At 65.6% G+C, this 229,723-nt stretch carries 195 protein-coding genes, 1 tRNA gene, 1 pseudogene and 2 riboswitches (2 of these 199 running past the window's edge); of the genes and pseudogenes, 94 read left to right on the top strand and 103 right to left on the bottom strand.

Annotated elements, in window-relative coordinates; genetic code table 11:
• Positions 1-866 carry the 3' portion of an ABC transporter ATP-binding protein gene (locus RS899_RS03100; protein WP_315809067.1) on the top strand. It extends 196 nt beyond the left edge of the window, so 866 of the gene's 1,062 nt are visible here — the last part of the coding sequence; its start codon lies off the left edge, out of view; it ends in the stop codon at positions 864-866.
• Here RS899_RS03100 and RS899_RS03095 read toward each other — a convergent pair.
• From RS899_RS03095 to ybaK, 3 genes are all read right to left on the bottom strand, one after another.
• The gene (locus tag RS899_RS03095) at positions 863-1,807 is read right to left on the bottom strand and encodes an electron transfer flavoprotein subunit alpha/FixB family protein (protein WP_315809066.1); all 945 of its coding nucleotides are present in this window, start codon (positions 1,805-1,807) and stop codon (positions 863-865) included. The genes RS899_RS03100 and RS899_RS03095 overlap by 4 nt on opposite strands.
• Positions 1,808-1,902: 95 nt before the next feature.
• Positions 1,903-2,688, bottom strand: a complete 786-nt coding sequence (locus RS899_RS03090; RefSeq protein WP_315809065.1) for a PhzF family phenazine biosynthesis protein — start codon at positions 2,686-2,688, stop codon at positions 1,903-1,905.
• A gap of 84 nt (positions 2,689-2,772) precedes the next feature.
• Positions 2,773-3,243: a Cys-tRNA(Pro) deacylase gene (gene ybaK / locus RS899_RS03085; protein ID WP_054908865.1), complete on the bottom strand. Its 471-nt coding sequence runs from the start codon at positions 3,241-3,243 to the stop codon at positions 2,773-2,775.
• A gap of 176 nt (positions 3,244-3,419) precedes the next feature.
• On the opposite strand from ybaK, the gene glpK reads away from it, so the two are divergent.
• The 4 genes from glpK (at position 3,420) to RS899_RS03065 (ending at position 7,974) form a co-directional block, all read left to right on the top strand.
• Positions 3,420-4,934 (top strand): glycerol kinase GlpK, encoded by a 1,515-nt coding sequence (glpK, locus tag RS899_RS03080; protein ID WP_315810397.1) that lies wholly within the window; start codon positions 3,420-3,422, stop codon positions 4,932-4,934.
• 181 nt (positions 4,935-5,115) lie between these two features.
• Positions 5,116-5,871, top strand: a complete 756-nt coding sequence (locus RS899_RS03075) for a DeoR/GlpR family transcriptional regulator (protein ID WP_054908866.1) — start codon at positions 5,116-5,118, stop codon at positions 5,869-5,871.
• Between the two features lie 143 nt (positions 5,872-6,014).
• Entirely contained in the window at positions 6,015-7,556 is a 1,542-nt protein-coding gene (gene glpD, locus RS899_RS03070; RefSeq protein WP_315809064.1) for a glycerol-3-phosphate dehydrogenase, read from the top strand.
• Positions 7,557-7,647: 91 nt separating this feature from the next.
• Positions 7,648-7,974 carry a GlpM family protein gene (locus tag RS899_RS03065; RefSeq protein ID WP_169942803.1) on the top strand — a complete coding sequence of 109 codons (327 nt, stop codon included), beginning with the start codon at positions 7,648-7,650 and terminating at the stop codon, positions 7,972-7,974.
• A gap of 1 nt (position 7,975) precedes the next feature.
• On the opposite strand, the gene RS899_RS03060 is transcribed toward RS899_RS03065, so the two are convergent.
• The 5 genes from RS899_RS03060 to RS899_RS03040 all read right to left on the bottom strand — a co-directional run bounded on the left by RS899_RS03060 (position 7,976) and on the right by RS899_RS03040 (position 14,590).
• Positions 7,976-9,061 (bottom strand): helix-turn-helix domain-containing protein, encoded by a 1,086-nt coding sequence (locus RS899_RS03060; protein ID WP_315809063.1) that lies wholly within the window; start codon positions 9,059-9,061, stop codon positions 7,976-7,978.
• 159 nt (positions 9,062-9,220) lie between these two features.
• Complete coding sequence (locus RS899_RS03055; protein WP_315809062.1) at positions 9,221-10,180, bottom strand: PDR/VanB family oxidoreductase; 960 nt, start codon at positions 10,178-10,180, stop codon at positions 9,221-9,223.
• Between the two features lie 186 nt (positions 10,181-10,366).
• Complete coding sequence (locus RS899_RS03050) at positions 10,367-11,488, bottom strand: aromatic ring-hydroxylating oxygenase subunit alpha (protein WP_054911252.1); 1,122 nt, start codon at positions 11,486-11,488, stop codon at positions 10,367-10,369.
• 140 nt (positions 11,489-11,628) lie between these two features.
• Positions 11,629-13,260: a BCCT family transporter gene (locus RS899_RS03045; protein WP_315809061.1), complete on the bottom strand. Its 1,632-nt coding sequence runs from the start codon at positions 13,258-13,260 to the stop codon at positions 11,629-11,631.
• 244 nt (positions 13,261-13,504) lie between these two features.
• Positions 13,505-14,590 (bottom strand): tartrate dehydrogenase, encoded by a 1,086-nt coding sequence (locus RS899_RS03040; protein ID WP_315809060.1) that lies wholly within the window; start codon positions 14,588-14,590, stop codon positions 13,505-13,507.
• A gap of 102 nt (positions 14,591-14,692) precedes the next feature.
• On the opposite strand from RS899_RS03040, the gene RS899_RS03035 reads away from it, so the two are divergent.
• Entirely contained in the window at positions 14,693-15,607 is a 915-nt protein-coding gene (locus RS899_RS03035; protein WP_169941240.1) for a LysR substrate-binding domain-containing protein, read from the top strand.
• 103 nt (positions 15,608-15,710) lie between these two features.
• Here the strand turns inward: RS899_RS03035 and RS899_RS03030 are convergent, their stop codons facing one another.
• On the bottom strand, positions 15,711-16,706 hold the full coding sequence (locus RS899_RS03030; protein WP_054911249.1) for an alpha/beta fold hydrolase: 996 nt from the start codon (positions 16,704-16,706) through the stop codon (positions 15,711-15,713).
• Positions 16,707-16,899: 193 nt separating this feature from the next.
• Between RS899_RS03030 and RS899_RS03025 the strand changes: the two genes are divergently transcribed.
• Together RS899_RS03025 and metR are read left to right on the top strand one after the other, a co-directional pair.
• Entirely contained in the window at positions 16,900-17,343 is a 444-nt protein-coding gene (locus RS899_RS03025; RefSeq protein WP_054911248.1) for a CopD family copper resistance protein, read from the top strand.
• A 125-nt stretch (positions 17,344-17,468) separates the two neighbouring features.
• Positions 17,469-18,389: a transcriptional regulator MetR gene (gene metR, locus RS899_RS03020; RefSeq protein WP_054911247.1), complete on the top strand. Its 921-nt coding sequence runs from the start codon at positions 17,469-17,471 to the stop codon at positions 18,387-18,389.
• 252 nt (positions 18,390-18,641) lie between these two features.
• On the opposite strand, the gene RS899_RS03015 is transcribed toward metR, so the two are convergent.
• The 3 genes from RS899_RS03015 to RS899_RS03005 all read right to left on the bottom strand — a co-directional run bounded on the left by RS899_RS03015 (position 18,642) and on the right by RS899_RS03005 (position 21,651).
• Positions 18,642-19,286 (bottom strand): glutathione S-transferase family protein, encoded by a 645-nt coding sequence (locus tag RS899_RS03015; protein WP_315809059.1) that lies wholly within the window; start codon positions 19,284-19,286, stop codon positions 18,642-18,644.
• Positions 19,287-19,343: 57 nt separating this feature from the next.
• Entirely contained in the window at positions 19,344-20,666 is a 1,323-nt protein-coding gene (locus tag RS899_RS03010; protein ID WP_054911245.1) for an APC family permease, read from the bottom strand.
• A 163-nt stretch (positions 20,667-20,829) separates the two neighbouring features.
• On the bottom strand, positions 20,830-21,651 hold the full coding sequence (locus tag RS899_RS03005) for a carbon-nitrogen hydrolase family protein (protein WP_315809058.1): 822 nt from the start codon (positions 21,649-21,651) through the stop codon (positions 20,830-20,832).
• A 147-nt stretch (positions 21,652-21,798) separates the two neighbouring features.
• Between RS899_RS03005 and RS899_RS03000 the strand changes: the two genes are divergently transcribed.
• The 3 genes from RS899_RS03000 (at position 21,799) to RS899_RS02990 (ending at position 26,116) form a co-directional block, all read left to right on the top strand.
• Positions 21,799-22,578 (top strand): helix-turn-helix transcriptional regulator, encoded by a 780-nt coding sequence (locus tag RS899_RS03000; protein ID WP_054908952.1) that lies wholly within the window; start codon positions 21,799-21,801, stop codon positions 22,576-22,578.
• Positions 22,579-22,790: 212 nt separating this feature from the next.
• A complete protein-coding gene (locus RS899_RS02995) occupies positions 22,791-24,170 on the top strand; it encodes an L-serine ammonia-lyase (protein ID WP_315809057.1) in 1,380 nt (459 codons plus the stop codon).
• Positions 24,171-24,505: 335 nt separating this feature from the next.
• A complete protein-coding gene (locus RS899_RS02990; RefSeq protein WP_054908954.1) occupies positions 24,506-26,116 on the top strand; it encodes an FMN-binding glutamate synthase family protein in 1,611 nt (536 codons plus the stop codon).
• Positions 26,117-26,173: 57 nt separating this feature from the next.
• On the opposite strand, the gene RS899_RS02985 is transcribed toward RS899_RS02990, so the two are convergent.
• Positions 26,174-26,605: a hypothetical protein gene (locus RS899_RS02985; RefSeq protein WP_315810396.1), complete on the bottom strand. Its 432-nt coding sequence runs from the start codon at positions 26,603-26,605 to the stop codon at positions 26,174-26,176.
• 163 nt (positions 26,606-26,768) lie between these two features.
• Here RS899_RS02985 and RS899_RS02980 point away from each other — a divergent pair, with 163 nt between their 5' ends.
• The 3 genes from RS899_RS02980 (at position 26,769) to RS899_RS02970 (ending at position 29,875) form a co-directional block, all read left to right on the top strand.
• Positions 26,769-27,605, top strand: coding sequence for an AraC family transcriptional regulator (locus RS899_RS02980; protein WP_315809056.1), 837 nt, complete (start codon positions 26,769-26,771; stop codon positions 27,603-27,605).
• A 52-nt stretch (positions 27,606-27,657) separates the two neighbouring features.
• Positions 27,658-28,266 (top strand): LysE family translocator, encoded by a 609-nt coding sequence (locus tag RS899_RS02975; RefSeq protein ID WP_315809055.1) that lies wholly within the window; start codon positions 27,658-27,660, stop codon positions 28,264-28,266.
• Between the two features lie 67 nt (positions 28,267-28,333).
• On the top strand, positions 28,334-29,875 hold the full coding sequence (locus RS899_RS02970) for a sensor domain-containing diguanylate cyclase (RefSeq protein ID WP_315809054.1): 1,542 nt from the start codon (positions 28,334-28,336) through the stop codon (positions 29,873-29,875).
• A gap of 7 nt (positions 29,876-29,882) precedes the next feature.
• Here RS899_RS02970 and RS899_RS02965 read toward each other — a convergent pair whose 3' ends face one another.
• Entirely contained in the window at positions 29,883-30,791 is a 909-nt protein-coding gene (locus tag RS899_RS02965; protein WP_054909018.1) for a LysR family transcriptional regulator, read from the bottom strand.
• 118 nt (positions 30,792-30,909) lie between these two features.
• Between RS899_RS02965 and RS899_RS02960 the strand changes: the two genes are divergently transcribed.
• Both RS899_RS02960 and RS899_RS02955 read left to right on the top strand, forming a co-directional pair.
• Entirely contained in the window at positions 30,910-32,667 is a 1,758-nt protein-coding gene (locus RS899_RS02960; protein WP_315809053.1) for an amidohydrolase, read from the top strand.
• A gap of 148 nt (positions 32,668-32,815) precedes the next feature.
• Positions 32,816-33,559 carry a TorF family putative porin gene (locus RS899_RS02955; protein WP_054908960.1) on the top strand — a complete coding sequence of 248 codons (744 nt, stop codon included), beginning with the start codon at positions 32,816-32,818 and terminating at the stop codon, positions 33,557-33,559.
• Here the strand turns inward: RS899_RS02955 and RS899_RS02950 are convergent.
• From RS899_RS02950 to RS899_RS02895, 12 genes are all read right to left on the bottom strand, one after another.
• On the bottom strand, positions 33,556-33,948 hold the full coding sequence (locus tag RS899_RS02950) for a DoxX-like family protein (protein ID WP_315809052.1): 393 nt from the start codon (positions 33,946-33,948) through the stop codon (positions 33,556-33,558). The two genes, RS899_RS02955 and RS899_RS02950, sit on opposite strands and share 4 nt — an antisense overlap.
• Complete coding sequence (locus RS899_RS02945) at positions 33,941-34,369, bottom strand: thiol-disulfide oxidoreductase DCC family protein (protein ID WP_054908962.1); 429 nt, start codon at positions 34,367-34,369, stop codon at positions 33,941-33,943. Before RS899_RS02945 ends, RS899_RS02950 begins: the two co-directional genes overlap by 8 nt.
• A gap of 69 nt (positions 34,370-34,438) precedes the next feature.
• Positions 34,439-34,894: a DUF3237 domain-containing protein gene (locus tag RS899_RS02940; protein WP_024765366.1), complete on the bottom strand. Its 456-nt coding sequence runs from the start codon at positions 34,892-34,894 to the stop codon at positions 34,439-34,441.
• Between the two features lie 70 nt (positions 34,895-34,964).
• Entirely contained in the window at positions 34,965-35,771 is an 807-nt protein-coding gene (locus tag RS899_RS02935; RefSeq protein ID WP_315809051.1) for a class I SAM-dependent methyltransferase, read from the bottom strand.
• A gap of 1 nt (position 35,772) precedes the next feature.
• The gene (locus RS899_RS02930; protein WP_054908965.1) at positions 35,773-36,144 is read right to left on the bottom strand and encodes a nuclear transport factor 2 family protein; all 372 of its coding nucleotides are present in this window, start codon (positions 36,142-36,144) and stop codon (positions 35,773-35,775) included.
• A gap of 102 nt (positions 36,145-36,246) precedes the next feature.
• A complete protein-coding gene (locus tag RS899_RS02925; protein ID WP_315809050.1) occupies positions 36,247-37,071 on the bottom strand; it encodes an aldo/keto reductase in 825 nt (274 codons plus the stop codon).
• Positions 37,072-37,173: 102 nt separating this feature from the next.
• On the bottom strand, positions 37,174-38,268 hold the full coding sequence (gene ddlA / locus RS899_RS02920; RefSeq protein WP_054908967.1) for a D-alanine--D-alanine ligase: 1,095 nt from the start codon (positions 38,266-38,268) through the stop codon (positions 37,174-37,176).
• A 92-nt stretch (positions 38,269-38,360) separates the two neighbouring features.
• A complete protein-coding gene (locus tag RS899_RS02915; RefSeq protein WP_315809049.1) occupies positions 38,361-39,230 on the bottom strand; it encodes an ABC transporter substrate-binding protein in 870 nt (289 codons plus the stop codon).
• A gap of 344 nt (positions 39,231-39,574) precedes the next feature.
• Positions 39,575-40,279, bottom strand: coding sequence for a (2Fe-2S) ferredoxin domain-containing protein (locus RS899_RS02910; protein ID WP_315809048.1), 705 nt, complete (start codon positions 40,277-40,279; stop codon positions 39,575-39,577).
• Positions 40,279-42,081: a TonB-dependent receptor plug domain-containing protein gene (locus tag RS899_RS02905; protein WP_315809047.1), complete on the bottom strand. Its 1,803-nt coding sequence runs from the start codon at positions 42,079-42,081 to the stop codon at positions 40,279-40,281. The genes RS899_RS02910 and RS899_RS02905 overlap by 1 nt, the downstream gene beginning before the upstream one ends.
• A gap of 247 nt (positions 42,082-42,328) precedes the next feature.
• Positions 42,329-42,535, bottom strand: a riboswitch (cobalamin riboswitch).
• 59 nt (positions 42,536-42,594) lie between these two features.
• Positions 42,595-43,023, bottom strand: a complete 429-nt coding sequence (locus RS899_RS02900; protein ID WP_024765359.1) for a VOC family protein — start codon at positions 43,021-43,023, stop codon at positions 42,595-42,597.
• 60 nt (positions 43,024-43,083) lie between these two features.
• Positions 43,084-43,812 carry a class I SAM-dependent methyltransferase gene (locus RS899_RS02895; RefSeq protein WP_315809046.1) on the bottom strand — a complete coding sequence of 243 codons (729 nt, stop codon included), beginning with the start codon at positions 43,810-43,812 and terminating at the stop codon, positions 43,084-43,086.
• 165 nt (positions 43,813-43,977) lie between these two features.
• Between RS899_RS02895 and RS899_RS02890 the strand changes: the two genes are divergently transcribed.
• A complete protein-coding gene (locus RS899_RS02890) occupies positions 43,978-44,346 on the top strand; it encodes a cupin domain-containing protein (RefSeq protein WP_054908969.1) in 369 nt (122 codons plus the stop codon).
• Here RS899_RS02890 and RS899_RS02885 read toward each other — a convergent pair whose 3' ends face one another.
• The gene (locus RS899_RS02885) at positions 44,347-45,345 is read right to left on the bottom strand and encodes a GlxA family transcriptional regulator (RefSeq protein WP_315809045.1); all 999 of its coding nucleotides are present in this window, start codon (positions 45,343-45,345) and stop codon (positions 44,347-44,349) included. It lies immediately after the preceding gene.
• A 101-nt stretch (positions 45,346-45,446) separates the two neighbouring features.
• Between RS899_RS02885 and RS899_RS02880 the strand changes: the two genes are divergently transcribed.
• The 3 genes from RS899_RS02880 (at position 45,447) to RS899_RS02870 (ending at position 48,687) form a co-directional block, all read left to right on the top strand.
• Complete coding sequence (locus tag RS899_RS02880) at positions 45,447-45,995, top strand: cysteine hydrolase family protein (protein ID WP_315809044.1); 549 nt, start codon at positions 45,447-45,449, stop codon at positions 45,993-45,995.
• 163 nt (positions 45,996-46,158) lie between these two features.
• On the top strand, positions 46,159-46,755 hold the full coding sequence (locus RS899_RS02875) for a LemA family protein (protein WP_024765354.1): 597 nt from the start codon (positions 46,159-46,161) through the stop codon (positions 46,753-46,755).
• 21 nt (positions 46,756-46,776) lie between these two features.
• A complete protein-coding gene (locus RS899_RS02870; RefSeq protein ID WP_315809043.1) occupies positions 46,777-48,687 on the top strand; it encodes a M48 family metallopeptidase in 1,911 nt (636 codons plus the stop codon).
• A gap of 194 nt (positions 48,688-48,881) precedes the next feature.
• On the opposite strand, the gene RS899_RS02865 is transcribed toward RS899_RS02870, so the two are convergent.
• Positions 48,882-49,103, bottom strand: coding sequence for a hypothetical protein (locus RS899_RS02865; protein ID WP_315809042.1), 222 nt, complete (start codon positions 49,101-49,103; stop codon positions 48,882-48,884).
• 88 nt (positions 49,104-49,191) lie between these two features.
• Here RS899_RS02865 and RS899_RS02860 point away from each other — a divergent pair, with 88 nt between their 5' ends.
• A complete protein-coding gene (locus tag RS899_RS02860; protein ID WP_315809041.1) occupies positions 49,192-49,566 on the top strand; it encodes a 5-carboxymethyl-2-hydroxymuconate Delta-isomerase in 375 nt (124 codons plus the stop codon).
• 60 nt (positions 49,567-49,626) lie between these two features.
• Here the strand turns inward: RS899_RS02860 and RS899_RS02855 are convergent, their stop codons facing one another.
• From RS899_RS02855 to RS899_RS02845, 3 genes are all read right to left on the bottom strand, one after another.
• Positions 49,627-51,006: an amino acid permease gene (locus RS899_RS02855; protein WP_315809040.1), complete on the bottom strand. Its 1,380-nt coding sequence runs from the start codon at positions 51,004-51,006 to the stop codon at positions 49,627-49,629.
• Between the two features lie 325 nt (positions 51,007-51,331).
• Complete coding sequence (locus RS899_RS02850; RefSeq protein WP_315809039.1) at positions 51,332-52,009, bottom strand: class I SAM-dependent methyltransferase; 678 nt, start codon at positions 52,007-52,009, stop codon at positions 51,332-51,334.
• Between the two features lie 62 nt (positions 52,010-52,071).
• Entirely contained in the window at positions 52,072-52,317 is a 246-nt protein-coding gene (locus RS899_RS02845; protein WP_315809038.1) for a hypothetical protein, read from the bottom strand.
• 230 nt (positions 52,318-52,547) lie between these two features.
• Here RS899_RS02845 and RS899_RS02840 point away from each other — a divergent pair, with 230 nt between their 5' ends.
• Positions 52,548-55,664 (top strand): transglycosylase domain-containing protein, encoded by a 3,117-nt coding sequence (locus RS899_RS02840; RefSeq protein ID WP_409978039.1) that lies wholly within the window; start codon positions 52,548-52,550, stop codon positions 55,662-55,664.
• Between the two features lie 181 nt (positions 55,665-55,845).
• Here the strand turns inward: RS899_RS02840 and RS899_RS02835 are convergent, their stop codons facing one another.
• From RS899_RS02835 to RS899_RS02825, 3 genes are read right to left on the bottom strand one after another with little or no spacing between them, the layout of a single operon-like run.
• Complete coding sequence (locus tag RS899_RS02835) at positions 55,846-56,067, bottom strand: VF530 family protein (protein ID WP_315809037.1); 222 nt, start codon at positions 56,065-56,067, stop codon at positions 55,846-55,848.
• A gap of 39 nt (positions 56,068-56,106) precedes the next feature.
• Positions 56,107-56,415 (bottom strand): DMT family transporter, encoded by a 309-nt coding sequence (locus RS899_RS02830; RefSeq protein WP_024765558.1) that lies wholly within the window; start codon positions 56,413-56,415, stop codon positions 56,107-56,109.
• Positions 56,415-57,053, bottom strand: coding sequence for an FMN-dependent NADH-azoreductase (locus RS899_RS02825; protein WP_315809036.1), 639 nt, complete (start codon positions 57,051-57,053; stop codon positions 56,415-56,417). The genes RS899_RS02830 and RS899_RS02825 overlap by 1 nt, the downstream gene beginning before the upstream one ends.
• A gap of 151 nt (positions 57,054-57,204) precedes the next feature.
• Between RS899_RS02825 and RS899_RS02820 the strand changes: the two genes are divergently transcribed.
• Both RS899_RS02820 and RS899_RS02815 read left to right on the top strand, forming a co-directional pair.
• Positions 57,205-58,119 carry a LysR substrate-binding domain-containing protein gene (locus RS899_RS02820; protein ID WP_315809035.1) on the top strand — a complete coding sequence of 305 codons (915 nt, stop codon included), beginning with the start codon at positions 57,205-57,207 and terminating at the stop codon, positions 58,117-58,119.
• Between the two features lie 160 nt (positions 58,120-58,279).
• On the top strand, positions 58,280-59,473 hold the full coding sequence (locus RS899_RS02815; protein ID WP_315809034.1) for a sugar transporter: 1,194 nt from the start codon (positions 58,280-58,282) through the stop codon (positions 59,471-59,473).
• Positions 59,474-59,748: 275 nt separating this feature from the next.
• Here RS899_RS02815 and putP read toward each other — a convergent pair whose 3' ends face one another.
• Both putP and RS899_RS02805 read right to left on the bottom strand, forming a co-directional pair.
• Positions 59,749-61,266, bottom strand: a complete 1,518-nt coding sequence (gene putP, locus RS899_RS02810; RefSeq protein WP_315809033.1) for a sodium/proline symporter PutP — start codon at positions 61,264-61,266, stop codon at positions 59,749-59,751.
• 785 nt (positions 61,267-62,051) lie between these two features.
• Positions 62,052-62,801, bottom strand: a complete 750-nt coding sequence (locus RS899_RS02805; RefSeq protein ID WP_054908982.1) for a helix-turn-helix transcriptional regulator — start codon at positions 62,799-62,801, stop codon at positions 62,052-62,054.
• 249 nt (positions 62,802-63,050) lie between these two features.
• Here RS899_RS02805 and RS899_RS02800 point away from each other — a divergent pair, with 249 nt between their 5' ends.
• Positions 63,051-65,099, top strand: coding sequence for a TonB-dependent receptor (locus tag RS899_RS02800; RefSeq protein ID WP_315809032.1), 2,049 nt, complete (start codon positions 63,051-63,053; stop codon positions 65,097-65,099).
• Between the two features lie 3 nt (positions 65,100-65,102).
• Here RS899_RS02800 and RS899_RS02795 read toward each other — a convergent pair whose 3' ends face one another.
• Positions 65,103-65,966 carry an ATP-binding protein gene (locus RS899_RS02795; RefSeq protein ID WP_315809031.1) on the bottom strand — a complete coding sequence of 288 codons (864 nt, stop codon included), beginning with the start codon at positions 65,964-65,966 and terminating at the stop codon, positions 65,103-65,105.
• 84 nt (positions 65,967-66,050) lie between these two features.
• On the opposite strand from RS899_RS02795, the gene RS899_RS02790 reads away from it, so the two are divergent.
• The 8 genes from RS899_RS02790 (at position 66,051) to cmoB (ending at position 74,387) form a co-directional block, all read left to right on the top strand.
• Positions 66,051-66,857, top strand: coding sequence for a helix-turn-helix transcriptional regulator (locus RS899_RS02790; protein ID WP_315809030.1), 807 nt, complete (start codon positions 66,051-66,053; stop codon positions 66,855-66,857).
• Positions 66,858-66,976: 119 nt separating this feature from the next.
• On the top strand, positions 66,977-69,376 hold the full coding sequence (gene lon, locus RS899_RS02785; RefSeq protein WP_233298314.1) for an endopeptidase La: 2,400 nt from the start codon (positions 66,977-66,979) through the stop codon (positions 69,374-69,376).
• Between the two features lie 606 nt (positions 69,377-69,982).
• Positions 69,983-70,378, top strand: a complete 396-nt coding sequence (locus tag RS899_RS02780) for a protease inhibitor I42 family protein (protein WP_315809029.1) — start codon at positions 69,983-69,985, stop codon at positions 70,376-70,378.
• 107 nt (positions 70,379-70,485) lie between these two features.
• Complete coding sequence (locus tag RS899_RS02775; RefSeq protein WP_315809028.1) at positions 70,486-71,160, top strand: lysoplasmalogenase; 675 nt, start codon at positions 70,486-70,488, stop codon at positions 71,158-71,160.
• Between the two features lies 1 nt (position 71,161).
• A complete protein-coding gene (locus RS899_RS02770) occupies positions 71,162-71,908 on the top strand; it encodes a substrate-binding periplasmic protein (RefSeq protein WP_054908989.1) in 747 nt (248 codons plus the stop codon).
• Between the two features lie 87 nt (positions 71,909-71,995).
• Entirely contained in the window at positions 71,996-72,568 is a 573-nt protein-coding gene (locus RS899_RS02765) for a hypothetical protein (protein ID WP_026078837.1), read from the top strand.
• A 113-nt stretch (positions 72,569-72,681) separates the two neighbouring features.
• Complete coding sequence (cmoA, locus tag RS899_RS02760) at positions 72,682-73,422, top strand: carboxy-S-adenosyl-L-methionine synthase CmoA (protein WP_233298318.1); 741 nt, start codon at positions 72,682-72,684, stop codon at positions 73,420-73,422.
• Positions 73,419-74,387, top strand: a complete 969-nt coding sequence (gene cmoB / locus RS899_RS02755) for a tRNA 5-methoxyuridine(34)/uridine 5-oxyacetic acid(34) synthase CmoB (RefSeq protein ID WP_233298319.1) — start codon at positions 73,419-73,421, stop codon at positions 74,385-74,387. The genes cmoA and cmoB overlap by 4 nt, the downstream gene beginning before the upstream one ends.
• A gap of 102 nt (positions 74,388-74,489) precedes the next feature.
• On the opposite strand, the gene pdxJ is transcribed toward cmoB, so the two are convergent.
• From pdxJ to rpoE, 12 genes are all read right to left on the bottom strand, one after another.
• Positions 74,490-75,233, bottom strand: a complete 744-nt coding sequence (gene pdxJ / locus RS899_RS02750; RefSeq protein ID WP_024765545.1) for a pyridoxine 5'-phosphate synthase — start codon at positions 75,231-75,233, stop codon at positions 74,490-74,492.
• On the bottom strand, positions 75,226-75,930 hold the full coding sequence (recO, locus tag RS899_RS02745; RefSeq protein WP_054908992.1) for a DNA repair protein RecO: 705 nt from the start codon (positions 75,928-75,930) through the stop codon (positions 75,226-75,228). The genes pdxJ and recO overlap by 8 nt, the downstream gene beginning before the upstream one ends.
• Positions 75,931-76,018: 88 nt before the next feature.
• Entirely contained in the window at positions 76,019-76,960 is a 942-nt protein-coding gene (gene era, locus RS899_RS02740) for a GTPase Era (RefSeq protein WP_054908993.1), read from the bottom strand.
• On the bottom strand, positions 76,953-77,579 hold the full coding sequence (rnc, locus tag RS899_RS02735; protein WP_231387805.1) for a ribonuclease III: 627 nt from the start codon (positions 77,577-77,579) through the stop codon (positions 76,953-76,955). The genes era and rnc overlap by 8 nt, the downstream gene beginning before the upstream one ends.
• 62 nt (positions 77,580-77,641) lie before the next feature.
• The gene (locus tag RS899_RS02730; protein WP_170859127.1) at positions 77,642-78,019 is read right to left on the bottom strand and encodes a DUF4845 domain-containing protein; all 378 of its coding nucleotides are present in this window, start codon (positions 78,017-78,019) and stop codon (positions 77,642-77,644) included.
• A gap of 142 nt (positions 78,020-78,161) precedes the next feature.
• Positions 78,162-79,016, bottom strand: coding sequence for a signal peptidase I (lepB, locus tag RS899_RS02725; RefSeq protein WP_054908995.1), 855 nt, complete (start codon positions 79,014-79,016; stop codon positions 78,162-78,164).
• Positions 79,017-79,021: 5 nt separating this feature from the next.
• Positions 79,022-80,821 carry a translation elongation factor 4 gene (gene lepA, locus RS899_RS02720; RefSeq protein ID WP_024765539.1) on the bottom strand — a complete coding sequence of 600 codons (1,800 nt, stop codon included), beginning with the start codon at positions 80,819-80,821 and terminating at the stop codon, positions 79,022-79,024.
• Between the two features lie 148 nt (positions 80,822-80,969).
• Positions 80,970-82,400 (bottom strand): DegQ family serine endoprotease, encoded by a 1,431-nt coding sequence (locus tag RS899_RS02715; protein ID WP_054908996.1) that lies wholly within the window; start codon positions 82,398-82,400, stop codon positions 80,970-80,972.
• Between the two features lie 36 nt (positions 82,401-82,436).
• Positions 82,437-82,892 (bottom strand): SoxR reducing system RseC family protein, encoded by a 456-nt coding sequence (locus tag RS899_RS02710; protein ID WP_054908997.1) that lies wholly within the window; start codon positions 82,890-82,892, stop codon positions 82,437-82,439.
• The gene (locus RS899_RS02705; protein WP_054908998.1) at positions 82,889-83,833 is read right to left on the bottom strand and encodes a MucB/RseB C-terminal domain-containing protein; all 945 of its coding nucleotides are present in this window, start codon (positions 83,831-83,833) and stop codon (positions 82,889-82,891) included. Before RS899_RS02705 ends, RS899_RS02710 begins: the two co-directional genes overlap by 4 nt.
• 21 nt (positions 83,834-83,854) lie before the next feature.
• Positions 83,855-84,439 (bottom strand): sigma-E factor negative regulatory protein, encoded by a 585-nt coding sequence (locus RS899_RS02700; protein WP_024765536.1) that lies wholly within the window; start codon positions 84,437-84,439, stop codon positions 83,855-83,857.
• A 31-nt stretch (positions 84,440-84,470) separates the two neighbouring features.
• Positions 84,471-85,055 carry an RNA polymerase sigma factor RpoE gene (gene rpoE / locus RS899_RS02695; RefSeq protein ID WP_024765535.1) on the bottom strand — a complete coding sequence of 195 codons (585 nt, stop codon included), beginning with the start codon at positions 85,053-85,055 and terminating at the stop codon, positions 84,471-84,473.
• 460 nt (positions 85,056-85,515) lie between these two features.
• On the opposite strand from rpoE, the gene nadB reads away from it, so the two are divergent.
• The gene (nadB, locus tag RS899_RS02690; protein ID WP_054908999.1) at positions 85,516-87,132 is read left to right on the top strand and encodes an L-aspartate oxidase; all 1,617 of its coding nucleotides are present in this window, start codon (positions 85,516-85,518) and stop codon (positions 87,130-87,132) included.
• Here nadB and RS899_RS02685 read toward each other — a convergent pair.
• On the bottom strand, positions 87,101-87,553 hold the full coding sequence (locus RS899_RS02685; RefSeq protein ID WP_315809027.1) for a protein YgfX: 453 nt from the start codon (positions 87,551-87,553) through the stop codon (positions 87,101-87,103). The two genes, nadB and RS899_RS02685, sit on opposite strands and share 32 nt — an antisense overlap.
• Positions 87,537-87,791 (bottom strand): succinate dehydrogenase assembly factor 2, encoded by a 255-nt coding sequence (locus RS899_RS02680; RefSeq protein ID WP_024765533.1) that lies wholly within the window; start codon positions 87,789-87,791, stop codon positions 87,537-87,539. The genes RS899_RS02685 and RS899_RS02680 overlap by 17 nt, the downstream gene beginning before the upstream one ends.
• A 169-nt stretch (positions 87,792-87,960) precedes the next feature.
• Between RS899_RS02680 and RS899_RS02675 the strand changes: the two genes are divergently transcribed.
• Together RS899_RS02675 and RS899_RS02670 are read left to right on the top strand one after the other, a co-directional pair.
• A complete protein-coding gene (locus tag RS899_RS02675; protein WP_315809026.1) occupies positions 87,961-88,896 on the top strand; it encodes a folate-binding protein YgfZ in 936 nt (311 codons plus the stop codon).
• A 45-nt stretch (positions 88,897-88,941) separates the two neighbouring features.
• Entirely contained in the window at positions 88,942-89,778 is an 837-nt protein-coding gene (locus RS899_RS02670; protein ID WP_054909002.1) for an HDOD domain-containing protein, read from the top strand.
• Between the two features lie 201 nt (positions 89,779-89,979).
• Here RS899_RS02670 and RS899_RS02665 read toward each other — a convergent pair whose 3' ends face one another.
• Both RS899_RS02665 and RS899_RS02660 read right to left on the bottom strand, forming a co-directional pair.
• A complete protein-coding gene (locus tag RS899_RS02665) occupies positions 89,980-91,383 on the bottom strand; it encodes a sensor histidine kinase (RefSeq protein WP_315809025.1) in 1,404 nt (467 codons plus the stop codon).
• Entirely contained in the window at positions 91,376-92,047 is a 672-nt protein-coding gene (locus RS899_RS02660) for a response regulator (RefSeq protein WP_024765529.1), read from the bottom strand. The genes RS899_RS02665 and RS899_RS02660 overlap by 8 nt, the downstream gene beginning before the upstream one ends.
• Before the next feature lie 287 nt (positions 92,048-92,334).
• Here RS899_RS02660 and RS899_RS02655 point away from each other — a divergent pair, with 287 nt between their 5' ends.
• The 4 genes from RS899_RS02655 to RS899_RS02640 are packed head-to-tail and all read left to right on the top strand — an operon-like array spanning position 92,335 to position 96,679.
• Complete coding sequence (locus RS899_RS02655; protein WP_024765528.1) at positions 92,335-93,624, top strand: OprD family porin; 1,290 nt, start codon at positions 92,335-92,337, stop codon at positions 93,622-93,624.
• A 29-nt stretch (positions 93,625-93,653) separates the two neighbouring features.
• Complete coding sequence (locus RS899_RS02650; RefSeq protein ID WP_169941377.1) at positions 93,654-94,631, top strand: Bug family tripartite tricarboxylate transporter substrate binding protein; 978 nt, start codon at positions 93,654-93,656, stop codon at positions 94,629-94,631.
• A 49-nt stretch (positions 94,632-94,680) separates the two neighbouring features.
• The gene (locus tag RS899_RS02645) at positions 94,681-95,148 is read left to right on the top strand and encodes a tripartite tricarboxylate transporter TctB family protein (RefSeq protein WP_038803784.1); all 468 of its coding nucleotides are present in this window, start codon (positions 94,681-94,683) and stop codon (positions 95,146-95,148) included.
• 10 nt (positions 95,149-95,158) lie between these two features.
• Entirely contained in the window at positions 95,159-96,679 is a 1,521-nt protein-coding gene (locus RS899_RS02640) for a tripartite tricarboxylate transporter permease (protein WP_054909006.1), read from the top strand.
• A gap of 78 nt (positions 96,680-96,757) precedes the next feature.
• Here RS899_RS02640 and RS899_RS02635 read toward each other — a convergent pair whose 3' ends face one another.
• The 4 genes from RS899_RS02635 to RS899_RS02620 all read right to left on the bottom strand — a co-directional run bounded on the left by RS899_RS02635 (position 96,758) and on the right by RS899_RS02620 (position 99,464).
• The gene (locus RS899_RS02635; RefSeq protein ID WP_315809024.1) at positions 96,758-97,108 is read right to left on the bottom strand and encodes a hypothetical protein; all 351 of its coding nucleotides are present in this window, start codon (positions 97,106-97,108) and stop codon (positions 96,758-96,760) included.
• Between the two features lie 26 nt (positions 97,109-97,134).
• Positions 97,135-97,827 carry a uracil-DNA glycosylase gene (ung, locus tag RS899_RS02630; protein WP_315809023.1) on the bottom strand — a complete coding sequence of 231 codons (693 nt, stop codon included), beginning with the start codon at positions 97,825-97,827 and terminating at the stop codon, positions 97,135-97,137.
• 54 nt (positions 97,828-97,881) lie between these two features.
• Positions 97,882-98,448, bottom strand: coding sequence for a hypothetical protein (locus tag RS899_RS02625; RefSeq protein ID WP_054909010.1), 567 nt, complete (start codon positions 98,446-98,448; stop codon positions 97,882-97,884).
• Between the two features lie 95 nt (positions 98,449-98,543).
• Positions 98,544-99,464 (bottom strand): AraC family transcriptional regulator, encoded by a 921-nt coding sequence (locus RS899_RS02620; RefSeq protein WP_054909011.1) that lies wholly within the window; start codon positions 99,462-99,464, stop codon positions 98,544-98,546.
• A 122-nt stretch (positions 99,465-99,586) separates the two neighbouring features.
• On the opposite strand from RS899_RS02620, the gene RS899_RS02615 reads away from it, so the two are divergent.
• The 5 genes from RS899_RS02615 (at position 99,587) to RS899_RS02595 (ending at position 104,816) form a co-directional block, all read left to right on the top strand.
• Positions 99,587-100,750 carry an isobutyryl-CoA dehydrogenase gene (locus tag RS899_RS02615; RefSeq protein WP_315809022.1) on the top strand — a complete coding sequence of 388 codons (1,164 nt, stop codon included), beginning with the start codon at positions 99,587-99,589 and terminating at the stop codon, positions 100,748-100,750.
• Between the two features lie 305 nt (positions 100,751-101,055).
• Positions 101,056-101,874, top strand: a complete 819-nt coding sequence (locus RS899_RS02610) for an enoyl-CoA hydratase (RefSeq protein ID WP_054909022.1) — start codon at positions 101,056-101,058, stop codon at positions 101,872-101,874.
• 10 nt (positions 101,875-101,884) lie between these two features.
• Positions 101,885-102,988 (top strand): enoyl-CoA hydratase/isomerase family protein, encoded by a 1,104-nt coding sequence (locus RS899_RS02605; RefSeq protein ID WP_169941397.1) that lies wholly within the window; start codon positions 101,885-101,887, stop codon positions 102,986-102,988.
• Positions 102,989-103,166: 178 nt separating this feature from the next.
• On the top strand, positions 103,167-104,051 hold the full coding sequence (gene mmsB, locus RS899_RS02600) for a 3-hydroxyisobutyrate dehydrogenase (RefSeq protein ID WP_054909014.1): 885 nt from the start codon (positions 103,167-103,169) through the stop codon (positions 104,049-104,051).
• A 123-nt stretch (positions 104,052-104,174) separates the two neighbouring features.
• Entirely contained in the window at positions 104,175-104,816 is a 642-nt protein-coding gene (locus RS899_RS02595) for an NAD(P)-dependent oxidoreductase (RefSeq protein ID WP_315809021.1), read from the top strand.
• 196 nt (positions 104,817-105,012) lie between these two features.
• Here the strand turns inward: RS899_RS02595 and RS899_RS02590 are convergent, their stop codons facing one another.
• The 3 genes from RS899_RS02590 to RS899_RS02580 are packed head-to-tail and all read right to left on the bottom strand — an operon-like array spanning position 105,013 to position 109,900.
• A complete protein-coding gene (locus RS899_RS02590; protein ID WP_054909016.1) occupies positions 105,013-106,383 on the bottom strand; it encodes an HlyD family type I secretion periplasmic adaptor subunit in 1,371 nt (456 codons plus the stop codon).
• A complete protein-coding gene (locus RS899_RS02585) occupies positions 106,373-108,529 on the bottom strand; it encodes a type I secretion system permease/ATPase (RefSeq protein ID WP_054909017.1) in 2,157 nt (718 codons plus the stop codon). The genes RS899_RS02590 and RS899_RS02585 overlap by 11 nt, the downstream gene beginning before the upstream one ends.
• Positions 108,530-108,550: 21 nt before the next feature.
• Positions 108,551-109,900 (bottom strand): TolC family outer membrane protein, encoded by a 1,350-nt coding sequence (locus tag RS899_RS02580; protein WP_037016421.1) that lies wholly within the window; start codon positions 109,898-109,900, stop codon positions 108,551-108,553.
• Positions 109,901-110,238: 338 nt separating this feature from the next.
• On the opposite strand from RS899_RS02580, the gene RS899_RS02575 reads away from it, so the two are divergent.
• Positions 110,239-126,198 (top strand): retention module-containing protein, encoded by a 15,960-nt coding sequence (locus tag RS899_RS02575; protein WP_315809020.1) that lies wholly within the window; start codon positions 110,239-110,241, stop codon positions 126,196-126,198.
• 116 nt (positions 126,199-126,314) lie between these two features.
• On the top strand, positions 126,315-126,644 hold the full coding sequence (locus RS899_RS02570) for a hypothetical protein (protein WP_024767779.1): 330 nt from the start codon (positions 126,315-126,317) through the stop codon (positions 126,642-126,644).
• 537 nt (positions 126,645-127,181) lie between these two features.
• Here the strand turns inward: RS899_RS02570 and lapD are convergent.
• The 3 genes from lapD to RS899_RS02555 form a co-directional block, all read right to left on the bottom strand.
• Entirely contained in the window at positions 127,182-129,125 is a 1,944-nt protein-coding gene (gene lapD, locus RS899_RS02565) for a cyclic di-GMP receptor LapD (protein ID WP_315809019.1), read from the bottom strand.
• A gap of 27 nt (positions 129,126-129,152) precedes the next feature.
• Positions 129,153-129,833 carry a cysteine protease LapG gene (lapG, locus tag RS899_RS02560; protein ID WP_315809018.1) on the bottom strand — a complete coding sequence of 227 codons (681 nt, stop codon included), beginning with the start codon at positions 129,831-129,833 and terminating at the stop codon, positions 129,153-129,155.
• 189 nt (positions 129,834-130,022) lie between these two features.
• Positions 130,023-131,996, bottom strand: a complete 1,974-nt coding sequence (locus RS899_RS02555) for an alkyl/aryl-sulfatase (RefSeq protein ID WP_315809017.1) — start codon at positions 131,994-131,996, stop codon at positions 130,023-130,025.
• A 98-nt stretch (positions 131,997-132,094) separates the two neighbouring features.
• On the opposite strand from RS899_RS02555, the gene RS899_RS02550 reads away from it, so the two are divergent.
• Positions 132,095-133,003 (top strand): LysR family transcriptional regulator, encoded by a 909-nt coding sequence (locus RS899_RS02550; protein WP_054911175.1) that lies wholly within the window; start codon positions 132,095-132,097, stop codon positions 133,001-133,003.
• 68 nt (positions 133,004-133,071) lie between these two features.
• Here RS899_RS02550 and RS899_RS02545 read toward each other — a convergent pair whose 3' ends face one another.
• Both RS899_RS02545 and RS899_RS02540 read right to left on the bottom strand, forming a co-directional pair.
• Complete coding sequence (locus RS899_RS02545; RefSeq protein ID WP_156356647.1) at positions 133,072-133,239, bottom strand: hypothetical protein; 168 nt, start codon at positions 133,237-133,239, stop codon at positions 133,072-133,074.
• A 123-nt stretch (positions 133,240-133,362) separates the two neighbouring features.
• Positions 133,363-133,620 carry a DUF1145 domain-containing protein gene (locus tag RS899_RS02540; RefSeq protein ID WP_024767733.1) on the bottom strand — a complete coding sequence of 86 codons (258 nt, stop codon included), beginning with the start codon at positions 133,618-133,620 and terminating at the stop codon, positions 133,363-133,365.
• A 265-nt stretch (positions 133,621-133,885) separates the two neighbouring features.
• Positions 133,886-133,984: riboswitch (guanidine-I (ykkC/yxkD leader) on the top strand.
• Positions 133,985-134,041: 57 nt separating this feature from the next.
• Here RS899_RS02540 and RS899_RS02535 point away from each other — a divergent pair.
• The 13 genes from RS899_RS02535 to RS899_RS02475 all read left to right on the top strand — a co-directional run bounded on the left by RS899_RS02535 (position 134,042) and on the right by RS899_RS02475 (position 150,272).
• Positions 134,042-135,106 carry a putative urea ABC transporter substrate-binding protein gene (locus RS899_RS02535; protein WP_315809016.1) on the top strand — a complete coding sequence of 355 codons (1,065 nt, stop codon included), beginning with the start codon at positions 134,042-134,044 and terminating at the stop codon, positions 135,104-135,106.
• A 204-nt stretch (positions 135,107-135,310) separates the two neighbouring features.
• The gene (locus tag RS899_RS02530) at positions 135,311-136,126 is read left to right on the top strand and encodes an ABC transporter permease (protein ID WP_315809015.1); all 816 of its coding nucleotides are present in this window, start codon (positions 135,311-135,313) and stop codon (positions 136,124-136,126) included.
• Positions 136,123-137,067 (top strand): ABC transporter ATP-binding protein, encoded by a 945-nt coding sequence (locus tag RS899_RS02525; RefSeq protein WP_315809014.1) that lies wholly within the window; start codon positions 136,123-136,125, stop codon positions 137,065-137,067. Before RS899_RS02530 ends, RS899_RS02525 begins: the two co-directional genes overlap by 4 nt.
• A 10-nt stretch (positions 137,068-137,077) precedes the next feature.
• The gene (locus RS899_RS02520) at positions 137,078-137,797 is read left to right on the top strand and encodes an urea amidolyase associated protein UAAP1 (protein WP_315809013.1); all 720 of its coding nucleotides are present in this window, start codon (positions 137,078-137,080) and stop codon (positions 137,795-137,797) included.
• Positions 137,798-137,808: 11 nt separating this feature from the next.
• The gene (locus RS899_RS02515) at positions 137,809-138,444 is read left to right on the top strand and encodes an urea amidolyase associated protein UAAP2 (protein WP_315809012.1); all 636 of its coding nucleotides are present in this window, start codon (positions 137,809-137,811) and stop codon (positions 138,442-138,444) included.
• Between the two features lie 299 nt (positions 138,445-138,743).
• Complete coding sequence (locus RS899_RS02510; RefSeq protein ID WP_315809011.1) at positions 138,744-142,535, top strand: 5-oxoprolinase/urea amidolyase family protein; 3,792 nt, start codon at positions 138,744-138,746, stop codon at positions 142,533-142,535.
• Between the two features lie 253 nt (positions 142,536-142,788).
• On the top strand, positions 142,789-144,597 hold the full coding sequence (gene atzF, locus RS899_RS02505; protein WP_315809010.1) for an allophanate hydrolase: 1,809 nt from the start codon (positions 142,789-142,791) through the stop codon (positions 144,595-144,597).
• Between the two features lie 376 nt (positions 144,598-144,973).
• Positions 144,974-146,047, top strand: coding sequence for a DUF2157 domain-containing protein (locus tag RS899_RS02500; protein ID WP_315809009.1), 1,074 nt, complete (start codon positions 144,974-144,976; stop codon positions 146,045-146,047).
• Positions 146,044-146,880, top strand: coding sequence for a DUF4824 family protein (locus RS899_RS02495; protein WP_315809008.1), 837 nt, complete (start codon positions 146,044-146,046; stop codon positions 146,878-146,880). Before RS899_RS02500 ends, RS899_RS02495 begins: the two co-directional genes overlap by 4 nt.
• Positions 146,881-146,978: 98 nt before the next feature.
• Complete coding sequence (locus RS899_RS02490; protein WP_315809007.1) at positions 146,979-147,194, top strand: cysteine-rich CWC family protein; 216 nt, start codon at positions 146,979-146,981, stop codon at positions 147,192-147,194.
• Complete coding sequence (locus RS899_RS02485) at positions 147,194-147,889, top strand: pseudouridine synthase (protein WP_315809006.1); 696 nt, start codon at positions 147,194-147,196, stop codon at positions 147,887-147,889. The genes RS899_RS02490 and RS899_RS02485 overlap by 1 nt, the downstream gene beginning before the upstream one ends.
• Positions 147,890-148,096: 207 nt before the next feature.
• Complete coding sequence (locus RS899_RS02480; RefSeq protein ID WP_054911261.1) at positions 148,097-149,149, top strand: L,D-transpeptidase; 1,053 nt, start codon at positions 148,097-148,099, stop codon at positions 149,147-149,149.
• A 376-nt stretch (positions 149,150-149,525) separates the two neighbouring features.
• The gene (locus tag RS899_RS02475) at positions 149,526-150,272 is read left to right on the top strand and encodes a murein L,D-transpeptidase catalytic domain family protein (RefSeq protein WP_054911262.1); all 747 of its coding nucleotides are present in this window, start codon (positions 149,526-149,528) and stop codon (positions 150,270-150,272) included.
• Positions 150,273-150,340: 68 nt separating this feature from the next.
• Here RS899_RS02475 and RS899_RS02470 read toward each other — a convergent pair whose 3' ends face one another.
• Both RS899_RS02470 and RS899_RS02465 read right to left on the bottom strand, forming a co-directional pair.
• On the bottom strand, positions 150,341-153,214 hold the full coding sequence (locus tag RS899_RS02470; RefSeq protein WP_024767719.1) for an HD domain-containing phosphohydrolase: 2,874 nt from the start codon (positions 153,212-153,214) through the stop codon (positions 150,341-150,343).
• 3 nt (positions 153,215-153,217) lie between these two features.
• Positions 153,218-154,051, bottom strand: a complete 834-nt coding sequence (locus tag RS899_RS02465) for a substrate-binding periplasmic protein (RefSeq protein WP_233299175.1) — start codon at positions 154,049-154,051, stop codon at positions 153,218-153,220.
• A 501-nt stretch (positions 154,052-154,552) separates the two neighbouring features.
• On the opposite strand from RS899_RS02465, the gene RS899_RS02460 reads away from it, so the two are divergent.
• From RS899_RS02460 to RS899_RS02450, 3 genes are all read left to right on the top strand, one after another.
• Positions 154,553-155,446: an alpha/beta fold hydrolase gene (locus RS899_RS02460; RefSeq protein ID WP_054911181.1), complete on the top strand. Its 894-nt coding sequence runs from the start codon at positions 154,553-154,555 to the stop codon at positions 155,444-155,446.
• A 152-nt stretch (positions 155,447-155,598) separates the two neighbouring features.
• Positions 155,599-155,672, top strand: a tRNA-Gly gene (locus RS899_RS02455).
• Between the two features lie 627 nt (positions 155,673-156,299).
• Entirely contained in the window at positions 156,300-156,767 is a 468-nt protein-coding gene (locus RS899_RS02450) for a hypothetical protein (protein ID WP_315809005.1), read from the top strand.
• 18 nt (positions 156,768-156,785) lie between these two features.
• Here RS899_RS02450 and RS899_RS02445 read toward each other — a convergent pair.
• Positions 156,786-157,264, bottom strand: a pseudogene (locus tag RS899_RS02445) (tyrosine-type recombinase/integrase); the annotation flags it as partial.
• A gap of 367 nt (positions 157,265-157,631) precedes the next feature.
• Here RS899_RS02445 and RS899_RS02440 point away from each other — a divergent pair.
• From RS899_RS02440 to RS899_RS02430, 3 genes are all read left to right on the top strand, one after another.
• Positions 157,632-159,479, top strand: a complete 1,848-nt coding sequence (locus tag RS899_RS02440) for a diguanylate cyclase (protein WP_315809004.1) — start codon at positions 157,632-157,634, stop codon at positions 159,477-159,479.
• Positions 159,480-159,672: 193 nt separating this feature from the next.
• Positions 159,673-159,891, top strand: a complete 219-nt coding sequence (locus tag RS899_RS02435) for a type II toxin-antitoxin system RelE/ParE family toxin (protein ID WP_409978067.1) — start codon at positions 159,673-159,675, stop codon at positions 159,889-159,891.
• Positions 159,888-160,184, top strand: a complete 297-nt coding sequence (locus tag RS899_RS02430) for an addiction module antidote protein (RefSeq protein ID WP_054910556.1) — start codon at positions 159,888-159,890, stop codon at positions 160,182-160,184. The genes RS899_RS02435 and RS899_RS02430 overlap by 4 nt, the downstream gene beginning before the upstream one ends.
• A gap of 31 nt (positions 160,185-160,215) precedes the next feature.
• Here the strand turns inward: RS899_RS02430 and RS899_RS02425 are convergent, their stop codons facing one another.
• Together RS899_RS02425 and RS899_RS02420 are read right to left on the bottom strand one after the other, a co-directional pair.
• The gene (locus RS899_RS02425; protein ID WP_315809003.1) at positions 160,216-161,436 is read right to left on the bottom strand and encodes a cytochrome c biogenesis protein DipZ; all 1,221 of its coding nucleotides are present in this window, start codon (positions 161,434-161,436) and stop codon (positions 160,216-160,218) included.
• A 93-nt stretch (positions 161,437-161,529) separates the two neighbouring features.
• Positions 161,530-161,802, bottom strand: a complete 273-nt coding sequence (locus RS899_RS02420) for a DUF2790 domain-containing protein (RefSeq protein WP_024767565.1) — start codon at positions 161,800-161,802, stop codon at positions 161,530-161,532.
• 224 nt (positions 161,803-162,026) lie between these two features.
• Here RS899_RS02420 and RS899_RS02415 point away from each other — a divergent pair, with 224 nt between their 5' ends.
• From RS899_RS02415 to RS899_RS02390, 6 genes are all read left to right on the top strand, one after another.
• Complete coding sequence (locus RS899_RS02415) at positions 162,027-162,767, top strand: response regulator (RefSeq protein ID WP_315809002.1); 741 nt, start codon at positions 162,027-162,029, stop codon at positions 162,765-162,767.
• Positions 162,764-164,074: a HAMP domain-containing sensor histidine kinase gene (locus RS899_RS02410; protein ID WP_315809001.1), complete on the top strand. Its 1,311-nt coding sequence runs from the start codon at positions 162,764-162,766 to the stop codon at positions 164,072-164,074. The genes RS899_RS02415 and RS899_RS02410 overlap by 4 nt, the downstream gene beginning before the upstream one ends.
• A gap of 136 nt (positions 164,075-164,210) precedes the next feature.
• The gene (locus tag RS899_RS02405; protein WP_315809000.1) at positions 164,211-164,849 is read left to right on the top strand and encodes a hypothetical protein; all 639 of its coding nucleotides are present in this window, start codon (positions 164,211-164,213) and stop codon (positions 164,847-164,849) included.
• A gap of 78 nt (positions 164,850-164,927) precedes the next feature.
• On the top strand, positions 164,928-165,431 hold the full coding sequence (locus RS899_RS02400) for a DoxX family protein (protein WP_315808999.1): 504 nt from the start codon (positions 164,928-164,930) through the stop codon (positions 165,429-165,431).
• A 367-nt stretch (positions 165,432-165,798) separates the two neighbouring features.
• The gene (locus RS899_RS02395; RefSeq protein ID WP_315808998.1) at positions 165,799-166,689 is read left to right on the top strand and encodes a hypothetical protein; all 891 of its coding nucleotides are present in this window, start codon (positions 165,799-165,801) and stop codon (positions 166,687-166,689) included.
• A 1-nt stretch (position 166,690) separates the two neighbouring features.
• Positions 166,691-167,107 carry a hypothetical protein gene (locus tag RS899_RS02390; RefSeq protein WP_315808997.1) on the top strand — a complete coding sequence of 139 codons (417 nt, stop codon included), beginning with the start codon at positions 166,691-166,693 and terminating at the stop codon, positions 167,105-167,107.
• Between the two features lie 165 nt (positions 167,108-167,272).
• Here RS899_RS02390 and RS899_RS02385 read toward each other — a convergent pair whose 3' ends face one another.
• The 5 genes from RS899_RS02385 to RS899_RS02365 all read right to left on the bottom strand — a co-directional run bounded on the left by RS899_RS02385 (position 167,273) and on the right by RS899_RS02365 (position 170,656).
• Positions 167,273-167,695 carry an organic hydroperoxide resistance protein gene (locus RS899_RS02385; RefSeq protein ID WP_315808996.1) on the bottom strand — a complete coding sequence of 141 codons (423 nt, stop codon included), beginning with the start codon at positions 167,693-167,695 and terminating at the stop codon, positions 167,273-167,275.
• Positions 167,692-168,480: a DNA-binding domain-containing protein gene (locus RS899_RS02380; RefSeq protein WP_315808995.1), complete on the bottom strand. Its 789-nt coding sequence runs from the start codon at positions 168,478-168,480 to the stop codon at positions 167,692-167,694. The genes RS899_RS02385 and RS899_RS02380 overlap by 4 nt, the downstream gene beginning before the upstream one ends.
• A complete protein-coding gene (locus RS899_RS02375; RefSeq protein WP_064979857.1) occupies positions 168,473-169,312 on the bottom strand; it encodes a DUF692 domain-containing protein in 840 nt (279 codons plus the stop codon). Before RS899_RS02375 ends, RS899_RS02380 begins: the two co-directional genes overlap by 8 nt.
• Positions 169,313-169,373: 61 nt before the next feature.
• Positions 169,374-169,889: a hypothetical protein gene (locus RS899_RS02370; protein WP_169941474.1), complete on the bottom strand. Its 516-nt coding sequence runs from the start codon at positions 169,887-169,889 to the stop codon at positions 169,374-169,376.
• A 389-nt stretch (positions 169,890-170,278) separates the two neighbouring features.
• On the bottom strand, positions 170,279-170,656 hold the full coding sequence (locus RS899_RS02365) for a RidA family protein (RefSeq protein WP_315808994.1): 378 nt from the start codon (positions 170,654-170,656) through the stop codon (positions 170,279-170,281).
• 450 nt (positions 170,657-171,106) lie between these two features.
• Here RS899_RS02365 and RS899_RS02360 point away from each other — a divergent pair, with 450 nt between their 5' ends.
• From RS899_RS02360 to RS899_RS02340, 5 genes are all read left to right on the top strand, one after another.
• Positions 171,107-172,435: an OprD family porin gene (locus RS899_RS02360; RefSeq protein WP_315808993.1), complete on the top strand. Its 1,329-nt coding sequence runs from the start codon at positions 171,107-171,109 to the stop codon at positions 172,433-172,435.
• A gap of 379 nt (positions 172,436-172,814) precedes the next feature.
• Positions 172,815-173,159: a hypothetical protein gene (locus RS899_RS02355; RefSeq protein ID WP_037008260.1), complete on the top strand. Its 345-nt coding sequence runs from the start codon at positions 172,815-172,817 to the stop codon at positions 173,157-173,159.
• A 182-nt stretch (positions 173,160-173,341) separates the two neighbouring features.
• A complete protein-coding gene (locus tag RS899_RS02350) occupies positions 173,342-175,012 on the top strand; it encodes a diguanylate cyclase (protein ID WP_315808992.1) in 1,671 nt (556 codons plus the stop codon).
• 384 nt (positions 175,013-175,396) lie between these two features.
• Positions 175,397-176,200 (top strand): gamma-glutamyl-gamma-aminobutyrate hydrolase family protein, encoded by an 804-nt coding sequence (locus RS899_RS02345; RefSeq protein ID WP_024767552.1) that lies wholly within the window; start codon positions 175,397-175,399, stop codon positions 176,198-176,200.
• A gap of 286 nt (positions 176,201-176,486) precedes the next feature.
• A complete protein-coding gene (locus RS899_RS02340; protein WP_315808991.1) occupies positions 176,487-177,260 on the top strand; it encodes an SDR family NAD(P)-dependent oxidoreductase in 774 nt (257 codons plus the stop codon).
• Positions 177,261-177,263: 3 nt separating this feature from the next.
• Here the strand turns inward: RS899_RS02340 and RS899_RS02335 are convergent, their stop codons facing one another.
• The 6 genes from RS899_RS02335 to RS899_RS02310 form a co-directional block, all read right to left on the bottom strand.
• Positions 177,264-178,514, bottom strand: coding sequence for an RNA polymerase sigma factor (locus tag RS899_RS02335; protein WP_315808990.1), 1,251 nt, complete (start codon positions 178,512-178,514; stop codon positions 177,264-177,266).
• A 236-nt stretch (positions 178,515-178,750) separates the two neighbouring features.
• Positions 178,751-179,191 carry a YybH family protein gene (locus tag RS899_RS02330; RefSeq protein ID WP_315808989.1) on the bottom strand — a complete coding sequence of 147 codons (441 nt, stop codon included), beginning with the start codon at positions 179,189-179,191 and terminating at the stop codon, positions 178,751-178,753.
• A 21-nt stretch (positions 179,192-179,212) separates the two neighbouring features.
• Positions 179,213-179,995, bottom strand: a complete 783-nt coding sequence (locus RS899_RS02325; RefSeq protein ID WP_315808988.1) for a DUF899 domain-containing protein — start codon at positions 179,993-179,995, stop codon at positions 179,213-179,215.
• On the bottom strand, positions 179,992-180,156 hold the full coding sequence (locus tag RS899_RS02320) for a hypothetical protein (protein WP_315808987.1): 165 nt from the start codon (positions 180,154-180,156) through the stop codon (positions 179,992-179,994). The genes RS899_RS02325 and RS899_RS02320 overlap by 4 nt, the downstream gene beginning before the upstream one ends.
• Positions 180,157-180,185: 29 nt before the next feature.
• Positions 180,186-180,716: an SRPBCC family protein gene (locus tag RS899_RS02315; protein ID WP_233299285.1), complete on the bottom strand. Its 531-nt coding sequence runs from the start codon at positions 180,714-180,716 to the stop codon at positions 180,186-180,188.
• A 40-nt stretch (positions 180,717-180,756) separates the two neighbouring features.
• Complete coding sequence (locus tag RS899_RS02310; protein ID WP_233299286.1) at positions 180,757-181,125, bottom strand: YciI family protein; 369 nt, start codon at positions 181,123-181,125, stop codon at positions 180,757-180,759.
• 264 nt (positions 181,126-181,389) lie between these two features.
• Between RS899_RS02310 and RS899_RS02305 the strand changes: the two genes are divergently transcribed.
• The 5 genes from RS899_RS02305 (at position 181,390) to RS899_RS02285 (ending at position 187,422) form a co-directional block, all read left to right on the top strand.
• Positions 181,390-181,935, top strand: coding sequence for a fimbrial protein (locus tag RS899_RS02305; RefSeq protein WP_233299287.1), 546 nt, complete (start codon positions 181,390-181,392; stop codon positions 181,933-181,935).
• Between the two features lie 80 nt (positions 181,936-182,015).
• A complete protein-coding gene (locus tag RS899_RS02300; RefSeq protein WP_054906536.1) occupies positions 182,016-182,768 on the top strand; it encodes a fimbrial biogenesis chaperone in 753 nt (250 codons plus the stop codon).
• Complete coding sequence (locus tag RS899_RS02295) at positions 182,752-185,343, top strand: fimbria/pilus outer membrane usher protein (RefSeq protein ID WP_315808986.1); 2,592 nt, start codon at positions 182,752-182,754, stop codon at positions 185,341-185,343. The genes RS899_RS02300 and RS899_RS02295 overlap by 17 nt, the downstream gene beginning before the upstream one ends.
• Positions 185,340-186,713, top strand: a complete 1,374-nt coding sequence (locus RS899_RS02290; RefSeq protein ID WP_315808985.1) for a fimbrial protein — start codon at positions 185,340-185,342, stop codon at positions 186,711-186,713. The genes RS899_RS02295 and RS899_RS02290 overlap by 4 nt, the downstream gene beginning before the upstream one ends.
• Positions 186,703-187,422: a fimbrial biogenesis chaperone gene (locus RS899_RS02285; RefSeq protein WP_054906538.1), complete on the top strand. Its 720-nt coding sequence runs from the start codon at positions 186,703-186,705 to the stop codon at positions 187,420-187,422. Before RS899_RS02290 ends, RS899_RS02285 begins: the two co-directional genes overlap by 11 nt.
• A 205-nt stretch (positions 187,423-187,627) precedes the next feature.
• Here the strand turns inward: RS899_RS02285 and RS899_RS02280 are convergent, their stop codons facing one another.
• The 8 genes from RS899_RS02280 to RS899_RS02245 form a co-directional block, all read right to left on the bottom strand.
• Complete coding sequence (locus tag RS899_RS02280) at positions 187,628-188,278, bottom strand: response regulator (protein WP_054906539.1); 651 nt, start codon at positions 188,276-188,278, stop codon at positions 187,628-187,630.
• Between the two features lie 89 nt (positions 188,279-188,367).
• Complete coding sequence (locus RS899_RS02275) at positions 188,368-191,601, bottom strand: hybrid sensor histidine kinase/response regulator (protein WP_315808984.1); 3,234 nt, start codon at positions 191,599-191,601, stop codon at positions 188,368-188,370.
• 144 nt (positions 191,602-191,745) lie between these two features.
• Positions 191,746-192,942, bottom strand: coding sequence for an EAL domain-containing response regulator (locus tag RS899_RS02270; protein ID WP_054906541.1), 1,197 nt, complete (start codon positions 192,940-192,942; stop codon positions 191,746-191,748).
• Complete coding sequence (locus RS899_RS02265; protein WP_054906542.1) at positions 192,921-195,767, bottom strand: ATP-binding protein; 2,847 nt, start codon at positions 195,765-195,767, stop codon at positions 192,921-192,923. Before RS899_RS02265 ends, RS899_RS02270 begins: the two co-directional genes overlap by 22 nt.
• 97 nt (positions 195,768-195,864) lie before the next feature.
• On the bottom strand, positions 195,865-197,904 hold the full coding sequence (recD, locus tag RS899_RS02260) for an exodeoxyribonuclease V subunit alpha (RefSeq protein ID WP_315808983.1): 2,040 nt from the start codon (positions 197,902-197,904) through the stop codon (positions 195,865-195,867).
• Positions 197,901-201,575, bottom strand: coding sequence for an exodeoxyribonuclease V subunit beta (gene recB, locus RS899_RS02255; protein WP_315808982.1), 3,675 nt, complete (start codon positions 201,573-201,575; stop codon positions 197,901-197,903). Before recB ends, recD begins: the two co-directional genes overlap by 4 nt.
• Entirely contained in the window at positions 201,572-205,039 is a 3,468-nt protein-coding gene (gene recC, locus RS899_RS02250; RefSeq protein WP_315808981.1) for an exodeoxyribonuclease V subunit gamma, read from the bottom strand. Before recC ends, recB begins: the two co-directional genes overlap by 4 nt.
• 104 nt (positions 205,040-205,143) lie before the next feature.
• Positions 205,144-205,935, bottom strand: a complete 792-nt coding sequence (locus RS899_RS02245) for a DUF535 family protein (protein ID WP_315808980.1) — start codon at positions 205,933-205,935, stop codon at positions 205,144-205,146.
• A gap of 276 nt (positions 205,936-206,211) precedes the next feature.
• On the opposite strand from RS899_RS02245, the gene ppk2 reads away from it, so the two are divergent.
• Positions 206,212-207,033, top strand: a complete 822-nt coding sequence (ppk2, locus tag RS899_RS02240; protein WP_054906546.1) for a polyphosphate kinase 2 — start codon at positions 206,212-206,214, stop codon at positions 207,031-207,033.
• A 71-nt stretch (positions 207,034-207,104) separates the two neighbouring features.
• Here the strand turns inward: ppk2 and RS899_RS02235 are convergent, their stop codons facing one another.
• Entirely contained in the window at positions 207,105-207,995 is an 891-nt protein-coding gene (locus tag RS899_RS02235; RefSeq protein WP_315808979.1) for a LysR substrate-binding domain-containing protein, read from the bottom strand.
• A gap of 128 nt (positions 207,996-208,123) precedes the next feature.
• Here RS899_RS02235 and RS899_RS02230 point away from each other — a divergent pair, with 128 nt between their 5' ends.
• Positions 208,124-208,741, top strand: coding sequence for a glutathione S-transferase (locus tag RS899_RS02230; protein ID WP_315808978.1), 618 nt, complete (start codon positions 208,124-208,126; stop codon positions 208,739-208,741).
• A 97-nt stretch (positions 208,742-208,838) separates the two neighbouring features.
• On the opposite strand, the gene RS899_RS02225 is transcribed toward RS899_RS02230, so the two are convergent.
• Positions 208,839-210,041, bottom strand: a complete 1,203-nt coding sequence (locus tag RS899_RS02225; protein WP_315808977.1) for an MFS transporter — start codon at positions 210,039-210,041, stop codon at positions 208,839-208,841.
• A gap of 169 nt (positions 210,042-210,210) precedes the next feature.
• Here RS899_RS02225 and RS899_RS02220 point away from each other — a divergent pair, with 169 nt between their 5' ends.
• Positions 210,211-210,441, top strand: a complete 231-nt coding sequence (locus RS899_RS02220) for a DUF2789 domain-containing protein (RefSeq protein WP_024764117.1) — start codon at positions 210,211-210,213, stop codon at positions 210,439-210,441.
• A gap of 12 nt (positions 210,442-210,453) precedes the next feature.
• On the opposite strand, the gene RS899_RS02215 is transcribed toward RS899_RS02220, so the two are convergent.
• Positions 210,454-210,729 carry a metal/formaldehyde-sensitive transcriptional repressor gene (locus RS899_RS02215; RefSeq protein WP_024764116.1) on the bottom strand — a complete coding sequence of 92 codons (276 nt, stop codon included), beginning with the start codon at positions 210,727-210,729 and terminating at the stop codon, positions 210,454-210,456.
• 61 nt (positions 210,730-210,790) lie between these two features.
• On the opposite strand from RS899_RS02215, the gene dmeF reads away from it, so the two are divergent.
• From dmeF to RS899_RS02200, 3 genes are all read left to right on the top strand, one after another.
• Positions 210,791-211,738 carry a CDF family Co(II)/Ni(II) efflux transporter DmeF gene (gene dmeF / locus RS899_RS02210; RefSeq protein WP_315808976.1) on the top strand — a complete coding sequence of 316 codons (948 nt, stop codon included), beginning with the start codon at positions 210,791-210,793 and terminating at the stop codon, positions 211,736-211,738.
• A gap of 85 nt (positions 211,739-211,823) precedes the next feature.
• A complete protein-coding gene (locus tag RS899_RS02205) occupies positions 211,824-212,753 on the top strand; it encodes a pseudouridine synthase (protein ID WP_315808975.1) in 930 nt (309 codons plus the stop codon).
• Positions 212,754-212,831: 78 nt separating this feature from the next.
• Positions 212,832-212,966, top strand: coding sequence for a hypothetical protein (locus RS899_RS02200; protein ID WP_017519380.1), 135 nt, complete (start codon positions 212,832-212,834; stop codon positions 212,964-212,966).
• Between the two features lie 264 nt (positions 212,967-213,230).
• On the opposite strand, the gene RS899_RS02195 is transcribed toward RS899_RS02200, so the two are convergent.
• Positions 213,231-213,539 carry a PsiF family protein gene (locus RS899_RS02195; protein ID WP_054906552.1) on the bottom strand — a complete coding sequence of 103 codons (309 nt, stop codon included), beginning with the start codon at positions 213,537-213,539 and terminating at the stop codon, positions 213,231-213,233.
• A gap of 223 nt (positions 213,540-213,762) precedes the next feature.
• Here RS899_RS02195 and RS899_RS02190 point away from each other — a divergent pair, with 223 nt between their 5' ends.
• The 3 genes from RS899_RS02190 to RS899_RS02180 all read left to right on the top strand — a co-directional run bounded on the left by RS899_RS02190 (position 213,763) and on the right by RS899_RS02180 (position 217,035).
• A complete protein-coding gene (locus RS899_RS02190) occupies positions 213,763-214,839 on the top strand; it encodes a sigma-54 interaction domain-containing protein (RefSeq protein WP_024764112.1) in 1,077 nt (358 codons plus the stop codon).
• A gap of 222 nt (positions 214,840-215,061) precedes the next feature.
• Complete coding sequence (locus RS899_RS02185; RefSeq protein ID WP_024764111.1) at positions 215,062-215,277, top strand: hypothetical protein; 216 nt, start codon at positions 215,062-215,064, stop codon at positions 215,275-215,277.
• A 285-nt stretch (positions 215,278-215,562) separates the two neighbouring features.
• Entirely contained in the window at positions 215,563-217,035 is a 1,473-nt protein-coding gene (locus tag RS899_RS02180) for an inorganic phosphate transporter (protein WP_054906553.1), read from the top strand.
• A 60-nt stretch (positions 217,036-217,095) separates the two neighbouring features.
• On the opposite strand, the gene RS899_RS02175 is transcribed toward RS899_RS02180, so the two are convergent.
• A complete protein-coding gene (locus RS899_RS02175; protein ID WP_233299301.1) occupies positions 217,096-219,876 on the bottom strand; it encodes a PAS domain-containing sensor histidine kinase in 2,781 nt (926 codons plus the stop codon).
• A gap of 8 nt (positions 219,877-219,884) precedes the next feature.
• The gene (locus tag RS899_RS02170; RefSeq protein ID WP_024764108.1) at positions 219,885-220,355 is read right to left on the bottom strand and encodes a TadE/TadG family type IV pilus assembly protein; all 471 of its coding nucleotides are present in this window, start codon (positions 220,353-220,355) and stop codon (positions 219,885-219,887) included.
• A 274-nt stretch (positions 220,356-220,629) separates the two neighbouring features.
• Here RS899_RS02170 and RS899_RS02165 point away from each other — a divergent pair, with 274 nt between their 5' ends.
• Both RS899_RS02165 and RS899_RS02160 read left to right on the top strand, forming a co-directional pair.
• Positions 220,630-221,109 carry a prepilin peptidase gene (locus RS899_RS02165; RefSeq protein ID WP_315808974.1) on the top strand — a complete coding sequence of 160 codons (480 nt, stop codon included), beginning with the start codon at positions 220,630-220,632 and terminating at the stop codon, positions 221,107-221,109.
• Between the two features lie 149 nt (positions 221,110-221,258).
• Positions 221,259-222,089 carry a response regulator transcription factor gene (locus RS899_RS02160; RefSeq protein WP_054906554.1) on the top strand — a complete coding sequence of 277 codons (831 nt, stop codon included), beginning with the start codon at positions 221,259-221,261 and terminating at the stop codon, positions 222,087-222,089.
• A 24-nt stretch (positions 222,090-222,113) separates the two neighbouring features.
• On the opposite strand, the gene RS899_RS02155 is transcribed toward RS899_RS02160, so the two are convergent.
• The 8 genes from RS899_RS02155 to RS899_RS02120 all read right to left on the bottom strand — a co-directional run.
• On the bottom strand, positions 222,114-223,880 hold the full coding sequence (locus RS899_RS02155) for a pilus assembly protein TadG-related protein (protein WP_315808973.1): 1,767 nt from the start codon (positions 223,878-223,880) through the stop codon (positions 222,114-222,116).
• Between the two features lie 17 nt (positions 223,881-223,897).
• Positions 223,898-224,182 carry a DUF3613 domain-containing protein gene (locus tag RS899_RS02150; protein ID WP_054906556.1) on the bottom strand — a complete coding sequence of 95 codons (285 nt, stop codon included), beginning with the start codon at positions 224,180-224,182 and terminating at the stop codon, positions 223,898-223,900.
• A 19-nt stretch (positions 224,183-224,201) separates the two neighbouring features.
• Positions 224,202-224,990: a tetratricopeptide repeat protein gene (locus RS899_RS02145; protein WP_315808972.1), complete on the bottom strand. Its 789-nt coding sequence runs from the start codon at positions 224,988-224,990 to the stop codon at positions 224,202-224,204.
• On the bottom strand, positions 224,987-225,892 hold the full coding sequence (locus tag RS899_RS02140; RefSeq protein WP_315808971.1) for a type II secretion system F family protein: 906 nt from the start codon (positions 225,890-225,892) through the stop codon (positions 224,987-224,989). The genes RS899_RS02145 and RS899_RS02140 overlap by 4 nt, the downstream gene beginning before the upstream one ends.
• 10 nt (positions 225,893-225,902) lie before the next feature.
• Positions 225,903-226,787 carry a type II secretion system F family protein gene (locus RS899_RS02135; RefSeq protein ID WP_054906559.1) on the bottom strand — a complete coding sequence of 295 codons (885 nt, stop codon included), beginning with the start codon at positions 226,785-226,787 and terminating at the stop codon, positions 225,903-225,905.
• Positions 226,784-228,037, bottom strand: coding sequence for a type 4b pilus Flp biogenesis ATPase TadA (tadA, locus tag RS899_RS02130; RefSeq protein WP_315808970.1), 1,254 nt, complete (start codon positions 228,035-228,037; stop codon positions 226,784-226,786). Before tadA ends, RS899_RS02135 begins: the two co-directional genes overlap by 4 nt.
• On the bottom strand, positions 228,034-229,218 hold the full coding sequence (gene tadZ / locus RS899_RS02125; RefSeq protein WP_054906690.1) for a type 4b pilus Flp biogenesis protein TadZ: 1,185 nt from the start codon (positions 229,216-229,218) through the stop codon (positions 228,034-228,036). The genes tadA and tadZ overlap by 4 nt, the downstream gene beginning before the upstream one ends.
• Before the next feature lie 65 nt (positions 229,219-229,283).
• Positions 229,284-229,723 carry the 3' portion of a type II and III secretion system protein family protein gene (locus RS899_RS02120; protein ID WP_233299307.1) on the bottom strand. Its footprint extends 793 nt past the window's final position, so 440 of the gene's 1,233 nt are visible here — the last part of the coding sequence; its start codon lies beyond the right edge, outside the window; the stop codon is at positions 229,284-229,286.

Raw genomic sequence — 229,723 nt, 5'->3', positions numbered from 1 at the left:
GCGGCCAAGTGATTTCCCGCCCCGGCTTCACCCTGTCCCCGGAGAAGCGCCGGATCGGCATGGTGTTCCAGGACTACGCGCTGTTCCCGCACCTGTCGGTGGCCGACAACATCGCCTTCGGCATCCGCAGGAATCCCGAGCGCGAGCGCATCGTCGGTGAGCTGCTGGAGCTGGTGAAGCTCGATGGCCTCGGCCAGCGCTTTCCCCACGAGCTTTCCGGCGGGCAGCAACAACGCGTGGCCCTGGCCCGCGCGCTGGCGCCGCAGCCGCAACTCCTGCTGCTGGACGAACCCTTCTCCAACCTCGATGTGGAATTGCGCCGTCAGCTCAGCCACGAGGTGCGCGACATTCTCAAGGCCCGCGGCACCAGCGCGATTCTGGTGACCCACGACCAGGAAGAAGCCTTCGCCGTCAGCGACCACGTCGGCGTATTCCGCAACGGCCTGCTGGAGCAGTGGGACACCCCGTTCAACCTCTACCACGATCCGCAGACGCCCTTCGTCGCCAGCTTCGTCGGCCAGGGCTATTTCATTCGCGGACAGATGTGCGGGACCGATGCGGTGCAGACCGAGTTGGGCCTGCTACGCGGCAACCGCGCCTATAGCCTGCCCGACGGCTGCGCGGTGGATGTATTGCTGCGCCCGGATGACCTGGTGCCGGCCGCCGATGGCGCACTGAAGGCGCGCATCGTCGGCAAGTCGTTCCTCGGTGCGGCTACCCTGTATCGCCTGCAATTGCCCACCGGCACCCAGCTGGAATCGCTGTTCCCCAGCCATGCCGACCACCAACCGGGCGATGAAGTGGGCATCGGCGTCGCCGCCGAACATCTGGTGCTGTTCCCCGCCCAAGGCAGTGTGGCGCTCTAGGCGAGCGCCTTCTCAAGCTCGGGCAGCAACTCGAACAGGTCGCCCTGCAAGCCATAGTCGGCGATCTCGAAGATCGGCGCGTCCGGATCGAGATTGATCGCCGCGATGACCTTGGCGTCCTTCATGCCTGCCACATGCTGCACGGCACCTGAAATCCCCACGGCAAGATAAAGCTCTGGCGCGACGATGCGTCCTGACTGGCCAATCTGCAGCTCCGCGGGCGCAAACCCCGCATCCACTGCCGCCAGCGAAGCGCCAACGGCGCCGTGCAGGCGATCCGCCAACGGATAGAGCGCTGCAAAGCCTTCTTCGGTTTGCAGGCCACGCCCACCGGCGACTATGACCTTCGCCGACTCCAGCGCGGGGCGCTCGAAGTCTGGGTGTTCTTCGCCCTGCCAGTGCGACAGACCGAGATCGCCCGGCCCGCCGATACGCTCCAGTTCGGCATTGCCATCGGCCAGTGGCAGCGGATCGAAAGCGGTTGGGCGAATGCCCAGCACGATCGACGGCCCCTCGCAGCGCACCGTGGCGATGGCATTGCCGGCGTAGATCGGGCGCTGGAAGGTCTGCTCGTCGATGACGGCGATGACGTCGGAGACCGCGTCCACATCCAGCAAGGCTGCGATGCGCGGCAGGCAATCGCGGCCCACGGCGGTGGCCGGCGCGAGGATGTGGCGGTATCGCGGAGCCAGTTGCACCACGAGTGCCGAGAGGTTTTCCGCCAGCAGGTGGTCGTAGGCGGGATCGCCTGCCAGCAGGACGCGATCAACGCCCTCGACACCACAAGCCTGCGTCGCAAGCTCCTCGAGGCCACTGCCCGCAAACAGCAGATGAACTTCGCCGCCGATCTGCCGGGCGGCGGCCAGGGCGTTCAGGGTAGCGGGTGCCAGGACGGCGGAGCCGTCGGTAACGTGATAGTCAGCGATAAGCAGAAGGGCCATGGGCCTGCCTCCGAAGCTGCGAACCACGCCAGTGGGGCGCGGTTTTCAGTGAAGGCCAGCCTACGCCGGGGAGCCGAAAGCCCCCCGGTCACAGATCAAACAACCAGCAGACGGCCGCTGGCAACCAGACGGGCGTAGCCGGCGATGCTGACGCGCTCGCCTTCCAGACGGCACCACAGCTCGCCGCCGCGCGCGGATGCCTGGAAGGCGCGCATCTGCAGCTTGTTCAGGCGGCGCGACCAGTAGGGGATCAGCACGCAGTGAGCGGCGCCAGTCACCGGGTCTTCGTTGAGACCGATGGCCGGGGCGAAGAAGCGCGAAACGAAGTCGTAGTCGTCGCTGCGCGCGGTAACGATCACGCCTAGGTACGGCAGGCGCGCGAGAGCAGCGAAATCGGGCTGGCAGTCACGCACCGCCTGCTCCGACTCCAGCAGTACCAGCAGGTGGTTGGCGGTGCTCAGTGCATCCACCACGTCCACGCCCAGAGCGTTCTGCAACTCCACCGTAGAACCGGACTCGCTCGGCGGCTGCGCCGGGAAGTTCAGTGCCAGCCGGCCTTCCTCACGGGTCACACGAAGAGGCCCGGACAGGGAGTTCAGCTCCAGCACTTCGCCCGGCTCGTCGAACACTTCGAACAGCACGTGGGCGCTGGCCAGGGTAGCGTGGCCGCAGAGCGGCACCTCGGCGGTCGGGGTAAACCAGCGGATGCGCCAACCGGCGGGCTCCTTCACCAGGAAGGCGGTCTCCGAGAGGTTGTGCTCGGCGGCGATCTGCTGCATCAGTTCGTCGCTCAACCAGGCATCGAGGCGGTACACCATGGCCGGGTTGCCGGCGAACGGGCGATCAGTGAAAGCGTCTACCTGGTGAAAATCGAGCAGCATGGCAGTCTCCTGAAAAGTGATGTCCGAGCATGACAGAAGCCGATGAACGACGAACCGTACAGAAGCGAGCAGACAGTCGTTCGCTCAACCCCGACCAATGGGGGCGAAGGTCGCCGATGTCAGGCCGGCCAGCGTCTCGGCGCTCAACTCCACTTCCAGCCCACGGCGGCCGGCGCTGACGTGGATGGTGGGGAAACTCTGTGCGGATTCATCGATGAAGGTACGCAGGCGCTTCTTCTGCCCCAGCGGGCTGATGCCGCCCACCAGATAGCCTGTAGCGCGCTGCGCGGCATGGGGGTCGGCCATGTCGGCTTTCTTCACACCCGCCGCGTGGGCCAGCGCTTTCAGGTCCAGGGTGCCCACGACCGGTACCACAGCGACCAGCAGCTCACCCTTTTCGCTGGAGGCGAGCAGGGTCTTGAAGACGCGCGCCGGATCGAGGTTGAGCTTCTCGGCGGCTTCCAGGCCATAGGACGGCGCCTTCGGGTCGTGCTCGTAACTCAGCACATGGTGTTCGGCGCGGTTCTTCTTCAGCAGGTCGATGGCGGGGGTCATGATCGGCGGGCTTCTCGCAAGCGGCTTTCCAGCGCATAACAGTAAGCCAAGGCGTGCTGCACTGCACGGTGTTCGCTTCACCGGCGCGGACGAATCCCGTATGGTCTGCGCCAATCCCCTTACGGGTCCTGTTGCAGGGAATGCTGCAGGGACTGCTGAACGACAAGGCCACTGCCATGACCGACCCGAAGAACAAGAAATACGTCGTCGCCCTCGACCAGGGCACCACCAGCTCGCGCGCCATCATCTTCGACCACGACGCCAACGTAGTCAGCGTGGCCCAGCGCGAGTTCGCGCAGATCTACCCGCAGCCGGGCTGGGTCGAGCACGACCCGATGGAAATCTGGGCGACCCAGAGCTCGACCCTGGTGGAGGCGCTGGCCCAGGCCAACATCAGCGTTGCCGAGGTGGCGGCCATCGGCATCACCAACCAGCGCGAAACCACCCTGGTGTGGGACAAGGCCAGCGGCCGGCCGATCCACAATGCCATCGTCTGGCAATGCCGGCGCAGCGCGGCCATCTGCGAGCAGCTCAAGCGCGATGGCCTGGAACAGCACATCCGCGATACCACGGGGCTGGTCATCGACCCCTACTTCTCCGGCACCAAGCTCAAGTGGATCCTCGATAACGTCGAAGGCGCCCGCGAACGTGCGCAGCGCGGCGAGCTGCTATTCGGCACGGTCGACAGCTGGCTGATCTGGAAGCTTACCGAAGGCGAAGTGCACGTCACCGACTACACCAACGCCTCGCGCACCCTGATGTTCGATATCCACACGCTTGACTGGGACGAGCGCCTGCTCGCCGCGCTGGATGTGCCGCGCGCCATGCTGCCGCAGGTTCGCCCATCTTCCGAAGTCTATGGCCACGCCAAGGTCGGCGGCCTGGGTGTACACCGCACGCCGATTGCCGGGATCGCCGGCGATCAGCAGGCCGCACTGTTCGGCCAGATGTGCGTGGAGCCCGGTCAGGCGAAGAACACCTACGGCACCGGCTGCTTCCTGTTGATGAACACCGGCGACAAGGCGGTGAAGTCCACCCACGGCCTGCTCACGACCATCGCCTGCGGCCCGCGTGGCGAAGTCGCCTATGCGCTGGAGGGCGCGGTGTTCAACGGCGGCTCTACCGTGCAGTGGCTACGCGACGAGCTGAAAGTGATCAACGATGCCCACGACTCGGAGTACTTCGCCACCAAGGTGAAGGACAGCAACGGCGTCTACCTGGTCCCCGCCTTCACCGGCCTCGGCGCGCCCTACTGGGACCCGTATGCCCGCGGCGCCCTGTTCGGCCTGACCCGCGGTGTGAAGGCTGATCACCTGATCCGTGCCACCCTGGAATCCATCGCCTACCAGACCCGCGACGTGCTCGACGCCATGCAGCAGGACGCCAGCGAACCGCTGCGCGCGCTGCGCGTGGACGGTGGCGCGGTGGCCAACAACTTCCTCATGCAGTTCCAGGCCGACATCCTCGGCACTCCGGTGGAGCGCCCACAGATGCGCGAGACCACCGCCCTCGGCGCCGCCGTGCTGGCGGGCCTGGCCAGTGGTTTCTGGAGCGACCTCGCGGAGCTGAAGAACAAAGCAGTGATCGAGCGGGTATTCCAGCCGGCCTGCGACGAAGCCGAGCGCGCGCGGCTATACAAGGGCTGGCAAAAAGCCGTCGAACGCACCCGTGGCTGGGCAGCGGAAGACTGACTGCTCTGCTGTAGGACCGAGGGGGACGCCCAGTCCTTGCTCGCGAACCGCTTGACTCCACAGAACCCGGCGGGGTCCGCGAGCAATAACGATGGCGTCCCCCTCGCTCCTACAAGTCCATGACAGCGTCGGCTCCGTGCGGCATCCTTGCCCTCCCGGCCCGTCCGCACGAGCGAACCGCATGAACCTGCCACCCCGCCAGCAGAACATCCTCGATCTGGTCCGCGAACGCGGCTACCTGAGCATCGAAGAGCTCGCCCAGCAGTTCGCCGTCACGCCGCAGACCATCCGCCGCGACATCAACCAACTGGCCGAGCAGAACCTGCTGCGCCGCTACCACGGCGGCGCGGCCTGGGATTCGAGCATCGAGAACACCGCCTACAACACCCGCGCCGACCAGATGCGCGACGAGAAGCAGCGCATCGCCGAAGCCATTGCCGCGCAGATTCCGGACAATGCCTCGCTGTTCATCAACATCGGCACCACCACCGAAGCCATCGCCCGCGCCCTGCTCGGCCACCGGAACCTGAAGGTCATCAGCAACAACCTGCACGTCGCCAGCATCCTCGCCGGCAAGGACGATTTCGAAGTACTGATCGCCGGCGGCACGGTGCGCAGCGACGGCGGCGTGGTCGGGCAGGCGGCAGTGGATTTCATCGAGCAATTTCGCGTCGACTTCGCCGTGGTGGGCATCAGCGGCATCGACGAAGATGGCAGCCTGCTGGACTTCGACTACCAGGAAGTGCGCGTCTCCCGCGCCATCATCGATAACGCGCGGCAGGTATTCCTCGCCGCCGACTCCAGCAAGTTCGGCCGCAACGCCATGGTGCGCCTGGGCCCGATCTCCCTGGTCAACCGAGTCTTCACCGACAGCCCGCCACCCGCCGCCGTAGCGCGCCTGATGAGCCAGTACAAGGTTCAGCTCGAGCTGGTCTGAGACTTCCCGGTTATTTCACTTTCGAACATTCAGACGAATGCCTGCGCGAATTCGCGCCAAAGGCTGGTCATGTTTCGTTCACTGAACTAGGATATTTTCGAAAACGAACATAAAAGATTCACTTTCAACACCCAGGCGGCCCCATGAATTACACCAGCAAGCGCCACGCGCCCCTTGCCGAAGTCTATGACCTGGCCGTCGTCGGCGGCGGCATCAATGGTGCGGGGATCGCGGCGGACGCCGCCGGGCGCGGGCTGTCAGTGTTCCTTTGCGAACAGCACGACCTCGCCGCCCACACCTCCTCCGCCAGCAGCAAGCTGATCCACGGCGGCCTGCGCTACCTCGAACACCACGAATTCCGCCTGGTCCGCGAAGCCCTCGCCGAGCGCGAAGTGCTGCTGGCCAAGGCTCCGCACATCGTCCATCCGCTGCGCTTCGTGCTACCGCACCGCCCGCACCTGCGCCCGGCCTGGATGATCCGTGCCGGCCTGTTCCTCTATGACCACCTGGGCAAGCGCGAGAAGCTGCCGGCATCCCGTGGCGTACGCTTCGGCATCGACAGCCCGCTCAAGGCCGAGATCACCCGTGGATTCGAATATTCCGACTGCTCGGTGGACGACGCCCGCCTGGTGGTACTCAACGCCATGGCCGCCCGCGAGAACGGCGCGCATATCCACCCGCACACCCGCTGCGTCAGCGCGCGGCGCAGCAAGGGTTTGTGGCACCTGCACCTGGAACGCCGCGACGGCAGCCTCTACTCGATCCGCGCCCGCGCGCTGGTCAACGCCGCCGGCCCCTGGGTCGACCGCTTCCTGCGTGAGGAACTGCGCCAGAAACCGCCCTACGGCATCCGTCTGATCCAGGGCAGCCACCTGATCGTGCCGCGCCTTTACGACGGCGAGCACGCGTACATCCTGCAGAACGAGGATCGGCGCATCGTCTTCGCGATTCCCTACCTGCGCCAGTTCACCCTGATCGGCACCACCGACCGCGAATACCAGGGCGACCCGGCGCAGATCAGCATCAGCGAAGCCGAGACCGACTACCTGCTCAACGTGGTCAACGCGCATTTCAAGCGCCAGTTGAGTCGGCAGGATATCCTGCGCAGCTTCTCCGGCGTGCGCCCGCTGTGCGACGACGAGTCCGACGATCCGTCCGCAGTCACTCGCGACTACACCCTGGCGCTGGACAACACCCCCGGCGAAGCGCCGTTGCTCTCGGTGTTCGGCGGCAAGCTGACCACCTACCGCAAGCTCGCCGAGGCCGCGCTGGAACAGCTCAAGCCACACTTCGCCGGCGTGATGAAGGCGAGCTGGACCGCCAGCGCCCCGCTGCCCGGCGGCGAAGCCATGACCACAGTGGAAGACCTGGCCATCCAGCTCATGGAACGCCTGCGCCAGCTCGACCCGGCCCTTGCCCGCCGCTGGGCCAGCACCTACGGCAGCCGCATCTGGCGACTGCTCGACGGCGCGCACAACCTCAGCGAACTGGGCGAACACCTGGGTGCCGGGCTCTATGCGCGGGAAGTGGAATACCTGGTCCGCGAGGAATGGGCCCGCGACGCCGACGACATCCTCTGGCGCCGCACCAAGCTCGGGCTGTTCCTCAATGCGCGGCAGAAGGAGCGGCTGGAGCAACTCCTCAGCAGCGAAAGCCCGCTGGAGCCCAGCACGCAGGTTGCCTGAACGTCGAATTGGAGCGAGCAGCCACTCTCGCGGATAATCCCCGACGCCACCGCCCCGGTGGCGTCGCCGCATAGAGAAAGACGTGGACCTGATCCTCAAGGCAGCCCTCGGCGCCGGCGTGGTGCTGATCCTCGCCGCGCTGTCGAAGACGCGCAATTACTACATCGCCGGCCTGGTGCCGCTGTTCCCCACCTTCGCCCTGATCGCCCACTACATCGTCGGCAAGAGCCGTTCGCTGGACGACCTGAAGACCACCATCCTGTTCGGCATGTGGTCGATCATTCCCTACTTCGTCTACCTGGCCGCGCTCTACCTGATGGTGGATCGCATGCGCCTGGAGCTGTCGCTGGCGATGGCTGCGCTGGCCTGGCTGGTAGCAGCTTCGCTGCTGGTGTTCGTCTGGGTACGCCTGCACTGAGTCAGGCGCGTGCCGCCAGCTGCGCTTCCAATTCGCTGATTTGCGCCTGCAGGCGGTCACGCTCGGCACGTTCGGCGCGGATGTCCTCGAACACGCTGATCAGGTGATCGGGCACCCCGTCCTGTGCGCGACGCTGCAGCGAGGTGCGCACGCGCACCCAGACATAGTCTCCGTCGCGGCGGCGCAAGCGTTTCTCGACCACGTAGCGATCGAAATGACCGGCCAGCAATTGGCGCAGAAGCTCCAGGTTGGTCGCCAAGTCGTCGGGGTGGGTGATGTCCTGGAAGGTGATGGCGTAGAGCTCCTCGGGGCGATAACCGAGCAACTCGCAGAGGCTGCCGTTCACCCGCTGCCAGCTGCCGTCCAGCCCAATGTAGGCCAGTGCGCCCCAGGTCAGTTCGAAGATCGCCCGGAAACGCTCCTCGCTGTTGCGCAGTCGCTCCTCGGTGGCCATGCGCTCGGTGTTGTCCATGCTGATGCCGACCATCTTCAGTGGTCGGCCGAGGGCATCGTTGACCACCGTGGCGCGCGAGGCGATCCAGCGCAGGCTGCCGTCGGGCTGGAGGATACGGAAATCGCACTCGCAACCCTTGCCCTCGGTAGCAGCACGCTCATACATCGCTTGCATGGTGGCCACGTCCTCCGCCGGGAGGTGCCTCCAGAACGTCTGGTTGGAGCTGACGTGCCAGCCGTAGACCGCTTCGACGTTCGGCGAATAGGTCACTTCGTCGCTGATCAGGTTCCATTCCCAGGTGACGATCCGCGCGCCCTCCTGGGCCAGCTTCATCCGCGTCTCGCTCTCCATGATCTCGGCGGTGTAGCGACGGCGCAGGTCAGTCATCGGCAGCTCGATCGGCTCGGCGTCCTGCACGCTGCGCAGGGCCTCCTCGCCGTAGCGCAGCCAGAGCCAATTGACCTTGAGAAAGTCTGCCAGCCGACGCAGGTTGTCGTAGTCGATCTCGCCGCCCTTGGTCCACTTATGCACCGCCGTGCGTGAAATACCCAAGGCCGAACCCACTGCCTGCAACGTCAGCTTGTGGTGTTCGAGCAGTTCCTTGAGACGGAAGGCGAAGCTGTTTTCCATCATGGGTGGCGCGGTCCCTGGAGGTATTCGAGGGCCGCAGTATACACAGCTGTAAACCGGTGGATGACAGCACTGGACCTGCAGGAACGAGCCTGGTCGCGAACAACCCCCGCCGCGCAGTGGGTTCGCGAGCAAGCTCGCTCCTACATGAAGGCCAGGAAGTTACAGGTCGATCACCAGCCGCTCCCCGCGAGCGCGGGAGACGCAGAGCATCAGGGTCTGTTGCGACGCCTTTTCCTCGTCCGACAGGTACTGGTCGAAATGCTCCACCTCGCCTTCGAGGATGCGCGTCTCGCAGGTTCCACAGACACCCTCGCGGCACAGGCAGTCCACCTGGGCGGCCTTCACGTTCTCGATGGCCTGGATGATGGTCATGCCCTCCTCCACCCGCAGTTCGCGGCCGGAGCGGCCCAGTACCAGGGTGAAGGCGCCGCCGCTGGCGGGAGCGGCCGCAAACTGTTCGAAGTGCACGCGCGCCTCTGCGATTCCGGCTTTCTTCGCGCCGTCGATGACTGCATCGATCAGCGGCTTGGGCCCGCAGACATAGACGTGGTCGTTCGCCGCCAGGGAGGCGAACAAAGCGGCCAGATCGAGGCGGCGATCCTCGCTGTCCACATAGAAACGCACATTCCCGGCATGCGGACCGTCTGCCAGCTCGCCCTGGAAGGCGCCATGCTCCGGGCTGCGGAAGGCGTAATGCAACTCGTACGGGACAGCGCCGCCTTCCAGCTCATGCAACTGGGAAAGGAATGGCGTGATGCCGATGCCACCCGCAATCAATACGTGGCGCCCGGCCTTGGGATCGAGGGCGAAAAGGTTGTTCGGGGTGGAGATCGTCAACTGGGTGCCGACCTCGACCTGCTGGTGCATGAAAGCCGATCCGCCCTTGGATTGCTCTTCCAGTCGAACGCCGATCTGGTAGTGGCTGAGGTCGCGCGGATCGCTCATCAGCGAATAGGCGTTGCTCAGGCCGTCGGCCATTTTCACGATCACGTGGCTGCCGCCGCTGAAGGCCGGCATTGGCTGGCCGTCGGCTCGCGCCAGAGTGAAGCGCTTGATCTGCGGGGTTGCCTGCTCCACGGCAGTCACGCGCACGCTGAACATCTCGTAGGTATTGGCCATGGTTCACCTCAACTGACCGGGTGGCCGCGCCACCCGCCTCCCTTCCGGCTCCCCGAGCGGCGGTGGAAGAGAGCTGTTTTCTAGGGAATGCCGCCCCGCTGTTTGCGGGGCGGGTGCCCTGCACCGACATCGCCGATGCAAGGCCTCACGCAAGTACTGTTCGCCGCCCACAGGCGGCGCGCCAGGTCAATCCAGGTGCGACACGGCGATCAGGTTGTGGAAGTGGGCAATGCCGTGCTCGCTGATACCGGTGCGCTCCTTGTCCACCATGATCCGGCCCTGGCCGCGGTAACCGCGGGACTTCAGGCCCTTCTGCACGCTTTCCACCAGGCGCAGGTCTTCCGGGCGGAACACTTCGCGGTACCAGTCGATGAGCTTCTGCTGCTCCTCGGTGATGTCCTTGTTGAGGAAGTAGATGTCGTAGTGCTGCAGTGTGGTTTCGGCGTCGACCGGGAACTCGTAGATCACGGTCATGAAGTTGGCACCCGGCGGCACGTTGAACATGGTGCACGGCCAGGCCCAGAAGCCGGAGAAAGACGGATCGCTCACCGACTCGTCGACCTTGAACGACTGCTCCGAGGACTTGGCGATGCCGTACTGCAGGGTCCAGTTACCGTGCAGGGTGTGACCGTACTGGCCGACGTCCACGGAGTCGGCGAAGCTCGGGTGCGCCGGGCCGCAGTGGTAGCACTCCATGTAGTTGTCGACGATGGATTTCCAGTTCGCCGGAGTGGCGCTGACGAAACGAGCGGCCAGGTGCAGGTCATCGATCACCGCGCAGGCGCCGCGCATCTTGGCTTCCAGGCCGGGCAGCTGCTCTTCCACGCTGCCGGCATTGGCGTCCATGTTGATGAAGATGAAACCGGCGTATTCCTCGACGCGCAGCTGCACCAGGCTGTAGTCACCCTTGTCGAAGGCCTCGACCTGGTCGCAGTTGCGAACGTGGGTCAGCTCGCCGTCGAGCTTGAAAGTCCAGGCGTGGTAGGGGCACGCGATGACGTTCTTGGCAATGCCGCCAGTGCCTTCGAGCAGTTGGTGACCACGGTGCGGGCAGACGTTGTAGAAGGCGCGCAGCACGTCATCGCGGCCACGCACGACAATGATGCTCTCGCCGATCACCTCGCGGACGATATAGGCATTCTTCTCGGCCACTTCACTGCGATGGCCCAGGCAGATCCAGCTGTGGGCGAAGATCTTTTCCTTCTCGTGCTCGAATACGGCATCGCTGGTGTAGAAGTTCGCCGGAATGGTGTAGGCGCGCTCGTGGTCGCTGCAAAAATCGGCGGGCAGGCGTTCGAAGTCGGTCATCGGATATCTCCAGGCTTTCATCGACTCGCGCAAGGCGCGGTCCATTTGATTTTTGGTTTACTGCAACCCGTTGGTTAACAGCGCAGGCAAAAAAAAGCCTGCGGGTGGCGTCGCCCGGGCTGGCGACGCCACGCAGGAAATCACTGGGCCAGGGCCACTTCCCGTACGGGTTCTACGACAGCCGAGGGCTCGACTAACGCCTCGCCCGCCAGCGCCATCGCTGCGGCCTCTTCCTCGATGCGGTAGGCCGGCATCGAGCCATAGTCCGCCAGCATCCACTTGAAGAAGCCATAGACCTTGACCAGCAGGATCAGCGTGAACGGAATCGCGGTGAGCACTACGGCGGTCTTCATCGTCGACAGCGAGGCCTTGGCGAACAGCATCGCCAACGGCACCAGGGTCAGGGTGATGGCCCAGAACAGGCGGTGGGTCGGCGTCGGATCATCGCCTTCCTGCAGGTTGCGGGTGCTGGTGGCAGCCACGGCGTAAGCGGCGGCATCCATGTGCGAGGCGCAGAACACAGCCATGATGAACAGGTACACGGCGAGGAACAGCTTGCCCCACGGCAGCGCCAGCAGCAGCGCCTCTACGGCGCTTTCGCCCCCCTGCTCGGTGAGGATCTTCGGCACGTCGACGGCACCGGTGATGAACTGGTGCATGCTGTAACTTTCCAGCGCACCGAAGAAGAACCAGCAACCGAAGCTGCCGCCCAGCAGCAGGGCGAATACCACTTCGCGCATCTGCCGGCCGCGCGATACGCGGGTCACGAACATGGCCACGCCAGGGGCGTAGGACACCCACCAGAGCCAGTAGAACACCGTCCAGTTGCGGGTGAAGGCGCCATCGCCGGCCGGGTCGGTGAACAGGCTCATGTGCACGTAGTTCTGGATCATCAGGCCGATGCCGTTGGCGGTGTTATTGATGGTGAACTGGGTCGGACCGACCAGCAGCACCACCGCGGCGAACACCAGCGCGCCGTAGCAGACGATCTTGCTCAGTTTCTGCAGGCCACCATCGATGCCGATGTAGGAGCTCAGGGAGAACAGCACGGCGATCACACCGATCACCAGTACCTGTACGGTGAAGGTATCCGGCGTGCCCACCAGCCCGGACAGGCCACGGGTCAAGGTCGAGGCGGTCAGCGCCAGGGACACGGTGAGTGCGCCCATCATGGTCAGCAGGAAGATCAGGTCCACCAGGCGCCCCACCGGACCGGTGGCCTTGAAGCCGGTGACGGCCTCGACGATGGAAGCCAGGTTCAGGCCGCTCTTCTTGCGCACGTGGAAGTGGTAGGCCATGGCCAGCGAGGCCAGGGCGTAGATCGACCAGGCGCTGATGCCCCAGTGGAAGAAGGAGTAGCCGACGCTGTACTCCAGCGCCTCGCGGGATTGCGGAACAATGTTCAGGCCGGGGGTCTGGTAGTAGTAGGCCCACTCCATCACGCCCCAGTAGAGCGTGGAGGAACCCATGCCAGCGCAGATGAACATGAATACCCAGGTGGCCGTGGAATATTCCGGTTTGCCGCTACCGAAGCGGATGTGGCCGTACTTGCTGCAGGCGATGTAGAGCACGGCCAGGGAGCTGCCGAAGATCAGCAGTTGCACGGCGGTGCCGAAGGTACGGGTAGCAACCTCGAACAGTTGATTCGCGGCTTGCTCGGCCTGGGCCGGAAACGCAGCGAGCCCGATCACGGTCAGGAGCACCGCGACCAGGCTCATGGATATCAGGAATACATCGACCTTCTGGGTCTTGCGGGGCATCAAGGGGGACATCAGGCGTCTCCTGGGACGTTTTTTGTTGTTGTTGCGCATCCGCCGCAGGCTGCGGATGAAGCATCGTCGGACCAGTTGACTCAAACACGAATAAACCACTGGTTAACAACGATCTAATGGTTAACAGTCTGCGATGAATCGCCGCAGGGTGCAAGAGCTACCCATCGACTCATGCTGCCCTGCCACGACACCCGTAACCGCTCAGCTACGGGCTTTTCATGGGTAATCCCCGCAGATGTAGGATTTATCTGCTAACGATCTCAGCAATTGCCGCACCCACCGCCTGGGTCGACAACTGCCCGCCCATGTCTCGTGTCACCGATCCATTGGCGATGACCTGTTCGATGGCCGCGAGAATATCGTCGTGGGCCGCGCGGTAGCGCGCATCGCCCTGGCCGACGAAGTCCAGCATCAGCGCTCCGGACCAGATCATGGCGATGGGGTTGGCGATGTTCTGGCCGAAGATGTCCGGCGCCGAACCGTGCACGGGCTCGAACAGCGAGGGGAATCTGCGCTCAGGGTTGAGGTTGGCCGAGGGTGCGATGCCGATGGTGCCGGCACAGGCCGGGCCGAGGTCGGAGAGAATGTCGCCGAACAGGTTGGAGGCCACTACCACGTCGAAGCGCTCGGGCTGCAGGACAAAACGGGCGCAGAGGATATCGATGTGCTGCTTGTCCCAGGTGATCTCCGGATAGCCGGCGGCCATCGCCGCGGTGCGCTCGTCCCAGTAGGGCATGCTCACCGCCATGCCGTTGGACTTGGTGGCCGAGGTCAGGCGCTTGCGTTCGCGGGTCTGCGCCAGGTCGAAGGCGTATTTCAGGATGCGGTCGACGCCGCGACGGGTGAACACCGATTCCTGCAGCACGAACTCGTTCTCGGTGCCTTCGAACATGCGCCCGCCCAGGGACGAATACTCACCCTCGGTGTTCTCGCGGATCACCACGAAGTCGATGTCGCCGGGCTTCTTCCCGGCCAGCGGGCAAGGCACGCCGGGGAACAGGCGCACCGGGCGGATGTTCACGTACTGGTCGAAGTCGCGGCGGAACTTCAGTAGCGAGCCCCACAGGGAGATATGGTCCGGTACCTTGTCCGGCCAGCCGACGGCGCCGAAGAACAGCGCGTCGAAATCCTTCAGCTGTTCGAACCAGTCGTCCGGCATCATCTTGCCGTGCTCCAGATAGTAGTCGCAGCTGGCCCACTCGAAATGTTCGAATTCCAGCGCCAGGCCGTGTTTCCGCGCGGCCGCCTGGACGACTCGCAGGCCTTCGGGAAGGACTTCCTGACCGATGCCGTCTCCGGGGATCGCGGCGATTCTGAATGGCTTGCTCATGGGGCACCCTCGCTGGTGTGAAGTGGAAAGCAGTGCTGGCCATGCTATAAGCAGCAAAATCAAACATAATCAGCGAGATCGTTGATTCTTTAAGCACGAACCGTGAATAAACTTCCCAATCTTGACGACCTCCGCGTCTTCATCCAGGTGGTTCGGCGCTCCAGCTTCGCTGCCGCCGCCAGCGAACTGGGCATGTCCGCCGCCTTCGTCAGCAAGCGCATCCGCCTGCTGGAGGATGACCTCGGCGTGCGTCTGCTGCACCGCACCACGCGGCGGGTCTCGGTGAGCGAAGACGGTGAGCGCATCTATCAATGGGCGCTGCGCATCCTCGATGCCGTGCAGCGCATGGGCGATGACGTCAGCGCCCTGCATCGCGAGCCCAGCGGGCTGCTGCGTATCGCCAGCAGCCTCGGGCTGGGCCGGCGCTTCGTCGCCCCAGCCTTGTCGGAACTCGCCACGCGGCACCCGCAGTTGGATATCCGGCTGGATGTACAGGACCGCCTGGTGGACCTGATAGGCGAAGGTTTCGATCTGGACGTGCGGGTGGGCAACGACATCGACCCCAACCTCATCGCCCGCCCATTGGCCAGGAACCGTCGGGTTCTCTGTGCCGCCCCCAGCTACCTGGAGCGCAGCGGGACGCCGCGCACGCTCGCGGAACTGGCCGGGCACGATTGCCTGGTGATCAAGGAGCGCGACCATCCCTTCGGCGTCTGGCACCTGCAGGGACCGGAAGGCGAGGAAAGCGTGAAGGTCACCGGGCCGCTGTCGTCCAACCACGGCGAGGTGGTGCACCAGTGGTGCATCGACGGGCGCGGCATCCTGCTGCGCTCCTGGTGGGACGTGCACGACAGCCTGGAGGATGGCCGACTGGTGCAGGTGCTGCCTGAATACCAGCAGCCGGCGGACATCTGGGCCGTCTATGCCGCCCCACTGGCCAGTTCGGCCAAGGTGCGGGTGGCGGTGGAGTTCCTGCGGCAGTATTTCGCCGAGCGCTACAGCTTGCCCGCCCCCTGAAACTCACAGCGAGCGTGGGAACGGTTTCCGGCCGCGATGTGCAAACGGCCGGCTCAGCGTGGTCGGAAATCGATCGCGGACTACGTCCGCTCCTGCGAAAGCCTCAGAGCTGGGCGACGTGCCCGCCACCCTGGTGCTCGCGCAGGTAAGGCAGCACTGCGCCGAGCAAGGGTTCCTTGAAGTCTTCCTGGAATCGGTGCGCCATCCCCGGAATCAACTTCAGCACCGAGCCGCGAATGTGCGCGGCCACATGCACGCCGTGCATCACCGGCAGCAGCGGATCGGCCGTACCGTGGACCACCAGGGTCGGCACGTTCAGCCGGTTGAGCAGTTCCACACGGCTGGGTTCGGCGAGGATCGCCAGCATCTGCCGTTGCACACCTTCGGGGTTGAAGGCGCGATCGTAGGAGCGCGCCGCCTGCTGCAGCAATTGCTGGCGGTCGTCGTGAACCTGCGGACTGCCGAGGGCGGCCAGCAGGTCGGCCTGCTGTTCGATGGCCTGTTCGCGGCTGGCGGCCTCGCGCCGGGCGAGCAGGCGCAGCAGCGACTCGCTGGGCGCCGGCAGGCCTTCGGCGCCGGAACTGGTCATCACCAGGGTCAGGCTGATCACGCGATCCGGCGCGAGGTCGGCGACATGCTGCGCGATCATCCCGCCCATGCTCGCGCCCAGCACGTGGGCGCGTTCGACGTGCAGGGCGTCCAGCAGGTGCAGTGCATCGCCGGCCATGTCGGTCAGGCTGTAGGGCGCACTCACGGGCAGGCCGAGGCGATAGCGAATCACTTCGTAGGTCAGGTTGCCGCTGGGCGTGGGAACACGCCAGGAAGACAGGCCGACATCGCGGTTGTCGTAACGGATAACCCGGAAGCCCTGCTGGCAGAGCGCCTCGACCACTTCATCCGGCCAATGGATCAGCTGCCCACCCAGGCCCATGACCAGCAGCAACGTCGGGTCCTGCGGACGCCCGATGCTCTGGTAGGCCAGGCGCACGTCGCCCAGGTCGACCAGTTCGGTCGGCACCCGCGCATCGCAGCGATCGGCGGCAATAGCAAAGGAGGGCAAGCCGCAGAAAAGTGCGACTGCCAGTAGAAAAGCACGCATGAATGAAAATCCGGAACGCAAAACCCCAGTTGATAGCGATTCTGATGAATTTCCGTCGCTCGCTCTGCCACAGGTCCGTGACAGTTTGATGAAAGGCGCTGAGCGGTCGCCGACGGCCCTTACCATGATGCGGATCAAGGGAGGCCGCCCCCAACAGTCGCGAAGATAAAAGCCCCCGCTCGGAAGCTCTGCCATGGCCTACCCCATCCTGCTGGTGCTGCACCTGTTCGCTGCGATCCTGTTCGTCGGCACGGTGTTCTTCGAAGTGCTGATCCTGGAGAGCATCCACGCCCATGTGCCGGCGCGGGCGATGAAAATGGTCGAGGGCGCGCTCGGCCGCCGCCTGCGCCGGGTGATGCCCTGGGTCATCCTGACCCTGTTCGGCAGCGGCCTGGGCATGCTGCACCTGCGTTACGTGCCGCTGCTGGCCGAGCCGCTGGCGTCGCCCTTCGCCACCCTGCTCAGCCTCAAGCTGCTGCTGGCCACCAGCGTACTGGGCCACTTCATCTTCGCCATGTATTCATTCCGTGTCGGGCGCATGACCGGCCAGCGTTCCCGGCGCATCCACTACAGCGTGTTCGCCCACGTGGTGCTGATCGTCCTGCTGGCCAAGGGCATGTTCTATCTGAGCTGGTGAATTAAACCTGGCGGGCAGGCCGGCGAACCCTGCTGGTGAAGCGCCAGCAGCCGGCTTATCATGAGGGCAGCTCAATTGATCCGCCTTTTCATCAAGATTTCCTCATACTGAGGCGAGGCCGCGCCATGCTTGAACTCCGTCACCTGAAAACCCTGCATGCCCTGCGCGAAGCCGACAGCCTGGTGGAGGCCGCCGAGCGCCTGCACCTCACGCAATCCGCCCTGTCCCACCAGTTCAAGGAACTGGAGGAGCGCCTGGGTCTGTCGCTGTTCATCCGCAAGACCAAGCCGGTCCGCTTCACCAGCGCCGGCCTGCGCCTGCTGCAACTGGCCGACGCGGTGCTGCCGCAACTGCGCGGCGCCGAACGCGACCTGGCGCGCCTGGCCGGCGGCACTGCTGGCCGCCTGCACATGGCCATCGAGTGCCACAGCTGCTTCCAGTGGCTGATGCCGACCATCGACCAATTCCGCGACGCCTGGCCGGAAGTGGAGCTGGACCTCGCCTCCGGCTTCTCCTTCGCCCCGCTGCCGGCACTGGCCCGCGGCGACCTGGACCTGGTGGTGACCTCCGACCCCGTGGAGATCGCCGGCATCACCTACGTGCCGCTGTTCACCTACGAAGCGCTGCTGGCGGTGGACAACCACCACGCGCTGGCCGGCAAGTCCTTCATCGTTCCGGAAGACCTGGCCAACCTGACACTGATCACCTACCCCATCGAGCGCGATCGCCTGGACATCTTCACCCGCTTCCTCGAACCGGCCGATGTCGAGCCAGCGCAGGTCCGCACCTCCGAGCTGACGGTGATGATGATGCAACTGGTGGCCTCCGGCCGTGGCGTCTGCAGCCTGCCCAACTGGGCGCTGCACGAGTACAGCTCGCGGGGCTACGTGACCGCCAAGCGCCTGGGGGAAAAAGGCCTGTATTGCACCCTGTTCGCCGCCATCCGCGCCGACATGCTGGACGCACCCTTCATGCGCGATTTCCTGCTGACCGCGAAGGACACTTCCTTCGCTACCCTCGAAGGCGTCAGCGCCGCCAAGGGCTGAGCACGGCCGAAACGCGCGCATAAAAAAGGCCCTCCTTGCGGAGGGCCTTGGGGACATGAATCAAGGAGCGGCTTGTAATAGCTTTAGTTGCCGACGCCACGCGATGGGGGGCGCGGCGTTGGGGTAATCATTGATCAATCGAGAAGGCGAGAAAATATTCCGACACGAGAAAAGGAATACTCCCACCCCACTTGAGACCAACTCCTCAAATCGCGCATCACCTTTCCAGCGCGCGCGATTTCCAGCCAGCGCTCACGACGGCTTCGCCTCCGCCACCCTGGCATGCTCCTCCGACCACTGCGCATCCCGCTCCCAAACCCGCTTGAAGGACGGGCGCGAGGTCACCAGTTCCACGTAACGCTCGAACACCGGCAGCTTGGGCACGACGCCGAAGCCGATGGTCCAGCGCAGGGCTGCGCCCCACAGCACATCGGCAGCGGTCATGCGGTTCCCGAGCAGGTAAGGGCCGGTTTCCAGCTGCTCGGCGAGGGCGCGCATCACGCTGTCGTAGTCGCCGTAAGGGCTCATGGCCTGCGGTGCGGCATCGCGCTTGAGGGCGCGGTCGACGATGGCCGGCTCGAAGCTGGAGCCGTAGAACACCAGCCAGCGCAGGTAGGGGCCGCGCAACGGATCGTCGAGGGCGGGAGCGAGGTTCGCGCGGGGGAAGAGGTCGGCGAGGTAGATGAAGATAGCGCCCTGCTCGGTAACCAGCGACTCGCCGATGCGGATCGCCGGCACCTTGCCCAGCGGGTTGACGGCCAGGAAGGCCGGTTTGCGCTGTTCGCCGGCCTTCATGTTGATCAGTTCGAGGTCGTACTCGGCGCCCAGCTCTTCCAGCAGCACCAGGGTGCCGCTGGAGCGTGTCTGAGGCGAATGGTAGAGAGTGAGGCGGGGCATGGCGGGATCTCCTCGGGCTTCACGGCTCGGAGTCCCCAGCATAGCCCCGCGTGGGCCTCACGCCTCCTCGAAATGCATCTCCGGCGGTTGCTGGCGGAAGCCGCTGGTGATCACCGCGAGGTAGATCACACCGAGCACAAGCCAGGTGGCGCCGAGCCAGATCGCCAGGTGGTCGAGGCTGACCATCAGCCACAGGTCGGCGAGCAGGCCGATCAGCGGGAACAGCAGGAACAGCACCAGCTCGCGCAGCCCGCGGCGTTCAGCATTCAGGTAGTAGTGGAAGATCACCGAGAGGTTCACCAGGCTGAAGGCCAGGAAGGCGCCGAAGTTGATGAACGAGGTGGACGTGGTGACGTCCATGTGCAGCGCCAGCAGGGCCACCACGCCGCACAGCACGATGCTGTTCACCGGGGTTTCGAAACGCTTGCTGATGCGCCCGAAGAACGGCCGCGGCAGCACGCCGTCGCGGCCCATGGCGAACAGCAGGCGCGAGGCGCTGGCCTGGGCCGACAGGCCGGAGGTGAACTGGCCGACGATCAGGCCGATCAGGAAGAAGCTGACGAACAGGTCGCCACCGATGTTGCGGGCAATTTCGTAGGCGGCGGAATCGGCGTTCTGGAACTCCACCGACGGGTGCGCCAGCTGTACGAAATAGCTGGCGGCGATGAAGATGCCGCCGCCGATCAGGGTGATCAGCAGGATGGCACGCGGAATGGTCTTGCGCGGTTCGTGGGTTTCTTCGGTCAGGGTACTGACCGCGTCAAAGCCCAGGAACGAATAACAGGCGATGGCCGCGCCACCCATGATCAGCGGCAGCTGGGTGCCTTCCTTGAGGAAGGGTTCCAGGGTCCACAGCGGACGGCTGCCGTCCCCGGTGATGTAGTGGATGGCCAGGCCAACGAAGGCGATCAGCACGAGGAACTGCACCAGCATCAACACGCCGTTGATGTTCTTCGCCAGGCGCAGGCCGACCACGTTGATCGCAGTGGTTACGCCGATGAAGGCCAGTACCCACAAGGCTTGCGGAACGGCCGGGAAGGCGGAATGCAGATAGGCCGCGCCGATCAGCCAGATAGCCATGGGCAGGAACAGGTAGTCCAGCAGCACCGCCCAGCCGGCCAGGAAGCCCAGTTTCGGGCTGATCGACTTGCGCACGTAGGTGTATGCCGAGCCGGCGACCGGGAAGGCGGCGGCCATGCGCCCGTAGCTGAGCGCGGTAAAGAGCATGGCGACAGAGGCGACGAGGTAGGCCGAAGGCACTACGCCGCGGGTGACGTCGGCGAGGATGCCGAAGGTGCCAAGGACGATGATCGGGGTCATGTAGGCGATGCCGAACAGCACCACCGAACCCAGCGACAGGGTTCGTTTGAGTCGAGCCATTACTGCTTACTCCGCGTTGTGTTTGTTATGGCAGTACTTGGGTTGCCGGCCTGCACTCACCCGCAGGCCTCGCGGGTGCTCGTGGCACCCGTCGTTCTTGATGATTCGCTTGACTGGCGCGGCCCTGCGCCCCGGCCCCCTTGCAGCGGAGCCGGAAGGAAACTCAGGCGGGAATGATCAGCTCGCGCAAGCCGTCTGCGTGCTCACGCATCTCACCGGGCAGCACGAAACGGCGCTCGCCCAGGTAGCTGTAGTCGCGGCGCGATTGCGCCAGGCGTTCGAAGTCCAGCTCGACGATCTGCCGGCACTCTTCGCGACCGGCCTCGACGATCAGCTGGCCGTACGGGTCAACCACGGCGCTGCCGCCGGCGAAAACCAGGCCGTCATCACCTGCCCCGACGCGGTTGACCATCACGGCGTAGGCCTGGTTCTCCATGGCGCGGCCCATGATCGCGGTGCGGTGGGTCGGGCCGTAGGGGTCCATGTTGCCGTTGGTCACGATGATCAGCTCGGCGCCCAGCTGGCCAAGGGCGCGGGCAGACTCGGGGAACTCGATGTCGAAGCAGATCACGATGCCGACGCGGATGCCGTTCCACAGGCAGGTGGCGTAGCGGTCGCCGGGGGTGAAGATGCCGCGGTCCGACGCCCACAGGTGCGTCTTGCGGTACTTCAGGGCGATGCCTTCGGGGGTGATCAGCAGCGTGGTGTTGTAGAAGTGGCCATCGTCAGCGGCTTCGGCGAAGCCCACGGCGACGGAGATGTTCTTCTCCCGCGCGGCACGCTGCACGGCCTGCACGCTGGGGCCGTCGATCGGCTCGGCGATGGCGGCAATGTTCTGCTCGGTGGGGAAGCCGGTCAGCTGGGTCTCGGGGAACACCACCAATTGGGTGTCGTCGGCGCAGGCATGGATGGCCTCCAGGGTGCGGGCCAGGTTCCAGGCCACATCGCCATCACGGCCGGCGAGTTGGACGAGCTCTACTTTCATGGGGCTTCCTCGGATTCTTGTCTTTGCGGTGATCGGGCGCTGTCGGTCAAAATGCGCACCGCGCCGGCTCAAGGCATCCACCGAGTATGCCGGGCGTGCCATCACCGGGTAATTACGCCCGCGTGGTAACCCATCGGGGGTAGAGTCATGAGCCTTTCCCTTCAGGATATCGCCTGGCACCGCTCGGTCGGGCAGCTGATCGAAGCGCTGGACAAGCCGAACTTCTGGACCTCGCTGGTGCGCCTGCTGGGCCAGTATGTGCCCTTCGACAGCTGGGTCGTGCTGCTTTTCAGCAATGGCAGGCCCCAGGTGTTCGCCGAATGCCCCGGCGAGGACGGCGGCCCCGACTCACTGTTCCAGGACTACCTCAAGGGCCTGTACCTGCTCGACCCCTTCTACATCGCCAGCCGCGAGGCGCCCGGCAGCGGGCTGTTCCGCCTGGACGACGTGGCGCCGGAAATGTTCGAGCAGACCGATTACTACCAGCGCTACTTCAGCCTCAACGTGGTGGCCGATGAAGTGCAGATCAACGTGCAACTCGACGGCGAGCGCACCCTCTGCTGTTCGGTGGGCAGCAAGGGCCGCTTCACTCCGGAGCAGATCGCCCTGCTCGCCCTGGTACAACCCTGGGTCGCCGGCCTGATGCGCCAGCGCATGGCCTTCGAACGCGAAGTCCAGGAAGCGCCCCCGCCGCCACGCTGGCAGAACCGCCTGGAATCCACCGCCCAGCAGATGGAAACACCGCTCACCGCGCGCGAGCTGGAGGTGGGCCGGTTGATGCTCAGCGGCTGCTCCAGCAAGGAAATCGCCCGCAAGCTGGCGATCTCCGCCGAGACGGTGAAGGTCCACCGCAAGCACATGTACGCCAAGCTGGGGATCAAGTCGCAGTCCGAGCTGTTCTCGCTGTTCCTGCAGGCGCAAGGCTGAGGCAGCTTGCGTAGGATGGCATGGAGCGCAGCGATACCCATCAATCGCTGCCGGGACAGCATGGGTATCGCCTAGGCTCCACCCATCCTACGATGCTCTCCCTGCAGGAGCGGCCCATGCCCGCGAATGGTGTCCAACGGACGCCAGCCGTCGAGCGGTCGGTGAGCATTCAAGGCCATACAGGTCCATGCTGGAAGACAGGAGGAATCCCCATGACCCTCAGCGTCTTCGACATGTTCAAACCCGGTGTCGGCCCGTCCAGTTCGCACACCGTTGGGCCGATGCGCGCCACCCGCGAGTTTGTCGACCGCCTGCGCAACGACGGCCTGCTGGCCCGAACCACGGCCGTCGAGGTGCATCTCTTCGGCTCCCTCAGCGCCACCGGCAAGGGCCACGCCACCGACCGCGCCTGCCTGATCGGACTGCTCGGCATCGACCCGGCGGAAGCCGACCCCGCTGCCCTCGCCCCTCAGGTGGACGACATCCTGCTGCGCCATCGCTTGCGTCTTGGCGGCCTGCACGAAATCGACTTCGATCCGGCGCGGCAACTGGTCTTCCACGACGACAGCCTGCCCGCCCATCCCAACGGCCTGCACCTGCGGGCGCTGGACGAAAACGGCGAGCTGCTGGCCGAACGCATCTGCTACTCGGTCGGCGGCGGCTTCGTGGTGGATGCGGCGGACTTCAACACCGACCGCGCCCTCCCGGACAATCCGATGCCCTACCCCTTCCACAGCGCCGAGGAACTGCTGCGCCTGTGCCATGAGCACGGTTTCCGGCGCATCAGCGACCTGATGTGGGCCAATGAGCGCGCGCTGCGCAGCGACGAGGAAATCCATGCCGGTCTTGCGCATATCTGGGAGGAAATGCAGGCCTGCGTGAACCGCGGCCTGGAAACCGAAGGCACACTGCCCGGCGGCCTCAAGGTGCGCCGCCGCGCGCCCATGCTCTATCGCCGGCTGAATGAAGCAGACAGCGGCAACCTGATTGCTACCACCCTGGGCGCCCTGGACTGGGTGGACCTCTGGGCGCTGGCAGTGAACGAGGAGAATGCCGCCGGCGGGCGCGTCGTGACGGCCCCCACCAACGGCGCGGCCGGCATAGTCCCGGCGGTGCTGCACTACTACGCGCGCTATGACGCCAACGCCAGTGCCGAAGGCATCGAGCGCTATCTGCTCACCGCCGCCGCCATCGGCATCCTGTGCAAGCTCAACGCCTCGATTTCCGGCGCCGAAGTCGGTTGCCAGGGTGAAGTGGGTTCGGCCTGCGCCATGGCCGCTGGCGGTCTCGCGGAAGTCCTCGGCGGCAGCCTGGAGCAGGTGGAAAACGCCGCCGAGATCGGCCTGGAGCACAACCTCGGGCTGACCTGCGACCCGGTCGCCGGACTGGTCCAGGTGCCCTGCATCGAGCGCAACGCCATGGCCTCGCTCAAGGCCATCAACGCCGCCCAACTCGCCCTGCGCGGCGACGGCCAGCACCTGGTCAGCCTCGACAAGGCCATCGACACCCTGCGCGATACCGGGCGCGACATGATGGACAAGTACAAGGAAACCTCGAAGGGCGGGCTGGCGGTGAATGTGATCGCCTGTTAGTCCGACGGGATACGGTTCGCGAGCAAGCTCGCTCCTACAGGCCTGACGCCGGCGCGCTCTTCGTAGGAGCGAGCTTGCTCGCGAATGGCCCAGGGACGAATGCCACCGTTCTTGCACCGCCCGAAACAAGCTTTCTCAGCGCCGGAGAAAATCGTTAGCTAGCTTTCTTTTTCTCTCGCTTCGGGCTACCGTCGGTGCCCGCCAGAACTAGAAATACCTCCGAAAGCCCGTCGCATTGACCTTCGCCCAGGCACGTTCGCGCGATGCCTGCCATGCTCTGTGGCGGCCCTTTCGGCCAACCTGACCGTGATCAAAGCCTGACGACTGGAGATTCCATGAACCTGTCGCTCCTAAGCCGCTATGCCTTTTTTGCCGCCTGCGTCCTGTTCACCGTGCTCAGCCTGCCCTTCCTCGGGCATGACTGGGTCTGGCCCTTTACCCTGACCACCCTCGCCCTGAGCGTGCTCGGGGTCTTCGACCTGCTGCAGGAACGCCACGCGGTGCGCCGCAACTACCCGATCCTCGGCAACATCCGCTACCTGGTGGAAGCCATCCGCCCGGAAATCCGCCAATACCTGCTCGAAGGCGACCAGGAGGCACTGCCCTTCTCCCGCGCCCAGCGCGCCCTGGTGTACTCGCGGGCGAAGAACGAGACCGCCGACAAGCCCTTCGGCACGCTGATCGACGTCTACCAGTCGGGTTTCGAATTCATCGCCCACTCCATTCGCCCGGCGCCGGTGGCCGACCCCTGCACCTTCCGCGTCAGCGTCGGCGGCCCGGCGTGCAAGCAGCCCTACTCCATCTCGGTGTTCAACATCTCCGCGATGAGCTTCGGCTCGCTCAGCGCCAACGCCATCCGCGCGCTGAACAAGGGCGCCAAGCTCGGTGGTTTCATCCATGACACCGGCGAGGGCAGCATCAGCCCTTACCACCGTGAGTACGGCGGCGACCTGACCTGGGAGCTGGGCAGCGGCTACTTCGGCTGCCGCAACGATGACGGCACGTTCAGCCCCGAGCGCTTCGCCAAGCAGGCGGTCGATCCGCAGGTGAAGATGATCGAGATCAAGCTCAGCCAAGGCGCCAAACCAGGTCACGGCGGCATCCTGCCCAAGCACAAGGTCACCGAGGAGATCGCTTCCACCCGCGGCGTGCCCATGGGCAAGGACTGCATCTCGCCCTCCTCCCACAGCGCCTTCAGCACGCCCAAGGGTTTGCTAGATTTCATCGTCCAGCTGCGCGAACTCTCTGGCGGCAAACCAGTGGGCTTCAAGCTGTGCATCGGCCACCCATGGGAATTCATGGGCATCGCCAAGGCCATGCACGAGACCGGCATCCTCCCCGACTTCATCGTCGTCGACGGCAAGGAAGGCGGCACCGGCGCCGCGCCCCTGGAGTTCACCGACCACATGGGCCTGCCGATGCGCGAGGGCCTGCTGTTCGTGCACAACACGCTGGTCGGCCTGGACCTGCGCGACAAGATCCGCATCGGCGCCAGCGGCAAGATCGTCAGCGCCTTCGATATCGCCAGCGTGCTGGCCATGGGCGCCGACTGGGCCAACTCGGCGCGCGGCTTCATGTTCGCCATCGGCTGCATCCAGAGCCAGAGCTGCCACACCAACAAGTGCCCCACCGGCGTCGCCACCCAGGACCCGCTGCGTCAGCGCGCCCTGGTGGTGCCGGACAAGGCCGAGCGCGTCTACAGCTTCCACCGCAACACGCTCAAGGGCCTGGCCGAGATGATCGCCGCCGCCGGCATCCGCCACCCCTCGGAGCTGGAAGCGCGGCATCTGGTACGCCGCGTCTCGGCCACCGAAATCCGCCTGTTCTCGCACCTGCATTACTTCCTGAAGCCGGGTGAACTGCTCTCCGGCAACATCGAGGGCGAGTTCTACGAGCGCATCTGGCGCATGGCGCGCAGCGACAGTTTCGACGCCATGCCTGGCTGACAGGCAGAAGACGGGGCGCCCGCAACGGGCGCCCCGATCCGCAACAAAAAAGCGTCGCTATCCCAGCCGACTCCACACCTGCACCAGCCCCACCAGGTGCACGAGCGCGAAGCCAAGGCAGATCGCCGAGCTGACGTAGATGAATCGCTGGCTACGCCCGGTGTTCCTGAGGATGAGCGGGCCGGCCAGGCCACGCAGCAGATAGACCAGCGCGATCGCCATTAGCGCCGGGCGCAGCAGCGGCAACGGCGCCAGCACTCCCGCCCCGGAAAGTGCGTAGGCGGCCCACGTGAACAGCACGAAAGCGATGGCGAACGTGATGAGTACCGGATAGACCCGCCCGGCTTCGGCGGCACGGGCGAGCTTTTCCCCGGCGCCGAACAGCCGGTACCAACGCGGCCCGACCACCACTACCCCAACATGCAGCGCGGCGGCGGTGGCACTGAGCGCTGCCGCGACCACCAGCGCCAGGTTGTATTCCTGCCCCATGAACGGTTCCCTCCTGGCGTTCGCCTTTTCTTCCGGGCGCATCTTATCGTCGGTACAGAGGCTTCACGATACTCGACCACCGGCTGCACGAATCTTCCAGAAATTTCCTCGCCGCGCGCTATGCTGGCCGACCGGGCAGGCAATAGCGATGCGGAGGCGGCCCTTGCACAAAGACAACTGGATCGACCTGCTGCAGGACGCCGACACCGGCATCCAGAGCCTGCGCGCGCACTTCAAGGGCCACGCCTATGATCCGCACTGGCACGACAGCTACTTGATCGGTTTCACCGAGTCCGGCGTGCAGCAGTTCAACAGCCGCAACCAGCGCCACATCAGCACTGCCGGCAAGGTGTTCTTCCTCGAACCCGGCGACATCCACGACGGCGACGCGCCCACCGAAGGCGGCTTCACCTACCGCATGCTCTACCTCGACGCCCCCTGGCTGGAGCGCGAGATCGGCACGCTGTTCGAGGAAGCGCCGGGCAACTGCCAGTTGGCCGTACCCGAGCTGCTGATCGACGACCCGCGACTGGCTCGGCGCATCGACAACGCCTTCCAGGCGGTACACGGCAACGACCTGAAGATCGTCCGCCAGAGCGCCGTCGACGAATTGCTCGACGGCATGACTCAACACCTGCACTGGCGCCAACGCGATACCACGACGGCGCAGCTGCCGCTGGTGGCGCAACGCGCACGGGACTTCCTGCACGCCAACCTGACCGCCGACATCGGCCTCGACGACTTGGCCCGCGCCACTGGCTGCGACCGCTTCCGCCTGACCCGCGCCTTCAAGCAGGCCTTCGGCCTGCCGCCCCATGCCTACCTGATCCAGCTGCGCCTGGCCCGCGCACGGCAACTGCTCGGCCGCGGCCTGGCGCCGGCGGACATCGCCGCCGACCTCGGCTTCGCCGACCAGAGCCACCTCGGCCGCTGGTTCCGCCGCGCCTACGGGGTAACGCCGGCCTACTACCGCAAGCGCTGCTCAAAGCTTCCAGACTGAGCCCGCCGCGCTGGCGAAGATGAACTCCCACGGATTCACTGGAGTTCCCACCATGCACCTCTCGCAGCTCGGCCAATGGCTGCCTTTCGTCCTCTTCGCGTTCGTCGCCTCGATCACACCGGGGCCGACCAACCTGCTGATCTTCAGCAACAGTGCGCGCTTCGGCTGGAGCGCCGCGCTGCCGATCATGTTCGGCGGCTGCGTGGCCGCCGCGGCGCTGGTGCTGGCGGTGGGCAGCGGCCTGGGCGAAGTGCTGGCCAGCGCGCCGCTCGTGCAGCAGGCGATGAGCGTGGCCGGCGTACTCTGGCTGAGCTGGCTGGCCTGGCAGATTTTCCGCAGCCCGCCGGCGAACCTGGCGCGCGATACCGACACCGCGCGCCTGGGAGCGCTCGGCGCTGCCGCGCTGCAACTGGTCAACCCCAAGACCTGGATGATGGCACTGGCAGTGATCAGCGTGTACGCCGGCCATGGAGTCGATCGACTGGACCGCGTGCAACTGCTGTCGCTGCTGTTCTTCCTCGTGTCGATTCCCTGCACCGCGATCTGGGCCGGCCTGGGCATCGGCAGCCAGCGCCTGCTCTCACCCCGGCAGATGCAGCGGCTCAACCAGCTGATGGCGATCCTGCTGCTGGTCTCCGCCTGGGCCGGCGCCCTGCTCTGACCGGCCACTGACAAGACGCCTGCGGCGCTGGCAGAATCCACGACCACCACACAAGGAGGTTGGGGCCGTGGACTCCCTGTATTTTTCGCCGATGTTGCTCGGCCTCAACCTGATGCTCGCCAGCGCCATCGCCTGCACCGGTCTCTGGTATTTCGCCCGGCCCTACCGCGGGCCCGGCCTGTGGATGGGGGGCGCCTGGACACTGATTGTCGGCATCCTGTTGTTCATGGGCTTCATGGCCAGCGGCAGCAAGCTGCTGAACATCCTGGGCAATGCCACCCAACTGGCCGGCGAAGCACTCCTGATGCTGGGCGTGTACCGCTTCCTCGGCCTGCCGCCGCCCTGGTGGACCGTCCCTGCCAGCGCCGGCGCGATGACAGCCGCACTGTGTTGGCACTGGTGGGTCGCGCCGATCAACTCCGAGTACCTCATCGCTATCTACGCGGGGATTGGCGGCCTGCTGCCGATCCAGGCCTGCCGCGTGCTGCTGCGGGCCCAGGGAGAGGCCGAGCTGCGCGGTGTGCGCCGCTTCGTCGCGATTGCCCTGGGCGGCTATGCCCTGGTTACCCTGACGCGAGCCGCCATCGGCCTGCACGACGGTCTGCAAGGCGTCGAGCACGCCGACGTCACGCGTTCCTTCAGCTACCTGTTGCCCTACAACTTCGGTGTTCCGTTGTGGGTGATCGCCCTGGTCGGCATGGCCTTGATGACCATGCGCCGGATCCTCGCCGACAGCCAGCGCCACGCCCGCGATGCAGCGGCCAGCGCCGAACGCTTCGAGCGCCTGATGCAGGTTGCCCATGCCGGCATGCTGGTGCTGCGCGACGGCCGCGTGGTGGACGCCAACCCCATGCTCGAACGCATGCTGCTCTGGCCTCGCGAGCGCCTGATCGGCCAACCCTTCCGCGAACTGTTCGCCAGCGAGGCCGCCGACGACGTCGAGCAATGCCTGCACCTCGCCGACGGCAAGCCCCATGACATCCTCGCCATGCGTGACGACGGCAGCACCTTCGCTGCCGAACTGAGCGTCGAACGCCTGGCCGACGGGCAACAGCGCGTCGCGGAAATCCGCGACGTCAGCCACCACAAGGCGCTGGAAAACCAGTTGCGCCAACTGGCCACCCTCGACCCGCTGACCAATGCGCTCAACCGCAGGGCCTTCCAGGCCCAGGCGGAACGGGAGCTGGCGCGCAGCGCGCGTTACGGCACGCCCTTGAGCCTGGCAGTGCTCGACCTCGACCACTTCAAGCGCATCAACGACCAGCACGGCCATGCGGCCGGCGATCAGGTCCTCAGCCGCTTCAGCGAGCTGTGTCGTCAGCAGGCACGCAGTACCGACCTGTTCGCACGCTTCGGTGGGGAGGAGTTCGTCTTCCTGCTACCCAACACCGACGCCACCGCCGCCCGGCATTTTTTCGAGCGGCTTCGGGAAATCCTTCAGCACTTCAGCCTTGAGGTCGAGGGCGAGGTACTACGAGTCACAGCCAGCATCGGGCTGGTCAGCACAGATAGCGCCAGCGACCTGGCGGAACTGCTCGAACAGGCCGATCGCGCGCTCTACCGAGCCAAGGCCAACGGCCGCAATCGACTGGAGCTGAGCGTGCTCTGAAACGTGTCTAGCGGATGCCATCGCGCCGCAGGTACTCGCGCAGGTGCTCGATGAATGCGTGGATCTTGCGCGTCGCCCGGCGGTTGCTCGGGTACACCGCAAGAATCTGCGCGCCGAAGGTGTCGGGCTCGAAGAAGTAGTCATCCAGCACCGTCACCAGGCGCCCGCTGCGCAGGTGTTCGAGCACGCTCCAGCGCGGGCACGGCAGCAGCCCATGCCCGGCCAGGCACGCGGTCAGCAGCGTGGCCTGGTTGTCGCTGCTCAGCCGGCCATTGCGCGGCGTGGAAAAGCGCGTGCCACCCACGTCGAACCACCAGCGGTCATCCAGCGCCGGGTGGCGATAGACCAGGCAATCGTGGTCGATGATTTCGCTCGGATGCCTTGGCGCGCCGCGCCGCGAAAGGTACGCCGGGCTGGCACACATGGCCAGCCGGCTTTCGGCCAGCGGCTGGGCGATCAGCCCCGGCAGGTCACTGTTGCCCATCCGCAGGGCGAGGTCGTAGCGGCCGTCGAGCAGGTCGACGTAGCTGTCGGAAAGGTCCACCTGCAGGCGCACGTCCGGGTGCAGATCGAGGAACTCGGCGCAGGCCTGGTCGAGGAATACCGGGCCGACGATCAGCGGGCCGGTGATGCGCAGTACGCCGCGCAGGCTGTGCTGCAATTGGGCGATTTCCTCGGTGGTCTCGCGCATCCGCGCCAGCACTTCGCGCGCACCATCCAGGTAGAGCTGCCCCGCCTCGGTCAGGGACATGCTGCGCGTGGTGCGCTCGAACAGGCGCGCGCCGACTTCGATTTCCAGCTGGCCGACTGCCTTGGTCACCGCCGAGGGCGTCTTGCCCAGTTGCTCGGCGGCACGGCTGAAACTGCCGGTCTCGGCACTGGCGACGAACATTGCCAGGCTGCTGAATCTGTCCATCGTCATTCGTGCCAATCCTTCACAAGTGTTATGCCCGTTAGCGACTTCCGCGGCACACGCCACGCCATTAGCCTGCGCTGCAGACCAACAATAATCCATCGAAAAGCAGAGGGAAGTCATGCACGGCATGCTCAAGGGAGCGCTGGCGCTCGCCATCGCACTCGGTACTTTTGAAGCACAGGCACAGAACGCGGACCTGATCCTGTACAACGCCAAGGTCTTCACCGCCGAACCCGGCCAGCCGCTGCAGCAGGCCGTCGCGATCGCCGACGGCAAGGTGCTGCAGGTGGGCTCCAACGAGGACATCCGCAAGCTCGCCGGCACCGGCAGCAAGCAGGTCGACCTGGGCGGCAAGGTGCTGATGCCCGGCTTCATCGACAGCCACTCGCACTCCATCTTCGGCGGCCTTGAGCTGATCTCCGCCAGCCTGCTGGATGAGCAGATGGACCTCGACGCCTTCGAGAAGCGCCTCAAGCAGGACCGCGACAACGGCAAGGCCAAGGTGCACGACACCGTGGTCATGAACGGCATGAACTCCACCTACTGGTCCCAGGCCGACGGCCTGGCCAAGCGCTTCAACCAGGGCGAGTGGAAGGACACCCCGGTGGTGCTGATCGGCAGCGACCACCACACCGCCTGGGCCAACGCCGCCATGCTCAAGCGCGCCGGGCTGGACGCCAAGCGCCTGCGCGGCCTGAGCCCGCTGGAACAGCAGAACGTCGCCCACGACAAGGACTTCAACCCCACCGGTTTCCTGGTCGACTCCGGTTTCGACCTGGTGGCCGCCGCCATGCCGGTTCCGGACACCGCCACCATGGACCGCGCCGGCGTGGCCGCGGTGAAGTACAACAACAGCCTGGGCATCACCGCCTGGATGGACCCGGCCGCCAACGGCACGCCCGGCGAAGCGCTGTTCGCCATCAAGCCCACCGAGAAGACCGTCGGCGTGCTGCCGGTCTACCGCGACCTGGCCCGTGACGGCCAGCTCACCGCCCACGTCGCTGCGCTGCAGGTGGTTAACCCGAAAAGCACGCCGGCCGATCTGGAAGTGATCGAGAAGGTCCGCCAGCAGTTCCAGGGCATCCCGAACCTGACACTGCCGGGCATCAAGGTCTTCGCCGATGGCGTGATCGAATTCCCCGCGCAGTCCGCCGCACTGCTGGAGGATTACAAGAACAGCCACAAGCCGGGCGAACTGCTGATCGATCCCAAGCACTTCGGCGAACTGGTCAGCGCCGCCGATGCGCGCGGCTGGCTGGTGCACGTGCACGCCATCGGCGACCGCGCGGTGCGCGAATCCCTCAACGGCTTCGCCCAGGCGCGCAAGGACCGGCAGAGCGGCGTGACCCACTCGATCACCCACCTGCAACTGGTCAACCCCAAGGACTTCCCGCGCTTCAAGGAGCTCGGCGTCATTGCCTCGATGCAGCTCGACTGGGCCACCGCCGAGCCCTACACCGTGGAGCTGGTGAAGCCCTACATCGCCGACGAGGCCTACCGCTACATGTACCCGGCCAAATCCCTGCTGGACAACGGCGCCACCATCGCCGGCGCCAGCGACTGGCCGGTGTCCACGCCTGATCCGCTCAAGGCCATCTACCAGGCCGTCACCCGCCAGGGCGAGGAAGGCGTGCTCAACGCCGCCGAGCGCGTGGACCGCCAGACCATGTTCTACGCCTACACCCGCAACGCCGCACAGACCATCGGCCTGCTCGACAAGATCGGCACCCTGGCCCCCGGCAAACAGGCCGACATGGTGGTGATCGACCGCGACGTGTTCACCGTGCCCGACCAGCAACTGGACGAGGCCCGCGTGCTCCACACCCTGTTTGAAGGCCGCGAAATCTATCGCGCCGAGGATCAACCGGCTCTCTGAGCCGGGCTCCTGCGCCAGGGTCTGAACAACCCTGGCGCCCTGCCCGCCAGCCCAGCCCTAAGCCAAGCCCTCCGGCCTGTCGGAAGGGCCGGCGCTGCGCGGGATTTTTCTTCTGCCCACAGACAATCACAACAAAGGGACTCCCCGCATGAATCGCCCCCATTGGCTGGCCGGCGCGCTGCTCGCCTGCGCGCCGCTCACCTCCGCCCTGGCCGTTGACCTGGGCCACGACTTCAACCTGCAAATCGACACCGCGCTGGTTAGCGACTACCGCACCCGCGGCATCTCGCAGACCCAGGGCGACCCCGCCCTGCAGGTCGGCGCCACCCTGCAGCACGCCTCCGGCGCCTACCTGGGCGTATGGAGCTCCAACGTCGACTTCGGCGGCGGCCTGAAAACCCGCCAGGAGATCGACTACTACGGCGGCTGGTACTGGCAGGCCAACGAGGACATCGCCCTGGACCTGGGCTACATCAAGTACACCTACCCCAAGGAAAGCCAGTTCAACCAGAGCGACACCTACGCCATCCTCCACGCCTACGGCTTCGAGGTCGGGACGTACTACGGCAACGATTACCCGACCTACTTCGGTGAGGACCAGGCCAACCTCTACACCTACCTGGCCTACAACGCCGAGCTGCCGGCCGAGTTCAAGCTGCGCGTGCGCTACGGCCGCAACGATGCCAAGGACCCGCTCTACCTGTCCGGCGACGGCAGCACCCGCGACACCTACCACGAGTGGGAGGCGAAGCTGAGCCATGAATGGGTGGGCTTCGACTGGGCGGTGAGCTACATCGACACCGATCTGTCGCAGAACGAATGCCGGACCCAGTTCGGCTTCGGCGACGCCTGCACCGCCACGGTAGTGGCCAGCGTTTCCCGAAGCTTCTAACGCAGCGGTGGCGAACGGGGCGGCGTGGCGTCCCGTTCGCCCAGCAGGGCGATGGCGCACAAGGCCAGCGCGGCGACATTGGTAGAGACCGGATTGAAGGCGCCCAGCAGCAGTTCCGGGGCGAACAGCGCCACATCCACCAGCAGGCCCACCAGCGCAGCCGCCGCCAGCCATAGCGGCCAGCGGCTGCGGCGCAGCAGCAGGATGGCCAGGGCCAGGACGATCTCGGCGGCGCCCGCGACCTCGGCAATGCGCTGGGTGGACAGCGACCAGCCGTGGGCCTCGATCATCCGCACTTCGTCCGGGCTGAGGAACAGCAGCTTGGGCACCAGGCCGTGGTAGAGGAACACCAGGCCCAGCGCCAGGCGCGCGATGGCCGCGCTAGTCATTGCCGAGGAATCGCCCGCGGTACTGCGGCGAGGGCACCAGGCACTGCTCTTCGCGGCCAAATAGGCGATAGCGATTGAGGGCGATACGGTCGTAGCACCAGTCGCGCAGTGGCCGTGGAATCAGCCAGAGCACCCGCAACCAGTTCCACGGCGCCGGCAGTTGGCCGATCACCCGCAGGAAGGCATCGCTGCGCTCGAAGCCTTCGCGGCCATCGACGTAGAGCATGGTATCGAAGTACTCGGTGGGCAGGCCGAACCAGTCGAGGATCGCCTGCCCCTCGGCGGACTGCACGCTGCACAGTTTTACCCGGCGCTCGCGGTCGTGCTGCAGGAGGAAGCGGCTCCAGCCGTTGCACAAGCGGCAGGTACCGTCGAACAGCACCACTTTATCGTCGGGCTGCATGTTGGGAGGCAGAGCCATGGGGTCGTCTCCAGATCCCTGATGCCTCAACTGTGCCCGCCGCGTGTGACAAGTCCTGCTCTTCATCGCTCATCCATTGGCGAGGGAGTACAAACGGTATTCGACCCAGCCCGGCCCCAGCCGGCCCTCCCCCACCGCCAACTGGTGGTTGAGCCAGCGGTAGCGGTCGTCGCCGACCTCGAAACGCGGCTGGATCATGAAATAGGTGTCGCCGAACTCGGTGCTGTCGCCCCGCGAGACTGCGTGGATGATCTTCGGGTTGGCCACCAGCAGTCCGTTGTGCTGCATCAGGATACGCGCGCCGTCGTCGGTGCGCAGTACCAGGCGAACTTCCAGGTGCCAGCCGCCGTCGCCGTCCACCAGGATCCAGTCGCCGCCACCGGGCAGCACCTCGCCGCTCAGGCGCTGGCCCTTAAAAGTGCCGCCGCCGGCCGCCGAGATCAGCCGCTGGCCCTGGGGCACGCGGCCGATTTCCAGCGGCACGCTGGCCTTCACGTTCATCTCCATCAACGGCTCGAGCTTCATCGCAGCGCTCCTGCGCAAGGTCGTCGTAGACGCATCAGTAAAGCAGCCGCAAGCCCGCGCGGCCATCCGCCTAGGACGGCGTGGCGAAGCAATAGCGCAGCAGCCGGCCCATGCGACGCATCGCCGGAATGGCCAGGGTGATCTCGTAGAGCAGGCGCATCGCCAGGGACAGCCGCGCGATCTGCTCGCGGTCGTAGGCGGCGATCGCTTCGACGAACTGCAGGGCCGGCACCTGCTGCTCCAGCTCCTGGGGCTCGTCGATCCCCCAGTGCAGCACGGCGCCGGTACGGCGGATCATCGGGTTCCACTGCAGCAGGCGAATGCCCAGGCGGCTGTAGCCATCGAGTACCAGTTCGCCCTGGCGGAAGTGCGCCACCAGGGCGCGCAGCAGCCAGGGAACCTTGTCCGCCTCCACGTAGGGCAGCGCGCCTTCGGAAAGCATCAGCACCGGCCGCCCTGTCGGAATCGCGCGCCACCAGTCCGGTGTGGTCAGCGCGCTGGCCAGCAGGTGGCAGTTCTCCCGCGCGGGGTACAGGCGCTCGCGCAGCGCGATCACTTCCGGGAAGTCCACCTCGAACCATTGCACGGTGGACGGCGGGTCGATGCGGAAGATCCGACTGTCCAGCCCGCACCCCAACTGCAGCACCACGCAGGCCGGATGCCGCGCCAGGAAGTCGCGTACCCAGTCGTCGAACAGCTTGGCCCGCAGGGCGATGCCCACCTGCTCGGCGCGGCCGATGCGCAGGCGGGCGAAGTCATAGTCGATCTGCTCCACGGCGCGGCGCGAGAAGTGGTCGGGCAGCTCGCTCTCCTTCGCCTTGGCGTAGAGGGTGATCAGCAGGGTTTCCGGCGTACCGCGCAGGCCGATGCGTTCCACGTCATTCGTGCAGGTAGTAGAGCTTGTTGACGATCTGCCAGCCGTTGCCGACCTGCAGCAGCGACAGGTAGTCGGTGAAGTGCATGCCCATGAACTCGTCGGTGACCTTGGCCACCGCACTGTCGCCGGTGATGTCCAGGGACTTCAGCTCCCACGCTGGCGGCGCACCTTCCGAAGGCGGCGATTCGGCCTTGATGGCGCCGATGAACTCGTCCAGCGAGGCCCACTCCAGCGCGCCGTGGTAGTTGCCGATGATCTTGCAGGATGGATGGAAGGCCTGCCGCAGCCGGGCCTCGTCACCGAAAGTCATGCCCTCGACGTAATCGGTCAGGACCCGATTGATGGCGGCGCCGTCCGCCGTGTAGTTGCTCATCGCTGTTGCCCTCCCAGGCCATCTTGGCCATGGAGGAAGGCTAGCACCCTGCCCCGGCCGCGCCCTGGGGGGCGACGATCGGGGCCGGTGCGTGGTGCGGGGTCAGACCACCGCGAGGTGCTGCTTGCGGCGCGGCGGCGGGAAGGCGGCGTCGAGGGCGTCGAGGTCTTCGGGCGTCAGCCGCAATTGCAGCGCGGCGGCGTTGTCGCGCACGTGCAGCGGCTCGACCGCCTTGGGAATGGCGATCACTCCCGGCTGGTGGATCAGCCAGGCCAGGGCGACGCGGGCCGGGGTGGCGTCGTGGCGGCCGGCGATATCCGCCAGTACCCGATCGCGCAGCAGGCGACCGCCCTGGCCAACCGGGCAGTAAGCCATCAGCGGCATGCGTTCTTCCTGGCACCAGGGCAGCAGGTCCCACTCGATACCGCGCTCCTCCAGGCTGAATTGCACCTGGTTGGTGGCGCAGGCCGGCTCGTTCAGCTCCTGCATATCGTCGAGATCGAAATTGGAGACGCCCCAGCGCTTGATCTTGCCCGCCTCGCGCAACCGCTCGAAGGCATCCACGGTTTCATCCAGCGGGTACTGGCCGCGCCAATGCAGCAGGTAGAGGTCCAGGCAATCGGTACCCAGGCGCCGCAGGCTGCGTTCGCAGGCCTCGGGAATGCCACGCCGGCTGGCGTTATGCGGGTAGACCTTGCTGACCAGGAAGACCTGCTCGCGCAGCCCGGCGATGGCCTCGCCGACCACCTCCTCCGAACCGCCCTCGGCGTACATCTCGGCGGTGTCGATCAGGGTCAGACCCCGCTCGATACCTTCGCGCAGGGCGGCGACCTCGCGCTTGCGCTGGAAGCTGTCCTCGCCCATGCGCCAGGTGCCCTGGCCGATGGCGGGTACGGCGGTGCCGTCGGCGAATACCACAGTGTTCATCTCGTGCTCCTTCTGACAGTTCGTTACGGGACACGGGGCCGGCCGCCCGAAACCGGGCGACGGGCACTCAGGGTAGCGCAGAAGCAGCTGGCGGGGCGTGGATCAGCGATTGGTCTGCAGGTTGCGCCGGGCGGCGTGGCGCTCGATGGCCAGGTCGATCAGGCGGCTGACCAGCTCGCTGTAGGTCATCCCGGCGGCCTGCCAGAGCTTGGGATACATGCTGATGCGGGTGAAACCGGGCAGCGAGTTGAGCTCGTTGACCAGCACCTCGCCACTGTCGGTGAGGAACACGTCGACCCGCGCCAGCCCGGAGCATTCCAGGGCGATAAAGGCGTCTACCGCGAGCTGGCGGATACGCTCGCCGGCCTCGGCCGGAATATCCGCCGGCACCACGACCTTGGCCGCATCCTCGTCGATGTACTTGCTGTCGTAGGAGTAGAAGCCGCTGCCGACGACGATTTCGCCGCAGCCGCTGGCGATCGGCTGATCGTTGCCCAGCACCGCGCACTCGATCTCGCGGCCCTTGACGGCGGACTCCACCAGCACCTTGTCATCGAAGGCCAGCGCCAGGCGCACGGCTTCGTCGTACGCGGCCTCGTCCTCGACCTTGCTGACGCCCACCGACGAGCCCATGTTCGCCGGCTTGATGAACAGCGGCAGGCCGAGCTTGCGCTGCGCCTCGGCGAACGGCGTGCGGGCGGCATTGGCGCGGGTCAGGGTGATGAAGGGCGTGATGGCGATGCCGGCGTCGCGCAGCAGGCGCTTGCTCACGTCCTTGTCCATGCAGATGGCCGAGCCCAGCACGTCGGAGCCGACGAAGGGAATATCGGCCATGCGCAGCAGGCCCTGCAGGCAGCCGTCCTCGCCCTGGGTGCCGTGGACGATGGGGAAGATCACGTCGACGTGATCGAGCAACTGACGGCTGCCGGTTTCCACCAGTTGCTGCTCGGCCTTGCCCGGCACCACGGCCAGCTCGCGATTGGAACGGTTCAGCGCAATGAGAGCCGGGTTTTCCTGGTTGAGCAGGTAGTCGGAGGCATCGTTGAGGTGCCAGCGGCCTTCCTTGTCGATACCGATCAGCACCGGTTCGAAGCGCTCGCGGTCCAGCGCATCGACGATGTTCTTCGCCGATTGCAGCGACACCTCGTGCTCCGCCGAACGCCCACCGAAAATCACTCCAACGCGCAACTTGCCCATGACAACCTCCCAAGGATCGATGGGCGCTTTCTAACACGGGCTCCAGCGCTTGGGTAGGAACAGTGACCGGCGAACAGACAGGACGCTTGCGCTCAAAACCGGTGCAGCGCCTGCGCCAGTTCGCGAGCCGCCTGGCCGCTGTGCACGCCAGGGAACAGATGAGTGAACGGCAAGGCCACGAAGCGCCCTTCGCGCACAGCGCGCAGACGCGACAGCACCGGGTCGGCACGCAGCGTTTTCTTTTTCTGCTCGGCCGTGGACCACAGCGCATCGGCCAGCAGGATCACGTCCGGGTCGCGCGCCAGCAGTTGTTCGGTGTTGGCGATGAAGCCCCGCAGTTCGACATCCTCGAAGACATTGCGAGCGCCGGCGGCGTGCAGTAACTGAGTGACCATGCCCAGCCGCCCCTGGCTGACGAGATCATGGTCGGCGCTGTCGAGGTAGAACACGTTCAGTGCTGGTTTGCCATCCACCAGCCGGCGCGCTTCCGCCAACTCGTCACGTTGCTGCTGAATGAGTGAGCGCGCCCTCTCCTGCTCACCAAGCAGGTTACCCAGCACGCCCAGGTCGGTTTCCACACTGGCGAAAAGATCGAGCGACCGCGCCGCACAACCGGCTTCGAGCAGGTAGCTGGCGACGCCCCTTCCGGCCAGTTCACCGCGGCGCAGATTTCCCAGGCCGAACGCCGAGGCGAAGCCTGCCACCACCAGGTCCGGGCGCTGCGCGTAGACCGCCTCCGCCGACGGGTACTGGCGCGCCAGCAGCGGCACGCCGCGATAGCGGCCGCCAGTCAGGTTGAGGTCGTCATCGATGTAGGCCACGCCGATCAATCGCGACCGGGCGCCCAGCGCCAGCAGCAGGTCGGCAGCGTGCTGGTTGAGGGCGAGGATGCGTTGCGGAGGGTGATCGATGTGCCAGTCCTGCGCGCAGTTGCGGTAGTCCTGGGCAGTGGCCGTCGCCATGCCCAGCATCGCCGCCAGCCCGAACGCCAGGATCGAACTGTAGGAGCGAGCTTGCTCGCGAACAGCGCCAGCGCTGAAACATCGCGGACGAAGTCCTTTCCTGCGCCCCTCGGAAGTACGTGCCGGGAAATCCCCCTCACCCCAGCCCTCTCCCTCAGGGAGAGGGAGCAGTCCGTGCAGGCTGACAGCTCGGTTTCCCCCTATGCCGAACGGTTCCCTCTCCCTCTGAGCGGGGCGCGCAGCCAGGGTTAGGGTGAGGAGCCGTTGGACGAGAAGGACGAATCCAGCCCCCTGCGTCCAGAGGTTCGCGAGCAAGCTCGCTCCTACAAAGAGCCATGCCGGCCTCATGCTTCGTCATCCACACGCAAATCCGCCACCGGCACACCATCGCGCAGGTGCTCGGTCACCACCCGACAAACCTGCTCATCACTGCGCAGGCCGTACCAGACGCGCTCGGGGTAGACCGTCAGCACCGGCCCGCGATTGCAGGGGAACTGGCAGCCGGTGCGGGTCAGCAAGGCACCCTCGGCGTTCTCGTAGAGGTCGTGGCGAATCAGTTCGCGACGCAGGGTCTTCCACAACGGCAACGCACCCCGGCGCACGCAGCGCGGCCCCGCGCAGAGGAACAGGTGATGACGATGCGGCGGCGGCGCGGACCAGTCGGGCTGCGACGGCACTGCACCGACTCCCCGGCATTCCAGCTGCTGCGCCGGATCGTCGATCGCCGCCAGCACCGCGCCGACGTCGAGCCCCCGCCGGCCCAGCGCCGATGCCGTGATGCTCGGCACCGGCGCCTGCGGAAACTCATCCGCCAGTACCGCCAGTTCGGCGCGCAGCCAGTCGAGGTAGGCGCCGTCGGTGGCGGGCTCCAGGTCGACCAGCAACAACGACGCGGCATCGGCAAGCTGCGCACGCGCTCGAGCCCAGAGCAGGTCGAATCCCTCGCTGGTGTCGATGCGCTCGACACCAGCCAGACGCGCCGACACCTCGCGGTGCAGGCGCTCGCCCTGGGCCCCGGCCAATGGGCCGACCAGCAGGATGGCCCTCATCAGAAGCTGAAGGTGTAGCGCAGCTCGGCGGTGCGCGGCCGGCCGAGGTTGTCCACCTGGCGGATGCCGTTGCTGGTGCGGCCGGTGGCGTAGTCGCGGTCCAGCAGGTTCTCCAGCAGCAGGCTCAGACGATGCGCGCGGGCCGCGTCGAGGTAGCGATAGGCATCGCCGTCGAGCACGGTGTAGTGGCCGTAGTCGTCGTCCTGGGCGCTGACGATGGAGCCCACGTAGCGAGTGGCGAGGCCAGCGCCCCAGAGGTTGTCGTCATAGCCGGCACGCACGCGGGCGAAGAAGTGCGGGATGTTGTTCACCGTCACGCCCTCGCGGCTGTCCACCAGGTTGCGCGTGGCATCGGCGGAGAGCTGCCAATGGCGGCCGAACTGCCACTGGCCGTTGGCTTCCACGCCGCGCACTTCGATCTCGCCGCTGCCGTTCACCCATTGATCGCCCGCGAGGGTGATCAGGTCGGTGATCTCGCGGCGGAACAGGGTGACGCTGCCGCTCCACGGCTGGTCGAACAGCTCGCCGGTGTAATCCAGGCCCAGCTCGGCGTTGCGACTGCGCTCGGGCTTGAGGTCACGATTGCCGACTTCGTCGCCCGGCTCGTTGACGAACAGCTGCTCGGCAGTGGGCAACTTGAAGGCCGTGCCGAACTGGCCGCGCAGCTTGAGTTGCTGGGTTAGGTCATAGAGCGAGGTCAGCATCCACACCGTGGCGCCTTCGCCGCCGGAGATTTCCTCGCGGCGCACGCCCAGGCTCGGGTGCCAGTCGGGCAGCGCGTCGATGCGCGGGCGCAGCTGGGCGTACAGCGCATGGGACTCGGCCTTGTCGTTGTCGATGATCAGCACATCGTCCTGGCCCTTGTACCACTGGTTGTCGCTCCCGAAGACCAGCTCGTGACCGCCACCGAACCTGGCCTTGCCTTCGAGCTGCGCCCCCCAGTCGGTAAAGCCCCAGTAGTCATTGTGATTGAGCACCTGGGTGCCGCCGCCCTGCAGGTTGTAGACGCGGTCGTAGCGGGTATCCCAGTCGTTGATGTGGGTCTTGGCGAACCAGCTGAAGTCGTCGTTGACGCTCTGCTGGAAGGTCGCCGTGGCGATCTGTTGCACGCGGTTGTTGCTGGTGTGGTGGTTCGATGTCGGCCGGGCGAAGTCCAGCTCGGCGTCGGCGTACTGGTAGAACAGCTCCAGCCGCGAGGCATCGCCGATGGCCTGGATGGCCTTGGCGCCGAACACGTTGACGTCATAGGAGCGGCGCTTGTCGCTGACGGTGTCAGTCATGTCACGGTCGCGGTACGGCTGGTAGCCGTCGGAGCGGTTGTGGCTGACATAGGCCATCAGGCCGAGGTCGCCCAGGCCGTTCTGCACGATCTTCTCGGCGCGGGCATCGCCGCTGCGGCCCTTGAACGTATCCAGGCCCAGGTTGACCTCACCGGACGCCTCGCGCGAACGCGCGCTGCGGGTGACGATATTGATCAACCCGGACACCGCCTGGGTGCCGAACAGCAGGCCCTGGCCGCCCTTGAGCACCTCGATGCGCTCCACCGCAGTGGTCGGCAGGGTATCGATGTAGATGCCGCCGTAGAGGCGATTGTTCAGGCGCACGCCATCCAGCAGGATCAGCGTGTCGTCGTTGCGCCCGCCCAGCAGCGAGTAGGTGCCGTAGTCGAACGGGCCATTCTTCGGCGCGACGAACAGGCCGGGCACGTACATCTGCAGCACGCGGGTGATGTCGGCACTGGGGCCGGCGCGCTCGATCTGCTCGCGGTCGATGACCTCCAGCTTGCTGCCGTAGCGAGCCATGTCGGCCACCGTCGTGGACTCCACGGAAGGCGCGCTGACGATTTCATCCGCCAAGTCGAGGGGAGCCGCCACAAGCTGCGAACTCAGGGCACAGAGGGAGAGAACGGGAGTCCAGCGCAAGGCGCGCCGGGAGTTGGAAGCAGGAGAATACAAGGTGATCGCCTCGAAATCGGGATTTCGCAGGCGGCGCAGCGACACCCGGAACGAGCGCGCCCCGGGAACCGGCTCACGCCCGCCCACCGCGGGTTTGCCAAACAGGTTCCAGGCCGGTCTCCGGGCTTGCGAGGGTCCTGGGGCATCCGCCTTCCCATGCTTGCGCACAGTGGCCTAGTGGATGCTCCGCTCGCTTACCGTTGCGGGGGCAGCGCCGGACTGATCGCACGAAGGCGACGCACCGGCTTCCCGTTTCACCCCACGCACGGCGGCGGGGGGCACCTGAAACGGGGCGCATATCAACACTTGCGATGGGAAAGCGTCAAGCTCGGGGCTTGCGCAGGATGTTGCAGGGCGGCGTCAGTGCCAGGGATCGTAGGTGCCGAAGCTCCAGATATGCCCTTCCGGATCACGACAGGTGAAGCCCTGGCCGCCGTAGTCTTCGTCCTTGATGTCGATGACGATCTGCGCGCCGCCATCCACCGCTGCGCGGTACAGCGCTTCGGCATCCTTCACCACCACGTAGATGCTCTGGGTGCAGCCGCCGATCTCGTCGGGCTGGCGCATCAGGCGGCCGTACTCGTTGTCGTGCAACGAGCCGAGCATCACCAGGCCGCTGCCGTCAGCCAGCGCCAGCTGCGCGTGGGCGATTCCGCCGTGGTCATCGGCAACGACCAGTTGCCGCTGGAAGCCGAAGGTGGCGCACAGCCAGTCGATGGCCTGGGGCGCATCGCGGTAGCGCAGGCAGGGAATGACGCTGGGGCGGACGACGGAGGCGGGCTGGGACATGGCGATCTCCGGGGCAGGACGGGCGCAATGCTCTGAGCATAGTCGGCCGTTTTTCGCTCTTCAGCGCTGCGCGGCGACCAGCAGCAACATCGGCCGCTCGCGTTCTTCGGCCAGTACCGGATTGGCCTGCACCTGCCCGGCGCTCGGGCCCCAATCCTCGACGTGGCGCAACGTCAGCCCCGCGCCAATGACCGCATTCAGGATGCTGCCCAGTGTACGGTGCTGCTTGATCACGCCCTTGGCGAGCCAGTCGGTGCGGCGCTCGCCTTCGTCCTGGTAGTGATCCACCGGCCAGCAGCGGCGACCATCGCCATCGACGACCCAGCCCGGCTTGAGCGAGGCCATGTAGATCGGGTGTTCGATGGAGAACACCAGGCTGCCGCCGGGGCGCAGCGCATCGTGTACGTTGCGGAAGAAATGCGGCAGGTCTGCGAGGTAATGCAGGGTCAGCGAGCTGTAGGCGAGGTCGAAGGCCGCGGTGGGCAGTTCGAGTTGGTCGAGGTCGGCATGGAAGTAGCTCACCTGCGCGGCGTCGGTGTTCGCCCGCGCGTGGTCAAGCATCTTCTGCGAGACGTCCAGTCCGCTCACCGTGCGCGCGCCCTGCTCCGCGGCGTAACGGCTGAACCAGCCATAACCGCACCCGAGGTCGACCACGTCCAAGCCTTCCAGCGGCGGCAACAGCGAGCGCAGCGAGGCCCACTCCGGCGCGCCGTCCAGGCCGTGCTGCGAACGTGGCAGCTGGGCGTAGCCCGCGAAGAATTCGGGATTGTCGTAGATGTTCTGCGCCATGGATCGGCACTCCTTTCTGACGGACCAAGGGTCGATTGTCTGCGCCAGGGACGGGGCCGGCAACCCGATCAGGTCAATGCAGGGGCGATCGAAGCGCAATTTCCTGCAAGACCGCCCGCCGGGCCCGCCGTAGTTTCGGGAGAAAGATCCCCAGGAGGAAACACCGTGACCCAACGCCAACCGATCAACCTGCAGGACAAGCTCGGCCGCATTACCGAAACCTGGCAACCACGGGTGATCGCCGAGATGAACGACTACCAGTTCAAGGTGGTGAAGCTGCACGGCGACTTCGTCTGGCACAGCCACGCAGACACCGACGAAACCTTCATCGTGCTCGACGGCGAACTGCGCATCGACTTCCGCGACGGCCCGCTGACCCTGCGCGCCGGCGAGCTTTACGTGGTACCGCGCGGCGTGGAGCACAAGCCGTATGCCGAGCAGGAAGTGCAGGTGATGCTGATCGAACCGCGCGGCGTGCTGAATACCGGGGATCAGGGCGGCGAGCGGACGGCGGAGAATGATCGGTGGATTTGATCAGCTCTTGACGGGCACTTCCGTCGCTTTTGCCCCAAAGCGCTTGCGGTAATCACTCGGCGCCATCCCGGTGATCTTGCGGAAGGTGCTGCGGAACGAGCCCGGATCGAGGTAGCCGACCGTATAGGCGATGTGGTCCACCGTGCCGTTGGTGAACTCCAGCAGCTCCCGCGCCTTGCCCACGCGCAGGTGCTGGCAGTACTCGGTGGGCTTGAGCCCGGTGGCGGCGCGGAAGCGGCGCAGGAAGGTGCGCTCTTCCAGCCCGGCCTGGGCGGCCATGGCGGCGAGGCTGACGTCCACCGCGCCATTGCCCTGCAGCCAGTGCTGGACCTTGAGGATCGCGGCGTCGCCATGCCCCAGCAGCGGCGCGAAGTTGCTGCCGCACTGCTGGGCGCTGTCGCTGTGCTCCACCACCATGAAGCGTGCGGTGCGGCTGGCGATGCTCGGGCCGAGCAGGCGGTCGACGATCCGCAGGCCCAGCTCCGACCAGGCCATCAGGCCGGCGGAGGTGATCAGGTCGCCATCGTCGACCATGGGCTTGTGCGGCTCCAGGCGTACGCGCGGGAAACGCTTGGCAAAGGCTTCGGCACCGCTCCAGTGAGCGGTGGCGCTACGGCCGTCGAGCAGCCCGGCTTCGGCTACCAGCAGCCCGCCGATGCAAACCGAGCCGACGATGGCGCCCTCGCCGTGGCGCGCAGCAAGCCAGTCGGTGAGGTTGCGCAGCGGCGCGGCGTCGGGCAGGCCGAACAGTGACGGCGGCACCAGCACCGCGACCAGGCGGCTGTCAGCGCCGGGATGCGTATCGAAGACACGATGCGGTTCGCTGCCGGCCTCCCCGGACCAATGGCTGACGCGCAGTGCCGGCAGCTGAGCGCCGGCCTCTTCGCCGGCGATGCGCTCCGCCACCGCGAAGAGATCGGTCAACCCGTGCAGGGCCGCCGTCTGCACACCGGGATAGAGCAGCAACCCGATCTCGACGACGCTCCGTTCCACAGCCATTGTCAGTTTTCCCCCTGTTATTGTCGTTCCACCTGATCCCCGCTCGGCGAGCGGCGAACCATACTGGTCCCACTTCCTCACCACTCAAAAGGAATTCGGAAATGGCCAAGCAAGCGCTCATCCTAGTGGATATCCAGAACGACTACTTCCCCTCCGGCAAGTGGCCGCTGGTCGGCATCGATCCGGCCGCCGACCAGGCCGCCAAGGTACTCGCCGCCTTCCGCGAGCGCGGTGACCTGGTGGTGCACGTACGCCACGAGTTCGAAAGCGCCGACGCCCCGTTCTTCGCCCCCGGCAGCGACGGCGCGAAAATCCACGGCAAGGTCGCCAACCTGCCCGGCGAGCCGGTGGTCCTGAAGCACTTCGTCAACTCGTTCCGCGACACCGACCTCAAGGCCATCCTCGACCAGCACGGCGTCGACTCCGTGGTCGTTGTCGGTCACATGAGCCACATGTGCGTGGACGGCGTGGTGCGTGCCGCCGCCGACTTCGGCTACACGGTAACCGTGCTGCACGACGCCTGCGCGACCCTGGACCTGGAGTTCAACGGCGTGAAGGTGCCGGCCGCGCAGGTCCATGCCGCCTACATGGCCTCGTTCGCCTTCGCCTACGCCGAAGTGGTGTCCGTCGCCGAGTATCTGAACCGCTGATTTACAGGGCTCGGCAAAAGGGCCTCCATGGAGGCCCTTTTTTTTTCGCAACACGCCGCAATACGGCCGATGCACTGCCGAAGCAAGACGTCAGAAGTTGCCCAACATTCAGCTGGCTTTCCGCTATTATCGACGCTCGATCGCCTGCCGATAAGGACATCCCATGAGCGTTTCCTCGATCATTACCCTCGCCATCATCGCTGGCGTGATCTTCCTGCTGATCAGTGTGTTCAACCGCCTGGTGGCGCTGCGCAACCGCTACCAGAACGCCTTCGCGCAGATCGAGGTGCAACTCAAGCGGCGCTACGACCTGATCCCCAACCTGGTGGAAACCGCCAAGGCCTACCTCAAGCACGAGCGCGAAACCCTCGAAGCAGTGATCGCTGCGCGCAACGCTGCCGTGGCCGGCCTAAAGGCCGCGTCCGAGCAACCGGGCGACGCCGGCCGCATGGCGCAATTGGCCGCCGCCGAGAATGCCCTGGGTGGCGCGATGGGTCGCCTGAACGTGACCCTGGAAGCCTACCCGGACCTCAAGGCCTCGCAGAACCTGCAGCAGGTCAGCGAGGAGCTGTCGAGCACCGAGAACAAGGTCGCCTTCGCCCGCCAGGCCTACAACGACTCGGTGATGGAGTACAACACCTACCGCCAGTCTTTCCCCGCCAACGTCCTGGCCGCCACCTACGGCCACAGCAAGGACGCCAGCCTGCTCGAGTTCGAGGACAGCAAGGCAATCCAGGCCGCGCCGAAAGTCGCCTTCTAAAACCTCGGCGCAGGACGCGCGATGAACTTCTTCGAACACCAGGACCGCGCCCGCAAGCAGACCGGGCGCCTGGTCCTGCTGCTGACTATCGCCGTGGTGTGCCTGGTGACCATCACCAGCCTGGCGCTGGGCTGGCTCTGGCGTCACCTCGGCGAGCCTGCTCTGCACCTGACCTCGCGCGCCTCCCTGCCCGATCCGGAGCTGTACCTGTCGGTGGCCGCCGTGATCGTCGGTGTGGTCGTCCTCGGCGCGCTGTACAAGCAGGTGCAGTTGAGTGCGGGCGGCAAGGTCGTGGCCGAGAGCCTCGGCGGCCGCCTGCTCAACCTCAGCGCCAGCAACGCTGACGAGCGTCGGTTGCTGAACGTGGTCGAGGAAATGGCCCTGGCCTCCGGCTCGCCGGTGCCGCCGGTGTATGTGCTGGAAGACGGCTCGATCAACGCCTTCGCCGCCGGCCTGACACCCCGCGACGCGGTGATCGGCATTACCCGCGGCGCCATCGAGCAGCTCGACCGCAATGAACTGCAGGGCGTGATCGCCCACGAGTTCAGCCACATCCACCACGGCGACATGCTGCTCAACACCCGGCTGACCGCCCTGCTCCACGGCATGCTCCTGCTTGGCCTGATCGGCGGCATGCTGCTGCGCGGCTGGAGCGAGACCAGCACTGGCGTGCGCATCAGTAGCCGGAGCAGCAGCAACGACAAGAACAGTGGCGGCAGCGTGGTGCTGCTGGTGATCGGCGCCGGCGTGGTGCTTTACGTACTCGGCTATGTCGGCACCTTCTTCGGGCAGTTGATCAAGGCCTCGGTCAGCCGCCAGCGCGAGTTCCTGGCCGACGCCTCGGCCGTGCAGTTCACCCGCGATCCCTCGACTATCGCCGGTGCGCTCAAGAAGATCGGTGGCAACCCGCTGGGCGCCCTGCTCAGCGCCCCGCGCGCGGCAGAATTCAGCCATATGTACTTCGGCGATGGCGTGGGCAGCAGCTGGTTCGACACCCACCCGCCGCTGCAGGACCGTATTCGCCGCGTCGATCCGGGCTGGGACGGAAACTACCCGAAATTCGAACCACGCCTGGACGTGGCGCTGATGAACAAGCAAGCCTGGACCGCCGCCGTCACCGGCCAGCCGTACCAGCCCAGCGCCGTGGACGTGGCAGTGGCCGCCGTCGGCGCACCCACCATCGCGCACCTGCAGGAAGCCCGCAGCACCCTGCAACGCCTGGACCAGCGCCTGCAGCGCGCCGCCCATGACAGCGAAGGCGCCGAAGCGCTGGTCTACGGCCTGCTGCTGGACAGCGACCCCGGCCTGCGAGCCCGCCAGCTGGAAGCGATCAAGCAGCGCCTCAACCTGAGCCTGGCGCTGCAACTGGACCTGCTGGAGGAGTCGCTGCTGCAACTCGATCCGGGCCAGCGCCTGCCCTTGCTCGACCTGGCCATGCCGGCGCTCAAGCAACTGGGCGCCAAGGCCTTCCTCGCCCTGCGCGAGAACATGGCGCTACTGATCAAGCTGGACGGCAAGGTCAAGCTGCTGGAATGGACGCTGCTGCGCATCATCGAGCGCAACCTGCGGCCGGGCAGCGGCAAGATCGGCAACGTGGCACTGGCGGACCTGTCCGAAGCCTGCGCAACGCTGCTGGCCTTCCTCGCCCGCGTTGGCGAGACCAGCGACCTGCAGACCGAGCAGGCGTTCGCCGATGCCTGGAGCGGCCTGCCCTTCGCCCCCCGGCCGCTGCCGGGCGCCGCCAGCCTGCGCGAGCTGGAGGCCGCACTGAAGCAGCTGGAACAACTGCGCCCGCTGCAGAAGCCGCAACTGCTCAAGGCATTGGCGCGCTGCATCGAGCACGACGGGCGCATCACCGCTGGTGAAGCGGAGCTGATGCGCGCGGTGGCGGATATCCTGGATTGCCCGATGCCGCCGTTGCTGGCGACCTGAAGCGCCCTCAATCCAATCTGTAGGAGCGAGCTTGCTCGCGAAACCGATTCCGCAGCGGGGTCCGTTCGCGAGCAAGCTCGCTCCTACATAAAAACCCCCTCGTTCTGGTTCGAGTTCTGGCTTTAAAGGATTTCCAGAGAAACATCCGCACGCTCCGGAATGCCCCTTTCAGGAGGCCTCGTTGAAGCGGAGTTTCAGGGGTTGAGCGGCATGGATGCCGCGAGAGCGCTGTCGGGCCAGGGATGGCCCGTCAGCGCGTGCCCCTGAAACTTCGCTTCAACGAGGGAATTTTTCGCCCCAAGCGAAAAACCGGATGGAGGGGCAAGACCTTTTGGTTCCTTTTGGGGCGTTTGCCAAAAGGGACTCGCCGAGAGGCGAAACACGAACCATCCGAACACGCCGACGCGGCGCAGCATCACTTAGCTCCAACTAAGTGATCACTCGTATGTCCTGCTCAGTTGCGCCCTCCTAGGATGGTCACACCGAGCCTAGGACAAAAAGCCCATGCCCCACATCGCCATCGACTACACCGCCAACCTCACCAACGACCTACTGCCTCTGGAACTGCCTGAAAAAATCCATGAAGCAGCAAAAGGCCTGAGCGTGTTCCCCAGCAACGGCCTGCGCACCTTCGCCCGCGCCATCGACCAGTTCCATGTCGGCGCCAACACCCAGGACGAAGCCTTCATCAACATCCAGATCCGCATCGCCCCCGGCCGCCCCGAGGAGTTGCGCCAGCGCATCGTCGACACCCTGTTCGCCACCGCCGAACAGACCCTCGCCGAACTCATCGAAAAACGCCCCATCGGCCTGCAACTGGAAATCACCGAACTCGACCGCAGCCTGACGCGCATGGCCGGCAGCCTGCCCACGACGTAATCATCCAGCAAAAGAAAAGGGCCTCCGAAGAGGCCCTTTTTTCAATCGTTCAACAGCACATCAGGCGCGACTGGCGACGCTGCCCTGCTCCTTCGGAGCAAGGTTGAGCGCAAAGTACAGCACCGTCAGCAGCACCAGGAACGCCGGGCCGATGTACAGCGCGATGCGCGTATCTTCGAAGAACGCCATCAGCACCACCACCAGCACCAGGAAGGCCATGGCCAGGTACGAGCTGATCGGGTACAGCCACATCCGGAACTGCAGCTTGCCGGCTTCGGCAGCGCTCAGCCCACGGCGGAATTTCAGCTGCGCCAGCAGGATCATCGCCCAGGTCCAGATCGCACCGAAAGTGGCGATGGAGGTCACCCAGGTGAACACCTTCTCGGGCACCAGATAGTTCAGCAGCACGCCCAGCAGCAGCGCGAAGATCGACAGCAGCAGCGCATTGCGCGGCACGCCGCCGCTGGAGGTCCTGGCGAACACAGCCGGGGCCTGGCCATGCTGGGCGAGGCTGTAGAGCATGCGGCCGGTGCTGAAGATGCCACCGTTGCAGGACGACAGCGCGGCGGTGATCACCACGAAGTTGATGATGCCGGCGGCGGTCTTGATGCCCATGCGCTCGAAGGTCATGACGAAGGGGCTGCCCTGGGTGCCGATCTCGTTCCACGGGTAGATCGACATGATCACGAACAGCGCGCCCACGTAGAACAGCAGGATGCGCCAGAACACCGAGTTGATCGCGCCAGGGATGGTCTTCTGCGGGTTCTTCGCTTCGCCGGCGGTGAGGCCGATCATCTCCACGCCCAGATAGGCGAACATCACCATCTGCAGCGACATCAGCACGCCGGTGATGCCGTGGGGCATGAAGCCGTCGTTGCTCCACAGGTTGGAGATGCCGGTGGCGATGCCGCCGTTGCCCAGGCCGAAGAAGATCATGCCGGCGCCGGCCAGGATCATGGCGACGATGGTGACGATCTTGATCAGGGCGAACCAGAACTCGAACTCACCGAAGGCGCGCACGGCGATGAGATTGATGGTGCCCATGCTCGCCAGCGCGGCCAGCGCCCAGATCCAGCGCGGCACGTCGGGGAACCAGATGCCCATGTAGATGGCCACCGCGGTGATCTCCGCGACGCAGGTCACCAGCCAGAGGAACCAGTAGTTCCAGCCGGTCAGGTAACCGGCCAGCGGGCCGAGGTAGTCCTGGGCGTAGCGGGCGAATGAGCCGGCCACGGGATTGTGCACGGCCATCTCGCCGAGGGCGCGCATGATCACGAGGATGGCGAGACCGCCGATGATGTAGGAAAGCATGATGGCCGGGCCGGCCATCTGGATGGCCTTGGCGGAGCCGAGGAACAGACCGACGCCGATGCAGGCGCCCAGGGCCATGAGACGGATGTGCCGCTCGTTGAGATCCCTTTGGAGATCGTGGGACGACATGGTGATGCAACCTCATTTTGTTCTTGGGAAATATCAGCTGAGGACTCTAAGTGCAGTCGGGATGCGGAACCGCCGAAAAGGCTTCGCCACCGCGCCGGTCGGCACGGAGGGAGAAGTGTCTGGCAGTTCCAGGACGGCACACCGGAAGAGGCTGCCCGCTCTTGTGAAGCGGACGTGGGCATTGCGGGAGGACCACGGCTGAGGTCGCGGGCGAGTGTTACACAAGTCCGTGGGAATCGTCTGCACCACCAAGGTGCAATGTGACCAAAGGGATAGCGGCGTATCGCCACATCTTCCCGCGCCACCAGGGCCGCTGCAGAGCGCTTCAGCCTCCCAGCGGCTGCACCTCCAGCAGCAGCGAGCAGGGCTTGCCGGTGTCCGGATGACGAGGCTCGCGCAGTTGCCGCAGGCGCCAGCCGCTGGCGGCCAGCAGCGCCAGCCAGGACTCCAGGGTGCGGAAGAACCAGGGCATCGGTGCGCTGAACTCACCGCCGAAGGCAGCGAAGTCTTCCAGGCGCCAGCCGTCCACATAGGGCGCGTCACCGCAGGCGGCCCACGGATGCACGGTCTGAATCAGCAGCCGCCCGCCGGGATTGAGCCGCTCGCGAAGTACGGCGAGCAACGGCGCGATGTACTCGTCGAGCAAGGCGAAATTGCACACCAGGGCGTCGAACTGGCCGAGTGAATCTCCGGCTTCGATGAGTCCCGCGTAATCCATCACTTCATAGCGCCCACCGCCCGCCATCTGCGCGGCTTCAATGAGCGGTGCGGAAGCATCCACGCCGACACACTCGCTGCCCTTCTCGGCCAGCGCACGACACAACCAGCCTTCGCCGCAACCGATATCCAGCACACGGCGTGCCGGACCTTCGGCAATCGCGGCGAGGATCGCCGCATCGGTCACCAGCCGCCGGCTCTCGATGCGTTGCTCGCGCACCGCGCGGGTCCAGGCATCGGCGTTGGCTTGCCAACTCTGGCGGATTCGGGCGTCGTGGTCGGTCATGGCGATATCCGTAAGTGGGGCGAAACGATCGCGGATGAATCCGCTCCTGCGCCGGTGTCGGGCTACGGCGTCCTCAACGACTTGGGCACCGCCAGCCCCTTGGGCGGCGGCGTCTGCGGCAACGCCTTGCGGCACCCGGCATCACTGAACGGTCCGCCGATCTTCTGCCAGCCACTGCCCGGTGATGTCTGCTGGCAGGTATAGGCGCCATCGAGCTTGCTCTGCCATTTATAGAAGGGCATCGGCGCGGCGGCGAGGTTCAACGAAACGCCCAGCAGCGCGGCCAGGGGCAAAAAGTACGAACGCATCGGCAGCCATTCCTGTCCAAATAATCACATTCCACCTGCTGGCCGTCGGCAAATCAATCCGGCGAGCCACGAACGGTACCTGGCGGCGCGCAGATTTTTCGCCGCCGACTACGCTGGAACTTAGGAAAGCCGCAGGTTAGGGGCTTTCGCGGCGCCGGGAGGGGCGTCGGCCATCACGTGGGCGGAGTTCGCTACCTGGGCTGTCGTACAAGCATGGGCGGGGCGTGAATATGGGCAACTCGAAGCATTCCGGTACGCAAGTGGCAGGACAACCGGGAAGTCTGGGGCCCGGCCTTTCCCCACAGAAAGTGCATCACCACCGCTTCCTGATCCTCTTCCTGTTTCTCCTGCCCTTGCTTGCCGCCATGGGTGCGGCGCTGCTGTATGAGGCGCGGACCTCCAAGCTGCAGGCGCGCGAGCTGGCACGCTACGCCACTGGCCTGACCTGGAGCCTGGAACAGGGCAGCACCGACGATGTGGTTTATCCACAAGGCGGCCCCTTCGATCGGCGCCTGGGCTATCAGCAGTTGCCGACCTTCCTGGGCCGCCTGCACGAGCGCAACTTCGTCACCTTGAGCCAGGCGCGCTTCTCCGATCCGCTGATGCAGTACACCGGCCACGGGATGTTCCCGCCCTACCCGGAGAAGGCCCAGGCCGGCGTCGATATCGCCGACTGCCGCGGCCTGCCGATCTACAACTTCCGCTACCCGCAGCGGCTCTACGCCAACTTCGAGAGCATCTCGCCGGCCATCGTCAACAGCCTGCTGTACATCGAGAACCGCGACCTGCTCGATCTCGACCGCCCCTACCTGAACCCCGCCATCGACTGGAGCCGCTTCACCCAGGCTTCCGTGGCGCAGGTGGGCAAGCTGGTCGGGTTGGGCAACCACGCCCCCGGCGGCAGTACCCTGGCCACACAGATCGAGAAGTACCGCCACTCAGAGGATGGCCGCACCAACTCCATCACCGACAAGCTCCGGCAGATGGCTTCGGCCAGCGTGCGCACCTACCAGAACGGCGCGGAGAACATGGCCGCACGGCGCAACGTCGCCCTCACCTACCTCAACTCCGTACCGCTCTCGGCGCAGCCGGGTTACGGCGAAGTGAGCGGCCTGCCCGATGGCCTGTGGATCTGGTACGGCGCCGACTACCAGCAGGTCAACAAGCTGCTCAACGCCCCGCCCGGCTCCGGTGCGGAGCTTGCCGCGCAGGGCAAGGCGCTGCGCCAGGTCGTTTCGCTGATGATTGCCCACCGCCGGCCTTCCTGGTACCTCGCCCGTGGCCGCGACCAACTGGCCGTGCTGACCGACAGCTACCTGCGCCTGCTCGCGCAGAACAACGTGATCACCGCGGAACTGCGCGACGCGGCGCTCAAGCAGAAGCTGGTATTCCGCGATCCGCGCAGCGAGCCCAGCTTCACCCCGCTGGAAAACAACAAGGGCATCGGCCTTGCGCGCACCCGCCTGGCCGGCATGCTCGACGTGCCGCTGTACGACCTCGACCGTTTCGACATGAGCTTCACCACGACCCTGCAGCATGAACTGCAGGAGCAGGTCACCGGCTACCTGCGGCACCTGTCCGACCCGGACTTCGCCGAGCAGATCGGCCTGTTCGGCGAGCACCTGCTGTCCAAGGACAAGACCAGGGACGTGCGCTACAGCTTCACCCTGTTCGAGCGCACCCCCAGCGGCAACCGCGTGCGCGTGCAGACCGACAGCACCGAGCAACCCTTCGACATCAACGAAGGCAGCAAGCTGGAGCTGGGCTCGACCGCCAAGCTGCGCGTGCTCGCCACCTACCTGGAAACCATCGCCGACCTGCACCAGCAGTACGCGCCGATGACGGTCGCCGAACTGAAGAAGGTGGACATCGAACCGCTGGACATCCTCAGTCGCTGGTCCATCGATTACCTGATCGCCGCCAAGGACCGCAACCTGCCGGACATGCTCGCCGCCGCGCTGCAACGCAAGTACTCCGCCAGCCCCTATGAAAGCTTCTTCACCGGCGGCGGCGTGCACACCTTCAGCAACTTCCGCAAGGAGGACAACGGCCGCATCCCGACCCTGCAGGACGCGCTGCGCGAATCGATCAACCTGCCCTTCGTGCGCCTGCTGCGCGATCTGGTGCGCCACGACATCTACGCCAACGAGGGCAGCAAGGTAGCGGTGCTGGCCGACGACAACGACCCGCGCCGGCAGGACTACCTCGACCGCTTCGTCGACAAGGAGAGCCAGGTCTACCTGTTGCGCTTCTGGCAGAAATACAAGGGCAAGGACAACGACGACCGCCTGAATACCTTCCTCGATGGCCTGCGCGCCTGGCCGGTGCGGCTGGCAGCCATCCATCGCTACCTGCAGCCCCAGGCCGATCTACCGACCTTCGCCGCCTTCCTGCAGGACCGCCTGAAGCAGGGCAAATACGCTGGCGACAAGCTCACCGACAAGCGCATCGAGGACCTCTACACCCGCTATGGGCCGGGCGCCTTCGACCTCAATGACCAGGGCTACGTCGCCCGCGTGCACCCGCTGGAACTGTGGCTGCTGGGCTACCTGCAACGCCAGCCGGCGGCGACCTTCGCCGATGCGGTGGCCGCCAGCGACGCCGAGCGCAAGCAGGTCTACGGCTGGCTGTTCAAGTCGCGGCACAAGTACGCCCGCGACAAGCGCATCCGCATCATGCTGGAGGTGGAAGCGTTCCTCGACCTGCATGAACAGTGGAAGCGCCTGGGCTACCCGTTCGACCACCTGGTGCCGTCGCTGGCCACCGCGCTGGGCAGCTCCGGGGACCGCCCTGCCGCGCTGGCGGAGCTGATGGGGATCATCCTCAACGATGGTGTGCGCCAGCCGACCCTGCGCATCGACAGCCTGCACTTCGCCGCCGCTACGCCCTATGAAGTGACCCTCGGCCCGGAATCGGGCAGCGGTCGCCAGGTGATGCGTTCGGAGGTCGCCCAGGCTCTGCGCACTGCGCTGTCGCAGGTGGTGGACGCGGGTACCGCGCGGCGCTTGTCAGGCACCTTCAAGCTGGCCAATGGCAGCGCACTGGTGATGGGCGGCAAGACCGGCACCGGCGACAACCGCATCGAAAGCGTGACGCGCAGCGGCTGGGTGAAAAGCTCCAAGGCGATGAACCGCACGGCGACCTTCGTCTTCTACATCGGCCCACGCCATTTCGGCACGCTGACCGCCTACGTCGCCGGCAGCGAGTCGGACAACTTCAAGTTCACCTCGGCGCTGCCGGTGCAGGTGCTCAAGGGCATGGCGCCCATGTTGTCGAGCTACCTGGAGCCCGGTATCAGCACCGGCTGCCAGGAGCGGCTGGATAACCTGCGAGTGAGCTGGCGGTAGGCGCTGCTGCATAGATCGGTTTCGCCCCTTCACCCCAGCCCTCTCCCTGGGGAGAGGGCTGGGGTGAAGGGGTAGCCCAGACGCCTGAACCTGTAGGAGCGAGCTTGCTCGCGAACCGCTTCATGCCATGGGGAACCGGCCAGATTCGCGAGCAAGCTCGCTCCTACGAAGAGCCGCTCTGTTACTTGCCCTGCACGCTCTTCACGTACAACGCCTCAACCTGCTCCCGCGCCCATGGGGTGCGACGCAGGAAGGTCAGGCTGGACTTGATGCTCGGGTCGTTATTGAAGCAGCGGATATCGATGCGCTTGGCCAGCCCGTCCCAGCCGTACTGCGCTACCAGCTGGGTAAGGATCGCTTCCAGGGTCACGCCGTGCAGCGGGTTCTTCGGTTTGTCGGTCATGTCAGTGTCGTCGTGCGGAGAATGCGCGGCACCTTAGCATCAGGCCCGCAGCCCGGCCACGCCGGCGATGATCAGGGCGACCGACGCCAGCTTGGTCAGGGTCAGCGCCTCGCCCAGCAGCAGGAAGCCGAAGAACACCGTGCCCAGGGTGCCGATGGCGGTCCAGATCGGGTAGGCGATGCTCACCGGCAACTGGCGCATCGCCAGGGTGAGGAAGAAAATCCCGCCGATCACCGCGAGCACCGTCACCACGGTCGGCAACGGCCGGGTGAAGCCCTCGGCGTACTTCATCGACACCGCGAACATCACCTCGAACACCGCCGCCACCATCAGCATCGCCCAGGCCATCACGCACGCGCCCACTCGCTCTCGGCGAGGTCGGCCAGGGCTTGTTCAGCCTGTTGATAGGAAGCGCGGAAGGCCTCGGGATTGCCCTCCTCACCCTCGGCGGCGATCACCTGCACATCCTCGATGCCGAGGAACCCCAGCGCCACGCGCAGCCAAGCGTCGGCATGGTTCATCCACTCCAACTCACCGCCCGGCCCCATGCCGGCGCCACCGCGGCTGGTGATGATCAGCGCCTTGCGGCCCTTGAGCAGCGGCTCGTATTCGGCCTCGCCGTCCTTGATGTGCAGGTCGAAGGTGCGGCCGATACGGACGATCTGGTCGACCCAGGCCTTCAGGCCGCTGGGCACGCTGAAGTTGTACATGGGCGTGGAAATCACCAGCAGGTCGTGGGCAAGCAGCTCGTCCACCAGCTCATCGCTCAACGTCAGCTCCGCCTGAAGTTCGGCCGGACGATGCTCGCGCTGCGGATGGAAGGCAGCGGCGATGAAGCCTTCGCTGACGTGGGGCAGATTGGCTCGGCCCACTTCGCGGTGAGTAATGTCTGCGGACGACAGCGCAGCGAGGAAGCCCTCGGCCAGGCGACGGGAATGGGAACGCTCGGCACGCGGGCTGGCGTGAATGGCAAGAATACGGTTCATCTGTTACTCCTTCTGTTCGACTTGTTCCAGGTGATTCATCCGTTACACTGGATTGCCACCCTGCTTGCCATCCAAGGTATTTTCAGGCGGTCTCCCGGACAACTGAGGGAAACTGCACTCAGATGAGTCCAACTCATCCATGGAGCTTTCGATGTTCGCCAACCTGCCCCTGCCCGCCCTGCGTACCTTCGAATCCGCTGCGCGCCAGCTGAGCTTCAAGGCCGCCGCCGAGGAACTGGCGGTGACGCCCACGGCGGTATCCCACCAGGTCCGCGCGCTGGAGGAATGGCTGGGCCTGCCGCTGTTCGAGCGGCTGCCACGCCAGGTGCGCCTGACCGAGGCCGGCGAGCGGTTGTTCCGCAGCCTGCACGGCGCGCTGCTGGAGGTCTCGCAGTCAGTGGACAGCCTGCGTCCGCAGCGCAACGCCAGCAGCCTGACGATTTCCACCACCCCCGCGTTCGCGGCGCTCTGGCTGGTGCCGCGCCTGGGGCGCTTCTATGCGCGCCATCCGCACATCCGCCTGCGCCTGGATAGCCAGTGCGAACTGCTCGACCTGCAGCAGGACGCCAGCGTCGATCTCGCGATCCGCTACGGTTTCGGCGAGTACCCGCGCATGCACAGCCAGTTCCTCCTGGCCGAACGCTTCGCCGTGTATGGCGCGCCAGCACTGGTGGCGACCGCCGATGTGGACGTGCCGGAGATGATCAGCGTGCGCTGGTACAACTCCGAGCTCTACGAGCGCGGCTGGAAGGCCTGGTGCGCAGCAGCCGGAGAGGAATGCCTGCTGACCCAGGCGGTACAGCGCGAGTACGAGGAGGAGTTCTACGCCCTGCAGGCGGCCATCGCCGGCCAGGGGCTGGTGCTGGCCAGTTCGCTGCTGGTGTCGGAGAGCGTGGAGAAGAGGCTGCTGGTGCCCTATCGGCCGGAGATCAACGTCCCCGGTGCCAGCTACACCGCGCTCTGCGTGCCCGGCCGCGAGCGCCATCCACCGGTACGCGCGTTCCTCGACTGGCTGGCCGAGGAAGTGGCGCAGGCGGCCGATCCGCTGATCGACAATGCCGCCTGAGCCTGCCGCTGCACCCGCGCAAGCGTCCCTTTGCCGTGCGCGGGCCAGGATGCGTGGTTAGAATTGCACTCCGCCGCAACAACAATTCTTCTTTGCCAGGGACACGCTACAAGCGTGATCCCAAGGCACGGCCTGAGCCCCCTCTCACCTCAGGATTCCCATGACAACCGCGCAAGACACCCGTACCGGCAGCTGGCTGAACGTCATCGCCCTGGCCATCGCCGCCTTCATTTTCAACACCACCGAGTTCGTCCCGGTGGGCCTGCTCAGCGACATCGGGCGCAGTTTCGACATGCGTCCGGAACAGACCGGCCTGATGCTCACGCTCTACGCCTGGGTGGTGTCGCTGGCCTCGCTGCCGCTGATGCAGCTGACCCGCAACATGGAACGCCGCCGCCTGCTGGTGGTGATCTTCTGCCTGTTCATCGTCAGCCATGTGCTCTCCGGCTTTGCCTGGAACTTCACGGTGCTGATGATCAGCCGCTTCGGCATCGCCTTCGCCCACGCAGTGTTCTGGTCGATCACCGCCTCGCTCGCGGTGCGCGTGGCGCCACCGGGCCAGCAGGCGAAAGCCCTCGGCCTGCTGGCCACCGGGACCATCCTGGCGATGGTGCTGGGCATTCCGCTGGGCCGCGTGCTGGGTGAAGCGATGGGCTGGCGCACCACTTTCCTGGCGATTGCCGGCGTCTCGGTGGTCGTGGTGCTCTGGCTGGCCCGCGCGCTGCCGCTGCTGCCGAGCCAGAACTCCGGTTCGCTGCGCAGCCTGCCGCTGCTGCTGCGCCGCCCGGCGCTGGTGTCGATGTATGTGCTGACCGTGCTGGTGATCACCGCGCAATTCACCGCCTACAGCTACATCGAACCGTTCGCGCGGGAGATCGCCGCGCTGGACAGCCAGAAGACCACGCTGCTCCTGCTGCTGTTCGGCGGCGCCGGGATGTTCGGTTCGATCCTCTTCAGCCGCTACAGCGAGCGCTTCCCGCGCGCCTTTCCGTGCATGGCCATCGCCGTGCTCGGCGGCTCGCTCCTGCTGCTGATGCCGCTTTCCCATTCGCCCACGGCGCTGCTGGGCCTGAGCCTGTTCTGGGGCGCGGCGATCCTCTGCTTCGGCCTGGCGCTGCAGGCCAAGGTCCTGCAACTGGCCCACGACGCCACCGACGTGGCCATGGCGATGTTCTCCGGCCTGTACAACGTCGGTATCGGCGGCGGTGCGCTGCTGGGCAGCCGCGTGGCGGTGGGCATGGGGCTGGAGTGGATCGGCTATGTCGGTGGCGCGCTGGCGGTGGTCGGCCTGCTGCTGTGCCTGTTCGCCTGCTGGCGGTACGCGGCGGCGATGAGTGGCAACACCTCGCGCTGATCGCCCCACGCCGGATTTGCCAACCAGCGTAGGAGCGGACTCCGTCCGCGATAGGTTCGCATCGCGCCGGGAGCATCGCGAAAAAAGTCCGCTCCTACGCACAGGTCAGCACGGAGCCATGACCTGTAGGAGCGAGCTTGCTCGCGAACCTGCCCGACACCCACGGCATCAAGGGGGTTCGCGAGCGAGCTCGCTCCTACAGAAAAGCCAATCCTGACGCCACAAAAAAGGCCGCGGCCCTTGCGGGAGCGCGGCCTTTTTCATTCAGCTCGGGATCAGCGGCTGGTCACCGCAGTGCCTGCCGGCTGAGTGGCCTCGGCGTATTCCGCCTCGGCTTCCTCGAAGCGCTGGATCATCGCCTTCGACGGTGCCGAGCCGATCAGGCTGAACACCACGATGGAAATGCTGGAGAAGATGAAGCCCGGGATGATCTCGTACAGGCCGAGCCAGCCGAACTGCTTCCAGACGATCACGGTGACCGCACCGACGACGATGCCGGCCAGCGCGCCGTTGCGGGTCATGCCCTTCCACAGCACGGAGAACAGCACCAGCGGACCGAAAGCGGCGCCGAAGCCGGCCCAGGCGTAGGACACCAGGCCCAGCACGCGGTTTTCCGGATTGGCGGCCAGGGCGATGGCAATCAGCGCCACCAACAGCACCATGGCGCGACCGACCCACACCAGCTCAAGCTGGCTGGCGTTCTTGCGCAGGAAGGCCTTGTAGAAGTCTTCGGTCAGGGCGGAGGAGCACACCAGCAGCTGGCAGCTCAGGGTGCTCATTACCGCGGCGAGGATAGCGGACAGCAGCACGCCGGCGATCCACGGGTTGAACAGAATCTTCGCCAGTTCGATGAAGATGCGCTCGTGGTTCTCGCCCACGGCGCCGGCCTGTTCCGGATGCGCCTGGAAGTAGGCGATGCCGAAGAAGCCCACGGCCACGGCGCCGCCCAGGCAGAGGATCATCCAGGTCATGGAGATACGGCGGGCAGCCGGGATCGACTTCACCGAATCAGCCGCCATGAAGCGCGCCAGGATATGCGGCTGGCCGAAGTAGCCCAGGCCCCAGGCCATCAGCGACAGCACGCCGACGAAGGAAGCGCCCTTGAACATGTCGAAGTTGGCGGCGTCCTTCAGCTCGATGGCAGCGAAGGCCGGATCGATGCCGCCGGTGGCGAGCAGCACGAAGATCGGCGTGAGGATCAGCGCGAAGATCATCAGCGAGGCCTGCACGGTGTCGGTCCAGCTCACCGCCAGGAAGCCACCGACGAAGGTGTAGGCGATGGTCGCAGCGGCACCGGCCCACAGCGCGGTCTCGTAGGACATGCCGAAGGTGCTTTCGAACAGGCGGGCGCCGGCGACGATGCCGGAGGCGCAGTAGATGGTGAAGAACACCAGGATCACCAGCGCGGAGATCACGCGCAGGATGCGGCTGTTGTCTTCGAAGCGGGTGCTGAAGTAGTCCGGGAGCGTCAGGGCGTTGCCATTGTGCTCGGTGTGCACGCGCAGGCGACCGGCGACGAACAGCCAGTTCAGGTAGGCGCCGCAGATCAGGCCGATGGCGATCCAGCTTTCCGAGATGCCCGACAGGTAGATGGCGCCCGGCAGGCCCATCAGCAGCCAGCCGCTCATGTCCGAAGCACCGGCCGACAGCGCGGTGACGAAGCTGCCGAGGCTGCGGCCACCGAGGATGTAGTCGGAGAAGTTGTTGGTCGAACGATAGGCGGCCAAGCCGATCAGAACCATGGCCGCGATGTAGATCACGAAGGTGATCAGTGTTGGCGTGTTGACGCTCATGGGGGCTCCCCTACAGCTTGTTTTTATCCAGGTACGCGGGGTATCGCGAACCCTTGACTGGCAGTCGGCGTGGTTGACGCCGACCGGTTAGCGCTTGCTCACAGGCAAACCGGGTTGCGCGTGATACCAAACAGGCACCGAACCGCTACGCATCCCGACGCAGGCACGCCCCATCCTTGCTGGCGTCATCCTGCAGCCACCGTCTCACCACGGCGACTTCCGCCCCGCTTTCGCCGGTGGGCGAGGTGCGGGGCGTTTTCCGGGCGTTACCCGGTCATCCTTCAGGCGCCGGAGTCGGCGTCCTGCTCCCGTCGAGTTATCCCCAGCCGCACAATACGGGGCTGGCGACGAAACTCGTCGGCAGTGACTGAAATTGAGCACACGCACGCATGAAGAAGCGGCAGGGAGTGGCCGGCGCGCGAGGGCGCGGATTGTACAGAAAGCAGGCGATGCGGTTGCACCGGTCCGACCGGTGACGGCACGAGGCCACGGGCAGGCGCTGCAGGCCGGGCCGTGAAGGAAGTGGCGCGGCCAGGTGCAGGCGCGCGACAGGCAAAGACAGAACCGGTGATGGGCATGGCGCCCCTCCCGCGTATCGAGCTGGCTGTTGTTCTTGGTCTGACCGGGTTGCACCTTGGAACACCAGCAACGCGGTGGGCGGACTCTATGGGTTGCACCCAAAGGAATTCTTGCTGAAAGCTCTGGAGTTCTTGCAAAAGACTCCGGCGCCCGAAGGGCAATACCTGTCCACTCGATCAGCAATTCACGGCGCGCAGGCCCGCAATTCAGCAGCGGCGCAGGTTGCCGGGGGTCAAACCCAGGTAACGACGCATCGCGGTGGTCAATGCGCTCTGGCTGGAGAAACCGCACTCCCCGGCTACGCCGACCAATGGCAGCTCGGTTTCCCGCAGCAGGCGCGCGGCGCGGTCGAGGCGCTGGCGCAGCAGGTACTGGTGCGGCGTGAGGCCGACACGGTCCTTGAACTGCGCATGGAAATGGCTCGGACTCAGGCAGGCGACCTGCGCCAGCTCCGCCACGGTAATGCGCCGGGAAAGGTGATCGGCGATGTAGCCGTCCAGCCGCTCCAGGTCCAGCGGCCCGTTGCGCGGCGCGCGGTCTTCGCCGAACAGCCGCAGGTGCAATGCTCGCAGCAACACGCCACCCAGGGCACGGGCGAGCAGCGGGTCATCGCCGTAGCGGGCGATTTCCGCCCCGGCGTAGCTGAGCAGGTTCTGGAAGTCCGCATCCAGTGTCGGGTAGCGCGGCATTTCGAACAGCCTCGCCAGCAGTTCGCGGTCCTGCTCGCCGGTACCTGCCTCGGTCAGATCGACGATCAGCATCCGGTTGTCGCCCAGCCCGGCGAACTGGTGCCCGACATCTCCTGGCACCAGGCATGCGCGCATGCGGCAGACCTCGCCGGCGGTACCGCCTATCTCGAACTCCGCACGGCCGCTCAGGGACATCACCAACTGGTGATGGTCATGGGCGTGCTGGTCAGCCTGGTCGGGCAACGTGGCGAGACGGGTATCGAACATGGCGCGATCTGATCAAATTTTGAGCATGGTACGAAAATTCCATCGACCTGCCCAGCCAGCAGGTGCAACCCGGCGCAACTCGGCACCGGACTCCGCACGAAATCATCTAAGCAGGAAAGTATTGCTAACCGATGGATATGTTATGTTATAACAAATAACACTTCCCCATTTTCCCCTTCCCGCCGCCTGGCACATCCCTGACCACGAGGGAGGGGTTCGCTTTGCCAGAAGAAAAACCAGGAGTTCGTCATGCCCCCATCCCTTCCCCGTCCACGCTGGCGTTTCGCACCGCTGGGCATCGCCCTCTGCGCCGGTGCGCCTTCGCTGGCCGATGCCGCCCCCACCGAACTGGAGCCGCAGGTGATTACCGCCAACCCGCTGGGCGATTCCTCCCCCGCGGCGCCCAGCAGCGTGCTGCAGGGCGACGAACTGACCCTGCGCCAGAAAGGCAGCCTGGGCGAAACGCTCAATGGCACGCCGGGTGTGTCCTCCACCTGGTTCGGCCCCGGCGCCAGCCGCCCGGTGATCCGCGGCATGGACGGCGATCGCATCCGCATCCTGCGCAATGGCGTGGGCGCGCTGGACGCCTCGTCATTGTCCTACGACCACGCCGTGCCGGAAGATCCCAACATGGTCGAGCGCATCGAGGTCGTGCGCGGCCCGGCCGCGCTGCTCTACGGCGGCAACGCCATCGGCGGCGTGGTCAACAGTTTCGACAACCGCATTCCCAGCGAACCGGTGGACGGCATCCACGGCCAGGGCGAGCTGCGCTACGGCGGCCCGGACACCACCCGCAGTGCTGCCGGTGCACTCGAAGCCGGCGACGGCAACTTCGCCCTGCACCTCGACGCCGGCTCCCGCGAGTTCAACGACCTGCGTATCCCCGCTTACGCTCACTCCGCGCGCCAGCGCCAAACCGATGGTGACGACTCCAAGCACCGCGTGAACAACAGCGACGGCCGCCAGGACAGCGGCGCCATCGGTGGCAGCTACCACTGGGATCACGGCTATGCGGGCCTGTCCTACAGCGGCTACGACAGCAACTACGGCTCGCCCGCCGAGGACGACGTACGCCTGAAGATGCAGCAGGACCGCTACGCCTTCGCCTCGGAAATCCGCGACCTCGACGGCCCCTTCAGCTCGGTCAAGCTGGATGCGGCCTACACCGAGTACCAGCACAAGGAAATCGAGGACGGCGAGACTGGCACCACCTTCAAGAACGACGGCTACGAGGCGCGTATCGAAGCCCGGCATAAACCGATCGGGCCAGTGGAAGGCATCGTCGGCGCGCAGGTCGCCAACAGCCGCTTCTCCGCGCTGGGCGAAGAAGCCTTCGTGCCGCATACCGAGACCGACAGCGCGGCGCTGTTCTTCCTGGAGAACTGGCAGGCCACCGAGCGCCTGGCGCTGAACCTGGGCGGTCGCGCCGAGCACACGCGCATCGACCCCAATGCCAAGGACAACGAGCGCTTCGCCGAAAACGACGGCTCACGCAGCTTCACCGCTGGCAGCCTGTCCAGCGGCGCGGTGTACAAGCTGACGCCGATCTGGTCGCTGGCCGCCACCCTCGCCTACACCGAACGCGCGCCGACCTTCTACGAGCTCTACGCCAACGGCGCTCACGCGGCCACCGGCACCTATGAAGTGGGCGACGCCGACGCCAGCAAGGAAAAGGCCGTTTCCACCGACCTCGCCCTGCGCTTCGACAACGGCCGGCACAAGGGCAGCGTCGGCGTGTTCTACAGCCGCTTCTCCAACTACATCGGCCTGCTGGCCAGCGGACGCTATCGCGATGAGGAAGGTGCGGTGGTGGATGCCGGTGACGACGAAGCGCTGCCCGAATACCTCTACAGCGGCGTCAAGGCCGACTTCTACGGCGTCGAGGCGCAGGACCGCATCCACCTGCTGGACAGCCCCTACGGCCGCTTCGACCTGGAGCTCTCCGGCGACTACACCCGCGCGAAGAACAAGGACACCGGCGAAGCGCTGCCGCGCATCGCCCCGCTGCGCCTGAACAGCGCGCTGCTGTGGGAACTGCAGCAGTGGCAGGCGCGGGTCGACGTGGAGTACGCCGCCGACCAGAACCGCGTGCCGGAGAACGAACTGCGCACCGACGGCTACACCACCCTCGGCGCCAGCCTCGGCTACCGCTTCGACCTGGGCGACAGCCGCTGGCTGGCCTTCGTCAAGGGCGAGAACCTGACCAACCAGACCGTGCGCTACGCCAGTTCGATCCTGCGCGACAGCGTGCCGGCTGGCGGGCGTGGCATCCAGGCGGGGGTAAAAGTGGCGTTCTAAAGGCTAAGGCCGACGCCCGGCGAAATCCCGGGCGAACTGCGCGGCGATCCGCCCGGACCGCGACCCGCGATGGGTCGCCCAGCGGATCGCCGCCTGTTCCCACTCCTCCTGCGCGACGCCGCCCAGGCCGTGGTATTCCAGCCAGCGCGCGACCGCCTCCAGGTACTGCTCCTGGCTGAAGGCATAGAAAGATATCCACAGGCCGAAACGCTCGGAGAGCGAGATTTTCTCCTCCACCGCCTCGCCCGGGTGCAGCTCGCAGCTCTCGCTGCGCTGGAAGGCCAGGTTGTCCTCGGCACGCTCGGCCAGCAGGTGGCGACGGTTGGAGGTCGCGTAGATCAGCACGTTGCCGGACTGCCCGGCCACCGAGCCGTCGAGCACGGTCTTCAGGCCCTTGTAGCCGGTCTCGCCATCCTCGAAGGAAAGGTCATCGCAGAACAGGATGAAGCGCTCCTGGCGATGGCGCAGCAGGTCGATGATCTGCGGCAGGTCGGCCAGGTGTTCCTTGTCCACCTCGATCAGGCGCAGGCCTTCGGCATGAAAGGCGTGCAGGCAGGCCTTCACCAGCGAACTCTTGCCGGTGCCGCGCGCGCCGGTCAGCAGCACATTGTTGGCCGGGCGACCGGAGACGAACTGGCGGGTGTTCTGCTCGATCAGCGCCTTCTGCCGGTCGACATTGCGCAGGTCGTCAAAGGCGATCAGCGCCGGCTCGATCACCGGCGTCAGGCGCGGCAGGCCCTGGCGGTACTCCCAGAGATGGGCGATAGCGCCCTCTTCCAGCGCCAGCTCGGCGCGCGCCGGCAGGGATTGTTCGAGCAGACTGGCGATACGAGCCAGTTGCTCGGCGATTACGGACATGTCGGTCATGGCGGGATCATCGAAGCAGATGGGGACTGTTCATCAGCCTAACGATGGAGGAAAGTGGTCGTCTAACGACAAACAGGCATCCAGATGCTCAAAAAGGACATTCCACCTCAACCCGTGGAGAACCACGGCGACGAACGGGCCGCCAGTCCGGTGGCCGCTGTCGCCCTGGATTTCCCCGACGGCCATCAGGTGCCCGCGCACAGCCATCACCGCGCGCAGCTGCTCTACGCCGTGCGCGGCGTGCTGGTAGTGGGTAGCGCCAGCGGCCAGTGGGTAGTGCCGGATAACCGTGGCCTGTGGATACCCGCCGGCGTGGAGCACTGGACGCGCATGGTTGGCGACGTGCAGGTACGCACGCTCTACGTGGAGCCGGGCAGCGCCCCGCACTTGCCGCCGGACTGTTGCGTGCTGGCGGTCTCGCCGTTGCTGCGCGAGCTGATCCTGGCGGCGCTGTCGATCAGTGGCGAGGTGCTCCCCGACTCCCGCGACGGTCGCGTCCTCGGCCTGATGCTGGACGAACTGCGCGAAGACCCCATGCTGCCGCTGCACCTGCCCCTGCCCGCCCATCCGCGCCTGCGCGCACTGTGCCAGGCCATCCAGGCCCGGCCCGGCGACAACGCCGGCCTGGACGAGTGGGCGGCGAAACTGAACGTGGACAGCAAGACGGTTCAGCGCTGGTTCTCCCGCGAAACCGGGCTGACCTTCGGCCAATGGCGCCAGCAGGCGCGCCTGTTGGCCGCGCTGGAGCGCCTGGCCCTGGGCGAGAGCGTGCTGAACGTGGCGCTGGAAGTCGGCTACAGCACGCCCAGCGCCTTCAGCGCCATGTTCAGCCGCCACTTCGGCCGGCCTCCCAGTGATTTCCTGCGCCCGCGCCCGCTAATCCGTTCGTAAGCTCAAGTCGGACACAATCGGTCGCAACATCCTTCAGACACATCCTGCAGCAGCATGGGATTGAAACCCCGAGCCGGTTTCCCCATCTAGACTGTCATGTTCAATCAGTCAGGTGCCTCATGAGCGACCACGACGAGATTCACGATATCCATAGCGCCGAAGAGGTCAGCAACACCGGGCTGGTGTTGCCGGGGCAGAACCTGCCGACCACGGTGTACGTCATCCCGATCCACAACCGCCCGTTCTTCCCGGCACAGGTGCTGCCGGTGATCGTCAACGAGGAGCCGTGGGCGGAGACGCTGGAACTGGTCGCCAAGACCGAGCACCACAGCCTGGCGCTGTTCTTCATGGAGAACCCGCCGGAAGACCCGCGCCATTTCGACCCGGACAGCCTGCCCGAGCATGGCACCCTGGTGCGCGTGCACCATGCCAGCCGCGAAGGCGGCAAGCTGCAGTTCGTCGCCCAGGGCCTGTCGCGCGTGCGCATCCGCGGCTGGATCAAGCGTCATCGCCCGCCTTTCCTGGTGGAGGTGGAGTATCCGCACACCCCCAGCGACCCCAGTGACGAGGTGAAGGCCTACGGCATGGCCCTGATCAACGCGATCAAGGAACTGCTGCCGCTCAACCCGCTGTACAGCGAGGAGCTGAAGAACTACCTCAACCGCTTCAACCCCAACGACCCGTCGCCGCTGACCGACTTCGCCGCCGCGCTGACCACCGCGCCGGGGTCGGAGCTGCAAGGCGTGCTGGACACCGTGCCGATCCTCAAGCGCATGGAGAAGGTGCTGCCGCTGCTGCGCAAGGAAGTGGAAGTCGCGCGCCTGCAGAAGGAGCTGTCCGCCGAGGTCAACCGCAAAATCGGCGAGCGCCAGCGCGAGTTCTTCCTGCAGGAACAGCTGAAGATCATCCAGCAGGAACTGGGTATCACCAAGGACGACAAGAGCGCCGACTCCGATGAATTCCGCGCCCGTCTGGAAGGCAAGACCCTGCCCGACCAGGCGAAGAAGCGCATCGACGAAGAGCTGAACAAGCTGTCGATCCTGGAGACCGGCTCGCCGGAATATGCTGTCACGCGCAACTACCTCGACTGGGCGACCTCCGTGCCGTGGGGCCTGATGGGCGTCGACAAGCTCGACCTCAAGCACGCGCGCAAGGTCCTCGACCGGCACCACTCGGGGCTGGAAGACGTGAAGGACCGTATCCTCGAATTCCTCGCGGTAGGTACCTTCAAGGGCGAGATCGCCGGCTCCATCGTGTTGCTGGTGGGCCCACCCGGCGTCGGCAAGACCAGCATCGGCAAATCCATCGCCGAGAGTCTGGGGCGGCCGTTCTATCGCTTCAGCGTCGGCGGCATGCGCGACGAGGCCGAGATCAAGGGCCACCGCCGCACCTACATCGGCGCCCTGCCCGGCAAGCTGGTGCAAGCGCTCAAGGACGTCGAGGTGATGAACCCGGTGATCATGCTCGACGAGATCGACAAGCTCGGCAGCAGCTACCAGGGCGACCCCGCCTCGGCGCTGCTGGAGACGCTCGATCCGGAGCAGAACGTGGAGTTCCTCGACCACTACCTGGACCTCCGGCTGGACCTGTCCAAGGTGCTGTTTGTCTGCACCGCCAACACCCTGGACTCCATCCCCGGCCCGCTGCTGGACCGCATGGAAGTCATTCGCCTGTCCGGCTACATCGCCGAGGAGAAGCTGGCCATCGCCAAGCGTCACCTGTGGCCCAAGCAGCTGGAAAAGGCCGGCGTGCCGAAGAATCGCCTGTCGATCAACGACGCTGCCCTGCGCTCGGTGATCGAGGGCTACGCCCGCGAGGCCGGCGTGCGCCAGCTGGAGAAGGTCCTCGGCAAGCTGGTGCGCAAGTCGGTGATGAAGCTGCTGGAAGACCCGGACTCGGTGGTGAAGATTGGCGCCAAGGACCTGGAGGAGTACCTGGGCACCCCGGTGTTCCGCACCGAACAGGTCCTCTCCGGCGTCGGCGTGATCACCGGCCTGGCCTGGACCAGCATGGGCGGCGCGACCCTGCCCATCGAGGCGACGCGCATCCATACACTGAACCGCGGCTTCAAGCTCACCGGGCAACTGGGCGACGTGATGAAGGAGTCGGCAGAAATCGCCTACAGCTACATCAGCTCGAACCTGAAGAAATACGGCGGCGAGCCGACCTTCTTCGACCAGGCCTTCGTCCACGTGCACGTGCCGGAAGGCGCGACGCCCAAGGACGGCCCCAGCGCCGGCGTCACCATGGCCAGCGCCCTGCTGTCCCTGGCGCGCAACCAGGCGCCGAAGAAAGGCGTGGCCATGACCGGCGAACTGACCCTCACCGGCCAGGTGCTGCCGATTGGCGGCGTCCGCGAGAAAGTCATCGCGGCGCGCCGGCAGAAGATCTTCGAGCTGATCCTGCCCGAGCCCAACCGCGGGGACTTCGAGGAGCTGCCGGAGTATCTGAAGGAAGGGCTGACGGTGCATTTCGCCAAGCGCTACGGGGACGTGGCGAAGGTGTTGTTCCCCGGCTGACTGGCTGCGCCCAGCTGATCGCGGGCATGCCACGCTCCTGCAGCGGATTCGAGCTGTAGGAGCGAGGGGACGCCTAGTTCTTGCTCGCGAACCCGGCTTCGCTGCGATGCGGTTCGCGAGCAAGCTCGCTCCTACACGAAAGCATGCCCTGCACTCTGGCTTTGGCTTTGGCTTTGGCTTTGGCTTTGGCTTTGGCTTTGGCTTTGGCTTTGGCTAGTAAGAGACTTCCAGAGAAACGCCCGAGCACTCCGAACTGCCCCTTTCAGGAGGCCTCGTTGAAGCGGAGTTTCAGGGGTTGAGCGACATGGATGTCGCGAGAGCCACGATGGGCCAGGGATGGCCCGTCGTGGCGTGCCCCTGAAACTTCGGTTCAACGAGGGTATTTTTCGCCCCAAGCGAAAAACCGGATGGAGGGGCAAGCCTTCTTGGTTACTTCTTCGGCGTCTGGAAGAAGTAACTCGCCCGAGGGGGCGAAATAAAACCTCTCAACACACGCAAAAGCGGCGCAGAAACTCCCAACCCCAAACACGCACAAAACGGACAAAGTCCGCTTCAACCCCGATTGCGTTATCCTGCGGCCCAACCCGTCCCCTCCCAGGAGCCGTCATGCCGTCGTACCGCACATTGCTGCCCCTCTCCCTGGTCCTGCTCGCCGGCTGCGCCGGGCAGACCAAACCCGTGGTCACCCTGGAAGACGCCAGCGACTGCAAGCCACTGAAACTGCATACCGGCCAGGAGCTCGTGCTGATCCTGCCGAGCAACCCCACCACCGGCTTCCGCTGGGAATTGCGCAATGCCGCCAACGGCCTGCTGCGCGCCCTCGGCCCGGAGGTCTACAGCAACCCGGAAGACGTCGGCCTGGTCGGCAGCGCCGGCGAATCCACCTGGCGCTTCCGCGTGACCGCCGCCGGCGAGGACAAGCTGGAACTGGCTTACCGCCGGCCCTGGGAAGCCGAAGTCGCCCCCGCACAGACCTTCGTCTGCCCCATCGCCGTGAAGTAACGCTGCGATACCCGGCGCCATAAGCCGCTCGCGCTGACGCCTTCGGCCTGTAGGCCAGGCGCCGCGCTGCGGCACAGTGGGCGTTCATTTCCTCGGGAGGGAACCCCATGCGCTGGGCACTCTTGGCACTGATCGGCGGTGCCGCCTACCTGTTCGCCGTGACCTTCGACCTGCCCGCCCTGCGCATGCTGTGCAAGCCGCTGCCGGTCCTCGCCATGCTCTTCTGGATTCTCGGCACACCTGCAGACGGCTATCGCCGCTGGGTTGCCGTCGGCCTGGTGCTGTCGATGCTCGGCGACATCCTGCTGGAATGGCCGATCAACGCCTTCGTGCCTGGCCTGGCCGCCTTCCTGCTCGCGCATCTCGCCTACCTGATCGCCTACCTGGGCGACACCCGCCGCCCAGCCCCGCTAGGCCTGCTGATCGCAGGCGGCGTGGGCGGCGCCCTGTTCGCCCTGCTCTACAGCCGCGGCCTTGGCCCACTGCTGTTGCCGATCGCGCTGTACAGCCTGACCATCAGTGCCATGCTCTGGCGCGCCATCGCTCGCCTCGGCGTGCCGTCGATTGCCAGTGCCAGCCGGGTGCTCGCCGCCCTGGGCGCGCTGCTGTTCGTCAGCTCCGACTCGATGATCGGCATCAGCCGCTTCGTCGCCGCCTTCGACGGCTCCTCCTACGCCATCATGCTCACCTACTGGTTCGGCCAGCTCGGCATCGCCGCGTCGGTCACATCCCGTCATATCGCTCTGCCATACTCGGAAGGACAAACGACTTCCCGGGCGTGACATGCTGCGAATCGCTTCACCGCTGCTGCTCCTCTGTTCGGCGCTGGCCAGCGCCGAACCCTTGCGTCTGGCCGGCGACGACTGGTGTCCCTACCTCTGCCCTGGCGATCCGGACAAGCCCGGCTACCTGCTCGAAGCCCTCGGCCAGGTCCTGCCGCAGCCACCGTTGTTCGAACCCCTGCCCTGGCCGCGCGCCCTGCAGATGGCCCGCGAGGGACTGGTGGATGGCGTGGTCGGCGCCTACAGCGAAGAGTCCGAGGAGCTGCTGATCGGCGAGGAACCCATCGGCTGGGTGACCATGCGTTTCTACGTGCGCAACGACAACCCCTGGACGTGGCAAGGTCCGACCTCGTTGAGCAGCCAGTCCATCGGGCTGGCGCAAGGCTATTCCTACGGCAAGGAGCTGGACGCCTGGCGCGACGAACACCTGTCCAACCATGAGCAGGTTCAGGTGCTCAGCGGCGAGAAAGTCCTCGAACGCAATATCCAGAAGCTGCTGCTGGGACGCATCACGGTGCTGCTCGAGGACAGCCAGATCGTCGAGCATTACCTGCATCGCCACGGCCTGTCGCAGAGCATTCAAGCAGCCGGTGAACTCGCCGACAAACGTCCCATGTACGTCGCCTTGAATCCTCGCCTGGATGGCGTGCAGGAGCGCCTGGCTGACCTCGACGAAGGCCTGCGTGAACTGCGTCGCACTGACCAGTGGAAACCCCTGATGCAGGGTTACGGCATCGCCGTTGACTAGTCCCACGAAGGCATGAGAAAAGTCCGGCAGAGCCCTCTGTCATCGGCTATAGATCAATCATAAGAGACTGGGAAAAAGGGGAGCTCCATGCGTGCAGTAGTTCGCTCGATGTTGTTGCTGGGAGCCTGCCTGACTCTCTCGGCCTGTGGCAGCCTGCTGCCCAGCGAACGCGCGGAAGTGCAATCACCATTCCTGGATTACCAGGATGCACAGAGCCGCTACAACCAGGTCGATCCTGGCAAGACCACCAAGTCGCAACTCTACGCGCTGGGCTTCGATCCGCTGTCCCAGGGCAATGCCAAGATGCTCTCGTTCATCGACGTGCGCCTGCTCTTCGTGCAACCCAATATCCCTATCGACTACCTGCCCGACGGTCTTGTCACCTGCCTGCAGGCCAAGGACCGCTGCATCGGCTACGCCTTCGACTTCAACAAGACCGACAGCCAGCGCGTCGGCAGTTTCTGGGCCGACATCTTCAACTTCCGCAAGCGCCGCCAGGTGCAGGGCTGGTCGTTCCGCCCGGTGTTCGTGCTGATCGACGATGTGGTCGTGCACAAGACCAGCAACGGCGAGCCGAACATCCGCCGCATGGAAGACAAGAAGAACCCGCTCGGCCCGCTGCAGGGTGCTGGCGAATACTTCTCCGACCAGCTCAAGTGACCCTTATCGGCTGACGCTTGGGCGCACTTCGCGCCTCGGCTACAATGCGCGCCCCGGCAAACCGGGCGCGCCGCGCCCCGTTGCCTGTTCAGCGTAACGAGGCCCCATCCAGCGTGAGCGAATCCGACCGCATCTTCGCCCAGCCGCAAGCCCAGGTTCCCGACTTCACCTTCAACGAGGACGTGGTGCGCGTCTTCCCGGACATGATCAAGCGATCGGTGCCGGGCTACCCCACCATCGTCGAGAACATCGGCGTACTCGGCGCGCGCTTCGCCGCCCCGAACAGCGTGCTCTACGACCTCGGCTGCTCGCTGGGTGCCGTGACCCAGGCGCTGCGCCGCCACGTGAAGACCGACGGCTGCCGTGTCATCGGCGTCGACAATTCCGCACCGATGATCGAACGCTGCGGCGAATACCTGCGCGCCCAGGACGCCATGCACCAGGAACTGCTGCCGGTCGAACTGATCGAGGCGGACATCCTCACCCTGGATCTCAAGCCCTGCTCGCTGATCGCGCTGAACTTCACCCTGCAGTTCATTGCCCCAGAGCAACGCCTGGAACTGCTCACCCGGTTGCATAGCGCCCTGCTCCCCGGCGGCGCACTGATCCTCTCGGAAAAACTGCGCTTCGCCGACGAGCAGGAGCACGACCTGCTCACCGACCTGCACATCGACTTCAAGCGCGCCAATGGCTACAGCGAACTGGAAATCGCCCAGAAGCGCACTGCCATCGAGAACGTCATGCGCCCCGATACCCTGGAAACCCACCGCGAGCGCCTGCTGGCCGCCGGTTTCTCCAAGGTCGTGCCCTGGTTCCAATGCCTCAACTTCGCTTCCCTGATTGCCCTGCCATGATCGAACGCTTCGACCTCGACCGCCTCGGCCTTGAACTGGCCGGCACACCGCTGGAATCCTGGGCCGCCACGCTGCCCGCGCAACTGGCCGCCAAGGTCGACGACGGCCATGGCGACCTGGAACGCTGGCTGGCGGCGGTGGATCGTCTGCCCGAACTGCAGCCCGCCGCCATCGAACTGCGCGAGCGCTTCAATCTGGAAGGCGCCTGCGACGAGGCCACCCGCGACCAGCTCAAGCTCGCCCTGCAAGGGCTGATCCCATGGCGCAAGGGACCGTTCCACCTGTTCGGCGTGCACATCGACACCGAATGGCGCTCGGACTGGAAATGGGAGCGCGTCTCGCCGCACCTCGACCTGACCGGCAAGCGCGTGCTGGATGTCGGCTGCGGCAACGGTTACTACCAATGGCGCATGCTCGGCGCGGGCGCGCGCAGCGTGGTGGGTGTCGACCCGAACTGGCTGTTCTTCTGCCAGTTCCTCGCCATGAAGCGCTACCTGCCAGACCTGCCGGCGTGGCACCTGCCCTTCGCCCTGGAAGACCTGCCCGAAAAGCTGGAAGGCTTCGATACCGTGTTCTCCATGGGCGTGCTCTACCACCGCCGCTCCCCCATCGACCACCTGCTCGCGCTCAAGGATTGCCTGCGCAAGGGGGGCGAACTGGTGCTGGAGACCCTGGTGGTGGAAGGCGACGTGAACACCGTGCTGGTGCCCGAGGACCGTTACGCGCAGATGCGCAACGTGTGGTTCCTGCCGTCGGTGCCGGCGTTGGAGCTGTGGCTGCGCCGCGCGGGCTTCACCGACGTGCGCAGCGTGGACATCAGCCGCACCTCGGTGGACGAACAGCGGGCGACCGAGTGGATGCGCTACCAGTCGCTACCGGACTTCCTCGATCCGGAAGACCACGGCCGCACCATCGAAGGCCTGCCGGCGCCCCTGCGCGCCACGCTGGTAGCGCGCAAGCCCTGAGCGCTGCCGACGTAGGGCGCATAACGCCCGAGGCGTTATCCGCCGTGATGGCGGATAACCCGTTCCGGGTTATGCGCCCTACGGTTTTTAAGCAGATGGGGATCAGCGGTTAGCCGCCGCCACGATCAGCGCCTTCATCTCGGCAACTGCCTGCTTGAAGCCCACGAACAGCGCGTGGGCGACGATGGCATGGCCGATGTTCAGTTCGTTGATCCCGGCAATCGCCGCCACTGGCTCGGCGTTGTGGTAATGCAGGCCATGGCCGGCGTTGACGATCAGGCCGTGGGACAGGCCGAATTCCACGCCATCGCGAATGCGCGCCAGCTCATGGGCCGCTTCGGCCGGGTTGTGCGCGTCGGCATAACGACCGGTATGCAGCTCGACGGCCGGCGCACCGATGCGTGCCGAGGCCTCGATCTGAAGCGGGTCCGGGTCGATGAACAAAGACACTTCGCAACCGGCGGCCGCGAGGCGCTGCACCGCTTCGCGGATACGAGCTTCCTGGCCGGCAACGTCCAAGCCACCTTCGGTGGTCAGTTCCTGGCGGGTTTCCGGGACCAGGCATACATGGGCCGGACGGATGATCTCGGCGAACTTCATCATCTCCTCGGTCACACCCATCTCGAAGTTCATGCGGGTCTGCAGCACTTCGGCGAGTACGCGCACATCGCGGTCCTGGATGTGCCGGCGATCTTCGCGCAGGTGCACGGTGATGCCGTCAGCGCCGGCTTCCTCGGCGTCCAGCGCGGCTTTCACCGGGTCGGGATAACGGGTGCCGCGGGCCTGGCGCAGGGTGGCGACGTGGTCGATGTTCACGCCGAGCAGGATACGGTTGGCTTCAGTCACGGGAGTTGTCCTTGCGATTCATGAAGAGCTCGCGGCTGACCAGCGGTCGGCCGCCAAGATGGGGTGCCAGCGCCTGGCGCATCAGGCGCTTGGCTGCCGCCAGGGCGCCCGGTGCGCTCCAGTCGGCTTCGGCCATGGCCAGCAGGTCGGCGCCGTGGAACAGGCCCGGCTGCAGGCTGCCGACCGGCTCGAGGCCCGAGTCGGGCAACAGGCGATAGAGACCGTCCGGCGCAACGCTCTGGCCGACGATATCGGTGTCCAGGGAAAAACCATAGCCCAGGTCGTCCAGCAGCCGCCATTCGAAGGAGCGCAGCAGCGGCTCCAGCGGATTGCCGGCGGCCAGCAGCGGCAGGGTCGCGTGGTAGTGATCGAACAATGCGGGATGCGGATCCTCCGCCGGCAGCAGGCGGATCATCAGTTCGTTCAGGTACAGGCCGCTGAACAGCGCTTCGCCACTGAGCAGGTTGGGGATGCCGTTGGGTTCCAGGCGCACGACGTTCTTCAGCTCGCTGCGTCCGCGGAACTCGACCTCCAGCGGCACGAACGGCCGCGCCAGCGCACCGGCCTTGCCCCGCGCGCCGCGCAGCACAGCACGCAGACGCCCCTGCGGGGTGAAGAAATCCACCAGCGCGCTGGTTTCCTTGTAGGGACGGCTGTGCAGGACGAAGGCGGCTTGGGCAGTGGAAGCGAGGCTCATGGCGCTACGCCTGGAGTGGAAGTCGGGAGGTGGACGCCCTCAGGCGCCCGAAGGGCGTGCCCCGCAAAAGGTCGCGGGGCGCCGAGGGTCAGAGGTCGCCGTAGCCCAGCGAACGCAGTGCGCGCTCGTCGTCGGACCAGCCGCCTTTCACTTTCACCCAGAGGTTGAGCATGACCTTGGAATCGAACAGTACTTCCATGTCCTTGCGCGCGTTCTGACCGATGCTTTTGATGCGCTCGCCCTTCTCGCCGATGATGATCTTCTTCTGGCCATCGCGCTCGACCAGGATCAGCGCATGGATGTGCAGGATCGGACCGTCCTGCTTGAATTCCTCGATCTCCACGGTGACCTGGTACGGCAGCTCCGCGCCCAGCTGGCGCATGATCTTCTCGCGCACCAACTCGGCGGCGAGGAAACGGCTGCTGCGGTCGGTGATCTGGTCTTCCGGGAAGAAGTGCTCGCTCTCCGGCAGGCGCTCGGCAACCAGGGATTCCAGCACATCGAGGTTCTGCCCGTGCTGGGCGGAAATCGGCACGACTTCGGCGTTGGGCAGCTGTTCGGCCAGCCACTGCAGGTGCGGCAGCAGGTCGCCCTTGTCTTCCATGCGATCGACCTTGTTCACCGCCAGCAGAACCGGGCAGCTCACGTACTTGACCTTGTCGTAGACCATCTGGTCTTCGTCGGTCCAGCGGTTGCGGTCGACGACGAAGATCACCACGTCGACGTCCTTCAGCGCGGCGCTGGCCGAACGGTTCATGTAGCGGTTGAGCGCCTTGTCGTTGTCCTTGTGCAGGCCGGGGGTGTCGACATACACCGCCTGCACATCACCCTCGGTCTTGATGCCCAGCAGGGTGTGGCGAGTGGTCTGCGGCTTGCGCGAGGTAATTGCCAGTTTCTGCCCGAGGATGTGGTTGAGCAGGGTCGACTTGCCGACGTTGGGGCGGCCGACGATCGCCACGTAGCCGCAGCGAACGACCCCTGCTTCATCGTGCTCGGATTGATCGTGCTGGTCTTGCTCGTGCTCACTCATGGCCATTCTCCACGCCCAGGGCTGCCAGCGCGGCGGCGGCGGCCACCTGCTCGGCGATGCGGCGGCTGCCGCCGTGCCCGTGGGTCTTGTCATTCAGCAGGGCCACCTCGCACTCTACGAAGAAGGTGCGGCAGTGCGGTTCGCCCTGGATATCCACCACGTCGTAACGCGGCAGTTCGCACCCGCGGGACTGCAGGAACTCCTGCAGGCGGGTCTTGGGGTCCTTGTTGGTATCCACCGGGGTCAGCTCACGCAACTGCGGGCCGAGCCAGGCCATGATCCGCTCGCGGGCGGAATCCATGCCGGTGTCCAGATAGATGGCACCGATCAGCGCCTCCATGGCGTCAGCCAGAATCGACTCGCGGCGATATCCGCCGCTCTTCAGCTCGCCCGAGCCCAGTCGCAGGTAATCCCCGATTTCGAAACCGCGGGCCAGCAGGGCCAGAGTCTCGCCTTTCACCAGTCGCGCACGCAGGCGCGACAGCTGGCCTTCACGGGCCTGGGGGAAGTGGGTGAACAGAGCTTCGCCAATGACGAAGTTGAGGATGGCGTCACCGAGGAACTCCAGGCGCTCATTATTGCGCCCGGCGAAGCTGCGATGGGTCAGCGCCAGGACCATCAGGTCCTGGTCACGGAAGGTGTAGCCAAGCTTGCGCTCGAGTCGATCCAGGCTGTTGTTGCTCACGGCATTCGTACACGGAATTCTTTGTCAAATTTGACCACCAGGTCGATGTTCTGCACCAGTGGCTCGCGTCTTTCATATTTCAGATGAGCACGGAACTCATTGTTCTCGAGCTTCACGTCCAGGGCATCGTCGAGGTTGAGGCCACGGATGCTGTTGATGGACATCGCCTTGCCTACATAGGCGTAGAACTCCGGGACAGTGCGCACTTCCGCGGCCTTGTCGGTTTCCACCGAGGTGATGGCCTTCTCGATGGCGTAGTAGTCCATGTAGTGCGGGAAAAGCTTGAACGCAGCACTGGCCAGGAACGCCACGACGGCGAGTACCACCAGCCAACCCAGCAACGACATCCCCTTCTGCGAACGTGCGTACGTCATATCGACCTCATGTCGGTATCTTTCTTATTTGCCCGCCAACCGCGGCGGATCCAAGTGAAGCGGGGCTGCCTCGCTCCCCGCGTGCAGCCCCGCCTTTATTTAGCATCGTTCCAGCCTTGCCGGCCCGGAGCGTCTCACAAGTTTAGTGAATCACGCCGACTCGCGAGAAATTCGGCAGATTGCGCATCTTCGGATCCGGCCAGCTCATCCAGACTGCGAACGCCTTGCCGACGATATTGCGATCCGGAACCATGCCCAGCAGGTCCTTCGGAATCTTCGGATCGTTCCAGTAGCGGCTGTCGTTGGAGTTGTCGCGGTTGTCGCCCATCATGAAGTAATGGTCGGCCGGCACTTTCCACTGCTTGCCCGGCTCGATGCGGAAGCGGGTCATCTCCTTGCGGATCATGTGCTCCACGGCGCCCAGCTTCTCCTGGTACAGGGTCACGCTGCCCAGGGTGCCCGGCTCATCGCCCACCAGCGACTCGGCCACGGCCTGGTCGTTGATGTAAAGACGCTTGTCGCTGGTGTAGCGGATGGTGTCACCCGGTACGCCAATGACACGCTTGATGTAGTTGATGTTCGGATCGCTGGGGTAGCGGAACACCATGACATCGCCGCGCTGCGGGTCACCCACGGGGATCACCTTGGTATCCAGTACCGGCAGGCGGATGCCATAGGCGAACTTGTTCACCAGGATGAAATCGCCCACTTCCAGGGTCGGCTTCATCGAACCCGACGGGATCTGGAAAGGCTCGACCAGGAACGAACGCAGCACCAGCACGATGAACAGCACCGGGAAGAACGACTTGCCGTATTCGACCAGCACCGGTTCCTTGTTCAGCTTCTCCAGCACTTCCGGATCGGCTTCACTGACAGAACCTTCATAGGCGGAAATGGCCGCCCGGCGACGCGGTGCGAACAGCACCAGGTCCACCAGGGCAAGAACGCCGCACACTGCGACGGCAATCACCAGCAACAGCGGGAAATTCAGGGTCATAGGGTTCAACTGTCCACTTTGAGCACAGCGAGGAAGGCTTCCTGCGGAATCTCCACGCTACCGACCTGCTTCATCCTTTTCTTACCGGCCTTCTGCTTCTCAAGCAGCTTGCGCTTACGGCTCACGTCACCACCGTAGCACTTGGCCAGTACGTTCTTCCTGAGCGCCTTCACCGTCGAACGGGCGATGATCTGCCCGCCGATGGCCGCCTGGATCGCGACGTCGAACATCTGCCGCGGAATCAATTCCTTCATCTTCTCCACCAGTTGACGCCCCTTGTACGGGGCGTTGTCGCGGTGGACGATCAGGGCGAGGGCGTCAACCTTCTCACCGTTGATCAGTACATCGAGACGAACCAGGTTGGCCGGCTCGAAGCGATCGAAGCTGTAGTCCAGCGAAGCATAGCCACGGCTGGTGGATTTCAGGCGGTCGAAGAAGTCCAGCACCACTTCGTTCATCGGCAGGTCATAGATCACCTGGACCTGGCCGCTGAGGAAGTGCATGTCACGCTGAACACCGCGCTTCTCGATGCACAGGGTAATGACGTTGCCCAGGTGCTCCTGAGGCACAAGAATCGTCGCGCGGCAGATCGGCTCGCGCATCTCGTCGATGGACGAGAGGTCGGGCAGCTTGGACGGGTTGTCGACATAGAGGATGTCGCCGTTCTTCTGCACGATCTCGAAGATCACGGTCGGTGCAGTGGTGATCAGGTCCAGGTCGTATTCGCGCTCCAGGCGCTCCTGGATGATCTCCATGTGCAGCATGCCGAGGAAGCCGATGCGGAAGCCGAAGCCCAGTGCCTCAGAGCTTTCCGGCTCGTACTGCAGCGCGGCATCGTTCAGGGTCAGCTTCTGCAGCGCCTCGCGGAAGTCCTCGAAGTCATCGGAACTGACCGGGAACAGGCCGGCGTAGACCTGCGGCTTGATGCGTTTGAAGCCTGGAAGCACGTCCACATCGGGCGTGTTGTTCAGGGTCAGGGTGTCGCCCACCGGGGCACCGAGGATGTCCTTGATGCCAGCGATGATGAAGCCCACTTCACCGGCCTTGAGGTCCGGAGTCTCGGTATGCTTCGGGGTGAAGACGCCGACGCTGTCCACCTGGTGGACCTTGCCGGTGGACTTCACCAGGATCTTGTCGCCTTTCTTCACGCGGCCGTGCTTCACGCGCACCAGCGAGACCACGCCCAGGTAGTTGTCGAACCAGGAGTCGATGATCAGCGCCTGCAGCGGCGCGTCGATCTCGCCTTCGGGCGCCGGAATGGCGGTGACCAGGCGTTCCAGCACATCTTCCACGCCCATGCCGCTCTTGGCCGAGCAGGCCACGGCGTCAGTGGCATCGATGCCGATGATGCTTTCGATCTCGTCCTTCACGCGGTCCGGGTCGGCCTGCGGCAGGTCCATCTTGTTCAGCACGGGCATGACTTCCAGGCCCTGCTCGATGGCGGTATAGCAGTTGGCGACCGACTGCGCTTCCACGCCCTGGCCTGCGTCCACCACCAGCAGCGCGCCTTCGCAGGCGGCCAGCGAACGGCTGACTTCGTAGGTGAAGTCGACGTGGCCGGGGGTATCGATGAAGTTCAGCTGGTAGGTCTTGCCGTCCTTCGCCTTGTAGTGAAGGGTGACGCTGTGCGCCTTGATGGTGATGCCGCGCTCACGCTCCAGGTCCATGGAGTCCAGCACCTGGGCCTCCATCTCGCGGTCGGACAGGCCGCCGCACATCTGGATGAAGCGGTCTGCCAGCGTCGACTTGCCATGGTCGATGTGGGCGATGATGGAGAAATTGCGGATATGACTAAGGTCACTCACGGCTGAACACACTCGGAAGGCTGAAGGCGGCGGTCCGCCGAAAAATAGCCGGGGAGTTTACCTGAATACAGCCAGGGGCGTCACGCCGAGCCGGACGGTCAGGCATGAAAAAGGGCGGTCGAAACCGCCCTTTTCTGGTGCGCCGGCCTTACTCGGTCAGCTTGAACGTGATGAAGCTCGCACGCCCCTGGCGCAGTACGCGCATGGAAATCGAACGATCCTTCGGCAGCGCCTTGGCAATCTCGCTGAAGGTTTTCGAGGAATCCACTGCACGGTTGTTCAGGTGAGTGATGACGTCGCCCGGACGCAGGCCGATCATGGCCGCCGGACCGCCCTGCACTTCCTTGATGACCACGCCGCCCTTGATATCCAGGGACTTGCGCTGCTCGGCAGTCAACTCCGCCACGGTCACGCCCATGCGGTTGCTGCTGCGCTCGGCACCCTTGCCTTCGACGGCGGCAACGGCATCGTCGTCGTCCGGCAGGCTACCGATGGTCATGCTCAGGGTCTGGCGCTTGTTGTCACGGATGACTTCCAGGGACGCCTTGTCACCCGGCTTCATGTTGCCCACCAGGTGCGGCAGGTCGGCGGATTCGTTGATGGTCTGACCGTTGAGGCTGAGGATCACATCACCCACCTGCAGGCCGCCCTTGGCTGCCGGGCCGTCTTCCACCAACTGCGCGACCAGCGCACCAGCCGGCTTGTCGAGACCGAAGGACTCGGCCAGATCCTTGTTCACTTCCTGGATCACCACGCCCAGCCAGCCGCGATTGACCTTGCCGCCAGCCTTGAGCTGATCGGCGACGTTCAGCGCCACATCGATAGGGATCGCGAACGAAAGCCCCATGAAGCCGCCGGAACGGGTGAAGATCTGCGAGTTGATACCGACCACTTCACCCTGCAGGTTCAGCAGCGGGCCACCGGAGTTACCCGGGTTGATCGCCACGTCGGTCTGGATGAACGGCACATAGTTCTCGTTCGGCAGGCTGCGGCCCTTGGCACTGACGATGCCGGCCGTCACCGAGTGATCGAAGCCGAACGGCGAGCCGATGGCCAACACCCACTCGCCGACCTTCAGCTTGTCGGAATCACCCAGCTTGAGCGTCGGTAGGCCCTTGGCGTCGATCTTCAGCACGGCCACGTCGCTGCGCGGGTCGGCACCGACCAGCTTGGCCTTGTGCTCGCTGCGGTCGGACAGGCGCACGAGGATCTCGTCGGCGTCGGCGACCACATGGTTGTTGGTCAGGATGTAGCCATCATCGGAAATGATGAAGCCCGAACCCAGGGACTGGGCTTCGCGCTGCTGGCCACGGGGAGCCTGTCCCTGACCACCCTGGCCACGAGGAATGCTGCGCTCGAAGAATTCACGCAGGCCCGGCGGCAGGCCGTCGAGGTCCGGAATGCCCATCTGCGCGTTGGAGCGATCGGGTAGCTTCTGCGTGGTACTGATGTTGACCACCGCCGGCGAGGCTTTCTCGACCAGCGGGGTGAAATCCGGTAGTTCAGCCCGCGCGGTGACCGACAGGCTCAGGGCCAGCAGGGCGACCAGCGCAGCCATGCTGCGTTTCAGGGTTTGCATTGACTACAGCTCCCGTGATGTTGATTGGGAAGATCACTAAACAGGGCCGGGCGGCCCACCGACCAGCGCACGCAGCACAACCGGTTGCATCGCCGGATCATCCGTATGGCGTCGCGTGTAGTGACGCACCAGCAGCCAGGCCAGCAGGAAACCCGCCAGCCCAGCCACGATGATGAGAGGTTCCCCCAGATCGAGGCCCGCCGCCAGTAGCGCCAGCGTGAACAGCCCGATCAGAGGAGAGAGATAGAAAAGCAGGGCACTCTTGAGCAGCAGGTCTTCATCCATACCCAGCACGACTTCGTCGCCGGGCGCCAGCGCCAATGAAGACAGGACGCGCATTCCGCCGCGCCCACGCACAACACCCAACTGCCGCAGAAGGCCGTGGCCGCAACCGGCACTGGCCGAGCATCCTGAGCAGGTGGAGTAGCGCAGCGTTTCGACCTGGACAGCGCCAGACTCGACCGCAATCACCCTCCCCCGCTCCTGGATCACTGTGGCTGGGCTCCTGCTGGGCGCATGGACAACGCCACGCGCTCGGCCGTGCCACTGGGGATTTCACCGACTACGGTCACCATGGTGCCGCCGTCGTCACTGGCAAACCGCCGCGATACCACCGTCGTCGGGCCCAACTGGGTGCGGGCATCGTCGACCTTGGCGCCATGCAGCGGCTCGAGGAATACCGAGAAACGCGCCAGGCCGTCACCGTAGGCAAGGCAAAGCACCTGGTCATTGGAGACCGGGCTGCGCTCCTGCAAGGTGCTGTTCAGGGTGAAACCCGGTGGCACCCATTCGGAATGCCAGCTGGTTTTCACTTCGGCGACCTTGGCTTCCTTCACCGGCTTGCAGGCTGCGCTCGGCTGAAGCGCCCCGTCGTCCGGCGCCTCCATGTCGATACGAGTGAACTGCAGGCGCTCGATGATCTGGCCCTTGTCGTTGAGCAGCAGGGACTTGAGCGGCAGGCCTGTTTCCTTGTCCAGGTGCAACTCGAACCCGTAGCGATGCTGGTCTCGCGGGATAACCGCCAGCACCACCGCCGGACGGTCGGCAATGCGCGACTCGCCGGCGACGCGAACATCATAGTAGGCGGACAGGTCAGTCGGATTCAGCTTGCGGGCCGGCCACATCTCGCCGGTCGACACCTGTCCGGACATGCCGCCACCCACACACTGGGTGGCACCATCGACACGCACCACTTCCTGGCGCGGCCCATCGACCTGGACAAGGTGCTCGCGAACCGAGCCATCACTCTCCACCCGATGCCAGACATCGTGGGTGGTGAAGGCTCCGCTGCGCTCGTAGATGAAGGTACCCTGGAAGTTCTGTTGCTGATCAGCCTCGGAGAGGCGCTTGATCCAGTCCAACGCATCGGCGGCCTGAACTGGCAATGCCAGCAGACCGCCGAGGAAGAACAACAGTGCTGTCGTAGCGCGCATGTCGCTCCTTAAGGTCGCAAATCAGCGGCTTTCCAGGCTCGCGGCGCGTGCGTAGGGCAGGGCGCTGTCGGTGCCGCTGACGGCGGACTGCTGCGCATGCTGACGCAGGTAACCCGGAAGACGCTGCTCGTGCCAGGTGGTCTGCCCGCCCTGGGCATTGGTGATCACCTGCGGCGCCTCGTCCTGAGTGTAGCCTGCCAATACCGCCGGGCCTTGCACTTGCGGCAGGGCGATCTGCGGAGTGGCGCCTTGCTGGGCAAGGCCGTTGGCAACACTGTCATCCTGGTGGTACATGCGCACACCGGCCAGCACGGCCAGGGTCACCGAGGCGGCGACTGCCAGGCGGCCGACGTTGCGCCAGGGATTGCGACTGCGCGGCGCCGGCACGGCCTCGTCGGCCAATGCGGCGGAGACGGCAGCCGCAATGTCCAGCTTGGGCATGGCTGGCTCGCGGTGCATCACTGCACGGGCCAGTTGGTAACGGGACCAGGTGGCCCGCAATTCGGCGTCCTCGCCGCAGGCTGCAAGCACACGCCGCAGCTCCAGCTCATCCGCTTCGTTATCCATAACAGCGGACAGCGACTCCTGCAGGGCTTCACGACTCATAGCGGTACCTCTCTTGGCTTCTGCCGCTGTATCAGACTTCATCATGCAACAAAGGCTGCAAAGCTTTGTCGATCGCTTCCCGCGCACGGAATATCCGTGAGCGGACGGTTCCCACCGGACACTGCATCACGGTGGCGATATCTTCGTAACTCAGACCTTCGAACTCACGCAGGGTCAATGCCGTGCGCAAATCGTCGGGCAACTGCTGGATGGTGCGATGGACCGTTTCCTCGATCTCATCCCGCAGCATGGCTCTTTCCGGCGACTCGATGTCCTTCAGGGCGTGATCGCCGTCGAAGAACTCCGCATCCTCTGCCGTGACATCGCTGTCCGGCGGCCGCCGACCGCGCGCAACCAGATGGTTCTTCGCGGTGTTGATGGCGATACGGTACAGCCAGGTATAAAAGGCACTGTCACCGCGGAAGTTACCCAAGGCGCGATACGCCTTGATGAACGCTTCCTGTGCGACGTCCTGGGCTTCCTGGGCGTCGTGCACGAATCGCACGATCAGCCCCAGAATCTTGTGCTGGTACTTCAGCACCAGCAGGTCGAATGCCCGTTTATCTCCGCGCTGTACCCGTTCAACCAGTTGCTGATCCGTTTCCTGGGTTAGCATGAATGCTCCTCTGAAAACCTGGAGGAGCTTCGAGCACCCTGGTGAATCGTCCTGCCAAGATAGACTCGGGTCTTTTGCAAAAGTTCTCCCCTCCAAGCATACGCCGCACAGTTTTTTCAGATTGGCGGCAACCGGACCCCGACATGCGTCCGAAGCCCGTCAAATTCAACTGTACCGGGCGGAACACCCGCTCCCCTTCCGCGCAATGTCAATCTGCGCGCAAAGCTGATTGGGTATTCCGCGTTCGAACCGGAACGCCTGAAAAAGTTCCGGGGATTTGCCTTGGTCCTTCAATGATTTCGACGCCACCCGGACGCCCGCCAGGCCGGCTTGAGCGGGGAAGAATGCCTCCCGCCCTGCGACTGCCGTCCCGCCGCACGCACCTTCGGTGTCATCGGTTCGCCAGTATTGTGCCGTGGCCCCCTTCTATATACTAGGGCGCCATTTTGTGGAGCCGGGTATGAGTCAGCATTTCCAGCACGATGTCCTAGTGATCGGCAGCGGGGCCGCCGGCCTGACGCTGGCTTTGACGCTGCCCTCACACCTGAAGATCGCCGTGCTGAGCAAGGGCGAGCTTTCCCAGGGTTCCACGTTCTGGGCCCAGGGCGGCGTCGCCGCCGTGCTGGATGACACCGATACCGTGGAATCCCACGTCGAGGACACTCTGGTCGCCGGCGCGGGCCTGTGCCGCGAGGACGCGGTGAAATTCACCGTCGAGCATAGCCGCGAAGCCATCCAGTGGCTGATCGAGCAGGGCGTACCCTTCACCCGCGACCATGAGCCGGGACGCGAAGACGGTGGTTTCGAGTTCCACCTGACCCGCGAGGGCGGCCACAGCCATCGCCGCATCATTCACGCCGCCGACGCCACCGGCGCCGCAATCTTCAATACGCTGCTGGAGCAGGCGCGCCAAAGGCCGAACATCGAACTGCTGTCGCAGCGGGTTGCCGTCGACCTGATCACCGAGCGAAAACTGGGGATGAACGGCCAGCGCTGCCTGGGCGCCTACGTGCTGGATCGCGCCACCGGGGAAGTCGACACCTTCAGCGCGCGCTTCACCGTGCTCGCCTCCGGCGGCGCCAGCAAGGTCTACCTCTATACCAGCAACCCGGACGGCAACTCCGGCGATGGCATCGCCATGGCCTGGCGCGCCGGCTGCCGGGTCGGCAACCTGGAGTTCAACCAGTTCCACCCGACCTGCCTGTACCACCCGCAGGCCAAGAGTTTCCTGATCACCGAGGCGCTGCGTGGTGAAGGCGCCCTGCTGCGCCTGCCCAATGGCGAGCGCTTCATGCCGCGCTTCCACGCCCTGGGCGAACTTGCCCCGCGCGACGTAGTGGCCCGCGCCATCGACCATGAGATGAAGCGGCTGGGTATCGACTACGTCTATCTGGACATCAGCCACAAGCCGGCCGAGTTCATTCGCGAGCACTTCCCCACCGTCTACGAACGCTGCCTGGACTTCGGTATCGACATCACCCGCGAGCCCATCCCGGTCGTGCCGGCGGCGCACTACACCTGCGGTGGCGTGCTGGTGGACGAACACGGCCACACCGATGTGCCGAACCTCTATGCCATCGGTGAAACCACCTTCACCGGCCTGCACGGCGCCAACCGCATGGCCAGCAACTCGCTACTGGAGTGCTTCGTCTACGCCCGATCCGCTGCCGCCGACATCCTCGCCAAGCTGCCCAAGGAACAGGCCCTGGTCGCGCTGCCCTGCTGGGACGCCAGCCAGGTGACCGACTCGGACGAAGACGTGATCATCGCGCACAACTGGGACGAACTGCGGCGTTTCATGTGGGACTACGTGGGCATCGTGCGCACCAACAAGCGCCTTGCCCGCGCCCAGCACCGCGTGCGCCTGCTGCTGGACGAGATCGACGAGTTCTACTCGAACTACAAGGTCAGCCGCGACCTGATCGAACTGCGCAACCTGGCGCAGGTAGCGGAGCTGATCATCAACTCCGCCATGCAACGCCACGAGAGCCGCGGCCTGCACTACACGCTGGACTATCCGGACCTGCTGCCCGAGGCCCGCGACACTATCCTGGCGCCGTCCACCTATTGCGGCTGAACCTCAGCCGCACCCGCAGACGCCGGTGCAACTCCGGCGCCAGGGCATCGGCGGGGACGCAGACGCTGCGAGCCAGCCAGTCGCCAGGGCGACGGAAACGCAGGACGACCAACCTGGGCAGCGCCAGGCTGTCCGGCATCAACTGCACCGGCTGAAAGCCGTCCCGCGCGCTCCACAGCTGCCAGCCCTCGGCGTTGTGGCGCAGCGCACGCACCGAATCCGGCGCGCGCAATAGAATCTGCCGCGGCACAACCCAGCAGGCATGCAGCAGGCAGAGACTCAGGCCGAGCGTTTTCCAGTGAAGGGGAATGTCCGCGAGCAGTAGCGCCAGGACGGCACCGAACTGCGCGGCGAGGTAGGCCGCCAGCAAACCGATGGACGGTTGCCAGCGGCACTCGAAGGGGTCACTTCGGCTGGACACGGTCCAGGATCATGCGAACGATGATGCGCAGGTCGGCATCTTCCGGCTCGCCGCGCTGCATGAACCAGCCGAACATGTCCTGGTCCTCGCACTCCAGCAGCTTGCGGAAGCGCGCCTGATCATCGGCGGGCAGGCCCGGATAGACTTCCTGGACAAAGGGCACCAGCAGGACGTCCAGTTCCAGCATGCCGCGGCGGCTGTGCCAGAAAAGGCGTTTGAGTTCGGTTTCGTCGGTCATCTGCGGGCACCTCGATTAACAGCGGGCGAATACGTGTTGTCGCTCGCGAAGTCGACGGACGGCGCGAGCCGAGCGGCATTATACGCATGCTCGACTCCCCCGGCACCCGCTGACAAGGCAGGGCCTGAGCTCTATCATGAGGCCCCTAACTTTCTTCCAGCGAATCGTGATGACCGACTCTGCTTTCTACACCGAACTCAATCACGAAGGGATTCTCGCCGTCCGTGGCGCGGACGCCGCCAAATTCCTCCAGGGCCAGCTGACCTGCAACCTCAATTACCTCAACGCCGAGTATTCCAGCCTCGGCGCCCGTTGCACGCCCAAGGGCCGCATGACCTCCAGTTTCCGCATCCTCGCCGAGGGCGAAGGCTTCCTGTTGGCGATGGCCAGGGACCTGCTGGACAGCCAACTGGCGGACCTGAAGAAGTACGCGGTGTTTTCCAAAGCCACCCTCTCCGATGACAGCAGCCAGTGGGCGCGCTTCGGCCTGAGCGCTGCGGACGCCGTTCTGGCCGAACTGAAGCTGCAGCTCTCCGGCGAAGCTGACCAGGTAGCGCGAGCCGACGGCCTGATCGCCATCGGCCTCGGCCAGGGCCGCGTCGAACTCTGGGTGCCGGCCGAGCGCGCCGCTGCCATTGCCGAGCTGCTGCAGGCCCACCTGCCCCACGCCGAACTCAACGACTGGCTGCTCGGCCAGGTGCGTGCCGGCGTCGGCCAGGTATTCGGCGCCACCCGCGAGCTGTTCATCCCGCAGATGATCAACCTGCAGGCCGTGGGCGGCGTGAGCTTCAAGAAAGGCTGCTACACCGGCCAGGAAATCGTTGCGCGCATGCAGTACCTCGGCCGCCTCAAGCGCCGCCTGCAGCGCCTGAAACTCGACGGCGCCGAACTGCCGGAGCCGGGCCGCGAGCTGTTCTCGCCGGTGCACTCCACCAGCGTCGGCGAGGTGGTACTGGCCGCCCGCGCGGCCGATGGCGTAGAGCTGCTCGCCGTGCTGCAGGACGACGCCGCTGCCGACGGCAATGTGCGCCTGGGCGAGGATCAGCCCCTGCGCCTGCTGGATCTGCCTTACGTTCTGGACAGCGATCGCGAGATCCAGCGCTGAATTCCGTGCCGGGCGGGGAGCCCGGTTTTCCCTGAAGGACACTTCATGAGCAAGCTTGCCGAAAAAGTACAACAGGAACTGCTGCGAGCCATCGACAACGATGAGCTGGTGCTGCCGACGCTGCCCGAAGTCGCCCTGCGCGTCCGCGAGGCGGCGGAAGACCCGGACATCAGCATCCAGGACCTCAGCAAGGTGATCGGCAACGACGCTGCCCTGACCGCGCGCATCATCAAGGTGGTAAACAGCCCGCTGCTGCGCACCAACAAGGAAATCACCGACCTGCAGATGGCGATCAGCCGCCTGGGGATCAACTACACGTGCAACCTGGCGACCGGCCTGGCCATGGAGCAGATGTTCCAGGCCACGTCCGACGTCGTCGACCGCAAGATGCGCGAGGTGTGGAACAAGAGCACCGAGATCGCCGGCATCTGCCACGCCCTGTGCCGCCACTACACCCGCCTGGCGCCGGACCAGGCGACCCTCGCCGGCCTGGTACACCAGATCGGCGTGCTGCCGATCCTCACCTACGCCGAGGAGCACAGCGAGCTGCTGGCCGACTCCATCAGCCTCAACCACGTGATCGAGCGCATCCACCCGATCATCGGCGACCGCATCCTCAAGGCCTGGGACTTCCCCGCGCCGATCGCCGCCGTGCCGGGCCAGCACCTGGATTTCAGCCGCGATTCGGCCAAGGTCGACTACGTCGACATCGTCCAGGTCGCCACCCTGCAGAGCTACCTGGGCAGCCAGCACCCCTACACCGAACTGGACTGGGCGACCATCCCGGCCTTCGCCAAGCTGGGCCTGGACCCGAAGGCGGACGTCAAGGAAGACGAAGACCTCTCCGCGGCCATGGAAGCGGCCATGAGCATGTTGCAGTAACGCCGGCCATAGAACCCCTGGGCCACCCCAACCTGGGGTTCAGGCGCAGGGCTCTTCGTAGGAGCGAGCTTGCTCGCGAAAGGCCAAGCGCCCGTGCTGCCGGCAAGCCCGTTCGCGAGCAAGCTCGCTCCTACAAAAGACCGCCTTGCCGTCGTGCTGCTCCCGAAACCCGCCCTCACCGGCGGGTTTCGCGCTTCTGGCTCAGGCGTTTTCCGCCGGGAAGGTCACGCGCACCAGCAGGCCGCCGAGCTCGCCCTGGCCGAGCTCGATGCGGGCGCGGTGGGCGCTGCAGATCTCGCCGACGATGGCCAAGCCCAGGCCGGTGCCCTGCTGGCGGCGGCGGTAGAAGCGGCGGAAGACCTTGTCGTGCTCTTCCGGCGGGATGCCGGGGCCATCGTCCTCGACCTCCAATTCCGCCGGCGAACGCACGCGGATGATCACGTTGCCATCTGCCGCGTGGGCGATGGCGTTATCCACCAGGTTGCTGAGCAGTTCGTTGAGCAGTGTCGGGTCGCCCTTCACCCAGGCAGGCTCATCCGCTTCCAGCGCCAGCGCCACGCCGCGCGAATAGGCCAGGGGCGCCAGCGCCATGCCCAGTTCGCGGGCCAGCTGGCCCAGCTCGATGCGCTCCCCTGCTCCTTCGGCAATGGCGCGGGCACCGCTTTCGACGCGAGCCAGCGACAGCAGCTGATTAGCCAGCCCGGTCACCCGGTCGGTGTTCTGCACAGCCTCGACCAGCGTCGTGCGCCATTGCTGCGGGTCGTCCTCGCGCAGGCCCAGCTCCAACCGTGCCTTTAGCGCCGCCAGCGGCGTGCGCAGTTCGTGGGACGCCTCGGCGATGAACTGCGACTGCCGGTCGAACAGCCCGCGCAGACGCACGGTGAAGTGGTTGAGCGCCGCCACCAGCGGACGCAGTTCCTTCTGCACACGGACTTCCGGCAGCGGGCGCAGGTCGTCCGGTTGGCGCTCCTCCACCGCTTCGCGCAGGCGATCCAAGGGGCGAAGGCCGGCGCTGACCGCGTACCAGACCATCATCAGCGCGGCGATGGCCGACAGCGCCAGGTTGAGCAAGGTGTCGGCGAGCAGGTTGCGCGCCAGCCGCTCCCGCGCGCCCATGGTTTCGGCGACGCGGATTTCCGCCATGCCGTTGACCGTCGGCTGGCTCACCGGCTGCAACAGGCTGACCACCCGCACGCCCTGACCTTCGTAGGTGGCGTCATAGAACTTGGCCAGCGCCGGGTAATCGTCGGTGCGCGGGGTGGTCGGCAGCGGCGCGGGCAGGTTCTCGTAGCCGGAGATCATTTTCCCCTGGGGGTCGATCACCTGGTAGAAGATCCGCCCGGCGCTGTCGTACTCGAAGCTGTCCAGCGCCACGTAGGGCACGTTGGCGCGCAGGGTGCCGTCGCTGGCGTACAACCCGTCGGCGATGTCCCGCGCGGAGGCCAGCAGCGTTCGGTCATAGGCAATGTCGGCGGCGTGGCGGGCACGCCAGTATGTGGCCGCGCTGCCGATCAGCAGCAGCACCAGCAGCAGGCCGCCAAGGCGCCAGAGCAGCCGCCCACGCAGGCTTCCCGTGCCGGGAAAGCGCCAGCGCCGTTCAGCCATCCTGGGCTTCCAGCAGGTAACCCAGGCCACGGAAGGTGACGATACGCACCGAGCTGCCCTCGAGCTTCTTGCGCAGGCGATGCACGTAGATCTCGATGGCATCGGCACTGGCATCCTGGTCCAGGCCAAACACCTGCGCCGCCAGTTGTTCCTTGCTCATCACCCGCCCCGGCCGCGCGATCAGCGCCTCCAGCACGGCCTGCTCGCGGGAAGTGAGGTTCATCGCCTGCTCGGCGAGAGTGAAGCGCCGCGCTCCAAGATCGTAGACCAGTTCGCCGCAGCGCTGCTGCTGTTCGCCGCCGAGCACACTGCGGCGCAGCAGGGCCTTCACCCGCGCCTCCAGCTCGGTGAGTTCGAAGGGCTTGGCCAGGTAATCGTCGGCGCCCAGGTTCAGGCCATGCACGCGATCGCGCACTTCGCCGCGGGCGGTGAGCATCAGCACGGGCAGGGTCTTGCCGCGCTCGCGCAGGCGCGCCAGCACCTGGAATCCGTCCAGCCGCGGCAGGCCGACATCGAGGATGGCCAGGGCGTAGTCCTCGCTGGCCAGGGCCAGGTCGGCGGCCACGCCGTCCTGCAGCAGGTCCACCGTCCAACCCGCGCCCTTGAGCGCCTGGGCGACGCTCTCGCCAAGCTGCGGATGGTCTTCAACCAGGAGGATTCGCACGTGGGACTACCCCTTCGGACTACAGGTTCGGGCCGGCAGTTTACCCATCCGCGAGCCGCTGTGAATGGGGGAAATTCGCTGAAATCACTGCGAAAGGAGACTGAAAGCCTGGCGAAAGCTTAGCCCGTTAGCATCGCCAACGAGCCGCTTCCCAACCCCGTCTTTTTCAGCGCCGACTGCCCAGGCGCAACGGTGGGAGCAGCGGACTCGACGACGGCAAAGACCGTCAACAGAGCGGAAGGCGGCGTGGTGCCCTTTCGCGACAACAACAAGAACGGAGACCACAGATGCCCACCGCCCAGCCTTTGGCTGCACCGGCTTTTGCCAAGCCCAATTCCCGCTGTCTGACACCCGCCCTGCTGGCTTTCGCCGGGGTCGCCCCGCTGTGCGATGCCGCCGGTTTTGTCGAAGACAGCAGCGCCACGCTCAGCACCCAGAACATCTACTTCAACCGTGATTTCCGCGACGGCGCTGGCCAGTCCAAGCGCGAAGAGTGGGCGCAGGGTTTCATCCTCGACTTCCAGTCCGGCTACACCCCCGGCACCATCGGCGTCGGCCTCGACGCCATGGGCATGCTCGGCCTGAAGCTCGACTCCTCGCCGGACCGCACCGGCACCGGCCTGCTGCCCACCCATGACGACGGCCGCGCCGCCGACGAGTACAGCAAGCTGGGCCTGACGGCCAAGTTCAAGGCCTCCGAGACCGAGCTGAAGATCGGCAGCCTGATTCCCGACCTGCCCACCCTGCAGCCCAACGACAGCCGCCTGTTCCCGCAGACCTTCGAGGGCGGCCTGCTCAACTCCACCGACCTGCCGGGCCTGAACTTCACCGGCGGGCGCCTGGAGAAAGTGAAGGACCGCGACTCCACCGACTACACCGACCTGGCGCTGAACAACAAGAACCGCCGCTTCTCCGGCGGCAGCGCCGAAGGCAAGCACTACGACCTGGCCGGCGGCGACTACAAGTTCACCGACCACCTCACCGGCCGCTACCACTACGCGCAGCTGGACGAGGTCTACCGCCAGCACTTCGTCGGCCTGCTCGCAGCCTATCCGCTGGGCCCAGGCAAGTTCAGCGCGGATGTGCGCCTGGCCATCAGCGATGACCAGGGCGAGGCGCGCGGCGGCGAAATCGACAACCGCGCCTTCAACGGCATGCTCGGCTACGCCCTGGGCGCCAACAAATTCAGCCTCGGCTGGCAGCAGATGAGCGGCGACAGCGCCTTCCCCTACATCGATGGCAGCAACCCCTATCTCGTCAACTTCGTCCAGGTCGGAGACTTCGCAGAGACCGACGAGCGCTCCTGGCAAGTGCGCCACGACTACGACTTCGCCGGCCTCGGCATCCCCGGCCTGACCCTGATGAATCGCTACATCAGCGGTGACAATGCCAAAATCAACGGCATGGACGGTCACGGCAAGGAATGGGAGCGCAACACCGACATCAAGTACGTAATCCAGAGCGGCCCGCTCAAGGACGTGGCAGTGCGCGTGCGCAACGCCACCTACCGTTCGAGCTTCGCGCGGGACGCCGACGAGACGCGTATCTACCTCAGCTACTCCCTGGCGATCTGGTAAACCGACAACAACAAGAGAGGAATCGCACCATGTCCACCGTCCTGCGCAACCTGACTCTGGCCGGCGCCACCCTGCTCGCCGCCAGCCAACTGATGGCCGAGCCCAAGCGCCCGGAATGCATCGCCCCGGCCTCTCCCGGCGGCGGCTTCGACCTCACCTGCAAGCTGGCGCAGAGCGCCCTGGTGGACGAGAAGCTGCTGACCAAGCCGATGCGCGTCACCTACATGCCCGGCGGTGTCGGCGCCGTGGCCTACAACGCGGTGGTCGCCCAGCGTCCGGCCGACGGCAACACCATCACCGCCTTCTCCAGCGGCTCGTTGCTGAACCTGGCCCAGGGCAAGTTCGGCCGTTTCGACGAGAACGCCGTGAAATGGCTGGCCGCCGTGGGCACCAGCTACGGCGCCATCGCGGTGCCCAGCGACTCGCCGTACAAGAACCTCGGCGACCTGGTCGCTGCGCTCAAGGCCGACCCGGGCAAGGTAGTGATCGGCTCCGGCGGCACCGTCGGCAGCCAGGACTGGATGCAGACCGCGCTGATCGCCAAGGCTGCCGGCATCGATCCGAAGCAGCTGCGTTACGTCGCTCTGGAAGGTGGCGGCGAGATCGCCACGGCGCTGCTGGGCGGGCACATCCAGGTCGGCAGCACGGACATCTCCGACTCCATGCCGCACATCCGCGCCGGCAAGATGCGCATCCTCGCAGTGTTCTCCGAGGAGCGCCTGAAGGATGAAGGCATGGCCGACATCCCCACCGCCAAGGAGCAGGGCTTCGACATCGTCTGGCCGGTGGTGCGCGGCTTCTACGTCGGGCCGAAGGTGAGCGACGAGGACTACCAGTTCTGGAAGGCCTCCTTCGACAAGCTGCTGGCCTCGGAAGACTTCGCCAAGCTGCGCGATCAGCGCGAGCTGTTCCCCTTCGCCATGACCGGCCCGGAGCTGGACGCCTACGTGAAGCAGCAGGTCGCCCAGTACAAGCAGCTCGCCCGCGAGTTCGGCCTCATCCAGTAACGCCCCGTGCGGCGCCGCCTTCAGCGAAGGCGGCGCAAGGAGACTCCTCATGTCCCGTACCAGCCTCTTCCAGCGGCTGTTCGCCGGCGCCTGGCTGTTCGCCTGCGTCGCCTTCGCCTTGATCGCCTGGCAATTGCAGGCGCCCTTTTCCTACGAACCGGTCGGCCCGCGCGCCTATCCGCTGCTCTGCCTGGGCTTGATGGCCGCCGGCCTCGCCTGGCTGATCGTGCGGCCCACGCCGATCAAGCGCGAGGACGACGAGCCCGCGCTGGAAGGCGCGCTGCTGGCCAAGGTGGTGCTCTGCGTCGCGCTGCTGGCGGTCTACGCCGGGCTGTTCGAGCCGCTGGGCTTCATCCCCGCCAGTGCCCTGGTCGGCACCTTCATCGCGCTGATCTACGGCGGCCGCCCGGTGGCCAGCGTGGTCACTGCCACGCTGCTCGCCATCGGCCTCTATGTGCTGTTCGACCGCACCCTGGACGTCCCGCTGCCGCTGGGCATCCTCGATCCCCTGCTCTGAGGACTGCATCATGGATACGTTGAGCTACCTCGGTCAGGGCTTCGGTGTTGCCCTGACCCCCTACAACCTGATCACCGCGCTGATCGGCACCCTGATCGGCACCGTCGTCGGCCTGCTGCCGGGCCTGGGCCCGATCAACGGCGTGGCCCTGCTGATCCCGGTGGCCTTCGCCCTCGGCCTACCGCCGGAGTCGGCGCTGATCCTGCTGGCCGCCGTGTACCTGGGCTGCGAATACGGCGGACGGATTTCCTCGATCCTGCTGAACATCCCCGGCGAAGCCTCCACCGTGATGACCACCCTCGACGGCTACCCCATGGCACGCAACGGCCTGGCCGGCGTGGCCCTGTCGCTGTCGGCCTGGAGCTCGTTCATTGGCGCCTTTATCGCCACCTGCGGCATGGTGCTGTTCGCCCCGCTGCTGGCGAAATGGGCGATCGCCTTCGGCCCGGCGGAATACTTCGTGCTGATGGTCTTCGCCATCGTCGCCTTGGGCGGGCTGGCCGGCGACCGGCCGCTGAAGACGCTGCTGGCAGCGCTGCTCGGGCTGTTCCTCTCCAGCGTCGGCATCGACGCCAATAGCGGCGTGTACCGCTTCACCTTCGACAACATCCACGTCTCCGACGGCATCCAGTTCGTCGTGCTGGTACTGGGCCTGTTCTCGGTCAGCGAAATCCTCCTGCTGCTGGAGAAGACCCACCACGGCCACAAGATGGTCGAAGCCAGCGGACGCATGCTGTTCAACGCGAAGGAAGCGGCCTCGGTGGCGGTGGTCAACCTGCGCTGCGGCCTGCTCGGCTTCATCATGGGCGTACTGCCCGGCGCCGGCGCGACCCTGGCCAGCGCCGTGGCCTACATGACCGAGAAGAAGATGGCCGGCGAGTCGGGCAAGTTCGGCAAGGGCGACCTGCGCGGCCTGGCCGCCCCGGAAACCGCCATCGGCGCCTCCGCCTGCGGCGCCCTGGTGCCGATGCTGACCCTCGGCGTACCCGGCTCGGGCACCACCGCGGTTATGATCGGCGCGCTCAGCCTGTACAACATCACCCCCGGCCCGCTGCTGTTCCAGGAACAGCCAAACATCGTCTGGGGCCTGATCGCCTCGCTGTTCATCGCCAACGTCATGCTGATCATCCTCAACGTGCCGATGGTCCGGGTGTTCACCCGCATCCTCTCGGTGCCGAACTGGGCGCTGGTGCCGGGCATCGCGATCATCACCGCGATCGGCGTGTACGCCGTGCACGCCACCACCTTCGACCTGTTCCTGATGGTCGCCATCGGCATCCTCGGCTACATCCTGCGCAAGCTGGACTTCCCGCTCTCGCCGCTGCTGCTGGGCTTCATCCTCGGCGGGCTGATGGAGCAGAACCTGCGTCGCGCGCTGTCCATCTCCAACGGCGAACTGGGCATCCTCTGGTCCAGCCCCATCGCCATCGGCACCTGGGCGCTGGTCGCGCTGATGCTCGGTTTGCCGCTCTACCGCGCCTGGCGCAAACGAGCCCGCCGCTCCCGCGAGGCGCTGGCTGACGCCGCGTAAAAGCAACCACGCTCGCCGCGTCGAGACGCGCGGCGACTTTCAAGGCCCGCCTTTGTGCGGGCCTCTTTTTTGGCTGGGTCAGGTGGCGTGGGAAACGCGCAGCGAGATAGTCCAGGTCTCGCCGCTGACCGGCTTGGCGCAAACGACTTCCATAACCTTGCGCACGAGCTCGCGCCCATCCGGCGCGAACAGGCGAATCTCGCCCCAGCGGGTGTCCAGCGGCACCGTGCAGCGCGCGACAAGAACCTTCGGATTGGCAGCGGCAACCGTCCAGTTCGCCCGCAGGCGAGCATTCTCGGAGGCGATGAAGGCGCGGGCCGTCTGATCGATTTCGTAAAGCCCGTGGATGGTAGCGGTGGAACGCTGGGACTCGATGGGCGGGTCGCCAGCAAGGCAGGCCCCGCCGAGCAGCAGGCCCGGCAGGATCAACAGCCACCCACGCCGGAGCAGCGGTATCACGCCGGCGGCAGCGACCAGTCGATGGGCGTAAGGCCGTGCTGCTCGAGGAATTTGTTGGTGCGGCTGAAATGGCCGTTGCCGAGAAAGCCACGGTAGGCCGACAGCGGCGACGGGTGCGCGGACTTGAGCACCAGGTGCTTCTGCGGATCGATCAGCTTCTGCTTGCTATGCGCATGGGAGCCCCAGAGCAGGAATACCAGGTTCTCGCAGCGCTCGCTGACCACTTCGATAATCCGGTCGGTGAAGGGCTGCCAGCCGGCTTTCGCATGGGAGCCGGCGTTGGCCTGCTCGACGGTCAGCGAGGTGTTGAGCAGCAAGACGCCCTGCTCGGCCCAGTGCTGCAGATAACCGTGATTGGGGATCGGCAGGTTGAGGTCGCGTTGCAGCTCTTTATAGATGTTCTGCAGCGATGGCGGCGTCGGCACGCCTGGCTGTACCGAGAAGCACAGGCCATGGGCCTGGCCGGGGCCGTGGTACGGGTCCTGGCCGATGATCACCACCTTGATGCGCGCAAGCGGCGTGGTGTTCAGCGCGTTGAAGATCAGCGGGCCGGGCGGGAAGATCACCTTGCCGGCGGCCTTCTCCGCGCGGAGGAATTCACCCAACTGCTTCATGTAGGGCTTCTCGAACTCCTCGTGGAGGGCTTCTTTCCAGCTGGGTTCCAGCTTGATCCGATCTTCGTTGGTCATGGTGCGTCTGCCTGGTGAAACGAACCGGCACGCTAAGCAAGCGCCCCGGTCAAGTCAAGGCGCCTTGCGCCGCACCGCCCACCCGCCAGGCAAACGCGGCACACCGCTGCCCAGGCCGGCAAGCATCCACACCACCACGGCAAGCGTCAGCCCCAGGTGAAACAGCTCGCGGCGTGGCACACCGGCCAGTTCACCGCGGGTACCGATCAGCAGGCCGCTGCCGATGAACAGTAGTGCGCCGAGCAGGGCCAGAAGATGGCGCCGCGAGCGCCCCGGCCAGGCGATGACTAGAAGTGCAACGAGGTTGGTCAGCAGCGTGACCTGGGACGGCAGCATCACCAGCGCCATGCACGCCAGCAACACCAGCGCGCGCTGCAAGGGCGAACCGGAGAGCCGCCCCAGCGCGATCAGCGGCAAGCCGACCGCACCGGAGAGCACGCTCGCCAGATGATGCGGTTCGACCAGCACCGTGGCGCCACCGTACTCCAGTGCTCCGAGAAACGCCGCAACGCCCATCGACACGAAGCCCAACGCCCGCCAACCCTGTTGCTCGCGCAGGGCAAGCCAAGCGGCGATGCAGCAGGCCAGGGTCAGCAGCAGTTCGGCGATCACGGGCAGCATGGGTCATTCCTTTATTGTCGTCGCCGCAGACTAGCGAGCCTCGACTCGATCTGCACGGTGTCACACGCCATCCCGGTAGACGCCGCGCGTCAGGCTCAACCGGTATGCAGCGCCCGGTAGTGACTGGGCGCCATGCCTACCACGCTCTTGAACAGCCGCGAGAAGTAGTACGGATCGGCGTAGCCCAGTTGCTCGGCGACCTGGCGCACTTCGAGATTGCCCTGATCGAGCAGGCGACAGGCGTGGGTCATCTTCAGCCGGATGAAATCCTGGATCGGCGCCTGGCCGGTCAGCGCGCGGTAGGTCTTGGCGAAGTGAAAGCGCGACAGGCGGAACTGCGCGGCCAGTTCGTCGAGGTTCAGCGCGTCGTGCAAATGCTCGCGCATCATCGCCTGCACCGCCTCCACGTCCAGCACCCGGCCGGACTTCAGCCGCGCGCGCGCCGGGCGCAGGGCCAGGGAAGTCAGCAGGCTCTGCAGCAGGTGGGCGGCATGGATGAAGTGCGGCAGGCTCAGGCCCTGGCGGCGCAGCGCCAACAGCGCATCGAATTCCCCGAGGATGCGCGGCTGCACGCCCACCCGCAGGCGCGGCGATTTGCCCAGCGGACGCAGGAAATCCTCCGCCAACCGGCCGTCCAGGTGCACCCAGAAGATCGACCAGGGCCGCTGCGGATCGGCCCCATAGGCATGGGCACGGCCTTTGGGCAGCACCAGCAGGTCACCGCCGGTGACCTCGAATCGTCCATCCGCTGTTTCCAGCCAGCCTTGCCCGGCGCTGCAGTAGATCAGCAGGTGATCATCAGGGATTTCCCGCTCCATGCGGTGCCCCACGGCTGCCGGGTAGTAGCCCAGGGCCAGTGGATAGCAGGCCTGACCCAGCGGATGGCGGTCCAGCGCGCGGCGCAGGCGTGGCGGAGTGATGAAGCGCACGCCCTGCTGCGGCAGCGGCCAGGTGGAAATGAGCGGGCGGGACACGGCTGGCCTCCGGAATCGGCAATGCCAAGATCGTCCATCCATTGCCCAAGATCGTCAATCCACAGCTGCGGGCGCAACCGCTATAACCGGAACTCTCCAAGCGAAAAGAACGCGTGCCGCCACGCACGCCGCTGTAGCCGACAAGAATAAACAGAGGTAGCTGCATGCATTTCGATCTGTCCGAAGAACAACGCCTGCTGGTGGGCAGCGCCCGCGCCTTCGCCAGCCGCGAACTGGCGCCCCACGCCGCCGACTGGGACCGCCAGCACCACTTCCCGGTGGAGGTCATCCGTCGCGCCGCCGAACAGGGCTACCTGGGCCTGTACATCGCCGAAGAGGACGGCGGCCTGGGCCTGTCGCGGCTGTCCGCCTCGCTGATCTTCGAGCAACTGGCCGCCGGCTGCGTCGCCACCACCGCCTACATGACCATCCACAACATGGCCAGCTGGATGCTCGCCAGCTTCGCCGACGCCGCGCTCAAGGAGCAGTGGCTGCCGGGGCTGATCAGCGGCGAGTTGCTGGCCTCCTATTGCCTCACCGAGCCGGATGCCGGCTCCGACGCCGCGCGCCTGCGCACCCGCGCAAGGCGGGATGGCGACGACTACGTGCTCGACGGCGCCAAGACCTTCATCTCCGGCGCCGGCAGCACCGACGTGCTGATCGTCATGGCGCGCACCGGCGAGGAAGGCGCCAAGGGCATTTCCTGCTTCCTGGTGCCGGCCAACGCCGAGGGCATCCGCTACGGCCGCAACGAGGACAAGATGGGCTGGAAGGCCCAGCCGACCCGCACCATCACCTTTGAAGGCGTGCGCATTCCCGCCGGCAACCGCATCGGGCCGGAAGGCCAGGGCTTCGTCTATGCCATGAAGGGCCTGGACGGCGGCCGCCTGAACATCGCCAGCTGTTCCCTCGGCGCGGCCCAGGCGGCGCTGGAGCAATCGCTGCGCTACGTCGAGGAACGCAAGCAGTTCGGCAAGGCGCTGGCCGAATTCCAGGCGTTGCAGTTCAAGCTCGCCGACATGCTCACCGACCTCACCGCCAGCCGGCAGATGGTGCGCCTGGCCGCGCACAAGCTGGACCACAAGGACGGCGAGGCGACGCTGTATTGCGCCATGGCCAAGCGCTTCGCCACCGACCGCTGCTTTGTGTTGTGCAACGAGGCGCTGCAACTGCACGGCGGCTACGGCTACCTCAACGACTACCCGCTGGAGCGCTGGGTGCGCGACAGCCGCGTGCACCAGATTCTCGAAGGCACCAACGAGATCATGCGGGTAATCGTTGCCCGCCGTCTGTTGGAACAGGGTGGGATGCTGGATCGGTTGCTGTGACCACCAAGCAATTTGGGAGCAGGCGGACAGCCCCCTCTCCCCCGCCCTCTCCCTGAAGGGAGAGGGCGCCGTCCGGCGTTTCGAGGTTGTTTCCGACTCAGCCGGTGAGTACCGGGTTTTCCAAGCGCTCAGGACAGTCTCCTCTCCCTTCGGAGCGGGGCGCGCAGCCAGGGTCAGGGAGAGGGAAGCCCGGCAAGAAATGGAAAAACCGCCCGCCGATGCGGGTGCAATCGAACAGAACGGACATGGACTCATCACGGCCGACCTGCCTAGAGTCCATGCCCATGACCGCCAAGGAGATGCCCATGAGCAACGCCCTCGAGCCCTACAAGCCCGGAGTCTTCGACCTGACCCACAAGCTGACGGTGGAAAAGCACGGCCACACCGCGCTGATCACCATCAACCACCCGCCGGCCAACACCTGGGACCGCGACTCGCTGATCGGCCTGCGCCAGGTGATCGAACACCTGAACCGCGACGACGACATCTACGCCCTGGTGGTGACTGGGCAGGGGCCGAAATTCTTCTCCGCCGGCGCCGACCTGAACATGTTCGCCGACGGTGACAAGGCGCGCGCCCGCGAGATGGCCCGCCGCTTCGGCGAAGCCTTCGAAGCGCTGCGCGACTTCCGTGGCGTCTCCATTGCGGCGATCAACGGCTACGCCATGGGCGGCGGCCTGGAGTGCGCGCTGGCCTGCGACATCCGCATCGCCGAGCGCCAGGCACAGATGGCCCTGCCCGAAGCTGCCGTGGGCCTGCTGCCCTGCGCCGGCGGTACCCAGGCGCTGCCGTGGCTGGTGGGCGAAGGCTGGGCCAAGCGCATGATCCTCTGCGGCGAGCGCGTGGATGCCGAGACGGCGCTGCGTATAGGCCTGGTCGAGCAGGTCGTCGACGCCGGCGAGGCACGCGGCACGGCCCTGCTGCTGGCAGCCAAGGTCGCGCGCCAGAGCCCGGTGGCGGTGCGCACCATCAAGCCGCTGATCCAGGGCGCCCGCGAGCGCGGCCCGACCACCTGGCTGCCGGAGGAGCGCGAGCGCTTCGTCGACCTGTTCGACGCCGATGACACCCGCGAAGGCGTGAACGCCTTCCTGGAGAAACGCGATCCGCACTGGCGCAACCAATAAGGCCCCGACCATGAATGTGATGTTCGAAGAACGCCCCGGCCTGCACGGCTTCCGCATCGGCGTGGTGACGCTGGACGCGGAGAAGAGCCTGAACGCCCTGAGCCTGCCGATGATCGAGGCGATGAACCATCAACTGCGCGTGTGGAAGGACGACCCGCAGATCGCCTGCGTGGTGTTGCGCGGCAACGGCGGCAAGGCCTTCTGCGCCGGCGGCGACGTGCGCAAGCTGGTGGACGCCTGCCGCGAGCAGCCCGGCGAAGTTCCCGCCCTCGCCCGCCGCTTCTTCGCCGACGAATACCGCCTGGACTACCTCATCCATACCTACGGCAAACCGCTGATCTGCTGGGCCCACGGCTACGTGATGGGCGGCGGCATGGGCCTGATGCAGGGTGCCGGCGTCCGCATCGTCACGCCCAGCAGCCGCCTGGCCATGCCGGAAGTGAACATCGGCCTGTACCCGGACGTCGGCGCGAGCTGGTTCCTCGCCCGCCTGCCCGGCCGCCTCGGCCTGTTCCTCGGCCTGACCGCCACGCAGATGAACGCCCGCGACGCACTGGACCTGGACCTCGCCGACCGCTTCCTGCTCGATACCCAGCAGGAAGACCTGATCGAAGGCCTGGTGCAACTGAACTGGCGCGAACAGGCCGACGTGCAACTGCACAGCCTGCTGCAGGCACTGGAAAACGAAGCCCGCGGTGAATTGCCGGATGCCCAGTTGCTGCCGCGCCGCGAACGCCTGGATGCGGTGCTCGACAGCGCCAACATCGCCGAGGCCTGGCACGCCCTCACCGCACTGGCCGATGACGAGGACACGCTGATCGCGCGGGGAGCGAAGACCCTCGCCTCGGGCTGCCCGCTGACCGCTCATCTGGTCTGGGAACAGATCCGCCGCGCACGCCATCTGTCGACTGCCGAGGTGTTCCGCATGGAGTACGCGATGAGCCTGAACTGCTGCCGCCACCCGGAGTTCCCGGAAGGCGTGCGGGCCCGGCTGATCGACAAGGACAACACCCCGCACTGGCACTGGCCGGATATCGCTGCCATACCTGATGCTGTGGTGAATGCGCACTTCGACGCGACCTGGGAGGGCGAGCATCCGCTGGCGGATCTTTAGCCGCCCCTGCCGTCCTCTGTAGCTGCGTAGGGCGCATAACCTGGAACAGGTTATCCGCCGCCCACCTGAGTGGCGGATAACGCTTGCGCGTTATGCGCCCTGCGAGAGCTGCCGCCCGGAGCTGGCATGACTTCTCCTGGCGCTGGAGTGCCCTGCGGTCCAACAGGAGGAAACCAGCATGCAAACCATCGCCTTCATCGGCCTCGGCCACATGGGCGCCCCCATGGCCGCCAACCTGATCAAGGCCGGCTACCTGCTGCGCGTGTTCGACCTGGTGCAGAGCGCCATCGACGGCCTGGTCGTCCAGGGTGCCAGCGCCGCCCGCAGCGCCCATGACGCGGTGGACGGCGCCGACGTGGTGGTCACCATGCTGCCGGCCAGCGGGCACGTCGAGGGGCTCTACCTCGGCAACGAGGGCCTGCTGGCGCACATTGCCCCCGGCACCCTGGTGCTGGAGTGCTCTACCATCGCCCCCGCCTCGGCGCGCAAGGTCCACCAGGCTGCCGTCGAGCGCGGGATTCCCATGCTCGATGCACCGGTCTCCGGCGGCACCGGCGGCGCCATCGCCGGTACCCTGACCTTCATGGTCGGTGGCGACGCCGAGGTGCTCGAACGCGCCCGCCCGGTGTTTTCCGCCATGGGCCGGAACATCTTCCACGCCGGCGGCGACGGCGCCGGGCAGGTCGCCAAGGTGTGCAACAACCAGCTGCTCGCCGTGCTGATGATCGGCACCGCCGAATCCCTCGCCCTCGGCGCCGCCAACGGGCTGGACCCTGCCGTGCTGTCGGAGATCATGCGCCGCAGCTCCGGCGGCAACTGGGCATTGGAGGTGTACAACCCCTGGCCCGGCGTGATGGAGAATGCCCCCGCCTCACGCGGCTACAGCGGTGGCTTCATGACGTCGCTGATGACCAAGGACCTGGGCCTCGCGCTGGAAACGGCGCAGGTCAGCGGCAACAGCACGCCCATGGGCAGCCTGGCACTGGCGCTGTATCGCCTGCTGGTGAAACAGGGCCATGGCGAGCAGGACTTCTCGGTGGTGCAGAAACTCTTCGATAACTGACCTTATTGTAAAGCCACGCTTACGAGTGCATGGCGTAAGGGTGGCTTTATCCACAACCGCGTCGGGTCGAAGATGAATCACCTGCCGCCAGCGCGCGGCGATTTCTCCCACAAAGGTGATTCCATGAACATTGCCCTGATCGGCGCGACCGGCCACGTTGGCCACTACTTCCTCGAAGAAGCCCTGCGCCGCGGCCATAGTGTGACCGCGCTGGTGCGCGACCCGGCGAAGCTGCCGGCGCGCGACAACCTCAAGGTGGTCCAGGCCGACGTCTACGACCCGGCCCAGGTCGCCCGCGCCGTGGCCGGGCAGGACGTCGTGGTCAGCGCATTCAATGCTGGCTGGGGCAACCCGGATATCCGTGGCGCCCACGCCAAGGGCAGCCGCGCCATTCTTGACGGCGTGAAGGCGTCCGGTGTGAAGCGCCTGCTGGTCCTGGGCGGCGCCGGCAGCCTGGAGATCGCCCCCGGCCAACGTCTGGTGGACAGCCCGGAATTCCCCGAGCAATGGAAACAGGGTGCACTGGGCGCCGCCGACGCGCTGGACCAGTTGGGCGCCGAGAAGGAACTCGACTGGGCTTTCCTCAGCCCGGCGATGCTGCTCGACGGCGAAACCCGCACCGGCAGCTTCCGCATCGGCGGCGACCAGGTGTTGTTCGATGGCAACGGCGAGAGCCGCATTTCCCTGCCGGACCTGGCGGTGGCGATGATCGATGAGGCCGAGCAGGCCAATCATCATCAGCAGCGGTTTACCGTGGCGTATTGATTCGCTGCGGCTGGTTCGCGAGCAAGCTCGCTCCTACAGACACGGATTGCCGCATGGCGCTCTTGTAGGAGCGAGCTTGCTCGTGAACCGTGTTCCAGCCAACGCGCAGGAGTTGAGCTGATCGCGGACGGAGTCCCGTGCACCCACAAAAAAGGGCCATCCCATGGGATGGCCCTTTTGCGCAGGCCCTCTCGGCTTACCGCTCGCGCAGCGCTTCCGCCTTGGCCCGCAGGATGGGCTTGAGCAGGTAGCTGAGGATGCTCTTCTTGCCGGTCATGATGTCCACGGTGGCGATCATGCCGGGGATGATCAGCAACGGCTTGTCGTCGCTGCCCAGGTGGCTTTTGCGGGTGCGCAGCTTGATCAGGTAGAAGCTGTTGCCGTCCTCGTCGGTGACGGTGTCGGCGCCGATCTGCTCCAGGTCCGCCTGCAGGCCACCGTAGATGGTGTAGTCGTAGGCGGTGAACTTGACCATGGCGTGCTGGCCGGGGCGCAGGAAGGCGATGTCCTGCGGACGGATGCGCGCTTCCACCAGCAGGGTGTCGTCCAGCGGGACGATCTCGATCAGGTCGCTGCCCGGCTGGATCACACCGCCGATGGTGTTCACCAGCAGTTGCTTGACGATGCCGCGCACTGGCGAGGTGACCAGGGTGCGGCTGACGCGATCCTCCAGCGCCTTGCCGGTGGCGGTGGCCTTGCTCAGCTCGGTGCGGGCTTCGTTGAGTTCCTTCAGTGCATCGCTGCGGAAGCGCGACCGGGTTTCGGCAACCTTGCGCTCCACTTCCTTCACCGCTGCCTCGGCCCGAGGGATCGCCAGGGTGGTGGCATCGAGCTGGCCACGGTTTTCCACTTCACCGCGCTTGAGACGCAGCAGTTCCACCTGGGACATCGCGCCCTGCGCCACCAGCGGCTCGGACATGGAAATCTCCTGGCGCAGCAGGTTCAGGCTGTTGCGGTACTGCGCCTGCTTGGAGACGAACTCGCGCAGTTCCTGCTGCTTCTGCACCAGCTGTTGCTGCAGGCCATCGGTTTCGTCCTTGAGCTGCTGCTGGCGGCTGTGGAACAGCGCCTCTTCACTGCTGGCCTGGCCGGGCACCTTGGCGCGCACATCGTCGGGGATGTTCAGCGCGCGCTCTTCCACCTCGGCAGACAGCCGCTCCACCCGCAGGAACATCGCCAGGCGGTCGGCCTCGGTTTCGCCGACGTTGGACTGGAAGCGCGTCGGGTCCAGGCGCATCAGTTGCTCACCGGCCTGCACCACCTGCCCTTCGTGGACGAATATCTGCGAGACGATGCCGCCTTCCAGGTTCTGGATCTTCTGTACCTTGGACGAGGGAATCGCCTTGCCCTCGCCGCGGGTGACCTCGTCGATCTGCGCGAAGTGTGCCCAGAGCAGCAGGAAGGCGACGAAGCCGATCAGGATCCAGATGGTCAGGCGCACCACGCGCGGCGCGTCCTCGATCAGCGCCTTGCTGACTTCCGGAAGCGGCTGGCCGGAGAGGTTGTCGCCGCCCTTGAAATAGCCACGGACAGAGTGGCGGATACTGCCCAGAGGATTAAGCGACACTGATCTGCCCCTTCTTCAGTGCATCCATGACCACGTCCTTCGGACCGTCGGCAATGATGCGTCCCTTGTCGATGATCACCAGGCGGTCCACCAGGCTGAGCATGGAGGCGCGGTGGGTGACCAGCAGCAGTGTCTTCTCGCCCATGATCGATTGCAGGCGCTGTTTGAGGCGCTCCTCGCCGGCGTTGTCCATGGCGCTGGTGGGTTCGTCCAGCAGCAGGATCGGCGGGTCGAGCAGCAATGCGCGGGCCAGGGCGACGTTCTGCCGCTGGCCGCCGGAGAGGTTGTGGCCACGCTCGCCGACCTGCAGTTCATAGCCCTGCGGGTGCAGGCGGACGAACTCGTTCACGCCGGTCAGCTCGGCCACTTCCAGCACGCGTTCGTCATCGATGTAGCGCGCGCCGCTGACCAGGTTGTCGCGCAGGGTGCCGCTGAACAGGCTGATGTCCTGCGGCACGTAGCCGATGTTGTGGCGCAGCTCGCTGATGTCCAGTTGGCGCACGTCGGCGCCGTCCACCAGCAGGTTGCCGTTTTCGGGCTGGTGCAGGCCGACGATCAGCTTGGCCAGGGAGCTCTTGCCCGAGCCGCTGCGGCCGATGATGCCGACCTTCTCGCCGGCGCGGATCTGCAGGTTGATGCCGTGCAGCGCCGCAACCTGCTGGTTCGGATAAGCGAAGTCGAGGCCGCGCATCTCGATGCCGCCGCGCAGCTGCGAGCGGGTCAGCGGACGTTCGTCGGCGTTGCGCTCCTGCGGCAGCTCCATCATCTGGTTGGTGGTGGCCATGGACAGGCGCGCCTGCTGGTAGCGCTGGATCAGCCCGGAGAGCTGGGTCAGCGGGCCGAGGGCGCGGCCATTGAGCATGTAGCAGGCGATCAGGCCGCCCATGGAGAGGTCGCCGGCGATGATCAGGTAGACGCCGCCGATGATCATGACGACCCCGGCCAGCGCCTGGATCAGCACGGTGATGTTCATCGCCAGGGTCGACAGCAGCTTGACCCGCAGCTCCAGGCGGCTGAGGGTGCCGATGGTCTGCTCCCAGAGGTACTGGCGCTCGCTCTCGGCGTTGTTGACCTTCACCGCGTCGAGGCTGGCGAGTGTCTCGATCAGGCTCGACTGGCGTTCGGCGGCCAGCGCCATGGTGCGGTTCATGGTCTCCACCAGCGGCTTCTGCAGCAGCCAGCCCAGGCCCGCGGCCAGCGGGAAGGCAACCAGCGGGACGAACACCAGCGGCCCGCCGATGATGCCGATCACCAGCAGGATCAGCAGGGTGAAGGGCATGTCGATCAGGGTGGTCAGCGTGAGCGAGTTGAGGAAGTCGCGCAGCGTCTGGAATTCGTGGATGTTCTGGGCGAACGAGCCGACCCGCGCCGGGCGGTACTTCATGCTCATGCCGACGATGCGCTCGAACAGCGTCGCCGAGATGATCAGGTCAGTCTTCTTGCCGGCCAGGTCCAGGCACAGGCCGCGCATGGTCTTGAGCAGCAGGTCGAACAGGTAGGCGCCGCTGATGCCGATGGCCAGCACCCAGAGGGTGGCGGCGGCCTGGTTGGGCACCACGCGGTCGTACACGTTCATGACGAACAGTGGAGCGGCCAGGGCGATCAGGTTGATCAGCAGGCTCGCGGCGACGGCGTCGACGTAGAGCCAGCGGGAACGCTTCAGGGTGTCGCGGAACCAGCTCTTGGCGCGCGGGATCAGCTCGCCGTGCTGCAGGTCGAACTTGTGCTGCGGCTGGGCGAAGAAGGCCTGGCCGGCGTAGTCCTCGCTCAGCAGCTCGCGGGAAACGCGCACTTCACCGCCATCGCTTTCCGACAGCAGCAGGCGCGCATCGCCATTGCTTTCCCAGCCCAGCAGCACTGCGCAGCGCCCTTCGCGCAGCAGCAGCATCGCCGGCATGGCGAGGGCCGGAATCTGCCCCAGCTTGCGCTGCAACAGGCGCCCTTGCAGGCCGGCGCGAGCCGCCGCACGGGGCAGCAGCTCGGCGGAGAGGCGCTGCCCGGGCAGCGGCAGGCCGCTGGTGAGCATGGCGCGGCTGGCCGGCTTCTGGTGCAGCTGACAGAGCGTCAGCAGGCTGTCCAGCAGCGGGTCGTCGAGCAGACCGCGCGGATCGTGGCTTAGGGGTACTGCGCTGACTTCTTGATCCACGCGGATGCTCTCTCGGGCAGGTTAGTTAAGGCCGGGCAGCTGGACTCGCGGCTTGATGTCTTCGGAAGCCACCGCAGCCATCGGTGCTACCACGCCCTGGCTCTTGAGCAGCTCGCCCAGGGTCGCCTTGATGCGGTACTGGGTGAACAGCTCGGTGTACTTCAGGTCGACCAGACGGCGCGAAGCGTTGAACAGTTCGTTCTCGCTGTCCAGCAGATCGAGCAGGGTGCGCTCGCCGATGGTGAACTGCTTCTGGTACGCCTCGCGCACGCGGGTGCTGTAGTCCACATACTGGCGGGCGATCGGCAGCTGGTCGCGGGCGTTGTTCAGGGCGTTCCAGGACAATCCGAGTTCCTCGTTCAACTGGCGCAGGGCGTTGTTGCGGATATCCAGGGCCTGGTTCGCCTCGTAGGACTTGGCTTCCAGCTCGGCCTTGTTGCTGCCACCGGCGAACAGGTTGTAGCGCATGCGCAGCATGGCCTGCCATTCGTTGTTGTGGCCTTCTTCTCCGTCGAGGTTGTTATCGGCACCACGGGAAAGTTCTGCATCGAATCTCGGATAGAAGGTCGATTTCGCCGCGTCGTACTGCTTCTCGGCGGCGGCCACGTCGGATTCTGCGGAGCGCAGGATCGGGCTGTTTTCCACCAGCTGGCGACGGGCGGCCTGCAGATCTTCCGGCAACTGGCCGGCAAGACCGGTCGGGTCGCTCAGGTCCACCGGGTCGCTGCCCACCACGCTGTAGTAGTTGGTGCGGGCGTCGGCCAGGTTGGTCTTCTCGGTCATCAGGTTGTTCTGCGCCTGGGCCAGGCGGGCCTCGGCCTGGTCCTGGTCGGCGAGGCGACCAACGCCGCGGGCACTGCGCAGGCTGATCTGGTCGTAGACGCGCTGGTGGTTCTTCAGGTTTTCCTCGGCCAGACGAACCATTTCCTGACGACGCAGCACATCGGTGTAGACCTGGGCGACATCCAGCGCGGTGCGCTCGGAGGTTCCCAGCAACGCGTAGGCGCGGGAGTTCACGTTGGCCTGCTGGCGGCCGACTTCGCTGGAGGTGGCGAAACCGTCGAACACCATCTGGCGCAGGGCAAGGTTGGATTCGCCACGGTTCAGGGTTTCCCAGTGGTCGCCTTGGCCACGGGTGGTGGTGTTGTCGGAGCCTTCACGGCCATAACCGGCGGTCAGGTCGACGGACGGCAGGTAGCCACCCTTCGCCGCACGCAGCTGCTTGTCCGCGGCGAGTCGGGAGTTCACCCCGGCCTGGATTTCCGGGTGGTACTCCAGGGCCTTCTGCATGGCCTGGTTGAGCGAGTCGGCGTGGGCGGGCAGGACGAATGAAAGGGCGAAGGGCACTACAGCAGCGAATCGCATACGCATGAGGAAAACATCCTTATCAATGGGATAGCCGCAGCGATTCGATTGCCGCAAATAGCGTCAAAAGACCGGCGAATGCGCTGCAAGGAAGCATCGAAAAGCGTGATGTATTTCACGCTAAATTTTTTTACGCGAGCACCCGATATCAAAGTGACATCGATTTGCCAATTGTTTAGGATGGCAATCGAATGGTCAATACATTGGCATATACGTAATTTCCATCCGCTATAAGCCATGTTTTTGACGCCAACTTTTTTGCTCTTACAGACAAGGGAATGCCCCTGGCGCCGACATCCATGCGGCCCGGTCGGCAACCAGGCAAGCCTCACCAGGAGAAGTGCATGAGCAGCGTCGTCGCCGTCGTGAAAAGCATCATCGGCCAAGTGATTGCGGTATCCCCCGAGGGCGTCCAGCGCGTCCTGGTCGAAGGTGACCGCATCTACCAGGGCGAACAGCTGCTCACCGGCGCCGCAGGAGCGGTGACGCTCGACGTCGGCAAGGGCAAGCTGGTGGACCTGGGCCGCGACAGCCAGTGGAGCAGCGCCGACCTGCCGCAGGCCGAGACGCACCACGCAGCCGCGCAGCCGGCCAACGCTCCGAGCACCGAGGACCTGCAGAAGGCCATCGCCGCCGGCCTCGACCCGACCCAGGCCCTCGCCCCTACCGCGGCGGGCCCCAGTGCCGCTCCGTCGGCAGGTGGCAATGGCGGCGTCGGTGGCGGTCACAGCTTCGTGATGCTCGATGCCACTGCCGGGCACGTCGACCCGAACATCGGCTACGCCACCGCCGGCCTGGACAACGGCGGCTCCGCCGGCGACGAGCACCAGGGCGACCTGCCGCCCAACCTCGCGCCAGAATTCAGCGAAGGCAGCAACGGTGTGCTGAACCTCACCACCGCCGAGGACACCCTGCTCACGGGCACCTTCGCCGCCCGCGATCCGAATGGCGACACCATCAGCTACAGCGTCGGCCAGGCCCCGGCCAATGGCCTGCTGGTGCTCAATCCCAACGGCACCTGGCAGTACAACCCGAACGGCGACTACAACGGCGCAGACAGTTTCACCGTGATCGTCACCGACGCCCGTGGCGCCACCAGCACCCTGGTGGTGAACGTCGGCATCACCCCGGTGAACGACGCTCCGGTGGCTACTGGCACCTATACCAGCACCGTCACCGACACCGCCGCCAACGACAGCTTCGCCGACATCAAGGGTCAACTGACCGCCACCGACGTCGACGACACCAACCTGACCTGGAGCGGCAGCGCCAAGGGCGCCTACGGTGAACTGACCGTCAACGCCGACGGCAGCTACACCTATGTGGTCGACGCCAATGCGGTGAATGCCCTGCCCCTGGGGCAGAACCCGAGCGAAAGCTTCACCGTCACCGTGACCGACCCGTCCGGCGCTACCGACACCCGCGTCATCACCATCAACGTGCAGGGCGCCAACGACACGCCGGTCGCCCAGGATGGCCAGGATGGCCAGGCCAGCGTCACCGAGGACAGCGTGATCGGCGGCCAACTGGTGGCCACCGACCGCGACACCGGCAGCACCCTCACCTTCACCACCAACGGCAACCCGCCGGCGGGCTTCACCCTGAAGCCGGACGGCAGCTGGACCTTCGATGGCAAGGACCCGGCCTACCAGCACCTGGCCGAGGGCGAGACCCAGGTGGTGCAGGTGCCCTACACCGTCACCGACGAGCACGGCGCCACCAGCACCGCCACGCTTACCGTGACCCTGACCGGCACCAACGACGCGCCGGTCGCCCTGCCGGGCGCTGCCACCACCGAAGAGAACACCGTGCTCAACGGCCAGGTTCCGGCCGCCAGCGACGTGGACGGCAGCGTCACCGGCTACCAGCTGACCACTGGCGTCGGCCAGGGCAACGGCAGCCTGAGCTTCAATCCGGACGGCAGCTACAGCTTCAACCCCGGCAAGGACTTCGACAGCCTCGCCCAGGGCGAGACCCGCGACGTGACCTTCACCTACCAGGCGAAGGACAACAACGGTGCGCTGAGTGACCCGCAGACCATCACCATTACCGTCACCGGCACCAACGACGCGCCGGTTGCCCAGCCGGGCACCGCCACCACCGAGGAGAACACCGTTCTCAATGGCCAGGTTCCGACCGCCAGCGACGTGGACGGCAGCGTCACCGGCTACCAACTGACCACTGGCGTCGGCCAGGGCAACGGCAGCCTGAGCTTCAATCCGGACGGCAGCTACAGCTTCAACCCCGGCAAGGACTTCGACAGCCTCGCCGAGGGCGAGACCCGCGACGTGACCTTCACCTACCAGGCGAAGGACAACAACGGCGCGCTGAGCGACCCGCAGACCATCACCATCACCGTCACCGGCACCAACGACGCGGCGGTGATCACCGGCCAGACCAGCGGCAGCGCCGATGAAACCGACGCCCCGCTGACCCTCGGCGGCAAGCTCGATGTCACCGACGTCGACAGCCCGGCCACATTCCAGGCCCAGAACAACGTCGCCGGCCTGCACGGCACCTTCAATCTCGGCACCGACGGCACCTGGACCTACACCGCCAACAGCGCCTACAACGAGCTGAATGTCGGCGACAAGCTCACCGACACCTTCACCGTGAAGGCCGCCGACGGCACCAGCAGCACCGTGACCGTCACCATCAACGGCACCAACGATGCACCGGTGGCCAGCGCCACCAGCGGCGCCGTGAAGGAAGACGCGCAGATCAGCGGCCAGCTCGCCGCCACCGACGCCGACGATGGCGCCAAGCTCACCTACACGCTGGACAAGACTGCCCCGGCCGGCTTCAGCGTCGATGCCGACGGCAAGTGGTCCTTCGATGCCAGCGTCAGCGAATACCAGCACCTGAAAGCCGGTGCCACCCAGACCATCCAGGTGCCATTCACCGTCACCGATGAACACGGCGCCACCAGCTCCAGCAGCCTGACCATAACCATCACCGGCACCAACGATGCGCCGGTGGCCCAGGCTGCCAGCGCAGCGGGCACTGAAGACAAGCTCAGCTTCGGCAAACTGGTCGCCACCGACGTGGACGACGGCGCCAAGCTCAGCTTCAGCCTCAACGACAAGGCACCGGCCGGCTTCACCCTGCTCAAGGACGGCACCTGGGCCTTCAACGGCCTGAACCCGGCCTACCAGAGCCTCGCCGCCGGCGAGACCAAGGTCCTGTCGATCGACTACACCGTCACCGACGAACACGGCGCCACCAGCACCAACACCCTGACCCTGACCGTCACCGGCACCAACGACACGCCGATCGCCCTGCCCTCGCTGACCTTCGTCCGCGAAGACGCGCAGATCAGCGGCGAGCTCAAGGCCATCGACGTCGACAACGGCGCCCAGCTGACCTTCAGCCTGAACCAGGCCGCCCCGGCCGGCCTGACCCTGGGCAGCGACGGCAAGTGGAGCTTCGACGCCAGCGATGCCGCCTACCAGCACCTGAAGGCTGGTGCGGTGCAGGTCATCAACGTGCCCTACACCGTCACCGACGAACACGGCGCGAGCACCCAGAGCTCCCTGGTGATCACCGTCACCGGCACCAACGATGCCCCGCGCGCTGATGCCGCTACCGCTGCGGCAGTGGAAGACCAGGTCAGCAAGGGCCAGCTCACCGCCACCGACGTGGACGATGGCGCCAAGCTGAGCTTCAGCGTCTCCGGCAACCCGCCGGCTGGCTTCACCCTGAAGACCGACGGCAGCTGGACCTTCGACGGCAAGAACCCGGCCTACCAGTCCCTCGCCGAAGGCGAGACCAAGGACATCGTGGTCAAGTACATCGTCACCGACGAACACGGTGCGACCGATACTCAGACCCTGACCATTACCGTCACCGGGACCAACGACGCGCCCATCGCCTACGCCGACATCGCCACCACTGAAGAGAACACCGTTCTCCAGGGCCAGGTTCCGGCCGCCACCGATGTCGACGGCACCATCGCCAGCTACCAGCTGACCAGCGATATCGCCCAGGGCAAAGGCTCGCTGACCTTCAACGCCGATGGCAGCTACACCTTCACCCCCGGCACCGCGTTCGACCACCTGGCCGTCGGCCAGAGCGAGAACGTCACCTTCACCTACCAGGCGAAGGACAACAACGGCGCGCTAAGCGACCCGCAGACCATCACCATCACCATTACCGGCAGCAACGACGCACCGGTGGCCAGCGCCACCAGCGGCGCCGTGAAGGAAGATGCGCAGATCAGCGGCCAGCTCGCCGCCACCGACGCCGACGATGGCGCCAAACTCACCTACACGCTGGACAAGACTGCCCCGGCCGGCTTCAGCGTCGACGCCGACGGCAAGTGGTCCTTCGATGCCAGCGTCAGCGAATACCAGCACCTGAAAGCCGGTGCCACCCAGACCATCCAGGTGCCGTTCACCGTCACCGATGAACACGGCGCCACCAGCTCCAGCAGCCTGACCATCACCATCACCGGCACCAACGATGCGCCGGTGGCACAGGCTGCCAGCGCAGCGGGCACTGAAGACAAGCTCAGCTTCGGCAAACTGGTCGCCACCGATGTGGACGACGGCGCCAAGCTCAGCTTCAGCCTCAACGACAAGGCGCCGGCCGGCTTCACCCTGCTCAAGGACGGCACCTGGGCCTTCAACGGCCTGAACCCGGCCTACCAGAGCCTCGCCGCTGGCGAGACCAAGGTCCTGTCGATCGACTACACCGTCACCGACGAACACGGCGCCACCAGCACCAACACCCTGACCCTGACCGTCACCGGCACCAACGACACGCCGATCGCCCTGCCCTCGCTGACCTTCGTCCGCGAAGACGCGCAGATCAGCGGCGAGCTCAAGGCCATCGACGTCGACAACGGCGCCCAGCTGACCTTCAGCCTGAACCAGGCCGCCCCGGCCGGCCTGACCCTGGGCAGCGACGGCAAGTGGAGCTTCGACGCCAGCGATGCCGCCTACCAGCACCTGAAAGCCGGTGCGGTGCAAGTCATCAACGTGCCCTACACCGTCACCGACGAACACGGCGCGAGCACCCAGAGTTTCCTGGTGATCACCGTCACCGGCACCAACGATGCCCCGCGCGCTGATGCCGCCACCGCGGCGGCAGTGGAAGACCAGGTCAGCAAGGGCCAGCTCACCGCCACCGACGTGGACGATGGCGCCAAGCTGAGCTTCAGCGTCTCCGGCAACCCGCCGGCTGGCTTCACCCTGAAGACCGACGGCAGCTGGACCTTCGACGGCAAGAACCCGGCCTACCAGTCCCTCGCCGAAGGCGAGACCAAGGACATCGTGGTCAAGTACATCGTCACCGACGAACACGGTGCGACCGATACCCAGACCCTGACCATCACCGTCACCGGGACCAACGACCCGGCCGTCATCGGCGGCGTGGCCAGCGTGAGCGTCAATGAGACCGATGCACCGATCACCACCGGCGGCCAACTGACTGTCACCGACGTCGACGGCGCGGCCAGCTTCCAGGCGCAGAGCAACGTCGCCGGCCTGCATGGCACCTTCAACCTCGGCACCGACGGCACCTGGACCTACACCGCCAACAGCGCCTACAACGAGCTGAATGTCGGCGACAAGCTCACCGACACCTTCACCGTGAAGGCCGCCGACGGCACCAGCAGCACCGTGACCGTGACCATCAACGGCACCAACGATGCTCCGGTCGCCTCGGCCGATGTCGCCAGCACCGAAGAGAACACCGTGCTCAACGGTCAGGTTCCGGCCGCCACCGATGTCGACGGCACCGTTGTCAGCTACCAGCTGGCCACCGACGTGGCGCAAGGCAAAGGCACGCTGACCTTCAATGCCAACGGCAGCTACACCTTCAATCCGGGTACCGCCTTCGACCACCTGGCCGCAGGCGCCAGCGAGAACGTCACCTTCACCTACCAGGCGAAGGACAACAACGGCGCCCTGAGCGACCCGCAGACCATCACCATTACCGTCACCGGCACCAACGACAAGCCGGTGGCCTTCGCCGATGCCCAGACCACCGAGGAGAACACCGTTCTCGATGGCCAGGTTCCGGTCGCCACCGATGTCGATGGCACCATCGCGGGTTATCAACTGGCCACCGACGTGGCACAGGGCAAAGGTTCGCTGACCTTCAACAGCGATGGCAGCTACACCTTCAATCCGGGCAGCGACTTCGACCACCTGGCCGCCGGCCAGAGCGAGAACGTCACCTTTACCTACCAGGCGAAGGACAACAACGGCGCCCTGAGCGACCCGCAGACCATCACCATTACCGTCACAGGCACCAATGACGCGGCGGTGATCACCGGCCAGACCAGCGGCAGCACCAACGAGACCGACGCCCCGGTCACCCTCGGCGGCAAGCTCGATGTCACCGACGTCGACGGCCCAGCCAGCTTCCAGGCGCAGAGCAACGTCGCCGGCCTGCACGGCACCTTCAACCTCGGCACCGACGGCAGCTGGACCTACGTCGCCAACTCGGCCTTCAACGAACTGAAAGTCGGCGATCAACTCACCGACACCTTCACCGTGAAGGCCGCCGACGGCACCAGCACCAGCGTGACCGTCACCATCAACGGCACCAACGACAAGCCGGTCGCCTACGCCGACACCCAGACCACCGAAGAGAACACCGTTCTGCACGGCCAGGTTCCGGTCGCCACCGACATCGACGGCACCATCGCCAGCTACCAGCTGGCCACCGGCATCGCCCAGGGCAAAGGCAACCTCGCCTTCAACACTGACGGCAGCTACACCTTCACCCCCGGCACCGCGTTCGACCACCTGGCCGCAGGCGCCAGCGAGAACGTCACCTTCACCTACCAGGCGAAGGACAACAACGGCGCCCTGAGCGACCCGCAGACCATCACCATTACCGTCACCGGCACCAACGACAAGCCGGTGGCCTTCGCCGATGCCCAGACCACCGAGGAGAACACCGTTCTCGATGGCCAGGTTCCGGTCGCCACCGATGTCGATGGCACCATCGCGGGTTATCAACTGGCCACCGACGTGGCACAGGGCAAAGGTTCGCTGACCTTCAACAGCGATGGCAGCTACACCTTCAATCCGGGCAGCGACTTCGACCACCTGGCCGCCGGCCAGAGCGAGAACGTCACCTTTACCTACCAGGCGAAGGACAACAACGGCGCCCTGAGCGACCCGCAGACCATCACCATTACCGTCACCGGCACCAATGACGCGGCGGTGATCACCGGCCAGACCAGCGGCAGCACCAACGAGACCGACGCCCCGGTCACCCTCGGCGGCAAGCTCGATGTCACCGACGTCGACGGCCCAGCCAGCTTCCAGGCGCAGAGCAACGTCGCCGGCCTGCACGGCACCTTCAACCTCGGCACCGACGGCAGCTGGACCTACGTCGCCAACTCGGCCTTCAACGAACTGAAAGTCGGCGATCAACTCACCGACACCTTCACCGTGAAGGCCGCCGACGGCACCAGCACCAGCGTGACCGTCACCATCAACGGCACCAACGACAAGCCGGTCGCCTACGCCGACACCCAGACCACCGAAGAGAACACCGTTCTGCACGGCCAGGTTCCGGTCGCCACCGACATCGACGGCACCATCGCCAGCTACCAGCTGGCCACCGGCATCGCCCAGGGCAAAGGCAACCTCGCCTTCAACACTGACGGCAGCTACACCTTCACCCCCGGCACCGCGTTCGACCACCTGGCCGCTGGCCAGAGCGAGAACATCACCTTCACCTACCAGGCGAAGGACAACAACGGTGCGCTGAGCGACCCGCAGACCGTCACCATCACCGTTACCGGCAGCAACGACGCGGCCATCATTGGCGGGCAGACCAGCGGCAGCGCCAACGAAACCGATGCCCCGGTCACCATCGGCGGCAAGCTCGACATCAGCGACGTCGACGGCCCGGCCAGCTTCCAGCCCCAGGCCAGCACCGCCGGCAGCTATGGCACGTTCAGCCTGGCTGCCGATGGCACCTGGAGCTTCGTCGCCAACTCCGCCTTCAACGAACTGAAAGTCGGCGACAAGCTCACCGAGACCTTCACCGTGAAGGCCGCCGACGGCACCAGCGCCAGCGTCACCGTGACCATCAACGGCACCAACGACAAGCCGGTGGCCTTCGCCGATACCCAGACCACCGAAGAGAACACCGTTCTCCACGGCCAGGTCCCGGTCGCCACCGATGTCGACGGCACCATCGTCCGCTACGAGGTGGTCAATAATCTCGCCCAGGGCAAGGGCACCCTGGCCTTCAACGAGGACGGCAGCTACACCTTCAACCCGGGCACCGCCTTCGACCACCTGGCCGCCGGCCAGAGCGAGAACGTCACCTTCACCTACCAGGCGAAAGACAACAACGGAGCCGTGAGCGGTCCGCAGACCATCACCATCGTCGTTACCGGCAGCAACGATGCCGCCGTCATCAGCGGTGTCAGCTCGCGCGACGTGAATGAAACCGATGCGCCGATCAGCACCGGTGGCAAGCTGAACATCACCGACGTCGACGGCCCGGCCAGCTTCCAGGCCCAGAGCAACGTCGCCGGCAAGTACGGCACCTTCAATCTCGGTACCGATGGCAACTGGACCTACGTCGCCAGCAGCGCCTACAACGAGCTGAAGCAGGGCCAGACCCTGACCGACACCTTCACCGTCAAGGCTGCCGATGGCACCAGCGCCACGGTGACCGTGAACATCATCGGTACCAACGACAAGCCGGTCGCCTTCGGCGATACCGTCACCACCGACGAAAACGCCGTGCTGAACGGCCATGTACCGGCTGCGACCGACATCGACGGCACCATCGCGAGCTACCAGCTGGCGACCAACGTCGCCGCCGGCAAGGGCACGCTGACCTTCAACGCCAACGGCAGCTACAGCTTCAACCCGGGCACCGCCTTCGATCACCTGGCCCAGGGCCAGAGCGAGAACGTCACCTTCACCTACCAGGCGAAGGACAACAACGGCGCCCTGAGCGACCCGCAGACCATCACCATCACCGTCACCGGCACCAACGACAAACCGGTCGCCTACGCCGACACCCAGACCACCGAAGAGAACACCGTTCTGCACGGCCAGGTCCCGGTTGCCACCGACGTCGACGGCACCATCGCGGGTTATCAACTGGCCACCGACGTGGCCCAGGGCAAAGGCTCGCTGACCTTCAACACCGATGGCAGCTACACCTTCACCCCCGGTACCGCCTTCGATCACCTGGCCGCCGGCCAGAGCGAGAGCGTCACCTTCACCTACCAGGCGAAGGACAACAATGGCGCGCTGAGCGATCCGCAGACCATCACCATCACCGTCACCGGCACCAACGACAACCCGGTTGCCGTGCCGGACACCGCGCACACCAACGAAGACACCGCGATCCGCATCGACGTGCTGGGCAACGACACCGATGCCGAACACGACGCCCTGATCGTCACCGGCGCCAGCGCCGGCAACGGCACCGTGGTGATCAACCAGGACGGCAGCCTGAGCTACACGCCGAAGGAGAACTTCAGCGGCTCCGACACCATCACCTACACCATCAGCGATGGCAAAGGCGGCACCTCCACCTCCACCGTGGCGGTGAGCATCGAGGCCGTGGCGGACAAGCCGAACCTGAGCCTGGACGGCAGCAGCAGCCACCCGAAAGCCACCGGCCTGACCGTGGACACCTGGACCGGCCTGGACCTGGGTACCGGCGGCAATGGCGCGGCGCCAGCCACCCTGCAGCAGAAGATCGACGCAGCCGGCACCCCGACCACCCACGGCTCCACCGACAGCGTGCGCAATACCGACGTCACCGCCGGCACCGCCACCAAGGTCAGCGGCCTGATCTTCCTCGAGGCCGGCCACACCTACACCTTCAGCGGTGTGGGCGATGACAGCGTGCGCCTGGTGATCGGCGGCAGCACCGTCGCCGAGGCCACCTGGGGCGGCAGCAGCGGCAAATTCAGCGGCACCTTCACCCCGACCGAGAGCGGCTACTACCCCATCGCGCTCTACCAGCACAACCAGAGCGGCCCGGGCAACTACACCCTGAGCATCTCCGACAATGGCAGCGCCGCGCAGGTGCTGGGCACCGGCAGCGCGCAGGTCTACCACGACACCAGTGAGCTGACCGCGGGCGGCGAGCGCCTGACCGACCTGACCGGCAGCAGCGGCCAGAGCCACTACAAGGTGTTCGGCCTCAACGAAGGCAACGAAGACAGCGCGATCAACCTGTCGAAGATCAAGGCCTCGCTGGTCGATACCGACGGCTCCGAGACCCTGTCGATCAGCATCGGCAAGATCCCGGTGGGCGCCACCCTGAGCGACGGCAAGAACAGCTTCACCGCCGACGCTACCCACAGCAGCGTGGACCTCAAGGGCTGGAACCTCGACACCCTGACCCTGACTCCGCCGGCCGACTTCAACGGCACTATCAAGCTGGAAGTCAGCGCCACGGCGACCGAAAGCAGCAACAACGATGCGGCGACCCGCACCGTCGACCTCAACGTCACCGTGTACCCGGTGAACGATGCGCCGACCAGTGCCAACCAGAACCAGAGCACTGCCGAAGACACCCCGCTGACCGGCAAGATCGTCGCCAGCGACGTCGATGGCGATACCCTCAGCTACGCCGTGAAAGCCAGTGCCACACCGGCCCACGGCAGCGTGACGGTGAATGCCGCCACCGGTGACTACACCTACACGCCGGCCAAGGACTACAACGGCCCGGACAGCTTCACCGTCCGTGTCAGCGACGGTAAAGGCGGCTTCGTCGACTCCGTGGTGAACGTCAACGTCACCCCGGTCAACGACGCGCCGACCACTGCCGACCAGTCCAAGACCACCGCCGAAGACACCGCGCTGACCGGCAAGATCGTCGCCACCGATGTCGATGGCGACACCCTGAGCTATGCCGTCCAGAGCGGCACAGCCCATGGCACGCTGGTGCTCAACACCGCCACCGGCGACTACACCTACACCCCGAGCAAGGACTACAACGGTCCGGACAGCTTCACCGTCCGCGTCAGTGACGGCAAAGGCGGCTTCGCCGACTCCGTGGTGAACGTCAACGTCACCCCGGTCAACGACGCCCCGATCACCGCCGACCAATCCAAGACCACTGCCGAGGACACGGCCCTCACCGGCAAGATCGTCGCCAGCGATGTCGATGGCGATACCCTGACCTACACCATCAAGGCCGGCAGCGCGCCGACCCACGGCAGCGTCACGCTCAACGCGGCCACCGGTGACTACACCTACACCCCGAGCAAGGACTACAACGGTTCCGACAGCTTCACCGTGGTGGTCAGCGACGGCAAAGGCGGCACGGTGAACTCCGTGGTGACCATCAACGTCACCCCTGTCAACGACGCGCCGACCACTGCCGACCAGTCCAAGACCACCGCTGAAGACACCCCGCTGACCGGCAAGATCGTCGCCACCGATGTCGATGGCGACACCCTGAGCTATGCCGTCCAGAGCGGCACAGCCCATGGCACGCTGGTGCTCAACACCACCACCGGCGACTACACCTATACCCCGAGCAAGGACTACAACGGTCCGGACAGCTTCACCGTCCGCGTCAGCGACGGCAAAGGCGGCTTCGCTGACTCCGTGGTGAGCGTCAACGTCACCCCGGTCAACGACGCACCGATCACCGCCGACCAGTCCAAGACCACTGCCGAGGACACTGCCCTCACCGGCAAGATCGTCGCCAGCGACGTCGATGGCGATACCCTGACCTACACCATCAAGGCCGGCAGCGCGCCGACCCACGGCAGCGTCACGCTCAACGCGGCCACCGGTGACTACACCTACACCCCGAGCAAGGACTACAACGGCTCCGACAGCTTCACCGTGGTGGTCAGCGACGGTAAAGGCGGCACGGTGAACTCCGTGGTGAGCGTCAACGTCACCCCGGTCAACGATGCCCCCGAAGCCAAGAACGACACCAAGTCCACCGGCGAGAACACCACCCTCAGCAGCCAGGTGCCGGTGGCGACCGATATCGACAGCTCGGTCAACCCCAATGGCTACGCGCTGGTACAAGGAGTGGGCAGCGGCAACGGCAGCCTGACCTTCAACGCCAACGGCAGCTATGTGTTCAACCCCGGTACCGACTTCGACTCGCTCGCTCCGGGCGAGAGCCGCCAGGTGACCTTCACCTACACGGCGAAGGACGCCGAGGGCGCGGTCAGCGCACCGGCCACCGTGACCATCACCGTCAATGGCGCCAACGACGCGCCCAACGGCGCCGACAAGACCATCACCCTGGACGAAGACAGCAGCCGCAGCTTCAGCGCGACCGACTTCGGCTTCAGCGACGTCGACCACAACGACGCCCTCAGCGCCGTGCGCATCGACAGCCTGCCCACCAACGGCAGCCTGAAGCTCAACGGCACTGCCGTGACTGCCGGCCAGGTGATCGACGCCGCCGACCTCGGCAAGCTGGTCTTCACCCCGGCAGCCAACGCCAACGGCAACAACTACGCCAACTTCACCTTCTCGGTGAAGGACAGCAACGGCGCCTTCGACGCTACGCCGAACAAGGTGACCGTCAACGTCACCCCGGTGAACGACAACCCGGTGGCAGTGAACGACAACTTCACCCTCAGCGGCCTGAAGGGCAACTACTGGGGCTACAACGAAGGCCCGGATGGCGCCAACCTGACCAACCTGAGCCAGGTGACCGCCTTCATGAACGGTCACGCTGCCAGCGCCACCTTCACCTCCACCACGCTGAACTACAACCTCAGCGGCGGCGACCTGGGTGGCGACGGCAACCTGCAGAAGTTCCTCGGCAACGATGCGGGCTCGCTCAATACCGATCCGGCGAACACCTCCGACGCGATCATCCAGCTGAGCGGCGCAATCAGCCTCAACGCCGGCAACTACCAGCTGCGCGTCAACGCCGACGATGGTTTCAGCATCAAGATCGACGGTGTGGAAGTCTTCAAGTATGACGCCATCCAGAGCCCCACCGGCCGCGAGTCGGCGGTGTTCAACATCGCCCAGAGCGGCAACCACACCATCGAAATCATCTACTGGGATCAAGGTGGCCAGGCTCAGCTGCAGGTCGAGATGCGCCCGCAGGGCGGCACCTACAGCACCGTCGGCGGCACCGCACTGACTCACGCCGTGAGCGAACTGGTGACCAATGAGGACACCCCGCTGACCATTGCCCCGCAGACGCTGCTGGGCAACGACAGCGATGTGGACGGTGACAGCCTCTCCATCGTCAGCGTGCAAGGTGCAGTGAACGGCAGCGTGAAGCTCGAAGGCGGCAATGTCGTCTTCACCCCGACCAAGGACTTCAACGGCTCCGGCAGCTTTACCTACACCATCAGCGACGGCCACGGCGGCACCAGCACCGCGACCGTCACCGTGAGCGTCAACGCGGTGAACGATGCGCCGGAAGCCAAGAACGACGGCAAGACCACCGGCGAGAACACCTCGATCAGCGGCCAGGTTCCGGCCGCCACCGATATCGACAGCGCGGTGGACGCCAACGGCTACGCACTGGTCAGCGGCCCGAGCGCCGGCACCCTGACCTTCAACGCCAACGGCAGCTACGTGTACAACCCGGGCACCGCGTTCGACTCGCTCAACGCCGGCGAAACCCGCCAGGTGACCTTCACCTACACCGCCAAGGACGTGCAGGGCGCGGTCAGCGCTCCGGCCACCGTGACCATCACCATCAACGGCGAGAACGACGCCCCCACCGGCGCCGACAAGACCGTCAGCCTCAACGAGGACGGTAACCGCACCTTCACGGCTGCCGACTTCGGTTTCGCCGACAAGGACGCCGGTGATGCGCTCAAGGCCATCCGCATCGACAACCTGCCCACCGCCGGCAGCCTGACCCTCAACGGTCAGTCGGTCACCGCCGGCCAGGTGATCGCCGTCAGCCTGCTCGCCAGCCTGGTCTACACCCCGATCGCCAACGCCGCCGGGGCGGCCTACGCCACGCTGAAGTTCTCGGTGCAGGACAGCCACGACAGCTTCTCCAGCGCATCCAACACCCTGACCTTCACCGTCAATGCGGTGAACGATGCGCCGCTGTCGGCGGACGGTTCGGCCAGCGTCTACGCCGGCAAGACCTACACCTTCGGCCTGAAGGACTTCGCCTTCAGCGACACCGCGGATTCCGCCAACGGCCAGAACCACAGCCTGCAGAACGTCATCGTCAAGGCCCTGCCAGACTCCGGCAGCCTGCTGCTCAATGGCACCGCGGTGAAGGCCGGCCAGGCCATCAGCGCCAGCGACGTCGCCAGCGGCAAGCTGACCTTCGTACCGGACTCTGCCGGCGCCAATGCGCACTTCAGCTTCGCCGTGCAGGACAGCGGCGGTACCGCCAACGGCGGCGTCGACACTTCGCCGACCTACGGCTTCGACATCCACGTCGGCCAGGTGCAGATCCCGAGCACCACGCCCAATGGTGACAACACCCTCACCGGCGGCTCGGGCGATGACGTCATCCTCGGCGACGTAGGCGGCGTCAAGACCCTCACCCAGGGCGGCACCAACTACAACATCGCCCTGGTGATCGACACCTCCGGCAGCATGGCCTACAACCTCGCCGGCCAGTCCGGGGCGGCTTATGCCGACTCGCGCATGAAGCTGGTCAAGGACGCGCTGATCAACCTGGCCAACGAGCTCAAGGGCCACGACGGCGTCGTCAATATCGCCCTGATCGGCTTCCAGAGCACCGCCAGCCTGAAGGTCAGCGTCTCCGACCTGACCAGCGCCAACATCGACAAGCTGGTCACCGCCATCAACGGCCTGTCCGCCACCGGCGGCACCGACTACCAGGCGGCGTTCGAGCAGGCGGTCAGCTGGTTCAACGGCCAGACCAAGGGCTACACCAACCTCACGCTGTTCCTCACCGACGGCGACCCGACCGAGTCGAAGTCCTACGGTGACGGCTCCAGCACCAGCAACAATATCGTCAAGGAATCGGCCCAGGCCTTCGTTGCCCTCAGCGACCTGAGCGAAGTGCGCGCCATCGGTATCGGCACCAACGTCAACTCGGACATTCTCAAGCACTTCGACAACAGCAATGTCACTGGCCTGGACACGTCGATCGCGCTGAGCACTTCCAACGCGACGTTGTTCACCTTCAACAATGGCACCACCCTGACCGGCTGGACGCTGGCCAAGAGCTCGACCGGTACGGTCGGAATCTCCGCCAACAAACTGTCCATGACCGACACCCATGCCGACGGGGCGAGCACCGCTACCAGCTCGGATCTGACCGTTGCGAAGAACAGCATGTCGACCTTCAGCTTCGACTTCGCAGAGAGCATGAGTCGCGGCGACACCTTCACCTACTCGCTGGAGAAACTGGTCAATGGCGTCTGGACCAGTGTGGAGAGCAAGACGCTGACGTCCACCTCGAGCAACACGACCTACACGACAGGCGCCGTGGGCGAAGGCACCTATCACCTGAACTTCGTGCTGACCGATACCACCAACAACAGCAGCGCCGCCTCCGCCACCATCGACAACATCAAGCAGGCCACGACCAACTACGCGCCGACCGGCGAAGTGGACATCGTCAAGCAGGCCAGCGACCTCACCGCCGCGCTGCATGGTGGTTCCACCAGCACCGAGCTGGCGCCGTCAGGCAACGACACCATCCACGGTGGTGCCGGCGACGACATCATCTTCGGCGACACCATCAACACCGACAACCTGCCCTGGGGCGTCAACGGCAACCCGGCGAAACCGGCCGACATGCCGGCCGGCTCCGGTGTCAGTGCGCTGTCGGCGTTCCTCGAACTGAAGAACGGCCACGCTGCGACCAGCGACGAGATGTACGACTACATCAAGAACAACCACACGCTGTTCAACGTCGATGGCGATACCCGTGGCGGCAGCGACAACCTCTACGGTGGCGATGGCAACGACATCCTCTACGGACAGGGCGGCAACGACTTCCTGTTCGGCGAGAATGGCAACGACATCCTCATCGGCGGCACCGGCGACGACCAGCTCACCGGCGGCAAGGGCAACGACATCCTCACCGGCGGTGCGGGTGCCGACACCTTCATCTGGCGAGCCGGCGATATCGGCAACGACACCATCACCGACTTCAAGGCTGGTGAAGGCGACCGCATCGATATCAGCGACCTGCTGCCGGAGACCGCGCACAACGACATCCTCAGCTACCTGAAGGTGGACACCACGACCTCGACCCTGCAGGTGAGCACCACCGGGCAGATCAACAATGGCGGTGCCGCGGACGTCACCATCAAGCTGAGCGGCGTCGACCTCTCCGCCTACGGCTCGACCTCCACCGAGATCGTCAACAAGCTGGTGGCGGGTTCCGACCCGGTGGTCAAGACTGAGCATCACTGATCCGAGGTTGCCGCAAGGCTGCCAAACGGTCAGGCTCTGACACGGCGACAGCGGGGCCACCCTTCGGGGTGGTTCCGCTGTCGCTCCTTCACATCACGATAAATGGGGACGGGTCGATGCTGTACATCCAGCGCAACGCCGAGGGAAAAGTGGCGCGCGTCGAGGACGCCGAATTCGAAGGCGCCACCGGCACGCTGCCGGCGGACCATCCGGACATCCAGGCCTGGGCGGCCGAAAGCAGCCTGCTGCAGCTCAAGCAGAGCGACCTGGACATGATCCGGGTCCTGGAAGACCTGATCTCGGTGCTGATCACCAAGGGCGTGATCCGCATCACCGACCTGCCGCCGGCGGCGCGCTCGAAACTGCTCAACCGGACCCAGGCGCGGGAAGCCCTGGGTGGGCTGACGCGGCTGATCAACGACGACGAGGAAACGGGGCTGATCTGAGCCCCGTTTTCCTTTGCGCGACGGCCACGCGGCATCCCCTGTAGGAGCGAGCTTGCTCGCGAACCGCATGGCGATATCCATCACGGATGCTGCACAAGTCCTCGCTTTCTGCATGCAAGGCCCGACTTTGCCCGCAATGCATTTGCTTCAGGTTGGGGATTTCTGCGCCGCTTCAGCGTAGGCGCGGACTTCGTGTTTCGCCCCCTCGGGCGACCTCCTTTGGAAAGACCCAAAGGAGGCAAAGGTCTCGCCCCAGTCATCCGGTTTTTCGCTTGGGGCGAAAAATACCCTCGTTGAACCGAAGTTTCAGGGGCCCGCCGCGAAGGGCCATCCCTGGCCCATCGCGGCTCTCGCGGCATCCATGCCGCTCAACCCCTGAAACTCCGATTCAACGAGGCCTCCTGAAAGGGGCACTCCGGAGCATGCGGGTGTTTCTCTGGAAGTCTTCAAGATTGAGAGCCAGAGCTGTGGTGAAATGCCCCGTGGCGGACTCCGTCCGTGATGCTCATCAGCGGCTGGAAAACGTCGCGCCGTCGATCACCACGGCGCCGGCCCACCGAACAACTGCCCCTGCACGCCCTGAATCCCCATCTCTTTCAACACCCGGAATTCCCCGGCCGTCTCCACGCGCTCGGCGATCAGCGGCAGGTCGATGCTGTGCGCGGCCCGCTGCATCGCCTCGATGAACAGACGCTTGTCGTTCTCCTGGTCGATGTGGCGGATGTGGCTGCCGTCCACCTTGAGATAAGCCAGGCCCAGACGAGCCAGGTTGCCGATCATGCTGAAGCGCCCACCGAAGTGCTGCAGGCTCAGGCGATAACCCAGCTCGCCAAGGCGACGGGTCAGCACCTCCAGCACCGCTTGTGCCGGCAACTGGTCTTCCTCCAGCTCCAGGGTCAAGCGCCCGGCGAACTGCGGATGCTGCTTCAGCAGGTCGAATACCCGGGTGGTCGCCCACTCGTCACGCAGCAACGCGGCGGACAGGTTCAGCGCCAGCGGGCGATTGTGCCTGGCCATGTCGGCCAGCACGCTTTCGAGCATCAGCAGGTCCAGCCGCGCCGTCCAGCCGAAGCGGTCCAGCCAGGGCAGGAAGCGCCCGGCGGCGATGCTGCCGCCCTGCCCGTCCGGCAGGCGCGAGAGCACCTTGTAGTGCAGCACGATCTGCGGATCGGCGCAGGACACCACTGCCTGGAAATGCAGCTGGAAGCGCTTGTGCACCAACGCTTCGTCCAGCAACTGGTGCCAGGTGTGGCGCTCCTCCGCGACCGGTTTCGCCCCGCCCAGGAGGAAGGCCCAGCAGCTGTCGTTCTGTCGTTCGGCCTGCACCAGCGCCTCATCGGCGCGCTGCAACAATGCCTGCGCCGACTCGCCGGAAACGAAAGGCACCAGCCCCAGGCACGCCACCGGGCTCACATCGCTGGCGCCGGTGGAGACCAGCGCGGCCAGCATGCCTTCCAGGCGCATCGCCAGCGCCGGTGCGTCCTCGGGCATCAGCCCTGGCGCCAGCATGACGAACTCGCCGCCGCGGCTGCGCGCCAGGGTCAGGCCGGCACCCAGGCCCTGCCCGGCCAGGCGCAGTTGGTCCGCCACGGCCTTGAGCAACTGGTCGACACGCTGGCCGCCCAGGCGCTGGTTGAGTCCGGCGAGGTCGTTGACCCGCAGCACCAGCAGCACGCCGCTGCTGACCTGGTCCTCGGCGCTCAGTCGGTTGTGCAGTTGCATGTCGAAGAAGCGCCGGTTGCCCAGCCCGGTCAGGCTGTCCTGGTAGGCCTCGTCGCGCAGGCGTTCGCTGCGCTGGGCCTGTTCCTGGAACAGCGCCTTGAGCTTCTCCACCATCTGGTTCATCGCCTGCACCACACGGCGCAGTTCAGGGGTACGCGGCAGCTCCGGCAGGCTGAGGAACTCGCGGCGGGCGATGGCGTGGGACTGCTCCACCATGTAGTCCAGCGGCTTCAGCTGGCGGCGCAGCAGGATGGCGCCGAGCACGGCGCTGGCGATGCCGCACAGTACCAGCCAGAGCAGGCTGCCCAGGGCGCTCTGCCAGAGCTTGGCGATGGCGAACATCGGGTGGCTGAGCACCTCGACCCGTGCGGCCTGGGTCCAGCCGCGACTGACGATGGCATCGCCGCCGGCGGAGTGCAGGTCGATCAGAGAAATGAACCACTGCGGCACCTTGGCCGCTACCGCGTCGGGCACCCCGGTACGCTCGACCATGACCTTGCCGGAGGCCAGGTCGATCACGCGGATGCTCTCGAAGTAGCCACTGTCGAAGATCGAGCTGACCATCAGCTCGACCATCGCCGGGTCGTCGATGTTCGGCGTCAGCGACAGGCCCAGCGCGGTGGCCGCGTCCTGGGCGTGGGAGCGCAGCTGGTTGCCGTACTGCTCGCGCGAGCTTTCCAGGCTGACCATGAAGCTGCCGCTGAAAGCGACCACCAGGAACAGGCAGATGGCGATCAACAACTGTTTGAACAGGGACATCGTGTCTCCAGGCTCCCCCCAGAGGAGCTATTCGTTCGAAGGGAATCCTTCGGCCTTCATCTTCTTCAACAGGTCCTGCCAGCGCGACAGCCGCTTGCTGTCGCCCACCTGCTTGCCACCACCCGCGCCGCTGCCGGCGAGCCACAGGCCCTCGCCGTTGAAGGCGTACACCGGCTGCAGGTCGCTGCGCTGGCTGGCCGGCAGGATGCTGCCGATCAGGTTGTCCAGCACCAGCGGCACGGCATCGGGCCTCGGGTAGTAAGTCAGCACCATATGCGCCTGGTTCAAACGCAATGCCTTGACGTAGGTAATGCGCAGCTTCTGCGCCGGCACGCCCAGATGTCGCAGGCTGATGTACTTGGCGATGGCGAAGTCCTCGCAATCGCCAGCGCCCTTGAGCAGCGCCTCGACCGGCGTGGCCCAGTAGTCCACCTCGTGCCAGAGGCTGAGGTCGTCGGTAAAGCGCAGTTGGTCGTTGAAGAAGCGATTGACCGCCTGCAGCTGGCCGCGCTCTGCAGCAGTGGACTGCTCCGCGAGCATTTTCTGCCAGGCATCGATACGCACCTGGCCATCGCCCAGCGGGCCGTATAGGCGCGCGGACTGCTCGCTGATCAGCTTGAAGTCCCACTCGACCTGCTGTGCGCCCGCCAGGACGAACGATGCGGCCAGCACCAGGGCCAACGACCCTGGCCAGCAACGGCGCAACATCCTCGAACAACGGCTGAACACGATCGCGACTACTCGACTGCGAGCGCCGGCAACCAGCTGCAGGCGCAGGGGTCGCATGGTGCAGACTGGGCGCGAAAAAAACAATGGCACAATGCAATCACTGCAGTGTGCCATCACCGGGTGGCGCGGCCTGGCGAGATGCCAGCCGCGCCGGAGAGGGGAGCGCGTTCAGCTCTTTTCGGGCGGGGTCACGATGTCGAACCAGAAGTCGAAGTCATCGAGCATGCCGAACAACTTCGCCAGCAACAGCGGGTTGCCCGAGCTCTTGAGCTTGCCCTCGAACACCAGGCGCACCGGCGAAACCTCCTTGAGCATCAGGCGGTTGAGGTCAGCGCGGTCGATGGTCACGGTCTGACCGGCGCTTTCGCTCTGCACGCCCTTGATGTTGTTCAGGTGCGAGTTCTTCAGCTCCAGCAGGTACTGCTCGTTCTTGTCCGGCAGCACCAGGTTGATGCTGAAGTCCTCGCCTTCGGCCTTCTGCGCATTCATCCGCACGCCGAGGTAGTCGAACAGCAGGCCGGTATCCATGGCCGCCAGCGCATCGGGATTGCTGACGCGCAGCGATGGCAGGTTCCGCGGTACGCCGTTGCGCAGCTCCTGCGCGGCGACCAGGTAGCTGTTGCGCCAGCCGGCGTTCTCCGCCTGGTAGCCGAGCTGCTCCAGGGCGTCCGCCTGCAGGTTGCGCGCGGCCTGGTTGGTCGGGTCGGCGAAGACCAGCTTGTTCACCACCTCCACCACCCAGCGGTATTCACCCTTGTCGAACGAGGCCTTGGCCATCTGCAAAAGGTGATCGGCACCGCCCATGAACTCGACGTATTTCTTCGCCGAATCCTCCGGCGCCAGCGGGTTCAGGGTCGCCGGGTTGCTGTCGTAGTAGCCCAGGTACTTGTTCACCACCGCACGCACGTTGTGGCTGACGCTGCCGTGGTAGCCACGGTTGAACCACTCGTTGGCCAGCTCCGGCGGCACCTTCAGGCGCTCGTGGATCTGGTTGATGGTCACCCCGTTGTTGGCCAGGTACAGCGTCTGGTCGTTCAGGTAGCCGTACATGTCACGCTGCTTCTCCAGCGTGCGGACGATGTCCTCGTGGCCCCAGCGCGGCCAGTTGTGCACGGCGAACATCACCTCGGCCTTGTCGCCGAAACGGTGCAGCGCCTCGTTGATGTACTTGCTCCAGCCCAGCGGGTCGCGCGTCTCGGCGCCGCGCAGGGTATAGAGGTTGTGCAGGGTGGCGGTGACGTTCTCGGCCATCAGCAGCGCCTTCTGCTGCGGCAGCCAGACGTTCATTTCCGCCGGCGATTCGGTGCCCGGGGTGTTCTGGAAGGTGAAGGGCACACCGTCGATCTCCAGGTCCTGCAGCTCGCCTTCGATCAGCCTGGTCGGCGCGATGATGCTCAGCGGGCCGTGTGCCACGCCCTTGCCGATGGCCATGTCCACCTGCCCCTGCGGGCCCTTGGGCAGAACGGTGCCGTACTGGTAGGTGGCACGGCGGATCATGGCGTTGCCGGCCATGACGTTTTCCTTGATCGCCGCCTCCATGAAGCCCTTGGGCGCGATGATCTGCACCTCGCCCTTGTCCACCTGCTCCTGGCTGACCAGGCCCTTCACCCCGCCGAAGTGGTCGACATGGGCATGGCTGTAGATGATCGCGCGGATCGGCTTCTGCCCCAGCTCCTGGCTCACCAGGGCGTAAGCAGCCTTGGAGGTCGCCGGCGTGGTCAGGGTGTCGATGACGATCCAGCCAGTCTTGCCTTCGATGAAAGTGGTGTTGGCCAGGTCGTAGCCGCGTACCTGGTAGATGCCGTCGGTGACCTTGAACAGCCCGTAGGACAGGTTCAGCTGCGCCTGTCGCATCAGGCTGGGGTTGACGCTGCCCAGGTCTTTCGCGGCCTTGATGAAGTCGTAGTCGCCCAGTTGCCAGGCGACGCTGCCGTCATCGTTCTTGATCACCAGGTTGTCGGGGCGTTTGATCAGGCCCTTCTCCACCCGGTCGAAGTCGGCACGGTCGCTGAACGGCAGTGTCTGGCGCACCTGTTCCTGGGCGGCTTCAGTGAAGGAGGTCGGCGGTTTGGGCTGCTCGGCGGCGATCAGCAGGCCGGGGCAGAGACCGGCCAGCAGGACGGCAGCGGAAAGACGGGACATTCGGAAGGCTCCGGTATTTGTTGTTGTGCTCGCACTATGCCGGCCGTCGCGCCAATAATTCCAATGCATTCCAATTTCAAAATCGATGCAGGAAGCGCATGAGCGATCTTCGCCAGCTACGCCACTTCGTCGCCCTCGCCGAGCACGGCCACTTCGCCCGTGCCGCCGATGCGGTGAATCTTAGTCAACCCGCCCTGTCGCGCAGTATCCAGGCGCTGGAGGGCCAGCTGAACTGCCAGCTGGTGGACCGCAACCCGCGCGGCGTCACCCTCACCGCCCACGGCCGGCTGGTACTGGAGCATGCCCGCCGTCTGCTGGCCGGCGATCGCGCGCTGAAGAACGCGGTGCTGCAACTGGCGGACCTGGAAACCGGCGAGCTGCGCCTGGGCGCCGGCCCCTTCCCCGGCGCGCGACTGCTGCCCCAGGTACTGGCGCGCTACAGCAGCGCACACCCGAAGGTGTCGATCCTGCTGTCCATCGAAAACTGGAGCGAATTGCAGCAGCGCCTGCTGGATGACGAGCTGGAGCTGTTCGTCGCCGACTACCGCGAACTGGAGGGCGACAGTCGCCTCGACATCCTGCCGCTGCGCGAGCACCGTGGCGTGTTGTTCTGCCGGCCAGGGCATCCGCTGATGGCCGGCCAACCCTCGCTCGACAGCGTGCTCAGCTATCCGCTGGCGGGGCCGCGCCTGCCCCGCGACGCCCACGAGGGACTCTCGCGCATCCTGGGCCGCGCACAACCGTTGAGCGTGCAGTGCGATGACGTGCTGATGCTCAAGGAACTGGTGAAGGGCAGCGATGTGCTCTGCCTCGCCACCTGGGACGTGGTCGCCGCCGACGTCCAGGCTGGCAGGCTCGCCGTGCTGCCCTGGCCCAATGGCGAAGTGGCCGGGCGCGGCTCAGCCTACGCGCTGGTACGGCACGCCGGCCGCAGCCTGTCGCCGGCGGCCAGCCAGTTCGTCGAGCTGTTGCTGGAGGAAGACGCGGCATTCAATGCCGCGTCATGAGTGCTTCCGCAGGAGGGAGTGGAGCGCGGTGATAGCCATCGGCCCCACGCTCCGATCGAACCGGCAACTCACCGGTGCCAGCCCTGGTAGGGGCCACCGTAGTACGCCGGCGGTGGCGGCGCAGGGCGATAGTAGTGCGGGCGATCGCGCCAGCCTCCACGGTCGTGGTCATGCTCGTAGACCACGCAACCGGTCAACGGAAGGATCATCAATACAGCAGCGAAGAAACGACGCATGGCGCCTCCATCAAGCGAGCCGGCCGCCCCGCCGGGATGCGGGGCGTACATTCTTCCGGTCTCGCAAGATCAGACATTCCGCTCAGAACACGGTGCCGCGTCGAAAGGTAAAGCTTGGGTAAATCAGCCGTTTACAGTTTCCAGACGGCGAACCTTGCGGCTTTGCAGATGCAGCACGCCAAACAGCAGCACCTGCACCTTCTCGGTGACCGAACGCCGACGCGCCAGCAACAGCACCTCGCCCACATGTACCACCAGCAGGATCGCGGAGAGCCACAGCAGCGGGCGATGCAACTCGCCGAACGGATAGATCAGGTTGAGCACGGCAGCGAGCCAGAACATGGTCAGCGCGCCCTTGGCAAAGCTCAGCAATTCGGACATGGCGATGGATTCCTCAAGGTGAAGGTCGCAGCAGTCTGCCGCCGGCCACGCCCACCACACTCCTGCCTTTCGACTGGCCCGCGCACCAGGAAGCGGCGCCACGCTTCATTTGAGGGCAGGCGAACGCGCTCGCGTGCACCGAAAAACATCCACCACTCCACCGTAGCCCTTCTGCCCCGGCACTTTCGCCAACTTGGCACGCCGCTCGCTTTGTCTCGGCTGTGCAGGAACGATCCGAAGCACTCGGACAGCGGCACCACAATCTGAAATGGATGACTAGGGTTCCGGCTCGCCAAGCGAGTGACTGGTCCGAGAGTCATCGACCTCCAGCGAGGTTACACGGCGGGACAAAAGCCCGGGAGACGAGAGCGACACGTGCCGCCCGACTCCTGCCTGCCCGACAATCGACTGGAGATGCTCCATGCGCAAGCCCCTTCTGACCGCCCTGCTCGCTGCCGGCCTCGCCGCCTTCAGCCTCTCAGCCTCCGCCGCCGCGAAGAACAGCTTCAACCTCTGCTGGACCATCTACGCCGGCTGGATGCCCTGGGAATACGCGGCCAGCCACGGCATCGTCGACAAGTGGGCGAAGAAGTACGGCATCGAGATCAAGGTCACCCAGCTCAACGACTACATCGAGTCGATCAACCAGTACACCGCCGGCCAGTTCGACGGCTGCACCATGACCAACATGGACGCCCTGACCATTCCCGCCGCCGGCGGCGTCGACTCCACCGCGCTGATCGTCAGCGACTTTTCCAACGGCAACGACGGCATCGTCCTCAAGGGCGAAGGCAAGACCCTGGCCGACCTCAAGGGCCTGGACGTCAACCTGGTGGAGCTTTCCGTTTCCCACTATCTGCTCGCCCGCGCGCTGGAAAGCGCCCGCCTGAGCGAGAAGGACGTGAAGACGGTGAACACCTCCGACGCCGACATCGCCGCCGCCTTCAACACCGACGACGTGCAGGCCGTGACCACCTGGAACCCGATGCTCGCCGAGGCCCGCGCCAAGCCGGGCACTACCGAAGTGTTCAACTCCAGCCAGATCCCCGGCGAGATCATGGACATGATGGTGGTCAACAGCGCCGTCCTGAAGGACAACCCCGCCCTGGGCAAGGCCCTGACCGGCGCCTGGTTCGAGACCGTCGCGCTGATGCAGGGCGACAGCGCCGACACCCGCGCCGCGCTGGAACACATGGCGAAGGCCTCGGGCACCGACCTCGCCGGCTACCAGAGCCAGCTCGCCACCACCAAATTGTTCGCCACGCCGAAGGAGGCGCTGGCCTTCGCCACCAGCCCAAAACTGCCGGCAACCATGGACAAGGTCGCGGCCTTCTCCTTCGCCCACGGCCTGCTCGGCGAAGGCGCGAAAAGCGCCGACGCGGTGGGCATGAGCTTCGCGGGCGGGCTGTCCACCGGGGACGCGAAGAACCTCAAGCTGCGCTTCGATCCGAGCTACGTGCAGATGGCGGCGGAAGGGAAGCTCTGACGCCGGAGCCTGCAAGAGCTCCTCACCCTAACCCTCTCCCAGAGGGAGAGGGAACCGTTCGGTGCAGGTTGAAATCCTGGCCTCAGCCGGCACTGGCAGCCCCCTCTCCCTGAGGGAGAGGGCTGGGGTGAGGGGGAAGCATCGGTACAAAATCACGCGACGAAGTTACCGGCCCTTAAGGCCCGCAATAAACAGGTACGAAGCATGCGCCTGATCAACCGAACTCCCGACCGCAGCGGCCGCCTGTTCCTGGTACTGCTGCCCTTCGCCCTGCTGCTGTTCGCCTACTTCGCGGGCTCTACCGCACGGCTGGCGGAGAACCCCAACGACAAGCTGCTGCCCAGCGCCGCGCAGATGGCCGACGCGGTGAACCGCCTGGCTTTCAGCGAAGACAAGCGCACCGGCGACGTGCTGTTCTGGCAGGACACCGGCGCCAGCCTGCAACGCCTGGGCATGGGCCTGGGCATCGCCGCCCTGCTCGGCCTGGTGCTGGGCATTGCCGCCGGCAGCGTGCCGCTGTTCGGCGCGCCGCTGTCGCCGCTGCTCACCGTGCTGTCGATGATCCCGCCGCTGGCGATCCTGCCGGTGCTGTTCATCGTCTTCGGCCTCGGCGAGCTGTCCAAGGTGGTGCTGATCGTCATCGGCGTCGCCCCCTGCATCGCCCGTGACATCGAACAGCGCGCGAGGGAAATCCCCCGCGAACTGCTGATCAAGGCGCAGACCCTGGGCGCCAGCACCTGGACGCTGATCCTGCGCGTGGTGCTGCCGCAACTGATGCCGCGCCTGCTCATATCCCTGCGCCTGATGCTCGGCTCGGCCTGGCTGTTCCTCATCGCCGCCGAAGCCATCGCCTCTACCGACGGCCTGGGCTACCGCATCTTCCTCGTGCGCCGCTACCTGGCCATGGACGTGATCCTGCCCTACGTGGTGTGGATCACTGCCCTGGCCTGGCTGATGGACTACGGCCTGCGCCTGCTCACCCGGCGTGCCTTCCCCTGGTACGAAGGAGGCAAGGCATGAGCGATAAACAGACAAGCAGCGTAGCGAGCGCTGCGAGTGCAAGGCGCCCGGAGCGCAGCAACCGGAGTGGACATGCAGTCCATGAGGATTGCGAGCATCGCGCAACGCAGCAATCGCAGAGCGCAGTAGCTGCCGCTCCTTTCATCAACGTGAAGAACGTCTGGCAGGAATACGACGGCAACGTGGTGCTCGAACGCCTCAATCTCGATGTGAAGGAAGGCGAGTTCTGCACCCTGGTCGGCGCCTCCGGCTGCGGCAAGTCCACCTTCCTGCGCCTGCTGCTCGGCCAGGAGCGCCCCAGCCGTGGCGAGCTGCTGCTCGAAGGCCAGCCGCTACCGGGCGAGCCCGACCCGAGCCGTGGCGTGGTGTTCCAGCGTTACTCGGTATTCCCGCACTTGTCCGTGCTCGACAACGTCGCCCTCGGCCTCGAACTGCCGCGCTCGCCGCTGCTCGGCCGGCTGTTCGGCAGCGCCAAGCGCGAGGCCCGCGAACAGGCTGCCGCCCTGCTCGAACGGGTCGGCCTCGGCCACGCGCTGAAGCAGTACCCGAGCGCCCTCTCCGGCGGCATGCAGCAACGCCTGGCCATCGCCCAGGCACTGGTGATGAAGCCGCGCGTGCTGCTGCTCGACGAACCCTTCGGCGCGCTCGACCCCGGCATCCGCAAGGACATGCACGCCCTGCTGCTGGAGCTGTGGCAGGAAACCCGGCTCACCGTGTTCATGGTCACCCACGACCTTGCCGAGGGCTTCAGCCTGGGCACCCGTCTGCTGGTCTTCGACAAGGTTCGCCATGACCCGCAGGCACCCAACGCCTACGGCGCCCGCATCACCTACGACATCCCGCTCAACGCCGACCGCAAGGCCGCTCGCGCCGCCCTGCCCGAACCGCTCGCCGCGCGCCTGGAAACGGCCGCCGCCCCGCTGATCACGCCGGCCTACTAAGGAGCCCGCCATGAACGAATTGCGCACCACCCTCTACGAAGAAACCGTCCCCGGCGGCGGCCATACCTCTTTCGTCCTCAAGCGCGGCCAGGTGCTGCGCCTGACTGACATCGAAGGCGGCGGCAACGTCAGCCTGCTGCTGTTCAACGCCGCCGAGAAAAGCGAGCGGCTGAACCTGCCCGACAGCCTCAAATGCCAGCACACCGCCAAGCTCACCGCCGGCCACTGCCTGTACTCGGACATGGGCCGCGTGCTCGCCGCCATCACAGCCGACAGCTGCGGCTGGCACGACAGCTTCGGCGGCGTGCTGAACGCCGCCGAAGTGCAGGAGAAATACGGCCAGGGCCGCTACCAGGAACTGCGCAACGGCTTCTACCGCAACGGCGTGGACAACCTGCTGGTGGAGATGGGCAAGTGGGACATGCGCCTGCAGGACCTGCTGATGTGCCTGAACCTGTTCAGCCGCGTGGACGTCGATGCCGACGGCTGCTTCCGCTTCGCCCAGGGCAACTCCAAGGCCGGCGACTACGTCGAACTCTACGCACCGATGGACACGCTGGTGGTGCTCACCGCCCTGCAACACCCCCAGGACCCGAACCCGCAGTACGCACCCAAGCCCATCGGCCTGACCTGGCAGCAGGTCGCCGCCGACGGCATCAGCGTGCTCTGCCGCACATCCCGCCCGGAGAACGGCCGCGGCTTCCACAACACCGAACGCCAGTACCTGTAAGGAGCGCGAGCATGCCCATCGTCCCCAGCGACAAACATCCCGAGGCCTGTGTCTCGCGCACCCTGATCCCGGCCGGCGAACCCAGCCTCACCGAACTCAAGGCCGGGCAGACCCTGCGCATCCTCGACCTGGAAGGCAACCAGGCAGTGGACACGCTGTTCTTCAGCGCCGCCAACCCGCGCGAGCGCTACGACGTACAGCGCACCCTGCGCAAGCAGGGGCAGGTCTACCTCAGCGCCGGTAGCGTGCTCTGGTCCAACCTCGGCAACCCGATGCTGAGCATCGTCGCCGACACCTGCGGCCGCCACGACACCCTCGGCGGCGCCTGCGCCCAGGAGAGCAACACCGTGCGCTACGCCCTGGACAAGCGCTACATGCACAGCTGCCGCGACAACTTCCTGCGCGCCAGCCTGCACGACGGCCGCCTGGGCAAGGCCGACATCAGCCACAACATCAACTTCTTCATGAACGTGCCGGTCACCACCGAAGGCGGCCTGACCTTCGAGGACGGCATCTCCGCTGCCGGCAAGTACGTCGAGCTGCTCGCGCACATGGACGTCATCGTCCTGATCTCCAACTGCCCGCAGCTCAACAACCCCTGCAACGGCTGGAACCCGACGCCGGCGGAGTTGCTGGTATGGGAGTGAAACAGCCACAAGCGGCCAGCGGAAAACTGCACGCGCTGCGGCGCTGGATCTTCTCCCTCAGCCAGAGCCGGAGTGCCCAGTGCAGCCCCACGCTGCGCGCGGACGAAACCTGTAGGAGCGAGGGGGACGCCATCGTTATTGCTCGCGAACAAGCTCCCCTGACACACCGGCGCTAAGCGGGTTCGCGAGCAAGGGCTAGGCGCCCCCTCGATCCTACGAAAAGCGCTTCGGCACTCCGGACGACCGTGGTGCGCACCGAATGACGGCGGGACGGCCCGCCACCCCATGGGGACGCCCTCATGTTCGACAAACTGCTCATCGCCAACCGCGGCGCCATTGCCTGCCGCATCCTGCGCACGCTCAATGAACTGAACGTGGGCGGCGTCGCCGTGTACTCCGAAGCCGATGCCGCCAGCCTGCACATCCAGCAGGCCGTCCAGGCCATCAGCCTCGGCGAAGGCCCGGCCTCCAGCACCTATCTGGTCGTGGAGAAAATCCTCGCCGCGGCCCGCGCCAGCGGCGCCCAGGCGATCCACCCCGGCTACGGCTTCCTCTCGGAAAACGCTGCCTTCGCCGAAGCCTGCGAAGCCGCCGGCATCGCCTTCGTCGGCCCGACGCCGGAGCAACTGCGCGTGTTCGGCCTCAAGCACACCGCCCGTGCACTGGCCCGCGAACAGGGCGTGCCGATGCTCGAAGGCACCGACCTGCTGCCCGATCTCGAAGCCGCGTTGCTCGCCGGTGAAGAAGTCGGCTACCCGGTGATGCTGAAAAGCACCGCCGGTGGTGGCGGCATCGGCATGCGCGTGTGCCGCTCAGCGGACGAACTGCGCGATGCCTTCGATGCGGTGAAGCGCCTGGGGCAGAACAACTTCAGCGACTCGGGCGTGTTCATCGAGAAGTACATCCAGCGCGCCCGCCACTTGGAAGTGCAGGTATTCGGCGACGGCCAGGGCGAAGTGATCGCCCTCGGCGTGCGCGACTGCTCGGTACAGCGGCGCAACCAGAAAGTGCTGGAAGAAACCCCGGCGCCCAACCTGCCCTCTGGCATGGCCGATGCCCTCTGCGCAGCGGCGATCCAGTTGGCGAAAGCCGTCAGCTACCGCAGCGCCGGCACCGTGGAGTTCGTCTACGACAGCGACGCGCAGCGCTTCTACTTCCTCGAAGTGAACACCCGCCTGCAGGTCGAGCACGGCGTCACCGAACAGGTCTGGGGCGTCGACCTGGTGCGCTGGATGATCGAACTGGCCGCCGGCGACCTGCCGCCGCTGGCCGACCTCATCGCCGGGCTCAAGCCCAGCGGCCACGCCATCCAGGCGCGCCTCTATGCGGAAGACCCGGGCCGCGACTTCCAACCCTGCCCCGGCCTGCTCACCGCCGTGCAGTTCCCGCCGGCAGACGGCAAGGCACTGCGCATCGACACCTGGGTCGAGGCCGGCTGCGAGATCCCGCCCTACTTCGACCCGATGATCGCCAAGCTCATCGCCTGGGCGCCGACCCGCGAACTGGCCAGCGCCGGCCTCGATCGCGCGCTGGCCGACAGCCTGCTGTACGGCGTGGAATGCAACCGCGACTACCTGCGGCAGATCATCAAAGACACGCCCTTCGCCAGCGGCTCGCCCTGGACGCGCTGCCTGGAAGGCCTGCGCTACCGCGCCCAGACACTTGAAGTGCTCAGCGCCGGCACCCAGACCAGCGTGCAGGATTACCCCGGCCGCCTCGGCTACTGGGCCGTGGGCGTACCGCCATCGGGGCCGATGGATGATCGCGCGCTGCGCCTGGGTAACGTTCTGCTGGGCAACCCCGAAGGCGCCGCCGCGCTGGAAATCACCATGAGCGGCCCGACCCTGCGCTTCAACACCGACGCGGTGGCATGCATCACCGGCGCAGCCCTGCCGATCAGCCTGGATGGCACCGAGCAGCCGATGGACACCGCGCTGTTCATCGCCGCCGGCTCGACCCTGAGCCTGGGTACCGTGAGTGGCGCCGGCGCGCGCAGCTACCTGTGCCTGCGTGGCGGCTTGCACGTGCCGGACTACCTGGGCAGCAAGAGCACCTTCACCCTCGGCCAGTTCGGCGGCCACGGCGGCCGCGCCCTGCGCGCCGGCGACGTGCTGCACCTCGACGCACTGGCAGACGCACGCCACGGTGGAAGCCTGCCGGCGGAACTGCGCACCGACCTCCCGGCCGTGCGCAGCATCCGCGTGATCTACGGTCCCCACGGCGCGCCGGAATACTTCACCCCGGCCTACATCGAGACCTTCTTCGCCACCGCCTGGGAAGTGCACTTCAACTCCAGCCGCACCGGCGTACGCCTGATCGGGCCGAAACCGGAATGGGTGCGCGAGAGCGGCGGCGAGGCCGGCCTGCACCCGTCGAACATCCACGACAACCCCTACGCCATCGGCGCCGTGGACTTCACCGGCGACATGCCGGTGATCCTCGGCCCGGACGGCCCGAGCCTGGGCGGCTTCGTCTGCCCGGTGACAGTGATCGAGGCCGACCTCTGGCAGCTTGGCCAGCTCAAGGCGGGGGACAAGGTTCGCTTCCTGCCGGTGGATATCGCCACCGCTCGCAGATTGGCGCAGTTCTGTAGGAGCGAGCTTGCTCGCGAACGCTTTATGCCGGAAGTTCTGGAGTTGGGCGGGTTCGCGAGCAAGCTCGCTCCTGCACAGGCACAGCCCAGCATCAGCGCAGCCGGTTTCCCCTCACCCCAGCCCTCTCCCGTGGGGAGAGGGGGCCGTTCGGTGTTGCCGGCGGGCACGGTGTTCTCTGATGGCACGGACGGCGCCCTCTCCCTCCGTGAGAAGGCGGGGGGTGAGGGTAGCCCAAGCATCACGCTCACCTCCCCCATCGTCCTCGACCTCGGCCAGGACGACACCCGGCTGGTCGCGCGCCTCTCCGGCGACACCCACCTGCTGCTGGAAATCGGCCAGCCCGAGCTGGACCTGGTCCTGCGCTTCCGCGGCCATGCCCTGATGCAGGCGCTGGAAGCCAAGAACCTCGACGGCGTAATCGACCTCACTCCCGGTATCCGTTCGCTGCAGGTGCACTACCAGCCGGAAACCCTCTCGCTGGAAACCTTGCTGGAAACCGTCGCCGGACTCTGGGACGCCGTGTGCGCCGCGCAGGACCTCAAGGTGCCGTCGCGCATCGTCCACCTGCCACTGTCCTGGGACGACCCGGCCTGCCAGCTGGCCATCGAGAAATACATGACCACGGTACGCAAGGACGCGCCCTGGTGCCCGAGCAACCTGGAGTTCATCCGCCGCATCAATGAACTGCCGGACCTGGAGGCGGTGTACCGCACCGTCTTCGAGGCCAGTTACCTGGTGATGGGCCTGGGTGACGTCTACCTCGGCGCGCCGGTGGCCACGCCGCTGGACCCGCGCCACCGCCTGGTGACCACCAAGTACAACCCGGCGCGCACCTGGACCGCGGAAAACTCCGTGGGCATCGGCGGCGCCTATATGTGCGTCTACGGCATGGAGGGCCCCGGCGGCTACCAGTTCGTCGGCCGCACCCTGCAGATGTGGAACCGCTACCGCGAAGTCGCCGCATTCGACGGCAAGCCCTGGCTGCTGCGCTTCTTCGACCAGATCCGCTTCTACCCGGTCTCGGCAGACGAACTGCTGCGCATCCGCCGCGACTTCCCGCTGGGCCGCTATCCGCTGCGCATCGAAGATAGCGAGCTGCGCCTGGCGGATTACCAAGCTTTCCTCGCCGAAGAAGCCGACAGCATCGCCGCGTTCCGCAGCCACCAGCGCGCCGCCTTCGACGCCGAGCGCCAACGCTGGATCGCCTCCGGCCAGGCACACTTCGAGAGCGAGGAAGCCGCCGTCGACGCCGGCGAAGACTCCCCACTCGGCGCCGGCCAGCACGCCGTCGAAAGCCACATCGCCGGCAACCTCTGGCAGGTGCAGGTGGAAGCCGGCGCCAGCGTGAAGGCCGGCGACATCCTGGTGATCCTCGAATCCATGAAGATGGAAATCCCCCTCACCGCCCCGCGCGACGGCGTGGTGCGCGAGGTCCGCGTGCAGCCCGGTTCGCCGGTGCGCGCCGGGCAGCGGGTGGTGGTGATGGAAGAAGCCTGAACCGACATAACTGCCGTTGCGCAGAGCCCCTCACCCTAACCCTGGCTACGCGCCCCGCTCCTCAAGCGGGAGAGGGGACCGTACGGAGTGGGCCTCAGCGCTGGATTCAACCTGAACCACAGTCCGCGCCACCCGGCCAACCATGGTTCGAACCCAACACCGCGCCGGACTGCTCTTCCCCCTCTCCCTCCGGGAGAGGGCAGGGGTGAGGGCAGCCCAGCCAGAGAACCGATCGGCCCAAGGAATCTCGACCATGCCCAATACCTTTGACCTCCGCCTCACCACCCTGCGCACCGCCTACCGCGAAGGCCGCGCCACGCCGCGCCAGCTGATCGCCGAACTGCGCAACAAGGCCGCCGCGTTGAACCCGGACTACCACCTGTTCATCCACCTGCTGAGCCTGGAAGAACTGGAGCCCTACTTCGCCGCGCTGGATGAGAAATCGCCGGACAGCCTGCCGCTCTACGGCATCCCCTTCGCCATCAAGGACAACATCGACCTCGCCGGTATCCCCACCACCGCCGCCTGCCCGGCGTTCGCCTACACGCCGGAAACGTCCGCGACGCTGGTGCAGCAACTGATCGACCTGGGCGCCATCCCGCTGGGCAAGACCAACCTCGACCAGTTCGCCACCGGCCTCAATGGTACCCGCTCGCCCTATGGCGAATGCCGCAACAGCGTGCTGCCCGAGTACCCGTCGGGCGGCTCCAGCGCCGGTTCCTCGCTGGCCGTGGCGCTGGGCGTGGCGAGCTTCGCCCTGGGCACCGACACCGCTGGCTCCGGTCGCGTGCCGGCGGCGCTCAACGGCCTGCTCGGGCTCAAGCCGAGCAAGGGGCTGCTGTCCAACCATGGCCTGGTGCCGGCCTGCCGCACCCTGGACTGCATCACCTACTTCACCGCCAGTGCCGCCGAAGCCAGCGAGCTGCTCGCTCTCACGGCAAAGCTCGATCCACGGGACGGCTATAGCCGCGCCAATCCGGCGTGGAACGACGCCAGCGCCTTCGGTGCACCCAAGCCTTTCCGCTTCGGTGTTCCCCGCGCCGATCAACTGGAATTCTTCGGCTGCCACGAAGGCCCGGTGCTGTTCACCGACGCCCTGGACCAGCTCAAGGCCATGGGCGGCGAGGCGCAGGAAATCGACTTCGCGCCCTTCCTCGAAGCCGCGCGCCTGCTCTACGAAGGCCCCTGGGTCGCCGAGCGCTACAGCGTGGCAGGCGAGCTGATCGAGCGTGACCCGCAAGCGGTGCTGCCAGTGATCCGCGACGTACTGGCGAAAGCTCCCGGCGCAACCGCCGTGCAAGCGTTCCGCGCGCAATATCGCCTGCAGGAACTCAAGGCACAGTGCGATGCGATCCTCGCCGACCTCGACTGCGTGCTCACCCCCACTATCGGCCGCCCGGTGACGCTGGACAAGCTGCACGCCGAACCGGTGAAGCGCAATTCCGACCTGGGCTACTACACCAACTTCATGAACCTGCTGGACTACGCCGCCGTCGCCGTGCCCAGTGCAATCATGGGCAACGGCCTGCCCTGGGGGGTGACCCTGTTCGGCCGCGCCTTCACCGACCAGTACCTGCTCGGCGTGGCTGATGCGCTGCAGCGCCGGCACAACCTGCCGCTCACCGGCGGCAACGCGATCGCCCCGGCCGCATCGGCCAATGCCGCGCGCAATGACCGCGCACGCCTGGTGGTGTGCGGCGCGCACCTGGACGGCCTGGCCCTGAACTGGCAACTGCGCCAGCGCGGCGCCCGCCTGTTGCGCGCCACTCAAAGCGCCCCGGCTTACAAGCTGTATGCCCTGGCCGGCGGCCCGCCGCTGCGCCCCGGCATGCTGCGCGTGGCCGAACGCGGCGTGGCCATCGAGGTGGAAGTCTGGGAGCTGCCCAGTGCCGAACTGGGCTCCTTCCTCACCGGCATCCCGGCACCGCTTGGGTTGGGCAAGGTGCAGCTGGAGGATGGCAGCTGGGAGACCGGCTTCATCTGCGACGCCTGGGGCCTGGAAGGCGCCGAGGACATCAGCCGCTTCGGCGGATGGCGCGCGTGGTTGGCCAGCCGAACCTGAGTGCGCGCTTCCGGAAAGAAGCTTCCCCCGCCGGGTGGGGCATCGGTTACCCGTAGGGCGTATAACGCGCCAGCGTTATACGCCGCGCAATTTCCGGCGGATAACCTGTTCCAGGTTATTCGCCCTACGCTTCCTGCGCCCCACATGGATGAGGGAATGAAGAATCCCGTGGGGAACGGGATTGGCCTCGCGAACAACCTCTGCAACGGAGACTGGTTCGCGAGCAAACTCGCCCCAACAGATACTGCTGCATCTTCGGCGTGTGGGCGGATAGCGGGTCGCGAACGCCACGCGCTCTGCGTCACCGGCGTCTGACCATGGAACCCCGCCGCGCCACGAGCTAGAGTCCCAGCATCACCCGCCGCAAGGACCGGTCATGCCCGATCTCAGCCACCAGCAGGCGCAGCACCGCGTCAACGATATCCTGGCCTTCGACCGCGAGCTGCGCCGCCTGCGCGACGAAGGCGCCCTCGTCCTCGACAACACTCAGCACGCGCGCCTGCACGAACACCAGCAGCGCCTGCTCGCCGACTACCGGGCACGCTTCGACATCGACCGCGACAGCCAGGACCATCGCCTGTCCCTGGGCATGCGCATCGCCTCCTTCCTCGGCGCGCTGGCCCTGGCCGCCAGCCTGTTCTTCCTCTTCTACCAGTTCTGGGGGCTGTTCGGCGAAAGCGTGCAGGTCGTCATCCTCGTCGCCGCCTCGCTGATCAGCCTGCTGCTGACCCTCGTGCTGCAACGCCGCGACGCCTCCGGCTACTTCGCCAAGCTTGGCGCCATGCTGGCCTTCGCCTGCTTCGTGCTGAACGTCGTGATGGTCGGGCAGATATTCAATATCACCCCGTCCGACAAGGCCCTGCTGCCCTGGGCCGCCTACGCCCTGCTGCTGGCCTACACCTGCAACGCACGCCTGCTGCTGGCCGCCGCGCTGATCTGCGTGATGGGCTACGTCGCCGCACGGGTCGGCACCTGGAGCGGCGTCTACTGGCTGGACGTCGGCGAACGTCCGGAAAACTTCTTCCCCGCCGCGTTGCTGATCTTCCTCGTGCCGTCGTTCATCTCCCAGCATCGTTTCGACGGTTTCGCCACGATCTACCGGGTATTCGGCCTGCTCGGGCTGTTCCTGCCCATGCTGGTGCTGGCCAATTGGGGCGGCAGCAGTTACCTGCCACTGCGTTATGCAACGGTGGAAAGCCTCTACCAGGTGCTCGGTTTCGTCGCCTCTGCGCTGGTGATCTGGCTCGGCGCGCGACGCGAGTGGCCTGAAGTGGTCAATACCGGGCTGACCTTCTTCGTGATCTTCCTCTACACCAAGTTCTTCGACTGGTGGTGGGAGGTCATGCCCAAGTACCTGTTCTTCCTCGTGCTGGGTCTGTGCGCGGTGCTGATCCTGCTGGTCCTGCGTCGCCTGCGCCGCGCCCACGGCCTGCTGGGAGCCCGCCCATGAACTGGACACGTACTCACGCACTCGCCAGCGGCGTCGGCCTGATCCTGCTGGTGAACGCCGTCGCCCTGGGCGGCGTTGCCTGGAACCGCTCCGGCGAGCCGGACAGCGTCCTGTCGCTCAGCCAGCGCGAGCTGCTGCGCAACAACGACTGGTACAAGGAAAACAGCGGCCTGAGCCTGCGCCTGCACTGGCGTACGCCCAGCCGCGACGATGAGGCACGACAACACAACCGGGGCTGGCAGCCCGCCCTCGACAGCCAGAAGATGGCCGAGCTCGGCTTCGCCATGCCCGAGCAGGTCGACGACGATAGCGCCCGGCGCTTCGGCCGCCAGCAATCGCGCGCGGCCCTGCTGGTGCTGGAGCTCAACGGCCCGCTTCACGAGCGCGAAGTGCAGCTGACCCGCAAGCGCCTCGACGAAGCCCGCCAGGCCGCCGATGCCGCACCGCAGAATGCCCGCCTGGCGGACGAACGCGACTTCATCCGCCGCGAACTGGATAGCGAGGAAAAGACCGACACCCGCCTGCTGCTCAAGGACGTCGGCCTGGACCTGCAGGCATTGCGAGCCCGTTACCCCGATCGCCAGCGCTACCTGATCGTCCACGGCCAGGTACGCCCCGTTTCCAACTACTACCAGCACATCTGGACCCTCGGCGGCACCGCCAGCTCCATCGGCACCGACAGCCTCAACGTGCCGTACCAGTGGCGCGAGCGGCTGGACCAGATCACCGCGCAGCCTCACCGGGCAGCGGACAGTCGCGCCCAGCCCTTCGTCGCCGAAGTCGCCTTCGGCCAGCGCCTGGAACCCTGGATCCAGCGCATCGACATGCCCTGAGCGGCACCCGCCGCGCCGATCCGAATCCGCTTGCGTGATGCGGGTCGGCGCTGCACCCTGTGCGCCCGCCTCACCGCCATTTCCTGCCCTGACCGGCCATGAACGACGTCACTCCCGATCCCAGCCGCTGCCCGCTCTGCGGCCAGTCCAACCGCTGCACCCAGGCCGATTCGGCGCTGGAAGGCCAGCCGTGCTGGTGCTTCAGCACGCGCATTGACCGCAACGCACTGGAGCGCATCCCGCCCGAGCTGGTCGACCGTGCCTGCCTTTGCCCGCGCTGTGCTGCCGGGCTGAAGGACGATGAGACCGCCTGATGCGTCTGGACCGTTTCATCGCCAACCTGCCCCACCTGAACCGCCAGCAAGCCCGCCAATTGCTTGCCGAAGGCCGCCTGCGTGTCGATGGCCAGGTGGTACGCGATGGCCGCCATGAAGTGCGCGAGTTCTCCCGCGTGGAGCTGGACGATGACCTGCTGCAGGCCGGCAAGCCAGCGCGCTACTTCATGCTGCACAAGCCCGCCGGCTGCGTCAGCGCCACCCGCGATGCCGAGCACCGCACCGTGCTCGACCTGCTCGACGAACCGGACAAGCACGAACTGCATATCGGCGGCCGCCTGGACTACAACACCACCGGCCTGCTGCTCATCACCAACGACGGGCAATGGTCGCGGCGCATGACGCTGCCGGGGCGCAAGCTGCCCAAGGTCTATTACGTCGAGACCGAGGACCCGATCGAGGAGTGCTACATCGAGACCTTCGAGCGGGGGCTGTACTTCGCCTTCGAAGACCTCATCACCCTGCCCGCCCAGCTGGAAATCCTCGACACTCGCACCGCGCGCCTGACCCTGCACGAAGGCCGCTACCACCAGGTCAAGCGCATGTTCGGCCATTTCCAGAACAAGGTGACGCGCCTGCACCGCGAGAGCATGGGCAGCCTGGCGCTGGACCCAGCCTTGCAACCCGGCGAGTACCGCGCGCTGACTGCTCAGGAAATCGCCGCGCTCGGCTGAACTGCCCTTTGCAGGAGCGGGCTTGCTCGCGAACAATCCTGCCGGCGAGCACGGCGTCCGGGCGGTTCGCGAGCAAGCTCGCTCCTACATACCGCGCCCCGCGCAACATTCCGAAGAGTCCTACGCAAACCATTCAGCCCGGCAGTTTGCAGCCTTCGCCGCCGCTTGGCTAAGCTCCCTGCCATGCCCGCGCTGTAAGGAAAGGTGATGAAGAAACTGTCGGTTGCCCTGCTGATCGCCCTGAGCGCCAGCGTCGCCTTCGCCAACCCGAGCAAGCCCTCGCCGCTTTCGGACCTGCAGGCAGCGCTGAAGACGCTCAAGCCTGGCCAGTTCCTCTGGTACCCGGAGATATCGCCAGCCGGCCCGGTCACCCTGGTGGTCAGCCTCACCGAGCAGCGCGCCTACGTGTACCGCAACGGTATCGCCATTGGCGTGGCCACCGTCAGCACCGGCAAGAAGGGCAAGGAAACCCCTACCGGCGTGTTCTCCATCCTGCAGAAGAAGGTCGAGTACCACTCCGATCTCTACAACAGCGCGCCGATGCCCTACATGCAGCGCCTGACCTGGGACGGCATCGCCCTGCACGCCGGCAACCTGCCCGGCTACCCGGCCTCCCACGGTTGCATCCGCCTGCCGATGGCGTTCGCCAAGAAGCTCTATGAAGTCACCGGCTTCACCTCCACCACCGTGATCATCTCCGACGCCAAGAGCTCGCCCGTGGAGGTTTACCACCCCGGCCTGCTCGCGCCCATCGTCAGCGATGGGCGCGCCGCCGGCCCGCACGACGACAGCGGCATGGTGGTGCCGTTCTGGAGCGATCCCGGTGCGGAAAAGGGACCAGTCTCCGTGCTGGTCAGCCGCGCCGACCGCCGCCTCTACGTCTACCGCGGGGGCCTGCAGATCGGCACCGCACCGGTAGCCTTCGAGCACCCGGAAGAACGGACCGGCGTCGCCGCCTTCTCCCTCATGGAAAAGCCCTCGCAAACCGAAATCGACAGCGAGAACCCCAACCTGCGCTGGACCAGCGTGCAGGTCAGCGACCCGCAGCGAGGCCTGTCGCCTGCCGAGCAGCTGGGAAAATTCAGTCTGGACCGCGAATTCCTGCGCAACCTGCTGGCCAGCATGGACGTGGGCAGCACGCTGGTGATCACTGACCTACCATCTACCCGCGACATGCGTAGCAACCCGGACTTCACCGTGATCACCACCAACGACCGCAAGGCCGAGCAGAAGCCGGTCAAGAACCAGAGCGTGGAGTAACAGGATGAACCGGAGCGACGCCGAAGCGCTCCGGATTTCTCCTACAACCTCTTCATCGTTTCCCTGCCCCCATCGCCAACCGCCCACGCCAAACTGTCAGCCCTCACCTGCGGACAGACGGCCTCAAGTCGGCCGTGCAAGCAGCCGAAGAATCTCGAAACACAAAGAGTCAAGGCGCCTGTCCGAGGTGAGTTCCTTTCGTCTTAACGTCCCGCAGACCGGTGCCTCGCGGCGATTTCTTGCGCTGGAAAGTTCGTAATTACCGACGGGCGGAACCATACTTGATTAAAAAACAAACACATCACTGGTCAAAAATCACGCACAATGCGGCGTTTCCCAGAAAAAACCATATCGATTCAACGGGAATGTTGTATTCATGCTGACTTTCTTGAAGTTACGGGGGTTCTTCCGGATTTCGCTCGCCAGTGCCGCGCTCTTCGCGATCGGTAGCTGGCAGACCGCGTCCGCTGCTGCCCTGCCCACGGCCGAGGACCTGCACCGCCTCGCGCCAGCGACCAATACCGAGACCCTGCGCCTGGCGCTCAGTGCGCTGCAGTGCGCCAGTACCCAGTTGGGCGGCCAGAACCGCCTGCTGACGGTGATCGATTACTCCAAGCCATCCCGCGACAAGCGCCTCTGGGTCTTCGACCTGAAGCAGCGCAAACTGCTCTTCGAGGAGTGGGTCGCCCATGGCAAGAAGAGTGGCGACGACATGGCCACCTCCTTCTCCAATCGCCCGGAGAGCTTCCAGTCCTCCATCGGCCTGTACCAGACCGGTCAGACCTACAGCGGCAAGCACGGTCGGTCCCTGCGCCTGCTGGGCCTGGAGCCGGGCTTCAACGATAACAGCGAAGAACGCGCCATCGTCATGCATGCCGCCGCCTACGCCGACCCGAAGGTCGTCCCCGGCCTCGGCCGCCTGGGCCGCAGCCTCGGCTGCCCGGCGGTGCGCCCGCAGGTGGCGCAGAAGCTCATCGATACGGTAAAGAACGGCAGCTACGTGTTCGCCTACTACCCGCAGCAGCAATACCTGAAAACCTCGCAATTCCTCGCCGGGCAGAGCTGCACCGTGGCGAAGAACCCGCAGATCAATCGCTACGCCACCAACCTCGCCAAGCGTTGATCGCTGCCTGCCCCTGAAACGAAAAACGCCGGCTGATGCCGGCGGTTTTCGTTTCAGGGGCTGCGGGGCTAAGCCTTCACCCCCTCCAGGATTTCCAGGATCGCGCGCACGTCCACGGCATCCATCTGCTCGGGCTGGAGGAAGCGCTCGCCGTACTCCCGGTAAACCCCCTGGCTGATGAACAGGCGGAACAGGTCGGCGTCGATGTGCTGGTCGCGGGCCATGAAGGCGAGGATCTTCAGTGACTCGGACAAGGTCTTCGGCGCCTTGTAGGGACGGTCGGCGGCAGTCAGCGCCTCGAAGATATCGGCGATCGCCATCACCCGCTCCGGAATGCTCATCTGCTCACGGGACAGTTTGCGTGGATAGCCGGTGCCATCCATCTTCTCGTGGTGGTTGGCGGCAATGGTCGGCACACGGCGCAAATGACGCGGCAGCGGCAGGGTGGTGAGCATCATCAGGGTCTGGACGATGTGTTCGTTGATCTTGAAACGCTCCTCCTCGGTCAGCGTGCCACGGCGAATACCCAGGTTGTACAGCTCACCGTAATTGCTCGCGTAAGGCGGCAGACGCATGTCGAAGCCCCAGATATTTCGCGGGTCGTCCTTCACCACCGGCGGCTTGCGCTCGCCCCAGGGCACTCGGTGTTCGGGCTTGTCGGCGAGGAGGAACTCCTCCGCCGGCAGCGGCCGTTCGGGCCGCCCCTGCAGCCGCTCGGCTTCATCGTGGGAGATACCCAGGCGGTCATCGAAGTAGCGCAACCAACGACGCTCGCCGATCTGCCTGAGCCGCTCGATATCCTCGTCCTTCATGAACTCGCCGCCGACGTTGGCCTGGGCGACGAAGGCGTAGTCCTCGCGCAACGCCTCATGCAGCGCGTCGCGGCGCGCGGCCAGCAGACCAATGTCGTTGCCTGCGGCTATGCCGCGCCAGTAGTCCAGCTCAATGTCGCGCCAGACCACTTCGAAACGCGTGCGCACCTCGTGCAGACGGTTGTACAGCGTTTCCAGCTTGGTCGCCTTGTCCACCACGTATTCGGGACTGGTGACCTTGCCGCAGTCGTGCAGCCAGGCGGCGATCTGGAATTCATAGCGTTCCGCATCGCTCATGGTGAAGCCGGCGTACTCGCCATCGTGCGAGTCGATGACCTTCTGCAGCAGCAGGTCGGCCAACTGCGGTACGCGCTCGCAGTGGCCGCCGGTATAGGGGCTCTTGGCGTCGATGGCGTCGGCGAGGAGCTTGATGATCGCATCCAGCAGGCGCTGTTGGGCCTCGATCAATTGGCGGGTCTCGATGGCCACGGCGGCGGCGCCGGAAAGCTCCTCGACGAAGCGTTTGAATGGTTTGCGTGGCTGCAGGCTGTGGGCGCCCTCCTCCGCCAGCTGCAGGACCAGGATGCCCAGCAGCTCGTCCGAACGATTGCGCAGCGAAACCTCCAGGAACTGCCCGCGATTGGCCAATGCCAGGTCCACCCGCTGGGCCAGCTCCGCCTCGGTAAAGCCCTCGATCAGCATGGACTGCGGGTACTGCTCGCCGTTGACCGTGCAGGCCAGCCGCAGGCGGCACTCTTCGTCCTCCAGCAGGTAGACAGCGCCGCCCATCACGCCGGTGGCCTCCACCAGGCGCGAGAGCACGCCCTCGAGCATGCTTTCCAGGCGCGTCTCGCGGCTCAGGGTCAGGGTAATGGCCTGGAAGTTGTGGATGGTGCGCGACATGCTTCCCATGACGCTGCTCAAGTCGCGGACCTCGGCGATCTTTGACTCCACCCCCACCGGCCGGGCGAAATCGAACGCCGCCAGGGCGCCGACCTGATCGGCCAATGCGGTCAGCGGCCGGGCAATACGCCGGCCGATGTACCAGCCGATCAGCAGCAGAACCAGCAGCAAGGTGCCGCTCCACAACGCCTGGTTGAACAGCAACTGGCGGGCGCCGGCCAGCAACTCCACGGCGGGAATCGCGATAAGCACCCGCACTTCGTTGCTGGTGAAGTTCGACAGCGGCACCCAGATGCCATACCAGTCCTCGCCGTTCACCTTGTACGACTGCGGTGTACCGGAGGGCACGGAATTGGCATTCAGTTCGCTCAGGCTGGGCACCTTCAGCTCGTCCAGCGTGGCCAGTCGCAGTTGGTCGCCTTCACGGACCATCAGCTTGGAGAGGTCCGGATAGGCGATCACCGTGCCCTTGCCGTCCACGACCGCCAACTCGGTGTGGGCTGTCTGGCGCAGGTCGCCCATCTCGCCGCCCAGGTCGTTCACCGAAGCGTCCATGCCGATCACTGCCGCGCCGTCGACGCTGCGGTGGGCCAGGGTCAGGCCAATCTCGCGGGTGGTGAAGAAGACGTAGGGCTGGGTGAGTACGGTCTTGCTCGTCGCACGAGCCTCCGTGTACCAGGGGCGTTGTCGAGGGTCGTACTGGTAATCCGGCCGCTCCTGTACACGCAGCAGCCGCAGTTCGCTGTCGTAGAAACGCCACTCGCCGAGCAGCCCGCCCTGGCCGTTGAGCGTCTGGCTCTGTACCAGGTACTTGGCCGCGTCGGGCGCCTGGAGAGCACGGCGCACCTCGGGTACGCGCAAGGCGCGGATCAGCAGGAACTCACCATTCGGGTAACCGATGTACACCGCGCTCAGGGTGCGGTTGGCACGCAGGTTCTCCACCAGCATCGGCAGGCGATCGAGGCGCGCCGGCAGGTTGTCCGTCTGCGAGATGGGGTCGTGGGTGAGCAGCCGCAGCGCGCTTTCCGCCGGGTCGATAAGGCGCCGGATACGCTCGTTGATGGTCGCGCCCAACTGGCTGGCCGACTCCCCGGCCGCCGTCACCAGCGCGCCTTCTACCCCTCGGTAGCCCTGGATCAGCAGGGCCCCCGCCAGCACCAGCATGCTGGCGATGATGGCGCCAGCCACCAGCAGCTGCAGCGGAATACCCCGTTCGAATGCCTTCATCCTTTACCAGCCTCTGTCCGTGGAGCTGTAGCGATAGCCGCTGTCGAGCAGTTCTTCCGCCACGGGTGGCGGCGCATTGTTACGCATGATCCGGGCCAGAGTTCCGTCCAGCCACAGTGTTTCCATCAGGCGCATCCATTCGGCGCTTTGCGCCGGCGTGAAGCGCTTGCGCGAAAGCATCAGGTTATGGGGAGTCGCCGGCCCGGGGATCACATCTACCACATGAAAGCGCTCCCGTTGGCGACGGTCCTTCACCGCGCCTTCGAGGTTCATCTCATGGCCTATCACGCCTTCCACATTACCGTTGAGCAACGCGGTGAAGCGGCTGGCGTCGTCCTTGTATTCCACTACCCGACCTTCCGAGCGGAGGATACGCAGCATGCCGTCGATGTAAGGCCCATGGCGGTAGCCGGCAATCACTCCCAGGCGCGCACCAGGCATGTCGTGGAAGGCGTCCAGGCTGTTCATGTCCCCCAGATCGTCGCGCACGATCAACTTATTGCGCATATAGAGATACGGCAGCAGGTAGGTGTAGGCGCGCCGCTGCGGCGTGGCGACGCCGCTGGTGCCCATCTGCAGGTCGCCGCTCTCCAGCAATTGCCAGATTTCATCGCGCGGGCGAATCGAGGTCTCGAACTGGCAGCCGGTGCGCCGAGACAGCTCGGCGATCAGGTCGGGATCGATGCCGACATCGTCATGGAAGAACACCACGTTGCGGGTATAGGCGATGGCAATCGGCTGCTCACAGCCGTAGCGATCCTCGGCCATGGCTTCCGCACACAGCCATGCGGCCGGGGCCAGGACCAGCAGTTTGCGCAACCGTGGATGAAGTGCCATTGAACCGCTCCGCACGCGGTATCGGCCTCAGGGGGGAGCACGGCGAGATCGCTCGTCTTCGGCGGGGGAGTTACAGCCATCACATGAGTGTAATCCGGCTTCACCAAAGCGCCGGAGAATCGCGCAGAGAAATGTCATTTCGTCGGATTTCGGCAGAACGATGTGACTCAGCCGCCCACTGGCAGTTGCAGGCGCCGAACCACCCTGCTTAACTCTGGCCCAAGCGTGACCAATGAGTCACGCAGCGCAGCCAACAATGATTCCCGCGGCAGCTGTCCCCCGAGCCGCACCTTCCCCCGCCTGATCAGAAGCCAATCTTCCGCGCCCCCAAGGGCTTCGGAACGCTGTCTTTTGGTGTCGTAAGCATTTGAAAATCAAGAGATTGTTAACTTTCGTCGAGTGACATGAAGCTGTCACGTCAAGACGCTTTCCTCTGCCTGGGTACTTTCTTCGCATCCGATGGTGGATGCGCACCATGACCTGCGTCTGGAGGAATACGACATGAGGCCGGAAACCGCCGTCGTCGAGATTCAGCAACACCGGGTACACACGGAGTTTCACGCCAACAGGGAAGCGCGGCAGACCATCATCCTGGTCAACGGCTCGCTGGCAACCACCGCCTCCTTCGCGCAAACGGTGAAATACCTGCAACCGCACTTCAACGTCGTCTGCTACGACCAGCCGTACGCGGGCCGGTCGAGGGCCCACAACGACTGCCGCGAGCTCATCACCAAGGAGTACGAGGCGCAGCTGCTGCTCGGCCTGATCGAGCACTACCAGGCCGACGTCGTCATGTCCTTCTCCTGGGGCGGCGTCGCCACCCTGCTGGCCCTGGCCGAGCGCCCGGCGCGAATCCAGAAGGCGGTGATCAACTCCTTCTCGCCGCTGCTCAACGCCTCGATGCTCGACTACCTGCACCGCGGCCTGGACTACCTCTCCGCGTGCGATCGCACCAACATCGGCAACCTGGTCAACGACACCATCGGTCGCTACCTGCCGCAACTGTTCAAGCGCTACAACTTCCGCCACGTCGCCGGTCTCGACGAGCACGAATACCAGCAGATGCATTTCCACGTCTGCCAGGTACTCAAGCTCAGTGCCGAGAGCTACATGGAGAAGTTTGCCGCCATCGACATCCCGCTGCTGTTCATGAACGGCGAGCTGGACATCTACACCACCCCGGCCGAGGCCAAGCTGTTCCAGCAACTGATCCGCGACTGCGAGTTCCGCACCATCCGCAACGCCGGCCACTTCATCGACGTGGAACACAAGAAGGCCTGGCAGGAAACCCAGGACGCCCTCCTGACCTTCCTCCAGCCGCAGCGCCACCCGGTCCTGGCCAACCCCTACCTGCCCAGCAGCCAGGGCGTGCCAATCGCCGCCATGGTGGGCTGATGCAGCCAGCGCACACAGCCGGGGGCCGGCCCCAGACCTTCCGCCCCCGGTTTTTCAATTCGCCACCGTGTTCACGAATGCCATCCACTCGGCACGCCCGATAGCCCAAGGCTTCACTAAGCCCCGCCCTTCTGGTAAAAAGGCACCCCCAAGCGGGCGTCGTATAATGGCATTACCTGAGCTTCCCAAGCTCATGACGAGGGTTCGATTCCCTTCGCCCGCTCCAGAACACCCTGCCGAACCCCTGAAATGCCTAGCGTTTCGGGGGTTTTGCTTTTCCAGGGTGGGAAAGGTGTCGAAAAAGTGTCGATACTCGATTTTCAAACGATGTCAGAATCGAGCCATCTATCCTCATTGGGAAATGGAAGATTCAAATGCTCGGACGCACTCCCCTTCTTTGCTTAACTGCCCTCCTACCATTGGGCTTAGCCTTTGGGGCTCCTGACCCGGACTGCCCCCTGCCTCCAGAGACCGAAATCTCTGAACTCAAGTCCATCCTCCAGAACGATCCTATCGATCTTGCCCGACAGGAGGCCAAGAATAGGACTCCCGCTTTCTTAGGTGTTCGAGGCTACGGAGTTACTGTTCCAGGTGTTTCAGATAAATATCAACAATGCATATATAAAGTCGCCGCAGTAAAAAGCCTGCCAGCCACCTCCGACGTAATTTGCTCCGACGAAATTAAAAACCTACAAAGCAAGGCAAACGACTTTGCAGCGCAATACAACTCCGCACTTGCACAGGAACTAGATATAGCCTGCCCTTAAGAGCACCACGAATCGAAATTCGCAGATTGAGAGACCATTGCCTTTCCTACTATTCTTAAGCAGTAATTACCGGCAGACAAAGCATCATGATAATTAATGCAGATTTCTTAGGGCATATAAAAGAGCACAACTCCTTTGCTGCATCAGCACATGAAAATCGCCAGATAAACAAAGAAATCGACGTTTCGGGAATTAATGGAAAAATCTTCAACCATTACTCTTTCAACGGCACAGAGCTCGTCGTTTGCACTGACGACAGTACCTACCTACACATCTTCTCCGTGGGTGAGGGCGTCAACTGGGAGGTTCGATCAACCAGCCCATCGATAAACGAGCGCTCTTCAAGTGAGGAAATCACGTTCCGACTTCCTAGCGGTACAGAGATTCCCTGGAATTGGAAAGAGACGCTTGATGGTTTTCTAGGAAAACAATTCGCCATTTCAGCAAGCGACCAGAATCTATTTCTGTTCTGGCGCGGAGGCGAAGAACATATGATTTCCTTGCTAAAGAACATGTCAAATGACGAGATCTACATGCTCATAAATGAGGCGTAGCTCTTGCTGTCACTTTGCCTATCTCAGCGGCCCAAATCTGACTGCATCAGCCAAGTGATCCTCTGACAGATGTGCATACCGCATCGTCATCGATAGCGACGCGTGCCCCAGGATTTGCTGCAACGTCACGATGTGCCCGCCGTTCATAATGAAGTGACTAGCGAACGTATGGCGTAACACTTGGCTGGGCTGGCCTCTCGGGAGCTTGATCGACGTGGACAGCAGCACGATGCGGAATACGCCGAGGCAGTTGGTGAACGGTCCGTGAGTCTGCCAGTGCTGACGAATCCCTTTTGCCAACCCTTCGGAGATCGGAACCAAGCGAACACGCTTCGACTTGGTATTGGCGAAGATCACTGTGTTGCCCTTCAAGCGATCCAGGGTCAGCAGTTGTGCTTCGGCCCAACGTGAACCAGTTGCGAGGCAAATGCGGGCGGCCATCTTCGGGGCGGCGACGTGGTGCTGCGAGTATCGAGCGCGGTCAGCAGCTCGGATATGTGGACAACCTCAACCCGCACTCGCCCCTATCGATCACCCATGCTGCCCGAAGATCCCATGTAGAAGGGTCAACTCAGCCAGCACAAGGATGATGCACACAGCCAAAAAACCAGGAGTGAACACTCTATTCGACCTGTTATCCGATCCAGGCCAGTTGAAAAGTATTGAACAAAGCTCGCCGAGAAGTTCAACCAGGTTCATTGAATCGATACCCAAGTGGTAGAGGGCAGTAAAGGCTGGCGAGCGTATCGTTCATCAAGTTCAAGCGCACGGACTTACTAGACGGAACAGCCTTCGCCATCGGCTTTTTCCACCCGCTCCGCGTCTTGTAGACTTTCCACTACCCCATATCCCCGGACCCGCCGTATGCCCGCCTCCGCCCCGCACCGGCAATCGCTGTCCTGGCTCCTGCTCACCATCTTCTTTCTGCTGGTCCGTCCCGCCTGGGCTGCCCAGGTGGTAGATGCCGCGAGCGTCACCACCCAGCCCCTGACGCTGACCACCTATGTCTCCGTCCTCGAAGACCCGAGCCGCAGCCTGACGCTGGCGGACGTGCAATCCTCTGCGCAGCAAGCCCGTTTCAAGGCCGATCAGCCACACGGCAGTGCGCTGGCGATGGGCTTTACCCGCTCGGCGTTCTGGCTGAAGTTGCAGCTGAGCAATCCCGGCGATGCCCCGTTGCAGCGCCTGCTGGTGGTGGAGAACCCGCGCATCTCCCATGTGCAGATGAACATCCCGCAGGCAGATGGCAGCGTCAGGACGATTAACACCGGCAGCGACGTCCCGCAGAGCAACAAGGTCTACCCGAACCGCAACTTCGTCTTTCCGCTGAACCTGCCCGCGCACTCCGAACAGGTGCTGTACCTGCGGGTCGAGTCGAGTATCGGCCTGCTGGTGCCGCTGCAGTTGTGGCCGGTGAAGGCGTTCTCCATCTACGAACGCGACGACTACACGGGCAAGGCCTGGTACTTCGGCATCGCGGTGGCGATGATTCTGTTCAACCTGATGCTGCTGTTCGCCCTGCGCGACCCGATCTATCTGCTCTACGTGGTCTTCGTGAGCTGCACGGCCGGGGCGCTGGCGATCAAGAACGGCCTTGCCCCGGACTGGTCGATCTTCGGCGAGCCGCTCAATTCCAACGTGGTCTACTACTCCGGCGTGTCGATGGCCCTGGCCGCGCTGTTGCTGTTCGCCCGCCGGATGATGCAGTTCGAGCGGATACTGCCGCGCCTGGACCGGGTACTGCGCTGGATGATCCTGGCCTATCTGCTCAGCCCCGTCGCCTATGCGCTGGCGCTGCCGTATTTCTCCCGCGCCGGCATCCTGCTGAACTTCGCCACGGCGGTGATCCTGCTCATTGGTGCCGGCGTTGCCGCCTTCAAGCGCCAGCGCAGCGCGTTCTTCTTCCTCGCGGCCTTCGCGCTGCTGATGCTGGGCGGAGCGATGACCTCGCTGCGCGCCATGGGCATCGTGCCGACCAACCTGTTTACCGTGGACGGCCTGCAACTGGGGTCGGCGATGGAAATGATCGTGCTGGCCTTCGCCCTCGCCGACCGATTCAACGTCATGCGCCGGGAGAAGGCCAGGGTGCAGGAGGAATTGATCCGTACCCAGCAACAGCTTGTGGATAACCTGCGCAGCTCCGAGCACGAGCTGGAACTGCGCGTCGCCGAGCGCACCGATGAACTGCGCGAGCTGAACAATCAGCTGGAGGCCATGAGCCTGACCGATGCCCTCACCGGCATTGCCAACCGGCGCCGCTTCGACCAGCTACTGGAGCAGGAATGGGGCCACGCACGTCGCTCCGGTGAGGCTCTGGCCCTGGCGATCATCGATGTGGACTGGTTCAAGCGCTACAACGACCACTACGGCCACCCTGCCGGCGACGCCTGCCTGCGCGACATTGCCCGGACGCTGGCGACCACGGTCAACCGCTCCACCGACCTGGTGGCGCGCTATGGCGGCGAGGAGTTCGTTTTCCTCGCACCGATGACCGACCTCGCCGGCGTGCGCGGCATGGCGAACAAGTTGCTGCAAGCGGTGGAAGCACTCGCCCTGCCCCACGAGCTGTCGCCGTTGGGGCGGGTGAGCGTGAGCATTGGCGTGGTAGCTGCGGTACCGAGTTCGGAATGCTCCGCCGAGATGCTGGTGCAGCAGGCGGATGCGGCGTTGTATGAGGCGAAGAAGCAGGGGCGCAATCAGGTAGAGGGCTGACAGGCAGTCGATCGCTCCGCCGTCCTACACCCGGCTCAGCGCTTTCATGGTGGTCGGCGAACATTTCAGGTGCGGGCTCGCTGGCACACCTGTATCCTACTGGATACAGTTGCAGCATGACCTATCAGCTAAAGCAAACTGCCCAGTTTGATCACTGGCTTTCTGAACTCCGCGACCCCGCGGGAAAGTCGCAATCCTGCGTCGACTGGAGCGTATCCGGTCAGGTCATTTCGGCGACATCCGCTCGGTGGGCATCGGCGTCTCGGAAATCCGACTGGATGTCGGCCCTGGCTATCGCGTCTACTTCACGCGCCGTGGCGACGTGCTGATCCTGTTGCTGTGTGGCGGCGACAAAACTTCCCAGCAGCGCGATATCAAGCTGGCGCAGCAACTGGCGGGAGCAATTGAATGACCATTGAACTGAGCGACTTCGACACCAGCCACCACCTCGACAATGAGGAGGTCATTGCCGAATACCTGTCCCAGGTCCTGTCTGACGGCGATACCGATGAGCTGCTGCTCGCCATCGGCAACATTGCCAAGGCGCGCGGTATGACCAAGATCGCCAATGACTCGGGACTGGGCCGGGAGAGCCTGTACAAGGTCTTTGCGCCCGGAGCCAAGCCGCGCTTCGAGACGGTCATGAAGGTCATGCGCGCGCTGGGTGTCGAGTTGCAGGCAATTCCCGCCAGCAGCGGGAAATGAGGGACAGTCCCGTCCCCGCCCCGTCACTTGCTCATGCCCCCGCCTTCACCGCATCCCTCTCCTTCAGCAACGCTTGAATCACCTGCTCCTGTTCCTCATACCCACCCTCCCCGATCGACAGATGGCGCACGCGCCCCTGGGCATCGACGAAGTAGTGCGCCGGCCAGTACTGGTTGGCGAAGGCGTTCCAGATGCGGTACTGGTTATCCAGCGCCACGGGGTAGTGGATATCGTGCTGTTTCACCGCTTCGCGAACGTTGGCGGGTACGCGTTCGAAGGGGTACTCCGGGGTATGCACGCCGATCACCACCAGGCCCTGGTCGGCGTACTTCTTCGCCCAGGCGTTCACATACGGCAGGCTGTGCTGGCAGTTGATGCAGTCGTAGGTCCAGAAGTCGATCAGCACCACCTTGCCGCGCAGGTCGCGCAGGCTCAGTTCGGGGCTGTTGATCCACTCCACCGCGCCTTGCAGTTCGGGAGCCGGGCCGAGGTCGGGCAGGCGTTCGGCGCCGTGGGCCATGTCGCCGGGCATCAGTTGGCTGATCAGCGCGGGCACGCCGTCGATGACCTTGCGCTCCAGGCTGTTCACCAGCGTGGACGAACTGCCGGAAGCCAGTTGTGCGCTGGTGCCGCTGGCGATGCCGACCACGGCCAGCAGGGCGAGTACACCAGTGGCGCGGCGCAGGCCTTCGATGACGGCCATGCGCGGCCGCAGCTGCTGCATCAGCCGGCGCCCGGCGAAAAGCACGATACCGAGCACGGTGGCACTGCCCAGGCCGTAGGCAAACAGCAGCAGGCTGGTCTGCGCGCTCGGGCCTTGCAGCATGGCGCCGGAGAGAATCAGCCCCAGCACCGGGCCGGCGCAGGGCGCCCACAGCAGGCCGGCGGCAAAGCCCATCACCCACGCGGAGAAAGCCGGCGGCATGCGCCGGGCTTCACCGTGCAGACGATCGCCGATCCAGGCCCAGGGGCGCGCCAGCCAATCGCTGAAGCGCGGCCAGAGCAGCGCCAGTGCAGAGACCGACAGCAGCACCAGCGCAAACCACCGGCCCCATTCGCTGGCGGCAATCACCCAGTTGCTGGAGACGGTCGCCAGGCTCGCCAGCACAGCGAAGCCGCTGGCCAGGCCGAGCAGCGTGACCCACGGCGACCACGCCGGGCCGCCGGCGCGCTGCAACAACAATGGAAGCACGGGAAGGATGCAGGGGCTGAGCAGGGTCAGCGCCCCGCCGAGAAAGGCGATGAGCAGCATGGAAACCTCGATGGGCCGCCGGCCCGTGGGCTTTTTCTGGAGTGAACAGCGGGAAAAAACGCCGCGGCCATCCGTGGCTGCGGCTCAGGGGAATCAGCCGCCCTCGTTGCAGTCGGTGGCGAACTTGCGGTAGGCCAGGCTGTGCGGCTGGCCGTGGGAATCCAGGTAATCCATGCGGGCGTTGACGATGCCGCAGTCAAAGGGCGACGCCGCCTCTTCCTGGATAGCAACGACCTTCTTCACGTCCAGTTTCTGGCCGTAGTGATACTGCTCAACGGGCTGCGTATCGGCGGCCTGGGCACCAAAGCTGGCGAAGGCGGCGAGGGAAGCGAAGAGGCAAGCGTTGGCGAGCTGGATGGCTTTCATGGGGTTCTCCTGTCCTGTGTCGGGTTTGGCCGGCGAGGGCTGTGTGCCTCGCCGTTGGTGCCCATTTCACGTTCAGGAGGTATCGGGCTTGTGTCGCGCAGGCCCTTGGTTTGCTGCGCCGGGTATCGGAGGCCGGCCTGGATACAGTGGAATACAAAGCACGGCAGGCAAGCGTGGCGCTGCGCTATAAACTCGCCTCAACCCACTGTGAATGAGGCACCGGCATGGACCATGTCGATCACGTACTGATCGTCGACGACGACCGCGAGATCCGCGAGTTGGTCGGCAACTACCTGAAGAAGAACGGCCTGCGTGTGAGCCTGGCGGCGGACGGCCGGCAGATGCGCGCCTTCCTCGACGCCAACTCGGTCGACCTGATCGTGCTCGACATCATGATGCCCGGCGACGACGGCCTGAAGCTGTGTCGCGAGCTGCGCGTGGGCAAGCACAAGTCCACACCAGTGCTGATGCTCACCGCGCGCAACGACGAGACCGACCGCATCATCGGCCTGGAGATGGGCGCCGACGACTACCTCACCAAGCCCTTCTCCGCCCGTGAGTTGCTGGCGCGAATCAACGCCGTGCTGCGCCGCACGCGCATGCTGCCGCCGAACCTGCAGGTCAGCGAGGCGAGCCGGCTGATCGGCTTCGGCCGCTGGAAGCTGGACACCACCGCGCGCCACCTGCTCGATGAAGACGGCACCCTGGTCGCCCTGAGCGGCGCCGAGTACCGCCTGCTGCGCGTGTTCGTCGATCACCCGCAGCGTGTGCTCAGCCGCGAGCAACTGCTGAACCTCACGCAAGGCCGCGAGGCGGACATCTTCGATCGCTCCATCGACCTGCTGGTCAGCCGCCTGCGCCAGCGCCTGCTGGATGACGCCCGCGAACCCGCCTACATCAAGACGGTGCGCAGCGAAGGCTACGTCTTCGCCCTGGCCGTCGAACTGCTCGAGCCCAACACATGAAATCCGTCCTGCACTGGCCACGCACGCTGGCTGCACGCCTGGCGCTGATCTTCCTCGCCGGGCTGGTGTTCGCCTACAGCCTGTCGTTCTGCTCGCAGTTCTACGAGCGCTACCAGAGCGCCCGCAGCATGATGCTGGGCAACCTGGAGACCGACGTCAGCACCGCCGTCGCCCTGCTCGATCGCCTGCCGCTGGACGAGCGCGAGCGCTGGCTGCCCATGGTGCAGCGGCCCAACTACCGCTACCGCCTGGATGGCGGCCAGCCCGGCGAGCCGATGAACATGGCGCAGGCGCCCATGGCAGCCACCTCCATCGCCGACGCCATTGGCCCACGCTACGGGCTGCGCTTCGAGAACATCCCCGGCTCGACCCCGCACTTCCAGGTGCACCTGAAACTGGCCGACGGCATGCCGCTGACCATCGACGTGACGCCCAAAGGCGTGCCCGTGGCTCAATGGCTGCCTTGGGTACTGATCGTCCAGCTGGCGTTGCTGCTGTTCTGCACCTGGCTTGCCGTGCGCCTGGCGATTCGCCCGCTGACGCGGCTGGCCCAGGCCGTGGACCACCTCGATCCGGACGCCCCCGCGCCCGAGCTGGACGAGCGCGGCCCCAGTGAAGTCGCCTACGCCGCCCGCGCCTTCAACGCGCTGCAAGGTCGTATCGGCGCGTACCTCAAGGAGCGCATGCAACTGCTGGCGGCCATTTCCCATGACCTGCAGACGCCCATCACGCGGATGAAGCTGCGCGTCGAGCAGATGGACGACTCGCCCGAACGCGAGCGCCTGTGGAGCGACCTGGAAGAGATGCAGCACCTGGTCCGCGAAGGCGTGGCCTACGCACGCAGCATGGACGGCGCCAGCGAGGCGGCGGTCAAGGTCAACTTCGATTCATTCCTCGACAGCCTCGTCCTCGACTACCAGGACAGCGGCCAGGCCGTGGAGCTTCAAGGCAGCAGCAACATCGTGCTGGAAACCCGCCCCCACGCGCTGCGCCGGGTGCTCACCAACCTGGTGGACAACGCGCTGAAGTTCGGCGGCGCTGCACAGGTACAAGTCGAACGCGATGCCCAGGGTGTCGTGTGTATCCGTGTGCTCGACGACGGCCCCGGCATCCCCGAGGAAGAACTCACCGAAGTGGTGAAACCCTTCTACCGGGTGGAAAGCTCGCGCAACCGCGGCACCGGCGGCACCGGCCTGGGGCTGGCGATTGCCCAGCAACTGAGCCAGGCCCTGGGCGGCACGCTGAGCCTGTCCAACCGCGCCACGGGCGGGCTGTGCGCGCAGCTGGAATTGCACCCCGCCAGCTGAGGCTGCGCTTGAGCGAGATGTACACAGAGATACAAGACGGCCTTCCCCGGACACATCCGGTATAAAGCCCCTCGCCAAGATGGCTCCACGAACAGCGGCGGCAACCCGCCCGCCGCGTTCCCCAAAGGAGCCTGCCATGAACCGTCCCGCCGAAAACGCCAGCCTGCATGGCTGGCGCCTGTTCTCCCTGCTGTCCGCCCTGGTGCTGCTCGCCACCGCATTGGCCCTGTGGAGCCAACCGCAATGGGTCGAGGCCCTGCGCAGCGCGATCCGCGTCACCGCCCGCACGTCCTTCGCGCTCTTCCTCGCCACCTTTCTCGCCTCGTCCCTGATGGCATTGGTACCGAGCGGCTTCACCCGCGGCCTGCTGCGTGAGCGACGCTTCCTCGGGCTGGCCTTCGCCTTCTCCCACGCCGTGCACGCGGTGCTGATCATCCTCTATGTGAAGTTCTTCCCCGAGACCTTCTGGCACGGCCGCAGCGCCGCCGCGAACATCCCCGGCTCCGTCGGCTATGTCTTCATCATCCTGCTGACCCTCACGTCTTTCCCCTACGCAGTGAGACTGCTCGGCGCCCGTGCCTGGAAACTGCTGCACAGCACCGGCACCTGGGTGATCGCCGGGGTGTTCCTGCTCTCCTTCTACAAGCGCCTGCCGATGGGCTCCTGGTACCCGCTGGGCTTCGGCCTGATCTTCAGCGCCATCGCCTTCAAGCTCGTCGCCAAGCTGGCCGTGCGCCTGCGCCGGAGCGCGCGCCCCGAGCTGCCGAACGCCTGACCCGACTTCATCGAAGACCGAGCTATTGGCCACCCGGCCGCCCGAGCCTTGCCCACGACCTTGCCCAAGAGGTGCACCATGACCCTGCTGACCCTGAATCCGATCAAGACCGTCCTCGACCAACTCGACCGCCTCGCCGCCTGGGGCTGGGACATTCCCCTGCGGCTGTTCCTGGCCTGGGAGTTCTTCGAATCAGGCCTGGAGAAATGGAATGGCGACAACTGGTTCGAACAGATCCACGCCAGCTTCCCCTTCCCCTTCAACCACTTCTCCGCCGGCTTCGACTGGCAGGTATCGATGTGGGCCGAACTGATCGCGCCGATCCTGCTCCTGCTCGGCTTGGCCACGCGCTTCGCTTCCGCCTCGCTGATCGTCGTCACCATCGTCGCCATCGCCGCGGTGCACTGGCCGGCGCAGTGGTCGACCTTGTCCGAGCTCGCCCAGGGCTATTCGATCACCGACCATGGCTTCGGCAACTACAAGCTGCCGCTGATCTACCTGGTGGCGTTGATGCCGCTGGTGCTCAAGGGTGCGGGACGACTCAGCCTGGACCAACTGCTCCGCCGATCAGCTCACTACTGACTCAATGCAGCGCCCCTTGCAGCACGGCAGGCAGTTCAGCAAACCGTGCTGCAAGGGCGCTACTTTCGAATGACGCGGCGATATCAGCGCAGGCAAGCATCACTGCCTCGAACAACCCTCGGAGCGTGCAAAGGGCAAGCCATCCACCCAGCAAGAGGCCCTTCCGGCCAAACGCAAAAACCACGGCCAACTATCAGTACCACTGCGCATCTTTCAGAAAAGGCTGACACAACTGCGCCTGAAATATCCGGACAATCTGGGCGCATTCCAGTTGTCGGAACCGAAGATGCCCGTCACACCTCCTGCCGTCTCACCCCCCAACACCCGCTCACTCGCAACTCTGAATCCATACGCATTTGTGTTGGTCATGGCAATTGTTACCTGCGTCCCCTACGCCGGCGGCAATGCCTGGCAATGGGTGAGCAACCCGGAACTCTATTGGGAGAGCTTCGCGAGCTACTGGCCGGGCATGCTTCATATGCTTTCAGGCAGCGTGCTGTTGCATGCGACGATCATCGTTCTGCTGGTTCACTACATCAACGAACGCCATCCCAGCACACCCGTGCCCCTCTGCCGTCTGCTGGCCATTTACGCCGTGCTGTATCTCATAGGTCTGTTTGCCGTTGACTGGAGCATTCGGTACTTCAGCCAGGACTTCTATCGCTGGGCACTGAACCAGGAGTCCAGCAGCCTTTGGCTGTGGATTCATACGCAGATCAGCAGGTGGGTCATGGCCTTTCTGGCCTGTTTTCTGCCCCTGTGGGCTGTGCTGCGGGCAAACCGCCGCCATTCGTTGCAATGGGGAGAGCCGGCCGGGCCAGGTTTTGCCAACTGGCAGATCAGCTCAAGTGTTGCGCTGATCTTCAGCCTGGTGCTGTTCGAGGTAGGCAGCGCCCTGGCCTGGAAAGCTGCGCCGTGGAGTTTCGTCAGGGCCAGCACTCTGATGAGCCTGATCGGTGGCTGCATCATTCCCTTTGCAATGGTCATGATCGCGACAGGGAGCGGGCTGCCTCGTCGAGTGCCGCACTTTGCCGTGGGACGAACCGTGGCGACAGCTCTGGCACTGATGGTGCTTTGGCAGACGGCAGTGATACCCAGCGCGGCATTGGTTATCCGCGCCTCCCTGAAGCAGGGACTTGGCCACGGCTGGACGGACACTCTTCTTCTGCTCTGGTCGGCGCTGATGCTGGCCTTGTTGTGGCCGCTGTCACGAGCCTGCACCCGCTGGTTCCTGATACCCAGAGGCGGAGAGAATTGAAATGAACACCATCGACTCCCGGTTTATCCGCAGCTCGAGATACCTATGCCTTGCCGCGGCACTCTTGTGTACCAGTGGCTGCGAGACGATCTCGGCCGGGTCGATATTGATGGGGTGTGCGTTTCGCAGCAGCCTGGAAATCGAACCGCAGACCCTGCCCGATGCTCAGGTGGGCGTCCCCTACCGTGCCATGATCAATATCGCCGGAACGCCGGGAGGTCCCGTGGCCTATATCGATGTGCAGTTGCTCCCCCAGGGGCTGCGGTTCGACTATCAGGACAGGCAAAGCCACGGACAGCTAGTGGGCACGCCACAGGAAGCAGGAAGCATCAGCGTGAAAGTGTCGGCAGGAACCTTCGGCACGATGTGCGCAGGGAAAAGCGTGAGCCGGGAGCTCACCTTGCATGTCGCAAACTAAAAGAGTTCGCGCCAGATGATCGGGCAATCAGCGACTCCCCCGGCCCCAAGATGATCGGACTCTCGCGGCCATGCGCGCAGGAGCCCGGCACGGGATGACGACGCTTGCCTTCGCCAAAGGGCGAGCTTAAGCGGGGGACGCATTTCGCGTCCCCCGCGACGGCGATCATGAAAGGATGAACTTAACCTCGATATTGCCGCGAGTCGCCTTGGAATACGGGCAGATCTGGTGAGCCTCATCGACCAGCTTCGCCTTGTCCTCGGCCCCCAGCCCCGGCAGGTGCACGGTGAGCCGGGCGGCCAGGGCGAAACCGCCGTCGGCGGTGTTGCCCAGGGAGACTTCGGCGTCCACCGCCACATCGGCTGGCAGGCGCACGTTCAGCTTCTGCCCGGCGCGGCGCAAGGCGCCGATGAAGCAGGCGGACCAGCCAATGGCGAACAGTTGCTCGGGGTTGGTGCCGGGGCGGCCCGAGCCGGGTGGGCTCAGCAGCAGGTCAAGGTCACCGTCGACAGTCTGGCCGCGACCGTCGCGACCTCCGGTAGTGTGGGTGTGGGCGGTGTAGATCACGGTTGTCAGGGTATCGGTCATGACGCTTCTCCTTCAGGGCGGGCCAAGTGGGGACGACGCGGTGTGGTGCAGTTGGGGCGGGTGCCGATCACCACGCCTTGCTCTTTCAGGCTGCGCAGCAGGGCGATGCCCTGCTCTTCGATGGCGGCCAGTTCGATGCCGGCGATTTCCGCCAGCGCCTTCAGGTGTTCGCGACCGGTAAGCTGCCATTGTTGCAGCGACACCAGCAGCGCATGGGCCAGCGGGGCCAGGCGCGAGAAGTGCACCTTCAGGTCCGCACCGCGGCGTGCCAGCAGCAGTGTCGGCTCGGCCGGGGCTTGCTGCGGGATGTGCTCGGGCCCGATATGGCTGACCGGCCAGACGTAGGCTAGCGGCAGCGCGAGGCTGGAAAGCTGCGGTACACCGTCGAGCAGGTCGCCGTCCGGATCATGGGCCGGTTCGGCCTTGTCGCTGAGCAGCAGCGCGGTCTCGATCCACTCGTAGTGGGCCAGCTCGGCCACCCAGCCGGGCTGCTCGCCGCGGCTTTCGAGGTAGTCGACGAACTCGCCGGCAACCTCCGTGAAGAGCGGCGTCTGGCAACGGAAGCCGGCGTAGAAATCCTCGGTCAGCGCTTGCCAATGCTCGTGCGCGAGGCTGGCCTGCAGCACCGGGAAATTGCCGGCCAGCAGCGATTGCAGGTTGCCGAAGAACAGTTGCCGGTAGACCGCCAGGCGATGCGCCTCGATGCCGGGCGGCGGTTCATTGGCCTGCGGGTCGCGGATGAAGCGGGTCATGCGCAGTTGCTGTTCGCGCAGGGACTCAGCCATGGCGCACCTCCGGCTGGCGAACGGTGCTTTGCAGGCGGCGGATGCAGTCCACCTCGCCGAGCAATTCGGCGAGCGGCGGCAGGTTGAAGTCTCGCTCCAGCAAGGTCGGGACGGTGCCCAGATGCTGGTAGGCGCTGGCCAGCAAGGTCCAGACATCGTCCTTCACCGCTGCGCCGTGGGTGTCGACCTTCAGGTCCGGCGCCTCGTCGTAATGCCCGGCGACGTGTAGACAGGCGACACGATCCGCCGGCACGCGGGCCAGGAAGCTGGCGGCGTCGTAGCCGTGGTTGTGGGCGTTGACGTAGAGGTTGTTGACGTCCAGCAGCAGGTCGCAGTCAGCCTCGCTCAGCACGGCGCGCAGGAAATCGATTTCGCTCAGCGCCTGATAAGGCGCGGCGTAGTAGGAGATGTTCTCCACGGCGATGCGGCGGCCGAGGATGTCCTGCACTTCACGGATGCGCCCGGCGATGTGGCGCACGGCTTCGTCGGTGAAGGGCATGGGAATCAGGTCGTAGAGATGGCCTTCGTCGGAGCAGTAACTCAGGTGCTCGCTGAACAGGGGCACGTGGTGCTGGTCGAGGAACTCGCGGACACGGTGCAGGAACACGTGGTCCAGCGGCTCCGGGCCGCCGAGGGACAGCGACAGGCCGTGGCAGGACAGCGGGAAGCGTTCGGCCAGGCGCGCCAGGCCTTCGCCATAGGAGCCGCCGACACCGATCCAGTTGTCCGGGGCGACTTCGAGGAAATCCACGGCGCGGTCGTCCATTGTCAGCAGGTCGGGCAGCAGAGCGCGGCGCAGGCCGAGGCCGGCTCCATTGAGGGATGTGGTCATGGCGGTCTCCTGGGCGAAGTGCCCTCCCCGGCCAGCGGCGCGGGGAGGTCTGCGGGGAATATCAGTTCCTGGCCTGGCTCAGCTTGCTGTACAGGTCGGACGGGAACGGCTTGCCGTTGGAGTCGAACTGGTTCTTGCGGAACTGGTAGACCTCGGCCTCGGAGAGGTAGCCGTCGTGGTTCGCATCGATGGCATCGAACTCTGCGTTGGCCTTGGGCGCCACGGCCAGCAATTCGGCGCGGGAGACGCGACCGTCGTGATCGGCATCGGTGCGGGCGAAGGAGGCGTCACCACATTTACCTTCACCGCACTTGCCCTCGGCGCCGGTGGCCTTGGCCTGGGCGCCGTCGGCACCGCATTTGCCTTCGCCGCACTTGCCTTCAGTCTGGCTGGCCTTGGTTTGCTTGGCGGCGCCGCACTTGCCCTCGCCACACTTGCCCTCCCCGGCCTTGGCGGCGGAAGCCAGCTGGTAGCCCTGCGGCAGGGCTTCGACGGCGAAGGCGGAAGACGCCATGTTCAGGCCACCGGCCAGGGCAACGGCGATCAGGCCAAGCTGGGATTTCGAGAGTCGAGTCATGGTGCTTCTCCAGATGCTGTGGCGCGCTGGGCGCCGGATCATGCCGCAAGGGCGAATCCCTGGAACGATGCTCTGGAGGGTTTTCCCTGCCGTCGCGTTGTGTCGTTCGGGTAGGGCTATTTCGCCGCAACGATGTATCGCGGGCGTATCGGCGACTGGAGGCTTTTGTATGCGTGTGCCCGCTCAGCGAGCGGCAGATACAAAGCAATACAAGCGGCGGGGATCTGGAGCGGGGAGGTTCGCGAGCAAGCTCGCTCCTAAAGGCAACCGGTCAGCCTGCAAGGCTCTTTGCAGGAGCGAGCCTGCTCGCGAACCGGCATGGCCACAACACAGAGGCGGCCGAAAAAGAAAGGGCCGCAGAGCGGCCCGATCCTACAAAGGCAGGACGATCAGCCCGCGCGCTTGGCGGCGATGGCGGTGACTTCCACCTTCATGCCTTCGACCGCCAGCTCGGAAATACCGACGGCGGCGCGCACCGGATAGGGCTTGGCGAAGAAGCTGCAATACACCTCGTTGAACGCGGCGCGGTCGCCCATGCTGGTGAGGTAGATGGTCAGGTGCAGGACGTGGTCCAGGCCGCTGCCGGCCTTTTCCAGGGCCAGTTGCAGGCTGCGCAGGGTGGCTTCGCTCTGGGCCTTGATGTCGCCCAGTTCCAGGCTGCCGTCCTCAAGGGTGGGGATCTGCGTGGAAACCAGCAGGCCGCCGAAGCCGGCGACGTCGGAGGAAATGGATTCGGGGTCCGCGTCGGGGATGAAGGTAGGCGTCATGGGACAAATCTCTGCTGTCGATGAATGGGGCACGTCGCCGCACCAGGTGTGGCGGCCGGGTCGCGCAGCTTAGCCGTATCGCCCCGCCACGCGCCATGTCACCGTGCCCGCAGCCCCCGGAAACAGTGACATGACCAGTCCCGACGAAACTTCCGCAGCCGTTGTGTCAACTCGACAAAAGTCCTGATTATTACAATTCAGGATATAGACCTTCTCATAATCCGTGATTTAAACGGCGAACTCTTTGGGCATTATGACGTCGGCTCTTCCGCGTCTGGAGCAATTCGCGGGGGAATTAAAAGCCAGTTAACTGCAACAATGCCAACGCAACTTCCTGCGATTTTCCGCCGTGGTCCATCCATGTTCGGATTCATTGTGCCTGCCTATAAAAACGTCCGGCTCTCACGCTATTAATCGAACCGGTCCTCCAAGACTCTAGGGGCAATATCCATGAAGCACCTCAAACGCAGCGCCATCGTGCTCGCTGTTTCCGCCGCCGCCAGCCAGTTCGCCAGCGCCGAATCCTTCGTCACCGATCAGGCCGATGCCAAGGGCTTCGTCGAGGACGCCAAGTTCGACGTCCTGCTGCGCAACCAGTACTACGACCACGACGGCAAGAACGGCGCGGGCGACAACCGCGACTGGACCCAGGGCTTCCTGGCGAACTTCTCCTCCGGCTACACCCAGGGCACCGTCGGCTTCGGCGTGGATGCCTTCGGCTATCTGGGCATCAAGCTCGACGCCGGCCGCGGCCGCGCGGGTACCGGCAACCTGCCGGTAGGCAACGACGGCAAGCCGGACGATGACTACGGCAAGGCCGGTGGCGCGCTGAAGGTGCGCATCTCCAAGACCGAGCTGAAATTCGGTGACATGCAGCCAACCGCTCCGGTGTTCGCCGCTGGCGGCACCCGCCTGATCCCGCAGACCGCTTCGGGCTTCAACCTGCTGAGCAGCGAGATCGAAGGCCTGGACCTGGAAGCCGGCCACTTCACTTCCGGCACCAGCCCGGTCACCACGGCTCGCGACGGCGGCCTGTGGGCAGCCTACGCCGGCGTGGAAACCAGTGACGTCGACTTCCTCGGTGGCAAGTACGCGATCAACGACAACCTGAGCGTTTCGCTGTACGGCTCCGAGTTCAAGGACATCTGGCGCCAGTACTACGGCAACGTGAACTGGGTGCTGCCGGTGGCAGACGACCAGTCGCTGGCCTTCGACTTCAACATCTACCGCACCAACGACGAAGGCCAGGCCAAGGCCGGCGAGATCAGCAACACCACCTGGTCGCTGGCAGCCGCCTACTCCTTCCTGCAGGCACACACTGTCACCCTGGCCTACCAGAAGGTGCATGGCGACACCCCGTTCGACTACGTCGGCTTCGGCGACGACGGCGACGGCGCCACCGGTGACTCGGTATTCCTCGCCAACTCCGTGCAGTACTCCGACTTCAACGGTCCGGGCGAGCGCTCCTGGCAGGTTCGCTACGACCTGGCGATGGACACCTACGGCGTACCGGGCCTGAGCTTCATGGCCCGCTACATCAACGGTACCGGCATCGACGGCAGCCACGCCGACGCGGATGGCGCCTACGCCGGTCTGTACGGTGAGGACGGCAGCCACCACGAGACCGACCTGGAAGCCAAGTACGTGGTCCAGGCCGGCCCGGCGAAGGACCTGTCCTTCCGCCTGCGCCAGGCGTTCCACCGCGCCAACGCCGACCAGGGTGAAGCCGACAACAACGAGATGCGCCTGATCGTCGAATATCCGCTGTCGATCCTGTAATCGACCCGGATATTTGCCACGATAATTGCACGGGGCAACTTTCGGATTCGTCTGAATGTTCGCCCCGTGTTCGGGTGAGATTATTACGCCCGAACAGAAAGTCTCTTCCCGGAATGACGGTTTATCCCGCGGCTGCAACTTTCTAGAATGACCCCATCTTCCCGCTTCCGCACTTTCCCTGCGGAAGACAACTCCTGACGTTGATATTGTGATTGCTCCTTCGACGTCCTTCGAGCCGCTCCTCTGGAGCGGTTTTTTTTATGCCCGTTTATATCGCTTGGCAAACCGCCCGAACAAAAAGTGATCGAATCGGACGGCGCGACGGTCCAACTCTCCGACAGCGTGGTAATCCTCACGCGAACCCCGGAGGCACCTCACCATGAGCGCAATGACCCTCGAAGGCTGGTGCAAGACCACCGCCGAGCAGAAACCCACGCCGCTGGAAGACATCCGCTTCTACCTGACCGACCAGGACCGCCTGCACCTCGAACAGGCCGAGGTCTACCTGCAGGAGAACGGCCAGCGGGAAATGATGGTCGATGCCGACCTCGACACCCTCGATCTGCACATGCCCGAAGGCTATGGGCCGCTGGCGGACTGCATGTTCCGCGTGTACCTGGGCGGAGTGGAACACCGTGGGCAATTCCACCTGGTGGGCCACCGGGCCAGTGATGGCAGCCTGATCTACACCAACGCCGTGCTGATCGACCAGTTGATCAACTGACACCGCCCCTCGCCCGCCGCAGGCCCGGCGGGCGAGCGCGTTCGTCGCTCTTGTCGCAAGCGGACATTGTGGCCGCTCAACTGCCGTGATTTCATAAAGCCACCTGCGTCCGCCTGCCGCATGTCCGGCACGCGACTCAATCCAGAACCACGCCCATCCTCCGTTGAAGAAGCTGCTATCGGATGCGAACTTCCAGTAAACCTGGGGTAAAGGAGCACGGGCGATACGACGGTCTGCTACGTCTCGCCCGTCACGCGGGTGGCGATTGCGCCGTCCTGCTCATCGACATGCACGGCCAGTTGCTCGGCCACCTCGGCATCGAGAGTGCCGTTGCCCTCTCCCTGACCACCCTGCTTTCCCTCGATGCCGCCGCCACTCCCCTGCACCAGCACGGCCGCGAGCTGCACCTGCTCTCCAGCGAAATACTGCGCGACGAGGAAGGCTTTCCACGGGCCCGACTGCTGCTGCTGGGCAATGGCGACAGAGCGCTCAGCCAGGACCAGCAAGCCCTGCTGGCGGACGTGCTGGAACTGGGCGAAGCCCTGCTCGAACGTGCCCGCGCGCCGCAGCGGGAAAGCGAGCGGCGCATGGCCCTGGCGGTTGACGGCAGCGGTACCGGGATCTGGGACCGCCACGTAACCACCGGCCAGATACATTACTCCAGCGCCTGGAAGTCACTGCTGGGCTACGCCGACGACGAAATCGGCAGTTGCATCGAGGACGCCTACACCCGCATCCACCCGGACGACCTCGACTATGTGCAAAGCGCCATGCGCGACCACTTCGAGGGCCGTACCGAATCCTATGAAGTGGAACACCGGCTGCAGCACAAGGACGGCCACTACCTCTGGGTCTGCAGCCGCGGCAAGGTGGTGGAGCGCGATGCCGCCGGCAATGCCCTGCGCATGCTCGGCACCACCACCGACATTACCGCCCTGCGCGAAGTCGCCGAACAACTGCGCGAAAGCGTGCAATTGCTCACCGACCTGACCAACGAAATCCCCGGCATGGTCTTCCAGTTCCGTCGTTTGCCTGACGGCACCGGCACCTTCCCCTACGTCAGTGCCGGCGTGCTGGACATCTATGGCGTATTGCCCGAAGAGGTTCGCAGTGACTCCAGCTTCCTGCGCCAGGTGATCCACCCGGAAGACCTGGACGCCTGCCTGGCGTCCCTGGAGAACTCCGCCCTCCAGATGCAGCCCTGGCGCCACGAGTACCGCGTGGTGATTCCCGAACGCGGAGTGTTCTGGCGGCAAGGCAATGCACACCCCAAGCGGATAGAGGATGGCAGCCTGATCTGGCACGGCTTCATCACCGACATCACCGAACGCAAGCGCATCGAAGCCGAGCTGCAACTGCTGGCGACGACCGACTACCTCACCCAGTTGCCCAACCGTGGCCACTTCATGCACCTGATCGAGGCCGAACTGGGCCGCGTGCAGCGAAGCGTGGAGCGCAGCGCGGCGATCCTGATGTGCGACATCGACCACTTCAAGGCGATCAACGACCGTTGGGGCCATGCCGTGGGTGATGAAGCGCTGCGCCACTGCGCCGGCATCCTGGCCCGGGCCATCCGTCGCGTCGACTTCGCCGGCCGCATGGGCGGAGAAGAATTCGCCGTGGTGCTGGGCGACGCCGACCTCGGCAGTGCCGAGGTGTTCGCCCAGCGCCTGCTGCAGCAACTGGCCGACCAGCCGCTGATGCACGCAGGCCAGCGCATACCGTTGACCATCAGCATCGGCGTCGCCGTCCTGGAATCCGGCGACAGCTCCGCCGAGGTCGCCCTCTCCCGCAGTGACAGCGCCTTGTACCGAGCCAAGCAGAACGGCCGTAACCGCGTCGAATGCCACTGACGGCAAACCCGCGAGGCAGAGCGCGCCGCCCGGCGCGCCTGTGGACGATCCCGCACAGCACCATGAAAAAATGTGCATAATTTTTCACCATTAGCGCCACGCGTTTTAAATAATGGACTTTTCAGCACGCACAGCTATTTGAAAATATCCTTTAAATACAACAACTTAAAATAATTGTCAGACAAGATATCGGCCATTATTTTTGACGCCCTCCGTCGAATTCGTTTGACATATTTAACGGCTCTGGCAGGCTGGTAGGCAGGTTTCGACCGGGAAACTTCGCCTTCTGTGCGCTCCCGGCAGTGCTCGAGGCCTCAGGTAGCGCGCCTTTCCGCTGCGCGCCTGCACAAAAACGATGGGCTGCAGCCCGTCCAAAGGTGACATATGTCCAACAGCAACATTGGCAACAAGAAACAGACTCTCCGAAAACCCGTCGTCCTGATGTCCATGGGCAGCCAAGAGCGCAAAGGCCACGACTATCAGGTAATGACCCACAAATACATCGTGCCCCTGGTTGAACAGTCCGATTGCGTGCCGGTACTGGTACCGACCTGCTGCGGCATCGAAGACCTCGAGCAATACCTGGACATGGCTGACGGCGTGTACCTGACCGGTGCCGGCAGCAACATCGATCCGACCCTGTATGGCCAGGAGAACGAAACTCCCGGCAAGGGCCAGGACAAGGACCGCGACAACTTCGACATCCCGCTGATCAAGGCCGCCATCGCGCGTGGCCTGCCGATCTTCGGCATCTGCCGCGGCATGCAGGAAATCAACGTTGCCCTGGGCGGCGATATCTACCAGAAGGTCTACGCCGAACCCGGCTTCAATGACCATCGCGAGAATCCCGAAGACCCGGTCGACGTGCAGTACAGCCCGGCCCACGGCGTTCGCCCGAAAGCGGGCAGCTGGTTGCAGCAGCTGCTGGGTGACGAGATCCGCGTCAACTCGCTGCATGGCCAGGGCCTGAAGAACCTGGGCAAGGGCATCGAAGCCATCGCCCACGCCGAAGACGGCCTGGTCGAGGCGATCCATGCGCCTACCCTTTCCTCCTTCCTCTTCGCGGTGCAGTGGCACCCGGAATGGCAGGCGGCGAAGAACCCCGACTCGGTGAAGATCTTCCAGGCTTTCGGCGATGCTTGCCGTCAGCAGGTGAAGAAGAAGCAGGCGCGCCAGCTGGCTGCCTGATTCGCTTCCCGCGTCATGAAAAAGCCCGGCCTTGTGCCGGGCTTTTTCTTTGGCGATCCCGACTGCGGCATACCCGCGCATTGATGGGTATCGCGTCGCTCCATACCATCCTGCGTCCGGTTCCAGCGGCCATGATGGAGCGAGGTCGTAGGATGGGTGGAGCCTGGGCGATACCCATGCGGAAAACGTCATCAGCCGCGCGAATGGCGCACCCTGCATGCCCTTGAGGGCACCTCGGGCTACCCTTGGCGGTCAGCGATTACGCTTGACCGACCAAGGAACAGCCATGAGCAACGACCTTTTCTCCCTCACCGGCAAGACCGTGCTGGTCACCGGTGCCTCCAGCGGTATTGGCGCCCACCTGGCGCGCGTGGCTGCGCAGGCTGGCGCCCGCGTGGTGCTCGCGGCGCGGCGCACCGAGCGGTTGGCGCAGCTTGCACAAGCCATTCAAGCCGAGGGCGGCGAGGCACATGCCGTGGCACTGGACGTGACCGATCGCGCCAGTGTCGAGGCGGCGTTCGACAGCGCCGAGGCGCAGTTCGGCGTGGTCGACGTGGTGCTGAACAATGCCGGCATCGGCAACGGCCAACGCGCTCTGGAAGTCAGCGAGGAAGACTGGCGCGCCATGCTCTCCACCAACCTCGACGGCGTCTGGCGCGTCGCCCAGTGCGCAGCACAACGCCTGACCAAGGCTGGCCGCGGCGGTAGCATCGTCAACATCGCCTCGATCCTCGGCCTGCGCGTGGGCGGCGGCTACAGCCACTACTGCGCGGCCAAGGCCGGCGTGGTGCAACTGAGCAAATCCCTGGCGCTGGAACTGGCGCGCTTCAACGTGCGGGTCAACGCCATCGCGCCGGGCTACTTCAAGACCGAGATGAACGACACCTTCTTCGACAGCGACAAGGGCCAGGCCTACATCCGCGACACGGTGCCCATGCGCCGCCTGGGCCAACTCAAGGAACTGGAAGGTCCCTTCCTGCTGCTGGCCAGCGAGGCCGGCGCTTTCATGACCGGCGCAGTGCTGGCCGTGGACGGCGGGCACCTGGTGAGCAGCCTGTAGCTACTACCCCAGCTCGCGAAGGCGCAGCTCGAGGAAGCGCCGCTCCGGCTCCAGCTTCGCCAGTGCCAGGGCGCGCGCGTAGGCTTCGCGTGCTTGCGCGCGGCGATCCAGGCGGCGCAGGAAGTCAGCGCGGGCGGCGTGGGCCAGGTGATAGTCCTGCAGCTCGCCACCGCCCAGGATGGCATCCACCTGGACCAACCCTGCTTCGGGCCCGTCGCGCATGGCCAGGGCCACGGCGCGGTTGAGCTCGATTACCGGCGAGGGCTGCATGGCCAGCAGGAGGTCGTAGAGGCCGACGATTTCCGTCCAGTCGGTGGAGGCCATGTCGGGAGCCGCAGCATGCACAGCGGAGATGGCCGCTTGCAGCGTGTAAGGGCCGACGCGGCGGGTCCGCAGCGCGGCACTGATCAGTTGCTGGCCCTCCTCGATCAGCGCGCGATCCCAGCGCGCGCGATCCTGGTTCTCCAACAGCACCAGCTCGCCATCCTCGGCAGTACGTGCCTCACGTCGGGACTCGTGCAGCAGCATCAGCGCCAGCAGCCCCATCACTTCCGCCTCCGGCAGCAACTCCAGCAGTTGCCGGCCCAGGCGGATGGCTTCGGCGGACAGGTCGGTGCGCGTCAGCGAGTCGCCGGCCGAGGCCGAATAGCCTTCGTTGAACACCAGGTAGATGACCCGCAGCACGCTGGCCAGGCGCTCCGGCAGTTCCGCTGCCTCGGGCACCTGGTAGGGAATCTGCGCATCGCGGATTTTCGCCTTGGCGCGCACGATACGCTGGGCGATGGTCGAGGGCGTGGCGAGGTAGGCGCGGGCGATTTCCTCGGTCTTCAGGTCGCAGACTTCACGCAGGGTCAGCGGCACCTGCGAGTCCGCCGGCAGCGCCGGGTGGCAGCAGGTGAAGATCAGCCGCAGGCGGTCGTCCTCGACGCTTTCGTCGGCCTGTTCCTCTACCGATTGCGTGTCGATTTCCAGTTGTTCGGCGATCTGCGCCAGGGAGGCATCGAAGCGTGAACGGCGGCGCAGGCCGTCGATGGCCTTGAAGCGCCCGGCGGAGACCAGCCAGGCGCGCGGGTTAGCCGGCACGCCGTCGCGCCGCCACTGGTCCACGGCGGCGACGAAGGCTTCATGCAGCGCTTCTTCGGCCAGGTCGAAATCGCCCAGCAGGCGGATCAGCGTGGCCAGCACCCGACGCGACTCGCGACGGTAGATGTCGTCCACCACGTCGCGCAGGGGCTGGGGAGCGTACTCGTGCATGGGCCGAAGATCCTTGGCGGGAAATGAGTCTTCCTATCCTGCACGGGTTTTCGCCGGGGTGGGAGGTGACCGGACGGGTGTGCGGTGGGAGAGCGTTGCGGGGTGTTTCTTTGTCGCCGGCCACGTACCGGGCCGATGGGGGCATCGCAGGAGCGAGCCTGCTCGCGAACCTCGCCGGGCAAGCATGGCATCAGGCGGTTCGCGAGCAAGCTCGCTCCTACAAGGGCAGGGCCGAATCAGGGCTTGGCATCGAAGAGCAACTGCCCCGTGGCCGGATCGAAGGGAATGGAGAAGTGCTCGTGGGCAATCTTCCACTGCCCCGCCTCGCGGCGCAGGCCGACCGTCACCCGCGCCCAGGAGGCGTTGTGCTGGCCCTTGTCGTCGGTGCCGCCACAGTAGGCGAGGTAATGCCCGAAGGCCGTCTCGCCACCACTCTCGAAGCTCAGCTGGTGAATCTCGAAGGTGGGCTCCTTGCACATCTGCGTGCAGTCGCGCCAATGGCTGGCGTAGGCCTCGACGCCCTGGAATTGCAGTTGCTTCACCGCATCGAAGGCGAGGATGTCACGGGTGTAATGGCGGGTGATGCCTTCCACGTCGGAGGCGCGGACAGCTTTCAGCCAGCTCTCCAGCAGCGCGTGAAGTTCGGCGTGGGCGGCGTTCTTTTCAGCGGCAGTCATGGGATGTCTCCTGCTCAGGCATCAGGACCCGCAACAGCTGTGCTGCTGCGGGGCTTCGTCGTATTCGTCGTGGAAGCGCGTCCAGTTCATGCCCTTGCCCTGGTAGTCGGGCATGCCGCCCCAGCCTTCGCCACGCCCCAGCGGGGTGAGGTCGAGCAGGTGGTAGGTGAACAGCGGCGCTTCCAGCCCGCGGCCGTAGGTCGAGTAACTGTGGAATATCTGCTCGCCGTCGCGCAGGAACACGCTCATGCCCGGCTGCTCGCCGCGCACGTGGTAATCCTGGCCCAGGCTCTCCAGTTCCGCCTTGTCGCGGTAGTTGTATTCGACCGGCGCAACGGACTCGTCGATGCTGACGTGGAAGTCATAGTTGAAGTCGCTGCCAAAGGACGAATACCAGGGGAACTGCCAGCCCATGCGGGCGCGGAAAGGCGCGATCTCTTCCAGCGGCGCGCGGGACACCATGGCGAAGGTGGTGCCGCGGGCGTGCAGGTGCTCCAGGCGGCCCAGATTGTCGATCAGGTAGGAGCAGCCCTCGCAGCCCAACCCCGTGTCGCGGTGGAACATGAAGTGGTAGACGATCAGCTGCGGCCGCCCTTCGAACAGGTCGAGCAGGCGTAACGGGCCGTGCGGGCCTTCGAAGCGGTAGTCCTTGTCGATTTGCACCACCGGCAGTTCGCGGCGCTGGGCGTTGAGCGCGTCGCGAGCGTGGGTGGCGGCCTTTTCCTGTTCCAGCAGGCGAATCCGCGCCTGGCGCCAGGCAGCCTGGGAAACAACACGGGGAAAGTCCTGATTGGCCAGTTTCATGTTGCACGCTCCTGGGGACGCTCCTGTGAAAGCCCCCGTTGCTCGTTGGGCCGGCCGCGGCGCTTGCCGCGCAGGCGGGTGACGGCGAATGCGCTGACGCCGCCAGCGGAAAGGACACTGGTCACGGCCAGCGTCAGGGTCGATACGCACAGAGGGCACATGGCTCGCCTCCTTCAGGTTGCGGCTTGCATCAGCCCTTCTCGGCCAGCACCTTGAGGTTGGCCAGGCCCGCCTCGAAGTCCTTGCCGACCATGCGGTCCACATCGATGAACAGGTGCATGATCTTCGCCACGAAGGGCACCGGGCCGAACATCGCCCAGGTCACTTCGGTGCCGCCGTCGCGCGGCACCAGGGTGAACTCGGCGGTGTTGCTGGCCTTGAATGGCTTGAGGAAGTCCAGGGCAAGGGTGGTGCGGCTGCCGGGATCGTTCTCGACGATCTCCATTCGCCCAGCCCCGGCCTTGCTGTTGCCGGCCCAGGCGTACACCGCACCGCGGCCCTTTTCAGCGCCGGAGAAGGTGCGCTGCATGTCGGGATCGAGCTTTTCGTACGGAGACCACTGCCGCCACTGGTGGAAGTCCTCGATATAGCCCTGCACCCTTTCCGGCGGCGCCTGGATGCGCAGGGAGCGCTCCACGCGGAAGGTGCCCGGTCGATTCGCCGCCAGCACCAGGACCACCGCCACAGCCAGTACCACCACCAACGCAATCCACTTCAGCATCACATCCTCCTGACGTTGCCATCACTTGAAGAACTGGGCCTCAGCGCCCGGCGAAGTATCGGTCCCAATCGCGCACCGGGCGGACCTCCACGGCGCCGAGGCGGCCGCTGGGTATCCGCTGGGCGATCTGCAGCGCCTCGTTGAGGTCACGGGCGTCGATCAACACGAAGCCGCCCAGGTACTCGCGGGTCTCGGCGAAGGGCCCGTCGGTGATCGACAGCCCCGCCGGCTCATGACGCAGCGTAGTGGCGGTTTCCACCGTTTCCAGCGCCTCGGAGGCCAGCACCCGGCCGGCGCGACGCTGGTACTCGTCGTTGGCGAAACACTCGTCCATCAGCCGGCGGTATTGCCCGTCGGACAGGCTGGAGAGCCGCTGGTCATCCACGTAGATCAGGCAGAGGTACTTCATGGTCGTCTCCCCAGGCAGTGCGCTTGCAGTTACCTCATAGTCGAAGCGCGCGAGCTGGATTCGACAGCCGGGCAGAAATTTTTTGCGCGATGCCGGACGGTGCACGTCGGATGCACCAGCGCAAGGCTCTGCCACGGCAGTTGCGCCGCCCGTCAGGCGGCCTGTCAGGCGTGCTCAAGCGCTTTCAGATTCGTCTCAGAGAGTTTCGAGCGCCACGAAGGGAAGATGGCCATGGGAAAAACCCTGACCATGGAGCTCAAGAGAATGAAACTTCACGCAACCGCCCTGGCTGTCGCAGCCACCTTCGCTGTGCCGGGCTTTGCTTTCGCCGCCAACACCATCAACTTCAGCGGTGAAGTCACCGACCAGACCTGTTCGGCCGTGGTCGACGGCAACACCGACCCGACCGTGATCCTCGACAGCGTGCCGGTCAGCGCCCTGAACGGCACCGTCGGCCAGACCACCGGCGAGACCAGCTTCACCCTGCAGCTGACCGGTTGCGCCGCGCCCAGCGGTGCCGACGAGCACTTCACCACCCTGTTCCAGGCGACCAACGCCACCGCCTCCGGCAACCTCACCAACACCGCCTCCGGCGGCGCCACCGGCGTGGCCCTGCAACTGCTCGACGCCCCGGCCGGCAACCCGGTGAACCTGGCTGGCGGTGCGGCCGTGGCAGCCGGTGACATCGTCCTGGCCGATGGCGAGACCAGCGCCAGCTACGACTACGCCGTGCAGTACATCTCCGAAGCGACCACCGTGACTCCCGGCCCGGTACTCGGCTCGGTGACCTACACCCTGCGTTACGAGTGATATCCGCGGCACCGCCAGGTGCCGCTTCCCACTTCGCCACACGGCTCTGCACGAGCGGTGTGGCACCAAAGGTGAATCGGATGAATGCCCTCCCACTGCGCCCGCTTCGCGCGGCGACGCTTGCGCTCGCCCTGCTGGCATCCGTTACCGCCACGCTCGCACAAGCCAGCGTGGTGATTACTGGCACCCGCGTCATCTATCCCGGCGACGCCCGGGAAAAGACCGTGCAGATGACCAACAAGGATGGCTTCCCCAACGTCATCCAGGCCTGGATCGACGTCAACGATCCCGCCTCCACGCCCGATACCGCCAAGGCCCCCTTCCTGGTCAACCCGACGGTATCGCGCCTGGCACCCGGCAGCGGCCAGACCCTGCGAATCATCTATACCGGCTCCGGCCTGCCCCAGGACCGCGAATCGCTGTTCCATCTCAATGTGCTGCAGATTCCGCCGCGCAATGCCGCCAAGGCCGACCAGAACCAGATGCTGCTGATGCTGCGCAACCGCCTGAAGCTCTTCTACCGCCCGGCGAGCATCGCCGGTAGCCCGGAGCAACTGCCCGAGAAGCTGCGCTTTTCGCTGGTGCAGAACGGCAGCGCCTGGCGAGTGAAGGTGGAGAACCCCACCGGTTATCACGCCTCCTTCGGCGGTGCGACGCTCACTGTCGGCAATCGCCAGTGGACGCTCCAGCCGACCATGGTGACGCCGATGGGCGAGGCGCAGTGGCAGGCGGAGAAAGCCTCGGCTCTCCCCGCCGGCACAGCGAGTCTTTCCGCCCTGCTGATCAACGACTACGGCGCAAGAGTGGAACTTCGCCATGATCTGCCGCGTTGACCTCAGCCATGGACCGCTGCTGCCCTTCGCCCTCGGAACCCTGGCCATGGTGGTCGCGGGCCTGGCCCAGGGGGACGCGGACTACCGCTTCGACGACAGCCTGCTGATGGGCTCCGGCCTGGCCGGCGGCAGCCTGGAGCGCTTCAACCGCGCCGACCAGGTAGACCCCGGCACCTATCACGTCGACCTGTACCTCAACGGTCAATACGCCACCCGTGCCGAAGTGGAAATGCGCCAGCGCGGCGACCGCGCCGAGCCCTGTTTCAGCGAGCGCTTCCTGCGCCAGAGCCTGGGTGCGCGCCCGGCCCCGCTGGCCGGCAAGGACGACCAGGGCATCTGCCACTGGCTCTCCGAACGCCTGCCCGACTCGACCTGGAACCTCGACACCGCGCGCCTGCGCCTGGACCTCTCGGTGCCCCAGGCACTGCTCGACATCAAGCCGCGCGGCTACGTCAGCCCGGACGAGTGGGACGCTGGCAGCACCATGGGCTTCGTCAACTACGACGCCAACCTCTACCGTTCGAGCTTCGAAGGCTCCAGCAGCGGCGGCGATTCGGACTACGGCTACCTCGGCCTGAACGGCGGCGTGAACCTCGGCCTGTGGCGCCTGCGCCACCAGTCCAACTACACCTACTCCAGCTATGCGGGGAACACCCGCAGCGACTGGAACAGTATTCGCACCTACGCCCAACGCGCGCTCCCCGGCCTGCGCAGCGAACTGACCCTGGGCGACAGCTACACCGAGGGCAATCTGTTTGGCAGCATGGGCTACCGCGGCATGCGCGTGGCCACTGACGATCGCATGCTGCCGGACTCGCAACGCCAGTACGCACCACAAGTGCGCGGCACCGCGAACACCAATGCGCGGGTGGTCATCAGCCAGAACGGCCGGAAGATCCACGAAACCACCGTGGCGCCGGGCCCCTTCGTCATCGACGATCTCTACGGCACCGCCTACGACGGCGACCTGGACGTACAGGTGATCGAGGCCGACGGTAGCGTCTCGCGCTTCTCCGTGCCCTTCTCCGCCGTCCCCGAATCCATGCGCCCCGGCCTCTCGCGCTACAGCGCCACGGTCGGCCAGGCGCGCCAGTACGGCGACGGCAACGACCTGTTCGGCGACCTGACCTACCAGCGCGGCCTGACCAACGCCCTCACCGCCAACCTCGGCGCGCGCGTCGCCGAGGACTACCTGGCGCTGCTCGGCGGCGGCGTACTGGCAACGCCCTACGGCGCCTTCGGCATGAACACCACCTTCTCCAGCGCTACCGTGGAGAACAACCAGCGCAAACAGGGCTGGCGCGTCGGCCTGAACTACAGCCGGACCTTCCAGCCCACCCAGACTACCCTGACCCTGGCCGGCTACCGCTATTCCACCGAAGGCTACCGCGACCTCGGCGATGCCCTCTCGGCACGCGATGCCAGCGACCATGGCGACACCTGGGACTCGAGCAGCTACAAACAGCGCAACCAGTTCACCCTGCTGGTCAACCAGGGCCTGGGGCAGTACGGCAACCTCTACCTGTCCGGCTCCACCGCCGACTACTACGACGGCAAGAGCCGCGACAGCCAGCTGCAGGTCGGCTACTCCAACACCTGGCGACAGCTCAGCTACAACCTCTCCTATTCGCGCCAGCAGACCACCTGGTACCGCGACGTGAATGACGACTACGACCCGTCGCAGCCGCCGCAGTACAACCTGCAGCACGGCAGCAACCGCAACAACACCCTGACCCTGAGCGTATCGATGCCGCTGGGCTCCACCAGCCGTGCGCCGAACCTCAGCGCCATGGCCTCGCGGCGCTCCGGCGACACCAGCGGCAGCACCTACCAGACCGGCCTCAACGGCACACTGGGCGAAGACCGCACCCTGAGCTATTCGCTCTCCGCCGGGCGCGACAGCGAAGGCCAGGGCACCGACTTCAACGGCAGCCTGCAGAAGCAGACCTCGGTCGCCACGCTCAACGCCGGCTATGCCGAAAGCGCCAGCTACCGCCAGGTCAACGGCGGTCTGCGCGGCGCGGCGGTGCTGCACAGCGGCGGCCTGACCCTGGGCCCTTACGTTGGCGATACCTTCGCCCTGGTGGAAGCCAAGGGCGCCAGCGGTGCCGGTGTGCGCGGCGGCCAGGGTGCACGGGTCGACAGCAATGGCTACGCCGTGGTGCCGTCGCTTTCGCCCTACCGCTACAACCCCATCAGCCTCGACCCGCAAGGCATCGACGAGAACGCCGAGCTGGTGGAGACCGAACGCAAGATCGCGCCCTACGCCGGCGCTGCCGTGCGCGTCGAGTTCAAGACCCTCACCGGCCACCCGCTGCTGATCCAGGCCAAGCTGCCCGATGGCCAGCCGCTGCCGCTGGGCGCCGATGTGCTCGACGGCAACGGCGTGAACATCGGCATGGTCGGCCAGGGCGGGCAGGTCTATGCCCGTGCCGAAGGTGAGCAAGGCCGCCTGCGCGTGCAATGGGGCGAGCGGGCCGAAGACAGCTGCCTGCTCCCGTATGACCTGAAAGGCGCCGACCTCGACCAGGTGCTGGTGCGCCTGCAGGCCACCTGCCTACCGGAGGCTTCATGAACCCCATCCTGCGCAGCCTGCCGCTGCTCGCCCTGCTGCTTGCACCGAGCGCCTGGGCCACCTGCTACAAGGTCACCGCTGTCGGCAGCGCCACTACCACGTCCAACACCTCGATCCGCCCTGGCGAGGGCGTGGCCGGGGCCTGGCCCGGCGATGGCGCCTGCGACACCTGCAATGGCTCACTCGGCCTGCCCAGCGTGATCAACGTCAGCGATGCCAGTTTCCAGCCCGACGGCACCCTGATCGCCAGCGCCGTGTCACCCATCACCCAGTACGGAAACTCCGCCGGCTACGACGCCGAGCGCGTGTTTTTCCGCTGCGCACCGGGAGACGCGGTCTACGAGATGTTCTCCACCAACGCCGACGACCTCTACAGCGGCTGGTACCAGGGCGGCGACAGCGTGGGCAACTCCATCGGCCTGCAGTCCGCCTACCGCACCGCCTGGCCCAATGTGCTGCTGCGCCTAACCCACGTCGAAACCGGCCAGTACTTCACCGACGTCTGGCGCGAGCGCCAGCTCAGCGGGCTGGACATCGACTCGCGCGGTTTCCAGCTGGTCAAGGCGAAGAACCTCAGCGCAGTGCGCGCCGAACTCTTCAGGGCGCCGCTGGAGACCACCCAGGGTTATTCGCCGAATACGAAGTCGCAGCTGTATGGCCGCACCCAGCCCGCCGGCTACATCGCCATCAAGGGGCCGGGTCTGAACTACCCCACCGTCGGCCAGACCCACTACGCCAACTACAGCGGCTGGCATTACAACTGGCCGGGCGCCATCGGCCTGTACGGTGACGTGACACTCAAGCGCTACCCGACCTGCGCGGTCACCAATGTCACGCCGCACGTGGTGTTCCCGTCGATCTCCATCGGGGAGATCAACGCCGGGGCCAACCGCGAGATGCCCTTCCAGGTCGACTTCAAATGCCAGAGCGGCGTGCTCAGCAGCACCACCCCCAGCACCAGCCAATCGGGCACCAGTGGCACCGCACTGGGCATCAAGGTCTCCGCCGGCGCGCTGGCCGCCTCCTCCGGGCTCGGCTTGGTCAATGCCAGCGGTGGACTGTCCTACCTGGTCTCCGATCGCTACGGCGAACCGGGCATGGCCCAGGGCGTCGGCATCCGCCTGCTGCGCAACGGCAGTGCGATGAACCTGCTGGCCAGCGAGGATTCCGCCAACGGCAGCAACGCCGAGGCGCGTGGCTGGTACCCGGTAATCGGCAACGCCTCGAACAAGACCGGTGAAGTGGGCGGCATCTCCCAGTACAGCGAGACGTTCCGCGCTCGCCTGGAAAAGCTCAGCCTCGGCAGCATGCCAACCGTCACCCCTGGCCGCGTGGAAGCCACCGCGCAGGTGGTGATCCGTGTCCAGTAACTGGCTGCGCGCCGCCCTGCTCGGCCTCGCGCTGCTGGTCGGCGCCAATGCCCATGCCGGCGTCACCGCCGAACGCACGCGGGTGATCTTCGAGCAAGGCAAGCGCGAGGCCTCGCTGGCTCTGGTAAACCAGAACAGCTACCCGGTCATCGTGCAGACCTGGATCGACGATGGCGACCTCGACAGCGCACCGCAGACCGCCCAGGCACCGATCATGCCGCTGCCGCCGGTGTTCCGCCTGAACCCCGGCCAGCAGCGCAGCCTGCGCCTGCTGCATACCGGGGAAAACCTTCCAACGGACCGTGAGTCGCTGTACTGGCTCAACCTCTACGAGATTCCACCGCAATCCAACGAGCCCTTGGCCGAAGGGCAGTCGCGCCTCACCGTCACCCTGCGCACCCAGATGAAGGTCATCTACCGGCCGCACTCGCTGGCAAAAGACGCTGAAGAGGCTCCGCGCCAGCTGGTTTTCCGGCGGGCCGGCAATGCGGTGCAGGTGGAAAATCCCACCGCCTACTTCATCACCCTCGCCGGCGCCGAAGTACGCCAGGGCAACACCGGTTCGCCACTGCCGGCCGAACTGCTCCCGCCGTTTTCGCAGCGCACGCTGACACCCAGGCAAGGCTTGCCGGCGAACGCTGGAGAGGTGCGTTACCTGTGGATCGACGATGGCGGGAACAGCCAGCAGGGCGAGGCCGAGCTGCGCTGAGAGAGAGGCACCCGTCCGTGCCGGCTGACGCCATCGTTTGTTTCTGCACCGAACAGTCCCCTCTCCCGCTTGCGGGAGAGGGTTAGGGTGAGGGGCTCTTGGCAGGTACGGAGCCTCAGGAAGAGGACAGTTGGCCTACCATGGACTTCAGCATCGGGGCAGTTCGCGAGCAAGCTCGCTCCTACAGGCGCATCCTGGGCCCGGCTTACTGGAACAGATTGGCCATCACGCAGAACGTCAGCAGTGCCTGGTCGGTATCCACGTCCAGCTTGCGCATGGCGGATATCTTCTGCGCGCTCACGGTCTTCACGCTGCGGTTCAGGAGCAGGGCAATGTCGCGCACGCTCATCCCCGATACGAAATGGCGCAGCACCTCGTACTCCTTCACCGACAGGCTGGCGATGCGCCCCTCCACGTCATCCCCGCTGGCCATCACGCTGCTCGAGGACTGCATCCCCGGCCCACGGTAGATGCGGTCCTGCGACAGCGCCTTGAGCGCCACGAGGATCTCATTGAGGTCACCGTTCTTCAGGATCACCCCCGACACCCCCAGGTCGTAGAGGCTGGAGAGGATCAGCGGATTGGACAGCATGGTGAGGATCAGGATGCGCGTGTCGGGAAAGTTGCGCAGCAGGTACTCGATCAGCTTGATGCCGTCGCCATAGGTCTGGTCGCCCGGCATGTTGTAGTCGGTGATGACGATGGCCGGGCGCTGCTCGCGGTAGAGGCCCACCAGCTCGCTGGAGTTATGCGCCTCGCCGATCACCTCGAAGCGATCGTCCCTTTCGATCACCTCGCGAACGCCCATCAGGACGATGGGATGGTCGTCCGCTAGTGCCACTCTGACTTTTTCCATGAGTTTCTTGAGTCCCAACGTTTGCGATCGTCGGTCGGCCACAGGGCACGACCACTATTCCAGAGTAGCCCCGGTTACCGGACAGGCCCTCAGAGGCTGGCCAGGGCCGCCTCGATTCGTCCCAGCAGTATGGTCACCGCCGCGGACAGTTCCGGCCCGGCGGGCTGCGCGATCAGCGCCTCCTCCACCGCACCGCAGGCATCACTGAGCCCATGGGCCTGGACCACCGCCAGCGCGCCGCGCAGGCGGTGCACCTGCTGACGGACGGTGGCCAGGTCGCCGGCCTGCAAGGCATCGGTGACGCCCTGCATATCCTGACGCATGGTGCGCAGGAACAGGTCGCGCATCTTCTCCGACACCTGGATGGCATCCTCGGCCACCACTTCGGGCTCCGCCTCACCTGCCAGCCCATGCTCCACGGTATGCCCGCAAACCTTGAGCAGGCCATCGTGCAACGTGCGCAAGCTCATCGGCTTGACCAGCCAGGCGTTCATGCCCACCGCCATGCAGCGCTCACCTTCCTCGCGCAGGGCATTGGCGGTGACGCCGATGATCGGCAGCCAGCTGTCGTGCCGACGCAGCTCACCAACCAGTTCGTAGCCGTTCATCACCGGCATGTTCACATCGGTCAGCAGCGCGTCGAAGGCGCCGGGCGCCCAACGCTGCAGCGCCTCGCGACCATTGCTGGTGAGCGTGACACGGCAGCCCAGTTCCTCCAGCTGTTCCTTGAGCAGTGCCTGGTTGATCGGGTTGTCCTCGGCTACCAGCACCCGCAGGCCGAGCTTGCCCAGCCGGGCAACACGGGGCGCCTGCCGGGTGTCGCTGGCCTCGCCCCGCTGAGCCAGGCGCAGGGCCTGGGCGATGCCGGCCAGGTGGTAGAGGTTTACCTCCCAGCCTCGCGCACTGGCCTGTGGCTGCAAGCCAGCCTCGGCCAGCGCATGGACCCGGGAGCCGCCCCACAGTAGCTCATCGCCACCGGCTTCGAGCAGGTCCAGTAGCACCGCACCGGGTGGAGGCTCCGTCGGCAGTTCGTCCTGCACCAGCGCCGAGCCTCCCCAAGCATCAATCCACACACCCAGGTTCTGCGCCAGTTCCTTCACCGGCGACCGCACATAGACCGGTTGCGGCAACAGCGACTGACTGTCGGCCAGTGGCTGGGCGCGTTCCAGCACCGGCAGCGCCAGGGTGAAGGTGAAGCTGCTGCCCAACCCGGTTTCGCTGACTACTCGCAACTGGCCACCCATGAGCTGGCTCAACCGGGCGCAGATCGACAACCCCAGGCCAGTGCCGCTGACCGTGTGCTCATGGCCGTGGGCCTGGTAGAAGGGCTCGAAAAGACGTTGCTGCTGGGCGTCGGACATGCCTATGCCGGTATCCGTCACCTGCCACTGCAGGGCAACCTCGCCGGTCTCGCCGACCACGGTGCGCAAGCGCAATACCACGCGGCCGATGTCGGTGAACTTCAGCGCATTGCTCAGCAGGTTGGCGAGAATCTGCCGGATTCGCGCTGCATCGCCCCGCGTCAGGCCGGGGACGTTCGCCTCAATGCAGGCGTAGAGCTGCAATTGCTTGCCCTCGGCCACCCCGGCGTACCCGGCGACCACATCCTCGGCCAGCTCCAGCGGGTTGAACTCCACGACCTCCAGGGCCATCTGCCCGGCCTCGATCTTGGACACGTCGAGAATGTCGCTGATCAGTTGCAGCAGGGTCGAGGAAGAACGCTGGATCGTAGCGAGGTAGTCGCGCTGCTGGTGGGTCAGTTCGGTCAGCCCGAGCAACTCCAGCGTGCCCAGCACGCCGTAGAGCGGCGTGCGGATCTCATGGCTCATGGTGGCGAGGAACACCGATTTCGCTTCGCTCGCGGCATCTGCCGAGAGCTTGGCGTCGGCCAGCATCTGCTGCGCCTGCTTGTGCGCACTGATGTCGTTGAAAGCACAGAGCACCACGTTCTCGCCGCGATAGCGGGTCGGTGCGAAGCTGGCGTGCAATGCGCGGCCGTCCACTTCGAATACCAGCTCCCCCTCGCCCTCGCCGATCCTGTCGCTCAGGTCCCAGTCCCGGCTGATGCGGGTGATAGCCTCGGCATCGCCCAGCCACAGTTCGGCCAGGCGGTTCTGCATGACCACCTGGTGGCTGTCATGGCGCAGCACGCACAGCGCCACCGGCGCGGTCTGGATCACTGCGCGGCTGAAAGCGTCACTCTCGACGATCTCCAGGTGGGCGTGACGTGCCGGCTTGATCACCCGCCGCGAGTACCAGCTGATGGCGAACCAGCCTCCAGCGAGGCTGCCGAGGATCAGCGCCAGTCCGCCGAGGAACTGCCATTTGGCGTAGCGGAAGAAACTGGCGTAGCTCAGACGATAGAGGGCGGTCCAGCCGCCCGTGAACTCGCTGCGGACCTTGAACACCAGGCCGTCGACGCTGAAGTTCAGGCCCTCCTGATAGTCTTTCTCACCGCCGGAAAAATCGATCAGTACCTGGCCGGCGGGTGAGATCAGTTCCAGTTCGTCGAACACCGGGCGATCGAGCACCTGCTCCAGGTCGTTGATACGCCCCAGGTCGAGCAGCGACACCGCGACAACGCGACGATCCAGGTCGGATTCCCACCACAGCGCATCGGGCAGGTCGAGACTGACGTAGGCCAACAGCTCGCGAGTCGTGCCACCTGTGTAGGCCTGCGCCGGCGCCCAGTGCACCTGCGTGTCGCTGCGCTTGGGCGCGCGCTCTTCCAATGCTTCATGCACCCGTTCGATGACCCGCAGGTAATTGCCCCGTGTCAGTGGCCGCTGTCCACGGAAGTTGCCGATCGAGGGCACCGCCAGGCTGGTGGCTCCGTGAAGGTCGACGACCAGTACCTGTGGCGAAGGAAAGGACGAGGTGCTCCAGTAGCTGCTGTAGAAATTCGTCAGCATCACGCCAAAGGAGAAGGTGCCGGGCCGCTCCTGCGGGCTGGGGCGCATCAGTTGTGCCAGGGTGAAGGACATGGCGAAGGAGAACTCCCGGCCTTCGTGGATCTCCATGCCGTTTTCACGGATCAGCATGCGTCGCTGCAGCGGGACCACATCCAGGTCCTGGCGTTGGGTGGACTCGTCGCTCTGCTGGGCGACGCGGTTGAGGAAGGCCTCGTGCTCGTGGATGTCGCCCACCAACCGGCTGAAGTGGAAATACACCTTGTCGCGCTCTTCCTGCACCACCCGGCCGAGTGCCCAATAACATGCCCCCACCAGCATCAGGGTGAGGGAAACGGCGCACAGCAGCACAACGTTCAGGCGCAGCGAGGTGCTCGCCAGTTTACGAATCGAGCCGTTGTCGTGGTCCTTCATGCAAAGCATCCGGTGTCGCAAAAAATGGCGGCGGAGGGCCCGCCGGATACCAGCAGACTGTAGATGTGAGTATGGAATTAGGCGACCCGACAGCCCTGGACAGGCCGATGATCGCCCTTGCATCTGCCATGTGCCTGCCGTGGGTCAATGAGCCATGGCGGTGCGCTCCTGGAGCAGCTGGCGGGTGAATACGTCCTGCGGAACCGCCTCGGAAAACAGGAAGCCCTGGGCGCAATCACAGCGCAGCCGGCGCAGCAGGGCCAGCTCTTCCGGGTGCTCGACGCCTTCGGCGATCACCTCCAGGCCCAACTGCCGGCCGAGCTTGACGATACTCTCCAGCGCCGCCGCCAGCCCTTCGTCGTCCACGCAGCCATGCACCAGGGCGCGGTCGATCTTCAGTTCGGTGAACGGTGTGGAAACCAGGTTGTACAGCGAGCTGTAGCCCTGGCCGAAATCGTCCTGGGCAAGGCCGAAGCCCTTCATGCGCAGGCGGCAGGTGCCGGCGTAGTAGTTGGCCGGGGTCGCCGTGCTGCTGCATTCGAGCAGCTCGAAGACGATATGCGCCGGAACCCCGCCACGGGCTGCGACGAAGGCCGCGAGGCGATCCGGCAGGTCGGCGGCGTCGAGCAGGTGGGTCGGCAGGTTCACCGCCACCGACAGATGGAAGCCCAACTGGCCCCAGTCGGCCTGGGCCTGCAGCGCCTGTTCGAGCACCGTCCAGAGCAGCGCCTCGTCCAGCCCGGCAGCGGTCAACGCGGCCATGAAGCTGCCCGGTTGCAGCACGCCGTGTCGCGGATGCGCCCAGCGCACCAGCGCCTCTGCCGCGACGATGCGCCCGTCGATCAGCGAAGCCTTGGGCTGGAACCAGGCGCAGAACTGCCGCTGCTCCAGCGCGAGTTCCAGCTCTTCGCGGGTCGGCACGGGGATCGCTGGTGCGCGATGCAGCTCTGCGCGCTCCAGGCGTGAGACCAGCTTCTCCAGCAGACGGCGAACCACCGGCGCGCGGACAGGCTTGGCGATCTGCTCCAGCACGGTGATGCCATGGGCGCGTGCCACCATGCAGGCACTGCCCACCAGCGGGCGCGATGCTGAACTCATGATCGCCAGCAGCGGCGGATGGCTCAGTGCGGACAGCCGCTGGATCAGCTGTACGCCGTCCAGCCCCGGCATCATCAGGTCGCTGACCACCAGGTCGAAGCGCTCCTGCTCCAGCCAGCGCAGCGCTTCGGCGCCGTCCTCGGCAGCGCGCAGCTCCAGGGCGCCCTGTTCGCGGAACAGGTTGAGCAGGTATTCGCGCTGGAAGGGTTGGTCTTCGACGATCAGGATTCGCTGATGTCGCATGGCGGCACCTCCGCGGGCAGGCTGGTCAGGCATTGGCGCAAAGTGCGCAGGTCCACCGGCTTGAGCAGGCAGAGGTTCATGCCAGCGGCGAGGCAACGTTCGTTTTCCTCGTGCATGGCGTTGGCGGTAGCGCCGATGATCGGCCCGCGATAGCCGCGCTGGCGCAATGCGCGAGCCAGCTCATAGCCATTGAGATGGGGCATGTTGACGTCGGTGAGCACCACGTCGAAGGCATCCGGCTGCCAACGCGTGAGCGCCTGCCGGCCGTCGACGGCGAGCTCGACCATGCAGCCGAGGGTTTCCAGTTGGTCACGCAGGATCAATTGGTTGATCGGGTTGTCCTCCACCAGCAGTACGCGCAGGCCAAGGCCGATGTCGGGCAGGGCCTCGGCCAGCCGCGCCGCGTCTGCGCTGACACACCCCTGCGCCGCCGCCAGGGCGCGGCGCAGTCCCTCGAGGTTGTAGCGGCCCACATGCCAGTCGCAGCCTTCCTGGCGCGGCTGCTCGCCGCCCAGGTCGGTCACCAGCACCCGGCAGCCGCGCCAGGTGGGCAGCGGCGTGCGGTCGTGGGGGTTGAAGCGCAGGTCCAGCAGTACGCTGGTGGCGTCTTCCTCGACAGGCTGGTCGCAGGCCACCACCTGGGCCCGCGCTCCCCAGCGCGTGACCCAGCCGCAAAGGCTCTCGGCCAGCTCGCGGGTCGGCGCATGCACCCACACCATCGAATTGCACAGTCGGGGTTCGTTGCTGGCCTGCCGGTCCACGCATTGCAGGGGCAGGCTGAGGGAGAAGCTGCTGCCCAGGCCGACGTCGCTGACGACTCGCAGGTGCCCGCCCATCAGCTCGGTGAGGCGCTTGCAGATCGATAGGCCAAGGCCCGTGCCACCGGCCACGCGCGCGTGGCCGGAAACCTGGTAGAAGGCGTCGAAGAGGTGCGCCTGCTGGTCCTCGGGAATGCCGATTCCGGTATCCGCCACCTGCCAGTGCAGGGTGTCTTGCCAGCCCTCGCCCGGCTCCGAACGCACCCGCAGGACGATGCGCCCGCTATCGGTGAACTTCACCGCGTTGCTCAGCAGGTTGTTGAGGATCTGGCGGATGCGCGTAGCGTCGCCCAGAACCCGCTCGGGCATCTGCGAATCGCAGCAGGCATAGATCTGCAGGCCCTTGGCGCGGGCGGTGGCGGCATAGGACTGGACCGTGTCCAGGGTCAGCTCCAGCGGCGAGAACTCCACCGGTTCCAGGCCCAGTTGACCGACCTCGATCTTCGATACGTCGAGCACGTCGCTGATCAGTTGCAGCAGGGTCGACGACGAGCGCTGGATCGCGCGCAGGTAGCCGGACTGCTGATGATCCAGCGCCGTGCGGCCGAGCAGCTCCAGGGTACCGAGCACGCCGTACAGCGGTGTGCGGATTTCATGGCTCATGGTCGCCAGGAACAGCGTCTTGGCCTCGTTGGCGGCGTCGGACAAACGCTTGGCTTCGGCCAGCGCGGCTTCGGTCTGCTTGCGTGCGCTGATGTCGCTGAAGGCGCAGCACAGCACTTCCTCGCCCTTGTAGCGGGTCGGCGTGTAGCTCAGGTAGAGATGGCGCCCGGTGTGGGTTTCCACCTCCTCAGAACCACCCTTTTCACCGCTGTTGAAACCCCGCTCCAGCCAGCCGTGGCTCCAGTAGCGGCGCTCGTCGCCACTGCCGAGCCATTGCTGGGCAAGACGGTTCTCCAGCACCACCTCGGCGTCGTTGCGGCGCAGCACGCAGAGCGCCACCGGCGCAGTCTGGATCATCGCGCGGGAGAAGCCTTCGTTCTCCACCAGGGCATTGAGACGGTGCTGCGCCGGGTCGATCAGGCGCCGGTTGATACGCCGGCACATACCCCAGACCAGCAGCGAGCAACCCAGCAGGAAAGCCAGCGCGCCGAACAGGCGCGGCCAGAGCGGCATCAGCAGGTCAGAGAGGTTGAAGTAGTAGACCAGCGACCAGTCGGAACTGCCCAGGTGCTTGAGCAGCGCCAGGTGGCTGGGAATCAGCCCGGACCCGCTGAAGGCGAAGTTATCCCCAACCCAGAGGTCGCTGAACTGCAGGCCGAGCTGTGGCGTCACGGCGCTACCGAGGATCGCCCGGTGATCGCGGTCCAGCAGCAGGAAGCGCCCGGCCTCGGGCACACCGAACGCGGCGGCGAGGTCAGCACCGAACAGTTCCAGCCCCAGCCAGCCGTTGTCGCTTTCGCTGGTCACGCGGGTGAACAGGTACTGCCGGGACTGCGGATCGGTCGGATCGGCGAGCCAGCGCACCTGCAGCTCCTCCTTCGGGGTGCCGGACTGGCCCAGCGCCTCCAGCACCGAGGGCGGCACCACGGCATTGAGCGCGGGCGCACCGTACAGGCGAGTGACGGCCCGCTCCGGCCCCGGAGAGACATAGATCAGGTTCAGCCGCTTGGCTTCCATCTCCGACAAGTCGCGGCCGGACAGTGCCAGGCTCCAGTCGGAGCGCGGTTCGCCCAGCGTAACGAACACCTGCTCATGGGGTGACACCGGTACGTTCAGCTGGCGCCACTGGACCACGGGCTCGCGGGCCTTCCAGGTTACCCCCCGGCTGATGTGCTCCAGCAGCGACTCGCGCTGGCCAAGGTAGTCCTGGGCCTCGTACATGGCCGCATTCATCTGCCGGCGCAGCTGCGAGACCTCGGTGTTGAAGCTCGCCGCGATAAACAGGCTGAGGGTGAAAAACAGGCAGGCGATCACCACCCAGGCCAACAGACGAAGGAGCTTTCGGGCCGCCTTCGGGGTAGAAAAGGACGAATCCTGGGGGCGAAGGAACTGCTTGAGTTTCATGCCCGCCAGCCTGGCGAAAAGCGGGCCAGGCGGACATCAGACAAATCTAAAAAGCATCGAATCGGGAGCGACCACTCAGAACCCGTGTCTGCGCCCGTCAGCCGCCCAGCAACCCACTGGCCCGCTGCACCCGCCGCTCCGTGGCCGCCTCCAGCACCTGCCAGCCGCGCCCGGCGCTGGCCAGGGTGAACCACTTCCGCGCGCGGGTAATGCCGGTGTAGACCAGCTCGCGGGTGAGGATGGGGTTGAGGCTGTCGGGCAGCAGCAGCGCGGCGTGGGTGAACTCCGAGCCCTGGGACTTGTGCACCGTCATGGCGAACACCGTTTCCACCGCCTGCAGGCGGCTCGGCAGGATCCAGCGGATGGCGTCGGTGCCATCGCCCGCCGGGAAGGCCACGCGTGCCACCCAGCGCACCGAGCCATCCTCGGCCGTCTGCGGCAACGCCAGGGTGATGCCGATATCGCCGTTCATCAGGCCCAGGCCGTAGTCGTTGCGAGTAACCAGCACCGGCCGACCGGCGAACCAGCCGTTCGCCGAAGGAACCAGCCCTTCGCGTTGCAGCAGCTCGCCGATCAGCGTGTTCAATCCTTCCACGCCCCAGGGCCCGCGACGCAATGCGCAGAGCAGCTGGAACTGGCCATGGGCTTCCAGCACCTTCCTTGCCCAGGCATCCAGTGCGTCCTGAGTGGCGTTGTCCGCCGGGCGCGAGCCGCTGACCACGCGCAGGTAGTGGGCGTAGCCGACCGGGCCGAAGAGGTCGCCGCCTCGCCCGCCGTCGATCACCAGATCGCGCAGGCTGCGGGTTTCCTGGGCATCCACGGCGATACGGGCGAGATCTTCATGTTGCGCTTTCCACACCTGGCGCAACGCCGGGATATCGCCGGCATTGACCGCTTCGGCCAACTGGCCGATGCCACTGTCGGCGCTGAAGCGGTGGCTGTGACGGAGCATGGCCACGGCCTGGTCGAGGTCGCTGCCGGCGCTGTCGATCAGCATGTCGTCGACGGCTTCGCCGGCCACGGCTTGCAGCCAGTCGCGGGTGGCCGGGCGGTAATGGCCCTCACGGGCGCGGCTGCACAACTCGCCCAGCACCGCGCCGGCTTCCACCGAGGCCAACTGGTCTTTGTCGCCCAGCAGGATCAATCGCGCGCGCGGCGGCAGAGCGGCAAGCAGCGAGGCCATCATTTCCAGGTCGACCATCGACGCTTCGTCCACCACCAGCAGCTCCAGCGCCAGCGGGTTGCCGGCGTGGTGGCGGAACTGGCGGCTGTCCGGGCGGCTGCCGAGCAGGCGATGCAGCGTGGTGACTTCGGTGGGGATCGCCTCACGCGCGGCTTCGCCATTGGCCAGGCCGGAGAGGTCGAGGCGCTGCACGGCGCCAGCGATGGATTCGTTCAGGCGCGCAGCGGCCTTGCCGGTGGGCGCGGCGAGGCGAATGCGCAGCGCTCTTCCGCCCTCCTCCAGCGCCAGGCTTTGCAGCAGGGCGAGCAGCTTCACCACGGTGGTCGTCTTGCCGGTGCCGGGGCCGCCGGTGACGATACCGAAGGCGTTGCCGGCGACCAGTGCGCAGGCAAGCTTCTGCCAGTCCGCCCCCTGGCTCGTCTGAACATTGCCGGGCTTCTTCGGGAACAACGCATCCAGCGCCCGGCGCAGCTGGGCGGCGGGCAAGGCGGCCCGCAGCGCCTCACCCTGCTTCAGGCGCTGGTCGATACCAGCACGCACTTCCCGTTCGTACTGCCAGTAGCGGCGCAGATACAAGCGGCGCCCGGACAACACCAGCGGCGTCTCGCCCGGCCCGTCACCGACCAGGCGCGGATCGTTCAATACGGCGCGCCAGGCATCGAGATCGAAGCCATCGAGCAGCACACCGGGCAGCTCCGGCGCGTCCCTGGCGGAGTCGCCTTCGGGCGGCAGCGACAGGGCGAAGCGGCTGTCGGCCAGGGTCGCATCCAGGTCGAGGCAGACGTGCCCACGGCCGAGCTGGTGGCTGGCCAGGGCGGCGGCGAGAATCAGCAGCGGATGGGCATCCGGCGCGCGCTCGACGAGGAAGGTCGCGAAGGCACGGTCCAGCTCGCGCAGCCAGCCGCGCTCAGCCCAGCGGCCGATCAGTTCGAGCATTTCAGTGGTGCTCTTCATGCCGGCACCTCCGCGCGGAACAGGCGGTCCAGCTCATCCATCAGCGCCTTCGGCGGGCGTTCCAGGTACATGCCCTGGGTCGCTGAGGAACTGCCGCGCAGGAACAGGTACATCGCGCCTCCGATGTGGCGGTCGTAGTCGTAGTCGGGCAGGCGCGCCTGCAACAGCCGGTGCAGGGCGAACAGGTAGAGCGCGTACTGCAGGTCGTAACGATGCTCCAGCAAGGCTTCGCGCAACGCCTCCTGCGTGTAGGCCTCATCGTCGGCGCCCAGCCAGTTGGATTTGTAGTCGGCCACGTAGTAGCGGCCTTCGTGTTCGAACACCAGGTCGATGAAGCCCTTGAGCATGCCGTTGAGCAGGTTCGCCTGCAGCGTCGGCCGCGCCACGCCGCCGAGGGTATGGCGGATCACGGCGGCATCCAGGCGCTGGCTGTCGACGTTGCGGGTGGCGAACCAGAACTCCATTTCCTTCTGGAACGTCGCCAGGCCGGCGAGGCTGACCGGCGTTGCATCGGGCACCCGGAAAGCCGTGCGCAGGTATTGCCCGAGCCAGCCGGTGAGCGGTTCGATCCACTCCTCCCAGCCGCGCAGGGCACAGCGCCGGGCGATCTGGTCACGCAGCGGTTCTTCATCGACGTCGAAGTTTTCGTCGGCGGCCCACTCCAGCAGGCCATGGAGGAAGCTGCCGGGGTTCGCGCCGCGGGGGAAGGCATGCAGGCTGAAAGGTGCCGGCACGACTTCCACCTCGCGCAGGTCTTCCAGGCTGCTTTCGCGCAACAGGTCTTCACTCGCGCTGATCGGCTCATCGGCAGCCGGCGCGGGGGCGATGTCGCTGTCGTCCTCGGTGGCCAGCGTCGCCAGGGCGGAGTAGCTGGCGATCCACCATTTCTCCGCCACCCGGCGGCGCGGCTCACGGGCGGCGCCCAGCTCACCGGCCTGAACGCCGACGAAGAGCTCAGTGCCGATCTCCGGCGCCGGCTCCAGGGCGATCTCCAGCGCTCCTGCCTGCAACTCGGCCAGACGCGTGGTCACCTCCTCGACGCTCAGCGCGTTGCCGCCACCGAGCAGGTAGCCCATGGCGCCCTTGTGCAGCTCCGGGCTCTTGCTGTTGCTCATCACCAGCGGCGCCATGCCCAGCCATACGGCGTGGCGTGCGCGGGTCAGTGCCACGTAGAGCAGGCGCATGTCCTCGCTCAGGCGCTCGTCGTTGGCCTGCTGGAAGGCCGCCTTGGCCTGCTCCTTGTCGCGGGACAACTCGACGACCCGCGATTCGCCGGACTGGAAGCTCGGCGGCGTGCCGCTCTTGCCGTCCAGCTCGCGCCAGGTGCAGATGAAGGGCAGCAGCACCAGCGGGTATTCCAGGCCCTTGGACTTGTGGATGGTCACCACCTTGATCAGGTCGGCGTCGCTTTCCAGGCGCAGGATTTCTTCGCTCGTCGGGCTCTCCAGCTGTTCGGCGAGCACTCGCAGCAGCGCATGTTCGCCGTCCACTTCCACAGCCTCGCGCTGCAGCCATTCGGCCAGGTGCAGCAGGTTGGTCAGGCTGCGCTCGCCATCGGTCTCGCGCAGCAGTCGCGCCGGCAGGGCGAAGTCGGCGAGCAGGCGGCGCAGCATCGGCAGTACGCCCTGCTGTTGCCAGAGCAGGCGATAGTCACGGAAGCGCAGCACCATGGCTTCCCAGAAGCGCTCGTCCTGGTTCAGCCGCTCCAGGGTCGCCCAGTCCAGCGCCAGGCTGCGGGTGGCCAGGGCGATGCGCAGGGCGCCATCGTCGCCGGGGTCGGCGCAGGCGCGCAGCCAGTGCAGCAGGTCGACGGCCTCGGGGCTGTCGAACACCGAATCGCGGTCGGACAGGTAGACGCTGGCGAGCCGGCGCCTGGCCAGTTCGCCGCGGATAGCCTCGGCCTCGCTGCGACCGCGCACGAGGATGGCGATGTCCGCCGGGCGCAACGCGCGCCACTGCCCCTCGGCATCGCGGAAGCCGCTCTGTGCGGAGCTCAGCCAGCGCTGGATGGCGCTGGCGCTGCGCGCGGCCATCTCCTGGCGATACAGCGTGGAGCCACAGACCTGGCCGTCGTTGTCCAACTGCCAGAAGGTCATGGCCGATGCTTCGGCACCCTCGAGCAGCAGCGTCTCGTCACGCCCGCGTGCGCCGACTTCGAGGAAGGGCACGGGGTTTTCCTGCCCTTCCACCGCGAAGCGGAACGCCGCGCGCGGATGACTTTCGGCGAAGAGGAAACAGCGGTTGGCCGCTTCGACCATCGCCAGCGTGGAGCGGTAGTTGGTGCCCAGCGTGTAGTGGCGCCCGGCGGTGGCGGCGCGGGCGCGCAGGTAGGTGTGGATATCGGCGCCACGGAAGGCATAGATCGCCTGCTTGGGATCGCCGATCATGAACAGACCGAGGTTCCGAGGGTTCTCGGCGATGCGGTAGACGCGCTCGAAGATGCGGTACTGCAGCGGGTCGGTGTCCTGGAATTCGTCGATCAGCGCCACCGGGAACTGCTCGCGGATACGCTCGGCCAAGCGCTCGCCGCCACTGCCGGCGAGGGCACGGTCGAGGCGAACCAGCAGGTCGTCGAAGCCCAGCTCGGCGCGTTTCTGCTTTTCCGCTTCGAGGTTCTGCCGCACTTCATTCAGCGCATGCAGCAGCAGTTGCGGGGCGATCTCCGGGCGTTGCTCGGCGCGCTCGACCCAGGCGTCGATGGCCAGCAACGCAGGGTGTTCCGGCACCACGGCCTTGGCCTTCACCTTGATCCGCGTCTGGCCGAACTTGGCCAGATTGTCCGGCGCATCGGCGCCCTCGCTCCAGGCATCGAGCGCTTCGATCCAGCCGGCAAAGACACTGTCGTCATCCTTGCCGCGATAACTGTTGCCGTTGAGGTCGCCACGCAGGTTGCGCAGCAGCTCGGCGACGCCGGCGCGGTCCGCCGCCCAGGCTTCGCGGGCGCGTGTCTCGGCGGCATCGAGTTCGTCGTAGAACTGGCCGGTGGTCTCCAGCAGCTCGCTGAGGGAGGCCGGGGCGGTCAGCGGTTGATCGGCATAGCGGAATCCGGCTTCCTGCGCCGCCAGCAGCGGTTGCAGGGCACGGGCCAGCGCTTCGGGGCCGGCGTAGCAATGGCGGACGGCGTTGGCCGCCGCCACATCCAGCGGGTAGAAGTTGCGCCGCCAGTAGTCACGCACCGCTTCGGCGAGCAGTTCGCTCTGGTCGGCAGCGAGGTCCTGGGTGAACAGGCTGCCGCTGTCGAAAGCGTGCTCGCGCAGCATGCGGTAGCACCAGCTGTGGATGGTCGAAACGGCAGCCTCGTCCATCCATTCGGCAGCCAGGCGCAGCAGGCGTGCGCAGCCGGGCCAGCGCTCAGGCACATAGCTGTCGCGCAGCTTCACCAACAGGCCGTCGTGCTTCTGCTCGGGCTCGGCGAAGCAGCGCGCGGCCTCGCCCAGGCGCGCACGGATGCGTTCACGCAATTCCTGGGTCGCGGCTTCGGTGAAGGTCACCACGAGGATTTCCGGTGGGCTCAATGGCCGGCCAAAGGCAGCCTGTTCGCCGCCATGGTCGAGGACCAGGCGCACGTAGAGCAGCGCAATGGTGAAGGTCTTGCCGGTGCCGGCGCTGGCCTCGATCAGCCGGCTGCCATGCAGCGGGAATTCGAGAGGGTTGAGCTCGACTGCGCTCATGCTTCCGCCTCCTTGCGCTGCAGAATCGCGAACAGCGGCCCGTACAAGGCCTCGGCCCAGGCGGCGAACTCCTCGCTCGCATTGAGCGTGGCGAAATCCGGGTAGACCCGCGCCAGCGCCGCCGACGAAGCAGCCTCGCCACTCAGGTTGAAGCCGCCGTCATAGCGTTTGGCGGCTTCGCGGGCGGCACGTTCCTCATCCTCTCCGGCGGCCAGCCAGGCGAAGGCGGCCTTGCATGCCACCGGCAGCGGGCGGCTCATGCCCAGGAACCACGCGTCCAGCAGCGCGTCCAGTTCGGCGCGCGCTTCCTGCGCCGGCAGCGGCGGGAACTCCAGGGTGCCGGTCAGGCCGACCAGCACGCTGGTCACCGGCTCGCCGCACAGCTGCAGCGCGAGATGGCGCACCCAGGGGCGCACCAGCCCGTGCCATTTGTAGCCTTTGCCCTCGTGAAGCTTGCCGCTGACCAGTTGCAGGCTGGCGAGCTGGCCATCGGCGTTGCGACGCAGCCCACCGAGCCAGTCGGCCAGTTCGATGCCGGCATGCTCGTGGTTGAGCTCGCGCTGTTCCTCTTCCACCTGCGACCAGTGCTCCAGCTGTTCGCGGTAGCGGGCCAGCAGGTCATGCAGCGGCGCCACCAGCGCCTGGGCGGAGAAGTCGCCGAAGGCCGCCAGCGGCAGCCGCCCTTCGCGGCGCAGGCGTTCGACCTGGCCGTTGAGTTGCGCGGCCAGTTGATCGGCCTGCCAGTTCTGCTCGACCCACGGGCGCAGGCGCTCGCAGAGTTCGAATTGCAGCTGCCAGACGTCCAGCCCGTTCAGCTCGAAGGGCTCTTCGTCCTGGCCGGTCAGTTGCTCCTCGGCAAAGCGCACCTTGAGGCGCTGCAGGAAGAAGGCGCCGACCGGGTTGGCGAGGAAATCGGCAAGCACACGCAGGCCGATGGGCGCATCCAGCGCGAGCGGCGGCAGCGGCGCTGCATCGGTTTCGCCGTGATGTTCGCGGTGCACGTCACGCCACTCGCGGGCGTAGGTGTAGAGGCCATCGACACCGTGCGCGGATGGCGCATCGAAATAGGCGCGGCTGAAAGGCTGCAGTGGATGCTCCAGGGTCAGGCCGTGCAGCAGGTCGCCGCCTTCGGCGTTGTGCCAGCCCGCGGCGAGGTGGTCGCGCAACTGGCCGACCAGCACCGACGGCGGCCGTTCGCTGTTGTCACGGATGCTTCGGCCGACCCAGCTGACGTAGAGCTGGCGGCGTGCCGAGAGCAGCGCTTCGAGCAGCAGGTAACGGTCGTCCTCGCGGCGCGAGCGGTCGCCGGGGCGGTAGTCGTTGCGCATCAGGTCGAAATCCAGCGGCGACTGCGGGCGCGGGTAGTCGCCGTCGTTCATGCCGAGCAGGCAGACCAGCTGGAAGGGAATCGCGCGCATCGGCATCAGGGTGCAGAAGCTCACCGCACCGGCGAGGAAGCGCTGGTTCAGGCCGCCTGCGTCCAGGCCACCGAGCCAGGCCTCGCGCACCACCGAAAGCGGCAGTGGATCGCTGAAGCCAGCGTGGCCGCAGGTCTCCAGCCAGCCCTCAAGCAGTTGCAGGAGTTGCTGGCGCAGCAGTTCATCGTGGTCATCGGTGACCTGGAAGAAGTCTTCCAGCAGGGTGCGCAGGCGCTGTACCCAGATAGTGGGGGCCGCTTCCTCGGCGAGCAGGTCGCAGGCCTTTTCCAGCGCGCCGAGCAACCCGGCCAAGGGACCGAGCGCGGCGGCGTCGAGCCCGCCGATTTCCGCGTAGGGCTGGATGCCCTGGAAGGCCTCGCCCTCGCCCACCGCAAAGCCCAGCAGCATGCGCCGCAGGCCGAAACGCCAGCTGTTGGCCTCGGCGGCGGAGGGCAGGCCAAGGCGTTCGCGCTGCTGGCCGTCGAGGCCCCAGCGCACTCCGGCGCCGTCGATCCAGCGGCGCAGCAGCGGCAGGTCGGCGTCGGCCAGGCCGAAGCGCGCGCGCACGGCGGCGACGTCCAGCAGGTCGAGGATTTCACTCACGGCAAAGCGGCTGTCGGGCAGCCGCAGCAGATGTTCCAACGCCACCAGCAGCGGCTCGCGGCCGCGCTGGCCCTGGTCGGCCAGGGTGTAGGGGATGAAACGTTTGTCGTCGCGCGGCAACTGGCCGAACACCGCTTCGATGTGCGGCGCGTAGGGGTTGATGTCCGGGACCATGACGATCACGTCGCGCGGGCGCAATGTCGGGTCGGCGTCGAAGCGGGCGAGCAGTTGGTCGTGGAGGATTTCCACTTCGCGCTGGGCGCTGTGGGCGACGTGGAAGCGCACCGAGTCGTCGGCCTGCGGGTCGACCGCCGGCCAGTACTCGCGGGTTTCGTTGATCGGCCGCAGTTCGAGGATGTCGTCCTGCAGCTGGCCGAGCAGGTTCGTCGGCTCGACCTCGCTGAACAGGTCGATACGCCCATTGCTCACCGCGCCCAGGCGCGCGCGGTAGGTTTCCGGGTCGTCGTACTGGTCGAGCAGGTTGATGTAGTCGCGCCCCTGCTTGCCCCAGGCGGCCAGCAACGGCTGGGCGTACTGGTGCTGCTGGTCGTCGGAGAGCAGTTCCGGGGTGCCGGCGCGGCGGCGCTGGCGGCGGTACTCGTGGCGCAGCAGGTCCTTGTCGGCGACGATGTCGGCCCAGTGGTGGCGGCAGGGGTTGTGCACGCAGAGCAGTACCTGGGCGTGGCGCGCCAGCACGGCAAGCGCCTCGACGGTCTGCGCGGGCATCGCGGAGATACCGAACACCACCACGCGGCGCGGCAATCCCGGCAGCGGGTTCTCGGCGGACTTGAGCTTCTGGATGAAGCGGCCATGCACGCCGGCACGGCTGGTAGCCAGGCCCTCGGCGCCGACGTCGTCGAGCAGCGCGCGCCACAGGGCGGCCTGCCAGCGGCTGTCAGCGTCCAGTTCCTTGACGGTGCCGTTGGCCAGACGCAGCTGGTCGACACCGCGGCTCCAGTCCTCCAGCCAGTCGGCGCGGTACACCTGGTACTGGTCGAACAGGTCGGCCAGGCGCTCGGCCAACTGGTGGCGCTTGCGCAGGTCGGCATCGTCGGCGAGGAAGCGCTGCAGGGTGGCGAACTCGCCCTGCTCCAGCAGGGTCGGCAGCAGGCGCATCAGGCGCCAGGTCAGCGGGCCCTTGTCGAGTACCGAGACCTCGGGGATTTCGTCGCGCCCCAGCGCACCGCGATAGGCGCGCCAGAGGAACTGCGCCGGCAGTTGCACGTCGAGCGCGGCGGTGACGCCACAACCGCCCTCCTCCACGTCACGCCCCAGCGCCAGCTTCAGCCACTGGGCGATGCCGTTGCTCTGCACCAGGATGACTTCGTTCTCCAGCGGCGCGAGCGGATGCAGGCTCATCCACTGCACCAGCAGGTCGCGCAGCGCTTCCGGATGGTTGCCGTGGATCACCATCAGGCCGGGGGTCAGTCGCTGCTCGCTCATCGGATCTCCTGGGTCGGGCGGGCAGCCATTGCCCACGTCTTGCGACAGGCATTTCACCAAAAGCGAACACAACGGGATAGCTTTTTACGGGTGGACCCGAAGCCTCAGCCGCCAGTTTCGGGCCCGGTGGCCAGCGCCCAGGTCTGGCGCACGTCGTTGACCATCGCCGCGCGAAGCGCCTCGCGACGTCGGAATTCGCTTCGATGGTGACTTTTCACCTCGGCGATATCACGTGCTGGCTCACGCTCGGGCAAGCGGTACCAGTGGCGCTCGTGGCGCACGCCGTGCAACTCCAGCCAGAAGGCATCGTAGCTGGACCTCAGCTTGTGCGAGCAGGTATGCGCGGCGTCGCCGATCCCCTGAATGGGCAAACCGCCGATGCAGTCCGCCAGCGCGTAAAGGGCGCTGATCAGCAGGCTCTTCGGACGCATCCCGTGCATTTCCTTGCCCAGCCACTTGACCAGCCCTTCTCCCAGGTCGGAACGCGGGCCTTGCAGGCCGCCGATCATGATGGCCTGGCTGCCCAGGCAGAAACTCAGGGAGTACAGCCGCTGGCCAGTGGCATCGCGCAGGAACAGGCCGACCTCACCTTCCTTGGCAAATACCGAGGGCTCCAGGGACAGATGAAGCCGTTCGCCGCCCTTGAGCGCTATCTCGCACAGGGCAACGCGCTGATAGCCGAGCAAGCGCTCCTTCCAGGAACCGGGCAACCGCCCCAGGCACGCGTAGTGTTCGACCAGGGCACGCAGACGACGAGGGATGCCCCAGTACCGGCAGAGATACTTCTTGCGGTAACGCCGGGCGGCCACCAGCTGATCGTTGTAGGACACGTCCAGCTGCGGGTACTGCCGGCGCTGACGAGTCCAGCGCCAGTGCAGGTGGGGGGCAACGATCATGGCCAGCAGGTTCTGGCCGGATTTACGAAGCGAGCGCAATGACATACAGGAAAATCAGCAGGAAGGTGGACCAACGGTATGCGTACCGGCTTTGGGAACGCTTAAGAAACTCGGGCCCGCGCACTGTGCCGATCACCCCCGATCGAATCTGTAGGAGCTGGCGACAAGCACCCGGCGAACAATCCGATCGTGTCGTTTGCTCAATAGCACCGATTCGAGCCGCACCACCCGCTATGCTCATTCGCACACTGTGTGTTTCCCCCCAAGGAGGACGTGATGGGCAAGAAGAAGAGCAAGGCGAATACCCCAATCCCCGAAACAACCGGAAAAATGAAGAACAAGGATTACGAAGAGCACCTGCGCAAGCTGTCGGTGGAGCTGGTCAAGCTGCAGCAATGGGTGGTGCAGAAGGGCCTGAAGGTCTGCATCATCTTCGAGGGCCGCGATGGCGCCGGCAAAGGCGGCACCATCAAGGCGCTCACCGAGCGCGTCAGCCCGCGGGTGTTCCGCGTGGTGGCGCTGCCCACGCCCACTGAAAGGGAGAAATCCCAGCTCTACGCCCAGCGCTACATCCGCCACCTGCCGTCGGCCGGTGAAGTGGTGATCTTCGACCGCAGCTGGTACAACCGCGCCGGCGTCGAGCGGGTGATGGGCTTCTGCACTGAAGAACAGGCGGACAAGTTCCTGGCCGTGACCCCGCTGTTCGAGCGCATGCTCACCGAGTCGGGGATCATCCTGCTGAAGTTCTGGCTGGAGGTCAGCCCCGAGGAGCAGGAGCGCCGCCTCAAGGACCGCATCACCGACGGTCGCAAGATCTGGAAGCTCTCGCCCATGGACGTGAAGTCCTTCACCCGCTGGGACGAATACACCCGCGCCCGCGACCTGATGTTCGCCGCTACCGACTCGCCCTGGGCGCCCTGGATCGTGGCCCCTTCCGAGGACAAGAAGCGCGTGCGCCTGAACGTCATCAGCCACGTCCTCAAGCACGTGCCGTACAAGGAAATCCCGCGTGAGGAAGTGAAGCTGCCCAAGCGCGGCAAGATCGGCAAGTACAAGAGCCCCGACTATCCGATCCACTACATCGAAGAGAAATTCTGAGGCCAACCGGGGTCGGCACACGCCGGCCCTGGATCATCTGTCCACGGAAGCTGTAGTTGCTCGGGAGCGGTTCACGCAATGCTTTGGAGATAGGCCTCCACTTCGCCGGAAAGCCACCCGGCGAATGCCGCCACCTTGGCCCGGGCCGCGTCGCGCTCGGGCCACACCAGCCAGTACGGAAAGCCGTAGGGCACGCGCAGGTCGCTCAGCGCCACCAGCTCGCCGCTTTGCAGCGCAGCGGCCACCAGGCTGCGACGCTCGAGGCCGATGCCCTGGCCCATGCGTACCGCCTCGATGCTCAGGTTGGAATCGTTCACCACGAACTCCGCAGGCTCCTGGGGCACTGCCACTTCCGCCGCCTGGCACCAGCCCAGCCAGGACTCAAACCCCGTGACGCGCGGGCATCGAAGAATCGCTTCCGGCGTTGTCGGCAGGTGCCCTCCGTTGAAGTCCGGCGAAGCGACAACCACCACTTCGTCCTCGAACAGGCGCTGCCGGGCCAGCCCTTCCCAGTGTCCCTGGCCGATGCGAATGGCCACATCGGCCAACCCCTGGCGCAGGTCCATCACTTCCAGGCTGGCCAGCAGGCGCAGGCGGTACTGTGGATAAGCCGCACGGAATCCGGGCAGACGTGGCAACAGCCATTTCTGGCCGAAAGACGGCGTGAGTGCCACCACCAGTTCGTCCTCCCCCGGGCGGGCCTTCGCCAGCCGAGTCGCCTCGGCGATATCGCGCAGCGCGCCGCGAATCTGCAGGGCATACAGGCGGCCCTCCTCGCTCAGCCGCAGCCCTCGGCCTTCGCGCTGCAGCAGGGTGATGCCCAGCAGGCTCTCCAGCTGGCGCACCTGCTGGCTGATGGCCGAGTGGGTGACGTGCAGCTCACTGGCGGCGAGGGTCACGCTGCCAAGCCTGGCGACAGCTTCGAAGCTGCGCAGGGCGGAGAGCGGTGGCAATGCGCTCATGTAAGTTTTCCTAACCGAATCGGTCACTAATCGTCGCTATTACCCAGGGGTCAAAGCCGCTAGATTCATGGCCAGCGCGCGGAGGACTGCGCCAGCCACCATGCAATTTCCACTAACAGGATGTGCCCATGCAACAGAAGCTTCCGCACCTGATCGGCATGCTCGACTCGCCCTACGTGCGCCGTGTCGCCATCACCCTGCGCCTGCTCGGCATCGAGTTCAGCCACCAGTCGCTGTCGGTATTCCGCACCTACGAGGAATTCCGCGGCATCAACCCGGTAGTCAAGGCACCGACCCTGGTACTGGGCGATGGCCAGGTGCTGATGGACTCGACCCTGATCATCGACTGCCTCGAACACCTGGCCGGCCGCAGCCTGATGCCCGCCGAACCGGCCGCACGGGTGCGCGCCACGCGTCTGCTGGGCCTCGCGCTGGCAGTCATGGAGAAGGCGGTGCAACACTACTACGAGCAACAGCGGCCGGATGACAAGCAACTGGCCAGTTGGCAGGAGCGGGTCGACCAGCAACTGCATGCCGCCCTGGCACAACTGGAGAGCGAGCTGCGCGAAATGTCGCTGGATGCCGCCGCGCCGCTGGACCAGGCCGGCCTGAGCATCGCGGTGGCCTGGACGTTCGTGCAGCTGCTGCACTCGGAGCACATCCCGGCGGACAGCTATCCGGCGGTAGGTGACTGGGCGCAACAGGCCGAGGCACTGGACGTGTTCAAGGCCTTCCCGCCGGTGTGATCTCTCGCTGAGCGCAGGAGCGGGCTCCGTCCGCGATGGGTTCTCTGCGCGACGGTGATCTATCGCGGACAAAGTCCGCTCCCACGCGCCTTGACGCTCAATCCTTCGGCAGTTCCTCATGCTGCTGGCGAGTGAAGCGCAGCAGCACGAAGCAGATGAAGAAGCCGCAGAGCGCCAGCCCGGCGGCGACAAGGAAGATCGACGCATAGCCGTGACGGGCGGCGACCAGCCCCATCAGCGGGCCGGCGACGCCCATCGCCAGGTCGAAGAACAGTGCGTAGGCGCCCAGCCCCGCGCTGCGGCTGCTGGCCGGGATGCGCAGCACCGCCTCCACACCCAGTGACGGATAGACCAGCGACAGGCCACAGCCGGTCAACGCCGCGCCCAGCAGCGCGAAGCCCGGCCCCGGCGCCTGCCAGAGCAGCAGCAGGCCGAAGACTTCCACGCCGAGGCAGACCACCGCGACGGCAAAGCCGCCGAAGCGATTGACCATGCCCGAGAAGATCAGCCGCGCGCCGACAAAGCAGACGCCAAAGGCGGTCAGGCACCAGGCCGGATTGGCCCAACCCTGGCTGCCGTAATAGAGGGTAATGAAGGTCGCCAGGGTGCCAAAGCCAATGGAGCCGAGCATCACGCACATCCCATAGGGCAGCACGCGGCCCAGCACCGCGTGGAAGGCCATGCGCGTACCGGGGATGGTCGGCACCTCCGCGCGGTTGCGGGCCGCCAGCCAGCCCAGCGCGGTGAGCACCAGGATGCTCACACCCAGGCTCCACAGGCCCAGCGAAGCCGACATGGTCACCCCCAGTGGCGCACCGATGGCAATGCCGCCATAGCTGACGATGCCATTCCAGGAAATCACCTTGGCGGTGTTCTGCGTGCCCACCAGCGCAATGCCCCAGCTCGCCGTCCCTATCCCCAGCAACCCCTGCGCCAGGCCGAACAGCAGGCGGCTGCCCAGAAGCAGCGTCAGGCTCAGCCAGGTCACCGATTCGAGGCTGGTGGAAGCCAGCACCAGCGCCCCACCGATGCCCAGCACACCCAGGCCATAGAGCACGGCGCGCTTGGCACCGTGGGTGTCCGCGATGTGGCCCGCCAACGGCCGGGATACCAGGGTGGCGATGTACTGCAGGCCGATGACCGCGCCGGCGATCACCGTCGAGTAGCCCAGGCCTTCATGGACGAAACCGGGCAGCGCCGGCAGCAGCAGTCCGATGCTCAGGAACAGGACGAAGGTGAAGACGACGGTCGCGAGGATGCGCAGGGTGACGGAGGCGGTTCGCTGCTCGGACGAGCTCATGGACGGGCCTGACGGTGGGTGGCGGAGCGTGTGCGGGGACGATTGAAAGCAGGCTATCTATTTCCGCCTCGATTGCCAATCCGAACCTCGCGCGCCGTTCGATGCTCCTATAGTTGTTCCATTGCCGCGCGCCGCAGCGGTGCGCTCCACCTGCAGCAAGGAGATCGTCATGGATACCAGCCAGCACAGCCTGGGCGCCCTGTTCAAGCAACTGGGCCTGCCCGACGGGCGCAAGGAGATCGATGCCTTCCTCGGCAGCCACCGCCTCGCCGAAGGCCAGAAACTGCCGGACGCGCCGTTCTGGAACGAGGCCCAGTCGCAGTTCCTGCGCGAGGCGCTGCAACAGGATTCGGACTGGACCGAGGAAGCCGACGAACTGGCGGTTCGGCTGTCCAACTGATCCGCCGTTACCTCACTTGAGATAGGAGCGCAGCACGCCCATGACCTGTTCCAGGTCTTCGTGGCGCTGCGCCGCGGTACGGTCCTCGGCGCCCAGATGGTCGCGCAGATGGCCCTCGAGCACCTCGGCCATCAGGCCATTCACCGCGCCGCGGATGGCGGCGATCTGCTGCAGGATCGCCGCACATTCGCTGCCCGCCTCCAGCGCCCGTTCCAGCGCCTCGCTCTGGCCCTTGATGCGGCGCACCCGGGTCAACAGCTTCTTCTGGTCCTTGATGGTATGTCCCACGTCAAAAGCTCCAAAGGTATACTGGGGTATAGTATCCAGACTGATCCTACGGACCATCATCATGCAGCATGCCGCCCCCTCGCAAGACGGTCGCCACGACCACCAGTTCCACGAAGGCAATCCCCTGGCCGAGCGCAACACCCTGCGTGCCGCACTGCTGACCGTCGTGATGATGGTGGTGGAGATCGCCGGCGGCTGGGTGTTCAACTCCATGGCGCTGCTCGCCGACGGCTGGCACATGAGTTCCCACGCCCTGGCGCTGGGCCTGGCGTTCTTCGCCTACGTGGCGGCGCGGCGCTTCAAGGGCGACGCACGCTTCGCCTTCGGCACCTTCAAGATCGAGATCCTCGCCAGCTATACCAGCGCCATCCTGCTGCTGGGCGTGGCGGCGCTGATGATGTTCGAGTCCGTCGCCCGATTGCTCTCCCCTTCGCCGATCCATTACCAGCAGGCCATCGCCATCGCGGTCATCGGCCTGCTGGTGAACCTGGCCTGCGCCTGGCTGCTGCGCGGCGAGCATCACCATGACCATGATCACGGGCACGATCATCACGGTCATGACCATCATCACGGCCATGACCACGACCTGAACCTGCGCGCCGCCTACCTGCACGTGCTGGCCGACGCCGCCACCTCGGTAGCGGCGATCATCGCGCTGATCGGCGGCCTGATCTGGGGCGCCGCCTGGCTCGACCCGCTGATGGGCATGATCGGCGCCGTACTGGTGGCCGTCTGGTCGATCGGCCTGCTCAAGCAGAGCGGCCGGGTGCTGCTGGATGCCGAAATGAACGACCCGGTAGTGGAAGAAATCCGCGAGGTGGTCGCCGGCTTGCCGCAACCGGCGCGGATCACCGACCTGCACCTGTGGCGCGTAGGCAAGTCGCGCTATGCCTGCATCCTCAGCCTCGCCAGCAGCGGGAATCTGACGCCGGAGCTGGTGCGCCGGCGCCTGCAGGTCCACGAGGAACTGGCGCACATCACGGTGGAGATCAACCCTCTCCCCGCGTGAACGACCGGAAGTCGTGGCGGCTTTGACGACCGCCACGCCGCTACGGCCTAATGCGCAGCCTGTCGAACCCCGGTCGCCCGCCCGCATGCCCAGCTCCCGCTTCTCCACCGCCCAGCAACGCGCCAGCATCCTGCACCTGCCCGCCGGCCCCTGGACGACGGTACTCGATTGCCTGTGCGCGCGCTTCCCGGCGATCAGCCGCGACACCTGGCTGGACCGCATGGCGCGCGGCAAGGTGCTGGACAACGACGGCCAGCCCATCGGCCCCGAGCACCCCTACCGCGAAGCGCTGCGCATCCACTACTTCCGCGAGGTGCCGCAGGAAACGCCGATCCCCTTCCAGGAGAGCATCCTGTATGCCGACGAACACCTGGTGGTGGCGGACAAGCCGCACTTCCTGCCGGTGACGCCTGCCGGTCAATACGTCGAGGAAACCCTCCTCGCCCGTCTCACCAGGCGCCTGGACAACCCGCTGCTGGTACCGCTGCACCGCATCGACCGGCTCACCGCCGGGCTGGTGCTGTTCTCTACCAACCCGGACAACCGCGATGCCTACCAGGCGCTGTTCCGCGAGCGGCGCATCCACAAGATGTACGAAGCCATCGCGCCAGCGCTGCCGGAGCGGGAGTTTCCCCTTGTGCACCGTTCGCGAATGGTCGAGGGCGATCCCTTCATCCGCATGCAGGAAGTGGACGGCACGCCCAACAGCGAAACCCGCATCGAGGTGCTCGAACAGCGCGGCGCCCTGTGGCGCTATGGATTGCACCCGGTCTCCGGCAAACGTCACCAGCTGCGCGTGCACATGTCGGGCCTGGGCGCGGCGCTGTGCTTCGATCCGCTCTACCCGACGCTGCCACCGCGCGGCGAACGTCCGCCGGAAGACTTCGACAAGCCGCTGAAGCTGCTGGCCCGGCAACTGGAGTTCATCGACCCGGTCACCGGCGAGGCGCGGCACTTCAGGAGCCAGCTGGAGCTCTCCTGGCCTTCCATCAATTTCATCGATGGTCACCCTTAAGACGATCCATTTCCGTCGATAGTGGCCCCGGTGTTTTCATAGCTCCACCCCAAGGAGAGAAAGCATCGGGAGCCGAACATGAGCTACAGCGCCAAGTCCTTTTCCGCCCTCGTCAACGCCCTGCGTGCCGACGGCATCACCCGTCCCGAACAGATGGCCCGCCAGCCCTTCCGCAATGCCCAGGGCTTCTGGTCCGCGGTGGCGAAGAAATGAATCTGGTGCGGCGACTCCCGCCTGCGCTGCGCATGGATGCGGTGATCGTCCTCTACGCACTGGCCGCGGCCTGGCTGGTTTTTTCCGGGTTGTAGGCCCGGTCAGGTTCGCGAGCGAGGACCAGGCGTCCTCCTCGATCCTGCGAAGAACACGCCGAAGTGGAATCCGACTGCAGGAGCGAGCTTGCTCGCGAACCCGTCACAAACGAAAAGGGCAGCCACGGCTGCCCTTTTCGTATCCCACGCGGCCCTGCCGCGCCCATCCTCACTTCTTCAGACAGGTGCTCATGAACGCCTTGCGTTCGTCGCCCTTGAGCGCCTTGGTGGTCGCATCGGCGTTGCAGGTCTTCATCTTCTCCTGCTGCGGGGTCATTTTCTTGGCGTCGCCGCCGCCAGCCTTAAGGCAAGTGCTCATGTACGCCTTGCGCTCATCGCCTTTCAGCGTCTTGGCGGTGGCATCGGCGTTACAGGACTTCATCTTCTCCTGCTGCGCGGTCTGCGCGGCGGTGGCAGCAAAGCCTTGCGCCGAAAACAGCAGGGCCAGGACGAGCAGCGGAATCCGAACGGTGGTCATGGAGTGGTCTCCCAGGATGGAATTGCCACTCTGAGCGTAGCTCGCAGCCCAGCATTCGCGAGGCTTGCAACGCGATGCAGCGGTTGGCGTCGCCAGCCCCGTGACCGTTTCCACGGCCTAAGAAGACAATTGGTTATATATAAATTCTAATTGATAATTTTTTGAAATAACAAAAATGCCGCAGTATGGCGCTGCCACCCATCCGGTACGCCAGGAACCTGCCATGTCGCTGTTGACCCTTCCCAATGCCCGCGAGCAAACCAAGTCGGTCCGCGCCACGGTGCTGGTGTTCAAGGACCCGCGCTCGCAGGAGCTGCTCAACCGCATCGAGCGCCTGGCGCCCAGCGAGGCCAACGCGCTGATCATCGGCGAGACCGGCACCGGCAAGGAACTGGTCGCCCGACATATCCACAAGCTCAGCCGACGCAGCACCGCCCCCTTCGTGGCGGTGAACTGCGGGGCCTTTTCCGAGACACTGGTGGAGAGCGAGCTGTTCGGCCACGAGAAAGGCGCCTACACCGGCGCTACCAGCAGCAAGGCCGGCTGGTTCGAGTCGGCCAACGGCGGCACCCTGTTCCTCGACGAAATCGGCGACCTGCCGCTGAACATGCAGGTGAAGTTGCTGCGCGTATTGCAGGAGCGCGAAGTCGTGCGCCTGGGTTCGCGCACGCCGGTACCGATCAATGTACGGGTGGTTGCCGCGACCAACGTCAACCTGGCCGACGCCGTGGTGGCCGGGCATTTCCGCGAAGACCTGTTCTACCGCCTGCACGTCGCCACCATTCGCCTGCCGCCACTGCGCGAGCGCCCCGGCGACATCCTGCCGCTGGCCGAGTTCTTCCTCGAGGAACACTGCCAGCGCCTGGGCTACAACCGTGCGTCGCTGAGCCCGGAGGCCGAACGCAAGCTGCTGGGCCACACCTGGCCGGGCAACATCCGCGAGCTGGAGAATGCCATCCACCACGCCCTGCTGGTGTGCCGCAACCAGCAGGTGCAGCCGGGCGATCTGCAACTGGCCGAGCTGCCCTCCGCTCCGCGCCACGACCTGCTGCGCCAGGACCACCTCCCCCACGCCCTCGCCCCGCGAGTCGAGGCGACGCTGGAGCAGGCGCTGCTGGAGTTGTTCGAAAGCAACAAGCCCGACCTCTACGAGCATGTCGAGGAAGTCCTGTTCCGCACCGCCTACCACTTCTGCCACGGCAACCAGCTACAGACTGGCCGTCTGCTGGGCATCAGCCGCAACATCGTCCGGGCGCGCCTGGAGAAGATCGGCGAACTGAACCTCAGCCGCACCGGCTGAGGTGGTTTCAGCCCCCGTCAGCGCTGGGCTGAAACCGTCCGTCGGCGCTCATCGCCCGGCCGCCCCCCGGCAAAGGTTATAATCCGCGCCGTTTTTCCGGCCGGCACGCCAGCGCCCACTGAACGTCTACACTGCCAGAACGACACCCCGGCGCGGTGTGCATTGCCCGTGCGAGGCCCATCTTCAAAGCTTCAAGTCATCAGCTATTCATCAGGAATGATCGTGACCAAAGACGAACTGCGCGCGGAACTGGAGCGCCAGGAGCAACGTTTCAAGGATGAACAGGGCGGCGAAGTGACCCTTTATGCCGCCCAGCCCGAACCCGGCAAGAAGCCCTGGCGCAAGCGACCCAGCGTGCAGGACAAGGCCTTCGACCGGGAGCTGGAAAGAATCGAAGAAGAACGACTGAAAAAGGATCTGGAAGCCCCGTCCCTTTAATCGCAGGTACGGCCCCAGGCCGAAAGACTCCCCCGGAATCTGCCGGGGAAAATCTTGAGGCGATGGGCGAGCAGTGCTCCGTGGGGGAGCCCGCCAGTTGGCCTGCAAACACTCATCCGATGGGCCGGCGGCCCGCGTGGAAGCATTGCAAACTTTTTCCACCCTGCCTGAAAGCGCCGTGCGACGAGGCGTCGCGCAAATTGGAGAAACCGTTTCAGGCTGAATACGGTGCTCCAAGCTTCTGGCATAATCGCCGCCCCGTCTCCGACCGGTCATAGAATTTTCATGTTCGATCTCTTCAGCGGACTCGATCTCTGGGTGGGTATCAGCCTGGTGCTGGCACTCACGTTCGTCCTTGCCTTCGAGTTCATCAATGGCTTCCACGACACCGCCAACGCGGTGGCCACGGTCATCTATACCAAGGCCATGTCCCCGTACCGCGCGGTGATCCTCTCCGGCATCTTCAACTTCCTCGGCGTATTGCTCGGCGGCGTTGGCGTCGCCTACGCAATCGTCCACCTGCTGCCGGTGGAACTGCTGATCAACGTGAACACCGGCCACGGCCTGGCGATGGTGTTCTCGCTGCTCGCCGCCGCCATCACCTGGAACCTGGGTACCTGGTACTTCGGCATCCCGGCCTCCAGCTCGCACACCCTGATCGGCTCGATCCTCGGCGTGGGCCTGGCGAATGCACTGATCAACGGCGTGCCGGTGGCCGACGGGATCAACTGGGGCAAGGCCATCGACATCGGCCTGTCGCTGATCTTCTCGCCGCTGGCCGGCTTCCTCGTCGCCGGCGCACTGCTGATCGGCCTGAAGTGGCTGTATCCGCTGTCGAAGATGCACAAGACGCCGGAAACCCGCCGCGACGTCGACGAGAAGAAGCACCCGCCGTTCTGGAACCGCCTGGTACTGGTGATCTCGGCCATGACCGTGAGCTTCGTGCACGGCTCCAACGACGGCCAGAAGGGCATCGGCCTGATCATGCTGGTGCTGATCGGCATCGTCCCGGCGAAGTTCGTCCTCGACCTGAACAGCACCACCTACCAGATCGAGCGCACCCGCGACGCCGCCATCCACCTGCAGCAGTTCTACAACCGCCACTCCGACACCCTCGGCGAGATGCTCGCCCTGGGCAAGGCTAACGAAGCGGACCTGCCGGACCTGTACCGCTGCGAGCCGAAACAGACCGAGGCGACCCTCAAGGGCCTGCTGAGCGACCTGCACGGCGTTTCCAGCTACACCGAGCTGAACGACGATGAGCGCGTGCAGGTACGCCGCTACCTGCTGTGCCTGGACGACACCGCGAAGAAGGTCGGCAAGCTGTCCGAGCTGCCATCGCGCGAGAAGGCGGACCTGGAGAAGCTGCGCAAGGACCTGACCAGCACCACCGAATACGCTCCCTTCTGGGTGATCATCGCGGTGGCCCTGGCTCTGGGCATCGGCACCATGGTCGGCTGGAAGCGCGTGGTGCTCACCGTCGGCGAGAAGATTGGCAAGCAGGGCATGACCTATGCCCAGGGCATCGCCGCCCAGCTCACCGCGACCGCCGCCATCGGCATGGCCAACATCTACAGCCTGCCGGTCTCAACGACGCACGTCCTGTCCTCGGGCGTGGCGGGCACCATGGTGGCGAACCGCAGCGGCCTGCAAGGCAGCACGATCCGCAACATCCTCATGGCCTGGGTACTGACCCTGCCCGTGTCGATCGCGCTGGCTGCCGGCCTGTTCTGGCTGTCCTCGCGCTTCATCGGCTGAGCCTGCGTCACGCGCCACGAAAAACGCCTGCATCCGCAGGCGTTTTTCATTTCCGAGCCCTCAGAGACTCACGGCCTGTCGCGGCAGGCGGATGACAAAACGCGCGCCGCCCTTGTAGTTATCCACAGACAGGCTGCCGCCCATGTTGCGGATCAGGTCGTGGCTCACCGACAACCCCAGCCCGGTGCCCTTGCCGATGGGCTTGGTGGTGAAGAAGGCCTCGAAGATGCGCTCCATCACAGCCGGGTCGATACCGCCGGCGTTGTCGCGCACGTGCAGCTCCACCCAATCGGTGTCGGTGCACGGCTCCTGCGCCACGCCGACCCAGCGGGCGCCCTCCTCGCCCCGCCCGAGCAGCGCGTCGCGCGCGTTGGCCAGCAGGTTGATCAGCACCTGCTCGAGCTGGTCGGAGTAGCCGCGCACCACCACCCGCTGCGCCGGCGGCCGGCACTCCAGGCTGATGCCCTGCTGCGTCAGGCTTTCGCCCAGCAGCGCAATGGCGCCTTCGCAGGCGTCGTAGGGATCGAAGGGCGCGGCTTCCAGCTCCGATTTACGGCTGAACACGCCCATGTGGCTGATCACCCGTGATAGACGATCGATCTGCGCGTCGGCGCGCTCCAGCTTTTCCTTCAGGTATTCCGGTTCGCCCAGCTTCTGCCGGGCGTTGTAGAGGGACATGCGCATGACGTGCAGCGGCTGCTTCATCTCGTGGGCCATGCCGCTGACCATCTCGCCCAGGCTGGCCATCTTCGCGCCCTGCGCCAACTGCTGCTGTGCATGGCGCACGGCGGTGTTGTCGCGGCCCACCGCCTGGACTTCCACCAGCCGGCCCTCGGCATCCAGCAGCGGTCTGTCCGACCAGATCAGCCAGAGGTTGCGCTGGCCGGGCAGGCAGAAACGCAGCTCCCAGGAGTCATCCGCCGCGCCCTGGCCACCGCCTACCAGGCGCGCTCGCAAGGCACTGCAATCCTGTTGCGACAGCCATTCGTCCAACCGTCGACCCAGCAGCGCCTCCACCGGTTCGCCCAGCACCTGGGCGAACGTGCGGTTGATGAAGGTCAGCCTCAGGTCCGGGTCGTAGCGGCAGATCAGCGCCGGCGAGTCTTCCACCAGTACGCGGTAGCGCTCCTCGCTTTCAGCGATCTGCAATGCCGCAAGACGCTGCTCGGTGACATCCAGCCAGAGGCCGACAGCCTCCTGCGGAATGCCCTGGATATCCCGCAGCAGCTTGGCCTCGTCATACAGCCAGTGCCATTCGCCGCTACTGTCGCAGAGGCGGTACTCGGTGCGCACGCGGCCCTCGCGCAGCAATTCGCGGCCACGGTCGAGGAAGGCCTCCAGATCCTCGGGATGCACCCGTTCGGCCAGTGCCTGCCAACTCTGCCCCTGCAGGTCCAGGCCGAGAATATTGCCCGCGCTCTCGCTGTAGAACTCCGGGATCAGGTGTCCCTCTTCGACGCGCTGCACGTAGATCACCACCGGCGCACTGTCGATCAGGTTGCGCAGCCGGGCATGGGCGGCCAGCGCCTGCTCTTCCTGCAGCTTGCCCTCGCTGATATCCAGCAGCACGCCGTCCATCAACTGGTCGCCGGCGCGGGCCTGCCGTCGTCCCTGCAGGCGCAGCCAGCGGCGCGTCTGGGTCGACGCTGCACTGCGCAGGCGCAGGTCCTGGACCAGCCGCCCGCCCGGTTGCAGGTTGCGAAGGCGCAGGCCGAGCTCGTCGGCATCAGCCGGGTGCAACAGGGCCAGCAGGTCGGCCAGGGCCAACTGCAATTGCCCTTCCGCCAGGCCGAGGCTGGCCGCGACGGCCGGCGACAGTTCGAACAGGTTCTCGTCGACCCGCAAGCGCCACCAGCCACCGCCGACCATGTCCTGCAACAGGCTCAGGCGCCGGCTGCTATCGCGCAGGCTGTGCAGTTCGGTGCGCTCGTGCACGAGGTTGGTGAGGATTTCCGCCAGGTACTGCCAATCGCTCGGGGCCAGCCCTGGCCAGGTGCCGCCGTGCTCCATGGGTTCGGCCAGCAGCCCGGCGAGGCGCCCGCCCCGCACAGGCGCCGGAATCAGGTAGAGCTGGGCGCAGCACAGGGTACGCAGCAGCTCCGACGGCCTGTCATCCGCCCCCAGCAGGCAGGCACCGCTGGCCGTGCGCAGCTCGTCGCCGGGCAGCGCCAGGTTTTCCCGCAGCAGGCTGTCGAATCCGGGCTGCACGTAGCAGGCGAAAACCCGCAGGCTCTGGTCCGGAGCCTCCAGCAAGAGCGCCATGCTGCGCATGTGGAAGTTGCTGCAGAAGGCCTCCAGCACTTCGCTTACCGCCTCACCGAGGCGGCGCTGGGAGCTATGGCGCAGGCGCGCCAGCAGGAGCTTGCTGAGGTTCAGGCACTGCAACTTGTGCTGCTGGTTGTCGGATTGCCAGTTCAGGTCGGAGATGTCCGTGCCCAGCAACAGGCAATGCTCGTTGGGCTGCAGGACGGCGCGGAAGCGGCAGACCAGCGGCAGGTCACCGGTGCTGCGCAGCACCAGGTCGAGGCGCTCGCCGCCGCGCAGGCTGGATACCTGCATGCCGCCGGGAATTCGGCGATCCAGATAATCGCCGAGCCCCGGCAGATCCCCATTGCCCGGCAGCGGCGGCAGCAACCTGTGGGCCTGGCTGCCGCCACGGGCGATGACGCGGTCACGACTGTCCAGCTCCAGCCACAGGTCGCAGTGGCCGGTCACCACGGGCTCGGCCAACTCCTCCACCGGCAGAGCCGGGCGCCGCCGTGCGGCCAGGGGCCGGCTTGGCAGCGGGTTTTCGTTCATCTCATGCTGGCCACGGGGCCTGGAGCGCCAGAAATCGAACATCCAGCGCCTCAGAGCAGGACGCTGGCCGTGCCGCTGAGCACGTCCGGCAAGCGCGGCACGGTGCCGATCCCTGGCAGGGTCAGCAGCGGCACGATGGGCGAGGTGGCATAGGGATAGCTGATGCAAACCTGCACACGGGTGTACTGGCGGCCCGACACCGTTTGCGTCACCGGGGTATCCATGAACTGCCCGCCGTAACAGCCATTGCGCCAGCTCGTCGGCATCCAGCTCAGGCGTTGGGTCACGGCGCTGTCCACGGCAGCCTTGAGCGCGGCGTTATAACCGCCCGCCGCCTGTGGATTCACCGAAACGGCCACCCGCGCGCCGGCCGCCGCCGCATCGTTGAAGGACTGCAGCATCAGCAGGGGTACGCAGTAACCCAGCAGCCCGTAAAGAACCGCAAAGAACAGAACGAAGACCGCGGCGAACTCGATAGCTACCGCGCCCCGCTGCGTGCTGCGACCGCCGACTCCGTTCATGCGCAATACTCCCGGACCAACATGCAACTTGAATGATCGTTCAACTTATCGGCACGGCGAAACTTTGCTGAAGATACGCGCCGTCGGATAATTACCGCTACCCAGCAATACTAGGCGGTCTTCCGGGATTCGCCGGATGTCCTGTCGGAATAACGTTGCGAGCCAAATTCGAATTTATCTGGCTTGAATTGCAATATAGCGCTGCAATAGCAAATACCTTAAGAATCCTCGCATCTGCTTCGACATCGCCGCCACCGGGATAAGGATATTCTCGATGCTGTTCAAACTCTGCCTTCTGGCTTGGTTCGCGGTCTGTGCCTACCAGGATCTCACCCGGCTGCGGGTCAGCAACTGGCTGACCCTGGGCGGCGCCCTGCTCGCCCTGCTGTTCCTGCTGGCGACCGGTCACACGCTGACCGGATATACCCCGCAGGCCGCGGCACTGGCGGCGTTGCTGGCGGCAGTGCTCACCGTGCCGGGCTACTGGCTGGGGAAGCTGGGCGCAGCCGACGTGAAGCTGCTGGTCGCTCTGGGCCTTGCCAGTGACCCATTGACGGTGCTCTACACCCTGGCCCTGGCCAGCCTGTTCTGCGTACTCCTGATGCTCGCCAGCAAACTTTTGATTGATTCGGACAGAGTGGCGATTAATTGCAAAAAGAAATTAGCCAGACTGCAACCGTCAAAGTTCAAGTCATTTCCTTTCATATTCACGCTATTCGCCGGTCTTCTGACGGCCTTTTCTCTGCCTTACTGATGCCGCTTATTTTATTGGCGCGATGAAAACTTAACGACTATATGCTAAGGGTTAATACCACCCATCGCCTGATGGAACGATCCGGCTGCGGTTATTGAACAACCGGACGATAAAAATAATGGATATGTATTTTCAAGGAGCGTGCAGTCATGGACAAAACGGCCAATCGCCGTTTCAGCGTGCTGGTCATCGATGACGAGCCGCAGGTCACTTCCGAGCTTTCCGAGTTGCTGGAAAACAGCGGCTACCACTGCGTGGTCAGCGACAGCAAGGACAGCGCCCTGCAGAGATTCCGCGACGATCCCTCGATCGGCCTGGTGATCTGCGACCTGGGCCTGGGGCGCGACAACGGCATTCGCGTGGTCGAGGCGCTGAAGGAGGCGGCCGGCACGGCGCGGTTCTTCGAAACCATCATCCTCACCGGCCAGCAGGGCAGCCAGGAAGTGATCGAGGCCATGCGCGTGGGCGTTGCCGACTACTACCAGAAGCCGGTCGCGCCGATGGACCTGCTCAAGGGCCTGGAGCGCCTGGAAGCGCGCCTGCACGAACGCATTCGCAGCCAGCTCAGCCTGAGCCATGTGAACCAGCGCCTGGAATACCTGGCCGAATCGCTCAATTCGATTTCGCGGGATATCCACAAGATCAAGTACGAGGTGCATGGCGGTGGCCAGCCCGTCAGCAACAGTGCCCTGAAACAGGAGCAGGAAGCGCCGGCCAGCACCACGCCGAGCAACGCCGAGCAGATCGCACCGGTGGTCAACAACCCGCTGTTCAACAAGCTCTCGCCGCGCCAGCAGGCGGTAGCGCGCCTGGTGAGCAAGGGGCTGACCAACTACCAGATCGCCTACGACCTGGGGATCACCGAGAACACCGTGAAGCTTTACGTCTCGCAGGTGCTGCGGCTGATGCACATGCACAACCGCACGCAGCTCGCCCTCGCCATCTCCCCCACCGCCTCCCAGAGCAGCGCGGTGCACTGAGCACCGAGCCGCTCCTGGCGATCTTCAGATCAGCAGCTCGGCGCCGCCGGTCTGAAGGTCGATCAGGCGTACGTCGAGGATGCCGGTCTGGATACCGAGCAGCGACAGCAGCGGGTCGATCAGTTGCTGGCCGAGGGCACTGACGAGCGTTCCCAACCCCGATGTCAGGTTGAGCATCAGGTCAGCGAGCGAGTTGACGATACTGCTCAGCGCACAGAGCAACCAGCTGACAAGAATAATGGCATTGCAATTACCACCCGCAGTGACCTTGATGCTCAGCGAGTTTCCAAGACTGGCCAGCCCCGCCCCAAGCGAAGAGCCCAGCGGACTCTGCACCCGCGTCACCGCGCTGGGCAGATCCGACGGACCGTTCACCGTAAAGCTCAGTGACTGCTCGCCAGGAATGGCGAACTGCGTGCCGGCCGAGGCGCTGCTGCCGCTCGCCCCGGTCGCGGTATTGGTGATCGTCACCCCCAGCAAACTGCCACTGGCGCCGGACAGCAGGCTGACGTTGGCATCAATATTGGCGCTCGCCACCCCCGGCCGCGCCTTCACGTTGACGATCGCCGACTGCCCCACTCCGCCGCACTGGATACTGTCCAGCGCGGCGTAACCTTCCGCCACGCCGACTTTCAGGCTCAACGCCAGCTTCACTAGATTCAACCCCAGCAAATTGGCATTGGCGCCCACGACCAGTTGTACTTGGGCATTCTTCGCCACGGTTCGCCAATTACCGGCGCTGTCCTTGCCCGGATAACCGATTGCGATGGTGGGCGGAGAGATGACCTGCAGCTTGACCGTGGGCACCACGCCGGCAATGTTCTTTCCCTTCAGATCGAGGTCGACGGCATTGTTCTTGTTCGCCACCAGTGCCGTCGCCATCAGCAGGTCCAGCAGATTGACCCCCGCGTTGAGCGCCGTATCGCGCACGCTGTCAGGCGCCACCACGCTGAGGATCTGCCCGAGGGTCAGGTTGGCCGTCGGCACGTTGATGGTCGCCAGCGCGGTGCGCAGCAGGGAGGTATTCACGTTGGCCAACTGCGAGGCATCCGCCGCATTGACCATCGCCTGGAGCAACTGCGCGGCGGTGACGTTGGCGCCCAGCAGGCTGTCGACCTTGCCCAGTTCCAGGTTCACACCGGCCGCCTTGAGTTGCTGGCTGAGGGCAAGCAGCGAGACGTTCGCTCCCGCAATCCCCTGGTAGGTAACCAGGTCCAGGTTGATGCTGGTGCCCAGCAAACCACCGAGCAGCGCGTTGAGCAACGGCGAGTTGGTCGAGTCCAGGCTCAGTACGCCGCTGCCGGCGGAAATCCCCGCCATCGCCGTGCGCCGGGCTACAGCCTGGGCGCTGAGTATGGTGTTGCTGCTCGCGCCGCTGAACAGGCTGGCAACATTGAGCAGCAAGCTGGAAGGCACCGTGTGGGTCGCCTGCACGCGCACGGAGTCCGCCGGGTCGCCACCGGCGATGAACGTCCGCCGCGATGACGCCGAGCCATATCCGCCATCGAAGGTCACACTGCCCAGCGTCGCCAGCAGGGAGTCGCCGGTGGCCGGGACGAACCCGTTGCGGGCCGCGCTGGTCGTGACGTAACCCTGCACACCCGACGGCAGCCCACACAATCCGCTGAGGGACGCCGCCTCCAGGGCCGCCATGTCGACGACCCGCTGCAACTTGCGCTGCTCGTAGTACAAACGCCCGGTGTCGATCACCAGCGCCAGGCAGATCAGCGCCAGCAACAACGTGCCAGCCGCCATGACTCCAATCGCACCCCGCTGCCGTTCGCGTCCCATGGCACGCTCCCGAAGGATTACTTCTTGTCGGTGCTGAAGCTGTTGTCGTCGAGCAGATACTCGGGGATTTCGCGGGTATAGCTCTTCAGGTAGCGCTGGTAGGCGCGGTCACGCTCGGCTGGCGTCGCACTCTGGTGGTTGGCCGAGGCAGCGCGCCCACTGGACTGCAACTCCAGCCAGCTGAGAACTTCCTGCTGATCGCGGGCCGTGGTGCCCGCCTTGGTGGGCACCGCCGCGCGTTCGGCGGCCAGCGTCATCATCGGCGCAGCCAGCAGGGCGCCGACCAGAATCCATGCCTTCATCGCATCCTCCCTGCTCGCCTCAGCGAGCCTTGAACAGCAACTTCGCATCGTGCGCCACGGCGGGCGTCGAGTCGGCCAGCGCCGGATGCGCATCGACGGCGGGCTCGTCCACGTAGCTGACGGTGTCCGCCTCCACCTTGGGTTGGCTTACCGGACTGCCATGTCCCAGGTCGTGCGCCTGATCCTGCGCTGCACGCACCTGCTCGGCCGACAGACCGACGCTCTGGATCAGGCGAGTAGCCTCGGGGGTCTCGCCCTGCATGAACATCAGGCTCAGCAGGTTGGTCGCCGGCAGCTTGTCGTGCTCGTCCAGTTCCATGGCGGTGATGAATTCGAAACGCGCCTTCTCCAGCTCGCCACGGCGCAGCAGGACGAAGCCCAGGTCATTGCGCAGGGCGCTGTCGGTAGGCTGCAGGCGTGCCGCTTCGCGCAACTCGCGTTCGGCTTCCACGGTATTGCCGGCACGCATGGCGATCTGCCCCAGGCCATGGTGGGCCTCGGCGGTTTTGCAGGTGCCGAGCAGGCCTTCGTAGACAATCCGCGCCTTGGGGTCGCCGATACGGCGCAGGGCCAGGGCCTTGCTTTCGCGCACTTCCAGCGAGTTCGGCGGCAGGGTTTCGAGGTTGGCCAGCGCAGCGTGGGCGCGGCCGTTGTCGAGCATCTCGCGAGCCAGATTGAGCTGCAGTTCCACCGACTGGCCCAGGTTCTCGTCGCAATGCTGGCCGACGGTCGGGCCGCCCAGCGTGTCGAAGTTGGCACAACCGCCGAGCGCCAGGCTCAGCAGTCCGATCGCGCAGGCGTTTCTCATCCCATACCCCCCATGGCCTTGGTAATGGCGAGGAACCCGGGCCCGGCGAGGATGATCAACAGTGCCGGGAACAACAGCACCATCATCACCAGGCTCATCTTCGCCGACAGCTTGCTGACCTTTTCCTGCAGGGCAGTCAGACGGCGGTCCTCGAACAATTGCTTGAGCGTGAGCAACGAGCTGCGCGCGCTGCCACCCTGGCGCACCATCTGCCGCAGCACGTTGCAGCAGTCGGTCAGCTCACCGACCATCAGGCGGCGGCTCAGTTGCTCCAGCTCCTCGGCCAGCTCCAGACCGCTGTCGGTGTGAGCCAGCACGGTCTCCAGCTCCGAGGCCAGCACCGGGACGATGTTCCTGCCCTCGCGGCAGACCACCCGCAGGCTCTGCTCGACGGTCAGGCCAGAGTCGAAGAGGATGCGGATCAGCTGGATGAACAGGATCACTTCGCCAGCCAGGCGCGTCCGGCGCTTCTCGGCAAGATAGGCCAGCACTCGCTTGGGCAGCAGGAAGCCGATGCCCGCGGCGAACAGCAGCGGCACCACCGGCGAGGTAGCGGGGTGGCCCTGCATGGCGAGGTAGACGATGGTGATTCCCATCAGCACGAACGGGCAGGCGATCAGGGTCATCAGGTAGACGCTGCGCGGCGTGTTGCCGCTCCAGCCGGCCTGGTGCAGCAGCACGCGGACTTCGTCGTCGCGCAGGTGCAGGCGCTTGCCCAGCCCGCTGCTGCCGAGGCGGTCGAACAGATCCGCCACGCGATTGCCGGAGCGCGGCAGCGGCTGGCCGCCCAGGCGTTGCTCGATCAGTCGTTGTTCGCGCCCCGCCGCGCGGCTCTGCGAGAGCATCAGCAGGATCGCCGCCAGCAGCAGGATCAGCGCCATCAGGCCGTACATCAGTGGCATGGCGAACTCCTCATATGCTCTTGAGCATGCGCCAGAGCGTGTAGACGCCCAGCACCTGCAGCCCGAGGGACGTCAGCAGCATCCAGCGGCCGCCGCTGTCGAGCCACATGTTCATCAGATAGCCCGGGTTGGTGAAGAGGATGTAGCCGCCCAGGCTGATCGGCAGCACTGCCAGCACGAACGCGCTCAGGCGCGTCTCGCCGGTCATGGCGCGCAGCTGGCGACTGAGCTTTTCGCGCTCATGGATGACCTTGATGATGTTTTCCAGCAGGTCGGTGGTGTTGCCGCCGTAGCGATGGTTCACCGCGACGCCCAGGGAAAACACGTGCAACTCCTCCACGTCGTAGAGCTCGGCGACTTCCTGCAGCGCCTCGGGCAGGCTGATGCCCAACTGAACGTGGTGGGTGACCAGCGAGAAGATTTCCCGCAGCGGATCGTCGGCAGCACTGACCGCCTGGGAGATGGCATCGCCCAGCGTGCGGCCGGAGTGCAGGCTGCGCACCACCTGGTCGAGAAAATTGGGCATCTGCCGGATCATCTTCTGCAACCGGCGCTGGTAGAGCACGTTGAGCAGGATGTGGAAACCTGCCAGGGCCAGGCCGACGCCGCACAGGAAGCCGACGGGCCCGACGATGCGCTCGCACAGCAACCCCAGCAGGAACGCCGCCAGGGCCGTGCCCAGCAGCCAGATACGCATGTCGGCGATGCCCGCGCGGCGCATGCGTCGCGCCAGCCAGTGGCTGCTGCGGCCACGACCGCTCTGCACGATGGGCTCGCCACTCAGGCGGCGCATCACCTGCTCGTTATGCCGCGCGCGCCAGCTCATGCCGCTGAGCACGACGCCAACCGCCGCCAGCGCCAGGCTGGCGAGAATCAGCCAGAGCGCGCCGTTCACAACAGCACCTGGCGGAATTTCAGCCCGCTCGGCTGGGCGGTGCGGACGAACTGCCCGGTGCCGCGCCGATCCAGGCTGAACAGCGAGTTGGTGACGTAGACGCCGTCGCGCACCTCCAGCACTTCGAGTATCTCGCTGATGCAGCGACGGCCGTTGGACAGGCGGGTGATCTGCACGACGACATCCAGCGCCGAGCAGAGCATCTGCCGCAGGGTCTGCTCCGGCACGCGCTGGCCAGTGAGGCCGACGAGCATTTCCAGGCGCAGCAGCGAATCCATGGCCGAGTTGGCGTGCACCGTACTCATCGAACCGTCGTGACCGGTGTTCATCGCCTGCAGCACGTCGAGTACTTCCACGCCGCGGATTTCGCCGAGGATGATGCGGTCCGGGCGCATCCGCAGGGCGTTGCGGATGAGGTCGCGGGCGGTGACTTCGCCGAAACCCTCGGCATTCGGCGGGCGCGTTTCCAGGCGTACCACGTGGTCGTGGCCCAGTTGCAGCTCGGCGGTGTCTTCGATGGTGACGATGCGTTCGCGCTCGTCGATGAAGCTGCTCATGACGTTGAGCAGCGTGGTCTTGCCGGTGCCGGTACCGCCGCTGATGAGGATGTTGCAACGGCTCGCCACGGCCTGGCGGAGGAACGCCAGCATCTCCTCGTTGACGCTCTGGTAGCCCAGCAGGTCGGCGCTCTTGAGCAGCTCCTTGCTGAACTTGCGGATCGACAGACAGGGACCGTCCAGTGCCACCGGCGGGATGATTGCATTGACCCGGCTGCCGTCCGGCAGGCGCGCGTCCACCATTGGGCTGGATTCATCCAGGCGCCGCCCCAGCGGCGCGAGGATGCGCTGGATCACCCGCTGCACGTGGTGATCGTCGATGAAACGCAGGTCGCTCTGGTACAGCCGGCCTTCGTGCTCGATGAACACGCGGTCGGGGCCGTTGACCAGAATTTCCGAGATGCCCGGATCGCGCAGGAGGATTTCCAGCGGGCCGAAGCCGGTCAGCTCGTCCACCACCTCTTCGGCGAGGCGGTCCAGTTCATAGCGGGAGATCGCCAGTTGACGGCGCGCAGCATATTCGCTGACCTTCTCGGAGACGTACTGCGCCACCGCCGGCCGCGCGCCCTCCAGCAGGTTCATGCCGTCTTCGTCGATCTCGTCGATGATGTAGCGGTGCAGGCGCATCTTCAGCGCCTGCAGATCCCGGTCGTGGTTTGCGCCGTGGCCGCTACCGCCGTAATGCTGGGTCATGGGCGCACGGCCCTGGCGCGACCGATCCAGCCGAACAGGCCGCGTTTCTCCACGACGCCGGCGCCCAGTCCCTCGGCGAGGTCACGCAGCTTGACCGTCAACGGATCGCGCGGCGACAGCTCGAACAGGCTCTGGCCGACATTCTTCGAACGCAGGCGCGCTTCGGGGGACGCCGGCAGCACACCAAACAGTTCCAGCCCGAACATCTTGCCCAGGGCCGGCGCATCCGGCGGCACCGATGGCCAATAGCGTTCGATCAGCAGTTCCATGCGCGGCAGCATCGGGCTGCGCTCACGCAGGCGACGCAGGCGCTCCAGCCCCTTCTTGCAGGAAGGCACGCTCTGGTCCACCAGCCACAGCACGCGGTTGGCCTGGCCAAGCAACTGCGAGCTCAACTCGCCTTCGGCAACGCCCGTCAGGTTGACCAGGATGTGGCTGAACGCGCTGCGCAGGTTGCCCAGCAGCAGGTACAGCTCGGCCGTGGTGACGCGCTCGAGCACGCCGGGCTCGTCGGACAGGCTGAGCACCCGCAGCCCGGATTCGTGGCGGGTGAAGGCGCTGTCGATCAGCGTCTGGTCGAGGCGCCGCAGATTGCGCATGGCATCGGCGAAGGTGAAGGCCGGCTCCATGCCGAGGATGGCAAGCGCTTCGCCGCTGGGCTGGCCGATATCCACCAGCAGCACGCGGTGCTCGGGCTGACGTTGCAGCGCCAGGGCCAGGTGCAGGGCGACAAAGGCGCCGTCGGCGTCTGGCCGGGCGCTGACCAGGCTGATCAGCTCACCCTGCTGGGCAGCGCTCACCGGTACCGTGGGCAACCGCCCGCCAAGACGCCGGACCAGCCCGCTCAGCTCGCTGGCGCGGGCACCGTAGGTGACGAAATCCCTTGCGCCAGCGCGCATGGCGGCGAGCACCAGCTGGTTGTCCAGGCCATCGCCGACGGCCACGACCGAGAGCAGCGGACGCGCGGAAACCAGCCCCTCGATCAACGAACCCTGGGCAACCAGATTGGCCTTGTTCAGGCTGGTGAAGAGCACCGTCGCGCCGGTGACGTCCAGCAGCGACAACAACTCTTCCAGGGTCCCACTGTTGGCCAGAACCACCTGCCCGCATCCGGCCAGGCTGCTCTGCAACCACTCCTGCTCCCCAGGATGCTGGATCAGTGCCACGAAAGTCTGACTCATGCCCATGCTCCCTTCCTTTGCCTTGCCTCCCGCCCTGTGGCGGGTCAGCGCTTCGTAGGTATCCATCAGCGCGACATCCCGCTGTTGGCCTTGCGCCGGTCGAACCGGCCGTCTTCGAGGAAGTAGAACTCGGCGAAGCCCGGGTCATAGTTGCGCAGGCCCTCGCCTGGCAGGGTCGGCAGTGCAGCATTGGCGGCCAGCGGCTGGACCAGGTGCGGGGTGACGATCATCAGCAGTTCGCGGTCGTCCTTGTCCAGGTTCGAGGAACGGAACAGCGCACCGATCACCGGGATGCTGCCCAGGAACGGGAACTTGTCGATGTTGCTGATGGTGTTGCTGCTGATCAGCCCGCTGATCACGAAGCTCTCGCCGTCGGCGAGCATCACGCTGGTGTCGGTGCGGCGGACGTTGAGTGCCGGTACGGTGATGTCGGCGGTGCGGATGCCGTTGGAGAAGTCCAGCTCGCTGACCTCGGGGGCGACCTTCAGGGCGATGCGCTTGTCGT

Source organism: Pseudomonas sp. C9-3, assembly GCF_032392015.1.
GTDB lineage: Bacteria > Pseudomonadota > Gammaproteobacteria > Pseudomonadales > Pseudomonadaceae > Pseudomonas > Pseudomonas nitroreducens.
Note: the sequence above shows the minus strand (reverse complement) of the source record. Positions and strands in the feature narration are given on the sequence as shown.

Excerpts from the sequence above, each read along its gene's own strand:
- RS899_RS02520 (WP_315809013.1), top strand. The coding sequence starts at position 137,078 with ATGAACGAATTGCGCACCACCCTCTACGAAGAAACCGTCCCCGGCGGC.
- RS899_RS03005 (WP_315809058.1), bottom strand. The coding sequence starts at position 21,651 with ATGAAAGTAGAGCTCGTCCAACTCGCCGGCCGTGATGGCGATGTGGCC.
- RS899_RS02220 (WP_024764117.1), top strand. The coding sequence starts at position 210,211 with ATGGATACCAGCCAGCACAGCCTGGGCGCCCTGTTCAAGCAACTGGGC.
- RS899_RS02805 (WP_054908982.1), bottom strand. The coding sequence starts at position 62,801 with ATGTTCGATACCCGTCTCGCCACGTTGCCCGACCAGGCTGACCAGCAC.
- RS899_RS02780 (WP_315809029.1), top strand. The coding sequence starts at position 69,983 with ATGCCGTCGTACCGCACATTGCTGCCCCTCTCCCTGGTCCTGCTCGCC.
- RS899_RS02545 (WP_156356647.1), bottom strand. The coding sequence starts at position 133,239 with ATGCGTCGTTTCTTCGCTGCTGTATTGATGATCCTTCCGTTGACCGGT.
- era (WP_054908993.1), bottom strand. The coding sequence starts at position 76,960 with ATGAGTGAGCACGAGCAAGACCAGCACGATCAATCCGAGCACGATGAA.
- rnc (WP_231387805.1), bottom strand. The coding sequence starts at position 77,579 with ATGGTCCTGGCGCTGACCCATCGCAGCTTCGCCGGGCGCAATAATGAG.
- ddlA (WP_054908967.1), bottom strand. The coding sequence starts at position 38,268 with ATGGGCAAGTTGCGCGTTGGAGTGATTTTCGGTGGGCGTTCGGCGGAG.
- RS899_RS03055 (WP_315809062.1), bottom strand. The coding sequence starts at position 10,180 with ATGGCCAATACCTACGAGATGTTCAGCGTGCGCGTGACTGCCGTGGAG.
- RS899_RS02370 (WP_169941474.1), bottom strand. The coding sequence starts at position 169,889 with ATGACTCGACTCTCGAAATCCCAGCTTGGCCTGATCGCCGTTGCCCTG.
- RS899_RS02625 (WP_054909010.1), bottom strand. The coding sequence starts at position 98,448 with ATGCTGCCCGTGATCGCCGAACTGCTGCTGACCCTGGCCTGCTGCATC.
- RS899_RS02360 (WP_315808993.1), top strand. The coding sequence starts at position 171,107 with ATGAAGCACCTCAAACGCAGCGCCATCGTGCTCGCTGTTTCCGCCGCC.
- nadB (WP_054908999.1), top strand. The coding sequence starts at position 85,516 with ATGAGTCAGCATTTCCAGCACGATGTCCTAGTGATCGGCAGCGGGGCC.
- glpK (WP_315810397.1), top strand. The coding sequence starts at position 3,420 with ATGACCGACCCGAAGAACAAGAAATACGTCGTCGCCCTCGACCAGGGC.
- RS899_RS02385 (WP_315808996.1), bottom strand. The coding sequence starts at position 167,695 with ATGACCGATACCCTGACAACCGTGATCTACACCGCCCACACCCACACT.
- RS899_RS02290 (WP_315808985.1), top strand. The coding sequence starts at position 185,340 with ATGAACCCCATCCTGCGCAGCCTGCCGCTGCTCGCCCTGCTGCTTGCA.
- RS899_RS02325 (WP_315808988.1), bottom strand. The coding sequence starts at position 179,995 with ATGAAACTGGCCAATCAGGACTTTCCCCGTGTTGTTTCCCAGGCTGCC.
- RS899_RS02310 (WP_233299286.1), bottom strand. The coding sequence starts at position 181,125 with ATGAAGTACCTCTGCCTGATCTACGTGGATGACCAGCGGCTCTCCAGC.
- RS899_RS02615 (WP_315809022.1), top strand. The coding sequence starts at position 99,587 with ATGCATTTCGATCTGTCCGAAGAACAACGCCTGCTGGTGGGCAGCGCC.
- RS899_RS02245 (WP_315808980.1), bottom strand. The coding sequence starts at position 205,935 with ATGATCGTTGCCCCCCACCTGCACTGGCGCTGGACTCGTCAGCGCCGG.
- RS899_RS02180 (WP_054906553.1), top strand. The coding sequence starts at position 215,563 with ATGTTCGATCTCTTCAGCGGACTCGATCTCTGGGTGGGTATCAGCCTG.
- RS899_RS02775 (WP_315809028.1), top strand. The coding sequence starts at position 70,486 with ATGCGCTGGGCACTCTTGGCACTGATCGGCGGTGCCGCCTACCTGTTC.
- RS899_RS02870 (WP_315809043.1), top strand. The coding sequence starts at position 46,777 with ATGAACTTCTTCGAACACCAGGACCGCGCCCGCAAGCAGACCGGGCGC.
- RS899_RS02835 (WP_315809037.1), bottom strand. The coding sequence starts at position 56,067 with ATGACCGACAAACCGAAGAACCCGCTGCACGGCGTGACCCTGGAAGCG.
- RS899_RS02575 (WP_315809020.1), top strand. The coding sequence starts at position 110,239 with ATGAGCAGCGTCGTCGCCGTCGTGAAAAGCATCATCGGCCAAGTGATT.
- RS899_RS02640 (WP_054909006.1), top strand. The coding sequence starts at position 95,159 with ATGGATACGTTGAGCTACCTCGGTCAGGGCTTCGGTGTTGCCCTGACC.
- RS899_RS02375 (WP_064979857.1), bottom strand. The coding sequence starts at position 169,312 with ATGACCACATCCCTCAATGGAGCCGGCCTCGGCCTGCGCCGCGCTCTG.
- rpoE (WP_024765535.1), bottom strand. The coding sequence starts at position 85,055 with ATGCTAACCCAGGAAACGGATCAGCAACTGGTTGAACGGGTACAGCGC.
- RS899_RS02940 (WP_024765366.1), bottom strand. The coding sequence starts at position 34,894 with ATGAAGCTCGAGCCGTTGATGGAGATGAACGTGAAGGCCAGCGTGCCG.
- ung (WP_315809023.1), bottom strand. The coding sequence starts at position 97,827 with ATGACCAACGAAGATCGGATCAAGCTGGAACCCAGCTGGAAAGAAGCC.
- RS899_RS02550 (WP_054911175.1), top strand. The coding sequence starts at position 132,095 with ATGAGCGATCTTCGCCAGCTACGCCACTTCGTCGCCCTCGCCGAGCAC.
- lapD (WP_315809019.1), bottom strand. The coding sequence starts at position 129,125 with ATGTCCCTGTTCAAACAGTTGTTGATCGCCATCTGCCTGTTCCTGGTG.
- RS899_RS02315 (WP_233299285.1), bottom strand. The coding sequence starts at position 180,716 with ATGCTGAAGTGGATTGCGTTGGTGGTGGTACTGGCTGTGGCGGTGGTC.
- RS899_RS02490 (WP_315809007.1), top strand. The coding sequence starts at position 146,979 with ATGAACGACGTCACTCCCGATCCCAGCCGCTGCCCGCTCTGCGGCCAG.
- RS899_RS02305 (WP_233299287.1), top strand. The coding sequence starts at position 181,390 with ATGAAACTTCACGCAACCGCCCTGGCTGTCGCAGCCACCTTCGCTGTG.
- RS899_RS02925 (WP_315809050.1), bottom strand. The coding sequence starts at position 37,071 with ATGAACACTGTGGTATTCGCCGACGGCACCGCCGTACCCGCCATCGGC.
- RS899_RS02765 (WP_026078837.1), top strand. The coding sequence starts at position 71,996 with ATGCGTGCAGTAGTTCGCTCGATGTTGTTGCTGGGAGCCTGCCTGACT.
- RS899_RS02230 (WP_315808978.1), top strand. The coding sequence starts at position 208,124 with ATGCAACAGAAGCTTCCGCACCTGATCGGCATGCTCGACTCGCCCTAC.
- RS899_RS02995 (WP_315809057.1), top strand. The coding sequence starts at position 22,791 with ATGACCCTCAGCGTCTTCGACATGTTCAAACCCGGTGTCGGCCCGTCC.
- tadA (WP_315808970.1), bottom strand. The coding sequence starts at position 228,037 with ATGACCCAGCATTACGGCGGTAGCGGCCACGGCGCAAACCACGACCGG.
- RS899_RS02430 (WP_054910556.1), top strand. The coding sequence starts at position 159,888 with ATGACCATTGAACTGAGCGACTTCGACACCAGCCACCACCTCGACAAT.
- RS899_RS02815 (WP_315809034.1), top strand. The coding sequence starts at position 58,280 with ATGACAACCGCGCAAGACACCCGTACCGGCAGCTGGCTGAACGTCATC.
- RS899_RS02390 (WP_315808997.1), top strand. The coding sequence starts at position 166,691 with ATGAACACCATCGACTCCCGGTTTATCCGCAGCTCGAGATACCTATGC.
- RS899_RS02415 (WP_315809002.1), top strand. The coding sequence starts at position 162,027 with ATGGACCATGTCGATCACGTACTGATCGTCGACGACGACCGCGAGATC.
- RS899_RS02150 (WP_054906556.1), bottom strand. The coding sequence starts at position 224,182 with ATGAAGGCATGGATTCTGGTCGGCGCCCTGCTGGCTGCGCCGATGATG.
- RS899_RS02345 (WP_024767552.1), top strand. The coding sequence starts at position 175,397 with ATGTCCAACAGCAACATTGGCAACAAGAAACAGACTCTCCGAAAACCC.
- RS899_RS02465 (WP_233299175.1), bottom strand. The coding sequence starts at position 154,051 with ATGGCACTTCATCCACGGTTGCGCAAACTGCTGGTCCTGGCCCCGGCC.
- glpD (WP_315809064.1), top strand. The coding sequence starts at position 6,015 with ATGAATTACACCAGCAAGCGCCACGCGCCCCTTGCCGAAGTCTATGAC.
- RS899_RS02595 (WP_315809021.1), top strand. The coding sequence starts at position 104,175 with ATGAACATTGCCCTGATCGGCGCGACCGGCCACGTTGGCCACTACTTC.
- RS899_RS02655 (WP_024765528.1), top strand. The coding sequence starts at position 92,335 with ATGCCCACCGCCCAGCCTTTGGCTGCACCGGCTTTTGCCAAGCCCAAT.
- ppk2 (WP_054906546.1), top strand. The coding sequence starts at position 206,212 with ATGGGCAAGAAGAAGAGCAAGGCGAATACCCCAATCCCCGAAACAACC.
- RS899_RS02355 (WP_037008260.1), top strand. The coding sequence starts at position 172,815 with ATGAGCGCAATGACCCTCGAAGGCTGGTGCAAGACCACCGCCGAGCAG.
- RS899_RS02910 (WP_315809048.1), bottom strand. The coding sequence starts at position 40,279 with ATGAGGGCCATCCTGCTGGTCGGCCCATTGGCCGGGGCCCAGGGCGAG.
- RS899_RS03025 (WP_054911248.1), top strand. The coding sequence starts at position 16,900 with ATGGCCTACCCCATCCTGCTGGTGCTGCACCTGTTCGCTGCGATCCTG.
- RS899_RS02645 (WP_038803784.1), top strand. The coding sequence starts at position 94,681 with ATGTCCCGTACCAGCCTCTTCCAGCGGCTGTTCGCCGGCGCCTGGCTG.
- RS899_RS02865 (WP_315809042.1), bottom strand. The coding sequence starts at position 49,103 with ATGCTGCGCCGCGTCGGCGTGTTCGGATGGTTCGTGTTTCGCCTCTCG.
- RS899_RS02675 (WP_315809026.1), top strand. The coding sequence starts at position 87,961 with ATGACCGACTCTGCTTTCTACACCGAACTCAATCACGAAGGGATTCTC.
- mmsB (WP_054909014.1), top strand. The coding sequence starts at position 103,167 with ATGCAAACCATCGCCTTCATCGGCCTCGGCCACATGGGCGCCCCCATG.
- RS899_RS02845 (WP_315809038.1), bottom strand. The coding sequence starts at position 52,317 with ATGCGTTCGTACTTTTTGCCCCTGGCCGCGCTGCTGGGCGTTTCGTTG.
- RS899_RS02265 (WP_054906542.1), bottom strand. The coding sequence starts at position 195,767 with ATGAAACTCAAGCAGTTCCTTCGCCCCCAGGATTCGTCCTTTTCTACC.
- RS899_RS02930 (WP_054908965.1), bottom strand. The coding sequence starts at position 36,144 with ATGAGCAACTACACGGCGGACGGCGCCGCCATCAATCGGGTCCTGACC.
- RS899_RS02840 (WP_409978039.1), top strand. The coding sequence starts at position 52,548 with ATGGGCAACTCGAAGCATTCCGGTACGCAAGTGGCAGGACAACCGGGA.
- RS899_RS02610 (WP_054909022.1), top strand. The coding sequence starts at position 101,056 with ATGAGCAACGCCCTCGAGCCCTACAAGCCCGGAGTCTTCGACCTGACC.
- cmoB (WP_233298319.1), top strand. The coding sequence starts at position 73,419 with ATGATCGAACGCTTCGACCTCGACCGCCTCGGCCTTGAACTGGCCGGC.
- RS899_RS02800 (WP_315809032.1), top strand. The coding sequence starts at position 63,051 with ATGCCCCCATCCCTTCCCCGTCCACGCTGGCGTTTCGCACCGCTGGGC.
- RS899_RS02715 (WP_054908996.1), bottom strand. The coding sequence starts at position 82,400 with ATGCAAACCCTGAAACGCAGCATGGCTGCGCTGGTCGCCCTGCTGGCC.
- RS899_RS02420 (WP_024767565.1), bottom strand. The coding sequence starts at position 161,802 with ATGAAAGCCATCCAGCTCGCCAACGCTTGCCTCTTCGCTTCCCTCGCC.
- RS899_RS02410 (WP_315809001.1), top strand. The coding sequence starts at position 162,764 with ATGAAATCCGTCCTGCACTGGCCACGCACGCTGGCTGCACGCCTGGCG.
- recB (WP_315808982.1), bottom strand. The coding sequence starts at position 201,575 with ATGAGCGCAGTCGAGCTCAACCCTCTCGAATTCCCGCTGCATGGCAGC.
- RS899_RS02195 (WP_054906552.1), bottom strand. The coding sequence starts at position 213,539 with ATGACCACCGTTCGGATTCCGCTGCTCGTCCTGGCCCTGCTGTTTTCG.
- RS899_RS02965 (WP_054909018.1), bottom strand. The coding sequence starts at position 30,791 with ATGGACAGATTCAGCAGCCTGGCAATGTTCGTCGCCAGTGCCGAGACC.
- lon (WP_233298314.1), top strand. The coding sequence starts at position 66,977 with ATGAGCGACCACGACGAGATTCACGATATCCATAGCGCCGAAGAGGTC.
- RS899_RS02875 (WP_024765354.1), top strand. The coding sequence starts at position 46,159 with ATGAGCGTTTCCTCGATCATTACCCTCGCCATCATCGCTGGCGTGATC.
- RS899_RS03075 (WP_054908866.1), top strand. The coding sequence starts at position 5,116 with ATGAACCTGCCACCCCGCCAGCAGAACATCCTCGATCTGGTCCGCGAA.
- RS899_RS02990 (WP_054908954.1), top strand. The coding sequence starts at position 24,506 with ATGAACCTGTCGCTCCTAAGCCGCTATGCCTTTTTTGCCGCCTGCGTC.
- RS899_RS02570 (WP_024767779.1), top strand. The coding sequence starts at position 126,315 with ATGCTGTACATCCAGCGCAACGCCGAGGGAAAAGTGGCGCGCGTCGAG.
- RS899_RS02480 (WP_054911261.1), top strand. The coding sequence starts at position 148,097 with ATGAAGAAACTGTCGGTTGCCCTGCTGATCGCCCTGAGCGCCAGCGTC.
- RS899_RS02200 (WP_017519380.1), top strand. The coding sequence starts at position 212,832 with ATGAGCTACAGCGCCAAGTCCTTTTCCGCCCTCGTCAACGCCCTGCGT.
- RS899_RS02205 (WP_315808975.1), top strand. The coding sequence starts at position 211,824 with ATGCCCAGCTCCCGCTTCTCCACCGCCCAGCAACGCGCCAGCATCCTG.
- RS899_RS02365 (WP_315808994.1), bottom strand. The coding sequence starts at position 170,656 with ATGACGCCTACCTTCATCCCCGACGCGGACCCCGAATCCATTTCCTCC.
- RS899_RS02280 (WP_054906539.1), bottom strand. The coding sequence starts at position 188,278 with ATGGAAAAAGTCAGAGTGGCACTAGCGGACGACCATCCCATCGTCCTG.
- RS899_RS02485 (WP_315809006.1), top strand. The coding sequence starts at position 147,194 with ATGCGTCTGGACCGTTTCATCGCCAACCTGCCCCACCTGAACCGCCAG.
- RS899_RS02795 (WP_315809031.1), bottom strand. The coding sequence starts at position 65,966 with ATGACCGACATGTCCGTAATCGCCGAGCAACTGGCTCGTATCGCCAGT.
- RS899_RS02670 (WP_054909002.1), top strand. The coding sequence starts at position 88,942 with ATGAGCAAGCTTGCCGAAAAAGTACAACAGGAACTGCTGCGAGCCATC.
- RS899_RS02985 (WP_315810396.1), bottom strand. The coding sequence starts at position 26,605 with ATGGGGCAGGAATACAACCTGGCGCTGGTGGTCGCGGCAGCGCTCAGT.
- RS899_RS02860 (WP_315809041.1), top strand. The coding sequence starts at position 49,192 with ATGCCCCACATCGCCATCGACTACACCGCCAACCTCACCAACGACCTA.
- RS899_RS02825 (WP_315809036.1), bottom strand. The coding sequence starts at position 57,053 with ATGAACCGTATTCTTGCCATTCACGCCAGCCCGCGTGCCGAGCGTTCC.
- RS899_RS02665 (WP_315809025.1), bottom strand. The coding sequence starts at position 91,383 with ATGGCTGAACGGCGCTGGCGCTTTCCCGGCACGGGAAGCCTGCGTGGG.
- RS899_RS02880 (WP_315809044.1), top strand. The coding sequence starts at position 45,447 with ATGGCCAAGCAAGCGCTCATCCTAGTGGATATCCAGAACGACTACTTC.
- RS899_RS02855 (WP_315809040.1), bottom strand. The coding sequence starts at position 51,006 with ATGTCGTCCCACGATCTCCAAAGGGATCTCAACGAGCGGCACATCCGT.
- RS899_RS02770 (WP_054908989.1), top strand. The coding sequence starts at position 71,162 with ATGCTGCGAATCGCTTCACCGCTGCTGCTCCTCTGTTCGGCGCTGGCC.
- RS899_RS02705 (WP_054908998.1), bottom strand. The coding sequence starts at position 83,833 with ATGCGCGCTACGACAGCACTGTTGTTCTTCCTCGGCGGTCTGCTGGCA.
- RS899_RS02960 (WP_315809053.1), top strand. The coding sequence starts at position 30,910 with ATGCACGGCATGCTCAAGGGAGCGCTGGCGCTCGCCATCGCACTCGGT.
- RS899_RS02700 (WP_024765536.1), bottom strand. The coding sequence starts at position 84,439 with ATGAGTCGTGAAGCCCTGCAGGAGTCGCTGTCCGCTGTTATGGATAAC.
- RS899_RS02380 (WP_315808995.1), bottom strand. The coding sequence starts at position 168,480 with ATGGCTGAGTCCCTGCGCGAACAGCAACTGCGCATGACCCGCTTCATC.
- RS899_RS03040 (WP_315809060.1), bottom strand. The coding sequence starts at position 14,590 with ATGAGCAAGCCATTCAGAATCGCCGCGATCCCCGGAGACGGCATCGGT.
- recO (WP_054908992.1), bottom strand. The coding sequence starts at position 75,930 with ATGAGCCTCGCTTCCACTGCCCAAGCCGCCTTCGTCCTGCACAGCCGT.
- RS899_RS02470 (WP_024767719.1), bottom strand. The coding sequence starts at position 153,214 with ATGAAGGCATTCGAACGGGGTATTCCGCTGCAGCTGCTGGTGGCTGGC.
- RS899_RS02730 (WP_170859127.1), bottom strand. The coding sequence starts at position 78,019 with ATGACGTACGCACGTTCGCAGAAGGGGATGTCGTTGCTGGGTTGGCTG.
- RS899_RS03050 (WP_054911252.1), bottom strand. The coding sequence starts at position 11,488 with ATGACCGACTTCGAACGCCTGCCCGCCGATTTTTGCAGCGACCACGAG.
- RS899_RS02500 (WP_315809009.1), top strand. The coding sequence starts at position 144,974 with ATGCCCGATCTCAGCCACCAGCAGGCGCAGCACCGCGTCAACGATATC.
- RS899_RS02950 (WP_315809052.1), bottom strand. The coding sequence starts at position 33,948 with ATGACTAGCGCGGCCATCGCGCGCCTGGCGCTGGGCCTGGTGTTCCTC.
- RS899_RS03045 (WP_315809061.1), bottom strand. The coding sequence starts at position 13,260 with ATGTCCCCCTTGATGCCCCGCAAGACCCAGAAGGTCGATGTATTCCTG.
- RS899_RS02525 (WP_315809014.1), top strand. The coding sequence starts at position 136,123 with ATGAGCGATAAACAGACAAGCAGCGTAGCGAGCGCTGCGAGTGCAAGG.
- RS899_RS02905 (WP_315809047.1), bottom strand. The coding sequence starts at position 42,081 with ATGGCTCGCTACGGCAGCAAGCTGGAGGTCATCGACCGCGAGCAGATC.
- RS899_RS02460 (WP_054911181.1), top strand. The coding sequence starts at position 154,553 with ATGAGGCCGGAAACCGCCGTCGTCGAGATTCAGCAACACCGGGTACAC.
- tadZ (WP_054906690.1), bottom strand. The coding sequence starts at position 229,218 with ATGAGTCAGACTTTCGTGGCACTGATCCAGCATCCTGGGGAGCAGGAG.
- RS899_RS02900 (WP_024765359.1), bottom strand. The coding sequence starts at position 43,023 with ATGTCCCAGCCCGCCTCCGTCGTCCGCCCCAGCGTCATTCCCTGCCTG.
- RS899_RS02540 (WP_024767733.1), bottom strand. The coding sequence starts at position 133,620 with ATGTCCGAATTGCTGAGCTTTGCCAAGGGCGCGCTGACCATGTTCTGG.
- RS899_RS02335 (WP_315808990.1), bottom strand. The coding sequence starts at position 178,514 with ATGCACGAGTACGCTCCCCAGCCCCTGCGCGACGTGGTGGACGACATC.
- RS899_RS02270 (WP_054906541.1), bottom strand. The coding sequence starts at position 192,942 with ATGCGACATCAGCGAATCCTGATCGTCGAAGACCAACCCTTCCAGCGC.
- RS899_RS02620 (WP_054909011.1), bottom strand. The coding sequence starts at position 99,464 with ATGGATGGACGATCTTGGCATTGCCGATTCCGGAGGCCAGCCGTGTCC.
- RS899_RS02295 (WP_315808986.1), top strand. The coding sequence starts at position 182,752 with ATGATCTGCCGCGTTGACCTCAGCCATGGACCGCTGCTGCCCTTCGCC.
- RS899_RS02155 (WP_315808973.1), bottom strand. The coding sequence starts at position 223,880 with ATGGGACGCGAACGGCAGCGGGGTGCGATTGGAGTCATGGCGGCTGGC.
- RS899_RS02945 (WP_054908962.1), bottom strand. The coding sequence starts at position 34,369 with ATGGCTCTGCCTCCCAACATGCAGCCCGACGATAAAGTGGTGCTGTTC.
- RS899_RS02425 (WP_315809003.1), bottom strand. The coding sequence starts at position 161,436 with ATGCTGCTCATCGCCTTTCTCGGCGGGGCGCTGACCCTGCTCAGCCCC.
- RS899_RS02680 (WP_024765533.1), bottom strand. The coding sequence starts at position 87,791 with ATGACCGACGAAACCGAACTCAAACGCCTTTTCTGGCACAGCCGCCGC.
- RS899_RS02895 (WP_315809046.1), bottom strand. The coding sequence starts at position 43,812 with ATGGCGCAGAACATCTACGACAATCCCGAATTCTTCGCGGGCTACGCC.
- RS899_RS02300 (WP_054906536.1), top strand. The coding sequence starts at position 182,016 with ATGAATGCCCTCCCACTGCGCCCGCTTCGCGCGGCGACGCTTGCGCTC.
- RS899_RS02650 (WP_169941377.1), top strand. The coding sequence starts at position 93,654 with ATGTCCACCGTCCTGCGCAACCTGACTCTGGCCGGCGCCACCCTGCTC.
- recC (WP_315808981.1), bottom strand. The coding sequence starts at position 205,039 with ATGAGCGAGCAGCGACTGACCCCCGGCCTGATGGTGATCCACGGCAAC.
- dmeF (WP_315808976.1), top strand. The coding sequence starts at position 210,791 with ATGCAGCATGCCGCCCCCTCGCAAGACGGTCGCCACGACCACCAGTTC.
- RS899_RS02440 (WP_315809004.1), top strand. The coding sequence starts at position 157,632 with ATGCCCGCCTCCGCCCCGCACCGGCAATCGCTGTCCTGGCTCCTGCTC.
- RS899_RS02515 (WP_315809012.1), top strand. The coding sequence starts at position 137,809 with ATGCCCATCGTCCCCAGCGACAAACATCCCGAGGCCTGTGTCTCGCGC.
- RS899_RS03000 (WP_054908952.1), top strand. The coding sequence starts at position 21,799 with ATGAGCCTTTCCCTTCAGGATATCGCCTGGCACCGCTCGGTCGGGCAG.
- RS899_RS02530 (WP_315809015.1), top strand. The coding sequence starts at position 135,311 with ATGCGCCTGATCAACCGAACTCCCGACCGCAGCGGCCGCCTGTTCCTG.
- RS899_RS02340 (WP_315808991.1), top strand. The coding sequence starts at position 176,487 with ATGAGCAACGACCTTTTCTCCCTCACCGGCAAGACCGTGCTGGTCACC.
- RS899_RS02400 (WP_315808999.1), top strand. The coding sequence starts at position 164,928 with ATGACCCTGCTGACCCTGAATCCGATCAAGACCGTCCTCGACCAACTC.
- RS899_RS03010 (WP_054911245.1), bottom strand. The coding sequence starts at position 20,666 with ATGGCTCGACTCAAACGAACCCTGTCGCTGGGTTCGGTGGTGCTGTTC.
- RS899_RS02330 (WP_315808989.1), bottom strand. The coding sequence starts at position 179,191 with ATGACTGCCGCTGAAAAGAACGCCGCCCACGCCGAACTTCACGCGCTG.
- RS899_RS02510 (WP_315809011.1), top strand. The coding sequence starts at position 138,744 with ATGTTCGACAAACTGCTCATCGCCAACCGCGGCGCCATTGCCTGCCGC.
- RS899_RS02395 (WP_315808998.1), top strand. The coding sequence starts at position 165,799 with ATGGCAATTGTTACCTGCGTCCCCTACGCCGGCGGCAATGCCTGGCAA.
- RS899_RS02915 (WP_315809049.1), bottom strand. The coding sequence starts at position 39,230 with ATGGCGACGGCCACTGCCCAGGACTACCGCAACTGCGCGCAGGACTGG.
- metR (WP_054911247.1), top strand. The coding sequence starts at position 17,469 with ATGCTTGAACTCCGTCACCTGAAAACCCTGCATGCCCTGCGCGAAGCC.
- putP (WP_315809033.1), bottom strand. The coding sequence starts at position 61,266 with ATGAGCGTCAACACGCCAACACTGATCACCTTCGTGATCTACATCGCG.
- RS899_RS02275 (WP_315808984.1), bottom strand. The coding sequence starts at position 191,601 with ATGAAGGACCACGACAACGGCTCGATTCGTAAACTGGCGAGCACCTCG.
- RS899_RS03060 (WP_315809063.1), bottom strand. The coding sequence starts at position 9,061 with ATGATGGAAAACAGCTTCGCCTTCCGTCTCAAGGAACTGCTCGAACAC.
- RS899_RS02225 (WP_315808977.1), bottom strand. The coding sequence starts at position 210,041 with ATGAGCTCGTCCGAGCAGCGAACCGCCTCCGTCACCCTGCGCATCCTC.
- RS899_RS03030 (WP_054911249.1), bottom strand. The coding sequence starts at position 16,706 with ATGCGTGCTTTTCTACTGGCAGTCGCACTTTTCTGCGGCTTGCCCTCC.
- RS899_RS03095 (WP_315809066.1), bottom strand. The coding sequence starts at position 1,807 with ATGGCCCTTCTGCTTATCGCTGACTATCACGTTACCGACGGCTCCGCC.
- atzF (WP_315809010.1), top strand. The coding sequence starts at position 142,789 with ATGCCCAATACCTTTGACCTCCGCCTCACCACCCTGCGCACCGCCTAC.
- RS899_RS02140 (WP_315808971.1), bottom strand. The coding sequence starts at position 225,892 with ATGCCACTGATGTACGGCCTGATGGCGCTGATCCTGCTGCTGGCGGCG.
- RS899_RS02235 (WP_315808979.1), bottom strand. The coding sequence starts at position 207,995 with ATGAGCGCATTGCCACCGCTCTCCGCCCTGCGCAGCTTCGAAGCTGTC.
- RS899_RS02955 (WP_054908960.1), top strand. The coding sequence starts at position 32,816 with ATGAATCGCCCCCATTGGCTGGCCGGCGCGCTGCTCGCCTGCGCGCCG.
- RS899_RS02885 (WP_315809045.1), bottom strand. The coding sequence starts at position 45,345 with ATGGCTGTGGAACGGAGCGTCGTCGAGATCGGGTTGCTGCTCTATCCC.
- RS899_RS02555 (WP_315809017.1), bottom strand. The coding sequence starts at position 131,996 with ATGTCCCGTCTTTCCGCTGCCGTCCTGCTGGCCGGTCTCTGCCCCGGC.
- RS899_RS02580 (WP_037016421.1), bottom strand. The coding sequence starts at position 109,900 with ATGCGTATGCGATTCGCTGCTGTAGTGCCCTTCGCCCTTTCATTCGTC.
- lapG (WP_315809018.1), bottom strand. The coding sequence starts at position 129,833 with ATGTTGCGCCGTTGCTGGCCAGGGTCGTTGGCCCTGGTGCTGGCCGCA.
- RS899_RS02495 (WP_315809008.1), top strand. The coding sequence starts at position 146,044 with ATGAACTGGACACGTACTCACGCACTCGCCAGCGGCGTCGGCCTGATC.
- RS899_RS02605 (WP_169941397.1), top strand. The coding sequence starts at position 101,885 with ATGAATGTGATGTTCGAAGAACGCCCCGGCCTGCACGGCTTCCGCATC.
- RS899_RS03015 (WP_315809059.1), bottom strand. The coding sequence starts at position 19,286 with ATGCCCCGCCTCACTCTCTACCATTCGCCTCAGACACGCTCCAGCGGC.
- RS899_RS02535 (WP_315809016.1), top strand. The coding sequence starts at position 134,042 with ATGCGCAAGCCCCTTCTGACCGCCCTGCTCGCTGCCGGCCTCGCCGCC.
- recD (WP_315808983.1), bottom strand. The coding sequence starts at position 197,904 with ATGAAGAGCACCACTGAAATGCTCGAACTGATCGGCCGCTGGGCTGAG.
- RS899_RS02450 (WP_315809005.1), top strand. The coding sequence starts at position 156,300 with ATGATAATTAATGCAGATTTCTTAGGGCATATAAAAGAGCACAACTCC.
- RS899_RS02165 (WP_315808974.1), top strand. The coding sequence starts at position 220,630 with ATGCTGTTCAAACTCTGCCTTCTGGCTTGGTTCGCGGTCTGTGCCTAC.
- RS899_RS03090 (WP_315809065.1), bottom strand. The coding sequence starts at position 2,688 with ATGCTGCTCGATTTTCACCAGGTAGACGCTTTCACTGATCGCCCGTTC.
- ybaK (WP_054908865.1), bottom strand. The coding sequence starts at position 3,243 with ATGACCCCCGCCATCGACCTGCTGAAGAAGAACCGCGCCGAACACCAT.
- RS899_RS02850 (WP_315809039.1), bottom strand. The coding sequence starts at position 52,009 with ATGACCGACCACGACGCCCGAATCCGCCAGAGTTGGCAAGCCAACGCC.
- RS899_RS02190 (WP_024764112.1), top strand. The coding sequence starts at position 213,763 with ATGTCGCTGTTGACCCTTCCCAATGCCCGCGAGCAAACCAAGTCGGTC.
- RS899_RS02475 (WP_054911262.1), top strand. The coding sequence starts at position 149,526 with ATGCTGACTTTCTTGAAGTTACGGGGGTTCTTCCGGATTTCGCTCGCC.
- RS899_RS02405 (WP_315809000.1), top strand. The coding sequence starts at position 164,211 with ATGAACCGTCCCGCCGAAAACGCCAGCCTGCATGGCTGGCGCCTGTTC.
- RS899_RS02160 (WP_054906554.1), top strand. The coding sequence starts at position 221,259 with ATGGACAAAACGGCCAATCGCCGTTTCAGCGTGCTGGTCATCGATGAC.
- RS899_RS02790 (WP_315809030.1), top strand. The coding sequence starts at position 66,051 with ATGCTCAAAAAGGACATTCCACCTCAACCCGTGGAGAACCACGGCGAC.
- RS899_RS02350 (WP_315808992.1), top strand. The coding sequence starts at position 173,342 with ATGCGAACTTCCAGTAAACCTGGGGTAAAGGAGCACGGGCGATACGAC.
- RS899_RS02320 (WP_315808987.1), bottom strand. The coding sequence starts at position 180,156 with ATGTGCCCTCTGTGCGTATCGACCCTGACGCTGGCCGTGACCAGTGTC.
- lepB (WP_054908995.1), bottom strand. The coding sequence starts at position 79,016 with ATGACCCTGAATTTCCCGCTGTTGCTGGTGATTGCCGTCGCAGTGTGC.
- RS899_RS02175 (WP_233299301.1), bottom strand. The coding sequence starts at position 219,876 with ATGTTCGATTTCTGGCGCTCCAGGCCCCGTGGCCAGCATGAGATGAAC.
- RS899_RS02820 (WP_315809035.1), top strand. The coding sequence starts at position 57,205 with ATGTTCGCCAACCTGCCCCTGCCCGCCCTGCGTACCTTCGAATCCGCT.
- RS899_RS02170 (WP_024764108.1), bottom strand. The coding sequence starts at position 220,355 with ATGAACGGAGTCGGCGGTCGCAGCACGCAGCGGGGCGCGGTAGCTATC.
- RS899_RS02145 (WP_315808972.1), bottom strand. The coding sequence starts at position 224,990 with ATGAGAAACGCCTGCGCGATCGGACTGCTGAGCCTGGCGCTCGGCGGT.
- RS899_RS02830 (WP_024765558.1), bottom strand. The coding sequence starts at position 56,415 with ATGGCCTGGGCGATGCTGATGGTGGCGGCGGTGTTCGAGGTGATGTTC.
- RS899_RS02975 (WP_315809055.1), top strand. The coding sequence starts at position 27,658 with ATGCACCTCTCGCAGCTCGGCCAATGGCTGCCTTTCGTCCTCTTCGCG.